The 230,686-nt window shown below is 66.3% G+C and carries 194 protein-coding genes, 9 tRNA genes, 1 other RNA gene and 2 pseudogenes (1 of these 206 only partly in view); 126 read left to right on the top strand and 80 right to left on the bottom strand.

Annotated features, from left to right (window positions below; genetic code table 11):
* Nucleotides 1-671: the start of a sugar ABC transporter ATP-binding protein gene (locus AC5RVV_RS03665; protein WP_494000045.1), read on the bottom strand. The gene continues 1,069 nt to the left of window position 1, outside the view; the window shows 671 of its 1,740 coding nt (coding positions 1-671); it begins with the start codon at nt 669-671; its stop codon lies off the left edge, out of view.
* A 138-nt stretch (nt 672-809) separates the two neighbouring features.
* Between AC5RVV_RS03665 and xylA the strand changes: the two genes are divergently transcribed.
* The 3 genes from xylA to AC5RVV_RS03650 all read left to right on the top strand — a co-directional run bounded on the left by xylA (nt 810) and on the right by AC5RVV_RS03650 (nt 4,566).
* Nucleotides 810-1,997 carry a xylose isomerase gene (gene xylA / locus AC5RVV_RS03660; protein WP_494000044.1) on the top strand — a complete coding sequence of 396 codons (1,188 nt, stop codon included), beginning with the start codon at nt 810-812 and terminating at the stop codon, nt 1,995-1,997.
* An 89-nt stretch (nt 1,998-2,086) separates the two neighbouring features.
* On the top strand, nt 2,087-3,526 hold the full coding sequence (locus AC5RVV_RS03655) for an FGGY family carbohydrate kinase (RefSeq protein ID WP_494000043.1): 1,440 nt from the start codon (nt 2,087-2,089) through the stop codon (nt 3,524-3,526).
* A complete protein-coding gene (locus AC5RVV_RS03650; RefSeq protein ID WP_494000042.1) occupies nt 3,523-4,566 on the top strand; it encodes an aldose epimerase family protein in 1,044 nt (347 codons plus the stop codon). The genes AC5RVV_RS03655 and AC5RVV_RS03650 overlap by 4 nt, the downstream gene beginning before the upstream one ends.
* A 46-nt stretch (nt 4,567-4,612) precedes the next feature.
* Here AC5RVV_RS03650 and AC5RVV_RS03645 read toward each other — a convergent pair whose 3' ends face one another.
* The gene (locus AC5RVV_RS03645; protein ID WP_494000041.1) at nt 4,613-5,833 is read right to left on the bottom strand and encodes an ROK family protein; all 1,221 of its coding nucleotides are present in this window, start codon (nt 5,831-5,833) and stop codon (nt 4,613-4,615) included.
* 129 nt (nt 5,834-5,962) lie between these two features.
* On the opposite strand from AC5RVV_RS03645, the gene AC5RVV_RS03640 reads away from it, so the two are divergent.
* Nucleotides 5,963-7,030, top strand: coding sequence for a Gfo/Idh/MocA family protein (locus AC5RVV_RS03640; protein WP_494000040.1), 1,068 nt, complete (start codon nt 5,963-5,965; stop codon nt 7,028-7,030).
* A gap of 106 nt (nt 7,031-7,136) precedes the next feature.
* On the opposite strand, the gene AC5RVV_RS03635 is transcribed toward AC5RVV_RS03640, so the two are convergent.
* From AC5RVV_RS03635 to AC5RVV_RS03615, 5 genes are all read right to left on the bottom strand, one after another.
* Nucleotides 7,137-7,209, bottom strand: a tRNA-Lys gene (locus tag AC5RVV_RS03635).
* Between the two features lie 111 nt (nt 7,210-7,320).
* Entirely contained in the window at nt 7,321-8,400 is a 1,080-nt protein-coding gene (locus AC5RVV_RS03630) for a PQQ-dependent sugar dehydrogenase (RefSeq protein WP_494000039.1), read from the bottom strand.
* A gap of 3 nt (nt 8,401-8,403) precedes the next feature.
* Nucleotides 8,404-8,931, bottom strand: coding sequence for a hypothetical protein (locus tag AC5RVV_RS03625; protein WP_494000038.1), 528 nt, complete (start codon nt 8,929-8,931; stop codon nt 8,404-8,406).
* Nucleotides 8,932-9,088: 157 nt separating this feature from the next.
* A complete protein-coding gene (locus tag AC5RVV_RS03620; RefSeq protein ID WP_494000037.1) occupies nt 9,089-9,514 on the bottom strand; it encodes a hypothetical protein in 426 nt (141 codons plus the stop codon).
* A gap of 147 nt (nt 9,515-9,661) precedes the next feature.
* On the bottom strand, nt 9,662-9,817 hold the full coding sequence (locus AC5RVV_RS03615; RefSeq protein WP_494000036.1) for a hypothetical protein: 156 nt from the start codon (nt 9,815-9,817) through the stop codon (nt 9,662-9,664).
* Between the two features lie 72 nt (nt 9,818-9,889).
* Between AC5RVV_RS03615 and AC5RVV_RS03610 the strand changes: the two genes are divergently transcribed.
* The 8 genes from AC5RVV_RS03610 (at nt 9,890) to AC5RVV_RS03575 (ending at nt 22,095) form a co-directional block, all read left to right on the top strand.
* Nucleotides 9,890-10,807, top strand: a complete 918-nt coding sequence (locus tag AC5RVV_RS03610) for a LysR family transcriptional regulator (RefSeq protein ID WP_494000035.1) — start codon at nt 9,890-9,892, stop codon at nt 10,805-10,807.
* A gap of 176 nt (nt 10,808-10,983) precedes the next feature.
* Entirely contained in the window at nt 10,984-12,687 is a 1,704-nt protein-coding gene (ilvD, locus tag AC5RVV_RS03605) for a dihydroxy-acid dehydratase (RefSeq protein WP_494000034.1), read from the top strand.
* 355 nt (nt 12,688-13,042) lie between these two features.
* Nucleotides 13,043-14,944 (top strand): acetolactate synthase large subunit, encoded by a 1,902-nt coding sequence (locus tag AC5RVV_RS03600; RefSeq protein ID WP_494000033.1) that lies wholly within the window; start codon nt 13,043-13,045, stop codon nt 14,942-14,944.
* A 2-nt stretch (nt 14,945-14,946) separates the two neighbouring features.
* A complete protein-coding gene (gene ilvN, locus AC5RVV_RS03595; protein ID WP_493979937.1) occupies nt 14,947-15,459 on the top strand; it encodes an acetolactate synthase small subunit in 513 nt (170 codons plus the stop codon).
* A 35-nt stretch (nt 15,460-15,494) separates the two neighbouring features.
* Nucleotides 15,495-16,520, top strand: a complete 1,026-nt coding sequence (gene ilvC / locus AC5RVV_RS03590; RefSeq protein WP_493941723.1) for a ketol-acid reductoisomerase — start codon at nt 15,495-15,497, stop codon at nt 16,518-16,520.
* A gap of 310 nt (nt 16,521-16,830) precedes the next feature.
* A complete protein-coding gene (gene serA / locus AC5RVV_RS03585; protein ID WP_494000032.1) occupies nt 16,831-18,420 on the top strand; it encodes a phosphoglycerate dehydrogenase in 1,590 nt (529 codons plus the stop codon).
* 163 nt (nt 18,421-18,583) lie between these two features.
* On the top strand, nt 18,584-21,397 hold the full coding sequence (locus AC5RVV_RS03580) for an ABC transporter permease (RefSeq protein WP_494000031.1): 2,814 nt from the start codon (nt 18,584-18,586) through the stop codon (nt 21,395-21,397).
* The gene (locus AC5RVV_RS03575) at nt 21,394-22,095 is read left to right on the top strand and encodes an ABC transporter ATP-binding protein (protein ID WP_494000030.1); all 702 of its coding nucleotides are present in this window, start codon (nt 21,394-21,396) and stop codon (nt 22,093-22,095) included. The genes AC5RVV_RS03580 and AC5RVV_RS03575 overlap by 4 nt, the downstream gene beginning before the upstream one ends.
* Nucleotides 22,096-22,254: 159 nt before the next feature.
* On the opposite strand, the gene AC5RVV_RS03570 is transcribed toward AC5RVV_RS03575, so the two are convergent.
* A complete protein-coding gene (locus tag AC5RVV_RS03570; protein WP_494000029.1) occupies nt 22,255-23,211 on the bottom strand; it encodes a type IV toxin-antitoxin system AbiEi family antitoxin domain-containing protein in 957 nt (318 codons plus the stop codon).
* 224 nt (nt 23,212-23,435) lie between these two features.
* On the opposite strand from AC5RVV_RS03570, the gene metG reads away from it, so the two are divergent.
* Complete coding sequence (gene metG, locus AC5RVV_RS03565) at nt 23,436-24,995, top strand: methionine--tRNA ligase (protein ID WP_494000028.1); 1,560 nt, start codon at nt 23,436-23,438, stop codon at nt 24,993-24,995.
* Between the two features lie 85 nt (nt 24,996-25,080).
* On the opposite strand, the gene AC5RVV_RS03560 is transcribed toward metG, so the two are convergent.
* On the bottom strand, nt 25,081-25,599 hold the full coding sequence (locus tag AC5RVV_RS03560; RefSeq protein WP_494000027.1) for a hypothetical protein: 519 nt from the start codon (nt 25,597-25,599) through the stop codon (nt 25,081-25,083).
* A 210-nt stretch (nt 25,600-25,809) separates the two neighbouring features.
* Nucleotides 25,810-27,216 carry an APC family permease gene (locus AC5RVV_RS03555; RefSeq protein WP_494000026.1) on the bottom strand — a complete coding sequence of 469 codons (1,407 nt, stop codon included), beginning with the start codon at nt 27,214-27,216 and terminating at the stop codon, nt 25,810-25,812.
* A gap of 182 nt (nt 27,217-27,398) precedes the next feature.
* On the opposite strand from AC5RVV_RS03555, the gene AC5RVV_RS03550 reads away from it, so the two are divergent.
* Together AC5RVV_RS03550 and AC5RVV_RS03545 are read left to right on the top strand one after the other, a co-directional pair.
* Nucleotides 27,399-27,725: a cupin domain-containing protein gene (locus AC5RVV_RS03550; protein WP_494000025.1), complete on the top strand. Its 327-nt coding sequence runs from the start codon at nt 27,399-27,401 to the stop codon at nt 27,723-27,725.
* A gap of 237 nt (nt 27,726-27,962) precedes the next feature.
* Complete coding sequence (locus AC5RVV_RS03545) at nt 27,963-29,084, top strand: LCP family protein (RefSeq protein WP_494000024.1); 1,122 nt, start codon at nt 27,963-27,965, stop codon at nt 29,082-29,084.
* An 89-nt stretch (nt 29,085-29,173) separates the two neighbouring features.
* On the opposite strand, the gene AC5RVV_RS03540 is transcribed toward AC5RVV_RS03545, so the two are convergent.
* Entirely contained in the window at nt 29,174-30,034 is an 861-nt protein-coding gene (locus tag AC5RVV_RS03540; RefSeq protein WP_494000023.1) for a DUF2382 domain-containing protein, read from the bottom strand.
* A 332-nt stretch (nt 30,035-30,366) separates the two neighbouring features.
* On the opposite strand from AC5RVV_RS03540, the gene AC5RVV_RS03535 reads away from it, so the two are divergent.
* The 3 genes from AC5RVV_RS03535 to AC5RVV_RS03525 all read left to right on the top strand — a co-directional run bounded on the left by AC5RVV_RS03535 (nt 30,367) and on the right by AC5RVV_RS03525 (nt 33,073).
* Nucleotides 30,367-31,431 carry a 3-isopropylmalate dehydrogenase gene (locus tag AC5RVV_RS03535; RefSeq protein WP_494000022.1) on the top strand — a complete coding sequence of 355 codons (1,065 nt, stop codon included), beginning with the start codon at nt 30,367-30,369 and terminating at the stop codon, nt 31,429-31,431.
* A 64-nt stretch (nt 31,432-31,495) separates the two neighbouring features.
* Entirely contained in the window at nt 31,496-32,599 is a 1,104-nt protein-coding gene (locus AC5RVV_RS03530) for a branched-chain amino acid aminotransferase (RefSeq protein WP_494000021.1), read from the top strand.
* 99 nt (nt 32,600-32,698) lie between these two features.
* Complete coding sequence (locus tag AC5RVV_RS03525) at nt 32,699-33,073, top strand: DUF1304 family protein (protein ID WP_494000020.1); 375 nt, start codon at nt 32,699-32,701, stop codon at nt 33,071-33,073.
* A gap of 105 nt (nt 33,074-33,178) precedes the next feature.
* Here the strand turns inward: AC5RVV_RS03525 and AC5RVV_RS03520 are convergent, their stop codons facing one another.
* Together AC5RVV_RS03520 and AC5RVV_RS03515 are read right to left on the bottom strand one after the other, a co-directional pair.
* Nucleotides 33,179-33,799, bottom strand: coding sequence for a hypothetical protein (locus tag AC5RVV_RS03520; RefSeq protein ID WP_494000019.1), 621 nt, complete (start codon nt 33,797-33,799; stop codon nt 33,179-33,181).
* A gap of 63 nt (nt 33,800-33,862) precedes the next feature.
* Nucleotides 33,863-34,261 carry a DUF7793 family protein gene (locus AC5RVV_RS03515; protein ID WP_494000018.1) on the bottom strand — a complete coding sequence of 133 codons (399 nt, stop codon included), beginning with the start codon at nt 34,259-34,261 and terminating at the stop codon, nt 33,863-33,865.
* Between the two features lie 241 nt (nt 34,262-34,502).
* Here AC5RVV_RS03515 and AC5RVV_RS03510 point away from each other — a divergent pair, with 241 nt between their 5' ends.
* The 10 genes from AC5RVV_RS03510 to AC5RVV_RS03465 all read left to right on the top strand — a co-directional run bounded on the left by AC5RVV_RS03510 (nt 34,503) and on the right by AC5RVV_RS03465 (nt 42,922).
* Entirely contained in the window at nt 34,503-35,294 is a 792-nt protein-coding gene (locus AC5RVV_RS03510) for an MBL fold metallo-hydrolase (RefSeq protein WP_494000017.1), read from the top strand.
* Between the two features lie 63 nt (nt 35,295-35,357).
* The gene (locus tag AC5RVV_RS03505) at nt 35,358-36,131 is read left to right on the top strand and encodes a fumarylacetoacetate hydrolase family protein (RefSeq protein ID WP_494000016.1); all 774 of its coding nucleotides are present in this window, start codon (nt 35,358-35,360) and stop codon (nt 36,129-36,131) included.
* A 4-nt stretch (nt 36,132-36,135) separates the two neighbouring features.
* Complete coding sequence (locus tag AC5RVV_RS03500) at nt 36,136-36,336, top strand: hypothetical protein (RefSeq protein ID WP_494000015.1); 201 nt, start codon at nt 36,136-36,138, stop codon at nt 36,334-36,336.
* Between the two features lie 56 nt (nt 36,337-36,392).
* On the top strand, nt 36,393-37,892 hold the full coding sequence (gene gltX, locus AC5RVV_RS03495) for a glutamate--tRNA ligase (RefSeq protein ID WP_494000014.1): 1,500 nt from the start codon (nt 36,393-36,395) through the stop codon (nt 37,890-37,892).
* A 142-nt stretch (nt 37,893-38,034) separates the two neighbouring features.
* Nucleotides 38,035-38,106 (top strand) — tRNA-Gln (locus AC5RVV_RS03490).
* A 63-nt stretch (nt 38,107-38,169) separates the two neighbouring features.
* Nucleotides 38,170-38,242, top strand: a tRNA-Glu gene (locus AC5RVV_RS03485).
* Between the two features lie 49 nt (nt 38,243-38,291).
* Nucleotides 38,292-38,367 (top strand) — tRNA-Glu (locus AC5RVV_RS03480).
* A 99-nt stretch (nt 38,368-38,466) separates the two neighbouring features.
* Complete coding sequence (locus tag AC5RVV_RS03475) at nt 38,467-40,257, top strand: dynamin family protein (protein ID WP_494000013.1); 1,791 nt, start codon at nt 38,467-38,469, stop codon at nt 40,255-40,257.
* Nucleotides 40,254-41,864 (top strand): GTPase, encoded by a 1,611-nt coding sequence (locus tag AC5RVV_RS03470; protein ID WP_494000012.1) that lies wholly within the window; start codon nt 40,254-40,256, stop codon nt 41,862-41,864. The genes AC5RVV_RS03475 and AC5RVV_RS03470 overlap by 4 nt, the downstream gene beginning before the upstream one ends.
* A 23-nt stretch (nt 41,865-41,887) precedes the next feature.
* Nucleotides 41,888-42,922, top strand: coding sequence for a thiamine-phosphate kinase (locus tag AC5RVV_RS03465; RefSeq protein ID WP_494000011.1), 1,035 nt, complete (start codon nt 41,888-41,890; stop codon nt 42,920-42,922).
* Between the two features lie 6 nt (nt 42,923-42,928).
* Here the strand turns inward: AC5RVV_RS03465 and AC5RVV_RS03460 are convergent, their stop codons facing one another.
* Entirely contained in the window at nt 42,929-43,648 is a 720-nt protein-coding gene (locus AC5RVV_RS03460; RefSeq protein ID WP_494000010.1) for an IclR family transcriptional regulator, read from the bottom strand.
* Between the two features lie 148 nt (nt 43,649-43,796).
* On the opposite strand from AC5RVV_RS03460, the gene leuC reads away from it, so the two are divergent.
* The 6 genes from leuC to AC5RVV_RS03430 all read left to right on the top strand — a co-directional run bounded on the left by leuC (nt 43,797) and on the right by AC5RVV_RS03430 (nt 50,390).
* Nucleotides 43,797-45,263 (top strand): 3-isopropylmalate dehydratase large subunit, encoded by a 1,467-nt coding sequence (leuC, locus tag AC5RVV_RS03455; RefSeq protein ID WP_493986902.1) that lies wholly within the window; start codon nt 43,797-43,799, stop codon nt 45,261-45,263.
* A 15-nt stretch (nt 45,264-45,278) separates the two neighbouring features.
* On the top strand, nt 45,279-45,878 hold the full coding sequence (leuD, locus tag AC5RVV_RS03450) for a 3-isopropylmalate dehydratase small subunit (RefSeq protein WP_494000009.1): 600 nt from the start codon (nt 45,279-45,281) through the stop codon (nt 45,876-45,878).
* A gap of 224 nt (nt 45,879-46,102) precedes the next feature.
* The gene (gene murA / locus AC5RVV_RS03445) at nt 46,103-47,419 is read left to right on the top strand and encodes a UDP-N-acetylglucosamine 1-carboxyvinyltransferase (protein WP_494000008.1); all 1,317 of its coding nucleotides are present in this window, start codon (nt 46,103-46,105) and stop codon (nt 47,417-47,419) included.
* A gap of 6 nt (nt 47,420-47,425) precedes the next feature.
* Nucleotides 47,426-48,211, top strand: coding sequence for a lysophospholipid acyltransferase family protein (locus tag AC5RVV_RS03440; protein ID WP_494000007.1), 786 nt, complete (start codon nt 47,426-47,428; stop codon nt 48,209-48,211).
* Nucleotides 48,208-49,242, top strand: coding sequence for an NAD(P)H-dependent glycerol-3-phosphate dehydrogenase (locus tag AC5RVV_RS03435; protein WP_494000006.1), 1,035 nt, complete (start codon nt 48,208-48,210; stop codon nt 49,240-49,242). Before AC5RVV_RS03440 ends, AC5RVV_RS03435 begins: the two co-directional genes overlap by 4 nt.
* A gap of 11 nt (nt 49,243-49,253) precedes the next feature.
* Complete coding sequence (locus AC5RVV_RS03430) at nt 49,254-50,390, top strand: D-alanine--D-alanine ligase family protein (protein WP_494001270.1); 1,137 nt, start codon at nt 49,254-49,256, stop codon at nt 50,388-50,390.
* A gap of 36 nt (nt 50,391-50,426) precedes the next feature.
* On the opposite strand, the gene AC5RVV_RS03425 is transcribed toward AC5RVV_RS03430, so the two are convergent.
* Complete coding sequence (locus AC5RVV_RS03425; protein WP_494000005.1) at nt 50,427-50,906, bottom strand: DUF3515 domain-containing protein; 480 nt, start codon at nt 50,904-50,906, stop codon at nt 50,427-50,429.
* Between the two features lie 125 nt (nt 50,907-51,031).
* Between AC5RVV_RS03425 and AC5RVV_RS03420 the strand changes: the two genes are divergently transcribed.
* The 4 genes from AC5RVV_RS03420 to rsmD all read left to right on the top strand — a co-directional run bounded on the left by AC5RVV_RS03420 (nt 51,032) and on the right by rsmD (nt 55,941).
* On the top strand, nt 51,032-52,075 hold the full coding sequence (locus AC5RVV_RS03420; RefSeq protein ID WP_494000004.1) for an LCP family protein: 1,044 nt from the start codon (nt 51,032-51,034) through the stop codon (nt 52,073-52,075).
* Nucleotides 52,076-52,223: 148 nt separating this feature from the next.
* Complete coding sequence (locus AC5RVV_RS03415; protein ID WP_494001269.1) at nt 52,224-53,162, top strand: DAK2 domain-containing protein; 939 nt, start codon at nt 52,224-52,226, stop codon at nt 53,160-53,162.
* The gene (locus AC5RVV_RS03410; protein ID WP_494000003.1) at nt 53,152-55,347 is read left to right on the top strand and encodes an ATP-dependent DNA helicase RecG; all 2,196 of its coding nucleotides are present in this window, start codon (nt 53,152-53,154) and stop codon (nt 55,345-55,347) included. Before AC5RVV_RS03415 ends, AC5RVV_RS03410 begins: the two co-directional genes overlap by 11 nt.
* Before the next feature lie 3 nt (nt 55,348-55,350).
* Nucleotides 55,351-55,941 carry a 16S rRNA (guanine(966)-N(2))-methyltransferase RsmD gene (gene rsmD, locus AC5RVV_RS03405; RefSeq protein WP_494000002.1) on the top strand — a complete coding sequence of 197 codons (591 nt, stop codon included), beginning with the start codon at nt 55,351-55,353 and terminating at the stop codon, nt 55,939-55,941.
* Here the strand turns inward: rsmD and AC5RVV_RS03400 are convergent.
* Nucleotides 55,924-56,694, bottom strand: a complete 771-nt coding sequence (locus AC5RVV_RS03400) for a spermidine synthase (protein WP_494000001.1) — start codon at nt 56,692-56,694, stop codon at nt 55,924-55,926. The two genes, rsmD and AC5RVV_RS03400, sit on opposite strands and share 18 nt — an antisense overlap.
* Before the next feature lie 3 nt (nt 56,695-56,697).
* Entirely contained in the window at nt 56,698-57,939 is a 1,242-nt protein-coding gene (locus tag AC5RVV_RS03395; RefSeq protein ID WP_494000000.1) for an aminotransferase class I/II-fold pyridoxal phosphate-dependent enzyme, read from the bottom strand.
* A 63-nt stretch (nt 57,940-58,002) separates the two neighbouring features.
* Between AC5RVV_RS03395 and coaD the strand changes: the two genes are divergently transcribed.
* From coaD to mutM, 6 genes are all read left to right on the top strand, one after another.
* Nucleotides 58,003-58,485, top strand: coding sequence for a pantetheine-phosphate adenylyltransferase (gene coaD, locus AC5RVV_RS03390; RefSeq protein WP_493999999.1), 483 nt, complete (start codon nt 58,003-58,005; stop codon nt 58,483-58,485).
* A gap of 58 nt (nt 58,486-58,543) precedes the next feature.
* Nucleotides 58,544-59,476 (top strand): UTP--glucose-1-phosphate uridylyltransferase GalU, encoded by a 933-nt coding sequence (gene galU / locus AC5RVV_RS03385; RefSeq protein ID WP_493999998.1) that lies wholly within the window; start codon nt 58,544-58,546, stop codon nt 59,474-59,476.
* Between the two features lie 119 nt (nt 59,477-59,595).
* Nucleotides 59,596-60,159: a YceD family protein gene (locus AC5RVV_RS03380; RefSeq protein ID WP_493999997.1), complete on the top strand. Its 564-nt coding sequence runs from the start codon at nt 59,596-59,598 to the stop codon at nt 60,157-60,159.
* Nucleotides 60,160-60,161: 2 nt separating this feature from the next.
* The gene (rpmF, locus tag AC5RVV_RS03375; protein WP_127511582.1) at nt 60,162-60,365 is read left to right on the top strand and encodes a 50S ribosomal protein L32; all 204 of its coding nucleotides are present in this window, start codon (nt 60,162-60,164) and stop codon (nt 60,363-60,365) included.
* Nucleotides 60,366-60,376: 11 nt separating this feature from the next.
* Nucleotides 60,377-61,096: a ribonuclease III gene (rnc, locus tag AC5RVV_RS03370; RefSeq protein WP_493999996.1), complete on the top strand. Its 720-nt coding sequence runs from the start codon at nt 60,377-60,379 to the stop codon at nt 61,094-61,096.
* A complete protein-coding gene (gene mutM, locus AC5RVV_RS03365) occupies nt 61,089-62,084 on the top strand; it encodes a bifunctional DNA-formamidopyrimidine glycosylase/DNA-(apurinic or apyrimidinic site) lyase (protein ID WP_493999995.1) in 996 nt (331 codons plus the stop codon). Before rnc ends, mutM begins: the two co-directional genes overlap by 8 nt.
* Before the next feature lie 4 nt (nt 62,085-62,088).
* Here the strand turns inward: mutM and AC5RVV_RS03360 are convergent, their stop codons facing one another.
* The 6 genes from AC5RVV_RS03360 to AC5RVV_RS03335 form a co-directional block, all read right to left on the bottom strand.
* Nucleotides 62,089-62,904 (bottom strand): serine hydrolase domain-containing protein, encoded by an 816-nt coding sequence (locus AC5RVV_RS03360; RefSeq protein WP_493999994.1) that lies wholly within the window; start codon nt 62,902-62,904, stop codon nt 62,089-62,091.
* 9 nt (nt 62,905-62,913) lie between these two features.
* Nucleotides 62,914-63,927: an NAD-dependent epimerase/dehydratase family protein gene (locus AC5RVV_RS03355; protein ID WP_493999993.1), complete on the bottom strand. Its 1,014-nt coding sequence runs from the start codon at nt 63,925-63,927 to the stop codon at nt 62,914-62,916.
* A complete protein-coding gene (locus AC5RVV_RS03350; RefSeq protein ID WP_493999992.1) occupies nt 63,924-66,563 on the bottom strand; it encodes an alpha/beta fold hydrolase in 2,640 nt (879 codons plus the stop codon). The genes AC5RVV_RS03355 and AC5RVV_RS03350 overlap by 4 nt, the downstream gene beginning before the upstream one ends.
* Entirely contained in the window at nt 66,557-67,582 is a 1,026-nt protein-coding gene (locus AC5RVV_RS03345; protein WP_493999991.1) for a 3-oxoacyl-ACP synthase III, read from the bottom strand. The genes AC5RVV_RS03350 and AC5RVV_RS03345 overlap by 7 nt, the downstream gene beginning before the upstream one ends.
* Before the next feature lie 179 nt (nt 67,583-67,761).
* The gene (locus AC5RVV_RS03340) at nt 67,762-69,108 is read right to left on the bottom strand and encodes a hypothetical protein (RefSeq protein WP_493999990.1); all 1,347 of its coding nucleotides are present in this window, start codon (nt 69,106-69,108) and stop codon (nt 67,762-67,764) included.
* 155 nt (nt 69,109-69,263) lie between these two features.
* A complete protein-coding gene (locus tag AC5RVV_RS03335; protein ID WP_493999989.1) occupies nt 69,264-70,274 on the bottom strand; it encodes a glycosyltransferase in 1,011 nt (336 codons plus the stop codon).
* Between the two features lie 216 nt (nt 70,275-70,490).
* On the opposite strand from AC5RVV_RS03335, the gene smc reads away from it, so the two are divergent.
* From smc to AC5RVV_RS03320, 3 genes are read left to right on the top strand one after another with little or no spacing between them, the layout of a single operon-like run.
* Complete coding sequence (gene smc / locus AC5RVV_RS03330) at nt 70,491-74,102, top strand: chromosome segregation protein SMC (protein ID WP_493999988.1); 3,612 nt, start codon at nt 70,491-70,493, stop codon at nt 74,100-74,102.
* Nucleotides 74,103-74,119: 17 nt separating this feature from the next.
* Nucleotides 74,120-74,896 (top strand): alpha/beta fold hydrolase, encoded by a 777-nt coding sequence (locus AC5RVV_RS03325; protein ID WP_493999987.1) that lies wholly within the window; start codon nt 74,120-74,122, stop codon nt 74,894-74,896.
* Nucleotides 74,893-75,594: an esterase/lipase family protein gene (locus AC5RVV_RS03320; protein WP_493999986.1), complete on the top strand. Its 702-nt coding sequence runs from the start codon at nt 74,893-74,895 to the stop codon at nt 75,592-75,594. Before AC5RVV_RS03325 ends, AC5RVV_RS03320 begins: the two co-directional genes overlap by 4 nt.
* A 24-nt stretch (nt 75,595-75,618) precedes the next feature.
* Here AC5RVV_RS03320 and AC5RVV_RS03315 read toward each other — a convergent pair whose 3' ends face one another.
* Nucleotides 75,619-76,068: a hypothetical protein gene (locus AC5RVV_RS03315; RefSeq protein ID WP_493999985.1), complete on the bottom strand. Its 450-nt coding sequence runs from the start codon at nt 76,066-76,068 to the stop codon at nt 75,619-75,621.
* A 383-nt stretch (nt 76,069-76,451) separates the two neighbouring features.
* On the opposite strand from AC5RVV_RS03315, the gene AC5RVV_RS03310 reads away from it, so the two are divergent.
* Nucleotides 76,452-77,435 (top strand): PfkB family carbohydrate kinase, encoded by a 984-nt coding sequence (locus tag AC5RVV_RS03310; RefSeq protein ID WP_493999984.1) that lies wholly within the window; start codon nt 76,452-76,454, stop codon nt 77,433-77,435.
* The gene (gene surE, locus AC5RVV_RS03305; protein WP_493999983.1) at nt 77,432-78,214 is read left to right on the top strand and encodes a 5'/3'-nucleotidase SurE; all 783 of its coding nucleotides are present in this window, start codon (nt 77,432-77,434) and stop codon (nt 78,212-78,214) included. The genes AC5RVV_RS03310 and surE overlap by 4 nt, the downstream gene beginning before the upstream one ends.
* A 91-nt stretch (nt 78,215-78,305) precedes the next feature.
* On the opposite strand, the gene AC5RVV_RS03300 is transcribed toward surE, so the two are convergent.
* Nucleotides 78,306-80,342 (bottom strand): CocE/NonD family hydrolase, encoded by a 2,037-nt coding sequence (locus AC5RVV_RS03300; RefSeq protein WP_493999982.1) that lies wholly within the window; start codon nt 80,340-80,342, stop codon nt 78,306-78,308.
* A 196-nt stretch (nt 80,343-80,538) separates the two neighbouring features.
* Nucleotides 80,539-81,834, bottom strand: coding sequence for an ATP-grasp domain-containing protein (locus tag AC5RVV_RS03295; RefSeq protein WP_493999981.1), 1,296 nt, complete (start codon nt 81,832-81,834; stop codon nt 80,539-80,541).
* A gap of 193 nt (nt 81,835-82,027) precedes the next feature.
* Between AC5RVV_RS03295 and AC5RVV_RS03290 the strand changes: the two genes are divergently transcribed.
* Nucleotides 82,028-82,534: a flavin reductase family protein gene (locus AC5RVV_RS03290; RefSeq protein WP_493999980.1), complete on the top strand. Its 507-nt coding sequence runs from the start codon at nt 82,028-82,030 to the stop codon at nt 82,532-82,534.
* Nucleotides 82,535-82,599: 65 nt separating this feature from the next.
* On the top strand, nt 82,600-83,100 hold the full coding sequence (locus tag AC5RVV_RS03285; RefSeq protein WP_493999979.1) for an ASCH domain-containing protein: 501 nt from the start codon (nt 82,600-82,602) through the stop codon (nt 83,098-83,100).
* 16 nt (nt 83,101-83,116) lie between these two features.
* On the opposite strand, the gene AC5RVV_RS03280 is transcribed toward AC5RVV_RS03285, so the two are convergent.
* The gene (locus AC5RVV_RS03280) at nt 83,117-83,584 is read right to left on the bottom strand and encodes a GatB/YqeY domain-containing protein (protein WP_493999978.1); all 468 of its coding nucleotides are present in this window, start codon (nt 83,582-83,584) and stop codon (nt 83,117-83,119) included.
* Nucleotides 83,581-84,357 (bottom strand): glutamine amidotransferase, encoded by a 777-nt coding sequence (locus tag AC5RVV_RS03275; protein WP_493999977.1) that lies wholly within the window; start codon nt 84,355-84,357, stop codon nt 83,581-83,583. Before AC5RVV_RS03275 ends, AC5RVV_RS03280 begins: the two co-directional genes overlap by 4 nt.
* A gap of 112 nt (nt 84,358-84,469) precedes the next feature.
* Between AC5RVV_RS03275 and ftsY the strand changes: the two genes are divergently transcribed.
* Complete coding sequence (gene ftsY / locus AC5RVV_RS03270) at nt 84,470-85,678, top strand: signal recognition particle-docking protein FtsY (protein ID WP_494001268.1); 1,209 nt, start codon at nt 84,470-84,472, stop codon at nt 85,676-85,678.
* An 82-nt stretch (nt 85,679-85,760) separates the two neighbouring features.
* On the opposite strand, the gene AC5RVV_RS03265 is transcribed toward ftsY, so the two are convergent.
* Both AC5RVV_RS03265 and AC5RVV_RS03260 read right to left on the bottom strand, forming a co-directional pair.
* On the bottom strand, nt 85,761-86,570 hold the full coding sequence (locus tag AC5RVV_RS03265) for a hypothetical protein (protein ID WP_493999976.1): 810 nt from the start codon (nt 86,568-86,570) through the stop codon (nt 85,761-85,763).
* A gap of 91 nt (nt 86,571-86,661) precedes the next feature.
* A complete protein-coding gene (locus AC5RVV_RS03260; protein WP_493999975.1) occupies nt 86,662-87,927 on the bottom strand; it encodes an MFS transporter in 1,266 nt (421 codons plus the stop codon).
* 282 nt (nt 87,928-88,209) lie between these two features.
* Here AC5RVV_RS03260 and AC5RVV_RS03255 point away from each other — a divergent pair, with 282 nt between their 5' ends.
* The 3 genes from AC5RVV_RS03255 (at nt 88,210) to AC5RVV_RS03245 (ending at nt 92,098) form a co-directional block, all read left to right on the top strand.
* Complete coding sequence (locus AC5RVV_RS03255) at nt 88,210-89,514, top strand: ammonium transporter (protein WP_493999974.1); 1,305 nt, start codon at nt 88,210-88,212, stop codon at nt 89,512-89,514.
* Nucleotides 89,511-89,849, top strand: coding sequence for a P-II family nitrogen regulator (locus AC5RVV_RS03250; protein ID WP_493999973.1), 339 nt, complete (start codon nt 89,511-89,513; stop codon nt 89,847-89,849). Before AC5RVV_RS03255 ends, AC5RVV_RS03250 begins: the two co-directional genes overlap by 4 nt.
* A gap of 401 nt (nt 89,850-90,250) precedes the next feature.
* A complete protein-coding gene (locus AC5RVV_RS03245; protein WP_493999972.1) occupies nt 90,251-92,098 on the top strand; it encodes an HNH endonuclease signature motif containing protein in 1,848 nt (615 codons plus the stop codon).
* Between the two features lie 44 nt (nt 92,099-92,142).
* On the opposite strand, the gene AC5RVV_RS03240 is transcribed toward AC5RVV_RS03245, so the two are convergent.
* Nucleotides 92,143-93,537 carry a glucose-6-phosphate dehydrogenase gene (locus tag AC5RVV_RS03240; RefSeq protein ID WP_494001267.1) on the bottom strand — a complete coding sequence of 465 codons (1,395 nt, stop codon included), beginning with the start codon at nt 93,535-93,537 and terminating at the stop codon, nt 92,143-92,145.
* 311 nt (nt 93,538-93,848) lie between these two features.
* Here AC5RVV_RS03240 and ffh point away from each other — a divergent pair, with 311 nt between their 5' ends.
* From ffh to AC5RVV_RS03165, 15 genes are all read left to right on the top strand, one after another.
* On the top strand, nt 93,849-95,435 hold the full coding sequence (gene ffh / locus AC5RVV_RS03235) for a signal recognition particle protein (protein WP_493999971.1): 1,587 nt from the start codon (nt 93,849-93,851) through the stop codon (nt 95,433-95,435).
* 252 nt (nt 95,436-95,687) lie between these two features.
* Complete coding sequence (locus AC5RVV_RS03230; RefSeq protein ID WP_493999970.1) at nt 95,688-96,245, top strand: NUDIX domain-containing protein; 558 nt, start codon at nt 95,688-95,690, stop codon at nt 96,243-96,245.
* 10 nt (nt 96,246-96,255) lie between these two features.
* Nucleotides 96,256-96,969 carry an alpha/beta hydrolase gene (locus AC5RVV_RS03225; RefSeq protein ID WP_493999969.1) on the top strand — a complete coding sequence of 238 codons (714 nt, stop codon included), beginning with the start codon at nt 96,256-96,258 and terminating at the stop codon, nt 96,967-96,969.
* A 23-nt stretch (nt 96,970-96,992) separates the two neighbouring features.
* Nucleotides 96,993-98,243 (top strand): eL24 family ribosomal protein, encoded by a 1,251-nt coding sequence (locus AC5RVV_RS03220; protein WP_493999968.1) that lies wholly within the window; start codon nt 96,993-96,995, stop codon nt 98,241-98,243.
* A gap of 64 nt (nt 98,244-98,307) precedes the next feature.
* Nucleotides 98,308-99,195, top strand: a complete 888-nt coding sequence (locus AC5RVV_RS03215; RefSeq protein ID WP_493999967.1) for a VOC family protein — start codon at nt 98,308-98,310, stop codon at nt 99,193-99,195.
* 69 nt (nt 99,196-99,264) lie between these two features.
* Nucleotides 99,265-99,750, top strand: coding sequence for a hypothetical protein (locus AC5RVV_RS03210; RefSeq protein ID WP_493999966.1), 486 nt, complete (start codon nt 99,265-99,267; stop codon nt 99,748-99,750).
* A gap of 229 nt (nt 99,751-99,979) precedes the next feature.
* Entirely contained in the window at nt 99,980-100,408 is a 429-nt protein-coding gene (gene rpsP / locus AC5RVV_RS03205; protein WP_493977360.1) for a 30S ribosomal protein S16, read from the top strand.
* Nucleotides 100,408-100,647, top strand: a complete 240-nt coding sequence (locus AC5RVV_RS03200; protein ID WP_493977361.1) for an RNA-binding protein — start codon at nt 100,408-100,410, stop codon at nt 100,645-100,647. Before rpsP ends, AC5RVV_RS03200 begins: the two co-directional genes overlap by 1 nt.
* Nucleotides 100,648-100,757: 110 nt before the next feature.
* A complete protein-coding gene (gene rimM / locus AC5RVV_RS03195) occupies nt 100,758-101,306 on the top strand; it encodes a ribosome maturation factor RimM (protein WP_493999965.1) in 549 nt (182 codons plus the stop codon).
* On the top strand, nt 101,307-102,176 hold the full coding sequence (gene trmD, locus AC5RVV_RS03190; RefSeq protein WP_493999964.1) for a tRNA (guanosine(37)-N1)-methyltransferase TrmD: 870 nt from the start codon (nt 101,307-101,309) through the stop codon (nt 102,174-102,176). It begins immediately after the preceding gene.
* 251 nt (nt 102,177-102,427) lie between these two features.
* Nucleotides 102,428-102,787, top strand: a complete 360-nt coding sequence (gene rplS, locus AC5RVV_RS03185; protein ID WP_493941266.1) for a 50S ribosomal protein L19 — start codon at nt 102,428-102,430, stop codon at nt 102,785-102,787.
* A gap of 32 nt (nt 102,788-102,819) precedes the next feature.
* The gene (lepB, locus tag AC5RVV_RS03180; protein ID WP_493999963.1) at nt 102,820-103,530 is read left to right on the top strand and encodes a signal peptidase I; all 711 of its coding nucleotides are present in this window, start codon (nt 102,820-102,822) and stop codon (nt 103,528-103,530) included.
* Between the two features lie 5 nt (nt 103,531-103,535).
* Nucleotides 103,536-104,357, top strand: a complete 822-nt coding sequence (gene lepB / locus AC5RVV_RS03175) for a signal peptidase I (RefSeq protein WP_493999962.1) — start codon at nt 103,536-103,538, stop codon at nt 104,355-104,357.
* A complete protein-coding gene (gene rnhB, locus AC5RVV_RS03170; RefSeq protein ID WP_493999961.1) occupies nt 104,354-105,052 on the top strand; it encodes a ribonuclease HII in 699 nt (232 codons plus the stop codon). The genes lepB (AC5RVV_RS03175) and rnhB overlap by 4 nt, the downstream gene beginning before the upstream one ends.
* Before the next feature lie 33 nt (nt 105,053-105,085).
* On the top strand, nt 105,086-105,409 hold the full coding sequence (locus AC5RVV_RS03165) for a DUF2469 domain-containing protein (protein ID WP_493999960.1): 324 nt from the start codon (nt 105,086-105,088) through the stop codon (nt 105,407-105,409).
* Nucleotides 105,410-105,413: 4 nt separating this feature from the next.
* Here AC5RVV_RS03165 and AC5RVV_RS03160 read toward each other — a convergent pair whose 3' ends face one another.
* From AC5RVV_RS03160 to AC5RVV_RS03125, 8 genes are all read right to left on the bottom strand, one after another.
* The gene (locus tag AC5RVV_RS03160) at nt 105,414-105,776 is read right to left on the bottom strand and encodes a cupin domain-containing protein (RefSeq protein ID WP_493999959.1); all 363 of its coding nucleotides are present in this window, start codon (nt 105,774-105,776) and stop codon (nt 105,414-105,416) included.
* Nucleotides 105,777-105,853: 77 nt separating this feature from the next.
* Nucleotides 105,854-107,257: an NAD(P)/FAD-dependent oxidoreductase gene (locus AC5RVV_RS03155; RefSeq protein ID WP_493999958.1), complete on the bottom strand. Its 1,404-nt coding sequence runs from the start codon at nt 107,255-107,257 to the stop codon at nt 105,854-105,856.
* Between the two features lie 11 nt (nt 107,258-107,268).
* Nucleotides 107,269-108,381 (bottom strand): ABC transporter ATP-binding protein, encoded by a 1,113-nt coding sequence (locus AC5RVV_RS03150; RefSeq protein ID WP_493999957.1) that lies wholly within the window; start codon nt 108,379-108,381, stop codon nt 107,269-107,271.
* The gene (locus AC5RVV_RS03145) at nt 108,371-109,168 is read right to left on the bottom strand and encodes an ABC transporter permease (RefSeq protein ID WP_493999956.1); all 798 of its coding nucleotides are present in this window, start codon (nt 109,166-109,168) and stop codon (nt 108,371-108,373) included. The genes AC5RVV_RS03150 and AC5RVV_RS03145 overlap by 11 nt, the downstream gene beginning before the upstream one ends.
* The gene (locus AC5RVV_RS03140; RefSeq protein WP_493999955.1) at nt 109,165-110,094 is read right to left on the bottom strand and encodes an ABC transporter permease; all 930 of its coding nucleotides are present in this window, start codon (nt 110,092-110,094) and stop codon (nt 109,165-109,167) included. The genes AC5RVV_RS03145 and AC5RVV_RS03140 overlap by 4 nt, the downstream gene beginning before the upstream one ends.
* Nucleotides 110,094-111,215 (bottom strand): ABC transporter substrate-binding protein, encoded by a 1,122-nt coding sequence (locus tag AC5RVV_RS03135; protein WP_493999954.1) that lies wholly within the window; start codon nt 111,213-111,215, stop codon nt 110,094-110,096. Before AC5RVV_RS03135 ends, AC5RVV_RS03140 begins: the two co-directional genes overlap by 1 nt.
* 69 nt (nt 111,216-111,284) lie before the next feature.
* On the bottom strand, nt 111,285-111,848 hold the full coding sequence (locus AC5RVV_RS03130) for a helix-turn-helix domain-containing protein (RefSeq protein WP_493999953.1): 564 nt from the start codon (nt 111,846-111,848) through the stop codon (nt 111,285-111,287).
* A gap of 163 nt (nt 111,849-112,011) precedes the next feature.
* Nucleotides 112,012-112,632, bottom strand: a complete 621-nt coding sequence (locus AC5RVV_RS03125; protein ID WP_493999952.1) for a TetR/AcrR family transcriptional regulator — start codon at nt 112,630-112,632, stop codon at nt 112,012-112,014.
* Between the two features lie 143 nt (nt 112,633-112,775).
* Here AC5RVV_RS03125 and AC5RVV_RS03120 point away from each other — a divergent pair, with 143 nt between their 5' ends.
* Nucleotides 112,776-115,250 carry a GcvT family protein gene (locus tag AC5RVV_RS03120; protein WP_493999951.1) on the top strand — a complete coding sequence of 825 codons (2,475 nt, stop codon included), beginning with the start codon at nt 112,776-112,778 and terminating at the stop codon, nt 115,248-115,250.
* Between the two features lie 62 nt (nt 115,251-115,312).
* Here AC5RVV_RS03120 and AC5RVV_RS03115 read toward each other — a convergent pair whose 3' ends face one another.
* Nucleotides 115,313-116,455, bottom strand: coding sequence for an NAD(P)/FAD-dependent oxidoreductase (locus AC5RVV_RS03115; RefSeq protein ID WP_493999950.1), 1,143 nt, complete (start codon nt 116,453-116,455; stop codon nt 115,313-115,315).
* Nucleotides 116,456-116,700: 245 nt separating this feature from the next.
* Between AC5RVV_RS03115 and AC5RVV_RS03110 the strand changes: the two genes are divergently transcribed.
* From AC5RVV_RS03110 to AC5RVV_RS03090, 5 genes are all read left to right on the top strand, one after another.
* Nucleotides 116,701-117,057 carry a YraN family protein gene (locus AC5RVV_RS03110; RefSeq protein ID WP_493999949.1) on the top strand — a complete coding sequence of 119 codons (357 nt, stop codon included), beginning with the start codon at nt 116,701-116,703 and terminating at the stop codon, nt 117,055-117,057.
* Complete coding sequence (locus tag AC5RVV_RS03105; RefSeq protein WP_493999948.1) at nt 117,057-118,595, top strand: YifB family Mg chelatase-like AAA ATPase; 1,539 nt, start codon at nt 117,057-117,059, stop codon at nt 118,593-118,595. The genes AC5RVV_RS03110 and AC5RVV_RS03105 overlap by 1 nt, the downstream gene beginning before the upstream one ends.
* 38 nt (nt 118,596-118,633) lie before the next feature.
* Nucleotides 118,634-119,839: a DNA-processing protein DprA gene (gene dprA, locus AC5RVV_RS03100; RefSeq protein WP_493999947.1), complete on the top strand. Its 1,206-nt coding sequence runs from the start codon at nt 118,634-118,636 to the stop codon at nt 119,837-119,839.
* Between the two features lie 90 nt (nt 119,840-119,929).
* Nucleotides 119,930-120,883: a tyrosine recombinase XerC gene (locus tag AC5RVV_RS03095; RefSeq protein ID WP_493999946.1), complete on the top strand. Its 954-nt coding sequence runs from the start codon at nt 119,930-119,932 to the stop codon at nt 120,881-120,883.
* Between the two features lie 249 nt (nt 120,884-121,132).
* Complete coding sequence (locus tag AC5RVV_RS03090; protein ID WP_493977382.1) at nt 121,133-121,636, top strand: DUF3145 domain-containing protein; 504 nt, start codon at nt 121,133-121,135, stop codon at nt 121,634-121,636.
* A 108-nt stretch (nt 121,637-121,744) separates the two neighbouring features.
* Here the strand turns inward: AC5RVV_RS03090 and fabF are convergent, their stop codons facing one another.
* The 6 genes from fabF to aceE all read right to left on the bottom strand — a co-directional run bounded on the left by fabF (nt 121,745) and on the right by aceE (nt 129,770).
* Nucleotides 121,745-122,980 carry a beta-ketoacyl-ACP synthase II gene (gene fabF / locus AC5RVV_RS03085; protein ID WP_493999945.1) on the bottom strand — a complete coding sequence of 412 codons (1,236 nt, stop codon included), beginning with the start codon at nt 122,978-122,980 and terminating at the stop codon, nt 121,745-121,747.
* Nucleotides 122,981-123,086: 106 nt separating this feature from the next.
* Nucleotides 123,087-123,332: an acyl carrier protein gene (locus tag AC5RVV_RS03080; RefSeq protein WP_136786952.1), complete on the bottom strand. Its 246-nt coding sequence runs from the start codon at nt 123,330-123,332 to the stop codon at nt 123,087-123,089.
* 111 nt (nt 123,333-123,443) lie between these two features.
* Nucleotides 123,444-124,511, bottom strand: coding sequence for a beta-ketoacyl-ACP synthase III (locus tag AC5RVV_RS03075; RefSeq protein WP_493999944.1), 1,068 nt, complete (start codon nt 124,509-124,511; stop codon nt 123,444-123,446).
* A complete protein-coding gene (locus AC5RVV_RS03070) occupies nt 124,508-125,473 on the bottom strand; it encodes an ACP S-malonyltransferase (protein WP_493999943.1) in 966 nt (321 codons plus the stop codon). Before AC5RVV_RS03070 ends, AC5RVV_RS03075 begins: the two co-directional genes overlap by 4 nt.
* 95 nt (nt 125,474-125,568) lie before the next feature.
* Nucleotides 125,569-126,900: a PucR family transcriptional regulator gene (locus AC5RVV_RS03065; RefSeq protein WP_493999942.1), complete on the bottom strand. Its 1,332-nt coding sequence runs from the start codon at nt 126,898-126,900 to the stop codon at nt 125,569-125,571.
* A gap of 128 nt (nt 126,901-127,028) precedes the next feature.
* Nucleotides 127,029-129,770 carry a pyruvate dehydrogenase (acetyl-transferring), homodimeric type gene (gene aceE, locus AC5RVV_RS03060; protein WP_493999941.1) on the bottom strand — a complete coding sequence of 914 codons (2,742 nt, stop codon included), beginning with the start codon at nt 129,768-129,770 and terminating at the stop codon, nt 127,029-127,031.
* A 385-nt stretch (nt 129,771-130,155) separates the two neighbouring features.
* On the opposite strand from aceE, the gene AC5RVV_RS03055 reads away from it, so the two are divergent.
* The 6 genes from AC5RVV_RS03055 to gnd all read left to right on the top strand — a co-directional run bounded on the left by AC5RVV_RS03055 (nt 130,156) and on the right by gnd (nt 134,964).
* The gene (locus AC5RVV_RS03055; protein WP_493986977.1) at nt 130,156-130,578 is read left to right on the top strand and encodes a DUF3052 domain-containing protein; all 423 of its coding nucleotides are present in this window, start codon (nt 130,156-130,158) and stop codon (nt 130,576-130,578) included.
* On the top strand, nt 130,575-131,039 hold the full coding sequence (locus AC5RVV_RS03050; protein WP_493999940.1) for a peroxiredoxin: 465 nt from the start codon (nt 130,575-130,577) through the stop codon (nt 131,037-131,039). Before AC5RVV_RS03055 ends, AC5RVV_RS03050 begins: the two co-directional genes overlap by 4 nt.
* 5 nt (nt 131,040-131,044) lie before the next feature.
* Nucleotides 131,045-131,878, top strand: coding sequence for an NAD-dependent protein deacetylase (locus AC5RVV_RS03045; RefSeq protein WP_493999939.1), 834 nt, complete (start codon nt 131,045-131,047; stop codon nt 131,876-131,878).
* A gap of 193 nt (nt 131,879-132,071) precedes the next feature.
* Nucleotides 132,072-132,144, top strand: a tRNA-Val gene (locus AC5RVV_RS03040).
* 924 nt (nt 132,145-133,068) lie between these two features.
* Nucleotides 133,069-133,401 (top strand): hypothetical protein, encoded by a 333-nt coding sequence (locus tag AC5RVV_RS03035; RefSeq protein ID WP_493999938.1) that lies wholly within the window; start codon nt 133,069-133,071, stop codon nt 133,399-133,401.
* Nucleotides 133,402-133,527: 126 nt separating this feature from the next.
* The gene (gene gnd / locus AC5RVV_RS03030; RefSeq protein WP_493999937.1) at nt 133,528-134,964 is read left to right on the top strand and encodes an NADP-dependent phosphogluconate dehydrogenase; all 1,437 of its coding nucleotides are present in this window, start codon (nt 133,528-133,530) and stop codon (nt 134,962-134,964) included.
* 95 nt (nt 134,965-135,059) lie between these two features.
* Here gnd and AC5RVV_RS03025 read toward each other — a convergent pair whose 3' ends face one another.
* From AC5RVV_RS03025 to msrA, 7 genes are all read right to left on the bottom strand, one after another.
* A complete protein-coding gene (locus tag AC5RVV_RS03025; protein WP_493999936.1) occupies nt 135,060-135,584 on the bottom strand; it encodes a DUF1360 domain-containing protein in 525 nt (174 codons plus the stop codon).
* 181 nt (nt 135,585-135,765) lie between these two features.
* Nucleotides 135,766-136,515, bottom strand: a complete 750-nt coding sequence (locus AC5RVV_RS03020; RefSeq protein WP_493999935.1) for a sunset domain-containing protein — start codon at nt 136,513-136,515, stop codon at nt 135,766-135,768.
* A gap of 243 nt (nt 136,516-136,758) precedes the next feature.
* A complete protein-coding gene (locus AC5RVV_RS03015; protein ID WP_493999934.1) occupies nt 136,759-138,081 on the bottom strand; it encodes a hypothetical protein in 1,323 nt (440 codons plus the stop codon).
* Nucleotides 138,082-138,335: 254 nt separating this feature from the next.
* Complete coding sequence (locus AC5RVV_RS03010; protein ID WP_493999933.1) at nt 138,336-139,322, bottom strand: diaminopimelate dehydrogenase; 987 nt, start codon at nt 139,320-139,322, stop codon at nt 138,336-138,338.
* Between the two features lie 47 nt (nt 139,323-139,369).
* Nucleotides 139,370-139,957, bottom strand: coding sequence for a serine O-acetyltransferase EpsC (gene epsC, locus AC5RVV_RS03005; protein ID WP_493977395.1), 588 nt, complete (start codon nt 139,955-139,957; stop codon nt 139,370-139,372).
* Between the two features lie 47 nt (nt 139,958-140,004).
* The gene (gene cysK, locus AC5RVV_RS03000; protein ID WP_493977396.1) at nt 140,005-140,940 is read right to left on the bottom strand and encodes a cysteine synthase A; all 936 of its coding nucleotides are present in this window, start codon (nt 140,938-140,940) and stop codon (nt 140,005-140,007) included.
* 85 nt (nt 140,941-141,025) lie between these two features.
* The gene (gene msrA / locus AC5RVV_RS02995; RefSeq protein ID WP_493999932.1) at nt 141,026-141,550 is read right to left on the bottom strand and encodes a peptide-methionine (S)-S-oxide reductase MsrA; all 525 of its coding nucleotides are present in this window, start codon (nt 141,548-141,550) and stop codon (nt 141,026-141,028) included.
* Between the two features lie 97 nt (nt 141,551-141,647).
* On the opposite strand from msrA, the gene AC5RVV_RS02990 reads away from it, so the two are divergent.
* From AC5RVV_RS02990 to AC5RVV_RS02980, 3 genes are all read left to right on the top strand, one after another.
* Nucleotides 141,648-142,703: a Nif3-like dinuclear metal center hexameric protein gene (locus AC5RVV_RS02990; protein WP_493999931.1), complete on the top strand. Its 1,056-nt coding sequence runs from the start codon at nt 141,648-141,650 to the stop codon at nt 142,701-142,703.
* Nucleotides 142,704-142,777: 74 nt separating this feature from the next.
* Nucleotides 142,778-143,518 (top strand): zinc ribbon domain-containing protein, encoded by a 741-nt coding sequence (locus AC5RVV_RS02985; protein WP_493999930.1) that lies wholly within the window; start codon nt 142,778-142,780, stop codon nt 143,516-143,518.
* Nucleotides 143,519-143,617: 99 nt separating this feature from the next.
* A complete protein-coding gene (locus tag AC5RVV_RS02980; protein WP_493999929.1) occupies nt 143,618-145,216 on the top strand; it encodes a LicD family protein in 1,599 nt (532 codons plus the stop codon).
* Nucleotides 145,217-145,291: 75 nt separating this feature from the next.
* Here AC5RVV_RS02980 and AC5RVV_RS02975 read toward each other — a convergent pair whose 3' ends face one another.
* On the bottom strand, nt 145,292-146,056 hold the full coding sequence (locus AC5RVV_RS02975; protein ID WP_493999928.1) for a YaaA family protein: 765 nt from the start codon (nt 146,054-146,056) through the stop codon (nt 145,292-145,294).
* A gap of 127 nt (nt 146,057-146,183) precedes the next feature.
* Between AC5RVV_RS02975 and rnpB the strand changes: the two genes are divergently transcribed.
* The 5 genes from rnpB (at nt 146,184) to AC5RVV_RS02950 (ending at nt 151,914) form a co-directional block, all read left to right on the top strand.
* An RNA gene (gene rnpB, locus AC5RVV_RS02970) (RNase P RNA component class A) lies at nt 146,184-146,573 on the top strand.
* A gap of 599 nt (nt 146,574-147,172) precedes the next feature.
* Nucleotides 147,173-148,708 (top strand): L,D-transpeptidase family protein, encoded by a 1,536-nt coding sequence (locus tag AC5RVV_RS02965; RefSeq protein WP_493999927.1) that lies wholly within the window; start codon nt 147,173-147,175, stop codon nt 148,706-148,708.
* 64 nt (nt 148,709-148,772) lie between these two features.
* A complete protein-coding gene (locus AC5RVV_RS02960; protein WP_493999926.1) occupies nt 148,773-149,801 on the top strand; it encodes an acyltransferase family protein in 1,029 nt (342 codons plus the stop codon).
* 263 nt (nt 149,802-150,064) lie between these two features.
* On the top strand, nt 150,065-151,525 hold the full coding sequence (locus AC5RVV_RS02955; RefSeq protein ID WP_494001266.1) for a glyceraldehyde-3-phosphate dehydrogenase: 1,461 nt from the start codon (nt 150,065-150,067) through the stop codon (nt 151,523-151,525).
* 188 nt (nt 151,526-151,713) lie between these two features.
* Entirely contained in the window at nt 151,714-151,914 is a 201-nt protein-coding gene (locus AC5RVV_RS02950; protein WP_493999925.1) for a hypothetical protein, read from the top strand.
* 55 nt (nt 151,915-151,969) lie between these two features.
* Here AC5RVV_RS02950 and def read toward each other — a convergent pair whose 3' ends face one another.
* The 3 genes from def to orn form a co-directional block, all read right to left on the bottom strand.
* Entirely contained in the window at nt 151,970-152,542 is a 573-nt protein-coding gene (gene def / locus AC5RVV_RS02945; protein ID WP_493999924.1) for a peptide deformylase, read from the bottom strand.
* 114 nt (nt 152,543-152,656) lie between these two features.
* Nucleotides 152,657-152,729 (bottom strand) — tRNA-His (locus AC5RVV_RS02940).
* A 151-nt stretch (nt 152,730-152,880) separates the two neighbouring features.
* Nucleotides 152,881-153,495, bottom strand: a complete 615-nt coding sequence (gene orn / locus AC5RVV_RS02935; RefSeq protein WP_493999923.1) for an oligoribonuclease — start codon at nt 153,493-153,495, stop codon at nt 152,881-152,883.
* A 210-nt stretch (nt 153,496-153,705) separates the two neighbouring features.
* Between orn and mptB the strand changes: the two genes are divergently transcribed.
* From mptB to AC5RVV_RS02875, 12 genes and pseudogenes are all read left to right on the top strand, one after another.
* Entirely contained in the window at nt 153,706-155,238 is a 1,533-nt protein-coding gene (gene mptB, locus AC5RVV_RS02930; protein ID WP_493999922.1) for a polyprenol phosphomannose-dependent alpha 1,6 mannosyltransferase MptB, read from the top strand.
* A 36-nt stretch (nt 155,239-155,274) separates the two neighbouring features.
* The gene (locus AC5RVV_RS02925; protein ID WP_493999921.1) at nt 155,275-155,703 is read left to right on the top strand and encodes a DUF3224 domain-containing protein; all 429 of its coding nucleotides are present in this window, start codon (nt 155,275-155,277) and stop codon (nt 155,701-155,703) included.
* 85 nt (nt 155,704-155,788) lie between these two features.
* The gene (locus tag AC5RVV_RS02920) at nt 155,789-156,637 is read left to right on the top strand and encodes an ABC transporter permease (protein ID WP_493999920.1); all 849 of its coding nucleotides are present in this window, start codon (nt 155,789-155,791) and stop codon (nt 156,635-156,637) included.
* Nucleotides 156,621-157,412, top strand: coding sequence for an ABC transporter ATP-binding protein (locus AC5RVV_RS02915; protein WP_493999919.1), 792 nt, complete (start codon nt 156,621-156,623; stop codon nt 157,410-157,412). The genes AC5RVV_RS02920 and AC5RVV_RS02915 overlap by 17 nt, the downstream gene beginning before the upstream one ends.
* Before the next feature lie 56 nt (nt 157,413-157,468).
* Nucleotides 157,469-158,485, top strand: coding sequence for a glycosyltransferase family 2 protein (locus AC5RVV_RS02910; RefSeq protein WP_494001265.1), 1,017 nt, complete (start codon nt 157,469-157,471; stop codon nt 158,483-158,485).
* Nucleotides 158,482-159,306 (top strand): CDP-alcohol phosphatidyltransferase family protein, encoded by an 825-nt coding sequence (locus AC5RVV_RS02905; RefSeq protein WP_493999918.1) that lies wholly within the window; start codon nt 158,482-158,484, stop codon nt 159,304-159,306. Before AC5RVV_RS02910 ends, AC5RVV_RS02905 begins: the two co-directional genes overlap by 4 nt.
* Nucleotides 159,307-159,311: 5 nt before the next feature.
* Complete coding sequence (locus tag AC5RVV_RS02900; protein ID WP_494001264.1) at nt 159,312-160,211, top strand: glycosyltransferase family 2 protein; 900 nt, start codon at nt 159,312-159,314, stop codon at nt 160,209-160,211.
* A 140-nt stretch (nt 160,212-160,351) separates the two neighbouring features.
* A complete protein-coding gene (locus AC5RVV_RS02895; protein WP_493999917.1) occupies nt 160,352-163,069 on the top strand; it encodes a glycosyltransferase in 2,718 nt (905 codons plus the stop codon).
* 33 nt (nt 163,070-163,102) lie between these two features.
* Entirely contained in the window at nt 163,103-164,053 is a 951-nt protein-coding gene (locus AC5RVV_RS02890) for a glycosyltransferase family 10 domain-containing protein (protein ID WP_493999916.1), read from the top strand.
* Between the two features lie 70 nt (nt 164,054-164,123).
* Nucleotides 164,124-165,152: a GDP-mannose 4,6-dehydratase gene (gene gmd, locus AC5RVV_RS02885; RefSeq protein WP_493999915.1), complete on the top strand. Its 1,029-nt coding sequence runs from the start codon at nt 164,124-164,126 to the stop codon at nt 165,150-165,152.
* Between the two features lie 2 nt (nt 165,153-165,154).
* Nucleotides 165,155-166,159, top strand: a complete 1,005-nt coding sequence (locus tag AC5RVV_RS02880) for a GDP-L-fucose synthase family protein (RefSeq protein WP_493999914.1) — start codon at nt 165,155-165,157, stop codon at nt 166,157-166,159.
* Between the two features lie 144 nt (nt 166,160-166,303).
* A pseudogene (locus AC5RVV_RS02875) lies at nt 166,304-167,274 on the top strand (IS481 family transposase).
* A gap of 538 nt (nt 167,275-167,812) precedes the next feature.
* Here the strand turns inward: AC5RVV_RS02875 and AC5RVV_RS02870 are convergent.
* Both AC5RVV_RS02870 and AC5RVV_RS02865 read right to left on the bottom strand, forming a co-directional pair.
* Nucleotides 167,813-168,879: pseudogene (locus AC5RVV_RS02870) on the bottom strand (IS110 family RNA-guided transposase); the annotation flags it as partial.
* A gap of 604 nt (nt 168,880-169,483) precedes the next feature.
* Nucleotides 169,484-170,941, bottom strand: coding sequence for a Stealth CR1 domain-containing protein (locus tag AC5RVV_RS02865; RefSeq protein WP_493999913.1), 1,458 nt, complete (start codon nt 170,939-170,941; stop codon nt 169,484-169,486).
* A gap of 548 nt (nt 170,942-171,489) precedes the next feature.
* On the opposite strand from AC5RVV_RS02865, the gene AC5RVV_RS02860 reads away from it, so the two are divergent.
* Nucleotides 171,490-171,951, top strand: coding sequence for an FAD synthase family protein (locus AC5RVV_RS02860; protein ID WP_493999912.1), 462 nt, complete (start codon nt 171,490-171,492; stop codon nt 171,949-171,951).
* A gap of 313 nt (nt 171,952-172,264) precedes the next feature.
* Here the strand turns inward: AC5RVV_RS02860 and AC5RVV_RS02855 are convergent, their stop codons facing one another.
* A complete protein-coding gene (locus tag AC5RVV_RS02855) occupies nt 172,265-174,364 on the bottom strand; it encodes an acyltransferase family protein (RefSeq protein WP_493999911.1) in 2,100 nt (699 codons plus the stop codon).
* Nucleotides 174,365-174,558: 194 nt separating this feature from the next.
* Between AC5RVV_RS02855 and AC5RVV_RS02850 the strand changes: the two genes are divergently transcribed.
* Nucleotides 174,559-176,157: a stealth conserved region 3 domain-containing protein gene (locus AC5RVV_RS02850; RefSeq protein ID WP_493999910.1), complete on the top strand. Its 1,599-nt coding sequence runs from the start codon at nt 174,559-174,561 to the stop codon at nt 176,155-176,157.
* A gap of 173 nt (nt 176,158-176,330) precedes the next feature.
* Complete coding sequence (locus AC5RVV_RS02845) at nt 176,331-179,492, top strand: CDP-glycerol glycerophosphotransferase family protein (protein WP_493999909.1); 3,162 nt, start codon at nt 176,331-176,333, stop codon at nt 179,490-179,492.
* Here AC5RVV_RS02845 and AC5RVV_RS02840 read toward each other — a convergent pair.
* The 8 genes from AC5RVV_RS02840 to AC5RVV_RS02805 form a co-directional block, all read right to left on the bottom strand.
* Entirely contained in the window at nt 179,489-180,694 is a 1,206-nt protein-coding gene (locus AC5RVV_RS02840; RefSeq protein WP_493999908.1) for a CDP-glycerol glycerophosphotransferase family protein, read from the bottom strand. The two genes, AC5RVV_RS02845 and AC5RVV_RS02840, sit on opposite strands and share 4 nt — an antisense overlap.
* A 42-nt stretch (nt 180,695-180,736) precedes the next feature.
* Nucleotides 180,737-183,604: a GH25 family lysozyme gene (locus tag AC5RVV_RS02835; protein WP_493999907.1), complete on the bottom strand. Its 2,868-nt coding sequence runs from the start codon at nt 183,602-183,604 to the stop codon at nt 180,737-180,739.
* A gap of 255 nt (nt 183,605-183,859) precedes the next feature.
* Nucleotides 183,860-185,761 (bottom strand): glycosyltransferase, encoded by a 1,902-nt coding sequence (locus AC5RVV_RS02830; RefSeq protein WP_493999906.1) that lies wholly within the window; start codon nt 185,759-185,761, stop codon nt 183,860-183,862.
* 196 nt (nt 185,762-185,957) lie between these two features.
* On the bottom strand, nt 185,958-187,493 hold the full coding sequence (locus AC5RVV_RS02825) for an endonuclease/exonuclease/phosphatase family protein (protein ID WP_493999905.1): 1,536 nt from the start codon (nt 187,491-187,493) through the stop codon (nt 185,958-185,960).
* 318 nt (nt 187,494-187,811) lie between these two features.
* Nucleotides 187,812-188,432, bottom strand: coding sequence for a hypothetical protein (locus tag AC5RVV_RS02820; protein WP_493999904.1), 621 nt, complete (start codon nt 188,430-188,432; stop codon nt 187,812-187,814).
* Between the two features lie 103 nt (nt 188,433-188,535).
* Nucleotides 188,536-188,832: a tyrosine-type recombinase/integrase gene (locus AC5RVV_RS02815; RefSeq protein WP_493999903.1), complete on the bottom strand. Its 297-nt coding sequence runs from the start codon at nt 188,830-188,832 to the stop codon at nt 188,536-188,538.
* Nucleotides 188,833-189,107: 275 nt separating this feature from the next.
* Entirely contained in the window at nt 189,108-189,431 is a 324-nt protein-coding gene (locus tag AC5RVV_RS02810; protein WP_494001263.1) for a recombinase family protein, read from the bottom strand.
* A 54-nt stretch (nt 189,432-189,485) separates the two neighbouring features.
* Complete coding sequence (locus AC5RVV_RS02805; RefSeq protein WP_493999902.1) at nt 189,486-189,626, bottom strand: hypothetical protein; 141 nt, start codon at nt 189,624-189,626, stop codon at nt 189,486-189,488.
* A gap of 52 nt (nt 189,627-189,678) precedes the next feature.
* On the opposite strand from AC5RVV_RS02805, the gene AC5RVV_RS02800 reads away from it, so the two are divergent.
* The 6 genes from AC5RVV_RS02800 to AC5RVV_RS02775 all read left to right on the top strand — a co-directional run bounded on the left by AC5RVV_RS02800 (nt 189,679) and on the right by AC5RVV_RS02775 (nt 200,315).
* Entirely contained in the window at nt 189,679-190,119 is a 441-nt protein-coding gene (locus tag AC5RVV_RS02800) for a hypothetical protein (RefSeq protein WP_493999901.1), read from the top strand.
* Nucleotides 190,120-190,179: 60 nt separating this feature from the next.
* A complete protein-coding gene (locus AC5RVV_RS02795) occupies nt 190,180-190,560 on the top strand; it encodes a hypothetical protein (protein ID WP_493999900.1) in 381 nt (126 codons plus the stop codon).
* 688 nt (nt 190,561-191,248) lie between these two features.
* Nucleotides 191,249-192,079: a fibronectin type III domain-containing protein gene (locus AC5RVV_RS02790; protein ID WP_493999899.1), complete on the top strand. Its 831-nt coding sequence runs from the start codon at nt 191,249-191,251 to the stop codon at nt 192,077-192,079.
* 242 nt (nt 192,080-192,321) lie between these two features.
* The gene (locus AC5RVV_RS02785) at nt 192,322-196,263 is read left to right on the top strand and encodes a S8 family serine peptidase (protein WP_493999898.1); all 3,942 of its coding nucleotides are present in this window, start codon (nt 192,322-192,324) and stop codon (nt 196,261-196,263) included.
* Between the two features lie 576 nt (nt 196,264-196,839).
* Nucleotides 196,840-197,397 (top strand): HNH endonuclease, encoded by a 558-nt coding sequence (locus AC5RVV_RS02780; RefSeq protein WP_493999897.1) that lies wholly within the window; start codon nt 196,840-196,842, stop codon nt 197,395-197,397.
* A 347-nt stretch (nt 197,398-197,744) separates the two neighbouring features.
* Nucleotides 197,745-200,315 carry a CAP domain-containing protein gene (locus tag AC5RVV_RS02775; protein ID WP_493999896.1) on the top strand — a complete coding sequence of 857 codons (2,571 nt, stop codon included), beginning with the start codon at nt 197,745-197,747 and terminating at the stop codon, nt 200,313-200,315.
* Nucleotides 200,316-200,681: 366 nt separating this feature from the next.
* Here the strand turns inward: AC5RVV_RS02775 and AC5RVV_RS02770 are convergent, their stop codons facing one another.
* From AC5RVV_RS02770 to AC5RVV_RS02755, 4 genes are all read right to left on the bottom strand, one after another.
* Complete coding sequence (locus tag AC5RVV_RS02770; protein WP_493999895.1) at nt 200,682-201,023, bottom strand: hypothetical protein; 342 nt, start codon at nt 201,021-201,023, stop codon at nt 200,682-200,684.
* A gap of 47 nt (nt 201,024-201,070) precedes the next feature.
* A complete protein-coding gene (locus AC5RVV_RS02765) occupies nt 201,071-201,415 on the bottom strand; it encodes a hypothetical protein (protein ID WP_493999894.1) in 345 nt (114 codons plus the stop codon).
* 868 nt (nt 201,416-202,283) lie between these two features.
* Nucleotides 202,284-202,356, bottom strand: a tRNA-Arg gene (locus tag AC5RVV_RS02760).
* Nucleotides 202,357-202,673: 317 nt separating this feature from the next.
* Complete coding sequence (locus AC5RVV_RS02755; RefSeq protein ID WP_493999893.1) at nt 202,674-203,528, bottom strand: hypothetical protein; 855 nt, start codon at nt 203,526-203,528, stop codon at nt 202,674-202,676.
* Nucleotides 203,529-203,760: 232 nt separating this feature from the next.
* Here AC5RVV_RS02755 and AC5RVV_RS02750 point away from each other — a divergent pair, with 232 nt between their 5' ends.
* The gene (locus tag AC5RVV_RS02750) at nt 203,761-204,315 is read left to right on the top strand and encodes a single-stranded DNA-binding protein (RefSeq protein WP_493999892.1); all 555 of its coding nucleotides are present in this window, start codon (nt 203,761-203,763) and stop codon (nt 204,313-204,315) included.
* Between the two features lie 90 nt (nt 204,316-204,405).
* On the top strand, nt 204,406-206,088 hold the full coding sequence (ettA, locus tag AC5RVV_RS02745) for an energy-dependent translational throttle protein EttA (protein WP_493999891.1): 1,683 nt from the start codon (nt 204,406-204,408) through the stop codon (nt 206,086-206,088).
* Nucleotides 206,089-206,179: 91 nt separating this feature from the next.
* On the opposite strand, the gene AC5RVV_RS02740 is transcribed toward ettA, so the two are convergent.
* Nucleotides 206,180-207,064: an acyl-CoA thioesterase gene (locus AC5RVV_RS02740; RefSeq protein WP_493999890.1), complete on the bottom strand. Its 885-nt coding sequence runs from the start codon at nt 207,062-207,064 to the stop codon at nt 206,180-206,182.
* Between the two features lie 155 nt (nt 207,065-207,219).
* On the opposite strand from AC5RVV_RS02740, the gene AC5RVV_RS02735 reads away from it, so the two are divergent.
* Together AC5RVV_RS02735 and AC5RVV_RS02730 are read left to right on the top strand one after the other, a co-directional pair.
* On the top strand, nt 207,220-207,750 hold the full coding sequence (locus AC5RVV_RS02735) for an acyl-CoA thioesterase (RefSeq protein WP_493999889.1): 531 nt from the start codon (nt 207,220-207,222) through the stop codon (nt 207,748-207,750).
* The gene (locus AC5RVV_RS02730) at nt 207,747-208,424 is read left to right on the top strand and encodes a DUF8185 domain-containing protein (protein WP_493999888.1); all 678 of its coding nucleotides are present in this window, start codon (nt 207,747-207,749) and stop codon (nt 208,422-208,424) included. The genes AC5RVV_RS02735 and AC5RVV_RS02730 overlap by 4 nt, the downstream gene beginning before the upstream one ends.
* A 28-nt stretch (nt 208,425-208,452) precedes the next feature.
* Here the strand turns inward: AC5RVV_RS02730 and AC5RVV_RS02725 are convergent, their stop codons facing one another.
* From AC5RVV_RS02725 to glsA, 6 genes are all read right to left on the bottom strand, one after another.
* Nucleotides 208,453-208,980: a globin gene (locus AC5RVV_RS02725; RefSeq protein ID WP_493999887.1), complete on the bottom strand. Its 528-nt coding sequence runs from the start codon at nt 208,978-208,980 to the stop codon at nt 208,453-208,455.
* 39 nt (nt 208,981-209,019) lie between these two features.
* Complete coding sequence (locus AC5RVV_RS02720; protein ID WP_493999886.1) at nt 209,020-209,493, bottom strand: OsmC family protein; 474 nt, start codon at nt 209,491-209,493, stop codon at nt 209,020-209,022.
* Between the two features lie 88 nt (nt 209,494-209,581).
* Nucleotides 209,582-211,696: a DUF6541 family protein gene (locus tag AC5RVV_RS02715; protein ID WP_493999885.1), complete on the bottom strand. Its 2,115-nt coding sequence runs from the start codon at nt 211,694-211,696 to the stop codon at nt 209,582-209,584.
* A 213-nt stretch (nt 211,697-211,909) separates the two neighbouring features.
* Nucleotides 211,910-214,462 carry an aminopeptidase N gene (gene pepN, locus AC5RVV_RS02710; protein WP_494001262.1) on the bottom strand — a complete coding sequence of 851 codons (2,553 nt, stop codon included), beginning with the start codon at nt 214,460-214,462 and terminating at the stop codon, nt 211,910-211,912.
* Nucleotides 214,463-214,590: 128 nt separating this feature from the next.
* Nucleotides 214,591-216,144: a glycosyltransferase gene (locus AC5RVV_RS02705; RefSeq protein WP_493999884.1), complete on the bottom strand. Its 1,554-nt coding sequence runs from the start codon at nt 216,142-216,144 to the stop codon at nt 214,591-214,593.
* 72 nt (nt 216,145-216,216) lie between these two features.
* Nucleotides 216,217-218,019, bottom strand: coding sequence for a glutaminase A (glsA, locus tag AC5RVV_RS02700; protein ID WP_493999883.1), 1,803 nt, complete (start codon nt 218,017-218,019; stop codon nt 216,217-216,219).
* Between the two features lie 126 nt (nt 218,020-218,145).
* On the opposite strand from glsA, the gene AC5RVV_RS02695 reads away from it, so the two are divergent.
* The 10 genes from AC5RVV_RS02695 (at nt 218,146) to AC5RVV_RS02650 (ending at nt 226,911) form a co-directional block, all read left to right on the top strand.
* Complete coding sequence (locus tag AC5RVV_RS02695; protein ID WP_493999882.1) at nt 218,146-218,619, top strand: ribose-5-phosphate isomerase; 474 nt, start codon at nt 218,146-218,148, stop codon at nt 218,617-218,619.
* Nucleotides 218,620-218,631: 12 nt separating this feature from the next.
* Nucleotides 218,632-219,534 (top strand): Fpg/Nei family DNA glycosylase, encoded by a 903-nt coding sequence (locus AC5RVV_RS02690; RefSeq protein ID WP_493999881.1) that lies wholly within the window; start codon nt 218,632-218,634, stop codon nt 219,532-219,534.
* Nucleotides 219,535-219,765: 231 nt separating this feature from the next.
* Nucleotides 219,766-219,836, top strand: a tRNA-Gly gene (locus tag AC5RVV_RS02685).
* Nucleotides 219,837-219,974: 138 nt separating this feature from the next.
* Nucleotides 219,975-220,047 (top strand) — tRNA-Pro (locus tag AC5RVV_RS02680).
* Nucleotides 220,048-220,101: 54 nt separating this feature from the next.
* A complete protein-coding gene (tig, locus tag AC5RVV_RS02675; protein WP_493999880.1) occupies nt 220,102-221,547 on the top strand; it encodes a trigger factor in 1,446 nt (481 codons plus the stop codon).
* Nucleotides 221,548-221,993: 446 nt separating this feature from the next.
* Nucleotides 221,994-222,608 carry an ATP-dependent Clp protease proteolytic subunit gene (locus tag AC5RVV_RS02670; RefSeq protein ID WP_493999879.1) on the top strand — a complete coding sequence of 205 codons (615 nt, stop codon included), beginning with the start codon at nt 221,994-221,996 and terminating at the stop codon, nt 222,606-222,608.
* Nucleotides 222,609-222,648: 40 nt separating this feature from the next.
* Complete coding sequence (locus tag AC5RVV_RS02665) at nt 222,649-223,320, top strand: ATP-dependent Clp protease proteolytic subunit (RefSeq protein ID WP_493977440.1); 672 nt, start codon at nt 222,649-222,651, stop codon at nt 223,318-223,320.
* A gap of 202 nt (nt 223,321-223,522) precedes the next feature.
* On the top strand, nt 223,523-224,815 hold the full coding sequence (gene clpX, locus AC5RVV_RS02660) for an ATP-dependent Clp protease ATP-binding subunit ClpX (protein ID WP_493977441.1): 1,293 nt from the start codon (nt 223,523-223,525) through the stop codon (nt 224,813-224,815).
* Nucleotides 224,816-224,873: 58 nt separating this feature from the next.
* Nucleotides 224,874-226,166, top strand: coding sequence for an ATP-dependent Clp protease ATP-binding subunit ClpX (gene clpX / locus AC5RVV_RS02655; protein ID WP_493999878.1), 1,293 nt, complete (start codon nt 224,874-224,876; stop codon nt 226,164-226,166).
* 124 nt (nt 226,167-226,290) lie between these two features.
* Complete coding sequence (locus AC5RVV_RS02650; RefSeq protein WP_493999877.1) at nt 226,291-226,911, top strand: mycothiol-dependent nitroreductase Rv2466c family protein; 621 nt, start codon at nt 226,291-226,293, stop codon at nt 226,909-226,911.
* Between the two features lie 443 nt (nt 226,912-227,354).
* Here AC5RVV_RS02650 and valS read toward each other — a convergent pair whose 3' ends face one another.
* Nucleotides 227,355-229,979, bottom strand: coding sequence for a valine--tRNA ligase (gene valS / locus AC5RVV_RS02645; RefSeq protein WP_493999876.1), 2,625 nt, complete (start codon nt 229,977-229,979; stop codon nt 227,355-227,357).
* Between the two features lie 139 nt (nt 229,980-230,118).
* On the opposite strand from valS, the gene AC5RVV_RS02640 reads away from it, so the two are divergent.
* Nucleotides 230,119-230,487 carry a DUF488 domain-containing protein gene (locus AC5RVV_RS02640; protein ID WP_493999875.1) on the top strand — a complete coding sequence of 123 codons (369 nt, stop codon included), beginning with the start codon at nt 230,119-230,121 and terminating at the stop codon, nt 230,485-230,487.
* The last annotated feature ends 199 nt before the right edge of the window (nt 230,488-230,686 follow it).

Genomic DNA, 230,686 nt, shown 5'->3' with positions numbered 1-230,686 from the left:
GCCAGTGCCTTGACGATCTCCACCACACGCTTTTTCAAAGCACCGAACTCCCCAACGGGAAGCTTCAAGTCCTCAGGGGTGAGCCCGAAGTCGGCGGCGAGTTGCAAAACGCGCTCTTCCATCCCCTTGCGGTCAAGCCGGACCTTCAGGCCGAGGAATCGGGCATTGACCTCGCGGCCCAGGAAGATGTTGTCGAGTGCCGTGAGCGCCGGAACGAGCGACAGCTCCTGATGGATGGTCGTGATGCCTGCGTTGAGGGCGTCGCTGGGATGGCGGAACTGCACTTCTTCCCCGGCCAGGGTAACTGTGCCCGCGTCCGGCGAGACCACGCCGGACAGCACATTGATCAGCGTGGATTTGCCGGCCCCGTTGCCTCCCAGCAGGGCATGGATCTCGTCGGGGCGGATGTCCAGGCTCACCCCGCGCAGGGCGGTCACGCCTTGGTACTGCTTCACCACGCCCTCAACTTTGAGCAGCGCCGAATGGCCGGCAGGTTCGGTGGGATGCGCCATGGGATCGCTCCTGTTCTTGGAGGTTAGGCGGCAGGTGACGCTCGGTGTGTGAGCAACATCATGTGAAAACTCAATATAGTAATCAGTCACAACAAATGCAATAGCCTTTTTCGCTTGAGGGGCGGGGCACGGCTTCAGCCCGCAGGCAAGCGCAGGCACCGCCGTGGGTGTCTGGCCGCAAGGTGTCGGCGGCTCGGCAGGGTGTGAGTGGCCTTGGGTGGGCGCTGGCCGTTGACTTGGGCGGCCGCGGCTAATATGTTGTTGCTCACGACTATTGCTTCCTGATGGGAGAGGGCAATGAGGCAACCGAGCCGCGAAGACAAGTTTTCCTTCGGTTTGTGGACGGTGGGGTACACGGGGGCCGACCCCTTTGGCGGCCCTACCCGCTCGCACGTGGATGTCGTCGAAGTGGTGGAACGGCTGACGGGTCTCGGCGCCTACGGACTGACGTTCCACGATGATGACCTCTTCGCCTTCGGCAGCAGCGAGGGGGAGCGGCAGAAGCAGATCGACCGCCTGAAAGGTGCACTCGAGGACACGGGCCTTCAGGTTCCGATGGTCACGACGAACCTTTTCAGCCCCCCGGTTTTCAAGGACGGTGGGTTTACCTCCAACGACAGGGCCGTCCGGCGGTTCGCCCTTCGAAAGGTCCTGCGGAACATTGAGTTGGCCGCAGAGCTCGGGGCCCGGACTTTCGTCATGTGGGGAGGCCGCGAGGGCGCTGAGTACGACGCTGCCAAGGACGTCCGGACAGCCCTTGAACGGTACCGCGAGGCACTGGACGTTTTGGCGGCCTACGTGACCGATCAGGGGTACGACCTGCAGTTCGCCATTGAGCCCAAGCCGAACGAGCCCCGCGGCGACATCTTGCTGCCGACGGTGGGCCACGCGCTGGCGTTCATCGAAACCCTGGAGCGGCCCGAACTTTTCGGTGTCAACCCCGAGGTCGGACATGAACAGATGGCGGGCCTGAATTTCACCGCCGGCGTTGCCCAGGCGCTGTACCACGGCAAGCTGTTCCATGTTGATCTCAACGGCCAGCGGGGGGTTAAGTACGACCAGGATCTGGTCTTCGGCCATGGCGACCTGCAAAACGCTTTCTCTCTGGTGGACCTGTTGGAAAACGGCGGCCCGAACGGTGGCCGGGCTTACGACGGTCCGCGCCACTTCGACTACAAGCCGTCGCGGACCGAGGACGCCGGGGGAGTGTGGGATTCGGCTGCGGCGAATATGCGGATGTACCTGTTGCTGAAAGAACGGGCCGCCGCCTTCCGCTCGGACCCGGAGGTACAGGAAGCGATGCGCGCCTCCCGCGTCACCGAACTGGAGCAGCCGACCCTTGCCGATGGAGAGTCCTACGCCGAACTGCTCCAAGACCGTTCCTCGTACGAGGATTTTGCCCCGGAGGGGTACTTTGACGGCTCCGGGTTCGGGTTCGTCAGGCTTCAGCAGTTGGCTATGGAACATCTGCTTAACGCGCGCTGATCTGCGGAACCGGTGAGGCTCGGAACCGTTGCGGTTCTGATCTGCGGAACCGTTGAGGTCCAGGCTCGGCCGACGTATCTGGAGGCATCATGACACTTGTCGCGGGTGTTGATTCTTCGACCCAAAGCTGCAAAGTGGTCTTCCGGGATGCCCGCTCGGGTCGGGTGGTGTCTGCTGGACGGGCCGCCCATCCGGCGGGCACCGAAGTTGATCCGGAGGCCTGGTGGAGTGCGCTGCAGGCGGCGCTCGCAGAGGCGGGAGGCCTTGGCTCGGTCGGCTGCCTTTCCGTAGCGGCACAGCAGCACGGCATGGTGGCCCTCGATCAGGAGGGCCGGGTGATCCGGCCGGCTTTGCTCTGGAACGACACCCGCAGCGCGGGTGCTGCGGCTGCACTGGTGGGCGAAGTGGGCGCCGATGAATACGTGCAAAGGACGGGATTGATTCCGGTGGCGTCTTTCACCGCGAGCAAACTGCGGTGGTTGCGTGACGCCGAGCCCGCCAATGCAGCAAAGGTAGCCGCGGTCGCTCTTCCCCACGACTGGCTGACCTGGCGGCTGCGCGGGTACGGACCGGCCGCTTCCAGCCCGCTGGGGCCGGTCCTTGAAGAACTCACGACAGACCGGTCGGATGCCAGCGGTACCGGCTATTGGGATCCGGAGGCGAACAGGTACGACATGGATCTGTTCACCGTGGCCCTCGGACATGCTGCCATCGTGCCCCGTGTCCTTCACCCCCATGAGCCGGCGGGAAAGACGCCCGGGGGAGTCCTTCTGGGCGCGGGAGCCGGAGACAATGCCGCTGCGGCGCTGGGCCTCAATGCGTCCGGCCAGGAGGCCATCGTTTCGATCGGCACCAGTGGAACCGTGTTCGCCTCGTCCGCCGAACTGCACCGGGACAGGACGGGTTCCGTGGCCGGCTTTGCGGACGCTGCCGGCGCCTTCCTCCCGATAGCGACCACGCTCAATGCAGCCCGCATCCTGACGTCGGTCGCCGAGGTGCTGGGCGTCGACAACGACGAGCTCTCGCGTCTCGCCCTGGAGGCTCCCGCCGGGGCCGGGGGAGTCGTCTTGATCCCGTGGTTCGAAGGGGAACGCACCCCAAACCTGCCCGCTGCGACGGGCAGTCTTCACGGGCTGTCGCTGGCCGCAATGACAAGGGCCAACCTTGCGCGCGCTGCCGTTGAAGGGATGCTGTGCAGTCTCGCCGGCGGGCTTGATGCGCTGCGGAAGGCCGGTGCCCTTCCCGAGCGGGTCCTTCTGATCGGCGGGGGCGCGCAGAACCGGGCCGTGCGGTCGATTGCCGCGCAGGTCTTCGATATGCCGGTCTCGGTTCCGGTACCCGGCGAGTACGTGGCCGAGGGGGCCGCGGTGCAGGCCGCCTGGGTCATGAGCGGAGTACGCCCTGACTGGCCGCCGCACTTCGATGCGGAGCTGCGACCCGATCCGCGGCCTCTTATCCGGGATCAGTATCGCAGCCATGCCGAAGCGCAGGAGGCGTGGTTCCGCCGTCACAACGAAGGCGCGGCGTGAAGAAGCAGGCAGGCGCCGGCAGCCAGGAGACGGGACCGGTCCTCGCCAATGCGCGCAGCACGCGCCTTACACTTGACTGCTACGGTGCCAGGATCGTTGAACTGCTCCTGCCGGACAGGGGCGGCAAGCTCGAAAACGTGGTGCTTGGGTTCGACTCTGTGGATGACTATCGCCGCCACGTGGACTGCTACATAGGGGCCACGATCGGCCGGACAGCGGGCCGCATCCCGGGCGGCCGGTTTTCCTCGGCAGGGGTCACCTTTCCCGTTGCCGCGAACGAGGGACGGAACCACCTTCATGGAGGACCCAGCCGAAGTTTCGACCGCGTCCTGTGGTCCCGTTCGGATGCGTCCCCGGAACGGGCGCAGGACGACTTTGTCAGTCTGGACTACCGCAGCCCCGAAGGCGAAGAAGGCTATCCCGGAAACCTCTCCGCGCGGGTCCGCTACTCACTCTCCGAAGCCAACGAGCTGTCGATTCTCTTCACGGCCAGGGCCGACGCGGACACCCCGGTCAATATGACCAATCACGCTTACTGGAATATGGACGGGGACGGGGCGCGGCCTGTCACCGATCAGCAGCTGATGGTTGACGCGGATTACATCCTGGCGACGGACTGGGAACGCATTCCGACAGGCAGCCACCTGCCTGTCGCCGGGTCGCCCTTCGACTTCCGCAAGCTAAGGCGGATCGGAGCCTTCCTGCCGAAGTCGGGCACCGAGCCGTGGCCGGGCATCGACAACACGTTCCTGTTCAATCCGGGCAGGGACAACACCAAGCCCGCGGCAGTACTTTATTCTCCGGAATCCGGACGTCTCATGGAGCTCTACACCACGGAGTTCTGTCTTCAGGTCTATACAGCGAACCGGCTGCCTCCGCTGGTCGGCCGCGGGGGAACCTTGTACGGGCCCGGCAGCGGCATATGCCTCGAACCCCAAAAGATCACCGATACCAGCCGTTTCCCCGACTTTCCGTCCGTGGTCCTTCCGGCCGGAACGGAGTACCGGCATCTCAGCCGATACCGTTTCTCGACAGCGTGAGCCGATCAAGCAGAAGCGGCCCCTCGTCGGGATACGCGACCCCCTGTCAGGCAACGAAGGAGTAGGCAGCGGGGTCGGCCAGGAGGTCTGCAAATACCAGTTCAGCCGCGCCGACCATGAGAAGATTGGCGCCCAGCTGCGGTCGGGAAATGTGAACACTCTGGCGTGAAACCGGCAGCGATTCCCGGGAGACGAGGTGCTCCAGCCGCTCCGGATCGGCTGCATGCAAGGAGCCCAGGAAGCCGCCCAGAATGATCAACTCCGGATTCAGGATGTTGATTGCATTGCCCAGGGCAATGGCGAGGTATTCCTGCTGCCGGTCAACAACAGCCCGAACCTCGGCAGAAGTGGATGAAAGCAGCGCCTCCTCCAGTTCGTCCACGTCCGCGGATGCCAATCCGAGGGCGGCAAGCAGGGCATCGCGGGTAACTTCGGATTCCAAGGTGCCTCGGGCGTGCGCGGTGTCAAGCCCTCCGCCGCTTCTGATCCGGGTGTGGCCCAGCTCCCCGGCATGACCCGCGACGCCTGTCACGGCGTGGCCTCCGCTGATGATGCCGCCGCCGATGCCGCTGGCCCCGCCGTTGAGGTAAATCATGTCGCTGACCCGTCGGGCGGACCCAAAGGTCCTTTCGGCGAGAGCACCAAGGCTCGCATCGTTGGCGGCTTTCACGGGATACCCGGTGGCAGCGGCCAGCATTTCGGCAATCGGTTCATCGGTCCACTCCAGGTGCGGGGCCAGCCGCACGAGCCCGTCCCGTGTCCTCACCAAACCCGGGACCGCGACGCCGATCCCTGCGATCCGGGTCCCGTCAGTCTTCATTCCTTCGACGATCGCCGCACTGATGTTGACCGCTTCCCGGACGCTGGGGGCCCTGTCCGTTTCATAGCGGACCCGTTTCTGGACAACGCCGCCCAGGCAGACGGCACCGACGGTCACCGCGTCGATCTCGGGATTGACCGCGATCGCCACTGTCGCCGGGTTGGGGCGCACCACGGCACTCGGCCGCCCGACACCGTTACTTGAGTCGGGGCTCGTTTCCAAGACCAGTCCGAGCTCGGCAAGCTCGCCGACCAGGGCACCGATTGTCGACCTGTTCAGCCCTGTTTTCCGGGTCAGCTCGGAGCGGGGAACGGGGCCGGCATGATGCACGAACTGAAGAATGGTGGAGAGGTTGTGCCGGCGAATGCTGTCGAGGTTGTTCCCCGCCCGCGGGGCCGGCAGCGGCCGCCCGTGGCTGGTGCCAACCGGCGCGTCTGATGAATTCAACCAAGCCTCCCTGGATTATGGACAAGAAACAACTGCGTAACTTATCGTTCAACCGCAGGCTACTCCATCCCCGTTGCTCCCAATTGTTAATTCCTTGAACAAATTATGGCACAAGAGTAATCTTCCGGTATGTTGAACGCCCAAGGCCCTCCGCGGCCTGTCCGCACCGGCTTAGTGGGCTACGGGCTGGCCGGCAAAGTCTTTCATGGGCCCTTCCTCGGCGCCCTTCCGGAGTTCTCCCTGGACGTCATCGCGACGGCCCACCCGGAACGGAGGCTGCAGGCCGCCAAGGACCATCCCGCTGCAGAGATTGTTGCAGACGCCAACGAAATGCTGGCGGGTGGCCTGGATCTGGAATTGGTGGTGCTAGCCGGCCCTCCCCACACCCATGTGGACCAAGCGCTGGCAGCACTGGACGCGGGCTTGGCGGTGATCGTGGACAAGCCCTTCGTGCCAACGGTCGGCGACGGCGAGCAACTAATAGAACGGGCAGAACGCGTCGGGAAACCCCTGATCGTGTTCCAGAACCGGAGGTGGGACGGGGACTTCCGAACGGTGCGGAAGATGCTGGCCGAGGGGCACCTGGGACGGGTATATCAGTTTGAATCGAACTTTGAGCACTGGGCGCCCAAAGTCGTTGACCGCTGGCAGGATACGACGCCTCCGCACCTGGCCGGCGGGATCACGTTTGATCTGGGCAGCCACCTCATAGACCAGGCCCTGGTGCTGTTCGGTCCGGTTGAAGAGGTCCGTGCCGACGTGCGCACCGTTCGTGATGGCGGCGGCAACGACGACGTCAGCCTCATTGAGCTCTTCCACTCCAACGGCGTGCATTCGCGGCTCTGGATGAGCCGGGTGGCGGCGCAAGCCGGACCCCGCTTCCGCGTTCTGGGGACCGAAAGCGCCTATGTCAGCTATGGCCTGGACGGCCAGGAACCGGCCTTGGCGGCGGGGGCAGTCCCAACTGATCCAGGGTTCGGCGCCGAGCCCGAAAGCACGTGGGGCACGCTCGGCATCCGGGCGCCGGGCCATCCCGCCCCCATTGCGGTGCCGACCGAACGAGGCGACTACCTTGGGTTTTACCGGGCTGCGGCTCTGGCGGTCCGGGAAAGCGGGCCCATCCCGGTTGATCCACGGGAGGCTTTGGAGGTCGTCCGGGTGATCGAACGAATCCATCAGTTGGCGAAGCCCGGCTAGGGATTCTGCAGGCGCCTTTGTCTTCTCCGGAGACCTTGTCCCGTCGCCGGAACAACAAAAAACCCCGCCTGTCCGGGCTTGCGCCGGTCAGACGGGGTTTTGCTTGTGCACCCCCCGGGACTCGAACCCGGAACCCATTGATTAAGAGTCAATTGCTCTGCCAGTTGAGCTAGAGGTGCAGCTGTCGGTGAGGGGCCGGCGCCGGTTTCCCGGGCGCTTTCTCCCTCGCAACGACATGTAACTCTAGCAGGACTTTTCCGCGAATGTGAAATTGAGGCGGCCTTTGTCGCCTACTTCACAGAAACCGCCAGCATCCGGTCCTCGTCGGTGCCGTTGGTGAGTACCCAGAGCCGGCCGTCCGGGGCAGCGGCCACGTCGCGCAGCCGGCCGTATTCTCCTTCATAAAAGGCCTCGGGCTCTCCGGCCTCGGTGCCGTCGAGCTCCACCCGCCAGAGCCGCTGGCCGCGCAACGCAGCGATCCACGCCGTCCCGTCCACCAGGGCCATGCCGCTGGGGGAGGCCTCGGCGGTGGACGGCCAGACCACCTTGGCGTCGATGAACCGCTCGTCGCCGGGGGCTCCGGTAACGTCCGGCCAGCCGTAGTTGCCGCCGGGCTCGATCAGGTTCAGCTCGTCGTCCCGGTCGGGGCCGAACTCCGTAATCCAGAGCCTGCCGTCGGCGTCCCACGCCAGCCCCTGCACATTGCGGTGGCCGAAGCTGTAAACCGGGCTGTCGCCGAAGGGGTTGCCGGGGGCAGGGTCGCCGTCGGGCGTGACCCGTAGGATCTTGCCGCCCAGGGAGGAGAGATCCTGGGAGCGGGAGGAATCGGCGGCGTCGCCGGTGGCGATGTACAAGTAGCCGTCCGGTCCGAACTTGAGCCGTCCGCCGTTGTGGATCCCGGCTTTGGGAATGCCGGTGACGATTTCCTGCCCGTCGCTGAGCCGGCCGTCGTCCCAGCGGTAGCTGAGGACCCGGTTGTCCTCCGGGGAGGTGAGGTAGACGTAGAGCCGGGCGTCGGCGTCGAAATCGGGGCTGGGCTCCAGCCCCAGCAGGCCGGCCTCGCCGGTGGTTTCCAGCGCGGAGTCCACGGGCACGGCGGCAACCGTTTCGCCGTCGACCACGTGTTTGATCAGGCCGGTGTCGTTCTCGGAAATGAGTGCACTGCCGTCGGGCAGTACGGCTATGGACCACGGTTCGGCCAGGCCCGAGGCTGCCGCTTCCACGTCCGGGCTGGTAGCGGCGCCGCCGCTACTGTCCGGCCGGCCGCTGCCGCCGACGCTGCAACCGGCCAGGACGGCCGCCAGCGCCACGGCCAGGGCCAAGGGGGCAAACCGAAGCGGCAGGATGCGCCGATCCGCTTGGTCGTCCATCCGTCAGCCTCGTTTCCGGTCCGCTCCGTTCCCATCCTCGGCCTCCACGGACGGTTCGATGACCGCCTCGCCCGCGTAACCGAGCCATTCGGTCTCATCGTAGAGCGGTTTGTCCGTGACCGCCGCCTGCTCCGCTGCCGCGTCCTCGACATCGGCCGGCACCGGCTCGTCCGCGCCGAAGCCGCCGGCGGCCGCCGTGCCGGTGTCGCCCGGGGACTCCGGCATGGTCTCCTCCACCATCAGGTCCTCGTCGAATGCCCGCGGCGTGCGGCCGATCGTTGGGTTCCCGCTGGCAGTGCCGGAGGGGGCGTGCATCAGGTTCGACGGCTTGGGGCCCGGCTCGGAGGGCGCGTGCGCCAGGTTCGACGGCTTGGGGCCCGGCTCGGAGGGCGCGTGCGCCGGATTCGCCGGCGCGGGGGCGGCCGGGGAGCCAGCCTCCGTGGAGCGGGACTTGCGGCTAAACAACCGGCACAGCAGGGCGGTCGCGATGGTGGCTGCGACGGCGGTCCTGATTCCCCATCTCCGGTCCATGGCCTTCACCTTCGGTTGATGGTTGTGCTGCATCCGGTCCCGACGTTACGTGCGGGACAGGACAGTGTCCATAGCCTCCCGTGGCCGGTTCCGTCTCCGAAAACGTGAGGTGGACCGGCAGGTTGAGGCGATGCTTTGCGGGCCCGGGGGCGGGCCGCTAGGCCCGGAAGATCAGCTCCGCCATGAAGCTGTGGAAGTCGGGCTGGTCTTCGGACTGGTCGATCGTGTAGCCCTCGTCGGGCAGCCTGCCTTCGGCCTGGACGCCGAACCGGAACGTCCTGCCGGTGCTGGTGCCCACTTCGTATTCCCCGCCGCCGAGCTGGACTGCATGGGACATATTGGTCATGTTGATCGAGACGGGGGTGCCGCCGGCCGTCAGCGCCGAGCCGTCGAAGGGCGCGATGACCAGCTCCTGCGGCCGCCAGCGGTAACCGATCACGTAAAAGTCTTCGGTCCCGCCCTGCGCCCGGTGCGCATCGTCCTGGCGACCGCTGGCGAAGACGAGGTTGTAATCGCCGTAGTTGGGAATCTGGGAGTCGAAGATGGCGCTGAGCGCGTCCTTGAGTTCGTCGCTGGTGGGCATGTGGCCTTCGGAAGTGCGTAATCGGGCGGGAGTGCTGGGCGCCTGCGGCGCCGGAAGCGCGGGGCGCTGCCGTCAGCCTAAGGAACCGGACCCACAAAAAAGCGCCTGGCCCATGTGGTGCCCGGCGCTTGATTGTAAGGGTGGAAGTCAGACGGCGTCGACCGCTTTCACCGGCATGGCCGAATGGTCCGTCTCCCACGTGTGGCTGCGGGGAACCGGGCCATGGTCGCGGCGGACAACGACGGCGAGGCGCGCCAAGACGGCCGCCATCCCTACTGCGGTCAGGGCAACTGAGACTGTCATGCCGCTATTGTCGACCGGGGCAACCGTCAAGTTCAAGCTAACGTTACTTACCTCGCTATGTAGTATCTCTTTATGGACATGAGGCGGCTGCAGATTCTGCGGGAACTGGGCGACCGCGGGTCAGTCGTCGCCACCGCCGCTGCGATGAAGATCACAGCCTCGGCCGTCTCCCAGCAGTTGAAGGCGCTGCAGCGGGAGGTGGGCGTCACGCTGGTGGAGAAAGCCGGCAGGGGAGTACGGCTGACCGAGGCCGGGCTGGCCATGGCAGCAGCCGCCGCGGACGTCTCCGCGGCGATGGAACGGGCGCAGGCCACCGTCGACGGCTACCGCAGCGGCTGGCAAAACCAAATCCGTGCCGCGTTCTTTCCCAGTGCGGCGGAAATGTTCCTGCCGGGCCTGATGTACCGGCTGCAGGACATCAAGGGGCTGCACTTCGACCCCTGCCTGGAAGACCCGTCCGTCGAGGGGTTCCTGCCGCTGGCGGCCGACTACGACCTCGTGCTGGCCCACAGCCAGCAGGGCGTCGAGGCCTTCGCCCGCAGCGGCATCACCGTGCTGCCGTTGCTGGACGAACCACTGGATGTGGCCATGCCCGCCGGCCATCCGCTGGCGGCACTGGACGTCCTCCGGCCCGAGGACGTGGTGGACCACCCGTGGATCGGCGTCCCGCAGGGCTTTCCCTTCGAGCAGGTGCTGCGCCAGATCGAAGCGCGCACCGGCAGGCTGGCCAAGCGCACCACCCGCTACGCCGACCTGCGCGTGATGGAGGCCATGGTGGCCGCCGGGCACGGGCTCGCCGTGGTGCCGCGGTTTACCTCCCGGAAGGCGCAGTCCACCCGCGGCTTCGTGATGCGTCCGCTGGAGGGAATCCGCGCCCGCCGGACCATCGTGGTGCTGGCCCGCAGCGACGTAGCCGAGCGCAGCAGCGTGCACCGCGTAATCGGAATGCTGCAGCAGGAGGCGGCGGCGATCGCCAGCCAGCAGGGCTGAGGGCGGCCGGATCCGGGCAGCCCGGAGCAGGGCTGAGGGCGGCCGGATCCGGGCGGCCCCGGCGCGCGGCAGTGCGGCCGGGTCCGGGCGGCCCGGGCCGGGGGCGCCGGGCCAGCCGAGGCACCGCCGTCGTAATATGGCCCTGCCATGGCGGCGCGGGTCATAGAATCGATGCCATGAGTGCGGACGCAACCCCAGACATCAAGCCCCGTAGCCGGGTAGTAACCGATGGCATCCACGCCGCTCCGGCGCGCGGCATGCTCCGAGCCGTAGGGATGGGCGACGAGGACTTCGCCAAGCCGCAGATCGGCATCGCGAGCTCCTGGAACGAAATCACCCCCTGCAACCTTTCGCTGAACCGGCTGGCCCAGGGCGCCAAGGAAGGCGTCCACGCCGGCGGCGGTTTCCCGATGCAGTTCGGCACCATCTCCGTCTCCGACGGCATTTCCATGGGGCACGAGGGCATGCACTTCTCGCTGGTCTCCCGCGAGGTCATCGCCGACTCGGTGGAAACGGTCATGATGGCCGAGCGCCTCGACGGTTCCGTGCTGCTGGCCGGCTGCGACAAGTCGCTGCCGGGCATGCTGATGGCCGCCGCCCGCCTGAACCTCTCCTCGGTGTTCCTCTACGCCGGCACGATCATGCCCGGCTTCGCGAAGATGGAGGACGGCTCGGAGAAGGAAGTCACCCTGATCGACGCCTTCGAAGCCGTGGGGGCCTGCGCCGCCGGCAAGATGAGCCGCAAGGACCTGGACTCGATCGAACGCGCCATCTGCCCGGGCGAAGGCGCCTGCGGCGGCATGTACACGGCCAACACCATGGCCTCCATCGGCGAGGCCATGGGCATGTCGCTGCCGGGCTCGGCCGCGCCGCCCTCGGCGGACCGCCGCCGCGACAACTTCGCGCACAAGTCCGGCGAGGCCGTGGTGAACCTGCTGCGCAAGGGCATCCGCGCCCGCGACATCATGACCAAGAAGGCCTTCGAGAACGCCATCGCGGTGACCATGGCCTTCGGCGGCTCCACCAACGCCGTGCTGCACCTGCTGGCGATCGCCCGCGAGGCGGAGGTGGACCTGACGCTGGACGACTTCAACCGGATCGGCGACAAGGTCCCGCACTTGGCCGACATGAAGCCCTTCGGCCGCCACGTGATGTTCGACCTGGACAAAATCGGCGGCGTCCCGGTGGTCATGAAGGCGCTGCTGGATGCGGGCCTGCTGCACGGCGACTGCCTGACCGTGACCGGCAAGACCGTGGCCGAGAACCTGGCGGCCATCAACCCGCCGGACCCGGACGGCAAGATCCTGCGCGCCCTGGACAACCCCATCCACAAGACCGGCGGCGTGACCATCCTGCACGGTTCGCTGGCTCCCGAAGGCGCCGTGGTCAAGTCCGCGGGCTTCGACGCCGACGTCTTCGAGGGCACCGCCCGCGTGTTCGAACGCGAGCAGGGCGCCCTGGACGCGCTGGACAACGGGCAGATCAAGGCCGGCGACGTGGTGGTCATCCGCTACGAGGGCCCCAAGGGCGGCCCGGGCATGCGCGAAATGCTGGCCATCACGGGCGCCATCAAGGGCGCCGGGCTCGGCAAGGACGTGCTGCTGCTCACCGACGGCCGGTTCTCCGGCGGCACCACCGGCCTGTGCATCGGACACGTGGCGCCGGAAGCGGTCGACGGCGGCCCGATCGCGTTCGTGCGCGACGGCGACCTGATCCGCGTGGACATCGCGGCCCGCAGCTTCGACCTGCTGGTCGACGAGGCCGAACTGGAAGCGCGCCGGGTGGGCTGGGAACCGCTGGCGCCGAAGTTCACCACCGGTGTGCTGGCCAAGTACGTCAAGCTTGTGAACTCCGCCTCCACCGGCGCGTACTGCAGCTGAACCACGACGGCGGGCGCCTCCCCTCCGCGAGGCGGGCGCCCGCCGTCGTGCCCCTCCCCGGGTGAAGGGTCCATCTTGTGGACTCGGATGCCCAAATAGTGAGACGGCGATGTCTCAGGTTGACACTGATATCCGCGTGGCACGAGACTGAAGCCATGCAAAGCGTATCCGTGGTCGTCCTTACCAAGCGCGTGGCGTAACCGCCCGTCTGGCACGACCACGTCACGCGCGAAACCCCATCGGAGCCAACCGGCTCGACGGGGTTTTTTTATTTGCAGAAGAGAACAGGGCCGTTCCCCGCTCGCGGAGGACGGCAAGCACATCAGAGAACATCAAGATCCGCAAAGGAAATCCGATGACTAAGGGATCGCCAATCAGCCCCTCGCTGATGGCCAACAAGGCGCCGGCCTCGCCCGACGCCCTCAAAACCAAAGATGTAGCTGCCTCTGTCTCTTCCGTCGTGGACGGCCTCAGCCCGGTAGTCGGGCCGAACAACATCGTGCCGCCCACGGAAATGACCGGCTCACAAGCCGTTGTCCGTTCGCTGGAAGAACTGGGCGTCGATGACGTCTTCGGGTTGCCGGGCGGGGCCATCCTCCCCACCTACGACCCGCTCATGGATTCGGCCAAGATCAACCACGTCTTGGTCCGTCATGAACAGGGTGCAGGCCACGCCGCACAGGGTTATGCCATGGTCACCGGCCGCGCCGGTGTCTGCATTGTCACCTCCGGCCCGGGGGCCACCAACCTGGTCACCGCCATTGCCGACGCGCACATGGACTCGGTGCCGATGGTGGCGATCACCGGGCAGGTCTCCTCGGCCGTGATCGGCTCGGACGCGTTCCAGGAAGCGGACATCGTCGGCATCACCATGCCGGTCACCAAGCACTCCTACCTGGTCACCAAGGCGCAGGACATTCCCCGCGCGCTGGCCGAGGCGTTCCACATTGCCACCACCGGCCGCCCCGGCCCGGTGCTGGTGGACATCACCAAGGACGCCCAGCAGTCCACCATGAGCTTCTCCTGGCCGCCGAAGATCGACATCCCCGGCTACCGCACCGTGGTCCGCGGGCACTCCAAGCAGGTCCGCGAGGCCGCCAAGCTGATCGCCGCGGCGGAGCGCCCGGCCTTCTACGTGGGCGGCGGCGTGATCAAGGCCCACGCGTCGCAGGAGCTGCGCGAGCTGGCCGAGCTGGTGGGCGCCCCGGTGGCCACCACGCTGATGGCCCGCGGCGTGTTCCCGGACTCGCACCCGCAGCACGTGGGGATGCCGGGCATGCACGGCTCCGTCTCGGCAGTGACCGCGCTGCAGCAGGCCGACCTGCTGATCACGCTCGGCGCCCGCTTCGACGACCGCGTCACCGGCGTGCTGAGCAGCTTCGCCCCGGGCGCCAAGGTGATCCACGCGGACATCGACCCGGCGGAGATCTCCAAGAACCGCACCGCCGACGTGCCGATCGTGGGCTCGGTCAAGGAGATCATTCCGGAACTGGCCGAGGCCTGCCGCGAGCGGTTCGCCGCCGAGGGAACCCCGGACCTCTCCGCCTGGTGGGCCACGCTGGACCGGCTGCGCGAGACCTACCCGCTGGGCTTCGCCGAGCCCGACGACGGCCTGATGGCCCCGCAGCAGGTGATCCAGCGGATCGGCGAGCTGACCGGTCCGGAAGGCGTCTACGTCGCCGGCGTGGGCCAGCACCAGATGTGGAGCGCGCAGTTTATCAAGTACGAGCGCCCGCACGCCTGGCTGAACTCCGGCGGCCTGGGCACCATGGGCTACTCGGTGCCGGCCGCGATGGGCGCCAAGGTGGGCAACCCGGACCGCGTGGTCTGGGCCATCGACGGCGACGGCTGCTTCCAGATGACCAACCAGGAACTGGCCACCTGCCGGCTGAACAACATCCCCATCAAGGTGGCGGTGATCAACAACTCCTCGCTGGGCATGGTCCGCCAGTGGCAGACCCTGTTCTACGACGGCCGGTACTCCAACACCGACCTGAACACCGGGCACGACACCGTGCGGGTGCCGGACTTCGTGAAGATGGCCGACGCCTACGACTGCGTTGGCCTGCGCTGCGAACGTCCGGAGGACATCGACGCCACGATCCAGCAGGCGCTGGCGATCAACGACCGCCCCGTGGTCATCGACTTCGTGGTCAGCCCCAACGCCATGGTGTGGCCGATGGTGCCCTCCGGCGTGAGCAACGACCTGATCCAGATTGCCCGCGACATGACCCCCGAGTGGGAAGAGGAGGACTAGGAATGTCCCGCCATACCCTTTCAGTGCTGGTGGAGGACGTCCCGGGCGTGCTGACCCGCGTCGCCAGCCTCTTCGCCCGCCGGGCGTTCAACATCCATTCTCTGGCCGTCGGCCCCACGGAAGCAGACGGGTTCTCCCGCATTACCGTGGTGGTCGAGGCCGAGGGCGACCTGCTGGAGCAGGTCACCAAACAACTGAACAAGCTCATCAACGTCATCAAGATTGTCGAGCTGGTTCCCGAAACTTCCGTGCAACGCGACCACATCCTGGTCAAGGTCCGCGCGGATGCCGCAACACGGCTGCAGGTAACCCAGGCAGCAGACTTGTTCCGCGCCTCCGTGGTCGACGTGTCTACCGACTCGTTGGTCCTGGAGGCCACCGGCACCGCCGATAAGCTCGAGGCCCTGCTTGCAGTGCTGGAGCCGTTTGGCATCCGCGAAATAGTCCAATCCGGAACGCTGGCCATTGGCCGCGGCTCCCGCTCCATGAGCGACCGCGCGCTGCGTTCCGCCTGATTCCTTTCCACGCAATCCCAACAGGAGAAACCTAAGTGACTGAGCTGTATTACGACGACGACGCCGACCTTTCGATCATCCAGGGCCGCAAGGTCGCTGTCATTGGCTACGGCAGCCAGGGCCACGCCCATGCCCTGAGCCTGCGCGACTCCGGCGTCGACGTCCGCGTCGGCCTGGCCGAGGGCTCCAAGTCCCGCGCCAAGGCGGAGGCCGAGGGCCTGAAGGTCCTCTCCGTCGCCGACGCTGCCGCCGAGGCCGACGTCATCATGATCCTGACCCCGGACCAGGTCCAGGCCAAGGTCTACGCCGAGTCCATCGCCGACAAGCTCGAAGAGGGCAACGCCCTGTTCTTCGGCCACGGCTTCAACATCCGCTACGGCTTCATCCAGCCGCCGGCCAACGTCGACGTCGCCCTGGTCGCCCCGAAGGGCCCGGGCCACATCGTGCGCCGCGAGTTCGAAGCCGGCCGCGGTGTCCCGGACCTGATCGCCATCGAGCAGGACTTCACCGGCAACGCCAAGGCCCTGGCGCTCTCCTACGCCAAGGGCATCGGCGGCACCCGCGCCGGCGTCATCGAGACCACGTTCACCGAAGAGACCGAGACCGACCTGTTCGGCGAGCAGGCCGTGCTCTGCGGCGGCGCCTCGCAGCTGGTGCAGTACGGCTTCGAGACCCTGACCGAGGCCGGCTACAAGCCGGAGATCGCCTACTTCGAGGTGCTGCACGAGCTCAAGCTGATCGTCGACCTGATGGTCGAAGGCGGCATCGCCAAGCAGCGCTGGTCGGTCTCCGACACCGCCGAGTTCGGCGACTACGTCTCCGGCCCGCGCGTGATCACCCCGGAGGTGAAGGAGAACATGAAGGCCGTCCTGGCCGACATCCAGAACGGCTCCTTCGCCAAGCGCTTCATGGACGACCAGGCCAACGGCGCCAAGGAGTTCCTGGAGCTGCGCCAGAAGGGCGAAGACCACCCGATCGAGGCCACCGGGCGCGAACTGCGCAAGCTGTTCTCCTGGATCAAGTCCGACGACGACTACACCGAGGGCGTAGCAGCCCGCTAGGTCAGTCCGACGGCCGGCGCCCACTGCGGGCGCCGGCCGTCGCGTTTCCGGAAGGCCCCGCCGTCGTCGTCACGGCTCCCGAGGCGCCCCGCCGTCGTCGTCGCGTTTCCGGAAGGCGCGCCGCCGTCGTCATGTTTCCGCGGCGCCCGCCGTCGTCGTCACGATTCCCATGGCCCGCCGTTTCACCGGGCCGGTGCCGGCCGGCCGGTACCGGTAACAACTGGGGGACAGGGCCGCAGCCGTTCTAGACTGGAGTCACCCCCATCTATACGCACGGCCATCACCATGCTTGCAGCGAAGGAACACCCCTGTGGAAAAACCAGTAGTCCTGCTGGCGGAGGAACTCTCCCCGGCGACCATCGAAGCCCTTGGGCCCGACTTCGAGATCCGGCAGACCGATGGAGCCGACAGGTCCCAGCTGCTGGCCGCGATTGCCGACGTCGACGCCATCCTGGTCCGCTCCGCCACCAAGGTGGACGCCGAGGCCATTGCCGCGGCCAAGAACCTGAAGGTCATCGCCCGTGCCGGCGTGGGCCTGGACAACGTGGACATCAAGGCCGCCACCCAGGCCGGCGTCATGGTCGTGAACGCTCCGACCTCCAACATCGTCTCCGCCGCTGAACTGACCGTCGGCCACATTCTGGCCCTGGCCCGCCACATCCCCGCCGCGAACGCCTCGCTCAAGGGCGGCGAGTGGAAGCGCTCCAAGTACACCGGCACCGAGATCTACGAGAAGAAGATCGGCATCATCGGCCTGGGCCGCATCGGCGCCCTGATCGCCGCGCGCATGCAGGCGTTCGAGACCCAGATCCTCGCCTACGACCCGTACGTGACCAGCGCCCGCGCCGCCCAGCTGGGCGTGCAGCTGGTCAGCCTGGACGAGCTGCTGGAGCAGTCCGACTTCATCACCATCCACATGCCGAAGACCCCGGAGACGGTGGGCATGATCGGTGCCGCCGCCTTCGAGAAGATGAAGCCCACCGCCTGCGTGGTCAACGTGGCCCGCGGCGGCCTGATCGACGAAGCCGCGCTCTACGACGCGCTGAAGGAAGGCAAGATCGCCGGCGCCGCCATCGACGTCTTCGTCACCGAGCCGAGCACCGACCTGCCGTTCTTCGAACTGGAGAACGTGGTGGTCACCCCGCACCTGGGCGCCTCCACCGAGGAAGCGCAGGAGAAGGCCGGCATCTCCGTGGCCAAGTCCGTGCGCCTGGCGCTGGCCGGGGAACTAGTGCCCGACGCCGTGAACGTGGCCGGCGGCGTGATCGCCCCGGACGTCCGCCCGGGCATCCCGCTGATCGAAAAGCTCGGCCGGATCTTCACCGCGCTGACCCACGACTCGGTGACCCAGATCGACGTCGAAGTGGCCGGCGAAATCGCCGAGCTGGACGTGAAGGCGCTGGAACTGGCCGCGCTCAAGGGCGTCTTCCGTGACGTCGTCTCCGAGCAGGTCTCCTACGTCAACGCCCCCGTGCTGGCCGAGCAGCGCGGCATCAACACCCGCCTGATCACCACCACGGAGTCCGAAGAGTACCGCAACGTGCTCACCATCCGCGGCGCCCTGTCGGACGGTTCGCAGATCTCCGTCTCCGGCACGCTGACCGGCCCCAAGCAGATCCAGAAGATCGTGGCCATCAACGGCTACGAGGTGGAAATGCCGATCAGCGAACACGTGATCGTCTTCCTCTACGAGGACCGTCCGGGCGTCATCGGCACCCTGGGCCGGCTGCTGGGCGAGCAGGACATCAACATCGCCGGCATGCAGGTGGCCCGGAACGACGCCAGCAAGCAGGCGCTGGCCGTGCTGACCGTGGACAGCGCCCTGCCGCAGGACCTGCTGGAAAGGCTCAGCGCGGAGATCGGCGCCGTCGTGGCCCGCGAAGTCGACCTGCAGGACTGACCCTCGCCGCGGTAAAGCGCGCCCGGTCCCTGCTGTTCCCCCGGGGCCGGGCGGGCTTTACGCAGACCCGCGGGTCGATTCCTCGCCTGCGCTCACCTCGTGAGAACCTTAATGCCGGGTCAATTCGACCTCTGGCCTTTTTGCTGCCGTATGGAGTGATTCTGTGGAAATCCGGTTCAACGCTGCGTCACGCTTCATGCGCAGCCGTTCGCTCGTGGTGACGGTCGCCGTCCTGATCGCGGCAATGGTCCTTTCCATTTTCGTCCAGGGCCGGGCACAGGCATCGCTGACCCGGATCGTCGACGCCAACACCCGCGGCGTGTACGACATCCTGGTCCTGCCCGAGGGCACCGCGGGCGACGAACTGCGCCAGCCGGACTTCCTCAGCGGCAACGGCGGCATCGCCGCGTCGGAGCTGGAGCAGGTCCGGGGAATCGACGGCGTCTCCGTCGCCGCCCCGATTTCGCTCGTGTCCAAGGTGGTCCAGGACATCGAGTTCCCGCAGCTGAAGGCCACCGACTACGTCGGCTACAACCCGAACATCGAGCAGTACCTCAAGGGCCAGGGCATCAAGGACGCCGTGCCCAAGGAAGAGTGGCCGGCGCCGGATTCCGTCTTCAACGAAGAACCGACGAACTACCGCATCACCGCCAAGGCCGTCAGCTCCGACGGCCTGACGGACACCGTCCTCTTTGAAACAGCCGCCGAGGGTTCCCTGGGCCAGGCCAAGCTGGAGGAGCTGAAAGTACCCGGCGGCACCAGCCTGCGCACCGTGGCACCCAAGGGCGAAACCGGCATCAAGTTCCCGGACCCGGCCGGCGGCAGCATGCACGGCGATTTCGACACCACCATCGCGCTGCCCATGCTGCCGCAGATCACCGAGACGGTGGTTGCCGTGGACCCGGCGGCCGAATCCGCGCTGCTCGGCGAGGCCGGCGACTTCCTGGCCCCGCTGAAGCAGGCACCGGAACCGACCGACCGCAACGCCCATGAACTGGGCCAGCACTTCTCCTCGCAGTTCGGCATGGGCATGTTCTCCGAGGGCGGCGAAGGCGCCGCCATCGACGGGCACCCGTTCGAGTTCTGGAGCCCGTTCTTTGTCCAGTACCAGAACGCGGTGGAAGCCGGCACGCTGGACGAGGAATCCCAGGTCATCCCCATGGTGGTCCGTTCCGGCACCGACCTGGACCTGACCTACTCGGTCACCATCGAAGCACTGGACGACGCCGGCAACACCGTTTCGGAGGTCGGCACCGTCAGCAAGGAGCTGGGGGAGGGCTACCTGCCCTTCGCCTCCAGCAAGCCCTTCCAGCTGCGCTGGCCCGGCGGCGAGGACTACAACTACCTGCTGGGCTCCGGCGGCGTCCAGATGGTCGCCGGCCTGCACCAGCCGCCGGTGTGGACCACGGACTTCATGTCCAACCCGGAGTTCACCGCCGGGGACGCCGCCAGCGACGGGAGCGCGGAGCAGACCGCCACGCCGCAGGGTTGGATCCAGGTCAACAAGCTGCCGGAGAAGACCCTCCAGTGGCAGCTGGAACCGGACCAGAGCCAGCGGGAACCGGTGGAGGAGCAGTCCTACCGCAGCACCGTGGATTCCGGCGGCGAATCCGCCACTCCTCTGCCCTTCGTCTACGGCACGTTCGACGCTTCCGCCGTGCGCGAGGCCGCCGGCGACGTGAACTACCTGCCGTTGGGCGGGTACGACCCGACGCCGGTGACCATCACCAAAGACGCCGAGGGCAACAACGTCGACGACACCGTGATGAAGCCGGGCCTCAGCGGCGCCGGCCTGTCCGTGCAGTCCGCGGGCGCCATCACCGACTTCGCCGGACTGGCCGCCGTCCGCGGCACCGGCGCCGAGGAGCCGGTCATCGACGCGGTCCGCGTCCGCGTCGACGCCGCCGGCTCGTGGGCCGACGCCGAAGACCAGATCAACGCCGTGGCCGCCGCGATCGAGGACCTCGGCCTGCAGACCCAGGTGGTGGCCGGCTCGGCCCGCGAAGACGTGTCCATCTACGTGCCGGACTACCACAAGGACGCCTCCGGCACGGTCAGCGACCTCGGCACCGTGCAGCAGTCCTGGGTCCGCCAGGGCGCGGCCGGCGAGGTGCAGGGCGCCCTGAGCGCCTCCAGCGCGGCGCTGCTGGCCCTGACCGTTGGCGGCGCGGCGCTGTTGACCGCCGCCAGCGCCGTCGCCTTCACCCGCTCCCGCCGGACCGAAGCCGTGACGCTGCGGGCCATGGGCTGGAACCGGCGGCGCATCCGCTCCTGGTTCCTGAACGAGCTGCTGATCGGCGGCGTCGCCGTGCTGGTGGTGGCCGTCGTGGCCAGCGCCATCAGCCGCAGCGCCGTGACGCTGTGGGTGTCGCTGATCGCGCTGGTCGTCTACGGTGCCTCCGCCTTCATCTCCGCCGCCATGCTCAAGCCGCATCCGGCGAAGGACATCGAACCCTCCGGGGCGGCCGGCGTGCCGTCGGTGAAGACCCCGCTGCAGTTCGCCGCCCGCCAGCTGAGCACCAACCGGTTCAACACCGTGGCCATCGCGTTGGGCGTCGCGGTGCTCGGCGCCGCGGCCGGAGCCCTGATGGCGGTGCTGGCCGACATTCCGCGGGCAGCCGGCAGCACGGCGCTCGGTTCGCTGGCCGCCGCACAGCTGAGCGGCCTGAACATCGCGCTGGCGCTGCTCGGCGTGGTCACGGCGCTGCTGCTGGCGCTGATGACCACCCGGTTCGAGGCGCGCCGCAAGCGCGAACAGTTTGCCATCCTCGGCGCCATGGGCTGGACGCCCACGCTGCTGCTGCAGGCCCGCCGCGGCGAGGCCGGCATCACCGCCGCCGTCGCACTGCCGCTTGCGGTCATCGGCGCCGTCGTGACCGCCCTGTTTATTGCACCGCATACCGCGGTGTGGGCCGCTGCCGCTGGCATCGCGGCCGTGCTCCTCTGGTTTGTTTTGATGACAAGGACCCGGAAATGATCGAAGAACCCCTGACCCGCGCCGCCACCAAGGAGCGCACCGCCGACCATGCCATGCCGGTGGAGCTGCGGGGCATCACCATCCGGTACGACGGCGGTGCCGAGCCGCTCGTGATTGCCGACGACTTCGACCTCGGTCTGGAAGCCGGCACCATGCACTGCCTGGCCGGCCGCAGCGGCTCCGGCAAGACCAGCATCCTCACCGTGGCCGCCGGGCTGCAGCAGCCCACGGCCGGCGAGGTGTTCTGGCAGGGCGATGCCCTCAGCGCCATGGACGACGACGAGATCTCCGACCGCCGCCGGGCCCTGATTGGCTACGTGGACCAGGGCGGCGCGCTGATCGACGGCATGAGCGCGCTGGAGAACGTCCTGCTGCCGGCCGTGCCCGACGGCAAGGTGGAAGAGCGCACCGAGATGGCCAAGGACCTGCTGGACCTGGTCGGGCTGGGCCGCCGCATGCGCCACCGTCCGGGCCAGCTCTCCGGCGGCGAACGCCAGCGGGTGGCCATCGCCCGCGCGTTGATCCTGGGCACCAAGGTCCTGGTCGTGGACGAGCCCACCGCCAACCTGGACCGCGAACAGGCCAACAAGATCATTCACATCCTGAAGGACACGACCAAGGACGGCATTGCCGTGCTCGTGGCGTCCCACGACCAGGAACTCATCAAGGCCGCGGACAGCAGCACCCGGATGAACTAGGCGCTCACGGCCCGTGATCTGGAGACGAGGTCAGGGGTCAGCGTCCAGGTCACCGCTCATGGCCCCTGATCTGGAGACGAGGTCAGGGGTCAGCGTCCAGATCACCGGTTACAGCCCCTGATCTGGCAGCCAAAGGGGGATCTGGTGGATGGCGTCCGCTCACGCCGTCTGGCCTGAGGCCTTGCGAAACGCCTCGTTGTACTTCCGGACCAAACGCTGCCTGAGCGCATCATCGTCGTCGAGATGGCTCCATCGGACACGGACGATCGTCCAGCCGTCTTCCATCAAACGAGTCTCCCGCTTCCGCTCGTCCAGAATCACTTGGTCCGTGGGGTGATAGGCGCGGTACTTGCTGTCGCCGTCGAACTCGAAGATGAGCTTCAGTCCCGGCCAAGCGAAGTCAGCGCGGTAAGTGCCCTCCGCCGTCCTGATCTCGTGTTGAAGTACCGGCGGCGGGAAGTTCCAACTGCGCAGTTTCAGCCGCAATCTGGTCTCACCCGCCGATTCGGACCGCCCATCGACGGTGTCGAGCACTTGCCGGACGCGTGTCAGGAAGCGTGATCTGGGGGCGGCGTCTGCCAATTCATGCATCCGTTCGAGGCTCGCACCGAGCTGGAGGGCCGAATCGGCGATGACCACGGCCGGTTCGAACGGCAGTGCCCGCGCGCAGTCCAGTACCGTCCGCTCACGGGATGTTACGCGGATGCCCCCGTCCAGAATCCGCACGTCTCGGTCCGGCACCTGATGGGTGTGCCGCACCACCCCGGTGCCAGCGGACTTCTCGCCACGGCGGCCGCGCTGGATCACATGGATTTCAGGCGGCGCGTTCCAGATGTGCAGGCCCCACAGCCGTGCGGCCGAAGCATGGCTGTAAACAAGGTTGCCGTCGGAAGCCGCGTGGTGGGCTTTAATCATCAGCACCTGCTGGTCCCACGGTTTCTGCGCCCGCCAGTATTCCTCCGAGACGTAGATGCCGCGCCGCAGGCGGCGCAGGATCCTGCGGCGCACGGCGGCAGTGATCTGGCGTTCCTCGATCCCGAGTTCGCGCAGTTCCTGGTAGCTGACGATTCGGTCAATGCGGCATGTCTGCCCGAGACTGCCGATGAGTTCGTCCATCGACCCAACGTGCCCCACGTCCCGCCCGCCGTCGATCCCGGCGGCCTTATCTGTGGACAAAGCACGACGGCGGCGCTCCTTCCCGGGGCGGCTCTTCCGGTGTCGGCGGCAACGCCGGCGGTGATCACGACGTACCGGTGTCCTAACCACCCTGCCCGCGCTGCATACCGCCATCCTTTCCGGCACATTTCGACACCGCCGAACGCAGAGGGTAATTTCATAGGGTGACCGCATCCGAGCCCAAGCCCCCGTTCTACATCACCACGGCCATCACGTATCCCAACGGCGTGCCGCATATCGGCCATGCCTACGAGTACATTGCGACCGACGCGATGGCCCGCTTCAAGCGCCTGGACGGCTACGACGTCATGTTCCTGACCGGCACGGACGAGCACGGCATGAAGATCGCCCAGACCGCCGCCAAGGAGGGCATGACCCCGAAGGAATTGGTGGACCGGAACACCGCGGCTTACAAGTCGGCCCATCAGGTGCTGGAGATCTCCTACGACAGGTTCATCCGCACCACCGATCCCGACCACTACGCCGCTTCCCAGGCCATCTGGAAGAAGATGGAAGAGGCCGGGGACATCTACCTGGGCAAGTACGAGGGCTGGTACTCGGTCCGCGACGAGGCCTACTACGCCGAGGACGAGACCGAGCTCCGCGACGACGGCAAGCGCTACTCCGTCCAGACCGACACCGAACTGACCTGGACCGAGGAGGAGAGCTACTTCTTCCGGCTCTCCAACTACCAGGACAAGCTGCTCAAGCTCTACGAAGACCACCCCGATTTCGGCGCCCCGCGCAGCCGCTTCAACGAGGTCATCAGCTTCGTCAAGGGCGGCCTGGAGGACCTGTCGATCTCCCGGACCACCTTCGACTGGGGCGTGCCGGTCCCGGGCAACGACAAGCACGTCATGTACGTCTGGGTCGACGCGCTGACCAACTACCTCACCGGCGTCGGTTACCCGGACACGGAGTCGGAGTCGTTCAAGAAGTTCTGGCCGGCCGACGTCCACGTGATCGGCAAGGACATCTCCCGCTTCCACGCCGTCTACTGGCCCGCCTTCCTGATGTCGGCCGGCCTGGAACTGCCCAAGCGCGTCATGATCCACGGCTTCCTGAACAACAACGGCGTGAAGATGTCCAAGTCGCTGGGCAACGTGGTCGCTCCCGCCGAATGGGTGGCGCAGTACGGCCTGGACCAGGTGCGCTTCTTCCTGCTGCGCGAAGTTCCCTTCGGCGCCGACGGCTCCTACAACCACGATGCCGTGGTCGGCCGGATGAACGCGGACCTGGCCAACAACCTGGGCAACCTCGCCCAGCGGTCGCTGTCCATGGTGGCGAAGAACTGCGAGGGCAAGGTCCCGCAGCCCGCGACGCTCGCCGCCGAGGACCACGAACTGCTGGCCCGTGCCGAGCGACTCCTCGAGAAGTCCCGGGCGGCCTACGAGGTTCAGGATTTCCACGGGTCGCTCGAAGCCATCTGGACCGTGCTCGGCGACACCAACGCGTACTTCGCGGAGCAGGCCCCGTGGGTGCTGCGCAAGACGGACGTGGAGCGGATGAACACCGTGCTTTACGTGACGCTCGAGGTGCTGCGCATCGTTTCCATCCTGGTCCAGCCGGTCATGCCCACCGCGGCCGGCAAGCTGCTGGACGTGCTGGGACAGGACGACGGCGGCGCCCGCGACTTCGCTGCCATCGGCACGGCTTTGGTGCCGGGCACCCCGCTGCCGGCGCCCACGCCGATCTTCCCGAAGTACGAAGAACCGGCCGGCTAGCTGATCGTCGTGGGGCAGGAAGCGGCTGCCGGGTAGCCCTAGCCGCCAGGCAGGAAGCGCCTGCCGGGTGGCCTGCCGGGTAGCCCTACCCGCCCGGCAGGAAGCGGCGGGCCGCGGTCGCGGCCATGATCCGCTCCACCCGTCTCTGCTGGTCCGCAGCCTGGGCCTCGAGTTCCTGGAAGCGGGTGGCGTCCAGCCGGCGGTCCCTGGGCGCCAGAACGGTCAGGACCTGCCACATGCACTGCTTGCCGCGCAGGGCGGACATCAGTGATTCGAGTTCCAGTTGGGCGCCCACCCCGCCCGAAGCGCGCGTGGGGTTGAGCGGGTTCACTTTGCTGGCAATGGCACCGGCCATCGAGCCGAGCTGCTTGAGCTTGTTGCGCCGGTAACCGAAGCTGCGGTGCAGGGCCTTCAATTCCTTGCGCTCTGCGGACACCTCGTCGCGCAGCTTCCGGAACTCGGCCTCCTCCGGTGTTCCCGCCCACGACTGGCGGACGGCGTCGAACAGCTGCACGCCCGCAGCCGAACCCAGCAGGTGGTAGTCAAGATAGGCGGCGAGGTTCTCCTGGTCCAGTGTCCCGGTCCGGTGTTTCTTGGGGGCCATGGCCTTCCTTCCTGCTGGCTCTGATTCACGCCCGCGGCCGGTCTCAGAAGGCCGCCGGCGTCGTCGTCACGCGGACGGCCTCCGCCGTCGTTGTTTCACTGTCCTTACCCACCCATGCCCCGGGTCAATCGCCCGGGCTCCGTCAATCGGCGGCTTCGGACGATCGCCGGTGCGATGAGTCACCCGGTTCGCTCCGTACGCCCGGTCCCGTCAACCGCCCAGTTCCTCCGGGCTGCGGAACCTCGTCTTCCTGCCGTACGCGCCGCGGTTCCAGAGCCAGGTGAGCAGCCACAGCACCAGGCCGAGGCCGATCAGCAGGCCGGCAATCTGGTATTCGATCGGATCCTGCGCCCACGGGCCCACCAGGAAGAGGCATGTGGCCATCCCGAGGTAGGGCAGCACGGTGGGGGTCCGGAAATGTTTGCGGTCGACCGGTTTGCGGCGCAGGACCAGCACCGCCAGGTTCACGATCGTGAAGACGCCCAGCAGCAGCAGGGCAGTGGTGCCGCCCAGCGCGGCGACGGTGTCGGTGCCCATCAGGTTGGTGACCACGAAGATCAAGACGAACGCAATGAGCGTGGTGAAGATGATGGAGGCCCAGGGCGAGCGGCGGTTGGGGTGGACCTTGCCCAGGAACCGCGGCAGCACGTCCTGCCGGGCCATGCCGTAGAGCAGGCGGCTGGCCATCAGCATGTTGATCAGCGCGGTGTTCGCCACGGCGAACATGGACAGGAACGGATAGATGACGTCCACCGGGAACCCCGGCGCGCCGACCGACACGACTTCCAGCAGCGGCGTCGGGCTTTCCGACAGCTGCCCGATCGGCACGATGGCCACCGCGGTGATGGACACCAACAAGTACACGATCACGGTGATGCCCAGGCCAGTGAGCATGACCTTGGGGAAGGTGGTGACCGGGTCCTTGGTCTCTTCGGCCATGTTCACCGAGTCCTCGAAGCCCACGAAGGAGAAGAACGCCAAGGAGGTGGCGGCGGTGATGGCCAGGAAGACGCCCTTGTCCTCCGAGGTTTCGAACACCATGACCCGGCTGAAGTCGACATTGCCCTGGCTCATGGCCCAGAAGCCGATGAAGATCACGATCAGCAGGCCGGTGAACTCCACTACCGTCAGGACCACGTTGAACTTCACCGACTCGCTGACGCCGCGGAAGTTGATTCCCGCCAGGACCGCCATGAAGACGATCGCCACCCAGGTCACGCCGGTCTGGTTCCAGTCCAGGTTGAACCCGGCGATGAAGTTCTCACCCAGGAACTTGGCGGCGGTGGAGGCGGAGGTGATGCCGGAACTGAGCACGGCGAACGTCACCAGGAAGGTGAGGAAATGGACGCCGAAGGCCTTGTGCGTGTACAGCGCGGCCCCGGCGGCCTGCGGGTACTTGGTGACGAGCTCCAGGTAGGAGAACGCGGTGATGGTGGCCACGACGAACGCGAGCAGCAGCGGGGCCCACGCCGCGCCGCCCACCTCGCCGGCCACCTGTCCGGTCAGCGCGTAGACGCCCGTGCCCAGGATGTCACCCACGATGAACAGGAGCAGGAGTTTGGGTCCTATGGCCCGTTTCAGCTCCGGTTGTTTTTCGGTTGTGGTGGAACCGCTCATGCCTTTCCTCCGTCCACACGGCGCTCTGCACTGCTCTGTCCCGCCAACGTAGCATCAGGCCCTGCCGATGTCTCCGCCGTGGCGGCCGCCGGGGAAGCGAACGGCTGGATCGCCGTTCCCCTGGGACCGCCGGCGCGCAGTCGGTAGAGTGTCGGCTACCCGCTGACCGGAAGGCCGCTCCGATGACCTACAAAGCCCTGTCCCTTGCCAGCCTGCGTCCCGCCTCGGGAGCCGCCGTCTTCCGTGGCAGCGAACACGGGGCCCACGCATCCTTCTTCGTGAACTCGCGCGGTGCCGAACGCCACCGCCATCCCTATGAGGAAATCTTCGTACTGCTCGACGGCGAGATCGACTTCACGATCGACGGCCAGTCCGGCCATGCGGGCGCGGAAACGGTGATCGTCATCCCGGCGTACGCCTGGCACGAGTTCACGGCCACCACCGGGGACGGCGTCAGGATGGTGAACATCCACCCCGTCGCGGAAATGCAGACCGAATGGGCCAGGTAGTGCCCGCCGGCGCATGCCGGAGAAGGGGGCGCCCGGGCTGGTCCCGCCACGGGCCGGGGCCCGATGGCAGTGGGCAGGTACCCTCCCACGGGCGAGCCGCGGCGGTGGGAAGGGCACCCGCTGACGCCCCCCCTTGAGGAGAACATCGGTCCGACGGGAAGGGCTGTCTCGGCCGGCGCACAGACGTCCCGCGGTGAAACCTTTGCACAGCGGCCGGGTAAGCGGGAACATAAAGCCATGAAACTTGCCCGCCTCGCAGCGCTCCCGCTCGTATCCCTTCTCCTGCTGACCGGCTGCGCGCCGAAGGCCGAGCAGCCCCGTCCGCTGCATTCGGCAACTCCCAGCCCCAGCATGCTGGAGACCGGCGAGATGCCCGAACCCCTGGCGGAGCTGGCGACGGCTATCTACGAGGGCGGCGACGTGGCTGCCAACAAGCTGGCTGCCCGTGCGCTCGCCGGCCGGACTCCGGTCGAAGCCAAAACCACCGTCAAGGCCGCGACCGGTGAATGGAACGGGCAGGACATGGCCGTCCTGACCTCCGGCGACGACGTGACCCTTGCCGTAGACAAGGACGGAACGTGGACTGCAGTGGGCGGCTGGTGGCCTTCGCTCGACGTGAACAAGACGGTTCTGGGCGGCAAGCGCCACGTCCTGCTCATAGGCTCCGACGCCCAGAAGAGCAAGGGCGAGAAGGTTCGCGAAGCCCGCGCCGACGCCCTCCAGGTAATCGGCGTGGACGGCAAGGGCGGAGGCGGCATCCTGGGCATCCCGCGGGATCTCTGGGTGGACATGCCAGGCGGCGGCCAGGCGAAGATCAACGCGGCCATGATGCGGGGCGGACCCAAGGCGCAGCAGAAGGTCGTGGCGGACGTGACCGGCCTGAAGGTGGAGGGCTACATCCTCACCGGTTTCAGGCAGTTCGAGGACCTGGTGGATGAAATCGGCGGCGTCACCATTGACGCCCCGATCCCGGTGCTGGACGTCAAGGCGGGAAAGAGCAAGCTCGACGGTGAGACGGCGCTGGACTACGCCCGGGAGCGGAAAACCCTGCGCAACGGCGACTTCGGCCGCTCCGGGCACCAGGGGGTGCTGTTGCTCGGATTCGCCGCCATGGCCAAGATGAGCGGACCGGCCGGGCTGGTCGACCTGCTCACCGCCGCCGATCCGCTGGTCGAGACCAACCTGAGCGCGGAGCAGGCGCTGACGCTCGGCGCCTGGGTCTACAAGACCAAGCCGGCCAAGGTCGGGCACCAAGTCCCCGAGCCCGGCTTCGGCTACAGCGCGGACGGTCAGTACATGCTGCCCATGGATGCCAAGACGCGCAAAATCTTCGATTCCTTCGCCGACGGCGATCTTTAGGCGGCCCTGGCCACCCGCCATGCCGGGGCGAGCGAAAGGCCGGGGCGGGAATGCTCCCTGCCCCGGCCTTTCGCGTCGGCCAGCCCCCGCTAGCGGCGGGTGTCGGTGTCTGTGCCGTCGGTCTCGATGCGTTCCTTACGCACCTCTTCGTCGACCCTGACCTCGTCGGTGACGGTGTCCTTCTCAAGCCGGACCCGTTCGACCGGGACGGTCTCCTTCTCCACGACGGGCCGTTCCTCGTGGAGCGTGACCTCGTGTTCCTCGTCGCTCAGGTCCGGGCCGGACATGGCGTCGCCGCGGTTGGCATCGGTGATCGGTTCGCGTTCGATGCGGACTTCCTCGCGCTGGACCGGCACGGTCTGGGTGACATTCTCGGTGGTGACGTACTTGCGCAGCCTGGCCCGGCCCGTCGCCTGCTTCTCGGTACCGACATGCAGGCGCTCCTCGGAGCGGGTCATGGCGTCGTCGGTAGTGGGACCGGAGGTGTCCCGGCCCACCGTGCCCGGGGCGTCCTCGGTGTACGTGCCGCGGGTATCGTCGGTGCCGTACTGCCCGGTAGTGCCGGTGCCCGTGCCGGTAGTGGTGTAGTCGGTATCCCGGCCGGTTGTGGCGTCGGTGTAAGTCCGTCCGCCGCCGCCCAGCTGATAGTGCGCGTAGAGCCGGTCCTCCTCTGCGGGCTCCAGGTAGCCGTCCACGTCAACCCGCGGGGCGTCCTTGATCTGGTCCTTGGTGTAGGGGACCACAATGTCGTCACCCTCCACGCGCGCCGCTTCGAGCGGGACGAAAGTTTCGGAGGAGCCGAACAGGCCGGTCTTGGCCGTCACCCACGTGGGGCGGCCGCTGTCATCATCGGCGTAGACCTGGCCGATGGAGCCGATTTTGTCTCCGTCAGTCGAAACGACGTTTCCGCCGCGGCTGAGCAGGTTGTTGAGTTGTTCTTGGGCGAGCATGGTATCTCCTTCTCGATCGATGTCTTTTGGAGGGTACGGACGCCCGTGTTGAGCGTGATCCGTGCGGCCCTTAACGATTTAACCTAAGCATGCTTATTAATCTTTGGCAAGGCCCGGAGAGGGCGCAGCAGCATGTGCCGGTGGTGCTTGTCCTGGCATGGCAGTTGATGGGAAAGGCGCCCTCCGGTCGGCCGCGGCCGAGGGCGGAGCCGAAAGGTTGCCATCGCGCAGTTCCGCCTTTGAGTCGCCACCCTTGCTGCACAAAACCCTCAGGTGTTCACATTTTGGGACGGTTTGCCCAGAATGTGGAATGGTTTCCTAAACTTGAAGCCATGAGCGCAGCAGCAAAGGCATTCTCCCTGGCAGTCATTCCCGGCGATGGCATCGGACCGGAGGTCGTGGCGGAGGCGGTAAAGGTCCTCACGGCGGCCACTGCCGACGGCGGCGCCACCTTCGACCTGACCGAGTACCCGCTGGGCGCCGAGCACTGGCTGGCCACCGGCGAGACCCTGCCCGAGGAGACGCTGGAGCGGCTCCGCAAGCATGACGCGATCCTCTTCGGCGCCGTCGGCGCCGCCCCCGGCGACACCCGGATTCCGTCCGGCGTCATCGAGCGGGAGATGCTGCTCAAGCTGCGCTTCTCCCTCGACCACTACGTGAACCTGCGCCCGGCGAAGCTGCTGCCCGGCGTCCCCAGCCCGCTGGCAAACCCGGGCGAGGTGGACTTCGTCGTCGTCCGCGAAGGAACCGAAGGGCCCTACGTGGGCAACGGCGGCGCGCTGCGCGTGGGCACCCCGCATGAAATCGCCACCGAGGTCTCGGTCAACACCGCCCACGGCGTGGAGCGCGTGGTCCGCGATGCCTTCCGCCGCGCGTCCGGCCGCCGCAAGAAGCTCACCCTGGTGCACAAGCACAACGTGCTGGTCCACGCCGGGCACCTGTGGCGGCGCACCGTGGAGACGGTCGGCGCCGAGTTCCCGGACGTTGCCGTCGACTACCTGCACATCGACGCGGCCACCATCTTCATGGTCACGGACCCGGCCCGCTTCGACGTGATCGTCACCGACAACCTGTTCGGCGACATCATCACCGACCTGGCCGCCGCCATCACCGGCGGCATCGGCCTGGCGGCGTCCGGGAATATCAACATGGACCGCACCGCTCCGTCCATGTTCGAGCCGGTTCACGGCTCCGCGCCGGACATCGCCGGCCAGCAGAAGGCCGACCCCACGGCGGCCATCCTGTCCGTGGCCCTGCTGCTGGAGCACCTGGGCCTCGCCGACGCGGCCGCCCGCGTGCAGCAGGCGGTGGAGCACGACGTCGCAACCCGGGGGAGTGCCTCCCGCACCACTGCGGAAATCGGCGATGCGATCACCGCCGCTTTGGCAGTAGGGTAGTTAACGGTTACTAACCAGAATCATTATTTGACGCACAAGGGCGTGCCCTCACCGCGGAGGAACCATGACTGAACCCCTCGAATTCACCCAGCAGCTCTCGGAGCGTCCGAAGAGCGCCGAGGAGCGCGCCGCCATCTTGGCGAACCCGGGCTTCGGCAAGCACTTCACGGACCACACGGCCGTCGTCGACTACAAGGTCGACGCCGACGGCACGGGCAGCTGGTCGAATGCGCGGATCGAGCCGTACGGACCCATCATGATGGATCCTGCCGCCGCGGTGCTGCACTACGGCCAGGAGATCTTCGAGGGTCTGAAGGCCTACCAGCACGACGACGGGTCCGTCTGGACCTTCCGGGCCGAGGCCAACGCCGCCCGCCTGAACACCTCGGCGCGCCGGCTGGCCCTTCCGGAGCTGCCGGAGGAAACCTTCATCGAGTCCCTGCGCCAGCTGGTCACCACCGACAAGGCGTGGGTGCCCTCCGGCGACGGCGAAGCGCTGTACCTGCGTCCGTTCATGATCGCCACCGAGGCGTTCCTGGGCGTGCGCCCCGCCCACGAGGTGTCCTACCGCGTGATCGCCTCGCCGGCCGGGAACTACTTCGGCGGCGAGCTCAAGCCGGTGTCCATCTGGCTCTCCGAGCGCTACTCCCGCGCCGGCGAGGGCGGCACCGGGGAGGCCAAGTGCGGCGGCAACTACGCCGCGTCCCTGGCCGCGCAGCTGGAAGCCGAAGCCAACGGCTGCCAGCAGGTGCTCTTCCTGGACAAGTTCAACGACAACGCCATCGAAGAACTCGGCGGGATGAACGTGTTCTTCGTGTTCAAGGACGGCAGCCTGGTCACTCCGGAGCTGAACGGCCACATCCTGCACGGCGTCACCCGTTCCTCGGTGATCGAGCTGGCCAAGGACCGCGGCCTGGACGTGCGGGAGCGCAAGATCACCATCGACGAATGGCGCGACGGCGTGGCGGCGGGAGACATCACCGAAGCCTTCGCCTGCGGCACCGCCGCGGTGATCACCCCGATCGGCGAATTGAAGGCCGACGGCTGGAGCATCGCCTCGCCGAGCGCCGGGTCCGGCGACGTGTCCATGTCCATCCGCCAGGAGTTGCTGGGCATCCAGACAGGCGCCGTGGAGGACTCGCGGGGCTGGCTCACCCGCCTGGCCTGACCTGACCGCCTGGCCTGACCTGACCGCCGGCCTGGCCTGACCGCCGGCCTGGCCTGACCGCCGCTTCCGTTCGGGTCCCGGCCGGGCCACACTGGGTCCATGACGGTGGCGGCGTACGTCCTGGCGGCGCTCTTCGGAGTGATGCTGATTGCCGTTGGCGCGGCGGAGGCCTTCTTCTACCGCGACCAGCGCTTCCACCGGTTGTTCCTCATCCGACCGGAGGACGTGGGCGCCGTGCGGCTGTGGACCATTAACGTGGGCTTCTACAACATGGTCTGGGGGCTGGGCGCCCTCGCGGGCGTGATCATCGCCGCCGGCGGCCGCCCGGCCACCGGCGAGACCATCATCGTCTTCACCTGCATCGCCCACGTGATCCTCGGGGCCGTGCTCTGGTTTTCGGAACGCCGCCTGTGGCAGAGTGCGCTGGCCCAGTCGGTCCTGCCGCTGGTGGTCCTGATCCTGTTGTTCCTCTGACGCAGGACCACGACGGCGGGGCACACCTTCGACGCCCGCCCACCTTCCGACGCCCGCCCACCTTCCTTCCGGCGTACCCCCGGGGAGCGCCGGAAGGTGCTGCGGCTAACCCTTCCGGGCGGCTGCCTTGCGCTCTGCGGCCTTTCGAGCCTTCTTGGAGACGGGCTTGAGCGCTTTGCGCTCGGCCTCTTCGGCGGCGATCCGGTTCTTGCGGGCATCCACCAGGTCGTTCCACAGGGCGGTGGCGAAGCTGCCGCCCTCCCGCGCGTAGACCTCGTACGGGAACGAAGCGAAAATGCCGGCCGGCGCCGCCGTCCCCGGGAGTTTCTTCCCGCTCTTCAGCGCGTAGGCGTCGCCGAGGGCCCAGGTCTCCGACAGGAAGCGGGCCAGGTTCTCGCGGATAAACACATTGGCGTCCGGGGCCTCGGCAGCCTGTTCCAGCAGGGCCTGCAGCCGGGAGGACGCCAGGGCCGCTGCGGCTTCGGCGGCATCCGCGCCGCCCGCGGCGGCGGCCTCGAGCTCGGCGGAGAACTCTTGCACGGCGGTTTCCCAGTCGGTCGTCTCGCGGTTTTTCTGCCAGGTGGGGAACCACACGATGTCCCCGTTGGCGTGGTTATGAATGTGCTGCATCCCGCTGTTGCGCTCGGCCACCGCATGGTCGTGCTCGGCCACGTCATACTCGGCCAGCAAATCGGCCAGGGACGTGGTGTTCTGGGTATCCGCCATGGGGTTTTCCTATCCTGCAGTTGCAAATGGTTCCATCAAGGGCAACCCAGCCTCAGCCCGGACTTATTCCGTCTCCACCCCGGCAAGGCGTCCGGCATGCGTCGCCAGCCACTGACGCGCCGCGGCCTCGTCGTCGAAATATCCCGTCGGGAAGTCGTCCTTGGCGAAGATCCGCACGAAGAAGCTGGCGAGCACCCGGTCGACGGCCCCGTTGCCGAGCACCGCGAGGGCGACGCACGGCGTGAAGGTATCTGCGATCAGCCGTGCCTCCGGAGTCACCCAGCGCACGCCGGCCATTTTCAGCAGCACCGCCACCCGCCGGTCCCCGGCGACGTCGAAGAGGTGGTCGACGACGTGCTGCGCGAGCTCGGCACCGACGCTGAGGCCGCGCCGGACAGTCAACACCAGGAGGCCATCCCGGCCCAGCTGCACGTCGTACGGTGAGTGGACTTCCGTCAGCACTGATCCTCCATCCGGCCGGGAAGATGCGCGCATCGCCCAGCCCTCGTCCGGCCGCCGTTGGCGGGACTGCAGGTGCCCAGCGTAGCGAACATGGTCAAGCCACCGGTACGGGCCCGGCAAGTATGACGGATGCCGTCCGGCCCGGGGGATGATGAGGGCCGCGGCAACCTCCCGGGGCGCCGGCCACCAACGGCCGCCTCCCCGGGGCGCCGGCCTGCGGCGCCGGGCGGGGAGTGCGAGGATGAATCCTGTGACCGCTGAACTGAATCCCTCCCTTGTCCGCAGCAGTGAACTGACCCGGTACCGGTTGGCCCCCAACCCGGGGCCGATGAGCCTGGACGGCACCCAGTCCTACCTGATCGCCGCCCCGGGGAACGGGGGAGTGGCAGTTGTCGATCCCGGGCCGCTGGACGAGGAGCACTTGGCTGAGCTGGCGGCAGTGGGGAAGGTGGAACTGGTCCTGATTACCCACCACCACATCGATCACATCGAAGCGAGCGAACGCTTCCACGAACTGACCGGCGCTCCCGTGCGTGCCTTGGACGAAGCACTCTGTTACGCCGCCGAACCGCTGCGGGACGGCGAGGTGGTTCGGGCGGCCGGCGTCGACATCCGCGTGCTGGCCACACCGGGCCACACGGCGGACTCGGTGAGCTTCCATCTTCCCGACGACGGACCCCACGGCTCAGTGCTCACCGGCGACACCATCCTGGGCCGCGGCACCACCATCATCGCCTACCCGGACGGCAGGCTCGGCCCGTACCTGGCTTCGCTGGCCCGGCTGGAACTCCTCGGTCCGGCGAAGGTCTTGCCCGCGCACGGCGGCACGCTTCCGGACCTGTCGGCCATCTGCCGCGAGTACGCCGACCACCGCCGGCTCCGCCTGGACCAGATTCGCGCCGCCCTGGAGCACCTCGGCGCCGACGCGACCGTCGACGCGGTGACCGACCATGTCTACGCCGACGTCGATCCCGCGGTCCGCTTCGCCGCCGAATCCTCCGTCGCCGCTCAGCTCGAATACCTGCGCGGTTGAGAGGTGCAGGTTCGGGCCCGTCCCATTTGAAATCCGCGGGCGGGAAACCAGTAGGCTAAACCCATGCGCATAGCCCGGTTTGTCTTTGAATCCGACCCCCAGTACGGCATCGTCGAAGGCGAGGAGGGGAGTGAGCAGATCACCGTCATCGCCGGCGACCCGTTCTTCAACGGCATCCAGCCCACCGGTGCCCAACACAAGCTCGAGGACGTGCGGTTGCTCGCCCCGATCATTCCGCGCAGCAAGGTGATCGGCATCGGCCGCAACTACGCCGACCACATCCGGGAAATGGGCAACGAGACGCCGGCCGCCCCGCTGATGTTCCTCAAGCCCAACACCTCGGTGATCGGCCCGAACGAGCCGCTGGTCCTGCCTGAGTTCTCTGACGAAGTCTCCTACGAGGCCGAGCTCTGCGTGATCATCGGCCGGATCTGCAAGGACGTCCCGGTGGAGCGCGTGGACGAGGTCATCTTCGGCTACACCTGCGGCAACGACCTGACCGCCCGGGACGCGCAGCGCACCGACAACCAGTGGGCCCGCGCCAAGGGATTCGACGGCTCGGCCCCGCTCGGCCCGTGGATCGAGACCGAACTGGACACCGAAGACCTGGCCATCCGCGGCCGGCTCGACGGCGAGCTGAAGCAGGAGGGCAATACCTCGCAGATGATCTGGGGCGTCAAGGAACTGGTCTCCTACGCCTCCCAGGCCTTCACCCTGCTCCCCGGCGACGTCATCATGACCGGCACCCCCTCCGGCGTCGGCACCATCGAATCCGGCCAGCGCTACGAGGTCGAGATCGAGGGCATCGGCACCCTGTCCAACACCGCCCGCCGCTGATCCCATGCCGGCACGCCGCCGCTCCTTCGGAGTCTTTGCGCTCGGATCGCTGGCCACGTTTTCCGTGGCGGCCCGGGCCACCCACTACTGGGGCGGCCCGGACTGGCTGGCGGGGACGTTCCTGGCGGTCGGCATCCTGCTGGCGCTCTATTACCTCTACCGATACACCGCCGGCTCGCGCCGGAAGAAGCCGCGCAAGAAGTAGCCGGGCCTCCGGCCCGGCCAGCGGCAGTGGCTTGGCAGACTAAACTGGAGCACATCATGACTACTGCTGCTGCCATCCCCACTGTTGACGACGAAACTCCCGTCCGTGTGCGCTTCTGCCCGTCTCCCACGGGCACGCCGCACGTCGGACTGATCCGCACCGCCCTGTTCAACTGGGCCTACGCCCGGCACACGGGCGGCACCATGGTGTTCCGGATCGAGGACACGGACGCCGCCCGCGACAGCGAGGAAAGCTACCAGCAGTTGCTGGAAGCGCTGAAGTGGCTGGGCATCACGTGGGACGAGGGCGTGGAGGTCGGCGGGCCGCATGAGCCGTACCGCCAGTCCCAGCGCGGCGACATCTACCGGGACGTCATCGCGAAGCTGAAGGAGGCCGGCCACCTCTACGAGTCCTATTCCACCCCGGAAGAAGTCGAGGCCCGGCACAAGGCCGCCGGACGCGACGTCAAGCTGGGCTACGACAACTTTGACCGGGACCTGACACAGGACCAGATTGCCGCGTTCAAGGCCGAGGGCCGCGAACCGGTGCTGCGCGTGCGGATGCCGGACGAGGACATCACCTTCACGGACCTGGTGCGCGGGGAGATCACCTTCAAGGCCGGCAGCGTGCCGGACTTCGCCGTCGTCCGCGCCAACGGCAAGCCGCTCTACACCTTGGTCAACCCCGTGGACGACGCACTGATGGGCATCACCCACGTTCTGCGCGGCGAGGACCTGCTGTCCTCGACTCCTCGCCAGATCGCGCTCTACCGGGCCTTGGTGGACATCGGCGTGGCCCGCTACATGCCGTTGTTCGGCCATCTCCCGTACGTGATGGGCCAGGGCAACAAGAAGCTTTCCAAGCGCGATCCCGAGTCCAACCTGTTCCTGCACCGGGAGCGCGGTTTCATCCGGGAGGGCCTGCTCAACTACCTCTCGCTGCTGGGCTGGTCGCTGTCCGCCGACGAGGACATCTTCACCATCGACCAGATGGTGGAGGCCTTCGACATCCACGACGTGCTGGCGAACCCGGCGCGCTTCGACCTGAAGAAGGCCGAGGCCATCAACGGGACCCATGTGCGCCTGCTTGAACCCGGCGACTTCAAGCTCCGGCTGATCCCCTACCTGCAGCATGCCGGCCTGGTCGGGGAGTCGTTGACGGAACGCGAGCAGATGATCCTGGCCGACGCCGCGCCGCTGATCCAGGAGCGCATCACCCTGCTGGGGGAGGCGCCGGAGATGGTGGCATTCCTCTTCAAGAACGACGACGAGATCGAGATCGCCGACGCCGCGCGCAAGGGCCTGCCCGAGAACCTGGCGGAAGCCCTGGACGCCGCGCTGGCCGCGCTGGAGCCGCTCGAGGAGTGGACGGCAGAGAACATCCAGGCGGCCCTGCGGTCGGCCCTGGTCGAGGGCCTGGGGCTGAAGCCGCGGCTGGCCTTCGGGCCGGTGCGCACCGCGGTCTCCGGGCGTCGGATTTCGCCGCCGCTTTTCGAGTCCATGGTGATCCTGGGCAAGGACTCCTCCCTGGCGCGGATCAAGGCCTTCCGCGGCTGAGCGCGCCCCGGGCGACGCGCGGCCCGGCTGCCGCGCGTTGCTCGTTTTGCACTTTCGAGCAGGCATCCGGTAAAGTAATTACTCGTGCTGAGGCGCCAGGGAATGGGTAAAAGCCCGTTTCCACCGGCTCCGAAAGTGCCAGTGGGATATGGTGTAATTGGCAACACAACGGTTTCTGGTACCGTCATTCTAGGTTCGAGTCCTGGTATCCCAGCGCTACAGTCTCCGCTCCGGCGGGGACTGGATTGTGTGGAGCGAAAACTCCGCGCAAACCTACGGCCCCATCGTATAGCGGCCTAGTACGCCGCCCTCTCACGGCGGTAACGCGGGTTCGAATCCCGCTGGGGTCACGGTCCGCAAGGACAAGGCAGTGCAGGCCTTCAACTGTGCAAGCTATGCGGCCCCATCGTATAGCGGCCTAGTACGCCGCCCTCTCACGGCGGTAACGCGGGTTCGAATCCCGCTGGGGTCACCAACAGCCGGTCCCGGACATCCCGTCCCGGACCGGCTTTTTGTATGCCCCGAAGAACCAGGCCTACGGCCCGCCGTGGCAGGGTTGGCGGCTCCTGCTGGCATGATAGGAACCGTGACAAGCAGGTTGCCCGAGGGCCAGGACAGGGGAGCGGCGGACGCCGTCGTGCTCCTGGAACAAAGCCGGGGCGCGCTTGAAGCGGTCCAGTTGCCGCTAAACGTTCCCGGTGCCGCCGCAGCCCGCGGAGCCGTCGCTGCCGCCATTGCCCAGTTGAACGACTACATCCTGCCCCGCTACCGCACGCTGGAAGCCCCGCTGCTGGCCGTCGTGGGGGGATCCACCGGCGCCGGGAAATCGACGCTCGTGAACGCGGTGGCGGGCTTTCCGGCCACCCGTGCCGGGGCGATCCGGCCCACCACACGCCAACCCGTCCTGCTGCATCATCCGGGCGACGCGGCATGGTTTTCGGATCGGCGGATCCTGCCCGGCCTCGGCCGAATCACCGGAACGCCGGCGCCGGCCACCGCCGACAGGCAGGCCCACAATCCGGAACCGGCCGGCGAACCTGCCGGAACCTCGCTGGTGTTGCTCGCCCACACCAGCATTCCCGCGGGCATAGCGCTGCTCGATGCACCGGATATCGATTCGATTGCCGACGAGAACCGGCGGCTGGCGGGACAACTGCTGGCCGCCGCCGACCTGTGGATTTTCGTGACCACCGCCAACCGGTACGCCGACGCCGTGCCGTGGGCGCTGCTCCTGGACGCCGCACAGCGGGACATCGAAGTGGCGGTCGTGCTGGACCGGGTGCCGGAAGAAGTTGAGCGTGAAGTCCGCGCCGACCTGGCCGGTCTGCTGCAGCGGCAGGGTCTCGCCGCGGCCCGCCTGTTTGTCATCCTCGAGTCCCGGCTGGACGAACGGGGCATGCTCCCGGCCGGCGCCGTCGATCCCCTCCGGGAGTGGCTCCAGGAACTCGCCGCCGACGCCTCCGGCCGGGCAGACATCGCCCGGCGCACCCTCGGCGGGGCAGTGCGCTCACTGGCCGCGACGGTCGGCTCAGTCGCCGATGCCGCCGATGACCAACATGCCGCCGGCCAGCGACTGCGCACCGTCGTGGAAGACGCCTACGAGGCGGCGACCACGCGGGCTCTCGCGGCCACGGAGGACGGAACGCTCCTCCGGGGCGAGGTGTTGGCGCGCTGGCAGGACTTTGTCGGCACCGGAGAATTCTTCCGGGGTATCGAGAGCGGCATAGGCCTGCTGCGGGACCGGATCGGCGCGTTCTTTTCCGGCAAACCCGCTCCCTCCGTCGAAGTCGAGGAAGCCATCGAGTCCGGGCTGCAGGCCGTCGTCGTCGAGGCGGCGGCCGCCGGCGCGGAGGAGGCCGACGCGCGCTGGCGGACAGACCCGGCCGGGCAGGGCCTGCTCGGACACGAAGACCTGTCGACTCCCAGCGCGGGCTTTGCGGACGAGGTAGCCCGCGAAATCCGGGCGTGGCAGGCAGACCTGCTGGACCTGATCCGCAGCGAGGGTGAGAGCAAGCGCTTCACCGCGCGCATGCTCTCCTTCGGAGTCAACGGCCTAGGGGTAGCGCTGATGGTGGTGATATTCGCGGCCACCGGAGGGCTGACCGGCTTGGAAATCGGCGTGGCGGGCGGAACGGCCGTGGTGGGACAGAAGCTGCTGGAAGCGGTCTTCGGCGAGGACGCCGTACGCAGGCTGGCGCGCAAGGCCCGCGCCGAGCTGCAGGAGCGAACGCGCAGGCTCATGCGCGCCGAAGCGGAGCGCTTCCTGGCGCGGATCCCTGAGGTGGAGGACGCAGCGACCATGCGCGCACTGGAAGGGCGGCTGCACGCGCTGGGGGCAAAGACGGACACGGGAGCCCCGGATTGAGCCGCCACCGGGGCCAGCCCGAGACCTCGCTGCTGCAGACACGGCTGGATGCCTTGAACACGGCCGCCGAGCTCGCCGCCGGGGTGCTGCCGGAAGCGGAACTCGCACCCGTCACCGAAGTCCTGGAACGGGCCAGCACCCGCCGCTCCCTGTCCGCCGAGCACACCGTGGTTGGCTTTTTCGGTGCGACCGGCAGCGGAAAGTCCTCCCTCTTCAACGCCGTATCCGGCACCCGCCACGCCACCGTGGCGGCACGCCGCCCCACCACGTCCGAAGCAATGGCGGGAATTTGGGGAACGGCCGGCAGCGAACCGCTGCTGGACTGGCTGCAGGTAGCCAATCGGCACGTGGTGGACGACGGATCCTTCGCCGGGCACGGCGGCCTGATCCTGCTGGACCTGCCGGACTTTGATTCCACCGCGGTCGAGCATCGCGCCATCGTGCAACGGTTCGCCGGCCAGGTCGACGTACTGGTTTGGGTGCTGGATCCGCAGAAGTACGCCGATGCCGCCGTGCACCAGGGATTTTTGCGCCCGTTGGCCTCGCACGATGCGGTGACGCTGGTGGTGCTGAACCAGGTGGACCGGCTGGCCGAGGGACAGCTGCAACCGGTCCTGGGGTCGCTGAGGGAGATTTTGCTGCGGGACGGGCTCGCCCGGGTGGATGTCTACCCCGTCTCCGCGACGACGGGGACCGGCCTTGCCGAGCTGACGGCAGCCATCACGGCCTTTGCCGACAAGCGGCAGGCCGCGGCCGAGCGGCTGCTCGCCGACGTCAGGAAGGCAGCCCAGGCGCTGGCCGTTGAACCCGGGGCAGAGCCGGCAGGCGTCAGCAAGGCGGCCAGGAACACGTTGGCCGAGCAGTTGGCGCAGGCGGCAGGCGTGGAAGCGATCAGCGACGCCGTGGGGGCCTCCTACCGGCGGCGGGCGCATGCCCGGACCGGATGGCCGGCGGTCCGCTGGCTCGGAAAGCTGCGCCGAGACCCGCTCAAGCGGCTCAACCTGGACCGCAAGGACGTGAATCCGCTGCTGAACCGCTCGTCCATGCCGGCTCCGGGCCCCGCCCAGCGGGCGCAGGCCGACAAGGCCATCCGTCAGTTCGCCGACCGCGCCGGTGAAGGCGCGGCCGCACCCTGGCGCGCGGCCATCCGCCGGGCGGCACGATCCGCGGAGGAAACGCTTCCGGACGACTTGGACCAGGCCCTGGTGGGCACGGACCTGCGCTCCGACCGTGCGTCGTGGTGGTGGCCGGTTTTCGGCCTGCTCCAGTGGCTCGCCCTCGCAGCCGCCTTGGCCGGAGCGCTCTGGCTCCTTGGCATCGCCGCGCTGGGCTACCTGCAGTTTGCGGTCCCTGAGACACCAACGGTCGAAGGCTTCCCGGTGCCGACCTTGTTGCTGGCCGCCGGGATCCTCGCCGGGGTGGTGCTGGCGCTTGCATCGGGCGTGATCGCGCGGTTCGTGGCCCGTGCCCGGGCCGCAAATGCGCGGCGGCGGCTCCGGGACGCTGTTGCGCGGGTCGCGGAAGAGCGGGTGGTGCGGCCGGTCGAAGAGGCGGTGGCCCGGCACCGGGCATTCAGGCAGGCAGTGCTGAGGGCGTCCGGCGAATGACGTCCCGGGGGAGCCGCGGGGCCATGGACCCGGCAGACGAGATACAAGGAGAACGCAAAAGATTGGCCGCTGAACTGACTGTCAACGATCTGGACGAAGGCTCGCTTCTGGAAAGGATTTTCCCGCGCCTCGGCCCCGCCCGCGTCCCGGTCGGGCCGGGCGATGACGCTGCCGTGATCGAGGCACCCGATGCCCGCACCGTCATCTCGATCGATACGTTGGTCCAGGATCAGGACTTCCGGCTTGAGTGGCCCTCCGGGTACCGGACGACGGGTTACGACGTCGGATGGAAGTCCGTGGCGCAGAACCTCTCGGACATCAATGCCATGGGAGCCGTGCCGACGTCACTGGTCATCAGCCTGACCCTGCCCGGTGCGACGCCGGTGGCATGGGTCGAGAGCCTGGCCGACGGCGTGGCCGATGCCCTGCGGAAACTGGGGGCGGGCCGGTGCTCCGTCGTGGGCGGTGATCTTGGCCGCGGCGAGTCGATCGTGGTCACGGCTGCCGTTACCGGGGACCTCGAAGGCCGCAGTCCGGTCCTGCGCAGCGGCGCGCGTCCCGGCGACACCGTCGCGGTGGCCGGCACGCTGGGGCGCGCGGCGGCCGGACTGGCGCTGCTCGAAAGCCCGGTTTTCGACGACGAGGCCCCGGCTCCGCTGCAGGAGCTCGCCGGAATCCAGTCCCGGCCGGTGCCTCCGCTGAGCGCCGGCCCCGCTGCGGCCGAAGGTGGCGCGACCGCCATGATGGACATCTCGGATGGCCTGCTCCGTGATGCGGCGCGGTTGGCCCGCGCCAGCAGTGTCGCGGTAAACCTTGCGTCGGCGCAGTTGCGGCACTTTGCCGCACCCTTGGACGAGGCAGCGGCCCTGGTGGGGGCGGAGCCCAGCGACTGGGTCCTCGGCGGCGGCGAAGACCATGGCCTGCTGTGTACTTTCCCCGCAGCACAAACCCTGCCGGCGGGGTTCGCCGCCATCGGAGTGGTCGGCGGCGGGAAGGATACGGTGACCCTCGACGGCGTCCCCGTCCGGGTTCGGGGATGGGACCATTTCAGGGGCTGAAGCGCTCTAGTCCTTGGTCTTTCGCAGGGCTTCGGTCAGTTGGGCGGCCGCGTTGCAGACCACCTCGGCATGCAGCCGGCCGGGTTGCCGCGTGAGCCGCTCGATCGGCCCGGAAATGGAAACCGCGGCGATGACCCGCCCGGACGGACCGCGGACCGGGGCGGAAACCGACGCCACGCCGGGTTCGCGTTCGCCCAGGCTCTGGCCCCAGCCGCGGCGGCGGACGCCGGCGAGGACTGTCGGGGTGAAACGCGCCCCATGGAGTCCTTCGAGCAGCCTCTCGTGGTCTTCCCAGGCCAACAGCACCTGGGCGGCGGAGCCGGCCTTCATCGAGAGCTGTGTCCCCACCGGAATGGTGTCCCGCAATCCGATCGGCCGCTCGGCCGAGGCGACGCATACCCGCGAATCGCCCTGCCGGCGGAAGACTTGGGCGCTCTCACCCGTGGCATCGCGGAGGTTCATGAGCACCGGACCGGCGGCGGCTATGAGCCGGTCTTCGCCGGCGGCCGCGGCTAATTCGACCAGCCTGCTGCCCAGGACAAACCTGCCCTGCATGTCCCGGCTGACCAGCCGGTGGTGGACCAGCGCCAAAGCGAGCCGGTGGACGGTGGGCCGGGCCAGACCGGTGGCGGCTACCAGTTGGGCCAGGGACGTGGGTCCGGCCTCCAGGGTGTCCAGCACCATGGCCGCCTTGTCGATGACGCCGACACCGCTAGGATTGTCCATAAGCTGATATTCTCATCTCAATATATGAGATGCAAGTCGATTGACTGGCGGGCGGGCAGCGGCGCTGGAAGAGTTAAAGCACACACTTGGTGCGGGCCTCCCGGCGGGAGAAAAAGCCTGCGTTGGTATTGATGGAGGAGATCTGGCCATGGCCGGTAACACTGCGGGCAAGACGCTCGCCGAAAAAGTCTGGGATGCACACGTGGTGCGCCACGGCGACGGTGAAGGCGCGGCGCGCCAGCCCGACCTCCTCTACATCGACCTTCACCTGGTACACGAGGTCACGTCGCCGCAGGCCTTCGAGGGCCTGCGCCTGGCGGGGCGCGGGCTGCGCCGCCCGGACCTGACCATCGCGACCGAGGACCACAACACTCCCACGCTGGATATCGACAAGCCGATCGCCGACCCGACCAGCCGCACCCAGATCGAGACGCTGCGCACCAACTGCCGTGAATTCGGGGTCCGGCTGCACTCGCTCGGGGACGCCGAGCAGGGGATCGTGCACGTGGTGGGTCCCCAGTTGGGACTCACCCAGCCCGGCATGACGGTGGTGTGCGGCGACTCGCATACCTCCACCCACGGTGCCTTCGGTGCCCTGGCCTTCGGCATCGGGACCTCGGAAGTTGAGCACGTCATGGCGACCCAGACGCTGTCGCTGAAGCCGTTCAAGACCATGGCCATCAACGTCGAGGGCACGCTGCGACCGGGGGTCACCGCCAAGGACATCATCCTGGCGGTCATCGCCAAGATCGGCACCGGCGGCGGCCAGGGCTACGTGCTGGAGTACCGTGGCTCCGCCATCCGGGCCCTGAGCATGGAAGCCCGGATGACCATCTGCAACATGTCCATCGAGGCGGGCGCCCGCGCCGGCATGGTCGCGCCGGACCAGACCACCTTCGACTACCTCAAGGGCCGGCCGCACGCCCCGGAGGGCGCCGACTGGGACGCCGCCGTCGAAAATTGGCAGACCCTGCGTACCGACGACGACGCGGTGTTCGACGCCGAGGTCTTCCTGGACGCCGATACGCTGGAGCCGTTCGTCACGTGGGGGACCAACCCCGGACAGGGCGTTTCCCTGTCGGAAGCCGTGCCGTCGCCCGACGACTTCGCCGACGAGAACGCCAAGGCAGCCGCGGAACGTGCGCTGGCCTACATGGGTCTCGAAGCCGGCACCCGCATGAAGGACATCCCGGTCGACACCGTCTTCCTGGGCTCCTGCACCAACAGCCGCATCGAGGACCTGCGCATCGCGGCGGACATCATCCGCGGCCGGGCCAAGGCGCCGAACGTGCGCATGATGGTGGTGCCCGGGTCTGCCCGTGTCCGCCTGGAAGCAGAGGCCGAAGGCCTGGACAAGGTGTTCAAGGAGTTCGGCGCCGAGTGGCGGTTCGCCGGCTGCTCCATGTGCCTGGGCATGAACCCGGACCAGCTGGCCCCGGGCGAGCGCTGCGCGTCCACGTCCAACCGGAACTTCGAGGGCCGGCAGGGCAAGGGCGGGCGGACGCACCTGGTATCGCCGGTAGTGGCGGCCGCCACCGCAGTCAGGGGCACGCTGAGTTCGCCCTCGGACCTGGACCCGGTCAACAACGACGCCGTCTCGCGGCCTGCCGCCTAAGGAGCCTGAAGAATCATGGAGAAGTTCACCACCCATACCGGCATCGGGGTCCCGCTGCGGCAGTCCAACGTGGACACCGACCAGATCATCCCGGCGGTGTACCTCAAGCGGATCACCCGGACAGGCTTCGAAGATGCCCTGTTCGCAGCCTGGCGCAAGCACGAGGACTTTATCCTCAACCAGGAGCCGTTCAGCCGCGGGTCCGTTCTCGTGGCCGGCCCGGATTTCGGGACCGGTTCCTCGCGCGAACACGCGGTCTGGGCGTTGAAGGACTACGGGTTCCGTGTTGTCCTCTCCTCCCGGTTCGCCGACATCTTCCGCGGGAACTCCGGCAAGCAGGGGCTGTTGGCCGCCGAGGTCGCCCAGGATGACATCGAGCTGATCTGGAAGGAACTGGAGAACCACCCGGGCACCGAAATCACGGTGGACCTGGAGTCGAAGACCGTCACCTGCGGAACCATCACCGCGCCGTTCGAGATCGACGACTACACCCGCTGGCGGCTGCTCGAAGGCCTGGACGATATCGGGCTGACCCTGAAGCATGAGGCGGAAATCACCACCTACGAGGCCACCCGCCCGTCCTGGAAGCCGACGACCCTCCCGGCAAAAGTCTGAGGACACGCGCCCTGGCGCGAATCGGCGCCGTCGAGGGAGCCGTTCCGACTCCGTCGGCGGCGCCGATTTGCACCTGCGACTGCCTCATGCAAGGCACCGGCCGGCGGGACGGAAAGCGCCGGACTCGCTGCCCGTTTATTTCAGAGTGGTCACGGATTGCCAATATGCTTAGCTGAGGCCCTGGCGCAGTTCGGCGCTAAACTAGCTTGAGGAAACAGGTATTCATGGCAAGTGTTTTGACCATTCGTGGTGGCGTTCCGTTGGCGGGGAAGGTATCCGTCCGCGGCGCCAAGAACCTGGTTCCCAAAGCGATGGTCGCGTCCTTGCTCGGCAGCAATGCCTCGGTCCTGCGGAATGTGCCCGAAATCAGGGACGTGGAAATCGTCACGAGCCTGCTCCGCCTGCACGGCGTCGAGGTGTCCAAGGACGCGGTGACGGGTGACCTGACGCTTGACCCCACCAAGGTCAAGACGGCCCACATGAAGGACATCGACGCCCACGCCGGCGATTCCCGCATTCCAATCCTTTTCTGCGGGCCCCTGATCCACGCGATCGGCGAGGCCTTCATCCCCGACCTGGGCGGCTGCCGGATCGGCGACCGGCCCATCGACTACCACCTCGATGTGCTGCGGCAGTTCGGCGCGATCGTGGACAAGCGGCCCGGTGGCATAGCCATCTCCGCACCCAGGGGACTGAAGGGCGCGAAACTCACGCTGCCGTATCCCAGCGTGGGCGCCACCGAGCAGGTTCTCCTGACGGCAACCCGTGCCGAGGGCATCACGGAATTGAGCGGCGCCGCCATCGAGCCGGAAATCATGGACCTCATCGCGGTGCTGCAGAAGATGGGTGCCATCATCACGGTCCAGACCGACCGTGTGATCCGTATCGAGGGCGTCACCGAACTGTCCGGCTTCAACCATCGCGCGCTGCCCGACCGCAACGAGGCCGCGTCCTGGGCATCCGCGGCGCTCGTGACGCAGGGAGACATTTACGTCGAAGGTGCCCATCAGGGCGACCTCACCGCCTTCCTGAACACCTACCGCAAGATCGGCGGGGCGTTCGACATCGACGACGACGGCATCCGCTTCTACCACCCGGGCGGCAGCCTGTCGCCGCTGGTGCTCGAGACCGACGTGCACCCGGGCTTCATGACGGATTGGCAGCAGCCCCTCGTCGTCGCCCTGACGCAAGCCGAAGGCGTCTCGATCGTGCACGAGACCGTGTACGAGAACCGGTTCGGATTCACCGAGGCGCTGATTCGGATGGGTGCGAACATCCAGGTGCACCGCGAATGCCTCGGCAGCATTCCGTGCCGCTTCGGGCAGCGGAATTTCCTGCATTCCGCCGTGATTTCCGGACCCACACAGCTCTCCGGGGCGGAGATAGACATCCCCGACCTCCGCGGCGGCTTCAGCCACCTGATCGCCGCGTTGGCGGCGGCCGGAACCTCCCGCGTGACCGGCATCGAACTCATCAACCGTGGCTACGAACGCTTCCAGTCAAAGCTGGAGGGCCTCGGCGCGGACTTCGACGTCGAGTAGGCGGACATGGGAGCAGACTCCAAAGAGCGGGTGGTCATTGGTGTCCTCGCCGGCGTTGTCCGGCCAGTCCTGAACCTGGTCCTCCGTCGCAACTGGACGGGAACGGAGAATTTCCCCAAGGACCGGGGATTCATCGTCTGTCCGAACCACAACACGGAAATCGATCCGCTCGTGGTCGGCCATTACGTCTACAACCAGGGCGCCCTTCCGCACTTCCTGGCGAAGGCCTCGCTGTTCAAGATCCCGGTGGTCGGGCAACTGTTGACGGCGGCCCGGCAGATACCGGTGGAGCGGAGCAGTTCGGGCGCAAACCGTTCCCTTGACGTCTCACGCGAGGTGCTCGATGAAGGCGGTGCCGTGATCATCTACCCGGAGGGAACGCTGACCCGGGACCCGGCCCTGTGGCCGATGCGCGGGCGCACCGGGGCGGCAAGGCTCGCGCTGCAGACCGGCGCACCGGTCATTCCGGTGGCGCACTGGGGTGCCAACCAGCTGTTGCCACGTTATGCGAAAAGGCCCAGCCTTTTTCCGCGCAAGACGGCACACGTCACGGCCGGACCGCCGGTGGACCTGAGCGAATTCAGCGGCTTGCCGATCACCAGGACCGTTCTGGAGGCCGCAACGAATAGGATTATGGACAGCATCACGGCGCTGCTGGCCGAAGTACGCGGCGAGGCAGCGCCCGCCGTCCGCTGGGATCCTTCTGCTCACGGTCAAAGCGCCATGGGCCGGGACTTTGGTTCCGGCGAACCGGTGCATACAGAAGAGCTACCGCCTGAGGAGAAGTTGTGACAGCACGCCCCGACCTGCCTGCCAACATCGCCGTTCTCGGAGCAGGAAGCTGGGGCACTACCTTTGCCAAGGTCGTCGCGGACGCCCACCCCGAGGTCGAGGTCAGGCTCTGGGCCCGGCGCGCCGAAGTGGCGGAGGAAATCAATTCCCGGCACCGGAATGTGAAGTACCTCCGGGACATCGCGCTGCCGGAGAACATCGTCGCTTCGGAGGACGTCGCCGAAGTCCTCCGCGGCGCGCCGCTGGTGGTGCTCGCTGTTCCCGCCCAGACCCTCCGGCCGCAGCTGGCGTCCTGGAAGCCGCTGCTCGATCCGGAGGCAGTGGTCGTCTCGCTCATGAAGGGGCTGGAGCGCGGGACCGATGCGCGCATGAGCGAAGTCATCAAGGAAGAGCTCGGCCTGTCCGACTCCCACGTGGCCGTCATTTCCGGTCCCAATCTGGCGCTCGAGATTGCGCGCAAGGAACCGACCGCCTCGGTGGTGGCCTGCACGGACGACGACACCGCGCAGTGGATTGCGCGGTTGTGCACGGCCAGCTATTTCCGTCCGTACACGAACTCGGACGTCACGGGGGTGGAGATCGGCGGCATCGTGAAGAACATCATTGCCCTGTGCGTGGGAATCTGTGACGGCAAGGGCATGGGAGACAACACCAAGGCGACGGTCATCACCCGCGGACTGGCCGAGACCACCAGGCTCACCCTTGCCCTCGGGGGAGAGGTCCAGACGATGGCCGGGCTGGCCGGGCTCGGCGACCTGGTCGCCACCTGCGCGTCGCCGCTGTCGCGCAACCACACAGCCGGACGGCTCTTGGGCGAAGGCCTGACCCTGGACCAGGTGACGGAACGAATGACCCAAACGGCCGAAGGCATCAAATCCGGCCGCGCCGTGCTGGATCTGGCCACCAAGGTGGGCGTCGACATGCCGATTACCGAGGCAGTGGTTGCCGTCCTGGAGGGACAGGTATCCGTAGAGGCGCTGGCGCCACGCCTGTTGACCCGTGAACTCAAATCCGAAGGTGAACTCCAGTGAACGACGAGACCATTCCCGCCGCGAACGCCCCGTCGCCGGGCCGCAAACCCCGCGTTGCCGTCCTTTTCGGCGGGCGGTCCAGCGAACATTCCGTCAGCTGCGTCACCGCGGCCGGGGTTCTCGGGGCCATCGACAAGGACAAGTACGACGTCGTTCCCATCGGAATTGCGCGCAACGGCCAGTGGGTCCAGGTCGCCGATGATCCGGCCCAGTGGTCGCTCGCCTCGGGGAAAATGCCGGAGATCAGTACGTCCGCCGAACCCGTCGTGCTGGCCAGCAGGCGGGACACGCCGGAACTCATGGTCGCGCCGGCCGCGCAGGTTCCGCAGAGCCTGGGCAACGTCGACGTGGTGCTGCCGCTGCTGCACGGGCCGTTCGGCGAGGACGGAACGCTTCAGGGGTTGCTGGAGATGGCCGACGTCCGCTACGTCGGCGCCGGCGTACTGGCCTCTGCCGTCGGCATGGACAAGCACTATATGAAGGTGGTCTTCGAATCGGCCGGCCTCCACGTAGGTCCCTACCAGGTCATCACCGACCGTCAGTGGCAGCAGGACCCGGACGCGGTGCTCGAACGTCTGGGCACGCTCCAGTTCCCGGTCTTCGTCAAGCCGGCCCGTGCGGGCTCCTCCATGGGAATCACCCGGGTGGCCGAGCCGGGCGGCCTGCGCGACGCCGTGGAGGCCGCCCGCGAACACGATCCCAAGGTGGTTGTCGAAGCCGGCATCATCGGCCGCGAGATTGAAGTAGCGGTGCTGCAGGGCAGGGGAACAGAACCGACGCGCACCAGCCTGCCCGGGGAAATCGCCGTCCAGCCCGGCGAGCATCAGTTTTACGATTTCGAAGCGAAATACCTGGACGGTACGGCCGCCGCCCTCAGCTGCCCGGCGGATTTGCCCGCCGACGCCACGGAAAGAGTGCGCGAACTCGCCGCACAGGCGTTCGACGCGCTCGGGGGAGAGGGACTCTCCCGGGTCGACTTCTTCTACACGCCGGACGGCGAGCTCATTATCAATGAGATCAACACCATGCCCGGGTTTACGCCGATCAGCATGTATCCGCAGATGTGGGCGAAATCCGGACTGCCTTACACCGAGTTGATCGACGAGCTGCTGTACCTGGCCCTCAACCGCAAGACCGGCCTCCGCTGACCATGCCGGCCAGCGCGGTGTCGCCGGCCGTGCCGCCTACAGGACGTCGGAAATGCTCAGGCATTCGCGTTCCTGCGGGATCTCCGACGCCGCCGCCGAGATGTCCATCAACACGGAGCTCTCTGCCACGTCATCGGGCTTGAACAGCAGTTCCGTGGCCGGGGTGCGCCCGTAGGTCGTGGCCGTCCAGTAGCCGTTCTCGCCTTCGCGCAGTACCCAGTCGACGCCGTCGACCGAGACGCATTGGTCCGTCGTCGGGCCGGGAACCGGCACACCGCACCGCAGGATGACCTGGGAAGGGTCCCCCCAGGCGGCGGTCGCCTGGCTGCTCGTTTCACGGCGCGGGAAATCGGCGACGTACTGGGGGAGGATGACCATCATCGGGGCGCATCCGGGGTTTGCCGCGTCCGGAGCGGCGTCAACGTCGACAACAGGCGAACACGCCGTGAGGCTGCCCAGGGCTCCTAGCGACAAAAGGACGGCAAAACGGCGGCGTCGGGGGAAGGCGCGGGTCATACAGCCAGCGTATCCCGACCATCGCGGCCCGCCGGAGCGACAGTGACCGCAGCCACGCCAGACCGGCCCTGCGGTGAGGAGACGGCCGCGGGGTTTATCCTTTTAGGTAGCCTCACCCCTAGGAAGTGACCCCATTGACTGCTGACCACGACAACGAATACCGCCCGCGGCGGCAGCGCCGCCAGCGGAAGAAAGATCCCATCCGCACCATCTTCTTCACCCTCGTGGGCATCGTTGTCGTCGCTGCAATCGTCGGAGGTGGCTACTTGTTCAACTTGGCCAACTCCTTCAACAGCAAGTCCCAAACGATCGAATCGGCCTTCCCGGACAATCGGGCCGAGAAGGACCCGAACGACAAGACGGTCAACATTCTTCTGATGGGCTCCGACAGCCGCGCCACGGGTACGCAGAATCTGACCGACGTCTCGGACGGCAGCCGCTCCGACACCATGATGCTGATGCACATCCCGGAGAATCGGGAGAACGTCTACGTCATGTCGATCATGCGCGACACCTGGGTGGACATACCGGGCCAGGGCGAGCACAAGATCAACGCCGCCATGGCGTTCGGCGGGGTACCGCTTGTCGTCGAAACCATCGAAGGGCTGTTTGAGACCCGCGTCGACCACGTCGCCATCATCGACTTCTCGGGGTTCAAGGAACTGACCGACGCCTTGGGCGGGGTGGAGATCAACAATCCGGCGGCCTTCTCGGCAACCGGGTCGACCGGCGAGTTCTTCCCTGCGGGCACCCAGACTCTGGACGGCGAGTCTGCCCTGTCCTTCGTGCGCGAGCGCAAGGCCTTCAGCGACGGCGACTATCAGCGCGTGCGCAACCAACAGCTCTTCGTCAAGGCTCTGATGTCCGAGTTCCTGACGGCCGAGACACTGACAAACCCCGTGCGCATTAACGAGGTAGTCGACGAATTTTCCCCGTTCGTGAGCGTTGACAGCGAATTCGACGCCATGACCGCAGGCTCCCTGGGCGTCTCGCTTCGGGATGTACGGTCAAGCGACGTTCAGATGTTCACCCTTCCGACCCTGGGCACCGGCACTTCCGCGGACGGCCAGTCGATCGTCGTGCCGGACGAGGCGGCCATCGCCGAGATAGCCGACGCGCTGCAGAACGACAGCCTCGGCGAATATCTGAGTACTGCGGATCTCGAGTGAGCCGCGACGCGGCCGTATGCCGGTGAGCGGAGCCGGCTGCGGTAGGCTCAGGTAACGCCGGAGGACTGAGATCGATCGTTGGCGGGCATCGCCGGCGCATGCAGATGGGACCCCTTTGCAGACGAAAATTGCTGCCAATGCCGAAGCGCTGCGCCGCTGGCTGTCCAGGGCCGAGGTCGTCCTCGGCAACCACAGCGACCGCCTGAACGCCATCAACATCTTCCCGGTGGCCGACGGCGACACGGGGACCAACCTCTATCTGACCGTCCGGGCGGCGGCGAAGTCGGCCGCCGAAAACCGGACGGCGGACATCGGCGAACTCCTGGCCGGAGCAGGCCAGGCGGCGATGGAAGAAGCGCGCGGGAACTCGGGCACCCTGCTGTCCGTTTTCCTAGCCGCCCTGGCCGAACCCTTGCGGGGCACGACCCGGTTGACGGGGCCGCTGCTGGCCGCGGCCCTCCAGCGTGCCGAAATCAGGTGCTGGTCCGCGTTGAGCGAGCCCGTGGAGGGCACCATGCTCTCCGTCATCGCGTCGGTCTCGCGGGCGGCATCGGCGGTACATGCGGCGAAGAACGGCGACGACAGCAACCACGGCCTGGCGGCAACGCTGGAATCGGTCGTGGAAGAGGCGGTGGCCGCGGTCGTCAGGACCGAGACACAGCTCGGGGCACTTGAATCGGCGCACATCGTCGACGCCGGCGCCGTCGGGTTCCTGCTCATCATGGACACCCTGCGGGCCAGCGCCCTGGGCGTGGAACTGCAGCCGGAACTGCTGGACGGCCTGCACGGCTACAACGTGCAGGATCCGCACCTGCACCTGGACCACGTGCACGAAGGTGTCGAGGTCATGTGCACCGTCAACCTCAGCCCCCTCGACGCCGCGACGCTGCGCCTGAAACTGGACGAGCTGGGCGACTCGGTCATCATGAGCGCCGTGACTGAAATCGAGGGCGGGTACCGTTGGCGCGTCCACGCGCACGTGCCGGACGGCGACGCGGCCCTGGAGGTTATCCGGGAGCTGGGTGAACCGATGAACGTCAGCATGACGGAGCTGGCCGGCCCGCCGGAGCAGAACCATGGCGGTTGACCCTGCCGACGAGCTGAGCGTCCCGCTGGAGCGGCGGCTGGGCAAGCGCTCGGCCTCGGCACTCGAAAAGCACCTGGGCATGACGGTGACCGGGGAACTGCTCAACTACTTCCCGCGGCGATACATGAAGCGCGGAGAGCTGACCATGATCGCCGAGCTGCCGATCGACCAGGACGCAACCCTGGTGGCACGGGTGCTGAGCTCCAGTTCACGCAAGATGCGGGCCCGCCGCGGTTCGCTGACCGAGGTCGTCGTGACCGACAATTCCTCGGACATCAGCCTCACCTTCTTCAACGGCTATCAGGCGGAACGGGAACTGCGGCCGGGGACCATCGCCATGTTCTCCGGCAAGGTGACGTCCTACCGCGGAAACCTCACCTTGACCAACCCCGACTACCAGTTGCTCGAAGACGCCTTCGACTTCGACGCCGAGGAGGCCCTGCGCCCGGTGCCCATGTATTCGGCGACGGCAAAACTGGGCAGCTGGCGCATCAAGGCGGCCGTTGACCTGTTGCTCGATGCCGTGGACTTCGGGCGCCTGGGGGACCCCATCCCGACCGACATCGCCGTACGGGACGGAATGCTCTCACTGGCTGAGGCCTACGAACAGATCCACCGGCCCTCGACGATGGAAGCCGCCAGCGCGGCCCGCGACCGCTTCCGCTATCAGGAAGCGCTGGTCCTGCAGGCGGCCCTCGGGCGGAAGCGGGCCATCGCCGCGGCCGAACAGGCGACCGCACGCCCGGGCCGGAAGGGCGGTATTGCCGACAAGTTCGACGCCCGCCTGCCCTTCGACCTGACTTCGGGACAGCGCGAGGTCGGCGCGACGATCGCGGCGGAGCTGGCCGGAGATTCACCCATGAACCGGTTGCTGCAGGGGGAAGTCGGGTCGGGGAAGACCCTGGTTGCCCTTCGGGCCATGCTGCAAGTGGTCGACTCGGGCGGCCAGGCCGTCCTGCTCGCGCCGACCGAGGTCCTGGCGGGCCAGCATTTCGCATCGATCACCCGGACGCTTGGCCCGTTGGCGCAGGGCGGCATGTTGGGCGGCGATCCCGACGGCACTAAAGTCGTGCTGCTGACCGGCTCGATGACCGGAACGGCCAAGCGCAGGGCCTTGCTCGATGTGGCGGCAGGCGAGGCGGGCATCGTCGTCGGCACGCATGCCCTGCTGTCCGACACGGTGCAGTTTTTTGACCTCGGCCTCGTGGTGGTGGATGAACAGCACCGCTTCGGTGTGGAACAGCGCGATCGCCTCCGGAGCCGCTCGGCCACGCCACCGCACCTGCTGGTTATGACCGCCACGCCCATTCCCCGGACGGTGGCGATGACCGTCTTCGGGGACCTGGAAACGTCCGTGCTGACGGAGCTGCCCGCGGGCCGCGCTCCGATCACCACCCATCTGGTGGCCCTCCAGGAACATCCTGCCTGGGAGGACCGGATCTGGGAACGGGCCCGGGAGGAGGTCGCCGCCGGCCGGCAGGTCTACGTCGTGTGCCCCAAGATCGGGGATGACGAGCTCGAAGAGGCCGATCCGCCGGACGAGCTGTCAGGGCAGCCGGAGCAACAGCGGCCCATGGCATCGGTGGCCGCCCTGGTCGAGTACCTGGGCGGGCTGCCGGTCCTGGACGGAATCCGGATCGGCATGCTGCACGGCCGGATGGAGCCGGAGCAGAAGGCCGCTGCCATGGCGGCGTTCAACGACGGAACGTTGGACATCCTGGTGTCCACCACGGTCATCGAGGTCGGCGTCGACGTGCACAACGCCACCATGATGGTGATCCTGGACGCCGACCGCTTCGGCATTTCGCAGCTCCACCAGCTCCGCGGACGGGTGGGCCGCGGCGGGCTCCCCGGCACCTGTCTGCTGGTCACGCAGCTGGAGCCCGGGCACCCCAGCCGCGAGCGGCTGCAGGCCGTAGCCGCGACCACCGACGGGTTTGAACTCTCGCAGGCAGACCTCCAGCTGCGTCGCGAAGGCGACATCCTCGGGGCGTCCCAGTCCGGCGGCAAATCCACCCTGAGGCTGCTGCGCGTGATCAAGGACGAGGCCGTTATCGCCCGTGCCCGGGAAGACGCCACGGCCATCCTGCAGCGGGACTCTACCCTGGCCCGGTATCCCGAGCTGGCGGCCGCCATCGAGCTGTACCTGAACCCCGAGCGGGAGGCCTTCCTTGAGCGCGGGTAGCCGGTGAGCCGCATCGTGGCCGGCGTGGCCGGGGGACTGGCCCTGGCCAGCGTGCCCGGGGAGAACACCCGGCCGACGACGGACCGGGTCAAAGAGGCGTTGTTTTCCCGGCTGGAGTCCTACGATGTCGTCGCCGGCGCCCGGGTACTCGACCTTTTCGCCGGCTCCGGGGCTCTGGGAGTCGAGACCGCCAGCCGCGGCGCCGCCACGGTGGACCTGGTCGAAGCGGCCGACAAAGCCGCGGGGGTTTGCCGCCGCAACGCCGAGCTGGTCAACGGCAAGCTGGGCCGGAAGACGGCCACGGTGCACCGGATGAAGGCGGAACGGTTCCTCAAGGACCTTCCGCCGGGACACCATTGGGACCTGGTGCTGATGGACCCGCCGTACCCGCTGGCCGAGGACGCGCTCGCCGGCATCCTCGCCTCCGTGTCCGGATTCCTCGCCGACGGCGCCGTCGTCGTCGTCGAACGCTCTTCGCGGTCACCCGAACCGGAATGGCCCGAAGGCCTCGTCCGGTTCGCCGTCCGGAAGTACGGCGAGACGCGTCTCTGGTTCGCCGAACCCGCCGTGGACCCGTCAGCTGCGGGCGAATGAATCGAGCTCCGGGCCGCTGAGGACGGCCGCCGGGTGCGGGCCCGCCGCCAGCAGGGCGGCCGACCATTCCGGCGGCCACGAACCGCCGCGGGCGGCCAGGACGATGTTGCCCGCCCTCCGGCTGCCGAACATGCCGGCCTCGCCCAACGCCGCCACCGAACCGGCGACGGACGCGAGCTCGGCGATCTGCCGCTTGGCGAACGCCAGCGGCGGGTCGTCTCCGACGTTGACCAGCAGCACCCCGTCCGGTTCCAGGGCCTCCAGCATCTCCGCGTAGAAGTCCGCCGTGGTCAGGTGCTCCGGGGCGTCGCCGCCGGCGAAAACATCCAGCACGATCACATCGAAGGTGCCCTCGATGTCCCCGAAGGCCAGTTCATGCCGGGCATCACCGAAGTGGACCGTCAGGTCCGTGCCGTGGGGCATGGGAAGGTGCTCGAGGACGAAGTCCAGCAGCTCCCGCTCCAGCTCGACGGCGACCTGCCGGGAACCGGGCCGGGTGGCCTGCACGTACCGGGCCAGCGTCAGGGCGCCGGCGCCCAGGTGGAGGCAACGCAGCGGGATTCCTGCCGGGCCCGCCAGGTCGACGACGTTGGCGATCCGGCGCAGGTATTCGTAGAACACGTCGCCGGGATGCCGCAGGTTGACGTGCGATTGCTCCGCGCCGCCAATGCTCAGGACGTAGGATCCCGGTACCCGGTCGTCCTTGTCGATGCCGGCGTGGAGGCCGCTGCCGCGCAGGTAGCGTTCGGCCACGGCTCAGATCCTGTCCGGCAGGGAGGCGAGGCGTTGCGCGGCGTCCTGCAGGACCTCGGTCCGCTTGCAGAACGCGAAGCGCAGCAGCGAGCGGGTCCGCTCGGCGCCGTCGGGGTGGCAGAAGACCGGCACCGGGATGGCGGCCACGCCGATCAGCCCGGGCATCCGGCGGGCCAGGTCGAGTGCGTCGGTGATACCCAGCGGTGCCGTGTCCACGTTGACGAAGTAGGTGCCCTGCGGCGTGAAGACATCGAAGCCGGCCTGCCGCAATCCGTCGCTGAGCAGGTCCCGCTTGGCCTTCAGGCCGGCGGCGATCCCGCCGTAGAACGAGTCCGGCAGCCCCAGCCCCGCCGCCACCGCATCCTGGAACGGTGCGCCCGAGCTGTACGTGAGGAATTGCTTGACCGTGCGGACGGCTGCGACGAGGTCCGCCGGGCCGGAGAGCCAGCCGACCTTCCAACCGGTGAACGAAAACGTCTTGCCGGCCGACGAAATGGTGAGCGTCCGCTCGGCGGCTCCCGGCAGGGTGGCGATGGGGATGTGCGGTGCATCGAAGGTCAGGTGCTCGTAGACCTCGTCGGTGACGATCAGCGCGTCGTAGCGCTCAGCCAGCTCGACGATGCGCAACAGGGCCTCGCGGGAGAAAACGCTGCCCATCGGATTGTGCGGGTTGTTGACCAGGACGATGCGGGTGCGCTCCGAAAAGGCCGCTTCGAGTGAGTCGAGGTCCGGCTGGAAATCGGGGGCGAGGAGCGGGGCCGTGGTGTGCCGGGCTCCGGCCAGGCCGATGATCGCCCCGTACGCGTCATAGAAGGGCTCGAACGTCAGCACTTCGTCGCCCGGTCCGCTCAGGGCCAACAACGTCGCTGCCAGCGCCTCGGTGGCGCCGGTCGTCACGATGATCTCGGTTTCCGGGTCCGGTGACAGGCCATAGAACCGCTGCTGGTGGGCTGCCACGGCGCTGCGCAGCGTGAGTGTTCCCTTGCCCGGCGCATACTGGTTGGCTCCGCCGCGGATGGCGTCGATGGCGGCGGCGGCGATTTCCGCCGGGCCGTCCTCGTCGGGAAACCCCTGCCCCAGATTGATGGCGCCGGTCCGCGCGGCGAGGGTCGTCATTTCCTCGAAGATGGTGAGGCCGAGGCCGCCGTCGTCGCCGAGGAGGTTCGATCCGGCCGCGGTCCGCTGCCACGGCGCCGGAACGCCGGCCCGCCGGCCGTGAACGAGTTGCCGCATAGCTGTGCTCATGACTCCCAGTATTACCACCGAAGCGTGGTGCACCGCCCGCCCGGATCGACTAGATTCGACTCTATGCGCCGTGCCGTCTGCCCAGGATCCTATGACCCGCTCCACAAAGGCCACGTGGAAATCATTGCCCGTGCCGCCAGCATGTACGACGAGGTCATCGTCGCCGTCTCGACAAACTATGCCAAGAAATACCGCTTCAGCCTGGACGAGCGGCTGACCATGGCCCGCGAGACGCTCTCCTACCTCCGCGGCGTGAGCGTTGAAGCGATGGGTGAAGGCCTGCTGGCCGAATACTGCCGCAGCCACGGCGCCGGCGTCATCGTCAAGGGCCTGCGCTCGTCGCAGGACTACCACTACGAGCTGCCGATGGCCCACATGAACCGGCATCTGGCCGGCATCGAGACGGTTTTCCTCGCCGCGGAGAGCAGCTACACGCACCTGTCGTCGACCTTGATCAAGGAGATTGCCTCGCTGGGCGGGGATATCTCGGAGTTCGTGCCGAAGGCCGTGCTCGCCGGTTTCCGCGCCGCGGAGCAGCCCCGGTAGCCCGGCCCGGATCGCTTCCGGCGGTTGCGGCGGAGCCCGCGTTTGCTAACGTTTGACCATGCCTCAAGCTCAATCCGTACGAAAAGCCGTTCTGCCCGCCGCCGGGCTGGGGACCAGGTTCCTGCCGGCCACCAAGGCCATGCCGAAGGAAATGCTGCCCGTCGTCGACAAGCCGGCCATCCAATATGTCGTCGAAGAAGCGACGCGCGCCGGCCTGGACGACGTGCTGATGATCACCGGGCGCAACAAGCGTTCCCTGGAGGACCACTTCGACCGGGTCCCGTTTATCGAGCAAACCCTGGAGGACAAGGGCGACGCCGACAAGCTGGCCGCGGTCCGGGAATCTTCCCAGCTGGCCGACATTCACTACCTGCGCCAGGGCGACCCCAAGGGGCTCGGCCACGCCGTTCTCTGCGCCAGGCAGCATGTGGGCAACGAGCCCTTCGCCGTCTTGCTGGGCGATGACCTGATCGACGAGCGCGACGAACTGCTCACGGAGATGATCGCGGTCCAGCAGGCGACCGGCGGCTCCGTCATTGCCCTGATGGAGGTCGATCCGGAAGCGATCAGCGCCTACGGGTGCGCGGACATCAGCCGCATCGACGGCGCGGCGCACGTGAAGGTGAACGGCCTGGTGGAGAAGCCCGACGCCGCCGAGGCGCCGTCGAACCTGGCCGTGATCGGACGTTATGTCCTGCACCCCGCGGTCTTCGACGTCCTGGAGGAGACCCCGCCGGGCCGCGGCGGAGAAATACAGCTGACGGACGCGCTGCAGATGCTGGCCGGCTCCGAGGAGGCCGGCGGCGGTGTTTATGCCGTGGTCTTCAAGGGGCGCCGCTACGACACCGGCGACAAGCTCAGCTATCTCAAGGCCGTCGTCTCCCTGGCCACGGAGCGCGAGGACCTGGGACCCGAGCTGCGTTCCTGGATCGTCGACCTGGCATCACAGATCCAGGCAGAGAGGCCGTTGGAGCCCGCCGGACGGGACTGACACCCCCGCAGCGCCGCCGGTTTGGGCCCGCGGGAGATCCGGGCTAAGATGATACGTCGGTCGTATGTTCTTTAGGAGTTCTCAGTACTGTGGTCTTGAACCATGATCAAAGTTCGGCCTTGACCCTTGCGGTCAAGGACCTCGGGCGCAGCCCGGGCACCATGCGGACTCTTGAAGAACGTATCGCTGCGCCGAAGGATTTCGGGGCAGCACTCATTGGCGTTCAGGAAGGCTCCGACATGGAGCTGGACCTGAAGCTTGAGGCCGTGCACGAGGGAATCCTGGTTTCCGGCACCGTTTCCGTGGCAGTCACGGGCGAGTGCGGGCGTTGCCTGGATCCCATCGCGTACGACCTTGACGTCAATGTGCAGGAACTCTTCTACTACGAGGAAGCTGAACTCCTCGAGGAAGAAGAACAGGACGAACAGCGGCGGGTTGAGCGCGATCTGATCGATCTCGAACCGGCGCTGCGGGACGCAGTGGTGACCGCCCTGCCGTTCCAGCCGGTGTGCCGGGAAGACTGCCAAGGCTTGTGCCCGGAATGCGGGATGCGCCTTGAAGAGGATCCGGGTCACCACCATGAGGTCGTGGATCCTCGCTGGGCAGCCCTTGCCGGGTTGGCCGGTACGGCCGCCGACGAGGCGTCCGAAAGTAAAGAGTCAGACGAGAGAGAAGAGAGTTAGCCGTGGCTGTTCCCAAGCGGAAGATGTCCCGCTCGAATACGCGCGCACGCCGGTCCCAGTGGAAGGCCACTGCGCCCAACCTGGTCAAGACCGTTGAGAACGGCCGTGTCACCTACAGCCTGCCGCACCAGGCCAAGGTTGTCACCGACTCGGCAGGCACCGCGCTGTTCCTTGAGTACAAGGGCCGCAAGGTAGCCGACGCGTAACAACGTCCGGCATGCCTTCAACTGAAGAGCTTTTGGAGCGTCTCGGCGTTGATATCGACGCCGAGACGCTCCGTCTTGCTTTAACCCACCGTTCCTACGCCTACGAGCACGGCGGACTGCCGACCAACGAGCGCCTGGAATTCCTCGGCGACTCGATCCTGGGCTTTTCCGTGACCGACGCGCTGTACCGGGACAACCCGGACCTGCCCGAGGGCGAACTGGCCAAGCGGCGCTCCGCCGTCGTCTCCACCCGGGCGCTGGCCGGCATCGCGCGCAGCCTGGACGTCGGCCGGCATGTGCTGCTCGGGCAGGGCGAAAAGCTCACCAACGGGGCCGACAAGTCCTCCATCCTGGCCGACACGATGGAGGCCCTCTTCGGCGCCGCCTACCTGTGCCAGGGCATCGAAACGGCGCGCCAGCTGGTGATGCGCCTCGTCGGGCCGCTCCTGGCGGACGCCGACGCCCTGGGCGCGGGCACGGACTGGAAGACCAGCATCCAGGAGCTGGCCGCCGCCCGGAAGATGGGCACCGTGACCTACCGGGTGGACGGATCGGGCCCGGACCACGCCCGGACCTTCGTGGCCACGCTGCTGATCGGCACCACCGAATACGGCCGCGGCACCGGACATTCCAAGAAGGAAGCCGAGCAGGAAGCGGCCGCCACCACGTGGCGGGCGCTGCGTGCCTCGCTGCCCGTATCGGTGACGGAGACCGCCGACTCCGATGCCTGAACTGCCTGAGGTGGAGGTTGTCCGCCGCGGGCTCGCCCAGTGGGTCCGCGGGCGGACGATCACCGGAGTGGACGTCCTGGACGAGCGTTCCATCCGGCGCCACGCCCTCGGAGCCGACGACCTGCGCGGCAACCTCATCGGCGCCCACGTGGCCGACGTCGCCCGGCGCGGGAAATTCCTCTGGATGCCGCTGCTGGAGACCACGCCGGACCCTTCGCCGCACCCGGGCGCCGTTAAAGCCGTGCCCGACGAGCCCAAACTCGCCCTGATGGCGCACCTCGGCATGAGCGGCCAGCTGCTGGTCGAAGACAGCGGGCAGCCCGACGAGAAGCACCTGAAGGTCCGGTTGACGCTCAGTCCGGCCGGCGGACCCGACGGCCCGCCGATGCCGGCCGAGCTGCGGTTCGTGGACCAGCGGATATTCGGCGGCATGTTCCTGGCCGACCTGATGCCCACTCCCGACGGCCATGCCGGCGGGATGTCCGAGACCGGCCTGCCGCTGATCCCGGTCGAGGCCTCCCACATCGCCCGCGACCCGCTCGACCCCGTTTTCTCCTTCGAGGCGTTCTACCAGCGCCTGCGTGCCCGCAAGACCGGCATTAAGCGCGCCATTCTGGACCAGGCACTGGTCTCCGGCATCGGCAACATCTATGCCGACGAAGCCCTGTGGGCCGCGAAGCTGCACTACGCCCGCCCGACCGACACCCTGCGCCGCAAGGAAGCGGAGCGGCTGCTCAGCGCGTGCCGGGACGTCATGAGCAGGGCGCTCGAGGCCGGCGGCACCAGCTTCGATTCCCTCTACGTGAACGTCAACGGCGCCTCTGGATACTTCGAACGGTCGCTGAACGCCTACGGCCGGGAGGGCGGGCCCTGCCACCGCTGCAGCGCCCTGGGTCTGTCCACGAAGATCCGCCGGGACACCTTCATGAACCGGTCGTCCTACACCTGCCCGGCCTGCCAGCCGAGGCCCCGGAACGGCCGCTGGTAACGGGCTACCTTCCCAGCTCCGCCAGCACCGCGTCCGTGTAATCGGGCCACGCGTCTGCGGCCCAGGGCCCGAAGTCGCGGCCGGTGAGCGCGATGCAGGCGGCGCCGGCCTCCGGATCCACCCAGAGGAAGGTGCCGGACTGGCCGAAGTGGCCGAACGTTTTCGGCGAGCTCTTGCTGCCGGTCCAGTGCGGCTTCTTGTGGCCGCGGATCTCGAAACCCAGGCCCCAGTCGTTGTTCTGCTGGCGGCCGAACCCCGGCAGCACACCCGCCAGCCCCGGGTAGGCCACCTGCGTCGCCTCCTGGACCGTGGCGGCGGCCAGCAGCGACGGCCGCTGCAGTTCCGCTGCGAAACGGGACAGGTCGGCGGACGTGGAGGTCGCCCCGGCCGCGGGGGAGCCGTCCAGGCTGGTGTCCTTCATGCCGAGGGGAACGAGCACGCCCTCGCGCAGGTAGTCCGCGAAGGCCATGCCCGCCGCGGCCTCAAGCGTCTCGCCGAGCACCTCGAAGCCGGCGTTGGAGTAGAGCCGCCGGTCGCCGGGGGAGAACCGCACGGTGCGGTCGCCGAAGTCGTAGCCGGCGCTGTGCGCCAGCAGGTGGCGGACGGTGGCGCCCTCGGGGCCCGCCGCCTGGTCCAGTTCCAGCGCGCCTTCCTCGACGGCCAGCAGCACCGCATAGGCGCTGAGCAGCTTGGTCACGGACGCCAGCGGGAAGCGCCGCTGCTGGTCGCCATGGGAGGCAACGACGGCGCCGTCGGCCGCGACGACGGCGGTGGCCGCGTTGTCCACCGGCCAGGAATCGATCAGCTTCACGCTTTCCAATGCTTGCTCCTACCTCGTCGTTCCGCCGTAATGGGCTGCCAACCGTCGCAGCCCTTCTTCGATGCTGACCTCGGGCACCCAGTCCAGCACCTCGCGGGTGCGGCGCTGGTCGAACCAGTGCGCGGTCGACAGTTGCTCGGCGAGGAAGCGCGTCATGGGCGGTTCGTCGCGGACCAGCCCGCCGGCTCCGGCGGCCGTCCAGGCCCGTTCGATAACCGAGCCGGCGCCGCGGGCCAGCCAGCCGGGAACCGACCAAGCGGGCGCCATCACGCCGGCGGACCGGCAGATGCCCGCGATCAGTTCGCCGACCGGCCGGGGCTGGCCGTTGGTGACCACCAGGGCCTGGCCGTGCGCCTGGTCCATCCGTTCGAACGCACGGACAATGGCTGCCGCGGCGTTGTCGATGTAGGTGGTGTCGATCAGCGCGGCGCCGTTGTCCAGCAGCGGCAGCCGGCCGGCCCTGGCCCGCGCAATGACGCGTTCCACCAGCTGGGTGTCGCCGGGGCCCCAGACGATGTGGGGGCGCACGGCCGCGACCCGGAAGCCGGGGGAGTCGGCGGCCAGCGCGAGCAGTTCGGCGGCGGCCTTGGACCGGGCGTAGTTGCCGCGTGCACGGTCCGGGTCCGCCGTCCCCGCGCCGGCGCCGGCGATGGCCTCGCCGACATGGGCGACCGAGGGGGAGGACACGAACACCACGTCGCGCACGCCCGCCGACCTCGCCGCCTCGAGCAGGGTGCGCGTGCCGTCGATGTTGGTGGCCACGAACTCGCTCCACGGGCCGGTGAACGAAACTTTCGCCGCCAGGTGGATCACGGCGTCGACTCCCTCGACCGCCCGGGCGACGGCGCCGGCGTCCGTCAGCGAACCAAGGACGGTCCCGACGGCGGAGCCCACGCCGGCGGCGGGGCGGCGCTGGAAAGTGCGCACGCCGTGGCCCTCCGCCAGCAGCAGCCGGGCCACGGCCGCGCCGAGCATCCCGCTGGCACCCGTGACGAGGACGGTCCGGGTTTCGGCGGCGCTCACGGTGTGGTGATCCGTCCGCCGGCCAGCGCCTTGCCGGCCCACACGGCCAGCCCGGCGCGGTCGATCTTGGAGTTATGCCGGATGTCGGTGGGCAGCTCGGGCAGCACCAGGACGGCGGCCAGCTCCAGACCCGTGGCGCGGGCGACGGCGGTGCGCACCTCGGCGCCGAGGGCGTACGGCGCGGTGTCCGGCTTCGTGGACGGCGGCACGGTCTCCAGCACCGCGACCGGGACCTGGGCTCCCGCGGGACCGACGCCGACGACGGCGGCCAGCCGGACGCCGTCGTGCGTTTCCGCGGCCTGCTCGGCGGCCACCGGGGTGGCGACGCCGTTCGCCGTCGTGATGATGTGCGCCAGCCGGCCCTCGACCCACAGGCGCCCGTGGGCGTCGAGATGGCCCACATCGCCGGTGCGGTGCCAGCCGGGCACGGACGCGCTGTGCCGTTGCGTGATCCAGAGCCGGTCGTACCGGTCCTTGACGTGCGGGGCGCTCACGAGGATCTCCCCGGTGACGTTGGGGTCGGTCGTCGGCAGTTCCGCCACGCTGCCGTCCGGGGCCACCGCAGCGATGGCCACCGTGGCCCCCGCCACGGGGGTGCCGACGCAGACGCCGTTCCCGAAACCGGCCGCGCGGATTTCCGCCAGGCTGATGTCCGTCACCGGCAGCGCTTCGGTCATGCCGTAGGGGGTGTGCAGCTGGGCGGACGGCATCAGCGACTGCACCTTGGCCAGCAGCGGCTCGGGGATCGGCGCGCCGGCCGAGAGCAGCAGCTTCACGTCGGCCAGGGCCACCCGGTGTTCGTCCGTGAGGCCGTCGGCGGTGGCGAGCACGTTCGCGAGGGCGGCCGGCGAGGCGAAGACGGCGGTGGCGCTGACCGCCGCGGCAGCATCGGCCAGGGCCGCGGCGGTGAGCGTCTTGGGCGCGGTGACGTCCATGTCCGGGGTCACCGAGGTGGCCCCCAGCGCCGGGCCCAGCAGGGCGAACGGCGCGAAGCCGGCCACCAGCGAGGTGCCGGCTTCCAGCCCGTAGGTCTCCTTGAGGGTGTCCCGCATGGCGGCCAGCCGGCGGTGCGTATAGACGACGCCCTTGGCCGGCCCGGTGGAGCCGGAGGTGAAGAGGATGGCGGCGTCGTCGTCGGGCTTGGGGGCGGTGCGCCCGGCGCGGCCGCCGGCCGGGCCAGCCGCAGCAGCGGCGGCGGATTCGAGCAGTTCGGGCACGGTGTAAGCGACCCCGTAGAGCCGGCGCTTGGCCCCGCCCATTTCGGTCACGCTGATCCGCTCGCCCGGCCAGTCGAACAGCCGCGCGGCCGCGAACGCACGTTCGATGCCGATGATGAACCGGGGGCCGGCCCCCTTGATGGCACGGCTTAGGCCGGCGGGTCCCAGCCCGGCGTCCGCCACCACGATGACGGCGCCGAGCTTCAAGCAGGCGTAGATCAGGCTGGTCAGTTCGATGCCGGGCGGCACCAGCAGGTTGACGCGGTCGCCTGCTTTCACGCCGATCCGGGCCAGGCCGTCGGCGAGCAGGTCCACCTGGCCGGCGAGCTCGGCCCAGGACAGCGTCCGCTTTCCTGCCGCCGCGGCGCCCAGCGGGGCCATGTCGACGACGGCGGGGGCGTCGTCGGTCCGGCGTTCGTCCAGTTCGGCGAGCATGGAGCGGAAGGGGGCCGCAACCCGGGGCCCTTGGGCGGCGGCCGCGTGCCCGCCGCCGGCCACGGCGGCGTCGAGCCAGGTGAACACGGGGCCGGCGATGTCGCGGTCTTCGGGGAGCAGGTGTCCGGCGCCTTCGAAGCGGTGGACGTCGGCCTGCGGCAGCCGGTCCAGCAGGTCGCGCAGGTAGCGGTCGGAGAACACCGGATCCCTGGGGCCCCACAGGATCAGCGCCGGAACGTCCAGGCTGCGGATGCCCTCGGCCACCCCGTTCAGCGCGTCCCAGCTGGGCGCGGCCTCGTCGGCCGGGATGTCGGCCACGAAGTTGCCCACCCCGGTGCGGCGGGCCGCGTGCCGGTACGGGGCCATGAACGCGGCCCTGACGTCCTTCGCCAACGGAGGATGCGCCAAGGCGTGCGTGACGCGCAGGAAGGCGGCCGACGTCGTCGTTCCCCAGCGATGCACGGCGGGGTGCAGCGCCAGTTTGAGCGGGGCGGGCAGCCCGAAGCCCGCGGGGTGGACGGCGGTGTTGGTCAGGACGACGCCGGCGAGCTGGTCGCGGTGCCGGGTGGCCCAGCCCAGCGAGATCACGCCGCCCCAGTCGTGTCCGACGGTGACGACGGGGCCGGTGATGCCCAGTTCTGCGGTCAGGTCGCCCAGGTCGGTGATCCGGTCCTCGAGCCTGCGGAAGCTGCCGGTGCGTTCGGAGAAGCCCATGTCCAGCTGGTCGACGGCGACCACGCGCCACGGGGCCGCGGCGTCACCGGCGGCGGCCAGCAGGCTGCGCCACAGGTAGGACCAGGTGGGGTTGCCGTGCACGCACAGCAGGGTGCCGGCTGGTTCCATGCCGCGTTCGGCCAGCTGCGGGCCGTTGTCCAGGAGGTGCCAGGTGTGGGCGCTGCCGGCCTGGTCTGCGGCGGTGGAGCGAACGCGGACGCGGCGGGACCAGGCCGGGTCGACGCCGGGCCAGAGGGGGGTGTCTACCACGCAATCTCCATCATGGTGGTGTTCAGGCCGGAGCCCACGCCCATGCAGAGCACGCGGTCGCCGGTGCCCAGGGTCTGGGCCTCCTGGGCGAGGGTCATCGGCAGCGAGGCCGGCCCCACGTTGCCCCACTTCGGGAAGGTGATCGGCACACGTTCGCGGACCAGGTTGACGGCCTTGATGATCGCGTTGGTATACGAGGTGGAGACCTGGTGCGTGACGTACCGGTCCATGGCGGTCCAGTTCCAGCCGTCACGGTGGGCCTCGTGCCAGGCGTTGACCACCAGTTCCAGCCCGTTCTCCAGCAGGCCCTTGGTGTCCGTGAACATGCCGGCCGGCCCGCCGACGCACAGCTCGTGGTGTTCGGTGCCCGCGCGGGAGACGCCGCCGAGGATCCGGTGCGAGCCGGGGTGGGCGTCGGCGGGGCCGATCACGGCCGCGGCGGCCCCGGACCCCAGGGTCAGCGTGGCGAATTCGCGCAGGTAGTCGGCGCGGGTGGAATCCGGATGGTTCAGCCGCTCGAAGGTGGTTTCCTGGGTCGGCTGCGCGTCCTCGCCGGCGACGATCAGCGCGTACTTGATCTGCCCGGCATCGATCATGTTGGCGGCCAGCGTTATTCCGTTGACGAAGCCCAGGCAGGCGTTGGCCAGGTCGAAGTTCATGGCCGACGACGGCAGCCCCAGCCCGTGGTGGATCTTCACCGCGACGGACGGCTCAAGGTTCTTGCGGGTGACGGAGGTGTTGATCAGCAGGCCGATCTGGCCCGGCTCCACGCCGGCCTCGGCGAGGGCCTTGGCGCCGGCTTCGATGGCGGCGTCGTCGAATGATGAACCGGGCGACCACCAGCGGCGTTCGGTCACGCCGGCAACACGTTCCAGCAGCTTCCGGGAGAGCTTCAGGCGCTTCAGGCTGGGTGCCAGCCGGTCGTCGAAGTCGGCGGAAGTGACGGCTACCGGGGCCTCCACGCTCGAGACGGCCAGCAGCGCCGTGTTGTCATGTCGAAACGTCGCGTTACCGATCAATATCCAGCCTTTATTCGTCTTCGGGGACGTTCACCTGTACACGGAGAATCCCCCATTGGTACCCGAACTCTTAACTATGCACCCCGAACCAGCGTTCCGCACATGCAGAGAATGGCATGCGTGTGTGGTCATTGTCTCTCCGGCTGCCTTTGCCCGTGCCTAGGATCGCCTTGCAGACGTTACTCGGGGGCCCCGGAGCGAGATTCGAGGGGGCGTACGGATCCACCTGGATGCGGGCTGGAATCTTTTGGAATTCCCTTGTTGTTTAAGCGGCGGTCCGCCAGAAAGAGCACCCCTGCAAGTGTGCAGGCGACGGCGGGCCAATAGCTGTAGCGGTAGTCGGCTGCCGGCACAATGGGGAAGTATCCCACCAGGTAGAGGAGCGCCGACCAGCCCAGGGCCGCGACCTGCGGCCGCAGGTGCCGTGCCTTGGGGAGGGCCACGATCAGCGCTATCGAGGCGGCGAGCCAAAACCAGGCCTTAAAAAACCAGGGAAAAGTCTTCAGGCCGAACTCAACCACGTAGTCGTAGAGGATGTTGTCCGCCTTCGACGGCTCCACGCGGTACTCAGCGGGGACAACCTCCGCGCCGGTACCGACGAATTCCAGCTTGCTGGTGAAGAGGAACCGGGCGTACGTCTCGGCGCGGTAGTACAGGTAGCGGGCCGGATGCGTCACCACTTCATCAATCCATAGGTCCCGGACCTCCGACTGATAAGCGATCGGTTCAAAGGATTTGCCGGTTGCCCCGCGGCCGTAGCACTTCCAATAGGCATCCCAAATAGCTTCTTCGGCCCGGCATTTTTCGCGGGCGGCAAGCAGTTTGTCTTCCAGTTCCTGGGGAATATCCGCGTCCCTTATCTCTTCGGCGGGCACGGTGAAGATGATGTCGTCGAGGAAGACTTGGGATAGCTGGCCGGTGGGTTTGGGCTGGAATGCGGCGCTGAACGCCCCGCCCGTGCCCAGTATCAACACCAGGAACGTCGCGGCGGCCACGACATATCCGCCCCGCACGCGTCGCCGGTTGGCTGTCAGCCGCCTGCGCCGCTTGGGGGATGCGTTCCGCCAGGCCCGGTAGAGGAGGAAGACGAGGGGAAGGATCGCAAAGAACGCGTTTTTCCGGACCATCGCTCCGTACAGCAGGAACAACAGCGACAGGGCGAGCAACGGATACCGGAGCCTCGGGAAGCGCTCGGCGAGCAGGATGAGGACGGTGCCGCTGAAGAACGCGATCATCATGTGCGCGTCCTTCCACAACACGCCCAGGAACGTGATGGTGAACGGCAGCAACGGAATCGCGAGGGCGAGCGAGGACATGAGCCGGCTGCGGGTGAGATCGTGAAGATAGATGGCCAAGAGCAGCGCGGCACTGAACGTCACCGCGACCTGCACCAGCACCAGCGAGCCGACGTCGCCGGTCAGCCTGTACAAACCTGTCCAGCCGACGGTCATGACGGCGGGGTGCCAGTCGTCCAGCGGAATCAGGCCGAGAACCTGCTTGAGCTGATGGGCGGAATCATTCGTCATCCGCCCGGGGTGGTTCGCCACCCACAGAAAAGCCGTGGCCAGGAAAGCGGAGGCGCCCAAGACTGTAAGCCACCCGTAGTCCGCCGCAGTCCAAGCGGTGCGCACACCCCTCGGGCCGCCGGCCCGGGCACGGGGGGAACGTGCCGATGAATCGCTCACGTGTTCGTCCCGTCCAGACGCGCGTGGGCCGGGTCCGCCCACGCCCCGCCTGCATCCTGCCGGTGCTGCGGCGGCTCCAGGCGCAGGTATGCCAGGCGCGCTGCTTCATGCCGTCCCCGCTTTAGGCCGTCGAGGATGATGCCGATACAACCCACCAGTACCGCCAGGCCCATCACGGCAGCAGCCAGGATCGCCGTCGGGAAGCGGGGCACCAGGCCGGTCTCGAAAAACTCGACGATCACGGGCACCCCCAACCCCAGCGAAGCCAGTGCCAGCACCGCGGCGATGATGCCGTGGAAGAGGGCCGGCCGTTCATGCCGGACGAGCTCGAAGATGAGGGACAGGATTTTGAAGCCGTCCGAATAGGTATTGAGCTTGCTTTCGCTCCCCTCGGGCCGTTGGCGGAATCCGACCTCGACCTCGGCCTGCGGCAGCCGCAGTGACGTGACGTGCACCGTGAATTCGGTCTCGATTTCGAATTCCTTGGACACGGCGGGGAATGACTTAACGAAGCGGCGCGAAAAGACGCGATATCCCGACAACATGTCCGAAACCTGGGATCGGAAGAGGACGCTGACGACCCGGTTGAACATCCGGTTCCCCATGGCGTGCCCCGGGCGGTACGACCCGGTTTCCGACGTGTCGGCACGAACGCCGAGCACATGATCGTAGGGTCCGTCCAACAGGGCGTCGATCAGGCGTGGCAGGTCCGCTGCCTCGTACGTGTCGTCGCCGTCGATCGTGACGTAGATATCGGCGTCAATATCGGCAAACGCCCGCCGGATGACGTTGCCCTTGCCCTTGCGCGTTTCCGTCCGGACGATGGCGCCGGCGGCCCGCGCCAGCTCGGCGGTCCGGTCGGAACTGTTGTTGTCGTAGACATAGACCGTTATCCCCGGGACGGCGAGCTCCAGATCCCGGATGACGGTGGCGACTGTCTGTTCTTCGTTGTGGCAGGGGACAATGGCGGCAATGCGCTGCCCTGGATGACGGGCTGGATCTGACACTGGCGAAAGCACTCCTCACCGGGACGTGGACTGGCCTTCAGGGTAGTTCTCCGTGGCCCTTACACAAGGTTGCCACCCCGCCCGCCGGGATGCGCGCACCTGCACACGCCGGCCGCTCCACACGTTTGTCCACCGCGACAAGCCCGTCGTGCCCGTGTATCCGCGGCGGGCACGGTAGATTGAGGCAAGGAAAACGTCCGCCGCGGGAGACACAACGTGCATCTTAAATCTCTGACTGTGCGGGGCTTTAAGTCTTTTGCGTCGGCGACGACCTTCGACTTCGAGCCCGGCGTCACCGCCGTGGTCGGTCCGAACGGGTCGGGAAAGTCCAACGTGGTGGACGCCCTCGCCTGGGTGATGGGGGAGCAGGGCGCCAAGACGCTGCGCGGCGGCAAGATGGAGGACGTCATCTTCGCCGGCACGGCGGGCCGCCCGCCGCTGGGCCGGGCGCACGTGTCGCTGACCATCGACAATGCCGACGGCGCCCTGCCGATCGAATACTCCGAAGTCACCATCTCCCGCACCCTGTTCCGCACGGGCGGCTCCGAATACGCCATCAACGGCAGCAGCTGCCGGCTGTTGGACATCCAGGAACTGCTCTCGGACTCCGGGCTGGGCCGGGAGATGCACGTGATCGTCGGCCAGGGCCAGCTGGACAAGGTGCTGCACGCGACGCCGGAGGACCGCCGGGGCTTCGTGGAGGAAGCCGCCGGCATTCTCAAGCACCGGCGCCGCAAGGAAAAAACGGTGCGGAAGCTGGAGTCCATGCAGGCCAACCTGCAGCGGCTGACCGACCTCACCGGCGAGATCCGCCGGCAGCTGACGCCGCTGGGCAAGCAGGCCGAGGTGGCCCGCCGGGCCCAGCAGGTCCAGTTCGAGGTCCGCGATGCCCGGGCCCGCCTGCTCGCCGACGAGCTGGTGGAGCTGAGCACGTCCCTGGCCCAGGAAGTGGCGGACGAGGCCGCGCTGAAGACCCGGCAGGCCGAGGTGGAGAAGACCTTGGAGTCCGGGCGCCGGCGCCTGGCCGAGCTGGAGCGGCTGGCGGCCGAAGCCACCCCGGAGCTCAACGCCGCGCGCGAGCGCTGGTACCAGCTCTCGTCCACCCGCGAACGCTTCCGCGCCCTCGCCGGCCTGGCCAATGAACGACGGCGGCTGCTCGGCTCCGCGGACCGGGAACCGGAGGGCGGGCGGGACCCGGAGGTCCTGGAACAGCAGGCGGCCGAGGTCCGCGAGGAGCAGGCCGAGCTGGAGTTCGAGCTCGAGGACCGCCGGGCCGCCCTCGACGACGCGATCGAAGGCCGCGCCGCCGCCGAACGGGCTGCCGAGGACGAGGAAAAGCGGCTGACCGGCATCCTGCGCGCCGCCGCGGACCGGCGCGAGGGACTGGCCAGGCTGGCCGGCCAGGTGGGGGCAGCCAGGTCCCGGGTGGAGTCCGCCGAGGCCGAGCTGGGCCGGCTCCGCGCCTCGATCGGCGAGGGCGAGGAACGCCGGCGCCAGGCGCAGGCCGAATTCGCCGCGCTGGAGTCGCAGGTGGCCGGGGTGGAACAGGGCGAAGAGGGCCTGGACGCCGCGTACGAGGACGCCAGCGACGAGCTCGCCGTCATTGAGGCGGAGCTGGAGCAGCTGCGGGCCGACGAACGCGAGGCCGAACGCGAACGCGACGCCCTCGCCGCGCGCAAGGAGGCGCTGGAAGTCGGGCTGAACCGGCGGGACGGCAGCGAGCTGCTGCTGGCCTCCGGAACCGAGGGCGTGCTGGCCCCGCTGGCGGACCTGATCACGGTGGAGCCCGGCTATGAGGCGGCGATTGCGGCAGCCTTGGGGCCGCTGGCCGAAGCCGTCGCCGTCGCGGACCCCGACGCCGCCGTCCGGGCGCTGGAACTGATGAAGGCCGACGACGCCGGCCAGGTGGACCTCCTCATCGCCGGCGCCCCGGTGCCGGAGGGCGGAAGCGCCGGAGGCAGGGCGGAACTCCCGGACGGGGCCATCCCCGCGGCCGGCCTGGTCCAGGCCAAGCGGGGCGTCGAAGGAACGGTCCGCACGCTGCTGGGCTCCGCCGTCGTCGTGGCGGACCTCCCGATGGCGGCAGGGGTCATCGCGGCCGACCCGGCGCTGACCGCCGTCACCCGGGACGGGGATATTTTTACCGCCTGCTCGGCGCGCGGCGGGTCCGCCGGCGGCCCCAGCCTGCTGGAGGTCCAGGCAGCGGTGGACGAGACCATGCACAGGCTCGAAGCCGCCACGGCCCGGGCCGAGCGGGCCAAGTTCGCGATCGCCGGCGCCACCTCGCGCCGCGACGAGGCCAGGCTGCGGGCAGAGGCCGCCCTTGAGCAGCTGCACGAGTCCGACGCCCGGCTGGCCGCGGTCGCCGAACGCCTGGGACAGCTGGGCTCGGCGCTGCGCTCCGCCACCGGGGAGAGCGAACGGCTGGCCAAACTGGTGCAGGCCGCCGAGGCCAACATCGTCACCGAACAGCAGAAGCTGGCCGACGTCACCGCGCGGCTGGCCGCGGCACAGGCCGCCGAGGATGCCCCGGCCGACGCCGAACCGTCCACCGAACAGCGGGACGCGCTCGCCGCGGCGGCCGCCCGGGCACGCCAGGTCGAAATGGAGGCGCGGCTGGCGCTGCGCTCGGGCGAGGAACAGCTGACGGCCATCGGCAACCGGGCGGCCTCGCTGGAACGGGCCGCCGCCACCGAACGGCACGCCCGGGCGCAGGCCGCCGAGCGCGCCCGCAAGCGCCGGCTCCAGGCCGCCAAGGCCGCCGCCGTCGCACAGGGCGCCCGGGAGGCACTGGCCTGGCTGGACGTCTCGGTGGACCTCGCCGAGCGGGAACGGGACGAGGCCGAAGAGGTGCGCGCGGCGTGGGAGGCGGAGCTGTCCACGGTCCGCTCGTCGACCGACGCGCTCGCCGCCGAACTGCGCGAACTGACGGACACGGTGCACCGCGACGAGCTGGCACGGGCCCAGCAGCGGCTGAAGATCGAGGCCCTGCAGACCCGGTCCATCGAGGAGCTGGGCCTGACCCCCGACCACCTGATCGCCGAATACGGGCCGGACCAGCCGGTGCCGGTCGCCACCGCGGCGTCGAACGACAAGTGGGCCGCCCTGCGGGCGCCGGTGGACGAGGACGGCAACGCCGTCGCCGAGGGTGTCCCGTTCGTGCGCGAGGAGCAGCAGAAGCGGCTCCAGAAAGCGGAGCGCGACCTGGCCGCGCTGGGCAAGGTCAACCCGCTGGCGCTCGAGGAGTTCGCGGCGCTGGAGGAACGCCACCAGTTCCTGAGCACCCAGCTGGAGGACCTCAAGGCCACGCGCAAGGACCTGCTGGAGATCATCAAGGAAGTCGACGAGCGGGTGGAACAGGTCTTCACCGAGGCCTACCGCGACACCGCCGTGCAGTTCGAGCGCGTGTTCGGCCGGCTTTTCCCGGGCGGCGAGGGCCGGCTGGTGTTGACCGACCCGGAGGACATGCTCACCACGGGCATCGACGTGGAAGCCCGGCCCGCCGGCAAGAAAATCAAGCGCCTGTCCCTGCTCTCCGGCGGCGAGCGCTCGCTGACCGCGGTGGCCCTGCTGGTGGCGATCTTCAAGGCCCGTCCGTCCCCGTTCTATGTGATGGACGAGGTGGAAGCGGCGCTGGACGACACCAACCTGGGCCGGCTGATCACCATTTTCGAGGAGCTGCGCGAATCCAGCCAGCTGATCGTCATCACCCACCAGAAGCGCACCATGGAAGTGGCCGACGCGCTGTACGGTGTAACGATGCGCGGCGACGGCGTCACCACCGTCATCTCGCAGCGGCTGGAACATGCAAAGGCCCTGGTCGACTGAGCAGAAAGGCAGGCGAATTGGCGGGAATACCGGGCGAGACAGCCCAGATGCTGACCATCGACGGATGCGAGGTCCGCATCCGGACCGTCGGCTCCGGGCCCACGGTCTTCGTGCTGGTACACGGCATCGGCGTCTCCGGACGCTACTTCGAACCCCTCGCGGCCGAACTGGCCCGGCACGGAACGGTACACCTGGTCGATCTGCCCGGACACGGCGGAACCGCCAAACCCGACCGGGCACTTTCGCTGGTGGACTTCGCCGGGCTGGTCGACGCGGCCATGGGCCGGCTGGACATCGGCCCCGCCGTGCTGGTGGGCCACTCGATGGGCTGCCAGATCGTCGTCGAGATGGCGCTGCACCACCCGCACACCGCCGCCGCGCTGGTGCTGCTGGCGCCGACGGCGAACCGCCGCGAGCGCACGGCCTGGCAGCACGGCCTCCGGCTGCTCCAGGACGGGTTCCGGGAACCGCTGACCGTGGACATGATCGAGGCCACCGACTACCTGCGCTGCGGGCCGCGCTGGTTCCTGAAGACACTGCCGGCCATGCTCGACCAAAAGCTGGAGCAGCGGATCGCCGGGGTGCAGGTGCCGGTGCGCATCGTCCGCGGCGACCGGGACCCGATCGTGCCGCTGGACTGGTGCCGCGAACTGGCCGCTGCCTGCCCGGGCACGATCGTGGACAGCATCCCGGGCGAGGCGCACGTGATGATGTTCCGTTCACCCGGCCCGGTGGCCCGCCTGTGCCTGGCCACGGCCGGCTTCGACGATGCTGCCGTCATAGACCGGCAATGAACCGTCTGCTCCCGGCACTGCGGCTGGGCCGGGCCTGGCTGCTGGACTACGCCTACATCGGCCGCCGGCAGGTCCGCGGACTCTTCGACCGGACCGGCCCGGCGCGGTACCGGGAGGCCGGAACCCGCGCGGCGGACCCCGTCGTCGTACTTCCGGGCATCTACGAGTCCTGGAAGTTCATGCGCCCGCTGATCGAGCACGTCCACGGGCGCGGGCATCCGGTGCACGTGATCGAGCCGCTGGGCTTCAACGTGGGCAGCGTCGAACGGATGGCCGGGCTGGTCGCCGACTACCTGCGCGGGCAGGACCTGGACAACGTGACCATCATCGCGCACAGCAAGGGCGGACTGATCGGCAAATACGTGATGACGGGCGCGGAGTCCGGGGCGCGGGTGAAGCGCATGGTGGCGATCGGAACGCCGTTTTCCGGCTCCCGCTACGCGTCCTTCGCGGTGACGCCGATGGTCCGGGCGTTCGCGCCGAACAACCGCGTCCTGCGGCGGCTGCTGGCCAACCTGGCTGTCAACCACCGGATCGTGTCCGTCTACAGCGCCTTCGACCCGCACATTCCCGGCGGCTGCCGGCTCGAGGGCGCCACCAACATCCGGCTCGAGACCAGCGGGCACTTCACGATCATTGCCGAGGACCGCGTCCGGGACATCATCGACCGGGTGTTGGACGGCGCGACGCCGGAATAACCGGCCCGATGCAAGCTGCGGCGCCTAGTCGCCAGCGGAGGGCGGAGCGGTGACGACGGAAGCCTTGATATACGGCTTCCGATCCCATGGGGCAAGAACCGCGTCGTCCGGGCCGGTGCCGGTTTCGTCGTCCAGATACGGAAGATTGAGGACCGTATGGAGGATCCCGGTGATTCGAATTGGCTCTCCCGGCGACAGGTCGTCGAGGTCGGTGTCGTAAATGATCAGCAGCGGTTCAACGGCGGGGTCCGCCGGGTCTGCGATGGTGAAGGCTTCGGGCGCGACCACTTCTTCCACCGCCCCCGTCACAGTGACCGACTTTCCCTCGAGCGAGTCCAGCGTGTTGACGAAGCCGCGGTCGTAAGGCCCCTCATAGTCCGGCGCGCTGCAGCCGGCCAGTCCCAGGCCCAGCAGTGTGAGCAACGCGACGGCGGCAACGCGGGCTTTGCATGCTGCGGGAGTGGAGGCAGGCACTTCTTCTCTTCCTTTCAGCCCGTCGGCTCCCCGGGCCATCTGTCCGTGCACACCGGTGCTCCGGTGTGCCGGGACTTATCCGGTGCCGGAAGATTGCCGCGGGGACCGGCTCCGAGCCACCCTAACGGGAACCACGGGCGGACCGCTACCGCCCGAGCGCCCATTGTCCGTGCCCCGGTTGGGCGTTAGTGTCGAAACCAGAATCGACCCCTCCCGGGCTGCAGGCAAACGGCCGGGCGAAGCGCAGGTGCGCACGCCCGGGGCCAGGAGGCTGGGAGTGTGGTCGGCTACCGATGCGAGCGGGCAGCCGCCCAGCCGTGACGGCTGCCCCGGGGCAACAAAAAAGGAGGCAACATGGCTGGATCGTTCGAGGGAGGCACGCGATGGGCTCCGTAGTTATTTTCGCTCCCTCGCCCGTGCTCACCGTGACGGTGGAGGACGTCGAGGGCACCGCCGATATCCACCTGCACGCCGGTGGCCAGGGCGTCTGGCAGGCGCGGATGCTGACCGCACTCGGCGCGTCCGTCACGATGTGCGCCGCGTTCTCGGGCGAAGCCGGCGGCGTGATCCGGCATCTGATCGCCGACGAGGGGGTCAAGGTCCTCCCGGTAAAGGGCGAGGGCAGCAGCGCGGCGTACGTCCATGACCGGCGCGGCGGCGACCGGGAGGTCATCGCCGAGAGCCCCGGGGAAAAACTGACGCGGCATGAGCTCGACGAACTTTACGGCCTGACCCTGCAGGCCGGGATCGAGGCGGGCACGGCGATCCTCAGCGGCGCGGTCCGCGAAGACGCCGTACCGCACGACGTCTACCGGAGGCTTGCCGCCGACCTGCGCACCGCCGGCTGCCGGGTGATCACCGACCTCACCGGCGACCGGCTCACCGCCGCGCTCGCCGGAGGCGTAAGCGTGGCCAAAATCGCCGACGACGAACTGACCGAGAGCGGGCGGGCCGCCTCGGACGAACCCGAGGCGATCATCGAGGCGATGCGCGGCATGCACGACGAGGGGGCCGGCACGGTGATTGTCACCCGCGCACACCTTCCATCCCTGATGCTGCACGACGGCGCCCTGAGCGAGATCCGGGTCCCCGAGATGCAGAGCGTGGACACCCATGGGGCGGGAGACTCGCTGACCGCCGGGGTCGCCGCGACCCTGGCCGACGGCGGCACCATCCACGAGGCGGTGGTGCTGGGCACGGCCGCCGGCGCGCTGAACGTGACCCGCCACGGCCTGGGCACCGGCGAAGAGGGCGCCATTCGGAACCTGACCAAGCTGGTGACGGTCTCGCCCTACGACGGCGGCGGGAAGGCAGCAGGACGGCAAATCAGCCCCGACGAGTTGGCGCGGAAGGTTCAAGAACAATGAGCAAGCCGAAGATGGTCCTGATCACCAACGACGACGGTATCGACTCGCCGGGCCTGCACGCCCTGGCAGCGGGAGTCCTGGAGGCCGGCCTGAACGTGACGATCGCGGCGCCGGTTGCGGAAGCCAGCGGCAGCAGCGCGTCCATTACGGCCCGGGAGGACGAGGGCCGCATCCGAATCGAGCGGCGCACGTTGAAGGGCCTGGAGTCCGTGCCGGCGTTTGCCGTGCACGGCACGCCGGGCTTCATTGCCATGATCGCGCCGCACGGTGCCTTCGGGGACGGCCCGGACGTGGTGCTCTCCGGCGTGAACCGCGGCGCGAACGTGGGCCGGGTGATCCTGCACTCCGGCACGGTCGGCGCCGCGCTGACCGCGGGCGTGAACGGCGGCCGCGGGATGGCCGTGTCGCTGGACACCGGGCTGGAGCCGGAACAGCTGAACTGGGACACCGCGGCGCGGCTGGCGACCGGGCTGCTGCCGTACCTGATGGACCAGCAGACCGGAACCGTGCTGAACCTCAACGTGCCCAACGTGGACGGCACCCGGCTGCCCGAATACCGGTCCGCGACGCTGGCCGAATTCGGCATCGTGCAGACCACGCTGGCCGAACGCGGCGACGAGGACCTGCGCCTGGCCATCGCGGACAGCCAGGAGGAAGCCCCGCCGGAGAGCGATTTCGCGCTGCTGGCCGCCGGCTTCGCCACGGTCACCGGAATCCAGCCGGTCACCGAGAGCAAGATCCCGGAGCTGTCGGCCACCATGGCCAGGGTTCAGTGGTAATCGCGAAAACCCCATGAGGGAGGCCAGGGTCCGGATGGATCCTGGCCTCCCTTTTCTTAGTGCGCCGCCGGCTGCATGTCCGGCCCCCTGGTCAGACGAGCTGCCGGGGGATGCTGCGCTGCCAGTTCTGCGAGTAAACGCGGGGGTTGCCGCTTACCTCGTCCAGCTCGTACGCATCCAGCTGCGCGTTCACCACGAAGTCGGTCGGCGTCGACGTCAGCACCGTCCTGGTCTGCACCTCGACCCGCCAATCGCCGCGTTCGTAGCGGCGCACCGTCTGGGTTTCGCCGCGGACGGAGTTCACGTCGTTCCCGCGGGAGGTGTACCACTCATTGGTGACGCGCCGGATGTCGGTGCCCGTTTCGTCGATCCGGAACCGGCCCTGGTCGTTGATGATCTCCACCGTTGATGTGCCGGCCTCCAGGTCGCGGATCGTGCGCCAGTGGTGGTTGCCGGGGTTCAGCAGCGTGGTCTCCAGCTCCGGGGCGGTCTCCGGCTCCGCGAAGGGACGCAGTTCGCCGTCGTCCGCCCGCGGCTTGCGCACCGGAAGGTCGAGGGTGCCGCCGGCGAAGACGGTGACCGTCGCCGGTTCCGGCGACGGCCAGACCAGCGGCCAGTACGACGTCGACACCGAGAGCCGCAGACGGTGCCCGGCCGGGAACGACTGGGCCAGGCCGTTGAGCGGTATCTCGACCCGGTAGCGCTCGCCGGGTTCCAGCGGCTCCGGATGCTCGCTGCCGTCGCGGTGCGTCAGGTTGAGCAGGCCGTAGGTGACCCGCGTTGCCTCGCCGTTCGGTGCAACGTCGGAGAGCCGGACCACCAGCTGGGCGACCGGCTTGTCCGCGGCAACCTCGAAGGCGGCGACGGGGCGGCCGAAGACCTCCACGTCGCCCTCCAGCGGGTCGGTCTCGAAGACGAGCGCGCCGCCGTCCTCCTCGCGCTGGTCGGACGGCAGGTCCGGCAGCGCCGCGTAGGACGCCCACTTGCCGGCGAACATGCCGACGCTCAGCGGCGAAAGCAGGTCTACGCTGCCGCCGGGCTCCACCGGCGAGCCCTCCGGGAACAGCCCGTAGCGGCCCAGCTGCCACCGCTGGTTCTCGATGTTCGGCGACGGCCAGGACGGTTCGGCGACCCAGTGGCCGGGCCTGTCCTCATAGGACGGTTCGGGGGAGACCGCGTCCTGCATCCAGGCCCGGACCATCGGTTCCTCCATCAGGCCGGTGTCCTTGCCCTTCAGCCAGTGGTCCCACCAGCGCACCGTTTCCTGCAGGAACCCGATGGCCGGGCCGGGCACGCCCAGATGCGGGTACTTGTGCCCCCACGGTCCGATCAGTCCCTTGCGCGGTACCTCCAGGTTCTCCATCAGCCGGAAGATGGCGTTGGTGTAGCCGTCGGCCCAGCCGCCGACCGCCATGACCGGGATCTTGATCTGCGAATAGTCTTCGCAGACCGACGCCGGCTTCCAATAGTCGCCGCGGGTCTGGTGCTCCAGCCAGGTCTCCAGCCAGAGTCCGCTGCCGGAGAGCCGCTCGTGCCACATCTCGCGCCACTTCTCGCCGACGATTTCCGGGTCCGGCGGCAGGCTGTTAAACGCGAACATGACGGTGGCCTCGGAGAGGTTGTCCGCCAGCAGGCAGCCGCCCATGTAGTGCATGTTGTCCACGTACAGGTCGTCGGTGGCCGAGGCGCTGATGATCGCCTTCAGCGCCGGCGGCTGCCGGGCGGCCATCTGCAGGCTGTTGAATCCGCCCCAGGAGATGCCCATCATGCCCACGTTGCCGTCGCACCAGGGCTGGTCCGCCAGCCAGGCGATGACGTCTTCGGCGTCTTCGTGTTCCTGCGGCCGGTATTCGTCCACCAGCACGCCGTCGGAGTCGCCGCTGCCCCGCATGTCCACCCGGACGCTGACGTAGCCGTGGCCGGCCAAGTAGGGGTGGTTCAGCTGGTCGCGGCCCCGCGAGTTGTCCCGCTTGCGGTAGGGGATGTACTCGAGGATGGCCGGCACCGGCCGATCCTCGGCATCGGTCGGCATCCAGATCCGCGCGGCCAGCCGGGCGCCGTCGCGCATGGGAATGAAGACATTTTCGATCGAACGGACGTCGTGCGGAAAGCTTTCAACAATGTTCATGCAGTGCTCATTGCTCCTTTCTGCCGCCGCCGCGGCGGCGGTTGGTGATCGCCTGCAGGGCGGCCGCGGGGGCAAGCCGCACGGGCTCCCACGACCCGGGGACCCGGGGAGACTCGCAGACCGCGGCGGCTCCAGGCGGCGTGACGGCGGCCGGAGGCGGGCGGGATGACGGGAGTCTGCCCGGGTCGGCACAGGCTTATCGGGAGGCGGCGGCGACGGGTTCGAACTCGAAGGGCAGCGCTTCCAAGGCGGCGTCGTAGCGCTGCACCAGCTGCTCCCGGTCGTCGGCGCCGAGGTACAGGATGCCGATGACGTAGCGGTAGCTGTCCTGGTTGGGCAGTTCGGAGAGCCGGTCGCCCACATTCACCTGCGGCGTGAAGTTGGCGTGCGGGATCTGCTTTGCCAGCCGCGCCGTGTCCTGCTCGTCCGGCACGCGGGTCACGATGGCGTCCTCGTCGTGGAAGACCATGCACTGGGAAGCGACGGCAAATTCGCCCTTGCGGTGCGGCATCGACGGCTCGACACCCAACGCGATGTCGATGGCGACCTCGTGGTTGGAGACGCCGTCCACCTTCGCAAACAAGTCGCTGTGGGACTGGGAGATGCGGGTGTTGACCTCGATCAGCCAGAGCTGGTCCTCCGCCTCGTCCCACATGAACTCGGCGTTGAAGCAGCCATTGTCGAAGCCCACATGGCGCAGGTACCGCTCGGACAGGTCGATCATGCGCTGCTGGACGGACTCCGGGACGCTGTTGGCGGGGTAGTCCAGCCGCTCGAAGCTGGTGCCGGCGGCGTCCTTGTGCATGTCGAACACACCGTGGGCGTTGTATTTTCCGCGGAACATGGTTCCCTCGGGGGCGGCCTGGGTGCCGGTGACGAACTGTTCGGCCAGGCAGGTGTTGCCGCCGGCGCCCTGCAGTTCGGGCGGCAGGTCCACCATCTGCAGGACCTCGTTGAAGGCGTCGCCGACCTGCGCAATTTCCGCGCGGATCGCGCGGATGGCCTCGTCGAAGTCCTCCTCGTTCCGGATCTGGAACCCGAGGTTGGACGAGTGCGCCTTCACCGGCTTGACCCAGAAGGGGAACGGAATGTCGATCTGCTGCAGCGCATCGTCGTCGAACGGGTCGAAGGAGGCGAACTGCGGGACACACTCGGGGATGGATTCCCGCTGTTGCAGCCGGCTCCAGTACTTGTGCTCGCACTTGAGCACGCTCTCCAGGGAGGGAGCGGCGATTCCGTATTCCTTGGCCAGGATCGGCCCGATCACGCTGGTGGGGAAGTCCCAGTGGGAGACGATGGCGTCCACACTGCCGTCAAACTCGCGCAGTTGCTGCCGCGCCGCGTCCAGCAAGGCGGTGAAGTCGATGTCCTTCTCGCGGACCAGCCGGTCGTAGTCGAGCAGGCTGTGGAAGGTGTAGTTCTCGGCGCCGCGGACGGTCTGCAACTCGCCGGCTTGGAAATCGGTCAGTCCGAGGATAAATACGTTCTTCAAATTAGTGCCTCCCGTTCTTGGTGATGAACCTCATCGGCCGGTGCGAGGGGCGAAAGGTCATGGGGACGCGCTGGTTGATTGGTTGGGGGGACAACTTCGACACAACCATGCACCGGATAGGCCGTCAAGGCGGCAGCACCGCCAACGGGGCGTCCGGCGGCGGCATCGGCATCCAGTACGGCATGATGTGGGCATGGCGCAGAAACAGGCAACAACCGGGCAGCTGATGGGCGACTTCGTGCGGGGCTTCGACTATCCGATGTACATCGTCACGGCAGCGGGGGCCGGAGGCGAGCGGTCCGGCTGCCTGGTCGGTTTCGCCACGCAATGCAGCCTGAAGCCGGCCCTGTTCCTGGTGTGCATCTCGCAGCAGAACCGCACCCATCCCGTGGCGCTGGAGGCAGGCGTGCTGGCGGTCCACGTGCTCGGGCGCGGCCAGCGGGCGCTCGCAGAACTGTTCGGCACCGCGACGGGCGACGACGTGGACAAGTTCGCGCATTGTGACTGGCTGCCCGGACCGGAGGATGTTCCGCTGCTGGCGGACGCCGCCCGCGTCATGGTCGGGCGCGTCGTGAAGAAAGTCGATCTCGGCGACCACACCGGTTTCCTGCTGTCCCCGCTTGAGACCCGCGGCGGCGACATCACCGGCCTTTTGTCGTTCAGCGACGTCCAGGATCTCGACGCCGGCCACCCCGCCTAGGGATTTCCGGCGCCAACCACCCGCCCAGGATCCTTCGGGGGCGGCCATCCCGCTAGGATTCGACGGTGACTACACCGTGCGCCAGCCCCGACCGTGATGCCGCCCTGCAGATGTGGAGCGAGTACGCAGCCGCGCGGCCGGAAGCCATCAGCCCCGGTGAGGAAGCCGTCGTCGACCATTTCGGCGACAGTGCCGCGCTCGCGGACGCGCTGCTGGGGCTGGTCATCGCCGGCCCGAAGCGCGCCACGGCCGCGCTGGTGGCCGAATTCCACCGGCAGGGGGAACGGCTTCCGCGGATCGGGGACCACTGGGTGGCCTGCGACGGCTCGGGCAAGCCCCGGGTCATTTTGCGCTCCACCGAGCTTCGGCTGGGGCCGCCGGACAGCGTGGACGACGCGTTCGCCTGGGATGAGGCCGAAGACGACCGGCAGCGCTCGACCTGGCTGGAGCAGCACTTGATCTACTGGAAGCGGGTCTGTGCCGCGCAGGGGACCGAGTGGCGCGGAGACAACGAAGTCGTGTTCGAGCGCTTCCGGATCGTCTGGCCGCCGGAGTTGGCGGACTGACCTTTCACCGCTTTGGTTACTGCCCCGCCAGCCGCCCCCGGACCATCTCGCTGACGGCCTTGCCGTCGAAGCGGCCCGCCACCTTCTCGGTGACCGGCTTCATCACCGCTCCCATCTGCCGCATGGACAGCTCCGCACCGTCCGCCTTGAGCCCGGCGATGGTGTTGTCCACGATCTCCGCGACCTCGGCCTCGGTGAGCGGCTGGGGCAGGTACGCCTCGATGACCTCGGCTTCCGCGGTTTCCGCGGCGGCCCGCTCCGGCTCGCCGGCTTCCGTGTAGATGCGGGCCGTGTCGCGGCGCTTGGCGGCTTCCTTCTGCAGCAGCGCGGTGGTCTGGGCATCATCCAGCTCCACCGGCGTCTTGCCGGATTTTTCCTTGGTTGCTATCTCGCCCAAAACGTTGCGCACCGTGGTCAGGGCCGTCTTGTTCCCTGCCTTCATGTGGGCGACGACGTCGGCCTGCAGTTGCTCTTTCAAACTCATTCGGTTCCTCGTTCCGGTGGGGTTCGGTGGGTGCTGTGTCGGTCGGTGGCGTAGCGGGTGACGAAGTTGCGAAGTATCCGCTGCGGGATCGTCACGGTGCGTCCGCGCACCCGTTCCATGACGGCATCGGCCTGGTCCGGCGGGAAATAGCCGGCGTCGCGGTAGATCCAGATCCGGGTCAGCAGGCCGTCGACGTCCAACTCGGCGTGGAACTGGGTGGCGTAGAGGTTTTCCTGCAGCCGGAACATCTGGTTGGGGCAGTGCTCGGACCCGGCCAGGCGCACCGCGCCCGCGGGCAACACCGAGCATGCCTCCTTGTGGCCGACGAAAGCGCCGAACTCGCGGGGCAGGCCGGCCAACAGGGGATCGGCGGCGCCGTCGTCGGTCAGCACGATCTGCGCCTCGCCGATCGGCTCGCCGTACTGCCGGTCCACCACGCCGCCGCCGTACCGGCCCAGGGTGCCGACGCCGTAGCAGGCGCCCAGAAACGGGAAATCGTGGGCGACGACGGTGTCCAGCAGCTGCTCCAGCTCGGCCTCGACGCGCAGCTGGGCGGCGGACTTGAACGCGTCGTCGTCGCTGGAGGTGTACGGGCTGCCGCCGAGGATGATCCCGCTGTAATCGTCCAGATCGATGGCCGGCATTGGTTCGGCCTCCAGCCGCACGCGCTGCAACTGGCCCGGTTCCAGGCCGCCAAAACGGGCGAAGGCCGCGTACTCCTCATCGGCTGCGGTGTCTTCGGCGCGCGTGGCCAGGAGCAGGAACGGCTTCATGCGTTGATCGTACAGTCGCTGCGCCGGGCCTTGGAACGTGGATGTCCGGCCGCGCCGCCCGACCCGTGACGCGGAACGGTCAGCGGCTAGGCTAGGAACCGTGGACGCAACCATGATCATCATTTACGTAGTTATCGCCATTGTCGTCATCGGTTTGGTGGCAACGCTGCTGCTGCGGGGCCGCAGGACCCCGCCCGGCACGTACACCACAACCCGGGACGCGAACGACCCGGCCATGCCGCCGACCGGGGGCGGTACCGGCACCCTGGAAGCGCCCCGCGGACAGACGGCCCCCGCACCGCCCCTTGGCGCGCCGACCGAGGAGGAACTGCCGCCGGCCGACGTCGAAATTCCGGAGGACGCCGCCGCGCTGGAGACCATCCCGGTGGAGACGCCGGCGCCGGTGCAGGGCCGCCTGTCCCGGCTGCGCGCCCGGTTGGTCAAGTCCAACAACGCCCTGGGCAAGGGGCTCCTGGCGCTGCTCGCCAGCGACAAGATCGACGACGACGTCTGGGACGAAATCGAAGAGACGCTCCTGCTGGCCGACCTGGGCACCGAGCCGACGATGGAACTCGTGGACGCGCTCAAGGCCCGCGTGAAGGTGGAGGGCAGCCGCAGCCCGGAGCAGGTCAAGGCCATGCTGCGCGAGGAACTGATCAAGCTTGTGGACCCGTCCATGGACCGATCGCTGGCCGTGATGCGCCATGCCGACCGCCCCGCGGTGATGATGGTGGTGGGGGTCAACGGCGTCGGCAAGACCACCACGGTGGGCAAGCTGGCCCGCGTGCTGGTGGCCGAGGACAAGGACGTGATCCTCGGCGCCGCGGACACCTTCCGTGCGGCCGCGGCCGAGCAGCTGGCCACCTGGGGATCGCGCGTGGGCGTGCCCACCGTGAAGTCCGACGTCGATGGCGCGGATCCCGCGTCCGTCGCCTTCGAGGCGGTAAAGGCCGGTATCGAGCAGGAAGTCGATGTGGTCATGGTGGATACCGCCGGGCGCCTGCAGAACAAGGTGGGCCTGATGGACGAACTGGGCAAGGTCAAGCGCGTGATCGAGAAGCAGGCCACGGTGGACGAGGTGCTGCTGGTGCTGGACGCGACCACCGGCCAGAACGGCCTGAACCAGGCCAAGGTGTTCGCCGACGTCGTCAACATCACCGGCATCGTGCTGACCAAGCTGGACGGCACCGCCAAGGGCGGCATCGTCGTCGCCATCCAGCGCAGCCTCGGCGTGCCGGTGAAACTGGTGGGCCTGGGCGAAGGCGCCGACGACCTGGCGCCGTTCGAGACCGAGGACTTCGTGGACGCTCTGCTGAACTAGCGCCAGCTGGTCTGGTCCGCCAAACGGGCGTTGCTGCCGGACGGGCGCCGGTCGCTGTCCGGCCGGTGCCCGTCGCTGCCAGTCATGCGTCACTCTCGGTCGTGTGCCCGTCGCTGACCACCCCGGCCGCCGTGACGGGTTTTTCACCGGCGGCCGACTCCGGGCCCGCGACACGCAGCGCGATGAGCAGGCCCCAGACAAGGGCCGCGACGGCCAGCACTGTGACGTCGACGCTGCCTCCTGTTTCCGGCCCCAATAGCCAGCTGGTGCCAAGCGAGACGGCACTGAAGGCCAGCACGGTGCGCAGCAATGCGCGTGCGGGCGGCCAGAGCGCGTGCAGCAGGCCGGCGGCGGCCAGCGTAATGCCCAGGGCGCCTTGGACCGGCCAGTGGTCTATGCCCATGGTCCAGTACTCGGGTTTCGAGCCCGCGGCACGCGAGACCCCGAGGGCGTACCAGGCGTAGGCGGCCCAGAACGGCAGGGCCAGCACGGCCAGCACCATCAGCGGCCAGTCCACCGCCATCCGCGGCGCCGGAAAGCGCGTCCCGGCGCGCCGGGACGACCACCACAGGCCCCAGGACATGATGCCGAGTGCCGCGGCCATCACCACGGGTCCGGGGCTCGCGCCGAGCAGGGCACCCAAGAGGAGCGCCGTCGTCAGCCACAGCAGGGCGAGCACCGGCGCGATGTCCCTTGGCCGGAACGCCGCCCAGCCGAAAGCCAGTGCGACGGCGAAGGTGGTGAGCACGCCCCAGCTGGTTTCCAGCGCCGCAACCTCGGCGAAATAGGAATCTTCGACGAACATGGTCGACAAGTCGGTCAGTCCGAACCCGGGCAGTACGGCCCAAAACACGACGGCCACCGCCGCCACAACGCGTCCCCCAACGGTCATGGATCAGAGACTAGCGGCGAACGCGGCGCCTGGCTACCGCTGGAATCCAGGTGGGGCTAACAGCTGTTTCCAGGGTTGTTCGCTGCAGGGATCAGCCCGCCGCAGGTTCCTCCTGGGGCTTCACCAGCGTCTCGCGGCCGAAGAGCAGCCACAGGAGCGCCGCCGCCAGCATGATCGCGCCTGTGACCCCGAAGGCCCAGGCGTAGTTGAGCCGGTCGGCGAGCGCTCCGGCCAAGACCGGGCCGATGATCGCGCCCGCGTCGGTGCCCATCTGGAAGACGGCCAGCACCTTGCCGCCGCTGCGGTCGTTGCCGATGATGTCCGCGACGGCGGCCTGCTGCGCCGGTCCGAGCAGTCCGGACCCGAAACCGGCGATGACCGAAGCTGCGACGAACACCGGAACTGACTCGGTAAACCCGATGGCTGCGATCGCGAGCCCGGCCACGGTCAGCCCGGCGACCACCAGGGGGCGGCGTCCGGCGGTGTCCGAGAGGCGGCCGGAGAAGGTCAGCGCCAGCGCGTTGCCGACCGCGAAGACGGCCAACGCCAGCCCGGCGGTCTCCGGGCCAGCGCCCAGCACGGCCGCGGCGAAGAGCGGAATCAGCGCCATGCGGACCCCGAACGTGGCCCAGCCGTTGGCGAAGGCGGACACGACGGCGGCCCGGTACCCCGGGTCCGAGAGCGCCTCGCGCAGATCCATCGCCTCGGGAGCCGGAGCGTCGTTGGCCGTGCGGGCGGCGGGTTTCTTGAGCATGACGGCGACGACGGCGGCCGCCACGAGCAGCGCGAGGGCATAGACCACGAACGGCATCCGCAGCCCGAATCCTGCCAGCAGGCCGCCGGCCACCGGGCCGAGGATGCCGCCCATCAGGAACGTGCCGGCATACAGGCTGGAAACCCGGCCGCGGCCGTCCGGCGGGGCCAGCCGCAGGATCAGCGCCATGGCCGACACCGTAAACATGGTGGAGCCGAGGCCGCCCAGGCCCCGGAAGATGAGCAGCTGCCAGTAGTCCTGCGCCAGCGCGCAGGCGCCGGTCGAAGCGGCGACTATCAGCAGCCCGGTCAGGTAGACCCGGCGCTCACCCCAGCGGCCCACCAGCGCGCCGCCCGCCGGCGCGAAGACCAGCCGGGCGAGGGCAAACACGCTGACGATGATGCTGGCAGCCGCGACACCGACGTCGAAACTCGCCGCAAACTGCGGCAGGACCGGCGCCACCAGCCCGTACCCCAGCGCGATGACGAACGCCGCGGCAACGAGGACCTTGATGTCGCGCGGAATCGGAGTGGGTGCGGGCTTGCCCGGTCGCTGGAGGCCGGGCAGGCGGAACGGGCGCGCCGTGCGGCGGAAAACTGGCATGCCAACCAGCGTAGCCCGACCCGCGCGCCGGCTCGGTGCCACGCCGGGCCGCGCACCGCCGTCGTCCTCTATGCCACTCTGTGCCGCCGCTCTGTGCCGCTCTCGGTGCCGCTCTTGGTGCCGCGCGAAACACTGCCGAAACACGCCGGTTGCACCGGTTTTACCTGCGCGAACTTCTTGTAACGCGGCCGCAATGAAGCGTCCGGCTGGCCGAAACACGCCGTCGTCAGTCTTGGTTCATCGGTGGGAAATTACCCGCCAACGAACGAGGGGACGTGAAACATGGATCTGTCGGCAGGTCACGTCTGGGTAATGATTTCGGCGGCCTTGGTGCTGCTCATGACGCCGGGACTGGCATTCTTCTACGGCGGAATGACGCGGGCCAAATCGGCCCTGAACATGATGATGATGAGCTTTTCCGCCGTCGCGCTGGTGGCGGTGGTCTGGGTGCTGTGGGGTTACTCGATGAGCGGGGGCGAGGGCGTGACCCAGCTCTTCGGCAATCCGTTCGCCGCGTTCGGCCTGGAAGGGCTGCTTAGCACCCCTGACTTGATCAGCGCCGGGTACGGTGCCACGTTCGCGATCATCACGGTGGCACTCATCTCCGGCGCCATCGCCGACCGGGCAAAATTCAGCGCCTGGGCGGTCTTCGTGCCGGTCTGGGTCACGCTGGTTTACTGCCCGCTGGCCTTCATGGTCTGGGGCGGCGGCTTGCTGGGGGCCGAGGGAGCCATCGGCGCCTGGGCCGGGGAGGCGATCGATTTCGCTGGCGGCACGGTGGTGCACATCAATGCTGGTGTAGCGGGCCTGGTCCTGGCCCTGATTCTGGGCAAGCGCAGAGGCTTCGGCAAGGACCCTGCACAGCGCCCGCACAACATCCCGCTGGTGATGATCGGCGCAGCGATGCTGTGGTTCGGCTGGTTCGGATTCAACGGGGGAGCGGCGGGCACGGCGGAGGAAGCCGGGCTGATCTGGGTCAACACTATGGCCGCCCCGGCAGCCGCCATCGTGGGCTGGCTGGTGACCGAGCGCCTCCGCGACGGCCGTCCCACGTCCCTCGGGGCGGCCTCGGGTGTAGTCGCGGGTCTGGTGGCCATCACCCCGGCCTGCGCCAACGTATCCCCCCTGGGGGCGGTGGGTCTGGGCCTGGTGGCGGGCGTGTTGGCCGCGCTGGCGGTGGGGCTGAAGTACAGGCTGGGCTACGACGACTCGCTCGATGTGGTGGGCGTCCACCTGGTTGCCGGCCTGGTCGGAACGCTGGCCCTGGGCTTCATCGCCCTGCCGGTCGAGGGTGCAGGCGGTGGTCTCTTCTACGGCGGCGGCGTCGCCCAACTGGGGGCGCAGGCCGTGGCGGCGCTGGTCTCCATGGTGTTCTCTGGCGTGCTGACCCTGATCATCGGCTTGGCGATCCACAAGACCCTTGGCTTCCGGGTGACTGCAGAGGATGAGGTCACCGGCGTGGACCTCGCCCAGCACGCCGAATCCGCTTACGAATTCGGCGGCCTGGGCACCGGCGGAACATTCATCCCGCACCCGGCAACCGACCCCAGCGCCCGCAGCACGATCAAGGAAGAGGTCAACGCATGAAACTGGTCACCGCAATCATCCGGCCGGAAAAGCTGGAGGCAGTCCGCAACAGCTTGGAAAGCTACGGGGTCCAAGGGCTGACCGTCAGTGAGGCCAGCGGGTACGGGCGGCAGCGCGGCCACACGGAGGTCTACCGCGGCGCCGAGTACACGGTGGACCTGCTGCCCAAGGTCCGCGTCGAGGTCTTGGTGGGGGACGATTTGGCCGACGACATCGTCGACGTCCTCGTGGCCACCGCCAACACCGGCCGCGCGGGTGACGGAAAGGTCTGGCTGGTGGATGTGCAGGAAGCGGTCCGCGTCCGAACGGGCGAACGCGGCGAGGCTGCCATCTAGGACTGGAACCTTTGGCAGATTTCCCTGGCCCGGTTGTTCCGGCCGCCCCTGCGGCGTCCGGAGCAACCGGTTCCTGTGCGCGGGTGCACTCGCGGTGTCTGCGGCGGCCCGGAAACCGCGGCGGTGCCGCGGTTTCGTCGCATGACGGTGGGCTGGTTTCCCCTCGAGACGCACCCGTCTGCTTCGCGTTTAGCCGTTAGCCTGCTGAGTTGTCCTCCACAGAGAGGGACGGTTCCCCGTTCGGCCATTGGCTGGCTGAGTTGTCCTACACAGGGAAGGAGGGTTCCCCGTTCAGCCATTGGCCGGCTGAGTTGTCCTACACAGGCAGGTGTGGGGGGCGGGTTATGCACTTTCCTCGAAGACTCGTTCTACCCGGGGCGTGGGCTGCGTAGCGTTGAAGTATGGCAGCGGAACCGTTGGACGAGGCACAGGAGCCGGAGGAATCCTCCGGCACCCCTGCCGTGTCCGACGACGGTGCCGCGCCCGACAATGGTTCTGCCGAGCCGGTACCGGTCCCGCGGGGGTGGGGGGACGACTGGCGGGAGCTGGGACCGGCGGAACTGGCCGGCCTGCTCGCCGGCACCGACCCCGCGGCCTTGGACGATTGGTCGACCCTCGACTACCTTCAGGCGGTGCGCAAACACGAGGCCTGGACCCAGTCCCGCCGGCTGCGGGCCGTGCACCGCCTGGCGGTGCTCCGCCCGGCAACCGGGCCCGACGCCGGGGCACCGGACGGGATCTGCCGGCACGCCGCCGCCGAGCTCGCACCCATCCTGGCCGTGCCCCGCCAACGCGCGGCCGCCGAACTGGCCGACGCACACCAGATCGCCACCTGCCTGCCCGCCACCCTCGCCGCCCTGGACAACGGCGACCTCGACCTGCCCCGCGCCACCGCCATCGCCCGCAAAGGCGCCGGCCTGCCGCCCGAGGTTCTGGCCGGCTATGAAGCCCGCGTTGTTCCCGGCGCCGGGACCATCACGCTGGAATCCGTGCAGGCCCGGGCCCGCACAGTCCGCGACCGGCTGCACCCCGAATCCCTCGAGATCCGGCACCGGGCCGCGATGGAGCGCCGCACCGTCCACTACCAGCCCCAGGACGACGGGATGGCCGAGCTCTACATCCGCACCAGCGCCGACAAAGCGCTGCTCGCCTACAACCTGATGCAGGCCCACGCCCGCAAACTCCAGACCGCGGACGAAACCCGCACCCTGGGCCAGCTCCGCGCCGACGTGTTCACCGACATGCTCCTGCGCTACCCCGGCCACGCCTACCAGCCCGCCACAGACACCTTCACAACCGGAACCGCCGCCGACGAAACAGCCGCCGGAACCGCCGCCGGCGACACAGCCGCTACCCAGACGGCCACCGACAACTGCGGAACAGCGGCCACCCAAGCAGCAGCCGGACCGAGAGCAGCAAGCCGTTCCGGAACTGCTGCCGGATCCGGGACCGTGCTCGGCTCTGTAACGAACGCAACGGCAATGACAACGGCAGCCGCTCCACCTGGCGCCCCCGAGAAAACCGGCCCAAAAATCCCGGCCACAGGAGTTGCGGCGTGCACCGTCCGAAACACGGCAGCCGGAGGGACGGCAGGGCCGGGTCCCTGTACCTGCGGTGCCGGGAATGTGACCGCCTCGGTCGCCGTCACCGCGCCCCTGCCCACCCTGCTCCGGCTCGCCGAGGACCCCGGCGACCTCACCGGCTACGGGCCGATCCCGCCGGGCATGACCCGCGACCTTGCCGCGCTCGCCAAGTCCTGGTTGATCGTGCTCACCGATGACTATGGCAAGGCAGCCGCCGTCGCCAAAGACCTGCGCCACCCGCCCGAATGGCTCAAACGCCTCGTCCGGCTACGCGACCGCCACTGCCGCGACTTCGGCTGCACCGTCCCCGCCGACCAATGCGACATCGACCACACCGTCGCCTGGGAAGACGGCGGCAAAACAGTCATCGAAAATCTCAGCGCCAGGTGCAAACCCGGGCACAAAACCAAACACCACGGCGGCGGAACCGTCACCCAGGACCCCGACGGGACCCTCCACTTCACCACCCGCTCCGGCCACACCCACACCACCACCCCCGACGAAGGCTGGACGCTCACGCTCCCCTCGGCACCCGGCGCAGAAGAAGCCACGGAAAGCCCGGGCAACGGGGCAGAGGATCCCCGGGGTTGTACCGGCGGCGAGGGCGACACCGGCGGCGGCGAAGCCACGGACGGCCCATGGGACAAGACCCCGCCACCGTTCTAGACGCCCCACCGCCCGTTCTAGGTATTTGGGGGCCTCGATTTGCGTTAGGGAAGCGGCCTGTCGCTCCGGGAAGTTGACCAACCGGCCGGACCGTTGCTGCCCCCTTCGTACTCTTCCAGCGGCACTTCGTCTTTTTCCCAAGCCTTCAGCACGGGCTCGACTATCCGCCAGCACTCCTCGGCGGTATCCCCGCGGACGGACAGGAGCGGGTCGCCGCGCAGCACGCCTTCCAACACTTCGCCGTAGGGCAACAGATCGGCCGAGTGCAGGTCGGCGCTCATGACCGCCCGGTCCAGAGTGAAGATGTCCCCGGGACCGTTCACATCGATCTCAAGTTGAAGGGTTTCGGGTCCGAGCCCGATCCGCAGCCGCGTCGGGGCGTCGATGCCCTTGAAGCCCGTCGGCAGGTGGTTGACCGGCCTAAAGGTGATGATTACTTCCTTCTGCGGCTTGCCCAAAGCCTTGCCCGAGCGGAGGATGAACGGCACGCCGGACCACCGGGAGTTGTTGATCGAGACTTCAACCTCGGCCAGGGTTTCGGTCTTCTTGGCCGGGTCCACGCCCTGTTCGTCGGTGTAGTCCGGGATGTCGCGGTCGCCGATCCTGCCGGCGGTGTAGCGGGCACGTCGAGTGCTCTTGCCGAAATCCGGGTTGACGCTGCTTGCGCGCAGGACGCTGCCGATATGGTCGCGCAGGTCCCGCTCATGGATAGTGGCCGGGGCGTTGAGGGCGGTCAGCGCCATCACCTGCAACAAGTGGCTTTGGATCATGTCACGCAGCGCGCCGGCCCCGTCGTAGTAACGGGCACGACCCTCCAAGGCCAGCCCCTCATCGTAGAAGATCTCGACTTTCGCCACATGTTCATTGCTGAGCAGCGGCTCCAGCAGGCGGTTGGCGAAGCGCAGGCCGAGGATGTTGAAGACCGTTGCCTTGCCCAGGAAGTGGTCCACCCGATGGATATGGTCCTCCGGCACCAGCTTCAACAGCGTCTTGTTCAGCGATGCGGCCGATTCACGGCTGGAGCCGAACGGCTTTTCCAACACCAGCCGTGTTCCCTCCGGCACGTCCTCGGGCCGGAGCAGCTCGCAGGCTTTCTGGCTGACCGCGGGCGGCAGGGCAAAGAACACGGCCACCGGGCCATCCAGCGCGGCCAGCAATTCCGCCAGTGCGCCCTCCGCCGTCACGTCCACCGAGTGGTACCGCGTGTTTTCCTGGACCTCGCGCAGTTGCCGCCGTCCGTCGTCGTTCGCACCCACCGCGCAGGAATCAAAGGCGCCGCGGACGCGTTCCTGCCACCTGCCCTCGTCCCAGTCATCCGAGCCGGCGCCCACTACTTTCAGTCCGCTGGTCCTGCCTTGCGCGATCAATTTGCCCAGCCCGGGCAGCAGCAGTCGGCCGGTCAGATCGCCGGAAGCCCCCAAAATCAGCAACGTCCGGATCTGCAGCGGCCCGTCGGCAGCGGGGGCGGACACGTCCTCGGGCTGGGTCTTTTCCTGTGTCTGGGTCTGTTCAACGCTCACGTTCCCACCTTGCCACGGCTGTACGGCAGGGGGAACGGTCCATGGGCCGGGCGAGCTCGGACCCCACCGGCGTTCCTCCTTGCCGCGGTTCCTCGGCTGGATATGAGCCGACGGCCGAGTGGTCGCGATTTCCGGCGCGACTGCTGCCACCGCCAGTTGATACCCTTAAGTGCTGAACTCCGGCGCGGCCCGGGGACTGTGAACCAGATCGACGAAAGTAGACACGGCGCGTGTTCAATTCACTCTCTGACCGGTTGGCCTCGACCTTCAAGAATCTGCGCGGCAAGGGACGGCTGTCTGAGGCCGACGTCGACGCCACCGTTCGCGAAATCCGGCGAGCCCTGCTCGACGCCGACGTCGCGGTGCCCGTGGTGCGCGAGTTCGCGGCCCACGTGAAGGAACGCGCGCTCAGCGAAGAGGTCTCCGCGGCCCTGAACCCGGCCCAACAGGTCGTCAAGATCGTCAACGACGAGCTGGTCAAGATCCTCGGCGGGGAGACCCGGCGCATCAAGCTGGCCAAGACCCCGCCGACGGTGATCATGCTCGCCGGCCTGCAGGGTGCCGGCAAGACCACCCTGGCGGGCAAGCTGTCCAAGTGGCTCAAGGGCCAGGGCCACAGCCCGCTGCTGGTGGCCGCCGACCTGCAGCGACCCAATGCCGTGACCCAGCTCCAGGTCAACGGTCAGCGCGCCGGCGTGCCGGTCTACGCCCCGCACCCGGGCGTGCAGTCCGAGTTCGACGCCGTTACCGGCGATCCGGTGGCCGTGGCCCGCGACGGCGTGGCCGAGGCGCGGCAAAAGCTGTACGACGTCGTCATCGTCGACACCGCCGGACGGCTGGGCGTCGATGCCGAGATGATGCAGCAGGCAGCTGACATCCGCGCCGCCGTCAACCCGGACGAAGTGCTCTTCGTGATCGACGCGATGATCGGCCAGGACGCGGTCAAAACCGCGCAGGCCTTCAACGAAGGCGTCAATTTCACCGGCGTTGTCCTCTCCAAGCTCGACGGCGATGCGCGCGGCGGCGCGGCGCTCTCCGTCGCGTCGGTGACTGGCAAACCGGTGATGTTCGCTTCCACCGGCGAAAACCTGGACGACTTCGAGATCTTCCACCCGGACCGGATGGCCAACCGCATCCTCGACATGGGCGACATGCTCACCCTGATCGAGCAGGCGGAGAAGTCCTGGGACAAGGGCGAAGCCGAGCGGATGGCGCAGAAGTTCGCCGACCAGGAAGACTTCACCCTGGACGACTTCCTCGCCCAGATGCAGCAGATCCGAAAAATGGGCTCGATGAAGAAGATGCTCATGATGATGCCCGGCGCCGCCAACATGCGCCAGCAGCTGGAGAACTTCGATGAACGGGAAATCGACCGCGTGGAGGCCATCGTCCGGTCGATGACCCCGCACGAGCGCGTTGCCCCGAAGATCATCAACGGCTCCCGCCGAGCCCGCATCGCCAAGGGCTCCGGCGTGCACGTGTCCGAGGTCAACGGCCTGCTGGAGCGTTTCGGCCAGGCCCAGAAGATGATGAAGAAGATGGCCCAGGGCGGCGGCATCCCGGGTATGCCGGGCGTGGCTGGGCCGGGTGGCTTCGGTGGCGCCCGGAAGAAGCAGCAAACCGCGAAGGGCAAGAAGAAGGCCCGCTCCGGCAACCCGGCCAAGGCGGCACAGGAGCTGCGCGAGGCCGAGGAACGCCGGAAGAACAAGGCCTCCGTTCCCGCCGGAAGCGCCTTCGGCGTCCCGCAGGACGGGCAGGACTTCGACCCGTCGGCGCTGAACCTGCCCAAGGGATTCGAGAAGTTCCTCGGCAAGTAGCCCCGAAGCTGTACCGCGAAGGCTGTAACGCGGCAGGTAAATGCCCCGTCGTTTTCCGGCGGGGCATTTTCCGTGGGCCGGCGGGGGCGCTTATCCACGCCGCGCCGCGCTTTCCATGCTCTGGAAGGTAAGCTGGTTGTCGAATCGTTTCAACTGGGGACACGCACCGGCGGGTTACGCGGCTCCTTTGCACGGGCGGCCCATTCGCCCGGCGACAACCGGCCACCGGCGGCAGCGCAGCGAAGGAGTTTTGTGGCAGAGCAGGCACGCGGCGACGACGACGGCCAGCCCGGAAAGCGGCGGGACACCGTCACGGTGATCGTGCGCAGTGTCGGCGGCTCCGTGGTGCTGGTGGACAATCCCGGCGGGCCCCGACTGCCGGCGACGCCGGTCCGGCCGGGCGAAGACCCGCGCGCGGCAGCGGCCCGGGTGCTCGCCGAGTCCTCCCTGCTCGTACCGCCCGGGCGCATCCTCGCACTGGATTACCAGCCGCTGGACGGCGAAGCCGCGGAAGCCATTACCTTCGTGTACGACGGCGGAACGTACGACGGCGGTGAGCTCGCCGCCGGTGCCGGGGGACAGGCGGTCTTCCTGCCCGTCGAGCAGGCCGAAGCTGTCCTGGACCCGGCGCAATCGGCCCAGCTGGCCGCGGGGCTCCGGGCCCACGAACTGCTCACCGTGGTTGAACTGCGCCACGGGCAGCCGCTGCGGACCGGGCAGTTGCGCGTCCCGGAACGAGAACTGGTGCCCCACGTCTGGGCGGCGGAGGCCGCCGGCGACTCCAAGGGAACCGTGGGTTCCGGCGTTTAGTATTTCTCCCATGGCAGTCAGTGGCAGCGGAGAGCGGGTGGTCTTTGTCCACGGCACCGACAGCTTCGGGGCCGCAGCCTGGCCGCGCCAGCACCGCCTGGCCGGACGCTACGACTGCCTGTTCCTGCGCCGCCACGGGTTTGATCCGCAGGCTGAGCCCCGGCCGACCGACTTTGACGAGGACGCCCGGATCGTCGGCCGGCACCTCGGCCCGGGTGCCCACGTCGTCGCTCACGCCCAAGGTGCCGTCGCGGCGATGATGGCCGCGGTCGAACACCCCGGCAGCGTGCACTCGCTCACGCTGTTCGAACCCGCCTGCCTGTCCTTGACCGCGGACCTGCCGGCCACCCGTGCCTACCGCGAGCGGCTGGAGCCGTTGTTCGACGCGCGGCGGGAGCTGACCGACGAGGAATACCAGCGCGCCTTCGTCCGGCTGGTAGTCGGCGCAGAAGCGCTGCCGCTGGCCACCGTGGCGGACCGGGCACAGGCGATGCGGGTCCGCCTGCAGGCGCCGCCCTGGCAGGCGCCGCTGCACATCGTCCCGGGCCTGCCCACCCTGGTGGTCACCGGCGGCTGGGAACCGCTGTACGAGGAAGTGGCCGAATACCTGGCCGCCACCGGCGCCGTCCACCGCCACGCCGGCGGCCACCACCGCCCGCAGGACACGGACCGGGGCCATTCCCTGCTGGCGGCCTTCCTGGCCGGGGCAACACTGCCGGACTGATCAGAGGTTGCTAGCGTGGAGCTATGAATGAATCAGCCTGGGAACCGGCGTCAGGACAGCTGTGGTGGCCGTGGCCGCTGGACGAAGCGGGCGTGGCCGCCCTGCAGCAGCAGCTCACCGACCGTTCGCTGCTCGGTGCCTTCGCGGGCGGCGCCCCGCAGGCCGGCGACAGCGTTGTCTCCGTGCTCCTGGCCGTGAACGGGGAACAGCGCGCCGCCGTCCTGGATCCGGCCGGCCGGGCAGTGCCCGGGCCCGACGTCGCGGCCCTGGTCCGCGGGCTCTCCGCCGACCTGGGGGCGGCCGTGGAGATTGACGGCATCGAATACGAGGCACCGGCACCGGACGCGGCTTTGGAAGTGGAGGAGATGCCGGAACCGGACGAGGCCGAGGAGCTCGAAGCGCCGGACGCGGCCGAGCTGCGCACCGTGCTGGTGGGCAGGTTCCGACGCGAGGACCTGATGATGTTCGGCGCCCTCAACGGCGTGGAACTCCACGTCCTGGAGCCCGATGCGGGCACGCCGGGCGCGCCGGGCCGGGCCGCACCCGGCCAGCGGATCGTCTTGGTCTACGGGGAGGCCGCGCCCGGGCTCTACAACTGGCCGGCCTCGGCCAAACCGATCGTGGCGCTGATGGACCTGGACGGCTTCCGCGCCGTCGAGGCATGGCTGCCGGGCACGCGGAGCGACCCGGACACCAGCTTCTGGCACGCCTGGGAGGCACCGGCCAAGCCGTTCCCTTCGGCGTCCCGGGCCGACGCCGAGGCGCTGCGGCTGCTCGGCCGGATCGTGCACCCGGAAGGCCCCGACACGCAACGGCTCAGCGATGTGCTGGGCCTGGAGCCGGGCGCCGTCGAGGGGCTGCAGGACCTGCTGTCCTCCCCGGACGAGCCCGGAATCCTGGCCCGCGCCGGCCAGTTGCTGCAACTGCCGCCGATCGCCGCCCGGCTCGCCGAAGGGTCGCTGCAGCCCGACCGGGTCCCCGGGATGGAATCGATTCCCGTCCAGTCCATCGGCAAGGCGCTGCTGGAACTGGCCAGCACTCCGGCCGAGGGCAGGGGCCCGTTGGCGGCGTGGCAGCGCGCCGTCGTCGCGCGCCCGGCCCTGCTGGCCGGCAGCGCCGCAGCGGCCGCCACCGGCGCCGCCCTGCTGTTGCGCGCCGCCGGACGCCGGCCCGCGAGCTCCCGGTTCCTGCGCGCGGGCGCGCTGGGGCTGGTGCTGCAGGCGGCCGGAGACGTGGCCCTGGGCAGCTACCTGGCGTACCGGCGCCGCCGCTGACCACTGATACACCGGCAGGCGTTTGGACTGGAATAAACGTGAAGCTTCAAGTATTGTTAATTGCATGAACATTCAAGTAAACCCCCAGGACCTGCTCTCGGCCGACCTCAGCATGGGCACCGTGATGCTCAAGGTCGGCGACATGAAGAACATGACCAACTACTACCAGCAGGCGCTGGGACTGGACCCGGTCTCCGAGGGACTCGGCGGGGTTTACCTGGGCCGCGGCACCACGCCGCTGCTCCACCTGGCCCCGGCCAACGGGCTGCAGCTGCCGTCGCGCGGCGAAGCCGGCCTCTTCCACACCGCCTTCCTGTTCGAGAACCAGTCGGACCTGGCCGCCACCGTGGCCACCGCGGCGCAGACCGACCCCTCCCGGTTCGCCGGCAGCGCCGACCACCTGGTCAGCGAGGCGTTCTACTTCACCGACCCGGAGGGCAACGGCATCGAGCTCTACTGGGACCGCCCCCGCGACCAGTGGTCCTGGAACGAGACCGCCGACGGCAAGGAGGTCCACATGGACAGCCTGGCCCTGAACCCCCAGACCTACCTGCAGAGCCACCTGACCGAGGAGTCGCTGTCCACCCAGCGCGAGGCCGGCGCCGGGATCGGCCACGTGCACCTGCAGGTCGGCGACACCAACGTCGCCGAGGAATTCTACGTGAAGACCCTCGGCTTCGAACGCACCGCCGGCTGGCACGGCCAGGCACTGTTCGTCGCCGCCGGCGGCTACCACCACCACATGGCCATGAACGTCTGGAACAGCCGCGGCGCCGGGCCGCGCAAGGACACCCTGGGTCTGGGCGAGGTGCTGATCCACGTGCCGACCGAGGACGAGGTCGGCGCCCTGACCGAACGCCTCACCAGCGCCGGCATCGCCCACCACCACACCGGGGCCGAGCTGCGCTTCGAGGACCCGTGGCGCAACCAGTTGCGCGTCGCCGTCGGCTGAGGCGGAATCCCACCCGGTGCGGCTAGGCTGAAGAGGTACCACTCGGTCTAGCCGCGGAAGGACCTGCAGATGTCCGGAACCACCGAAATCTTCGTCGCCACCCACGATGTCGCCGTCCGGCGCGCCGCCGAGCTTGAGGCCAGTGTCGACTCCCGCGGGGAAACCGACGGGCCGATGGCCGAGGTCGAGGATGCGCCCAGCCTTCGCCTCAACGGGGTCACCGACCTTGAGGTCGAGATCCTCGGCGGCCTGGCCGCGAAGGCCGTCGGCGCCGCCGGCGGCGAGGCCCTGGACATGGCCGACGTCTCCAGCGACTACCTGATGGTCGCCCCGGATGCCATGGTCCAGTCGCTGGCCGAACTGCTGACCTACACCGACGACGACGGTGCCTCCCTGATCCCGGAGGTTGCCTCGCGGTGGGCCGCCGAAGAGGACATGCCGTTCAGCGGGGCCATCGCCGAAGACAACGTGCGCCGGATTGCACAGCTGGCGTCGCTGGCGGAGCAGGCCGAACGCCAGCAGCTCTACGTCTGGTCCACGACCGCCGAAGCCTGACGTTTCTTGGGTCGAGCGGCCTGAAGTGCCTGCCGCCGAACCGGTGGCAACGCGCCGCCGTCGCCAAGTCGCGCGGATTGCTTCCCATCTGGCACAATAGACAGGTACTCGATCTGCGCGGCCCCTCTCTCCGCGTGTGTATCTTGTCCTTTGAACCCCAACCATGGCCCGCCCCACGGGAGCAGACATACGGGTTCGCCCATTTTCAGAACCAGGAGTGACCACAACAGTGGCCGTAAAGATTCGCCTTAAGCGCTTCGGTAAGAAGTTCTCTGCCCACTACCGCGTCGTTGTCATGGATGCCCGCGCCAAGCGCGACGGCCGTGCCATCGAGGAGATCGGGCAGTACCACCCGACCGAAGAGCCCTCGTTCATCGAGATCAACTCCGAGCGTGCCCAGTACTGGCTCGGCGTCGGCGCCCAGCCGACCGAGCAGGCCGAAGTTCTGCTCAAGATCACGGGCGACTGGCAGAAGTTCAAGGGCATTGAGGGCCAGGAAGGCACCCTCAAGACCAAGGCTGCCAAGGAAGCCTTCGTGGCTCCCGAAAAGGACTCCGTGATCGTCCCCGAGGCCATCACCCCGAAGGCCAAGAAGGAAGAAGCTGCCGAGGCTCCGGCCGAGGAAGCAGCCGCAGACGAAGCCGAAAAGGCTGAGTAATGCTGGCCGAAGCGCTCGATCATCTGGTCCGCGGGATCGTTGACAGTCCTGACGACGTCAAGGTAACGCAGAAGAGCAACCGCCGCGGTGACATCATCGAGGTGCGTGTTCATCCGGAGGATCTGGGCCGCGTCATCGGCCGCCAGGGCCGCACCGCCCGCGCACTGCGCACCGTGGTGAACGCCTTGGCCGATGACCAGGTCCGCGTGGATGTGGTCGATACCGACCGCCGCCGCTGATCCGGATCGGCGCCTGCCCGGCATCGAGCCGGGCACCCATTCCATAACCTCCGGCCCCTGTACCAGATAATGGTCCAGGGGCCGGACGTTTTTCTTCCAAAGGAGTCTGCATGCAGGTACAAGTTGCCCGGATCGGCAAGCCGCACGGCATCCGGGGCGAGGTCACGGTCCAGGTGCTGACCGACGCCCCGGCCGATCGCTTCGTCCCCGACGTCGAGCTGACCGTGGAGCCGGCCGGCCTGGGGCCGCTGACGGTGCGCAGTGCCCGCTGGAACAAGGACATCCTGCTGCTGGGTTTCCATGAAGTCGCCGACCGCAACGGCGCCGAAGAACTCCGCGGCGCCAGGCTCTTCGTCGACACCGAGGACGTCGAGGACGACGACGACGCGTGGTACGAGCACGAGCTCGTCGGCCTCGAGGTGCGCATCGGGGAAGATGTGGTCGGCAAGGTCTCCGGCCTGAACACCATGCCCGCCCAGGACCTGCTGGTCGTGGAGGACCTGGACGGCGGGGAAGTCCTCGTGCCGTTCGTCGAGGAGATCGTGCCGGAGGTGGACGTGGAGGCCGGCTTTGTCCGGCTCACCCCGCCGGCCGGGCTGTTCGAGCTGAACTCGCCGGATGCGCAGGAGGCCCCCGACGACGGCGAGGGGGAGCGCTAGGTGCGCATCGACGTCGTCAGCATCTTTCCGGAGTACCTGGCCGCGCTGGACTTGTCGCTGATCGGCAAGGCGCGCCAGGACGGGCTGCTGCAGCTGCAGGTCCACGACCTGCGCGACTTCACCACCGACCGCCACCGCACCGTCGACGACACTCCCTACGGCGGTGGCGCGGGCATGGTCATGAAGCCCGAACCCTGGGCGCAGGCGCTCGAATCGGTCGTTGCCGCGAGCCCCGGCGGAGACCTGCCGGCGCGCCCGGATCCCGGCGCGGACACGGTCCCCGAACCGGCCGCCGCCCGGCCGGTCCTGATCGTCCCGTCCCCGGCCGGCGAGGTCTTCAACCAGGCCCTCGCCTACGAGCTCGCCGCCGAGGACCATTTGGTGTTCGCCTGCGGCCGCTACGAAGGCATCGACGAGCGAGTCCTCGACTGGGCGGGCGGACATTTCCGGGTCCGCCCGGTCAGCCTCGGCGACTACGTGCTGAACGGGGGAGAGGTGGCCGTGCTGGCGATGGTCGAGGCCGTGGGCCGGCTGGTTCCCGGCGTCGTCGGCAACCCCGACTCGCTGGTGGAGGAGTCCCACTCGGACGGGCTGCTGGAGTATCCGGTCTACACCAAACCCTCCGAGTGGCGCGGCCGCGGTATCCCGGACGTGCTGCTCAGCGGAAACCACGCCAAGATTGCCCGGCACCGCCGCGACGAACAGCTGCGCCGCACCGCCGCGCGCCGCCCGGACCTGGTCCTGGCCCTGGATCCGGAGACCCTGGACAAGCAGGACCGCGCCACCCTGGCCGGACTCGGCTATACCGTCACGCCCGAGCGGGTCGTGCCGGATTCGGCGCACCCGGAGCTTCAGCCGCGCCGCATGTAGGGCTGGGGCGGCATGTAGGGCTTGGGCGGCGGCGGAATTAGAGCTTGGGCCCTGCCGTGTGGCAAAATAGAGGATTGTGTCCGCTGGGCACGTTCCTGCCACAGGGGGAGCGTCGCCAACAGCCGGACTCTCCGGCCGCCGATTCCCGGATGGCCGGTTTCCTGAATTTCGGCAGCGACCGTTGCAGGCACCGCCTGACCGTCCTGCCGTGACCAAAGTGAATGACCTGTGGCGTTCACCAGGAGTGAGAAATGCATATCCTCGACTCTGTTGACGCAGCATCGCTGCGCAGCGACGTTCCCGAGTTCCGCGCCGGCGACACCGTCAAGGTGCACGTGAACATCATCGAAGGCAAGACCGCCCGTATCCAGGTTTTCCAGGGTTTCGTCATGGGCCGCCAGGGCCATGGTGTCCGCGAGACCTTCACCGTCCGCAAGGTTTCCTTCGGCGTGGGCGTGGAGCGTACCTTCCCGGTACACTCCCCGATCATCGACCACATCGAGGTCGTCACCAAGGGCGACGTGCGCCGCGCCAAGCTGTACTACATGCGCAAGCGCCACGGCAAGGCAGCCCGCATCAAGGAGAAGCGCGACTTCGGCACCGCCAAGTAAAGTTGCCCACCGGCAACTTCTTGACCTAACCAGTGCAGCACCTCCCTGGTTCCCCCGAAGCCTCGGGGGAACAACCAAGACGCCGGCCCGGACTTCCGGGCTGGCGTTTTGTGTTGGCCGTCGTCGCCTGCGCCGTGGTGCTCAGCGCCGTCGTGCGCGCCACGCTGCTGGACGTGTACTACATCCCGTCCGGCTCGATGGAGCCGCTGCTGGAGACCGGCGACCGTGTCCTGGTTTCCCGCACCGACTACCACTTCGGCGGGATCCGGCGGGGCGACCTGGTGGTCTTCGACGGGCGGGGCTCGTTCGCGCCCTTTAATAGCGGCAAGTCCCCGTTCGTGGACGCCGCGCAGCAGGCCGGCCAGTGGCTGGGCATTGCCGGCAGCGACACCATCTACGTGAAGCGCGTGATCGGCCTGCCGGGGGACTCGGTCGAGTGCTGCGGCCCGGACGGGCGGCTGCTGGTCAACGGCGAGCCCGTCGAGGAGGATTACCTCTTTCCCGGCGACGCGCCCAGCGAGGTGGAGTTCTCGGTCCAGGTGCCCAAGGATAGATTGTGGTTAATGGGGGACCACCGGTCGGCCTCGGCCGATTCGCGGGCTCTCCTCGGCGCGCCCGGCGGCGGCATGGTCCCCGTCGAGCGGGTCATTGGCCGCCCGCTGAGCATCATCTGGCCGCTCGACCGGGTGTCCGGGCTGGAGCGGATACAGTTGGATGCCCAGCCAGCGGAGAATCGAGGATAGTGAGTATGGACCAGGACCCGAAGGACACTGGCGGGTACCAGCCGGATGCCTCCGGGCCGCGGAAGCGCGAACGCCAGCGCGAACGGCAGAGCGAACGGAAGAACGCCGGACGGAACTCCCTGTTGTCGTGGCTGAAGGAGATCGCCACGATCGTCGCGGTCGCCGTCGTCCTTTCTTTCCTGATCAAGACCTTCCTCTTCCGCGCCTTCTTCATCCCGTCCACCTCGATGGAGGACACGCTCGAGGTCGACGACCGGATCTTCGTGAACCTGCTGGTCCCGCAGCCGTTTGAGCTCAGCCGCGGCGACGTGGTGGTTTTCCAGGACAAGCTCAACTGGCTGCCGCCGAACGGGGCGGATGAAGGCAACTGGTTCCAGCAGATCCTCACCTTCGTCGGGCTGATGCCGGACGCATCCCAGCAGCACCTGGTCAAGCGCGTCATTGGCCTGGGCGGCGACCAGGTGGTCTGTTGCGACGCCGATGGCCGCATCTCGGTCAATGGGGAGCCGCTGGACGAGGATCCCTACCTGGCGCCGGGCTCGGACAACGCCCGGATTCCCTTCGACGTGACGGTGCCCGAGGGTAAAATCTGGGTCATGGGCGATAACCGGAACCATTCCGCGGACTCGCGCGAACACCAGGACGAGGCGTCGAGGGGCTTCGTGGACCTCGAGTCCGTCGAGGGCAAGGCCAGCGTCATCGCCTGGCCGCTGGACCGGCTGGGCTTCCTGGGCAATTACCCCGAGGTGTTCGACGGCGTCCCGGAACCGTCCGAAGCGTCCGGCGGCGGGAAGCCGGCCCTGGCCCGGCAGGACGAGGCGCCGTGACCGGCAGGAACCCCACGCTGCGCTTCGAGCGGTCCTTTGCGGAGGCGGGCCACCGGCTGGTCGCCGGTGCGGACGAAGTGGGCCGCGGGGCCCTGGCCGGACCGGTCAGCGTAGGGATGGTCGCCATCGACGCGACCTCGGCCAAGCAAATCCGCGGCGTCCGCGACAGCAAACTGCTCAGCCCGGCGGACCGGGTGGCCCTGGTGCCCAAGATCCACAAGTGGGCGACGGCCTACGGCGTGGGGCATGCCAGCGCGGCCGAAATCGATGCGCTGGGCCTGATGGCGGCCCTGCGGCTGGCCGGCGCGCGGGCCTGGGGCCAGGTGCTGGCCACCGCGCGCCCGGACATCGTGATCCTCGACGGCAACCACGACTGGCTGTCGGCGGGGGAGCCGTCGCTCTTCGACGACGTCGCGCAGCCCGGCTGCGACGCGCCGGTCCGGACCAGGATCAAGGCGGACCTGCAGTGCCTCAGCGTGGCCGCGGCCAGCGTGCTGGCGAAGGTGGAGCGCGACGCGCTGATGACCGGCTACGCCGCGGACTATCCGGACTACGCCTGGGACATCAACAAGGGCTACGCCACCGCCGCGCACCGCGCCGCCTTGCTGGGCATCGGTCCCTCGGAGCTGCACCGCCGAAGTTGGCGGCTGACCCCCGAGGAACCGCTGATGCCCGCCGTCGAACTCGCGGAGTAAACGCCGCGGGGCAATCTGGGGCAGGATGGATACATGAGCGCCGAAGACCTTGAGAACTACGAGACCGACATGGAGCTGCAGCTCTACCGGGAGTACCGCGATGTCGCCGGCCTGTTCAGCTACGTCGTGGAGACCGAGCGCCGCTTCTATCTGGCCAACCACGTGGACCTGCAGGCGCGCTCTGCCGACGGCGAGATCTACTTCGACCTGACCCTGCAGGACGCGTGGGTCTGGGACGTCTACCGTTCCGCCCGGTTCGTAAAATCCGTGCGTGTGATCACGTTCAAGGACGTCAACGTCGAGGAGCTGGCCAAGAACGACGACCTGACCCTGCCCAAGGGCGGGCTCGGCGGCTGAGCGGCTACCGGCCGCCGACCCCGTCCAGGGTGATGTACGTCTTGCGGACGGTGTCGTGGACTTCCCACGTGCCCTTCCAGCCGGCGGGCATGACGACGGTGTCGCCTGCGCCGGCTTCCACCGGCTTCTGCCCCTCGGCGGTGATGGTGACCCGCCCGGCCAGGATCTGGCAGACCTCGTGGTAGCCGTCCCGCACCGCGGTGAACAAACCGGGGGAGCACTCCCAGATGCCCACGTTGAGGCTGTCCGCGCTCCAGATTTCGCGCGATGCCTCCTGCTGCCCCTCTGTGACCGCCGTGGGCTTGGGCCCGGGCGCTCCGAGCGCGGCGTGGGGCGCCGCCGGGAGGTGAATGGTGTCAATGGACATGGTTGGATCCTTTCCAAGGGGTGGGCCGCGCTGGGCGGGCAGGGCATGCTCGCGCCGCCCGACCAGCGCGAAGTACTTCAGGCGCGGCCGGAGATGAGGTCTGCGGCCTTGGCAATCGGGGAGGTTGAGGTACGGCCGGAGTTCTCCGACTTGTCCGCGGCGTAGTACGCCGCGTACATGGCCTGGACGGCAATCCAGCGCAGGGGTTCCACTTCCCAGGTGCGCACCCGGCGGTTCACCCACGGCATGGTGGTCAGTTCGCTCTCCGTATCCAGCACCAGGTCCCGCAGCGTGCGGCCGGCCAGGTTCGTCGCGGTCACGCCGGTGCCGACATACCCGCCGGCCCAGCCGAAGCCGGTCTCCCGATCCAGGCCGACGGTGGCCTTCCAGTCGCGCGGGACGCCCAGCACACCGGCCCAGGCATGGTCGATCCGTGCGCCGCGGGTGGCCGGGAACATGTCGTGCAGGATCGCGGCCAGGTTCTGGATGGTCTCGGGCTGGGTGGCCCCGTCCGTGTCCGTTTTGGAGCCAAACCGGTAGGGCACGCCGCGCCCGCCGAGCGCAATCCGGTTATCGGCCGTGCGCTGGGCGTACATGTAGGCGTGCGCCATGTCGCCCACGGTGTCGAACTCATTCCACCCGATCGCCGCCCAGGCGTCGTCTCCGAGGGGCTCGGTGGCGATCATCGACGAATTCATCGGGAGCCATTCGCGGTGCGAGCCCTTCAGGTTCGCGGTGAAGCCCTCCGTCGCCCGCAGAATGTACTCGGCCCGGACATCACCCCTCTCCGTCCGCGCCAGCCGGGGGCTGATTTCGGTGACGGTGGTGTCTTCGTAGATGCGCACGCCCAAAGCTTCCACCCTTTCCGCCAGGCCGCGCACCAGCTTGGCCGGATGGATCCGGGCACAGTGCGGCTGGTGGACGGCGCCGAGCGTGCCGGCAATCCGGACCCGCTCGCTGCTTTCGGCCGCGCTCAGCAGGCGGACGCCGGCCTCGGGCCACTCGGCCTCGGCTGCGGCCAGGGCCTTGAGCCGTTCCAGCTGGGCCGGATTGCGGGCCACATTCAGCTCGCCGCCCTTGCGGACACCGGCGTCGATGCCCTCCGCACCGGCGACCGCGATAACCTCGTCCACCGTCTCGTTCAGCAGCGTCTGGAAGCGGCCCACCAGCGCACGGCCGTGCGCCTTGACGTACTGGCCGCGGCCGCCGGTGATGCTGTTGGTCAGCCAGCCGCCGTTGCGGCCCGAGGCGCCGAAGCCGGCGAAGCGGCTCTCCAGCACGACGATATCCAGCTCCGGCCGGGCCTTCTTGAGGTAGTACGCCGTCCACAGCCCGGTGTAGCCGGCGCCGACGATGGCGACATCGGCCGTCGTGTCGCCGGCCAGGGCCGGCCGGGGCGCGGGCAGCCCGTCCTCGGCAAACCAGAAGGAGACGTTGCCGTTAACCGTCGAGGCCGTCTCGGTGATCAGTTTTTTGCTCATGGTGGGGTTTCCTAGGTCGTGGAGACGAGGTCGGAGTCTTCGAGCAGTACGCCGTCCCGGGCGGACCAGTAGACGACCGCATCGTCTCCGGGCCGCAGGCCGTTGCTTTCGGACAGCGGGGTGCGGACGATGCCGGTGGAGCCGTCGGGCAGCTGCAGTTCATACTTGTGGCCGGAGCCCAGATAGATGTTCTGGACCACCTTGACCGGGACGGTGACGGCGCCGCCGGGGACTTCCTCCGCCTTCGGGGCGACGCGCAGCTGCTCGGGCCGCAGGACCAGGGCACCCTTGCCCGAGACGCTCCGGCCGGCGGGGCCGCGGAGTTTGGCCCCGTGGAAGTCCATGGACCACTCCGGGCCGGCCGCATCGACGTCGGCACGGAAAATGGTGGACTCGCCCATGAACTTGGCCACGAACAGGCTGGAGGGGCGCTCGTAAAGCTCGGCACTCGTACCGACCTGCTCGATCCTGCCGTTGTTGAAGATGGCGATGCGGTCGCTGAGGATCAGGGCTTCTTCCTGGTCATGGGTGACGAAGACGAAGGTGCGGCCGACTTCCTGGTGGATCCGCTTGATCTCCAGCTGCAGCTTCTCGCGCAGGTTCTTGTCCAGCGCGCCCAGCGGCTCGTCCATGAGCAGCGCCCGGGGGTTGAAGACCATGGCGCGGGCGAAGGCGACGCGCTGCTGCTGGCCTCCGGAGAGTTCGCGCGGGTAGCGGTCCTCATAGCCGGACAGGCCGACGGTCTTGAGTGCCTCGGCAATCAGCGTTTGCTGTTCGGACTTAGGGGTCTTGCGCTGCTGCAGCGGAAACGCAATGTTCTCGGCGACGCTCATGTGCGGGAACAGGGCGTAGTGCTGGAAAACGACGCCGAGCCCGCGCTTGTGCGCCGGCACGTTGTCCACGCGCTGGCCGTCGATCTCGATCGAGCCGCTGGTCAGGTCCGTGAAGCCGGCAACGAGGTTCAGCGTGGTCGTCTTGCCGCTGCCGGACGGGCCCAGCAAGGTGATGAATTCCCCCGGCTCGATGGTCAGCGAGACGTCGTCCACGGCGGTGGATTTGGCATAGCGCTTGGTGACATTCTGGATGTCGATCCGGGTGCCGGCCCCGGTGAGCTTACTGGACACGTTTCCTCCTACGCATACTGAGCAGCCCGACGGCAATGATGATTGTCGTCAAGAGCATGATCAAGGTTGCTGCGGCCGCGATGGTTGGGTCCGTGTCCCTGGTGACGGACGAATACATCTTGACGGGCAGCGTTTCCAAGTACGGACTTTTAATGAAGATCGACAGCACGACCTCGTCGAACGAGGTCACGAAGGCGAAGAGCGCGCCCGAAACGACTCCGGGCAGGATGGACGGCAGGATGACCTTGAGGAACGTGGACCATCGGTTCGCGCCCAGGCTCGCGGCCGCCGTCGCCAGCCGCTGATCGAAACCGCTCAGGGCCGCCGTGACGGAGACCACCACGAACGGCACGGCCAGGACCGTGTGGGCGAGCACGAAGCCGGTCAGGGTGCCCAGCATCTGCAGCCGCAGGAAGATCGCGTAGATGCCGATGGCGAGGATGATCGCCGGCACCACGATCGGGGCCAGCAGCAGCGCCTGCAGCGTCTTGGCAGCCCGGCGCCGGACGAACTTTTGCAGGCCCATCGACGCCGCGGTGCCTATGACGGTCGCCGCGACGGCAACGATGACGGCGATCAGTATCGAATTGCCGAGGGCGGACATCCACGCCCGGTCGGTGAAGAAATTCTCATACCAGCGCAGCGACCAGCCCGACGGCGGGAAACTCAGCGAGGCCTTGTCCGTAAAACTGAGCGGAATGACGATCGAGGTCGGCGCGATCAAGATGGCGGCCACCAGGCCCGCATAGACCAGCAGCAGGGACCGGGTCAGCACGGAATGTTTCACAGCAGTCCTCCTTCATCGCCGGCGGCACGTTTGCTCTTGCGCAGCAGCAGCGCCAACAGGCCCAGCAGCAGCAGCGTGGCAAGGAGCAGGATGACGCCCAGTACGCTGCCGCGACCCCACTGGAGTTGGCCGTTGACCTGCACGTAGATGTATTGCGAGATCAGCATCTCGGATGGCGAGCCGAGCAGCGCCGGGGTGATGTAGAAGCCCAGCGCCTGGATGAAGACCAGCAGGGAGCCGGACACCACGCCGGGCATGGCCAGCGGCATGAAGATCCGGGTGAAGGAGACGAAGGGAGCGGCGCCCAGGCTGCTGGAAGCCTGCAGCAGCCGCAGGTCCACGTTCCGCATCGACGCGTACAGCGGCAGCACCATGAACGGCAGCAGCACCTGGACCATGCCGATCAGGACGCCCGTGGTGTTGCGGATCAGCTCGAACGGCCCCAGCCCCAGGAACCCGAGCATGCCGTTGATCAGGCCGTTGTCCTGTAGCAGGATGATCCACGCGAAGCTGCGGATCATCAGCGACGTCCAGAACGGTATGAGGACTATGACCACCAGCGCCGCACGCATCTTGGGGCCCGAAATCACCATGTAGTACGCGTACGGATAAGCCAGCACCAGGCAGATGGCTGCGGACAGCAGCGCGACCCACAGGGTCCGCCCGAGCACGGCCCAGTTGCCGGCGTTGGCGGCAAACCACTCGTAGTTCTGCGTGCCGGGCACCGGGTCCGCCACGCTGCGCCACATCGCCTCGGCCAGCGGGTAGGCGAACACGCCGGCCATCAGCGCCAGCGCCGGGAGCAACAACAGCAGCGGACTCAGCCGCGGGCGCCTTCCGGCCGACGGCGCTGCGCCGCCCTCGCCATTCCCCGTCCGGCCGGCCGGGGCTGCCGGCCGGACGGGGTCTTTGACTGCGTTGCTCATTAGGAGACCCAGGCCGTCCAGCGTTCCAGGGTCGAGGCGTAGTTCTCGCCCCACCATTCGAAGTCGGAGACCAGGACCTTGTCGGCGATCTCGGGTTCGGTGATCAGGAACTTCTTGCCGTTTTCATTCACCGCCGGCTTGGCGTCCACGTGGACCGGGGAATACGACGTTTCCTCGGTGAGTTTCTCCTGCTGTTCCTTGCCGAGTGCGTAGTTGATCAGGGCCATCGAGGCCTTCGGGTTCTTGGCGTTCGTGGGAACGGCCAGGACGTCCATGACCACGACGCCGGTCTCCCAGACCGGCTCGAACGGGGCTCCGTTTTCCACGGCTCCGTAGGCGCGGCCGGACCAGACGATGGCCATGTCCACTTCCTCCGCCTCAAGCATCTGCTGCGACTGGGCTCCCGTGGTCCAATACACGAGGCTGTCCTTGATGGTGTCCACCTTCTTCAGCGCCCGCTCGACATCGAGCGGGTAAAGGTCTTCCTCGGCCACCCCGTCGGCGATCAGGGCGCCCTCGAGGAGGCCGCCTCCGACGTCGGCGCCCTGGACGGCCCGCTTGCCGGGGAACTTCTTGGTATCGAAGAAATCGGCCCAGCCCTGGGGCGCCTCGCTGTACTTCTCGGTGTTGTACACGACGACCGCCGCGTACTGCATGGCCGGCACGTAGCAGTCGCTGGCCAGGCCCTCGGGGATTTTGGACTTATCGATGATCGAGTAGTCCAGCTTCTGCAGGAGCTTTCCGCATTGGCCGGCCGCCCAGTTCGAATCGGTGTCCACGACGTCCCACGTCACGTTGTTCGACTCCACCTGCGCCTGGATCTTCGCATACTCCATCGGCCCATCGGACAAGACGTTCGCCCCGGACTCCTCGGCGAACGGCGTCACTGCCGCCGCCATCTGTCCGTCCTGGTAGATGCCGCCGTAGGAGGCAAAGGTCATGTTTAGGCCCTCCAAGGCGCCGGCTTTGACCGTTCCGGCCTCCGCGGGACCGGTGCCCAGGTCGATGTCGGCCGAGGCGGCACTGCCCCCACCGCCACAGGCCGACACGAGCAGCGCGACTGCTGCCGCCATTCCAACCGGCAGGGCCCGCCGGCGGCGGGATGTGCTAAGTGCTGACATTATTTCTCCTCTTTCGTGTGGAACGCTGAGTGCGGAAGCGCCGGCTGTCGAACCGTCCGGCCCGCTGCTTTAGATGGTTGGAGGGCTGATGATCCACATGACCTCGGACGTGCCGTGGGCCAGGTTCCGAAGGCCGTGCGGCGCGGACGAGAGGTATTCGACGCTGTCCCCGCCTTCCAGGACATGGGACTCGCCGGAGAAGCGGACCTCCACCCGCCCCTTCAGGCAGACGAGGACCTCCTGCGCATTCCCGTGGGCGTACAGTTCCTCGCCGGTCCCGCCGTGCATGTCGAGTTCGCCGGCGTAGACCTCCAGGTTCCGCTGCGGGGAGCCGGTGAGCAGGTACTTGTTGAGGCCGTCGCCGGCATGGAAAACCGGCCGGTCGGCCTTGCGCAGTACCCGGCCCTCGGGCCTGGTGCCGTCGATCAGCTCCGCCGTCGTCGTTCCGAGGGCTTCCGCGATCTTCTTGAGCGTGGCGACGCTGGCGTTCGAGTGCGCGTTTTCCAGCTGGCTCAGGAAACCCGAGCTGACGCCGGTCAGCTGGGCCAGGCTGCGCAGCGAGATGCTCCGCAGTTCCCGTGCCGCACGAATGCGCTGGCCGATCGGCTGCTCGTTGTCCGCCGTACCGCTCATCGAACACCTCCTTTAGTCTTCCTAATGCGGTGATTTATGTCACTTATCACCGTGTTTAGTAGACCCTAGCCCGGGTGTTCAGCCGAAAACAAGCGTTTCACCGATTTTTTGTGAGCCGCGTCTCGGGGCTCGGGCCAAAAACCCCGTCCGCTTCCTGGGGGCCTCACTCGCCGAGGTCGGCGCCGAGCTGAAGGCGCGCCGCCGCCAGCAGCAGCGACTTGGTGTAGTCCGGCGTGATTTTCGGGTCCTTCGTGGCCACGGCCATGATCAGGCCGTCGATGAGTGCGACCAGGGTGTCCACGATCTGTTCCACCGGGAGCGCGGGGGTGAAGCGGCCGGCATCCGTGCCTTCGGCAATTGTTGCGGCCAGCGCCTTCCGCCACAGGGTGTTGGTGTGCAGCACAACGGGTTGCACCGCCCCGTGCCTGCTGGCCGCCGCGCAGGATTCCAGCCAGACGGTGCAGTGCTCCGGATCCGTGACCGCGCCGGCGAGGAGCGCCCGGATTTTCGCGGCCGGGTCCTCCTGCCGCTGCGCGGGCAGCTGCCATTCCGTCGCCCTGCGCTCACACGCGGTGACGAGCATTTCGCGGACCACGGCGTCCCGGCTGGGGAAGTAGTGCTGGATCATTCCAATGGAGATTCCCGCTTCCGTGGAGATGTCCCGCAGGCGGATTCCGTCGAATCCGCGGGCCGCCAGCAGGCGTTCCGCCGCCTCGAGGATGAGGCGGCGCCGCGGCTGATCCTCGACGGTCAGCGCGCGGCCCGGGGCGGCAACGGGGCTCATGTTTTCCCTTCGATGTGCTGTGATACCGTTCACAATAATTCATTATTAACGGGAACGACAGCGGCCCGAGTGCCCCATCCGCGGCGGGCCCGTGGACCGCACGGCGGGCCCCTGACCTGCTGCCGACAGAAGCGAGGAAAACCATGGACCGGCTCGTAGACCGCACCATCAGCGCGGCAGCCTTCACCGATGAGGCCCGCGGGCCGCTGCCCCCCCGCGCGCGCACCGTCGTCGTCGGCGGGGGAATCATCGGGGCCAGCATTGCCTATCACCTGGCGGCCTCGGGGGAGACGGACGTCGTCCTGCTCGAAGCCAACGTCCTGGGCAGCGGCACCACGTGGCACGCGGCAGGCCTGGTGACCGGCGGGAGGACGACGACGGCGATGACCAAGCTGGCAAGGTACGGCCTCGAGACCTACGGCACGCTCGAAGAACGCTCCGGGCTCGACGTCTCGTTCCAGCAATCCGGCTCGGTGATGGTGGCGCGGACCGCCGGCCGGGTGGATGAAATGCACTACGCCTGCGACGTGGCCCGCCAGAACGGCACGGAGGCGGAGATCCTGGATGCGGCCGGCCTGGGCCGGCTGTGGCCGCTGGCCCGGACCGACGGAGTACTCGGCGCGCTCTACCTGCCCGACGACGGGCACATCAACCCCGGGTATGCGGCGCTGTCCTTCGCCAAACTTGCCCACGGGCTCGGCGTCGCCCTGCGCGAAAACGTGTCCGTCACCGGCATCCGCCACGGCCGGGGCGGGGTGACGGGCGTCGTCACGGATCAGGGGACCATAGAGGCCGAACGGGTGATCCTCGCCTGCGGGCTGTGGACACGCGACCTGGCCGCGACCGCCGGGGCGCATGTGCCGCTGTATGCCGCCGAGCACGTGCACGTGCGGAGCGGGGAGATCGACGGCGCCGTGCCCGAGCTGCCGGTCTTCCGGGATCTGGACAACAGCTACTACATCCGACACGATTCGGGGCGGCTGCTGGTCGGCGCCTTCGAGCCCGACGGGTTGCCGCGGCCGGTGAGCGGGATCGGCAGAAGCGGTTTCGCGGAGTTCGAGGCCGACTGGGAACACTTCGCGACGATCCGCGGCAAGGCGGAGGCGGCGGTGCCGGCACTGGCGCAGAGCCGTTACGACCGCTTCCTCAATGCCCCGGAAAGCTTCACCCCGGATTCCAACTTCGTCCTCGGGGAAACGTCCGAGGTGCGCAACCTCTTTGTCGCGGCCGGCTTCAACTCCCAGGGCATCATTTTCGCCCCCGGCGCCGGTCGGGAACTGGCCGAGTGGGTGATCTCCGGATCACCCGGCTTCGACGCGGCCGCGGTGGACGTCCAGCGGTTCTCGCGGCACCAGAGCAACCGGCGCTACCTCCACGCCCGGACCCGGGAGGGGCTCGGACGCCTCTACGCCATGCACTGGCCGCAGCTGCAGCCTGCCACGGCCCGAAACGTGCGGCGCTCGCCGCTGCACGCCCGGCTCGCCGAACTCGGCGCCTGCTTCGGGGAGCTCAACGGCTGGGAACGGGCCAACTGGTACGGTGACCCCGGGACCGCGCCGCAGTATGAGTACAGCTACGGCCGGCAGAACTGGTTCGACCGTGTAGCCGAGGAGCACCGTGGCGCACGGGAAGGGGTGGTGCTGTTTGACCTGAGCTCCTTCGCGAAGATCGAAGTGGCAGGTCCGGACGCGCTGTCGGTTTGTCAGCAGGCTTGCACGGCAGACGTCGACGTCCGCGTCGGCAAGGCCGTCTACACCCTGATGCTCAACGAGGCCGGGGGGATCGAGCTGGACGGCACCGTCACCAGGCTCGGGGAGGACCGGTTCCTCGTGGTGACGCCCGCCTTCAGCCAGGACAAGACGCTCGGGTACCTGCGGCGGCTGGCGCAAGGCAAGGCGGCCGCGGTCTTCGATGCCACGGCCGGCCTGGCGACGATAGGGGTCATGGGACCGAAGAGCCGGGAACTGCTCGGCCGGGTCTCGCCCGAGGACTGGTCGGACGCCGCCCAGGCCTACACCGAGGGACGGACCGTGGAGGTTGCCGACGGCTTCGCCTACGCCCTGCGGGTGAGCTTCGTCGGCGAACTCGGCTACGAGCTGTACCCGGGCACGGACACGGCCCTCAACGTGTTCGACGCGTTGTGGGAGGCCGGCCAGGACCTCGGCGTGCGGCTGGCCGGCTACCACGCCCTCGACTCGCTGCGCAGCGAGAAGGGTTTCCGCCATCTCGGGTACGACATCGGGCCCGCCGACGACCCGTACTCCGCAGGACTCGGCTTCACCGTGGCGCTGGACAAGCCGGGCGGCTTCGTGGGCCGGGACTCGGTGGCCAAGCTGGACCCGGCGGCGCCCGCACACCGGACCGTCTACGTGGCGCTGGAGGACCCGGAGGCATTGTTCGTGCACGACGAGACCGTGTTCTGCGACGGCGTGCCGGTGGGCCGCATGACCAGCGGCAGCTACGGCTACACGCTGGGACGCGCCGTCGGGCTCGCCTCGGTCGCCGCGGATACGGACCTCTCCGGAACGTTCACGGTCGAATGCCGGGGCCGGCTCGTCGCGGCCACAGTCTCACGGCGCCCGTTCTACGATCCGAAAGGGGAACGGCTGCGCGGTTAGCAGCCGGCCTGCCGGTCGAGGCCTGACCTGCACCTCGGTGCGGCGGGGTGTTCCGCGGCCGATCAGCGGCCCAGCGCGGTCGGAACACCCCAGTCGGCGCTAGCCGCGGCCTCGAAGCGACCCAGCCGGTAGGGGCTGATGTCAGCCTCGGGCTGCTTGTCCTCGGCCAGGTCGGCGACAACGATGCCCATCAGCGCCGAATACTTGAAGCCCTCGCCGTCATCCCCGCAGGCAACAACGACGCCGGGGACCGGCGAATCGACGACGAACCTGCCGTCGGGGGTGTCGGTCCACACGCAGACCTGCGCGTCGAGTACATCAGGTTGCAGCGACAGCAAGTCGCGGCGCACCCGTTCGCGGATGATGCCGGTGCGCACCTCATCCGGGGACCTGTCGGCGTCCCCCTCGATGTAGTGCCGCAGCGGACTGTCCAGGCCGACCTTGTAGCCTATGCCGGGGCTGCTCATGGCGTAGATGCCCGGTGCTTCGTCAGTTGGGCCGTCGAAAAAGCAAGGATAGTCGTCGGTGGCGCCCCGCGCGCCGCCGAAGTGGACCACCTGCTCCAGGTACGGCCGAAGCGGCGCAGGCAAGCCAAACTGTGCGAGCAAGGCGCCGCTCCCCGGACCGGCCGCAATCACCAACACATCCGCATCGACGCGCCGACTATCGGAGAGGGAAGCACTGACGGTTCCCGATGCCGCCGAAACCTGGGACACCGTGGCCCCGCGCAGGAAGGTGCCGCCGGCCGCGGAAAATAGCCGAAACTGAGCCTGCAGGCTCGCGTCGGCCAACACCACGCCGGCGTCCCGCTGCCAAATGGCATCCCGGCCGTCCGGCCTCAGGCCGGGCAGGAACGCTGCAACGTTGTTCGCGTCGACCTCCTCGAAGGGCACATCTTCGGCCAGAAGGGTCGACCGCAGGCGCGGCAGCGACAACGTGTCGCGCCACAGCAGGCCCTTTTGGTGGTAAACGGGTTGCCCGGCCCTGCTCGAGAGCCGCTTCATGGCCTCCAGCCCCAACCTGGACAGCCGGACCCGGCCGGGGTCCGGGTCGGCAATGCGCCACATGCGCGTCGGTCCATAAGAGGACGACAGGGGGTTCGATACGCCGAAGCGGTCAATCAGGGTGACGTGATGACCCCGGCCGGCCAGCTCGGCCGCTGCCGGCAAACCCCATGCACCGGCTCCGACGACAGTTATCCTCACTGCAATGTCCTTCCTGCGCCCCGGGCCGTTCCTGTCCGTGCAGCAGGCCGGCGCCCGCTTGCGCGCGACGAGAGGCTGAACCGGTGGCTGACATGGAGCGCAGGCCGGGGTGTGCTGCGCATCACTTCTTCAGCGTAACGGAGGCTGCCGCCCTGCCCTGCACAGGCCGCCGCACGCGGCCGGATTTCCACATCCCGGGGGTCACGTGAAGCTGCCCTCCGCCGTCCGCCGCCACGCTGGAGGGCATGAGAGCGAAAGACGACCTGGGCCGACGCGGTGAGGAGATGGCCGCGTCCTATCTTTCCGGCGCCGGCCAGCGTGTCATCGACCGAAACTGGCGCAGCCCCGACGGCGAACTGGACATCGTCTCCGTGGACGGGGCGACCATCGTGGTCTCCGAGGTCAAGACCCGGCGCAGCACCGACTACGGCCACCCCTTCGAAGCCATCACCGACGCCAAGGTCCGCCGACTCCACATCCTGGGGCACCAGTGGCTGCGCGACCACGGCATGACCGGCACGGCGATGAGGGTGGACGCCGTCGCGGTGCTCTACGGGCAGGGGCGCTGGCCCGTGATCGAGTATCTGAAGGGCGTCGGCTGATGGGGCTCGGACGGACATTCTCGGTGGCGCTGGTGGGCCTGAACGGGCACATCGTCGAGGTCGAAGCGGACATCGGCCAGACCCTCCCGGCCTTCGTTCTCCTGGGGCTGCCGGACGCGGCCCTGACCGAGGCCAAGGAACGGATCAAGGCCGCGGCGAAGAACGCCGGGGTCCCGCTCAGCAGGCGGAAGATCACCGTCAACCTTGTCCCCGCTTCGCTGCCGAAGAAGGGCTCCGGCTTCGACCTGGCCATCCTGATGGCCTCGCTCCAGGCGGCGGGGGACGTCCGGCCCAGCGGCCGCAACATCTTCCTCGCTGAGCTGGGCCTCGACGGGAGGCTCCGGCCGGTCAGGGGTGTACTGCCGGCGGTGATGGCGGCCGTCGAAGCCGGGTATCCGCATGTTGTCGTCGCCGACGCCAACGCCGCCGAGGCCGCGCTGGTGCCCGGGGCCCGGGTGCGCAGCTTCAGCAACCTGGTTGAGGTCTTGATGGCCTTCGGCGGCGACGCGAACCGGCTGAATCCCGGCCCGCCGGAGCGGCTAAGCCCGTCCGTCCCGGCCGCAGCACCTCCCGCGCCCGCCCCCGACCTGGCGGACGTGGCCGGGCAGCATGAAGCCCGGGCGGCGCTGGAAGTCGCCGCTGCGGGCGGCCATCATTTGCTGCTCGTCGGTCCGCCAGGTGCCGGCAAGACGATGCTCGCCGAACGGTTGCCGGGCATCCTGCCCGATCTTCCCGACCACCATGCCATGGAGGTCACCGCCATCCACTCCCTGAGCGCCACGGCCGCCCCGCTGACCGAGCTGGTACGGCGGCCGCCGTACGAGAGCCCGCACCACACGGCAACGGCGGTCTCCATCATCGGGGGCGGCTCCGGCATGCCCCGCCCGGGAGCGGCCTCGCGGGCACACCGCGGAGTGCTGTTCATGGACGAGGCACCCGAATACGACCGGCAGGTGCTCGACGCGTTGCGCCAGCCGCTGGAGAGCGGGCGGCTGGTGGTACACCGCGCGGCGGGCAGCGCCACCTACCCGGCCCGTTTCCAGCTCGTCATGGCGGCGAACCCCTGCCCGTGCGGGCTCTCCGGCGGCAAGGGTTTGGAATGCACCTGCACGCCCGACCAGAGGCGCCGCTACTTTGGCAAACTCTCCAACCCCTTGACCGATCGCATCGATCTGCAGCTCACTCTGCCACGGCTGACAGTGGGGATGATGGCCACGGGTACGCGGCGGGAAGACAGCGCGGCCGTCGCCGCCCGGGTAGCGGTGGCACGGACGGCACAGCGGGCGAGGCTGCAGCCGTGGGGCATCGGGTTGAACGCGGAGATCAGCGGCGAACTGTTGACCGGAAAGCTGCGGCCTCCGGCCGCTATCACCAGGGACCTGGACCGGGCCATGGAATGCGGAGTGCTGACCGGCCGTGGCTACTCGCGGGTCCTGCGCGTTGCGTGGACGCTCGCCGACCTGTCCGGCCTGGACCGACCGGACCGGGACTGCGTCGGCACGGCGCTGGCTCTCCGCCAACAGGTCAAGGCGGCGTGACCATGCCGTCCCCATCTGCGGCCGCAGGCCAGGAGGAGATGACCAGAATGACGCAACTGCCGTCCACCGACGAACGCCTTGACAGGGCGGCGCTGTCACGGCTGATGGAGCCGTCTGACTGGATCGGCCAGGCTCTGGTCGCTGCTGCCGGCGCCCACGACGCCCTCAGGGTCGCCACCGGCCAGATCAAGGCCGGGCACGGTCTGCAGGCGGAATTGCTGCGCGCCCTCGACCGCGTACCCTCTGCCGGCAACGCCCAGCCGCTCAGCGACGCCCTCGAGCGGTGGGCACCGCGCATCAAGGACCTTGCGCCCGAACGCGACCTGGCCGTGATCGGCAGGCTAGGCGGCACCGTGCTCATACCCGGAGACGCCGTGTGGCCGGCCGCGTTGAAAGACCTCGGGCTGGGCGAACCGCTCTGCCTCTGGGCGCGGGGAAGGTTCACGGACGGCATCCCGGACGTCCGGACAACGGTGGCCGTTGTCGGTTCCCGGGACAGCACGAATTACGGCAACCAGGTGACCGGCGACATCAGCAGCGGACTCGCGCAGCGCGGCTATTGCGTGATCTCCGGCGGGGCCTACGGGATCGACGCGCAGGCCCATCGGTCGGCCCTGGCGGCGGAGACCGAACATGTCGCCACCATGGCGGTCATGGCCGGCGGCCTGGACCGGTACTACCCGGCCGGAAACGAAGAACTGCTCCGCGCCATCGCCAACCGGGGGATCCTGCTGGCCGAAGTGCCGCCCGGCACCGCACCAACACGTTGGAGATTCCTGCAACGAAACCGGCTCATCGCGGCGTTGGCCGCCGCAACCATCGTGGTGGAGGCCCGCTGGCGCTCCGGGGCACTGAATACTGCCCATCACGCCGCGGGGCTGGGCCGCGGCGTAGGCGCCGTCCCCGGATCCGTCTACAGCGCGAACTCGGCCGGTACCCATCGGCTGCTGCGCGACGGGAGCGCAACTGCCGTCACGGATGCCGCAGAGGCAGCCGAGCTCGCGGGACCGCTGGGAACAGTGCCCGCCGGGGGCCAAGAGGTGCTCGCCGACCACGACGGACTCGGCGTGGACGACCTGCTGCTGCTCGACGCCCTGCCGGTTCGCCGGGGAAGCACCGTGGACAAGCTCGCCACGGTCGCGGGCATCCCGGTCCGCACCGTCCTCGCGGGGCTCGGCCGGTTGGAAGCGGCAGGACTGGCCGTCCAGGACGCCACCGGCTGGCGCCGGGGGCGGCGGGACTGAGTAGGACACAGGGAAGGAGCGCGGCGGCAATTCAGCCGTGCCCCCGTGCGCCTCCTTGAGTTCGGCGGGCCGGACCAGCAAAGTGAGGGGATGAGCTCTGCAGACCAACCCGAACCGCAGGGCACCGAGCCGCTCCCGCAGGCCTTTGACGCGGCCCTCGATGGCTTCGCCCGCTATCTGAAGGCGGAACGGGCGCGCTCGGAACATACCATCCGCGCCTATGCGACCGACGTCCGGCACCTGCTCGGCTACGCAGCGGAAACCGGTGCCCGGGAGCTGCCGGACATCACCCTCGGGACCCTGCGGTCCTGGCTGGGCGCGATGAACGGAGCCGGCATGGCCCGATCCACGCTGGCGCGGCGCACGGCCACCGCCCGCACGTTTATGGGCTGGGCGTTGCGGGAAGAGCTCATCCACACCGATCCGTCGCTCCGGCTGAAGGCGCCCAAACGCGCCGGCTCGCTGCCCACCGTGCTGCGCCCGGCCCAGGTCGACGAGCTGTTCCGAACGCTCGCCGAGGAAGCCGCCAAGGGGGAGCCGATGCCCCTGCGGGACCGGGCGATGATCGAACTGCTCTATGCCACCGGAATCCGCGTCAGCGAACTCGCGGGCCTGGACATCGACGAAGTGGACAACGAACGCCGGACCATCCGAGTGCTCGGCAAGGGCAACAAGGAACGCACCGTTCCGTTTGGACTGCCGGCCGCCGTCGCCATGGACGACTGGCTGCGCCGCGGCAGGCCCAGGCTCGCCACCGCGGAAAGCGGTCCGGCCCTGTTCCTCGGCCAACGCGGCAGGCGCGTGGACCCGCGCCAGGTGCGCTCCGTCGCGGCGAGGCTCTTCGGCCTGCTCGGCGACACCTCGGCCACCGGGCCGCACGCCCTCCGGCACAGCGCCGCCACGCACCTGTTGGATGGGGGAGCGGACCTGCGGGCCGTCCAGGAGATCCTCGGCCACAGCACTTTGGCGACCACCCAGCTCTACACCCACGTCTCCGTGGACCGGCTGCGCCGCAGCTACCAGCAGGCGCACCCGCGGGCCTGATCGCGGACAGCAGCGGCGGGCGGGACCGGCCGCCCGCCCGGAACGCGGCCGCCCCGGGGAGCCCCCGGACCGGCTGCACTGGCGGAACCGGCGACACGCCATAACACATTGGTAGTTACACTGGCGCAATTCGATGCCGTACGGCACAATGAGGAACGAAGCGTCGGAAACAGCAGTACTGACAAGTTCCATCCGTTGACAGGCTGAAGGTCGTTGGGGAAGACGTACCTACAGCAAATGGAGGATGGGATGTCTGTTGTGATGACGCGTGGAGTGCTGTTTGTGCATTCAGCACCTTCGGCACTGTGCCCGCATATCGAGTGGGCCGTCGGATCCGTCGTGGACAAGCGAACGGATCTCGAGTGGACCCCGCAGCCTGCCGCGCCCGGAATGTACCGGGCCGAGCTGTCGTGGGTCGGCGCGCAGGGGACCGGCGCCATGCTGGCCTCTGCCCTGCGCGGCTGGGCCCATTTGCGCTATGAAGTCGCCGAAGAGCCGAGCGCCGGGGTGGACGGCGGCCGCTGGTCGCACACGCCCGAACTCGGCATTTTCCACGCCATGACCGACGTCCACGGAAACATCATGGTGAGCGAGGACCGCATCCGCTACGCCTACGAAGCCGGTGCCGGCGATCCCGCAGCCGTCTACCACGAACTGTCCCTCGCCCTGGGCGAGGCATGGGACGAAGAACTCGAGCCTTTCCGCCACGCCGCTGAAGGCGCCCCCGTCCGCTGGCTGCACCAGGTCGGCTGACGCCGGCTCTTCCCTCCCTCCTCCATCCACGCAAAAAGGGAGGGCGGCCGGTGAAAACCGGCCGCCCTCCCTTTCGTGCTGCCCGCAGGCAAGCACCGGAATGAACCGTCAGACGTTGCGGAACACGACGACGGCGTTGTGGCCGCCGAACCCGAAGGAGTTGTTCAACGCGACGATGTCGCCCTGCGGCAGGTCGCGGGACGAGGTGACCACGTCCAGCGGAATCTCCGGGTCCTGGTTCTCCAGGTTGATCGTGGCCGGAGCGCGGCGTTCGTAGACGGCCAATACGGTCATCACGGACTCCACGGCACCAGACGCGCCGAGCAGGTGGCCGGTCTGCGACTTGGTCGCGGAGACCGCAACGTTGTCGACATGGTCTCCGAGCGCGGCCTTCAAAGCAGTGTATTCCGGCTTGTCGCCGACAGGGGTGGACGTGGCGTGGGCGTTGACGTGCACCACGTCGGTCGCCTGTGCCCGGGCGTCGAACATCGCGGCCTTCAGCGCGCGGGTGGCGCCCAGTCCCTCGGGATCGGGGGCGGTGATGTGGTAGGCATCGGCGGTGACGCCGGAGCCGGCAAGCTCGGCATAGATGCGGGCACCGCGGGCCAGGGCATGTTCCTCGGCCTCGAGCACCAGCGCGCCGGCGCCTTCGCCCATCACGAAGCCGTCCCGGTCCAGGTCGTACGGGCGCGAGGCACGTTCGGGGTCGTCATTGCGCCTGGACAGGGCCTGCATCGCGCTGAACGCCGCGATCGGCATGGGGTGGATCGCGGCCTCGGCGCCGCCGGTCATGACCACGTCGGCCTTGCCGGCGCGGATCAGGTCGATGCCCAAGGCCATGGCTTCGGTGCCGGAAGCGCAGGCGGAGACCGGGGTGTGGGCGCCGGCGCGGGCTCCCAGGTCCATGCTCACGGCCGCGGCCGGGCCGTTCGGCATCAGCATCGGCACCGTCATCGGCAGCACCCGCCGCGGCCCGCGGTCGCGCAGCGTGTCCCACGCGTCCAGCAGCGTCCACACGCCGCCGATACCGGTGGCGAAAGCCACGGCCAGGCGGTCGTGGTCAACCTCTTCAATGCCGGAGTCTTTCCAAGCCTCACGGGCCGCCACCACGGCGAACTGGGTGGAGGGGTCCATCCGCTTGGCTTCGACCCGGGTCAGTACTTCGTCCGGGCGGTTGCTGGCCTGGGCGGCGAACGTCACCGGCAGTTCGTACTGGGCTACCCAATCATCTTCGAGGGTACGGGCCCCGGAAACGCCCTTGAGCGCATTCCGCCACATCGTGGGGACGTCGCCGCCGATCGGGGTGGTGGCGCCGAGGCCGGTGATGACTACTTTGCGTGCCATTGATTCATTCTCTCAATAGTGATTGGGCAATAAATCCGGTGCGGCGGCCGGACCGGGGGTCACCCGCCGGCCGCCGAGTCCCGGGAAGCCCCCGGGCGGCGCGGAACTAAGCCTGGGCGTTGACGATGAAGTTGACGGCGTCACCGACGGTCTTGAGGTTCTTGACCTCTTCGTCCGGGATGCGCACGCCGAACTTTTCCTCGGCGTTGACCACGATGGTCATCATCGAGATGGAATCGATGTCCAGGTCATCGGTGAAGGACTTGTCCAGCTCGACAGCCTCCGGGGCCAGGCCGGTCTCTTCGTTGACGATCTCGGCCAGTCCGGCCAGGATTTCTTCGTTGCTAGCCATGGTGGCTCCTTTTCTTGTGCTGCCGGACGGTGTCCGGACGGGGTGTCAAACCGCGGTCTGCGGCCTGGTTCTGGTGGGATTGTAGGGGAGGCCCGACTACCGCAAGGCAGTCTACGGCAGGACGATGACCTGCGCGCCGAAGACCAGCCCGGCGCCGAAGCCGATCTGCAGGGCGAACCCGCCGGAGAGCGCGGGGTTCTCCTGCAACAGGCGGTGCGTGGCCAAGGGGATGGACGCCGCCGAGGTGTTGCCGGCATCGGCGATGTCGCGCGCCACGACCACGCTCTCGGGCAGCTTCAGCTGCTTGACCATCTCGTCGATGATGCGCATGTTCGCCTGGTGCGGCACGAAGGCGGCGAGGTCCTGGGGCTGCAGGCCGGCCGCCTCGAGCGCCTGCTTGGCTACCTTCGCCATTTCCCAGACCGCCCAGCGGAACACGGACGGCCCGTCCTGGCGCAGCGTGGGCCAGAGCTTGCTGTCCGTCTCGTCGAAGGTGTCCGAGACGGCCGAGAGCGAGCCGGCGGCCTCTGCGGCCAGCGAGAGCTCGCGGACGTGGTTGAGCGAGTGGGTCATGCTGATGGTGTCCCACTTGCTGCCGTCGGAGCCCCAGACCGGCTTGCTGATGCCCGGGGTGTCGGACGGGCCCACGATGACGGCGCCGGCGCCGTCGCCGAGCAGGAAGGAGATCGTCCGCTCGGTGTTGTCGATGACGTCGGAGAGCTTTTCCGCGCCGACCACCAGCACGTAGTCGGCGGTGCCGGAGCGCACCAGGGCGTCGGCCTGCGCGATGCCGTAGCAGTATCCGGCGCAAGCGGCGGAGATGTCGAAGGCGGGAGCCGGGGTGGCGCCGATCCGGTCGGCCAGGGCCGCGGCGGCCGACGGCGTGGCGTAGGGATGGGAGACGGTGGAGACGAGGACGGCCCCGAGCTGGTCGCCGGTGATGCCGGCCTGTGCCATCGCTTCCTTGGCGGCGCCTTCGGCCATGTCCAGCACGGACGTGTTGGCGTCCGCCCGGTGACGGGTGACGATCCCGGTCCGCTGGCGAATCCATTCGTCGGAGGAGTCGATCCACTGGCAGACGTCGTCGTTGGTGACGATGACGTCCGGACGGTACGCTCCGATGCCCAGGATGCGCGTGAAGTCGCGTAGCGGGGTCTGCTGGATGACGGGTGTGCTCACTGCTCGGATTCTCCAGACGTGCTGTTCAGGACGGGGGTCTGTTCGGTGTGCTCGGCGATGAAGGCGCGGGCCGCTTCCAGGTCTTCCGGCGACTTCAGGGCCATGGCTGCCACGCCCTTCATGCCGCGCTTCGCCAGCCCGGCCAGCGTACCGGCCGGCGGCAGTTCCAGCAGTCCGGTGACGCCGACGGACACGAGCTTCTCCATGCACTTGTCCCAGCGGACCGGGCGCGACACCTGAGCGATCAGGCTGTCCAGGTTCTCGTCGCCGCCGAAGACCGGTTCGCCGTCGTAATTGGAGAGCAGGGTCAGCGACGGCAGGGCCGGCTTCAGCTGGGGACGCAGGGTTTCCAGGGCGCTGACCGCCGGGGCCATGTGTTCGGTGTGGAAGGCGCCGGCGACCTTCAGCGGGATCACCCGCGCCTTGGCCGGCGGATTCGCGGCGAACGCCTGCAGTTGTTCGAGCGTGCCGGCGGCGACCGTCTGGCCGCCGCCATTGGCGTTGGCCGGGGTGAGTCCGGCTGCTTCGATCGCGGCGAGCACTTCGTCCGCATCGCCGCCGAGCACGGCGCTCATGCCGGTCGGGGTCTGGGCGGCGGCGCGCGCCATGGCGTTGGCCCGCTCACGCACGAAGTTCATGGCATCGTTCTCGGTCAGCGCGCCGGCGATGGCGGACGCCGTAATCTCACCCACCGAGTGGCCGGCGACGACGGTGGACAGGTCGAGGGGCTCCTCGGCGGTCAGGGCGCGGGCGGCCAGCAGGCCCGCGGCCACGATCAGCGGCTGGGCGACGGCGGTGTCCTTGATGGTCTCCTCATCCGACACGGTGCCGTGCGTGAGAAGGTCCAGCTGGGCGATGTCGCTGAGCAGTCCGAGGTGTTCGGGCACACCGGGGACCTCGAGCCAGGGATTGAGGAATCCGGGCGTTTGGGAACCCTGGCCCGGGCAGACTATTGCAAGCACGTATTCAAGCTTTCCAAAGAGGAGGCGGTTTCCACGGTGTTTCGGCACACGAAGCTCGCCGAACCGCTTTGTAGGAAGTCTACAAGGTGGCGCAACTACTGCCGAGCCGCCGCGCGGTCCTTCGGGCTCCGCGCGGGAGCCACCAGGCGTCCCACGCCGAGGGCGGTCTGCAGCACGAAGGCCTCCCGCGGGAGCAGCGGATCCCAGCCGGTCACATCGCACACCCGGCGCAGTCGGTAGCGCACCGTGTTGGCGTGGACGAACAGTTCCCGCGCCGTGGCCTCCAGCGAATGCCCTAGGGACAGGTAGCTGGAGAGCGTTTCGACCAACCCGTTGCCGGCGTTGAGCAGCGGCACGTAGATGTACTTGTAGAGGTCGCGGCGCGCGGCGTCGTCGCCGGACATCACCCGTTCGGGCCACAGGTCGTTGGCGGCGACAGGACGCGGCGCGGCCGGCCAGGCCTTGGCCGCGTTGAGCCCGGCGAAGGCGGCCTGGGCCGAGGTGCTGGCGTCCACCAGCGAGCGGGCCTCCGGGCCGTAGACCACCGGCCCGGGCCCGAAGAGTTCGGCCAGGCGCACGAAGGCGGTGTCCTGGTCCGACAGGCCGCCCAGCACCAGGATCAGCCGCTCGCCCTGGATGCCCACCAGGGTGTCGGCGGCGTAGCGGGAGCTGGCGCGGCGCAGTTCGGTCACGAAGCTGGGGCCCGGTTCACCGGGGGAGCCGCCCACCATCACCGTGATGGGGCCGGTGGTCTTCCAGCCGACCGCGGCGATCCGGGAGCGCAGCGCGTCGGAGCTTTCGCCGCGCAGGATCGCGTCGACGACCAGCGCCTCGAGCCGGGTGTCCCAGGAGCCGCGAGTTTCGGCGGCGCGTGCGTACACGTCGGCGGCGGCGAAGGCGACCTCGCGGGAATAGCGCAGCACTGCTTCGCGCAGTTGGGCCTCGTCGCTTTCGCCGGCAAGGTCCGGCACTTCGTCTTCCACGGCTTCGACCACCACGCGGATCAGCTGCAGGGCGCGTTGCAGGCTGATGGAGCGGGTCAGCTCGGTGGGGGCGGTGCCGAAGACGTCGTTCATCACCCAGGCCGGGGACGTGGGGCGTTCGTACCATGTCACGAAGGACGCGATGCCCTTCTGTGCGACCAGGCCGAGGGCGGAGCGTTCGTCCGGCCGCAACCCGCGGTACCAGGGCAGGTCCGAATCCAGCCGCTTCAGGGTCACGGTCGCCAGCGCGCCGACCTTGGTCCGCAGCCGCTCCAACGTCGCCGGGTTGCCGGTCGCGGCCCGGTCGCCCTTCCGCCCGGCGCCGGCGCGCCGCCCGGCCGCACCGGATGTCGACGGCGGCGCCTGCTGTGCCGCGGTTTTCTTGGCGGCCGTCGTGCCCAGTGGGGCAGCCGTCTTGGCAGGTTCGGTCCGGGCGTGGGGCATGCAACGAGCATACGCACTTGGCCGGGCAAGCTCCATTCCGGCTTTTGTGTGGTTCCTACTAAAACAGGCGGCGGACCCGGCCGCGAAGGGCCGGGTCCGCCGCCCGTCGGGTGGCGCGTTGCCGCGGTTTAGGAGTCGCCCCCGGCGTTGCCCGAGGTGCCGGCATTGACGTCCATCAGGCGGTACTTGTCGAACGCGTCCCGCGGCACATTCTGGTCGACTTCGCCGCGGCGGGCCAGCATCTGCAGGGCCCGGACCACGATCGAGTGGCTGTCGATCTTGAAGAAGCGCCGGGCCGCGGCCCGCGTGTCGGAGAACCCGAAGCCGTCGGCGCCCAGGGTCGCGAACTCGTTGGGCAGGTACTGCCGGATCTGGTCCGGCACGGCCGCCATGTAGTCGCTGACCGCCACGATCGGGCCGGTCGCCCCTTCGAGCTGCTGGGCCACAAAGGGCTTGCGCGGCTCGGCGCCGGGGTTCAGGAACGCCTCCTCCTCGGCGGCCAGGCCGTCGCGGCGGAGTTCGTTCCAGCTGGTCACCGACCAGACATCGGCGGAGACGCCCCAGTCATCGGCCAGCAGCTGCTGGGCTTCCAGCGCCCACGGCACGGCCACGCCGGAGGCCAACAGCTGGGTGCGGGGCCCGTCGACCTTGGCCGGAGCCAGCAGGTAGATGCCCTTCACCAGGCCCTCGACGTCCAGTTCCTCCGGTTCGGCGGGCTGGAGGATCGGCTCGTTGTACACGGTCAGGTAGTACATCACGTTGGGATCCGGATGGTTCCCGCCGTACATGCGCTCCAGGCCGGCGCGCATGATGTGTCCGATCTCGTACCCGTAGGCCGGGTCATAGGTGACGACCGCCGGGTTGGTGGAGGCGAGGACCGGGGAATGCCCGTCCGCGTGCTGCAGGCCCTCGCCGGTCAGGGTGGTCCGTCCCGCGGTGGCGCCGATCACGAAGCCGCGGGCCATCTGGTCGGCGGCGGCCCAGAAGAAGTCACCGGTGCGCTGGAAGCCGAACATCGAGTAGAAGATGTAGATCGGCACCAACGGCTCGCCGTGGGTGGCGTAGGAGGTACCGACGGCTGTGAAGGCGGCGGTGGAGCCTGATTCGTTGATGCCGGTATGCAGGATCTGGCCCTGCGGGGATTCCTTGTACGCCAGGACCAGGTCGCGGTCCACGGACAGGTAGTTCTGGCCCTTGGGGTTATAGATCTTGGCGGTCGGGAAGAACGAGTCCATGCCGAAGGTCCGCGCCTCGTCCGGAATGATCGGGACCACGCGGGCACCGAATTCCTTGTCCCGCATCAGGTCCTTCAGCAGGCGCACGAACGCCATGGTGGTGGCCGCCTGCTGTTTCCCGGAGCCGCGCTTGGCAACCTCGTAGGCCTTGTCCTCGGGCAGGTGCAGCTGCTGGTGTGCGGTCCGGCGTTCCGGCACGGCGCCGCCGAGCGCGGCACGGCGCTCCATCATGTACTTGATCTCCGGGGTGTCCGGTCCCGGCCGGTAGTACGGCGGCCGGTACGGATCGGCCTCGAGCTGCTCGTCGGAGATCGGGATGCGCAGGTGGTCGCGGAAGTCCTTCAGGTCCTGCAGGGTCAGCTTCTTCATCTGGTGGGTCGCGTTGCGGCCCTCGAAGTGCGTGCCCAGGCCGTAACCCTTGACCGTCTGGGCGAGGACCACCGTGGGCTTGCCCTTGAATTCGGTGGCGGCGCGGTAGGCGGCGTAGACCTTGTGGTAGTCGTGGCCGCCGCGCTTGAGGTTCCAGATCTGCTCGTCGGTCATGTCCGCGACCATTTCCTTGGTCTGCGGGGTCTTGCCAAAGAAGTGCTCGCGGACGAACCCGCCGGATTCGGCCTTGTAGGTCTGGTAGTCGCCGTCGAGGGTGGAGTTCATGATGTCCACCAGCGCGCCGTCATGGTCCTTGGCGAGCAGTTCGTCCCACTCCCGGCCCCAGGTCACCTTGATGACATGCCAGCCGGCGCCGCGGAAGAAGGCCTCGAGCTCCTGCATGATCTTGCCGTTGCCGCGCACCGGCCCGTCGAGACGCTGCAGGTTGCAGTTGATCACGAAGGTTAGGTTGTCCAGCTTTTCGTTGGCTGCCAGCTGCAGGAAGCCGCGCGACTCCGGTTCGTCCATCTCGCCGTCGCCCAGGAAGGCCCAGACGTGCTGGTCGGAGGTGTCCTTGATCCCGCGGTTCTGCAGGTAGCGGTTCAGCTGCGCCTGGTAGATGGCGTTGGCCGGGCCGATGCCCATGGAAACGGTGGGGAATTCCCAGAACTCGGGCATGGAGCGCGGGTGCGGGTAGGAGGGCAGGGCGTGGCCTTCGCGGGACTTTTCCTGCCGGAAACCGTCCAGGTCCTCCTCGGACAGCCGGCCTTCGAGGAAGGCACGCGCGTACATGCCGGGGGAGGCGTGGCCCTGGAAGAAGACCTGGTCGCCGCCGCCGGGGTGGTCCTTGCCGCGGAAGAAATGGTTGAAGCCCACTTCATAGAGGGTGGCTGCGCCGGCGTACGTGGAGATGTGTCCGCCCACGCCGATGTCAGGTCGCTGGGCCCGGTGCACCAGCATGGCGGCGTTCCAGCGCATCCAGGCGCGGTAGCGGCGCTCAATCTCCTCGTCGCCCGGGAACTCCGGCTCCTGGTCGACCGGAATGGTATTGACATAGTCCGTGGTGGTCACCATCGGCACGCCGACGCTCTGCGCACCCGCACGCTGCAGGATGGAGCGGACAATAAACTGGGCCCGTTCGGTGCCCTGGCTCTCCACCAGACCGTCGAAGGACTCAATCCATTCGGCGGTTTCTTCGGGATCGCGATCCGGCAGCTGGCTTGTCAGCCCGCTCAGGATGTGCGAGGTATCTTCTCCTGCGCTCACGTCCAACCTCTCATATGTGCAGATTGTGTCTGCGCCTTACGTGGCATAGCGACCCGGCGCATGGTTCGGCCGGGAGATATTCTTCAGTGCCACTCTAACTGTTCACGGCATTACAACGCAGCCGGAGCCGGCCATGCCAGTTGTTACGACGACGTCGGAGGCCGCCCCGCCGTCGCCGTCGTCGGACCCACCGGCGCCGGTCCCCGCGGGCGCCCGCCGTCGTCCCTTAAGAAAGAGGCGTAAAGCGGCGCCGCGGCGCGGCAAAAAACGGCAGCGTCCTGCGGGTGGCTTGAAGCGACGGCGATTAGGGTGTTGGCTTGTAACTAGCAACACGCCCATCGCCGTCGGCGGGGTGAATCAATACGTTCCATACAGGAGGAGCACAGTGGGCGAGGCCGAAGCCGCCGCGGTAGAGAATGTGGCAGGCAATTTGGGTTTCAAAGACGGGGACCTGATCCAGGAATTCGGCTATGACGAGGACGTGGACTTCGATCTGCGTGACGACATCGAGGACCTCACCGGCTCCGAACTGCTCACCGAGGACGACCACGACGTGGTGGACGCGGTGATCCTGTGGTGGCGCGACGGCGACGGCGACCTGGTGGACGCGCTGGTCGACACGCAGACAACCCTCGGGCCGGGCGGAGTGGTCTGGGTGCTGACGCCGAAGTCCGGCCGGGATGGTTACGTGCCGCCGGCCGACGTCCAGGAAGCGGCGCCTACCGCCGGCCTGCACGTGACCACTTCCGCCGGCGTCTCCGGCGATTGGGCCGCCACCCGGCTGGTCAGCAAGCGGACCAACAAGTGACCGCGGACGCACCCCGGACCGGGCTGCCCGCACCCGATTTCGAGCTGGCGAACCAGTTCGGCGAACCCGTCAGGCTCTCCGCCCTGCGCGGTGAGAACGTCGTGCTGGTCTTCTACCCGTTCGCCTTTTCCGGCATCTGCACCGGCGAACTGTGCGAGCTGCGCGACGACCTGGGCCTCTTCCGCAGCGAGAATGCCCGCGTGCTGGCCGTGTCCGTTGACCATAAGTTCGCCCTGCGCGCGTTCGCGGAGCAGGAAGGCTACGAGTTCGACCTGCTGGCCGACTTCTGGCCGCACGGCGACGTGGCCAAGGCCTACGGCGTGTTCGACGACGACTCCGGCATGGCGCTGCGCGGCACCTTCATCATCGACGCCGAAGGCATCCTGCGGCACGTGATCCGCAATCCCCGCAGCCAGGCCCGCGACATCCAGGAATACCACCGCGTGCTGAAAGAGCTCTAGCCGCCATGGAGTTGCTGCGGCCGGCGCTCGAGATCCTGGCTGGACACCGTCTGGCCGTGTTGACCGGCGCGGGCCTCAGCACCGATTCCGGCATCCCGGACTACCGCGGCCCCACCTCCGTCCCGCGCGCACCGATGACCTACCAGCAGTTCGTCGGCGACGAGGACCTGCGCCGCCGCTACTGGGCGCGCAACCACATCGGCTGGCGGCACATGCACCACGCCGCGCCCAACCTTGGCCACTACGCGCTGGCAGCGATGGAGCAGAACGGCCTGCTCAGCGGCCTGATCACGCAGAACGTGGACCGGCTGCATGAGGACGCCGGCAGCGTGAACGTGATCGACCTGCACGGGCGTTTCGACCGGGTGATCTGCCTGGACTGCGGGGACGTGACCAGCCGCTCCTCGCTGGCGGTGCGGCTGGAGGAACTCAACCCCGCCTACGCCGCCGCCGGCGATGCCGGCGACGTCGCTCCGGATGCCGACGCCGACGTCGCCGACACCTCCCGCTTCGTCGTGGCCGACTGCCTGGTCTGCGGCGGCATGCTCAAGCCGGACTTCGTTTACTTCGGCGAGAATGTCCCCAAGGACCGGGTGGCGGCGGCCTACGCCATGGTGGACGACGGCGAGGCGCTGCTGGTTGCCGGGTCCTCGCTCACCGTGATGAGCGGCCTGCGGTTCGTCCGGCACGCCGCCAAACAGGGCAAACCCGTGGTGATCATCAACCGCGGCCCTACCCGCGGCGACGACTTGGCCGACCTGAAGCTGGAAACCGGCGTCTCCGAGGCTCTTGGCCACCTGGCGGCGGAGTTGCCGGGCCGGCTCCAGAAGCCGGCCTGAGACGCGGCCAGGAGGACGTGCCGCCCCTTCGATGCGCCGGCTGTTGACCCTGAGGGAGGTCTCAGGTTACAGGTTGCATCGTGTTGATCCGCACGTAAATTTGGTTGGCGTTCACGCCGGTTTATCCGGTAGAGTAAATCCTCGTGATGTTGCGGCGGATAACGCTCCGCGGTCCCGCTTTCGACATTACAACGGGTCTTTAGCTCAGCTGGTAGAGCGCCACGTTTACACCGTGGATGTCATCGGTTCGATCCCGGTAGGACCCACGGACAAACCCCGCACTGTCAGGCAAGACGCCTGGGAATGCGGGGTTTTTTCGTGCCCAGCTCCACTGGCCGGGCTGAGCCGCAGTCTCCGGTTTCTGGGTTCAGGCTTCGATTCCTAAGTGAATCTTGAGGTCCAGCGGGCGCCTGCCGGTGTAACGTGGGGCTCCCGGTGGCCGCTGCAGGGGGCAGTGGAACCGGATGGATGAGGTAACGGCCCCGCCCGCTGTTGGGGGATGGGCGGGGCTGTCCCTCAGCGTTGCAGATGCCGGATAAGGTGATCGTCCGCGCGCAGCATTCGACCGCGTCGAAGCCCCTTTCCCGCGAATCCGACACCCGGCCCGGCGGCCCTATCTTCCGCACCGCCCGGCAAGGACACGCCGTCCTGCCGTGCCGCTGCATGGTCTCGTGCGGGACATCTACCGGGCACGTGAAAAACTTGTCAGCCATACTCGTCGCTCGCGAGAAATTTCGTCTCGGGGATCACAGCCGGCACACAGGTCCAAAGGGAAAGGCACTGTCCCGTGAGGGACAGTGCCTTTCGGGGCAGCCGTTAGATGGGGGATCAACGGAACTGCCAGGGGATAAGCGGTGCAGCAACCGGGGAGATGGGGGCTCCCGGGCGTTCAATGCCACCGCCAAGCCACAGTCTGCCATGACCCGTGGGCATTTCTCAACCACCATGATTGATCAGTTAAGCGTGTCGCTCGTTATCGGCAAATACGGGTTAAAACACGGCACACGCCCTTACCATCCGCGAGCCGCCGAACGGTGCTGCCGAGTACTTATTGTGCCGATCTTATGCCAAGACAGAGCGGCCGCTGCGTCATGCAATAACGGTTAAGCAACGGCGCCGTGAAGCTCTCTACAACCGGCCTCCGGTCTGCAACGCTGGACCGATCATGCTGGTTTTCACGAGGGGCAACAATGGAGAAGTTCTGCAGGACTGCCGGCCGCACGTTCGTCCCTGCACGCACCGTCTCGGCACGGCGACGTGCCTGCTCCGGAACGCACCGCCGGCCGTGCTCCGAACAGGACCTCGGCCTGATACCGGCGCAGGACCCGCTGGATGAAATCGGGCTGCCCGCGGCCTCGCCTCGAGCGTTGACTCCCCGCCCGGACCCCGGCACGGACGCCATCGCCGGCAGGGGCTTTCCCGGCGCCATCGCCGGCAGGGGCTTTCCCGGCGAGGACGACGCGGACGATGACGCAATCGACGCCTGGCTGCGCTTCCGACCCTCGGCTGCCCCTGGCGAATGAGTCATAGCTAACGTCAGCCCGCTTAGCCGGTGCCGCCGGTCGGGATTAGGCTTGAGGAGGAACCACGGCCCGCTCGGGCTGTACGCTGACGTCCCTGACCGCGGGGACCGCACACATGGAGACTCAATGAGCGCACACATCGGTGTGACAGGTCTGGCCGTCATGGGCGCCAACCTGGCACGGAACTTCGCCCGCAACGGCTACACGGTCGCCCTGCACAACCGCTCGGTGGAAAAGACGGACGCCTTGCTGTCCGCCCACGGCGACGAGGGCGACTTCATCCGCACCGAGTCGCTGCAGGAGCTGGTGGAGAACCTGCAGAAGCCCCGCCGCGTGCTCATCATGGTCAAGGCCGGCAAGCCGGTCGACTCCGTCATCGAGCAGTTGGTGCCGTTGCTGGAAGAGGGCGACATCGTCATTGACGCCGGCAACTCGCACTACGAGGACACCCGGCGCCGCGAGGCCGCCTTGGCCGAGAAGGGGCTGCACTTCGTCGGCATCGGGGTCTCGGGCGGCGAGGAAGGGGCGCTCCTCGGCCCATCCATCATGCCCGGCGGCTCCCGGCAGTCCTACGACTCGCTCGGCCCCATGCTGGAAAAGATCTCCGCCAAGTACGACGGCGAACCCTGCTGCAGCTGGGTGGGCACGGATGGCGCGGGCCATTTCGTAAAGATGGTGCACAACGGCATCGAGTACGCGGACATGCAGGTCATCGGCGAGGCCTACGACCTGCTCCGCACCGGTGCAGGCCTGGAACCGCAGCAGCAGGCCGAGATCTTCACCGCGTGGAACAAGACCGAGCTCTCGTCCTTCCTGATTGAGATCACCGCCGAGGTGCTTGCCCACACGGACGCCAAGACCGGCAAGCCGTTCGTCGACGTGGTGGTGGACTCGGCCGGGCAGAAGGGCACCGGGCGCTGGACCGTCGTCTCCGCGCTCGAACTCGGGTCGCCGGTCTCCGGCATTGCCGAGTCGGTTTTCGCGCGCGGCCTTTCCTCGCAGCGCGGCCAGCGCGCCATAGCCCAGGACGTGCTGGCAGGACACGAAGAAGACGTCAAGGTCCCGCAGAGCTTCGTCGAGGACGTCCGCCAGGCGCTGTTCGCCTCCAAGCTGGTCAGCTACGCCCAGGGCATCGACATGCTCGGTTCCGCAGCGGGCGAGTACGGCTGGGATCTGAAGCTGGATGAGATCGCCTCTCTCTGGCGCGCCGGCTGCATCATCCGCGCCGAGCTGCTGGACGACATCATGAAGGCCTACGCCGGCGACTCAAAGCCTGAAAACCTGCTCTTCGCCCCGGCCTTCGCCGATGCGATCGGCGCGGCAGTCCCGGCGTGGCGCCGAGTCGTGGCCACCGCCGTCCAGCTCGGCATCCCGGTACCGGTATTTGCCTCCTCGCTGGCCTACTACGACGGGCTGCGCCGCAAGCGCCTGCCGGCCGCCCTGACCCAGGGCCTGCGCGACCTCTTCGGCGCACACACCTACGGCCGGACGGACGCGGAAGGCACCTTCCACACCCTGTGGAGCGGCGACAAGTCGGAGGTCTCCGCCGTCGACACGCACTGACTCGGACGGCGGACAGCCGCCTGAGGAGCTTCCGGAGCCCCCAACCGACTCTTGCGGTTGGGGGCTTCGTCGGCTGCCACCGCTTTCGTCGGAAACTACGCCGCCGACTTCTGTACCTTCGAGTAGAAGAACTGGAGGAGGTCGGATCCGAATTCCGCGGTGAGCAGGGCGGCCGCCCAGCGGGTTGGCTTCGGAGCCAGCAACAGCCCGAAGATGAAGCCGCTGGCCACCCATTGGCCCAGGCAGAACGGGCACGTCAGCAGTTCGCCGATGGCTTTCTGCGGTCCGGTGCCGCGCACGTCTTCGGCCAGTTCGGCTGCTCCGCTTTGTCCTTCAAAGGAAGTGAACGGAGCCCGCAGCGGGCTGGTGACCGGGGCCTTGGTCAGCAGTCGGGAGAGCTTGTGTGTCGCGACGGCGATCAGCGCCAGGTCGCTCCACCGGGGCGCGTCCGGCACGGTGCGGCCGGAGCGGCGAACGGCGGCTGTCCCCAGTGCCAGTCCTGTGCCGTGGACGCCCATCAACATCAGGAAAGAGCCCAGCGGCAGGTGCTCTCCGTGGCTGTATTCGTCCTTCTTGTGCCGTAACCGGGCCCGTAATCTTTGAGCTGTTTCCTGATACATGTGGTGCTTGCCCTCCCGGTCTGGTGCCCTGGGGGCGAGTTTATCGGCGCCATGGGCGACGCAACAGGGCAGGACACCCGTGGAACCGCACGACCGGCGGGCTAAAACCGCACCGTTAAGCGGAAATCGGCCCCTCCTCGGAGAGTTGAGGAGGGGCCGATTGTCTCAGGTTTGAGTCCGGCTATCGCTTCGAAGCGCGGTAGCCGGCAGCCCGAGCTGCACTTTCGGTGGCAAAGCACTCTTCGGGGCTGGTGCGCGAGTAGAAGCCACCGCCTGGGACGTGATAAATCCACTCGCCCGAGGAGCTTTGATTGCCTTTGATGGGGTATCCGGCCGGGCAATAGTGTCCGTTGGGGGCACTTCGGGTGGGCTTCTTTCCGGCCGTGATCGTGAGAGCCTGCGTCTTCGTCGCGGTGCGCGTGTAGGTCGAGGACGGCAACCGGTACTTCACCGTCGTGGTGACCTTGTACCTGCCGGCCCGCAGGGAAACCGACTTCTTGTTCTTGGTTACGGTCTTACTGCCGGCTTTCACCGTCAGCGTCTTGGACACGACTTTCACGCCCTTGGCAGACGAAACATTCGGCTTGATGGTTGCCGTGCCGTTGTAAGGAGCCTTCTTTCCCGCAATGGTCTTCAGCGCAACTGCAGTGCGGACCACGAGCTTCTGCGTCTTCGACGTCGTCTTGAGGTTCGAGTAGACGCGCTGGCCGTCCACTTCTGCGTACGTCTTGTACTTCACGGTTGTGGCAACCGAGTAGGTCCCGGCCTTGAGCTTCGCGCTCTTCTTGTTCCTGAGCACGGTCTTGCTGCCTTGCTTAACCGTGATGGTCTTGGCTGTCACGGTGACCCAGCCGGTGGCGGCAACCGTAGGCTTCACCGTTGCAGTGCCGTTGACGGGGGCAACCGGGCTGCCGATATTTTTGATCGCCACGCTCGTTTCGGGCGCAGGCGTCGGGACCGTCGCCCCGACGGCGGGACCAGTCACCGCTGTGACGGCCTCGACGGGAGCCGCGGTTGCGGCAGTGACGGAGCCTAGAAGGAGCGAGGCAGCGGCTGCGAACGCAGCGGCGCCACGCACGTAAGGTGCGAGTTTCAATTTCCCCAACTTTCCCGGGCGCAGCCCGGAACCAAAATGATTAACTGGTTAATCGTACGAGCAATAATGCTCAGGCACCTAGAATCCTTGGACGTACTCAACGGAGTCGTCGTACCAATCGGTGATGCGCCAGACTCCGCCCTTGACTGCAGCGGCCGGGACATCGGCAAAAACGACTCCGTAACCAATGGAGGAATCAACGTCCACCGTCGGCGGAAGCAGCGGCCCCATGTCGAGATAGGAATCTATTACCGTATACCCGGAGTCGTCGTAGGTGTTCCCGTCTGCACCGATGTATTCCACGACGATCCAGTCGGCCGGATCCATGGTGGAATCGCTGCTGTTACCCAAGAGCAATTCCACGTAAAGATCCGCTTTTCCTGACTCTGTGTTGCTTGGGTATTGACGTGGTTCGAAGAACAGCACGTTCCAGTCAGGCAAAGTGAATATTTTGTCGATAGCGAAGGGGTCTTGCCTCGACGATCGTACAAACAGCACCATTTCTGCTGAGGTCGCTTTTCCGGCCTTGTTCGTTACTACGACCCGGTAGGTATCCAGTTCGTTCTTCGACCGTGCGGTAAACGTGTAGTTCGCGCTTGTTGCTCCCGAAATCCTCTTCCACGAGACCTTTCCGTCGGTTCCTTCGACCCCACGTTCCCACGCGTAGGAAAGGGATCCGCCCGTGGCTTGGCTCTTGATAGTGATGGATTGGCCAGTGGTGGTCTCAATCGAACGCGGGATCTTAACCGTCGGTTTGACGACGGTCGTGACCTTCACGCTGTTGGAAGTTGCCTTTCCTGCCTTGTTGCCCGCGACGGCCCGGTACTCGGTTACTGACTGTCCGGAGGGAGTTGTGAAGGTGTGGGTTGACCTGGTGGCCGAGGAAATGTTCGCCCATTTGGATCCTGCCTTACGCTGCCACTGGTATGACATGGCTCCGCCACTCGCTTTGACTGAAAGCGTTACCTTCGATCGTGCCGGAGTGGTCACGTTCTTGGGCTCGGTTGTGATCCTGGGTGAGGTGACAACGGTGAGCGTGGCGCTCCTCGACGTGATCTTTGAGCGGGAGTTGGAGACGATCACGCGGTACTGCGCTCCATTAAGGCTGGCCGTGGCCTTGACCTTGAGAGTGTGGGTTTTGGCAGAAGCTCCGGTGGCTTTGACCCAGTTGTTGGACTTAGGTTTTTTGACCTGCCATTGATACCTGAGTTTGCTGCCGACTGCCTTGACGTTGAAGCTATGGGTCTTGCCGCTGGCCACAGTTGAGGACTTCGGGGCACCCGTGATCGTTGCCTTCACGACTGCCGTGGAGACCGCTGTCGTTGAAGCGACGGTAACGCCGACTGGGTTCGCCTGAGCCTGAGCGAGTGTTATTGGTGCAGTGAATAAAAGAGTGGCCATTGAAACTGTAACGGCGCGCTGAAGCAGTCTTTTCAAGAATTTCCCCCAACAGGAATGACAACAGAGCAGACGGAAGAAAAAGCTCCTCGTCAGGTTGAGGAGTTATCCGAATAATACTCAATCATTCGGCATAAGCAGTCAACGGCGTCATGGAGCCCGAGAAACCCTGACAGACAGCGAGAGGCCCCTCTGCTCCGCGCAGAGGGGCCTCTTAGGATCGATGGTCGAGCCTACCGGTAGACCGCGACGAGTTGCTACAGCAACTCAGCGCGCAGTTCCGCCGCAGATTTGGGGGAGAGCAGGCCGGGCGGTACGTCGAAGACGGTGACGGCGCCGAACCGGCCCTGCTGGTGCAGGCGGTGCACGGCCCGGGCGTAGGCCACCAAGACGCTGGCGGTGAACTCCGGGTTGCTCTCCAGCGAGAGTCCGTACTCGATGACTTGGGCGTGTTCGTCACTGGTGTTGCCGCTGCGGATGGTCATCCCACCGTGCGGCATGGCGCTGTGGTCGCGGGCCAGTTCCTCGGCCGAGATGAAGTGGACCTCGGTGTCGTACTGGTCAAAGTAGTGCGGCATGGTCACGATGGCTTCCTTGACCGCTGCGGGGTCGGCGCCGTCTGCCAGCACCACGAAGCATTCACGGGTGTGCTTCTGCCGCGTTTCCAGCTGCGGGCGGCTGCCGTCGCGCACCTGTTCAATCGCGGCTTCCGACGGCAGTGTGTACTGCACGCCGGCAGCGACACCGGGAACGCGCCGGACGGCGTCGGAATGTCCCTGGCTCAGCCCGCGGCCCCAGAAGGTGTAGGTATCGCCGTCGGGCAGGAGGGCCTCCCCGTACACGCGGTTGATGGAAAACATCCCGGGGTCCCAGCCGGCGGAAATCAGCGCTGTCTTTCCGGCGGCCCGCGCCGGCGCGTCGACGGCGTCGAAGTATTCGGGGATGCGGGCGTGCGTGTCGAAGCTGTCCACCGTGTTAAAGCGGGCCGCCATGACCGGACCCTGCTGCGGGAGGTCCTCCTTGGAACCGCCGCACAGGATCAGCACGTCGATGCTGTCTTCGTGGGCGGCCAGGTCGTCCATGGCGTATACGGCAGTCTCCTCGCGCAGCGTGGCAAGGTCCCCGGGGGATCGGCGGGTGAAGACCCCGGCCAGTTCCATGTCCGGGTTCTTGGCTACCGCGGCCTCCACGCCGCGGCCCAGGTTTCCGTAGCCGGCTATGCCGATGCGGATCGATTCGCCCACGGCTTGTCCTCTCGTCAGGTTCAACGTTTATCGGGCAGCAGTGGACGTTAGATCCACATCGCCGGGTCGATGTATTCGGCCGGGTCGACGGCCGGCTTGGTTTCGCGCTGCGGATCGCGGTGCCGGAAGGTGGCCGGAATGCCGGTGATGATCGATTCCGGCGGAGCGTCCTTGACCACCACGGCGTTCGCCCCGACGGCGCTGTCGGCCCCGATGACCACGGGGCCCAGCACTTTGGCCCCGGCACCGATGACCACCCGGTCGCCGATGGTGGGGTGACGCTTAACCTTGTCCAGCGAACGGCCGCCGAGCGTGACGCCGTGGTAGAGCATCACGTCGTCGCCGATTTCGGCCGTCTCGCCGATCACCACGCCCATGCCGTGGTCAATGAAGAACCGGCGGCCGATGGTCGCGCCGGGATGGATTTCGATGCCGGTCAGGAAGCGTCCCGCCTGCGAAATCAGCCGGGCCGGCAGCCGCAGCGACGGTTTGGCCCACAGCCTGTGGGTCAGCCGGTGGATCCAAATCGCGTGCAGCCCGGAGTAGGCCAGGAAATTCTCCACGTGGCCCCGGGCCGCCGGGTCGTGCGACCGGGCGGCCTCGAGGTCTTCACGCAGTCGCGCTAGGAAACCCATGTGCTCTTTCTGCTTGAACAGCGCCGCTCGGCGGCAGGGGAAGCTGGTTAGCCGCGGATGTCGTCGTACAGGATCGTGGAAATGTAGCGCTCACCGAAGTCGGGCACCACGGCCACGATCAGCTTACCGGCGTTCTCCGGGCGCTTCGCGACTTCCAGCGCCGCCCACACGGCCGCACCCGAGGAGATGCCGCCGAGGATGCCTTCCTTGATGCCCAGATCGCGGGCGACGGCGACCGACGCCGACGTCGGTGCGTCCAGCACCTCGTCGTAGACGCTGGTGTTCAGCACCTCCGGCACGAAGTTGGCGCCGAGGCCCTGGATCTTGTGCGGGCCGGGGCTGCCGCCGGTGAGGATGGGGGAGTCTTCCGGCTCGACGGCGATGATCTGGACGCCGGGCTTGCGCTCCTTCAGCAGGCCGCCGGCGCCGGTGATGGTGCCGCCGGTGCCGATGCCGGCCACCAGGATGTCCACCTGGCCATCGGTGTCGGCCCAGATTTCCTCGCCGGTGGTAGTGCGGTGGATCAGCGGGTTGGCCTCATTGGCGAACTGCTGCGCCCAGATGGAGTTTTCCGTGTTGGCCACGATCTCCTTGGCCTTCTCCACAGCGCCGCGCATGCCCTCGGAACCGGGGGTCAGCACGATTTCGGCACCGAAGGCGCGCAGCATGACGCGGCGCTCGGTGGACATGGTCTCCGGCATGGTCAGGATCACCTTGTAGCCGCGGGCTGCCCCTACCATGGCCAGCGCGATGCCGGTGTTGCCGGAGGTGCCCTCCACGATGGTGCCGCCGGGCTTCAGCGCACCTGCCTTCTCGGCGGCGTCGACGATGGCCACGCCAATCCGGTCCTTGACCGAGTTGGCGGGGTTGTAGAACTCCAGCTTCACGGCGATCTGGGCCGGCAGGCCCTCGGTGAGCCGGTTCAGGCGCACCAGCGGGGTGCGCCCCACAACCTGGGTGACGTCGTCGTAAATCGGGGCCATGTTTTCCTGCCTTCTGGCCGTTCGGGCCGTTACAGATGGGGGTAACAAAACTTCTTCCACACTAGTCAGGGCGGCGAGCCGTGAGCTAAGCGGTGAGCCATTCGGCGTAATATTTTCGGGCCTTGGCCAGCTTCGGATTGATGATCACCTGGCAGTAGCCGGCATCGGGATGCTTGGCGTAGAAGTTCTGGTGATATTCCTCCGCCGGATAGAAATCGGGCAGCCGCACGACCTCGGTCACGATGGGGTCCTGCCAGTCGGACTGTGCGCGCTCGATGGCAGCCTCGAAGGTTCGCTTCTGTTCGTCGTCGACGTAGAACATCGACGAGCGATACTGCGTCCCGACGTCGTAGCCCTGGCGGTTCAGGGTGGTGGGGTTGTGCGATGCGAAGAACATCCCCAGGATGACGTCCTCGGGCACCACCGTTTCGTCGAACGTCACGGCCACCACCTCTGCGTGCCCCGTCGTTCCGGAGCAGACCGCCTCGTAGGAGGGACTCTTCACGTGGCCGCCGGTGTAGCCGGAAACCACCTCCGTGACACCGCGCGTCCTGTTGTAGACCGCGTCGAGGCACCAAAAGCAGCCACCGCCAAGCACAAAAGTCTTCATGGCTTAACAATGTCACGGACCCCTCGAATGTTCCCGGGCCGCGAACGCGGGCGGCGGCTGGTGGGCTGACCACCGCGGATGGGGTAGAAAAGGATTCATGGTCGACGACGAACAGCTCCGCACAGGGGACGCCGAAGCCCCCGCAGGCCCCGCAGGCCCCGAAGGCCCCGTGGGAACCCAGGCTGCCGAGGCAAACGCAACGCCCGACGGCGCCAACGCCCCCGAGGGAAGCGCAACCCCCGAAGGAAACGAAGTCCCCGCAGGGACCGAAGCCGCCGAGGGAACCGAAGCCTCGGTGCGGGACGAAGCGCGGCCGACTACGCCGGTGCTGGGCGATGTGCTCCTGGCCATCGAAGAGCTCTGGCCCGAATCGCTCGCCGAGCAATGGGATGCAGTGGGCCCCGTCGTCGGCCGGCCCTCCTCCGCCGTGCAGAAGATCATGTTCGCCGTGGATCCGACAACCGAAGTGATCACCGAGGCCATCGAGTGGGGCGCCGACCTGCTGCTCACGCACCACCCGCTGCTGCTGAAGCCGGTCAACTCGGTCGCAACCACCAGCTTCAAGGGAGACGCCGTGCACCGGCTGATCGAAAGCGGCTGCGCCTTGGTCACGGTTCACACCAACGCTGACAGTGCCGTCGGAGGCGTATCCGACGTGCTCGCCGACGCGCTCGGGCTGCGGGACGTACGGCCGCTCTCGCCGGCCGACAACGGGTTGCCAGAAGAAGGCATCGGGCGGGTGGGGGAGCTGGCCGAGGCCAAGACGCTGGGCGAGTTCGCCGAGCAGGTATTCAGCATCCTGCCGGCCGTCGCCGGGGGAGTGAGGGTGGCCGGCGACCGCAACGGGGTTATCCGCAGTGTGGCCGTGTGCGGCGGTGCCGGCGACTCGCTGCTCGATCAGGTCCGCGCATCGCGGGCGGACGTTTATGTCACGGCCGACCTGCGCCACCACCCGGCGTCCGAAGCGCGAGAGGGGGCCGTGGACGGCCGGCCGTACCTCATCGACGTCTCTCATTTCGGCAGCGAATGGTTGTGGCTGACGCCGGCGTCCGTGGCGCTGGACAATGTCCTGGCCGACCAGGGCTACTCGGTGGAAGTCAAGGTCAGCGTCACCAACACCGATCCGTGGGATTTCGTCCTGACTCCGGGGTAGCAGCGCTTCGTCCGGACTGTAGGCTTGGACGAGGCTGAACCGCAGCGGTTCCGCAGCGTTTTGAAAGGACGTACATGGCGAAGGCACCGGCTTCCGAGCAACTGAGGTTGCTCGACCTGCAGGCATTGGACGGCAAGCTCACCCAACTGAGCCGCCGCGCTGCAGCCACCGCCAAGAATGCCGACATCGACGCGCTGGTGGAGAAGCTTGCGGCCGCCGACTCGTCGCTGGTCGCCCTGAACACGGAGATTGCGGACACCGAACGCGAGCTGAAGCGCGCCGAAGGCGACGTCGAAACCGTCCAGTCGCGGATCGAACGCGACCAGAAGCGCTTGGACAGTGGAGCGGGTTCGCCCAAGGACCTGACCGCGCTGCAGCACGAACTGGTGTCGCTGAACAAGCGCCGCAGCGACCTGGAAGACGTGGAGCTGGAAGTGATGGAGCGCCTCGAGGGGCTCCGCACCCGCCAGGCCCAGCACCAGCAGGCCAACGACCAGCTGCGCGAAGAACTGTCCGGCTTGGAGCGCGCCCGCGACGAAGAGCTCGCCGGCATCGAAAGCGAACGTGCCGCCGCAGCCGCTGAACGCCAGGAAGTGGCTGGCAGCTTCGAGGCGTCCCTGCTGGCCGTCTACGAAAAGACCCTTGCCCACCGAGGCATCGGCGCCGCCCGGCTGTTCCATGGCAAGTCGGAGGGCTCGGGCATGCAGCTCAGCCCCGGCGACCTGGCCGACATCCGCAAGGCCGCACCGGACGACATCGTATTCTGCCCTGACTCAGGCTGCATCCTGATCCGCTCGGAGGAGTGGGGCAGCTAGAAGGGCGTCGAACAAGTGCCGCCCTTACACCGTCCTTCGAGCGGTTGGTTTGAACTTCGAAAACGAGCAGGACACGAACTCATAACGTATACTCGTCCGATGATTCAGAGCGTCAAGAAGTTGTATCGCCAATTTCTCCGATCGGACGTCGGAGAAGTGACTCTGCTTGCCATCGACGGCATCGGTGGCGAGGTTCATGCCACCGGGCCGGAACTGGTGGATGGGAACGTCACGCTTTACATTAACGATTTGGCTGTGATGACTGCCCCCGTCCAAGTGGATTCTGACGGTCGTAAGACGTTTGAGTTCGGTGTGTACGACCTCTGGCGGTTCGCAAAAAAGTCGGACGAACTCTCGGTTCGGTACGGCGGCAAGGCATTGCGAATGCCCTCGGGTGGAACATCTCATCCGTCCCTGCGAAACGGCAAGGAAGACGTTGAGGCACTGAAGCGCAGGTTCGCGCAGGGACAAGCCTTCGACAGGGCGGGCAAGATCAGGCCTCTCCCCAAGAACGAGGACTTTGCCTGGCAGGACGGGGTGCTCAGTCTGTACGGGGAGGTTGCCAAAGTGATCAAGGATGTCACCGGCAGCCAAGCGTTCCTCTACAGCGGCACGTTGTTGGGATATGTGCGTGAGAACGGGTTCATTCCTCATGACAAGGACATGGACTGCGCCTACCTGAGCCAGACAGCGACGGCTGATGAAGCCCGCGAGGAATTCGTACAGGTGGGCAGGGCACTCATCGCCGCCGGATACCAGGTGACGCCAAAGGCTTCTTGCATCGCCGTTCGGGACAGGCACGGTTCTCGCGACATGGTGGACATCGCCCACCTATTCCTCAAACCCAACGGGTTTGTCGGTTTTCCCTTCGGCACGGTCGGAGTCGAGGAAGTCCCCACAACGGATTTTCTGCCAGTGCAGCAATCAACCCTGAGCGGTCACCCGGTGAATGTGCCGAGCCACCCGGACCGCGTGGTCGCCCACGTGTACGGTGATGATTGGCGGATCCCCAACCCCGACTTCAAATGGACCGAGGAGCGAAGGCGACGTGATTCCGAAGCCCTGTTGAGCTACACGGACCGGACGCGCCTCGCCATGGACGATTTCTACGCGCACGACGCTGTCACCTCGCCATCCGGCTTTGCGCAGTGGGTAAATTCGGGCGCCACCGGCATCGGGTCCGTCATCGACGTGGGCAGCGGAAACGGCCGCGACTCGGTCTTCTTTGCTGACAATGGATTGCCAGTGACTGCGATCGACGCCAGCACTTACGCCGTGGCTGCAGCGCATGCCCATGTTGGCGGCCGGCAGGGAGTAGAGGTCATCGAGGGGGACGTGCTGGAGGACGGCCGGTTGGCAGCGCTCAGGAACGGAGTACGCCACAGCGGCGCCGTGCTGTTTTACGCGCGATTCTTGCTGAACGGCCTAACGGAGATCGAGGGGCAGCGGTTCTTCGAACAACTGGCATCGGCGGCGGCCCCCGGGGACGTCGTCGCTCTGGAACATCGGACCGAACTGGACGCCAGTCGTAAGAAGGCCCGGTTCCGGTCCTTCCGCAGGTTCATCCCGGCGGCTGAAACCCTGCGGAAGCTTCAGGAGTCCGGCTTCGAGGTCTTCGAGCAACAGTCCGGGACAGGGTTGGCCAAGTTTGAACGCGAAGACCCGGAGATCGCAAGGGTCTTGGCCCGCAAGCGCTAAGACTTTCCTGCGTCAGCGGGGTATTCGGGTACGGTAGCCGCCCCTAGGTCACGGCACGGGCCCGGTGAGTTAACCCTACGGCTCCAGGATGACGTTCAGCGCGTGCGCCTTCCGGGCCGTGCCTGCGACAAGTTCCGCCTGCCAGACCTCCTGCGCCGCCTTCAACAGCGCGGCCGGCGTCTCGGGCGCCTTGCCGCGCCTCGTGACCAAGTGCCGGGCGAGTTCGCCACGGGTGTGCTTGGCGAAGTGCGAGACCACGCTGCGCTTGCCGTTCCGCTCCTGGAAAACGTTGACCACGACCGTCCGGGCGGGGTCGGGAGTCCACGCGGCGGCGTAGGTGCTCGAGCGGCAGTCCACCAGCAGGTGGCCCTCCGCGTGAGCGTCCAGCGCCTGGGGGAGCCGCTTCTTCCAATAGGAGGCAAGCTTCCCGATTTCCGGCAGGCCCACGGACATGGACAGCCGGTAGGCCGGAATGCTGTCGGCAAAACCTATCGCGCCCCACAGCGCCGAGATGACGACGACGGCGGCGTCCGCCTTGCGTTTTTGTGCCGCGGTCATGGATCGGTAGCCGAGGGCGTCGTAGAGCACACCGGAGTAGACGGTGTGCGCCGGGGCGGAGGGTTCGTCGTGCAGCCGGGTGTTGCGTTCCACCTCCGCAGCCAGCGAGGCGCCGACGCCCAGTCGGGTGAGCGCCTCAGGGCTCCGGCTGACGTGGGCCAGGCCCGCCAGCACTTCCTCGCGGGCCGGGTTCAGCTGCGGAAACTGCAGGTCCTGCAGCTCGAACGGGTGTCCCTTCGCGGCGGCGGTTTTCCCTTCGGAAGGCGGAAGAAGAATCAGCACCGTAAGAGCCTACCGTCGGACGGCGCTGCCGAACGAAAGGCGGTCCGCCGTCGTCGTTTCCGATGGGAAACGGCAGAAGGGGAGGATTACGGGTGACGGGCCGGCAGGCCGTATCCTGAAGGCGGGACGGGTTGGCTGGGCGATCGCGTCGGGCTGTCCGCGAGGACGAGTCCGCCGAGGAAAGTCCGGGCTCCACAGGGCAGGGTGGTGGGTAACGCCCACTCGGGGAAACCCGCAGGCAAGTGCCACAGAAAACAGACCGCCAGGACTGCTTGGCAGGGCCTGGTAAGGGTGAAACGGCGGTGTAAGAGACCACCAGCGACCCGGGCGACCGGGACGGCTAGGTAAACCCCACCCGGAGCAAGGCCAGACAGGGCACGTTCGAGGGCTGCTCGCCCGAGTGTCCGGGTAGGCCGCTTGAGGGTACCGGCAACGGTGCTCCTAGATGGATGATCGCCACCCGGCGGCGGGCAACTGCCGCAGGTGACAGAACCCGGCTTACAGACCAACCCGTCCCATTCCCGGTAGGCGCTGGGGCAAGTGCTTTGGGCACGGTTCCCAGCTGCTCCAGCTGTTGGCCGCCTTCCAGAGGCGAGTGGCTGTCGCGGCTCGGAACCACTTCACCGGCGTTCTCCTTACATCTCACGGGTCGAAGACGACAGTGGTCGATACAGTCTCAGCTGGTTCCATCGCCAGCCTGCATCTCTCGCCGGGGGAACTATGAACCGCCCTTCGCTGTCGCCTACTTCGCTGCGCTCCATGTTGCGCGTTGGCCTGACAACAGCAGTCCTCACGACGCTGCTCGCCTCGACGCTGCCGGCCTTCGCTTCCAGCGAGGCGGCACCGGCCAGCCAGTCTTCCCCGGCACCGGCTCCCGGTGATCCAACGCCGGACGGCATGCCGAACGTTGTCGAAAGCCCCGTCCCGACCGAGGGCCCAATCGGCGAAATGAGTCCGGCACCCGAGCCGACATCAACCAACGTTGTTCCTGCACCGTCGACTTCGGCGGACCCATCCAGCGGCGCGTTGGAGGAGACAGCCGTTCCCGCGACCCCGATACCTTCGGTGCCGCCCACAAAACCGGGGAAAGCACCAGGGGAGCGTTCCAAGGCGCTCGTGCAGCAGAGCGATTCGCAGGAAACTCCGCCGACAGATGAGCCGGTGGCAGAGCCGCCGCATGTAGCAGCTGGGCAGAAGGCTATCGCCGCGAAGGCCACGGCCTTGAAGCTCAGCCCGGTCAACGACTTCCGTTGCACGCTCAGGCACAACGGCTGCGTCCGTACCTACACGGATAGCGGCGGGACGGCGCGGATCGGTATCTACTGGTCTACGGCGACGGGCGCTTACGCCGTGGACCTTAAGCACCCCATCTACAAGGCATTCCAAGCGGCCAAGTACGAAAACGGCAAGTACGGCTATCCCATCGCAGACATGAAGACTGCCCCCGACAAGAGCGCCTCGCAGCAATTCCAGGGCGGCACCATCAGCTACACGCCCCCGCACATCGTCGCCGGCAAGAAGGCCATCGAGGCGAAGGCTAAGCTGCACAACCTGGTGGCCGTCAACGACTTCAACTGCCGCCTGGTGGACAACGGGTGCGTCCGTACCTACAAGCCGTCCTCCAAGAGCACCAAGCGCATCGGTATCTACTGGACGGCGAAAACCGGTGCACGTAGCACCGACCTCCAGCACCCGATCTACAAGAAGTTCGCGGCCGCAGGATATGAACACGGGACCATGGGCTACCCGACGGCGGACCTGAAGTGCGGCCTCAAGTCCCGGGGATGTGTCCAGTTCTTCCAGAAGGGGACGGTCGCGTACTCGCCCTCTACTGGCGCTAGGATCCTGACTGCACAGATGAATTACAGCTGGACGGCCCGCGGCAGCCAGAACGGCACGTTGGGCTACCCCTTGCAGGACGCCGTGAAGCGCAGCGGCAAGACCACGCAGGTTTTCCAGGGTGGCTCCCTGGTGGCGGCCCGGGTGGGCGCCGTGATGTACCCAAAGAATGAGTGCTGGGCCATCGGCGCGCACAAGACCCGCTACGCCCACAACTGGGCCAACCGCATCTCCTTCACCATCGCGGAGACGTACGGAACCTCCAAGGCCAGCTTTGTCAACTGCGTGCGGGTTGGCTCCGTCTACAAGCAGGAATGGAAAACGGGCAAGGCGACCGTGGGACTCCAGGGGTTCAAGCGCCCTGGAGTGGCATCCGGGCACACCCAGTACCGGTGGTCCCCGCAGGGCAGTTTCACAGTCCATGAGGCATTCGGTGAGGGTAACCCCGGCACGGACCTCAAGTACAAGAAGCTGAACAAGCGGTCCAGATGGTCCGGTACGCTCGGCTCCTCCTACAACAAGTACTACGAAGCCGGTTCCGTGGGCTACGAACGGTGGCCGGACGAGAACATGTGGTTTTACATGCGCCTGCCCACCGGTGACTACCGCCAGGGCGCGGTGATCGACTACAACCGCGGGCCGGGGCAAACCATCAAGCAGGGCGCGGGGTTCGCCATCTTCCTGCACGCCAATCCCGTACCGACGGCGGGTTGCATCGCACTGGACCTCCAGAACGTGGTCCGTTACCTCAAGACCGCGGATCCTGGCGACAGAATCATCATGGGCGTCCGGCAGGACATCTTCAAAGCCTGATCCGTTGAACCGCCGACGGCGGTGCGTCCCTGAGCGGAGGGACCACCGCCTGTAGGATGTCCGGATGCCCGCCACGCCGACTTTGCGAGACCACCGACTGGACACGGCCAAGGGACTGCTGATCTTCGCCGTTGTGCTTGGCCACTTCCTGGAAGCCACTGCTACTTGGCGTGCGGACGGTACGCGCTTGGCGTTGACCGGGATTTACATGTTCCATATGCCGGCCTTCGTGTTCCTGGCTGGAGTGACGGCCAAGACCACGCGGCTGGGTCAGCGGATTGGAACGTTCGCGGTGATTCTGGTGGCCTTCCAAGCCGCGTATTTCGTTTTCGTCCGGCTGCTGGGTCTCGACCGGAACTTCTCCCTTGATACACCGTTCTGGATCCTGTGGTTTTTGCTGGGGATGGCGTGGTGGCTTCTGCTCCTCCCCGTGGTCTTGCGGTTCCCCCGGGCTGCGGTCATTTCGTCGATCGCCATCGCGGTGTGTGTTGGAAGCTTGGACGGGCTCGGCTATTCCCTGTCAGCATCCCGGACGCTGGTCTTCCTCCCATTTTTTGTCTTGGGAGCTGCATACGGCAAGCGTCTGGTGGGAGCGCTGGCAGCGGCTCCGGTGGTCTGGAAAGGGTTTGCGCTTATGTCAGCCTTGGCCGGCTGGTGGCTTGTGTACAGCCTGAAGATTCCGCACCAGTGGTTCTATGGCTCGTTCAGCTTCGAAAGGCTTGACGTTGCGGATCCCGCGGGGATCGCGACGAGAGCAGGCCTCCTTCTCTTGGCGGCGGTGGCAATATGTGTCCTCGTCAGCGTGTCGCCAGATCGGGACGGCACGCTCGCACGGTGGGGCCGGCACAGCCTGGCTATCTATTTGCTGCACGGATTCCTCGTCCTGACCGCTGGAGCGTTTCTTCCCCCGCTTCAGGGGTTGTTGGGGAGTGCTGGCGTCCTGGCCCTCAGCCTTGCCCTGACCGCAGCTACCGTTGTGGTGCTGGCGTTGCCCGTCTTCGAGAGTGCCATTCGACGCCTATCCACTCATGTCGTCAGCGGCTATTCGGGGACGGTTGAACGGACCAGCCGTCAAAAGGTCAACGCGTCCTAACGTGAGGCAGTTCACCTGTAACGGTGCGTCCCTGCTCCGCGTAGTCTCTAGAATGGACAATGGATAGACCTTAGCCGCCGCCGATCGAGGGTCGGCGACGGGAACGGGCCGATCCGCAAGCTTCCCGCCGGCACTTGGCGGTGGCGTGCCGTGTGGCCGGACAGACTGTCGGGTCACCCGGCGTCGTCGTGAAAATCCACGGCGGTGACAACCGGGCTCGAGGGAGAACCCGGCTGATGTAGGAAGGTAATTCTGTGAACCAGATGTCAGAGTCGGCCCTGGATACGTGGACCAACCGCGAGGCACTTGCCGAAGCGATGATCCCCATGATCGGGCGCTTGTACCGCGAAAACAACGTAGTCACCTCCATCCACGGGCGCAGCCTGATCAACCAGTCCGTGGTGGGCATCCTGAAGGCGCACCGCTTCGCCCGCCAGATTGACGACGCCGAACTGCCCTTGGAAGAGACCTTCCCGGTGCTGCAGGCGATGAGCGAGCTGGACCTCGGCGCGGGTTCCGTGGATTTGGCCCGCCTGCTGGTGAAGTTCAAGAACGAGGGTGACGGCGCCGAGCTGAAGGACTTCGTGCGCACCGAGCTCGCGGACATCGTCGGCAAGCGCGGCGCCGATGAGCGCACCAGCACGGACGTGGTGCTCTACGGCTTCGGCCGCATCGGCCGGCTGCTGGCCCGGATCCTGGTGGGGCACGCCGGCGGGGGCCACGGCCTGCGCCTGCGCGCCGTCGTCGTCCGCAAGGGCAGCGACGACGACCTGGTCAAGCGCGCCAGCCTGCTCCGCCGCGACTCGGTGCACGGCCCCTTCGAGGGCACGATCTCCGTGGATGAAGAAAACAACACCATCCAGGCCAACGGCACCCTGATCCAGTTCATCTACTCCAACGACCCGGCGTCCGTCGACTACACCCAGTACGGCATCAAGGACGCCATCGTGGTGGACAACACGGGCAAGTGGCGCGACGAGGCCGGGCTGTCCCAGCACCTGCAGTGCCCCGGCGTCTCCCGCGTGCTCCTCACCGCTCCCGGCAAGGGCGGCCTGAAGAACATCGTGCACGGCGTGAACCATGCAGACATCACCGACGAGGACAAGATCGTCTCCGCCGCCTCCTGCACCACCAACGCCATCACCCCGGTCCTCAAGGCGCTGAACGACAAGTTCGGCATTGCCCACGGCCACGTGGAGACGGTGCACTCCTACACCAACGACCAGAACCTGATCGACAACTTCCACAAGGGTTCCCGCCGCGGCCGCTCCGCCGCGCTGAACATGGTGTTGACCGAGACCGGCGCGGCCAAGGCCGTGGCCAAGGCCCTGCCGGAGCTGGAAGGCAAGCTCACCGGCAACGCCATCCGCGTCCCCACCCCAGATGTTTCCATGGCCATCCTGAACCTGAACCTGGAACAGGAGGCCACCAAGGAAAGCCTGAACGAGTACCTGCGCGGTATGTCGCTGAACTCGGACCTGCGGAAGCAGATCGACTACATCGACTCTCCCGAGGTCGTCTCCACCGACTTCGTCGGCTCCCGCCGTGCGGGGATCGTGGACGGCCTGGCCACGATTGCCAGCGGCAAGAACGCCGTGCTCTACGTCTGGTACGACAACGAGTTCGGCTACAGCTGCCAGGTGGTCCGCGTGCTTGAGGAGATTGCCGGCGTCAACCCGAAGATCTTCCCGGCCGTTCTGGAACCGGTGGCCGAGACGGTCTGATCGCCCTTAAACGGCAATAACGACGGCGGGGCCGGCGGCATGCGAATGCCGCCGGCCTCCGTCGATAAGCGGCCGGTGGGTTCGGGAACGCCCCTGGGTTAGCGATCGGGATGGCCATGCCTGCTGCGGGCGCCCGCACTGCCGCCGCCGCTATGGCTTTGCGGCGACGCCGTTCCTACAATGGCCGCATGGTAGAGATGACGCGTTGGGAACGGGCGCAGGTCAATTACAAGGAGGCCCAGCGGCTGCTGGACGCGGCGCACGACGCGTACGCCCGCGGCAATGTGACGTCGAAGCGCGTCGACGAACTCAAACGGCTTCGGGACATCGCGCTGGAAGATCTGCACCGCTGCGAAAAGGACCACCGGTCCAGTCTCACGGACAGCTGACCAGGAGCTGGTGTCTGGGGCTGGCGATCGGATTGCGCTCGAGGGCCGCGGACGGCTAGTGGCCGAACGGGTCCGGATCGACTCCCGGCAGCCACGTGTTGCCGGGGACACCCCAGCCTTCCTTCCTGATGTTCTTGCGGGCGCGCTTGCCCCACCGGTCGTTGAGCCGGTCGATGTACAGCTTGCCGTCCAAATGGTCGTACTCGTGCTGCATCACCCGGGCGAACCAGCCGGTCGCCTCGAAATCCACCGGGCTGCCGTCTGCGTCGAACCCCCGGACGCGTGCCCACTCGGCCCGCTTCAGGGGATAGCTGTGCCCGGGCACGGACAGGCACCCCTCGTTTTCCTCGTCGGGATCGGGTTCCGCACCCGAGACTTTGCCGAGAACCAGTGTGGGATTGACCAGGACGCCCCGCGGCGGGACGTCGTCGTCGTTCGCGAATTCATAGGTGAAGATCCGCAGTCCCACCCCGATCTGCGGAGCCGCCAGTCCTACGCCGTGGGCCTCGTCCATCGTCTCGAACATGTCAGCGATGATCGCGCGGAGCTCGTCGTCGAAATTGTCGACCTCGGCTGCACGGCGGTGCAGCACCGGCTCGCCGGTGATAGTGACGGGGCGGACGGTCATTTCTCTCCTTCGCTCAGGATGTCAGCGCGAGGCGCCGCCGTCGCGGCCGGACATGCGAAGAGCCGCCCCGGGCGTCGGGACGGCTCTGCCTGCCGGCGGCTGCCGGACCTTCGGGGTGAGTAACGGGGATTGAACCCGCGACCTCCTGGACCACAACCAGGCGCTCTGCCAGCTGAGCTATACCCACCACGTGCCCTCTTGTTCCTCCCGACGGGCCCCGCTCCAGCGGTTCCTGCCGGTCTCCAACCAGTAAGGCAACGCAGACTAGTTTACATGCTTTTCATCTGGCTTTTGCCACTTTAGGCGATTCCCGCAGCGAAAGTGGCGCAGCTAACATCCTAGTCCCCGGACGTGGCGCCGATGCTTGCGGCGATCTTCTTCGCGGTGGCCGAATCCGGGCCGGGGGAGGGGACGAAGACGGCCTGCCGGTAGTACCGGAGCTCATTGATGGAGTCCTTGATGTCGCCCAGTGCCCGGTGTCCGCCGCTCTTGGCCGGCGCTTGAAAGTAGGCCCGGGTGAACCAGCGGCGCGAGAGTTCCTTGATCGTGGAAACATCGATGATCCGGTAGTGCAGGTGATCAATGACGCGGGGCATGTCGCGGGCCAGGAAGGTCCGGTCCGTGCCAACGGAGTTGCCCGCCAACTGCGCCTTGCGGGGTTCGGGAACCCACTCGGTGATGTATTCCATCACTTTGTCTTCGGCCTCGGCCATCGTCATGCCGTGCGGGAGTTCGTCCAGCAGTTTGGAGGTGGTGTGCATTGTGCGGACGAAGTCGTTCATCTGGGCGAGGGCCTCAGCGGTGGGCTTGATGACGACGTCGACTCCCTCCCCAAGGATGTTGAGTTCCGAGTCGGTGACCAGGACGGCGACCTCGATGAGCGCGTCGGCTTCGAGATCCAGTCCGGTCATTTCGCAGTCGATCCAGACAATATGTTCATTAGAGATTGGCACCCGATAAATGTATCGCGTCGGCGTGCTGGCGCGCGGGACAGGCGGCAGGGAATGCCGCCGGCCCGGTGCTAACATGCAGAGAGCACCTCAAGCAGGCGTGCCTCCCACGCTGCCTTCGACTGACCGTTCCGAGGCGTGCAGACCACCCCCGCGGCACGCGCCGCACCGGACCAGGTGTACTGACCCCGGAGTGATTGGACCGCCGAGAAGATGACTGCCCAAAGACCCGCGACTGAACCTTCCAGCTCACGCAGCGGAAGTGTAGTCAAGGAACGGTCTACCCGGAGCATCCTTGAGGGCGCCATCGGCTCGATCATGATGTTCCTCGGGTCGCTGGGCGTGGGGTGGCTGGCCTCGGTGTCCGAACTGCGGCGCTGGCCGCTGCTGATCTTCCTGCGGGTGGAACTGGTCGGTGTGATCCTCTCGGTGATCCTGCTCGCCCTAGGAGGGATGATCCTGGTCCGGGCCTGGCTGCGGCTCGGCCAGCAGTTCACCGTCTGGGGCGCGTCCGCGCGGCGGGCAACGCTCACCGCCATCGTTGCTTGGGGCACCCCGCTGGCACTGTGTATCCCGCTGTTCAGCCGTGACGTGTACGCCTATATTGCCCAAGGCAAAGTCATGGTCAACAACCTCAATCCGTACGTGGACGGGTACGACCAGCTGCAGAACTATCTGCAGACCGGAGCCGACGACCTCTGGGCACGCAGCCCCACGCCCTATGGGCCGATCTTTCTCTGGATGGAAGAATTTATCGTCTGGCTCACCGGCGGCCACCCTGAATACTCCATCATCATGTTCCGGATCCTCGCCATCGCCGGTGCCGCGATGTGCGTCTACTACGGACCGAAGCTCGCCGAACTGCACGGCATCAACCCCAACCGGGCGTTGTGGCTGGCCTGCGCGAATCCGTTGTTCCTGACCACCTTCATCGCCAGCATCCACAACGACGCCTTGATGCTGGGGCTGGCTCTTGCAGGTCTCTACTACGCGGCGAACCGACGGGTCCTGCTGGGCATCCTGCTGGTGACACTCTCCATTGGCATCAAACCGATCACCCTGATCTTCCTGCCGTTTGTCGGCCTGTTGTGGGCGGGCAAGGGAGCCAGTTGGCCGCGCAAATTCGGCTACTGGGCCCTGACCGCCGGGATTTCCTTCGGGCTGCTGGCGATACTCGGGATGATCAACGGACTGGGATTCGGCTGGGTCGGGGCCCTCAGCCAGCAGGGAGCCGGCCTGATGATCTGGTACGCCCCGGTCGGGCTGCTCGGGATCTTCCTGGGACTGATCTCCGGCGGCTTGGGATTCGACGGCGCGATGGTGCAGTCCGCCGTCTACACGGGCGGCCGGATCGTGGCCGTGCTGATTGTGCTCTACACCATGTTCCGCGGCAGTTACGACCGGATTGTTCGTCGGCTCGCGCTGGCGCTGGGCGCCGTGGTGTTGCTTGGTCCGATGATCCAGCCTTGGTACATCGTGTGGCTGCTGCCGCTGTTTGCGGCCACCGGGATCCGGAACGACTGGCAGGTCCAGACCGTCTACGCCGTGACGTCCTTCCTCATGATCTACGCGATCACCGATCAGCTGGACATCTTCCCCTACATCGAATTCGACCTCGACATGGCGCGGCTCCTCGCCTGCATCGTTGCCGTCGCCTTCGCGCTGTATCTGGTGTTTCTGGATCCGAAAACCCGCAAGCTCTTCCGCAAGAAATACGCCGACTCTCATGACCAGCGACTCTTCTGACGCGCTCGGCAACTGATCTAGGAGAAACAGGGCATCATGACCGACGCCGAACACATCATCGCCGCCGACTTCGACGTCACCGATTGGGTGCCGGAACCCTATGAAGTCGAGGGGACAAGCTCGGACCTGAGCCGGGTCCGCGTGACCAAAGTATTTGACGGGTTGATCACAGGCACCAGCCGCGCAGAACTGCTGATGGCCGGCAACAGCACCGGAGCCGGATACGTTGCCTCCGAGGTGTTCACCGGCTCCGTCGATGGCCGCGAAGGCACGATGGTGATCCAGCACTGGGGCCTCGCGGAGGGCGAGGCTGCCGCGAGCGACGGGCACATCATTCCGGGCTCGGGGACGGGAGCGCTGGAGGGGATTGGGGGGAAAGCCATCTACGTCCAGGACGCCGCGGGCCAGCACAGCCTTGAACTGCGCGTGTTCTTCCGGGAGGGCGAATCCGCGGTTCGGGGCTGAATCATCTAAACTCGGTAGGTGCACCGCCGGTCCCTCAGGGGTGGCGACGCCACCGTCCACCTGTAAGTAAGGGAAACTACCTGGCATGAGCCTTGCCGAATATGCGAGCGAGAACCGCCTCCACCGAGTCGGTGCCCGCCCTTCGCTTTTCCGCTATCTCGCGGAAGCATGGACCCGTCGTGACTTCGCCATCGCCATGGCGAGGTACAAGATCGAGGCGTCGAACCAGCGCAACCGACTGGGCATGCTCTGGGTGTTCATCAAGCCCACGTTGAACGCGCTGATGTATGGGGCAATCTTCGGCGTTCTGCAGGGTGCCAGCCGACCCGAGAACTTTCCGATGTACGTCGTGATTGGTGTTTTCCTGTTCGAATACTTCTCGAACTCGATGACCAACGGGGCAAAGTCCATCACGGGCAACGGGGCCCTGGTTCAATCGTTGGCGTTCCCGCGCATCACATTGCCCGTCTCCACGGTTATCCAGCAACTCATGACGCTGGTGCCCATGCTAGGCGTGATGTTCGTTTACATTCTGATACTCGGAGCCCCCATTAGCGTGGAATGGCTCCTGATCATCCCTCTGGTCGCCATCTTTACTGTCTTCAACCTGGGCGTAGCCCTGATCGGAGCCAGACTTACGGTCCACATCAGAGACCTGACCCAACTACTGCCGCTCGTCACCCGGATCCTTTTCTACACCTCCGGCGTGCTGTTCGCCATCGACCGCATTCTGCAGCCGTACCCGTGGGCGGTCATGCTGTTTGACTTCCATCCCCTCCACGAAATTCTCTCCATCGCCCGGGGCATGCTCATGCCGGGACTGGACTACAACCCGATGTACTGGCTCTACTTTTCCGTCTGGTCCGTAGCGGTCTTCGTTGCCGGAGTCTTGTTCTTTTGGGTGGCTGAGGAGCGGTATGGCCGAGTCGACTAAGACTGGAGAAGCGTTGATGGGCACAGATGCTGCCGGCGCCGCCCGTAAACCCGTGGTCGTCGTCGATGATCTGCATGTGAAGTACTACGTCCATGCCGGCGGAAAGCCGGTCAAGGGCACCGGGCGATCCCTGCTGCAGCGGGGAGCCGGCAGGCTCCGTACAGTCCACGCCCTGAAGGGAATCTCCTTCACCGCCTACGAAAATGAATCCATCGGGGTCATTGGCTCGAACGGATCCGGCAAATCCACGCTGATGCGCACGCTCGTCGGGCTGACGCCTCCAGCGCAGGGTGCCGTCTATGCCTCCTCTCGTCCGAACATGCTGGGCGTGGGGGCGGCCTTGATCCCGGACCTCTCGGGGGAAAAGAACATTCAATTGGGCGGACTCGCGCTGGGGTTCTCCAAGCAGGAGATCAACGGGCTCCGGGACGACATCGTCGAGTTTGCCGAGTTGGAAGAGTTCATCGACCTTCCCATGCGGACCTATTCATCCGGCATGCAGGCGCGGCTGAAATTCGCCATCGCCGCCTCCAAGCAGCACGAGATCCTCATCGTGGATGAAGCACTTGCGGTCGGTGACCAACGATTCCGGCAGAGGAGCGAGGCCCGCATCCGTGAGATACGCGAGAACGCCGGTACCGTTTTCCTTGTCTCGCACTCGATGAAATCGATACTGGATACCTGCAGCAGGGTCATCTGGATCAATAAAGGCGTGCTGGAAATGGACGGCGACCCGAGAGAAGTCGTGGACGCCTACAAGGAGTCCAGGAAATAGTGACTTCGGCATCCGTCTTGCCTCCGCTGGAGGAGTACCCTGGCGTGTCCTACATCATGCCCGTCCTCAATGAGGCTGCGCATATCGAGGACGCGGTCCGCAGCATCCTGAACCAGGAATACCCCGGGCCAAAGGAAGTGGTTCTGGCGCTGGGGCCTTCAACGGATGAGACTAACCGGATCGTGGCGAACCTGCAGGCGCGGGAACCGCGGTTACGCAGCGTCAACAGCCCCACCGGCCGTACCCCGGCCGGACTGAATCTTGCCCTTCAAGCCTCGAGTCATCCGGTCGTTGTCAGGGTGGACGCACATACCGAACTAGAGCCTCACTACACGAAGCGCGGGGTGGCAACGCTGCGGCGGACCGGCGCGGCTGATGTCGGGGGGCTCATGGATGCCCGAGGCAAGACTCCCTTTCAGCGGGCAGTCGCAGCCGCCTATGTTTCGCCCCTGGGACTCGGTGGCGCTGCCTATCACAGCGGGGCACCGGAGGGCCCGGCAGAATCCGCTTATCTCGGCATCTTCCGCCGCGAGGTCTTCGATGAGGTCGGACTATTCGAGGAAACACTGTGGCGGGGCCAGGACTGGGACATGTGCCTGCGCCTGCGCCAAGCCGGCTACACGGTCTGGTTCGACCCGGAGCTGAAGGTCGTCTATTGGCCACGCGCGCAGTGGGGAAAACTGGTCCGGCAGTTCTACGCCGCGGGTATCTGGCGGGCAGAGCTGGCTAACCGGCACAGCGAAGGCAAATCCGTGAGGCACTTCCTGCCGCCGGTGCTGGTGGCCGCGTTGGGCGTCGGTGTTGTCTCCGCCACCATGCTCGCCACCGGCACGGCCAAGAAGTTGCCGGCAGGCTTGAGGGTACTGGCTGGGGCAGCAGCCGCAGTTCCCGCACTTTACGCCACGGGCATCGCGTGCGCCTCGGCAAGCGTGTCGGGCGACCTTGGTAGGCCCGAACGCGTGCGGCTGCTGGCGGTGCTGCCAGGCATCCACATCAGCTGGGGGCTCGGGTACCTCCGCGGACGGCTGTTCGGTGCGGCAGGCACCGTAGACACCAGCCGGAGGAAGTCGTGACAGCCGTTCAGCGGCCGGCGCGTCCCACGTTGGAGCAGCTCCGCTCCGTGGCCCAGCCGCCAGAGGTCCGGAGCAGAAAAAACGCTGAGCACTGGACCGCCGAGCTCTACTTAAGGCATATCTCCATCTACCTCACCAGCGTCCTGGTCCGCACCCCGATCTCCGCGAACGGCGTCACAGGCCTCATGATTCTGTCGGGGTGGGCAATTTCCGCATCGCTGCTGGTTCCGGGAATCTGGGGACCGTTGCTCGCGGTCTTCTTCTCGCAACTGCAGTTGTACTTCGACTGCAGCGATGGGGAAGTCGCGCGGTGGCGCGGCACTCAAAGCCCCAAAGGCATCTTCCTTGACAAGATCGGCCACTACACCACCGAGGGGCTGATTCCCATCGCCCTCGGGCTGCGGTGCCTGGGGGACATGGGCCTGCTGAGCCGCGACCCGGGGCAGGCCTACCTCTATTTGTTCCTCGGTGCGCTGCTGGCGTTCCTGATAGTCCTCAATAAGGCCCAAAACGAGATGGTGCACGCCTCCCGGGCGTTGGCAGGGATGGACAAGCTCCCAGACACGGCAGAGGCGAAAGCCGTTCCCGCCACTTCCTTCGTCGGCAGGCTCCGTCGGCTTGCCCGGTTCCTGCCCTTCCACCGGGTGTTGCATTCGGTGGAAATGAGTCTGCTGGTTCTGGCTGCCTCCATCGTGTCGTTGGTAGTCGACGAACAGGTGCTGGGGGAGCGCTGGCTGCTGTACGTCCTGGTGCCCGCGGTCCTATTCGTCAATATCGGCCATTTCGTCGCCATCGTGGCCTCGCCTAGGCTGCGGAAGTGAGCGGCATGCAGCAAGACATGAGCCCCCTAGAACTGACCTTTGGGGTGGTCATTCTTACCCAGGGCACACGCCCCGCCGAACTGCAACGAGGATATGAATCGTTGCAACGTCAGCAGGGGGTAAAGCTGGATGTGGTCGTCGTCGGCAACGGCTGGGATCCAGAAAACGTGCCGGCCGGCTTCAAGACGCTGCACATCGAAGAAAACATAGGCATCCCGGCCGGGCGGAACGCCGGCGTTCCCCACGTCCAAGGGGAGTACCTCTTCTTCCTCGACGACGACGCCTGGCTCCTTGATGATGATTTTCTTGCCCAATGCGCCAAGCTGTTCAAGGAGCATCCGGACATCGGCATGGTCCAGCCGCGGATCGAGGATCCCGAGAATCCTGATGCGCCGCAGCGCTGGATTCCCAGGCTGCGCAAGGGCAGCCCCTACCACTCCAGCAACGTCTTCTCCGTGGTAGAGATGGCCATCGCCATGCGGCGGGACGTGTTTGATAAGACTCCCGGATGGCCGTCGACCTTCTGGTACGCCCACGAAGGCATCGAGTTCGCATGGCGCGTCTGGGACACCGGGTTCCGCACCTGGTACGCCGGAGACCTTCGAGCTGGGCACCCAGTCATCGATCCCCGTCGGCACGAAGAGTTTTACCGTCTCAACGCCCGAAATCGAGTCTGGCTGGCCAGGAGAAATCTTCCTTGGCCAATCTCTTGGTTTTATGTGGCGACGTGGTCCATAGTCCAGTTGATTCGTTCCTATAAGTCTCCGCCCCAGTTAAAGCCGTGGATCGGCGGTTGGCTGTCCGGGTGGCGAAACACGCCTTGGAGCCGTATAGAAACGCCGAATAAACTGCGCTGGGTAACGTTATTTCGGATGGCCGTGCACGGACGACTACCGATCCTTTAGGCGGAGTAAGTCTATTTGATGGTGTAAAATTGCCGGGGCCGCTCCATTGCATCGTCTCTGACGGTGAGCGTCCTAGAGGGACAGTACATGAGTTAAACGCGGGCGAGCCGGAGAAGCCGTCTGAGGGGAATGAAACCAGCATGCAAACACAAGAAACGCAGAGTCCAAAAGTAGCGGTAGTTGTTCCCATCTACAACGTGCGTAAGTATCTTCCTGAAACTCTCGATTCAATTGAGCGCCAGACCATTTTCCCCGACATACAACTGATACTTGTCGACGACGGGAGTACAGACGGAAGCGATCTTATAGCGGGAGCGTTCGCGGACCGACACGGCAACGTATCGCTGATCCGTCAAGAGAACCAGGGCCCCGGAGCAGCCCGAAACAGAGGTATGGAAAGGGTGGAAGCGCCGTTCGTCGGCTTCGTGGATTCTGACGATGTTATTCGACCGCATATGTATGAAAAGCTTCTTGCGTTCTTTACCGACCCGGAAGTTGACGTTGCAATGGGCGGGATAGAGACTTTCCCAATCAAAACTCGAACCGTTTCTGGAAAATACTTTCATCAGGGGACGCGCACCGTTGCTGGGTTAATTGAGATACCTGACATGATCCATGCAGGTGGGCCCTGCAATAAAGTATTTCGGATGGATGCCGTTAGGTCTCACAACGCGAAGTTCCGCGAAGGAGTCCATTTCGAGGACGCCTTTTTTGTCGTTCCAATGATGATTGCCAGTAGGAGAATCGGTCTTCTGGGAGAGACCATCTATGATTACCGAAAGCGGGACGACGGTGGCTCCATTATGGACTCACTCTTCCATAACATTAAGAACTATTGGGACTACCTTGAACTGATCGAGGCGCTCTCAGATCACAAGGTCAATCTTCCGGTTAGCTCGCAGTATTTGTTGGACGAGTTCATCGTAAGGGGATTCCAGGGATTCCTCATGCGGGCGACTGAAGTACTCTCTCATGAAGAACTCAAGATCTTTTTCAAGAGGGCTCATGATGTGATTGAAAACGTGGATCCAGCAGCGATTAGGAGGGCATCCTACGATCCGAACCACCGAATCGCCTTTGCCAATCTGTTGACTTCTGGCAGCGGGAACGCGTTCAATGCAAGACCGAGTCGTGCCCCGATTGATTTGGTGGGAGAAACTATTTATAGTGGTTATCTGCTTGGGGCGCCGACGAATCCTCTGCGAGCAGCTTCCGGCATTTTCTTTATGATTGAGTCCATCACCTTTGACAAGGTCCAACGATGCGTAGTAGTTGAGGGACGTATCGCAGCTAAGGGCCTTCAGATTGATTCTGAGCCCAACATGGCAGTTGCCGTGCATCTCGGCCGCAGAGAATTTTCAGGCCAGTGGATTAGACGTCCCGATAAATCGCGTCATGAAGGAGTGTGGAGCGGCTTCAAGGCGCGGATTCCTGCAGGAAAATGGCCGATAGGCGAATATCTCCCAAAGGTTTCAATTCGTAGCGAAAAGGGATACTACATAGCTCGTGCCCAAAAAAACATGAGCTTGTTCAAAAACTCCATGAGTTTCAACACGCGAGGTATAAGCTACTCCTTCTCCGCGAACCACAAAAATCAAGTGGTTGTCACTACGGCCCGGACACGCAAGGCTTCTAGATGGCGCGGAGCGCTAAAGCGAGGTCTCAACGACCTTAGATCATTCAAGGACAAGCGCCCTTTCTCCGGACTCATTCTGCTGCGGCTCCTGACGCGTCCATTGTTCCGCAACGGCGTCTGGCTGATTGGTGAAAGGTGGGACACTGCCCAGGACAATGGGGCAGCGCTTTTCGCCTATCTCCGTGAAGAACGACGCGACATACCCGCCTACTACGCAATCGAGAAGAGTGCTCCCGGATATTCACGACTGCGACGGCTTGGGCATGTTGTTCCTCACGGCTCGCGACGTCACAAGCTTCTGCTGGCGCACGCGAAGGTCATTGCGAATGCCTACGACATCGAGACATATTCTCTTCCCAGAGAATGGAAACAACAGGAATTCTTGGAACATCTCCTGCCCCGGACCCAGGCGAAGCGCGTATTTCTCCAGCACGGCGTAGTGTATCGGGATGTCTCCCGTGGATTGCACCGATTAGTGCAGGGATATGATCTCGTTCTAACTAGCGCACCACGCGAAAGGGAATATTTCGCTTCTGAGCTGGACTACGGCAATAGGGCAGTAATGACCGGGCTTCCCAGATTCGATAGGCTAGCTACTTCCGGCCATCGAAAGCATATTTTGTTCGCCCCGACTTGGCGCTCATACTTGGTAAGGCCGTCCTACACTGTCAAGGGACGATCGAGTTCCATTGCGGCCTTCACTTCCTCTCACTATTTTCGGACTATTGATGCTGTGCTCCGTCATCCGGATCTGCATCGGATATTGGCCGAGGCAAATATAGAGCTTCACTTCTTGCCACACTACGAAGTTGCTCCCATTTTCGAAGACCTGTTACGCGATTTGAATAACGTGCGCATATTGCATCAGGAGAAGATCGATTTCCACAACACTTTGAGCAATTCCGCGTTGTTCATCACAGATTACTCATCGACGATGTTTGACGTCGCGTACGTCGGAATTCCGACCATCCTATTTCCCTTTGACGCCGCGGACTTCTCCAAGCAGCACAGCGCGGATGGATACTTTGATTTGTTGACAGATGGTTTCGGTCCCCTTGCGGCCGATGTAGATCACTTGATCCGACTGATAAAGAGCCATGTTGATTCAGGATTTGCGCGCTCCGATTATTACAGCGATCGTGCACGCAATTTCTTCGTTTCACGGGACAAGAACAATTCGTCTCGCGCGGTGACGGCTATCGAAAAAGCTCTGAGAAATTAGTTGCAAGGTCGCATTCGTTTAGATTGGATTCAGATGAGCCCCACAATATGCTTGCATCGTACGACGGTCCCGTTCGATACGCCTGAGTTTGCAGAAGCCCTCGAAGGCAGCGGATTCACCCTTGTTGATGACTACGCCGGAGCCGACTGGGTGGTGACCTCGAACCAAGACTTCCTGGGTCCGCTCGTAGGTCGGTGTCGGAACGTGCTTCTCACCACAATCGAACCGCGCCATTCTTACGGACAGCCCCGGCACGATGAGATCAGCGGAACACGTATACATACGATTGACATGAATCTAGGCTTCTACAATGATGTATGGTTGTTTTTTCTTGAGTTCGGCATGCAACCATTCGCATCTGTGGACTGGAAGGACAGGTCGCGCGCTTGCCTGATGGCAACAAATCAAAGCCGTGCTCGATCAAAGGTTTCGGGTGATCTACTTGATGTTCGATGGAACATAGCAAAAGAAGGCACACGTAGAGGATTGGTTGACGTCTTTGGACGCAATTGGGGGGAAGTTCCTACGCAAGGTGAGTCCCGCCTCGGTGACGGAGCAAGAAGTTGGTCTGTTGTCAAGCACGAAATACTTTCTTCCTACCGATTTAACATTGCTCTCGAGAACACACATATCCCGCATTACATCTCGGAGAAATTGTGGCAGGCCATATCAGCCGGGTGTATTCCGGTTTACTATGGATCGCCTTGGCTAGACAGGTTGGTTCCAGGGGGCGGATATTTGGATCTGCGCTCTCTTGGCTCTCCTTTGATGCTGTTCGAGGCCATGAATAGATTGGACCCTGCTGCAGCTCGAGATATGGTTTTGGGCCTACAGGATCGGTTAACCGAGTTGCGTCGAATATACCGAAGCGACGTAATGGATATTCAACGGGTCTGGGTTCGGCGAACTGTTGACACGTTGATAGACTTACAAGCCGTTCGCGTCGCCGACCGCGGTAACTGGATTGGGCTGCAGAACTACTAAAGGGTCGGCCATAGCGGCGCCCGATGCGTTGGCTCACGGTGGATAATTGCGATTACGAAAGGTGGACAGGGTGCGCAAAAGGGCCTTAATCACGGGAATTACAGGGCAAGACGGTTCTTATCTAGCTGAGATGCTATTGAATAAAGGGTACGAGGTTCACGGACTGATCCGTCGCGCCTCTACCTTCAATACCGCCCGGGTGGACCACTTGTACACTGATCCACATGACCCAGCTGCAAGGCTGTTCCTTCACTACGGGGACCTTTCGGATGGTGCACGATTGGTGACTTTGTTAGCCCAAATCCGTCCTGACGAGGTCTACAATCTGGCTGCCCAGTCGCATGTGCGTGTGTCCTTCGAAGAACCCGAACATACCGGCGACACCACCGGCATGGGGACGATACGCCTGCTGGAAGCCGTTCGGTTGGCGGGAATCGAGACGAGATTCTATCAAGCGTCTTCGTCCGAGATGTTCGGAGCGACACCCCCGCCTCAGGATGAGGAGACGCCGTTTTATCCGCGTTCGCCATATGGTGCGGCGAAGGTGTACAGCTACTGGGTAACAAAAAATTACCGCGAGGCGTACGGAATGTACGCGGTGAACGGAATCCTTTTCAACCATGAGTCGCCGCGCCGTGGCGAGACGTTCGTGACGCGCAAGATCACCCGCGCCGTCGCCGCCATCAAGGCAGGACAACAGGAACACCTGTACATGGGCAATCTGGACGCCGTGCGCGACTGGGGCTACGCCGCCGAGTACGTCGAAGGCATGTGGCGGATGCTGCAGGCCGACGAACCCGACGATTTCGTGCTGGCCACCGGTGTCGGTTACACCGTCCGCGACTTCCTCCAGGTGGCCTTTGAACACGCCGGCCTGAACTGGGAGGACCACGTGAAGTTCGATGAGCGGTACCTGCGCCCCACCGAAGTTGACGCCCTGATCGGCGACGCATCGAAGGCCCACGCGAAACTGGCCTGGAAGGCAACAGTGGAAACACCGGAGCTGGCCCGGATCATGGTGGACGCCGACATAGAAGCGCTCAGCTGTGCCGGCAGCCCGTGGATCGACAAGGTAGCCCTCGACAGTTGGGGCAAGTAGCCGTGTCCGTGATCAACACCAGTGCGGTCAGTGCTGGTGACAACGTCGACTATTCGCCTGGCCAGCTGGACCGGGGGGCGCCGTTCTACGTGGCCGGACACCGGGGCCTGGTTGGTTCCGCGATCTGGCGGAACCTGGAAAAAAACGGCTTCACAAACCTGGTTGGCCAAACCTCGACAGAACTGGACTTGAAGGACCGGGACGCTGTCTTCGCGTTCTTCGCTGACACCAGGCCCAAGTACGTGGTGCTGGCCGCGGCGAAAGTCGGCGGAATCATGGCCAACAGCACCTACCCGGTCGATTTCCTCAGCGACAACCTCCGCATCCAGGTCAACGTCCTGGACGCGGCCCGGGAATACGGGGCCGAGCGTGTGCTGTTCCTAGGGTCATCCTGCATCTACCCTAAGTTCGCCGATCAGCCCATCCGCGAGGACTCGCTGTTGACCGGACATCTGGAGCCCACGAACGATGCCTATGCCATCGCGAAGATCGCCGGCATCATGCAAATTCAGGCGGTTCGCCGCCAATACGGTCTGCCATGGATCTCGGCGATGCCGACCAACCTATACGGTCCGGGAGACAATTTCTCCCCGATCGGCTCGCACGTGCTGCCAGCCCTGATCCGCCGCTATGACGAAGCCGTCAAGACCGGCGCCGAGACGGTGACGAACTGGGGCACGGGCGCGCCCCGGCGTGAGTTCCTGCACGTAGATGACATGGCCGCCGCGTGCCTGCACCTGCTCGAGCACTACGACGGCCCCGACCAAGTCAACGTCGGCACCGGCACCGACGTGACGATCAAGGAACTCGCGCAGCTTGTCGCCGACGCGGTCGGGTTCACCGGAACCATGGAGTGGGACACTTCAAAACCCGATGGCACGCCACAGAAACTGCTCGACGTGACCAAACTCACCAAAGCCGGTTGGGCAGCACAAATCGGGTTGGCCGACGGCATCAGAACCACCGTTGACTGGTACAGAGGAAATATCGACAATATTCGCGGATAAGGCGCCCAATAGTCACGCTGCGGTAAACCTAGCTGTATTGACCACGGACGTTAGGGACACGCGGCGTGGCTGGGTGACATGAAGAACACCTCCGGGTGAGGTGGGGCTTGTCGAGAGTCCCCATCTTCACACCGGAGGTCTTCAATGTCCCATGCTAATGCCGTCCTGACTCCGAAGGGCCGCCTGCGCCTGGCCAAATGCGTGGTCGAGGACGGCTGGCCGCTGCGCCCTGCTGCGGAACGGTTCCAAGTTTGCGTCACGACCGCCTCACGCTGGGCCAATCGCTACCGGAAACACGGCGAGGCCGGAATGGGCGACCGGTCCAGCCGTCCGGCCCGCAGCCCGCGCAGGACACCGGTCCGGCGGGAACGGCGGATCATCGCGCTGCGGATCAACCGGCGCTGGGGTCCGGCCAGGATCGGCTACCTGCTCGGCCTCCATCCCTCGACCGTGCACCGGGTGCTCTCCCGCTACGGGCTGGCGAAGCTGGCCTGGCTGGACCGTGCCACCGGGCGGGTGATCCGCCGCTATGAACATGCCGCGCCCGGGAACTTGGTGCACGTGGACATCAAGAAGCTCGGGCGGATCCCCGACGGCGGTGGTCACCGGATGGTCGGGAAGGCACGCGGGAAGCGGAACAAGACCGGCACCGAAGCCAACCGGCGCCCCGGCTACGCCTACCTGCACAACGCGGTTGATGACCACTCGCGCCGGGCCTACACGGAAATCCTCGAGGACGAGCAGAAGGAGACCGCGGCCGCCTTCTGGGAACGTGCCAGGGCCTGGTTCGACGGCGTCGGAATCGAGGTTCAACGCGTGCTCTGACCGACAATGGCTCCTGCTATCGCTCCCGCGCCTTCGCCGCAGCTCTCGGACCCGGCATCAAACACAAACGCACCCGCCCCTACCGGCCGCAGACTAACGGAAAGGTCGAACGCTACAACCGCACCCTGCTGGGTGAATGGGCCTACGCGAACCCGTACCGGTCAGAGGCTGAACGCGTCGCCGCCTTCGCGGGCTGGCTCCACGGCTACAATTTCCACCGCGGGCACACCTCCCTCAAAGGTCAGCCACCGGCCAGCCGCGTACCCAACCTCTCAGGTCAATACACCTAGCCTCCGTCGCGAATCCTTTGCTACGTCTATGCACAGCTGGACGTTGCCGTTAGATATGCGCACTAAGGTGAGCTACTCCTCCATCTAGGCGAACACGATAGGAAGATTGTTTAGTTGCGAGTACCCCGGGCGGCTACCATCTCCGTTGCCTCACACTTCCGACACTGAGACACGGGGGCGCAGCACCCTACTGTTCGACCGCCCATCGGCGAGTGCGACCGACCCCTTCTACTCCCTGCATCGGAGAACTTAAACCCCGAAGATGCTGCGAAGGCCCTGCAACCGCCGGCGACGTGGCGATTATTCCCGTTCCTGCTCCCATATTTTCGTCGGCGACTTCGCCGCGATCGCCAGCGGCACGTTCCCACATAGTCGGCGAAGCGAGTGTTAGTCGCGTCCACCGCAGGTATCGTGCCTCTGACACCCAAGAAGCGTTGCGACCCAACCAGGTTCGCCGATGTGTGGTGGACACCGACGCATTGCTGATCACAAAAAAGTCCACACCCAAAGGTGAAGTCTGCAGCTGAAAATTTTGGGGGTAGTGCGCACGGGAAGTAGGGTCTTTCAGCGCTGCGAAGGCGGAGAGGAACAAGGCGCGTTTGAGAACTTTGTTGCCCTTCTTCGACGGGTGGTCGCCGCGGATCGAGGTGTCCGATCTCCAGGTCACCGGGGCGGAACCGCAGTAGGAGGCCAGATGTCCTGCGGAGGCGAAGTCTTTGCCGACGATTTCGGTGATGATCCGTGCTTCCGTCCTGACGCCGACCGCCGGCAGGGAGGTCAGGACGAGGTGAAGAGGGTGGGCCTCCACGAGTTCTTCGACCCGGGTCAGCACACGAGCACGGGAATTGCGCAGCTGCACCAGTTGCGCGGCCAACTGCGGCAATCCGATGCCGGCCGCGCCGGTACCGGATACCACCACGGTCTGCTCACCCAACGCCGTGAACACCTCGGCCGCACAGCGCTTGCCTGCCCGCGGCGCAAACCTGACCAGCAGCGCGGTCACCAGGGCCTAACCAGCCTTTCGCAGGTCGTCCGGGGTCGGGTATTTGACCAGCAACTCCGCCATCGCCGGATGACCCAGATGCGGTCCGATCACCCGCTCCAACGCAGGGTGGATCTGGGTCAGCAGGCCCCGGATCCGGTTCGAAGCAGCCGTCGCCTGCTGCGCCAGGTCATCGTCGAAGCCGCAAAGCATCGACAATTCCGCAGCCTGTTCATCAGCTAAGGCGATCGCGCGCAGGGTGTGGGGCATAGTGCGGGCAGCCTCGGCGATGATGGCCGCGTCCCGGGCATCGGTCTTGGCCTCGCCGGGATGCAGGTCCGCGATGCGGCGCATCGCCAGACCGGGCAGATAACCGACCATGATGCCTTCGGCCCGGGCCACGGCGACCGGCAGCGCACCGATAGTGGCCGGCTGATCGACCACCAAAAGCAGGGTCCCGTGCCATGCGAGGGAGGCGATGATCTCTCGCAGTTTCGCCTCGTCCTGGGGCAGCGCCTTGTCCAGCAGTTTCTTGCCGTCGCAGTCGAGCGCGACCGCGTGTGGTTGCTCTTGCCCACGTCAACGCTGATAAAGACATCAACAAGATGGTGCTCTTTGATCACGCCGCCTTAAGACATCAATCCAGTAGGTGCTGGCATGTCCTGCGGCGGCAGAGCTCGGCATCCACGTTACGGCCGCCTGCCGCCGTCTAAGCTCCGGCTGGTCTTGTCCCCATCAGCGGTCCTCTAGTGCCTATCGAACCCCGGTGACAACACCCTCGGATCATGAACTACTGGGGCAGACATCATGGGCCGACAGGCCAGCAACCCTGATCCTTGCCTATTCAGCGCTTACGAAGAAGGTAAAGGGGGAGCCTCTATGGTTTTCGCCAAGCGGCGCCGAGTGAGGGCGATGATGCCCTGGATGGCGTTTGCGGTCGGCCCCGTTTGCGGACATGGTACGCATGCTCGGAACGAGGTTCCGGAGCGGAAGGTTACGGGCGCTATGCCGATAGGAGGACAAGCTCCCCGCGCTTTTGTAGGTTTTAGCCGACGACTTCGGTCAGGATGCGGTCGTTGGTCCTGACTTCAAGGCCGGCCATCGAGGTCAGCACCTTCTGAATGAGGTGGGCCTACACGAGCTCTTCGAGCGATGAATAAATAACGCGCGGCGGCGAATCGTGTGCTAGCCGTCACCTCGCAGGACCGCCGTCCCAACAAATGCTCTCTATCTGCGTATTTCGAACGATGACTGGCATGGGAAATATCGCCCAAAGAAATTTTGAATCACAAATTCTTCAATCGGCTTGGCCCCTGGCACTGGAGCGTCATTCACGCAGAAGACGTCGCGATCCCTGTACTCAAGGGTGGATTTAATGACGCCAACATAGGACTCATCGAGTACGTTGATGTAGTTGTACCTTAACGAGCTAGGGACGGCCTTTCCGACGACTTGTGCATAGTAGTGAAAGAGTTGATCAGCCACTATGTCATCGTGGTGACGAAAATGGCTTGCCCACGTTTGCTCGAACCGCTTCTTAAAGCGCTCTTCCATCTCTAGGTGGACCGACCGCAACTGGGGATGCGGTGTGTGTTTTATTGCCCTAGATACGGTCACGCCAAACTCCTCTTGAAGGAGGGAGCGCATGTTACGTGTCAGATTGATGTGAGGCTCGTCCATCACGCTCGGCTCGCCGAAGGGGCGGCGATTATTTGCTGGTGAGACCTTCGCAAGCCCGCTGGGCAAGAAGAACTGATCGGGTGAAACTGGTCGGCCAAAGAACACATCGTCGTTGATGTACACGTAGTGCTCGCTAAGGCCAGGTATGTGGTGCAAGCGTGAGATGATCGAATTGCTATTGAATGTTGGGAGGCATGACTTGTCGTCGTAAATATCGTCATGGGTAACCAGTTCGATCTTAGGATGGTCTAGGTTTAGCCAAGACGGCTTCTGGCCGTTCGTGACGAGGAAGACCTTTCTAAACCAAGGTGCATACATCTCCAGCGAACGAAGCGAATACTTTAACTCGTCTCGAGACCGGAAGCGGGCGGCGTGATTCGCTTCAGCGTGGTACTCTACGCCTTGTAGCTTCGCCTCTAACCTGCGTTTGGACTCAATCCAATCGGGGTCGTCACCGTCCACCCACGTGTAGACCGCATCGATCGGGAAAGCGATATCGTCTAGCATGCGCTGGTTGAAGATCGAGTATGTCGGATAATCGTCCCCATCGATCGACACGGTTTCCGGACGAAGTTCATTGACGGTGATAAGTTGTGCTGCAGAGTTCCTTCGAGGCGTCAGCACATTAGACGGATTTAAGGAGTCTCGCTGCCAAAATTCTACGTCACAGCCGTAGCCCATGGCGGTGCGAAACTTTGTCCTTCGGTCCTCGAAGAAGGCCGCGAATCGTAGGACCTTCGCGCTCCGGGACATAGCGACCTGGTCGAGGTTGCCGGCGAGGTGCAGGCGTCGGTCCGACACGAGTGCGCTAGAGTCCTGCACGTAAACTGCTTCGTCACGCAACGCGCGGCTAATGACATCAATTACTCGTTCGCGGTCCGTCTCTTGCACCGCGATAGTGAAGCGTGTGCGGGAATCGTTTCTCACTACGAACCACTCGATGCCGGCGGATGACAAGATCCCCGAGATCGTGTCGAGATGCAACTTCCGGATCTGCAGCGGCATGCGCGTACCGAGCGGTCGTCTCAGAACCCCCTCAGAGCGGAACAATGAGCGATCCAGTTGCAGCAAACGCCGTTCTGCTATCATTCGCTGCCGGGGAGTGCGCCGGTCAGCAACGGAGGACGCAATGCCCGAGACTGACCTGCGGACATGCCGGTAGGCCTGCGGTCCAAGTGCCCCGCGCAGGGTACGCGTGACTCCGGACTTACGGATGATCCTGCGTAAGGCCTCGCTGTTGGGGGAGCTCATCGATTCTCAAGCGGAGTTGTAGATGATGCGGATGCTGTCACGTGCGATGCGGCAGGATCGTGGCCTTGGTGCTTGTTGGCGGTTTCCTGCGGCCGCATTGGGTGTTTCCCCGTAAGAGACATGGCTTCCTTCGGTTGTTCCTTCGTTCGCTTGTCGCTCGCTTCGAGACTTGCGGACCTGAGTCCAGCGTTCAATTTTAGCAGCCAGATTTCTGCCGAATCGCTGCCAGCATTACGTCGGTCAGCTCCTACTACAATGGGAGCGAAGCTTCACCCTCTCCCGGCAGCGACACGAGGATCACATTGGGCAAGACAGTACTGACGTACGGCACCTTCGATCTCTTCCACATCGGACACCTCAATATCCTCAAGCGGCTCAGCGCCCTGGGGGATCGACTCATTGTGGGTGTGTCTACCGACGAGTTCAACGCCATCAAGGGCAAGAAACCTGTGGTGCCCTTCGAACAACGGATTGAGATAGTCCGTTCCATCCGATACGTTTCCGAAGCCATTCCTGAGGACAATTGGGAGCAAAAGCGATCTGACATCGAGAAGTACGGGGCGGACGTTTTTGGCATCGGCGAGGATTGGAAGGGCAAGTTCGACGATCTGGAAGACAAGGTGGAGGTCGTTTACCTTCCGAGGACCTCAGGCATATCGACAACTGAGATGAAGCGTGTGCTCAGCGCCTTCGATGAGCGGCATGTTGAGGAACTGAAACGTACTCTCGACAGCATCAGCCAGATCGTCAAGGAGCTGTCTTAGCAACGCCTCGTCAACGCGTCCCCAACTCCGGTCCTAAGACTCCTCGGTTCCCTTCAGGGTGGGGCATGTCGCGGCCTGTGGATTGAGTCCTAGCGCATCTCTTCCTTCACGGGACAGAGGTACGCCGCCGACAAAAGTGCCGGCGTAGATCAATAGGGTGCGGGGGAGAAACGGCAGCTTGCTGCAGCTTTGCGCTTTGCCTTTAGTGCTGACTGACGACTCACGACCAGATGCGTTCATAACAACTGGTCTTGGAAGATCCCGGGTGGTGTAGGCCCCACCACCGACGGTGCCCCGCAGCTTGAGCGCCCCTCTACTGATCAGTTCCCAAGGCCTCGAATATTGGGCTTTCCATATAGGGTGCCAGTGTTCGGGCGTAAGTCGCCGTGATATGTGATGCATCAAAATAGGTGACAACTGATCCCACCACGGCAGGGCAGGTTCCATCCACACAGAAGTAACGATCCAGGTTCACGGTGTGAATCTTCGGACTGTTCAATTCGAGGGCCGCCGTTGTGATTGGGTCCATCCAGTACCACTCGGCAGGTGTTCCAGAGCAGTCCTGATGATTGTCCGGATTTTCGGCCAGGCAGTCCGGAATCGAGTCGATGGTGTTGCCGGGGAAGGGTGGATCTTTGATGACCAGAACGCTGGCGCCGCTATCTGCCCAACGAGAGAGGTAGTCCCGATAGCCCTCAACGGCAGGTTCTTCAGTGCTGGCCCAAGATTCGCCTTTCACAGGGACGGATTGACGTTCCGAGGTGACGACCAAATCGAAAGCATCGCCGGACGTTTTGTCCAACACCCACTCTCCGTAGGCTTTGCAATTGGCGGTCTTCTCCTCCGTATCGAACTCGAGCGGTGCCGTCGTGGGGTTGCATCTCGAGACCAGGAACGTCGAGAGCGTCCAGTCGTTGCGGTCAGCCAGCACTTGCAGTGCGGGAAGCCATTGCCCGGCGTGCGAGTTGCCAACGAGGGCGACTTTGGTGGGCCCGTCGCCATACCTGCAGACGGGACGGCTGGTAAAGGGTTGGTTCGACCAGCACCCGTCCGCATACGCATCGGACTTGTCCTCTTTGGCCAGCGACGGTTCGGGCACGACCGGTGCGCGGTGGGCCGGGACGCACTTGTCAAAGCCGTTGGCTATGGCGGAAGCACCGAGACAAGGATCGCCATTGCTCATCACCGCAGCGAGTTGTTGTTCCGCCTGGGAGGTGCGTTGGGTGACTTCCACTAATTGCGCAGCGCCCACGGCCGTAAGCAGTACCATTCCCGCAGCGGCGAATCGGTAAGTTGGCGCAAGGCTCATTTGAGCGGAGGGGAACCGGAAACGGTCCTCAATGAACGTCTTGCTTAGCCCCGCCAGCACCAGTGTCGCAGCCACGATCAGCAACTTGTCCAGCCAGCTCAGCTGGCGACCGGTGACGTACGGCACGAGAACGATCAAGGGCCAGTGCCACAGATATATCGAGTACGAAACTTCCCCAAGCCACTGAACCGGACGGTTCCGGAGAAATCCGGTGGGGGAAAGGCGTCCTTCGGCAGTTGCGAGGATAACCAGTGCTGTCCCTGCGACGGGGAGGAGCGCGGTATACCCAGGGAAAGGGGTCGACTCCGAGTAAAGCACACCGGAACAGACAATCGCTGCAACCCCGACCCACGCTACCGCCGCCCGTGCAACGCTGGGCAAGTGCCGTGCCAAAGCCGGCGCCGCCAATGCCACCAGGCCGCCGAAACCCAGCTCCCACATCCGCGTGGGCGTGACGAAATATGCACTTCCCGGTTCAGTAGCCGTAGCCGCGATGGAGAAGGAAAGCGACAGACCCACGACGGCGGTCAAGGCTCCCAAGAGCAGACGCCGCGCGGCCAACGAGCGCTTTTCCGCGATCCAGAAGACCGCGAACACGAGGACTGGCCAGAAAAGGTAGAACTGCTCCTCGACTGACAAAGACCAGAAATGCTGGGTAGGAGTGGGGGCGTTCCCGGCCGCCAGATAGTCGACGGAACTGCCGGCCAGCACCCAGTTCTGCACATAAAGTGACGAGGAGATGATCTCCTTAGCGATCGCCCCCCACTGAGTAGGCGGTGCGACCAGCCTTGACGCAACAGCTGTTGCCGCCAGGACCACGAAAGCGGCAGGCAATAGGCGGCAAATCCTGCGGCCCCAGAAAGCCGTCAGGCCTTGCCACCCCGTCGGAGGCCGTTTGACCAAATGAGAGGTAATGAGGAAGCCGGAAATGACGAAGAAGACATCGACTCCGACGAACCCCCCGGTTAAACCTTCCGACCATAAGTGGTAGACAACCACAAGGGCTACGGCTATGGCCCGCAACCCCTGGATGTCCAGACGCACAGCCGCCGGCTTGATAGGCGGAGTGCTGACATCGGGCTCTGCTGCCAGCGCGATGGTCAACTCCCTGAAGTTCCAAGAGCACCAAGATGTGCATTACATCGGGCTGTCATTTTCGCTGAGCGGACGCCCGAGCGCAATGGATAGCCAGGTCCACCTTGGTGCGCATTGCTAAGCTAAAGCAGTCGTGGGCGCCAGAGAGCGGCGCTACCAGCGGCCGTGGAATAGCAGCGGACACTGCTGCAGGAAAGGAGCCCATGCGCCTCGGACTCAAGGGCCGCGCCGCGGCGGCCATTCCACAGAGCGTGGTTGAAGCCGCATTCCGCGCCTTCGGCAGCGGCGCTGGCACCCAAGGCATCCTCCCGTTTTTGGCAACTCATCGTCGCTTGCCAGGATCACATCCCGCTTCGGCCTCTTCATTACCACAGGGCATCCGAAACGTGGACCGCTTTTCGGCGAGGAGCCTGCGGCACGACACGGCCGCCGTCGTGCTTGATGCCTTGGCGCGGGCCAAAGTCGATTACCGTGTACTGCGCTCCGAGGCGGGGGTTCCAGCGGTCGTGGACATCCCGGATGCCCAATGGTCATCGGCCCTGGGTGCCATCGCTTCTGCTGCCGGTACCCGTCCGTTTTACATCCGAGCCAATGGCGAATACATGCCGGTTACAGGAAGGTGCCTACCAGCCTCTTCAATAGTGTTTGAAGCAGTGGGGCACAAAAATCGACGACTGGGCGACCATCAGTTGGGCATCAAGATCGTGCCGCGCGAAGCGGGCCTGCCGGAGAAGGGGTTTTTAACTTCTGTCGACTTCCCGATCGACGCGGTGTACACATGGGTGGACGGCGATGACCCCCAGTGGCAGCGCAGCAAAGCACAGATGCTAGCCCAGACGGATCCTACGAGCAGGAATGAAACAGCGGCAAACGAAGCGCGCTACGCGTCGCGCGACGAACTGCGCTACTCGCTCAGGTCGCTGGATTACTTCGCCCCTTGGGTCAATCACGTGTACTTGGTGACCGCGGGACAGACGCCCCCGTGGCTGGACACGTCCAACAGCCGGATCACGGTCGTGGATCACCGCGAAATCTTCTCTGACACAAGCGCATTACCAACCTTCAACTCGCACGCTATCGAGTCCCAGCTGCACCACATTGACGGACTGAGCGAACACTTTCTGTACCTGAACGACGACGTATTTTTTGGGCGGCCGGTGACCCCGGAACTGTTCTTCCACGGCAATGGGCTGGCCAAATTCTTCCTGTCCGAACAGACCGTGGATTACGCGCCACGTTCGGTGGACGACTTGCCCGTGGACAGCGCGGCGAAGAACAACCGCGCGCTGCTGGAGGCGGCCTTCGGCAGGACTGTGGAGCGCAAGTTTCAACATGCAGCCCATCCGCAACGAGTCAGTACCCTTTCCAGACTGGAACAGGAGCATCCGGAAGAACTTTTCAGGACGCAGCGGAGTAGATTCAGGGATCCGTCTGATCTTTCCGTGACGTCGTCCCTAGCTCACTACTACGGTTTCGCCATCGGTGCAGCTGTTCCCGGGGAACTGTCTTACCGCTATTGTGACATCAACGATCCGTCTGCGCAGGCGAAGCTCCTGCGGTTGTTGCGGCGCAGAGACGCGGACGTGTTCTGCCTCAACGAGGTTGCAAGCACCGGCAAGGATACGCGAAAGGTGGACTCGCTGACCCGCAGTTTCCTGAATGCGTATTTTCCCGTCGCTAGTACTTTCGAGAGCGAACCCCCATGGAATCACGAGCCGGCATCATTCGAGACGCCGTCTCTGCCATCGGTCGGCTTACAGGCAGAGGCGGTGCATCGGCGCGGGAAGATTTCCGAGCGCTAAAACTCCAGCAGCGAGGCAGTATTCTGCAGCTGTGGTTCACGGTCTCCGCCCGGATCCAGCCCACGTCCTTGTGGTGCAGGGATTCAGGCAACGTGTGGACGAAAGTGGCCGACTTGTCGGAGGCAGTAGACAAGCCAGGAAGCGAACTTCGGAGGTACAGCGCGCGATTCGACTTGGCGACTGCGGTGCCCTCTCCAACTGATCCCCGCGAGGAGGGGGAAACCCTGGGACTGTTTGTTCAGTTCGAGGCTTCCGTCAAAGATCTGCCCGGGTTCAGCACCAACATTCATGGGGGCGGACCAGCCTCTATTGGAGAAGCGTCTGCAGGAATGCGCCTCACAGAGATCCGTAAGGCGGTGGCCGATGGCGCGCTGGCCGGTGACGCAACGATGACAGCGTGGGCTTCGTTCGGGCGCTTTGCTGACACCGAAGTTGGTTCCCTGCGCAGAATCACCACTCAGGCATTCACGGTACAACCGTACGTCAATCGGCGTGGCCTAGTCTCGTTGGCGGTAGACCGGCAGCTTAAACCCTACAACGCCGTCTACGTGCACCGGCTCAGCGTCAATGGGGGCACGTTGGATTTGCGGGCAACTCTTGTCACCAGACACGGTGAGGCTGAAGCAGTGGAATTGGTGCTGCTTGGGCGTGAGAGTGGAGCCCGCTACACTTCAACCGCCGTATCCGTGTTGGACACCGAGGCGACCCGGCGCAAATACGGGCTTCGTCGGTACAAGGTGCATGCCCGCTTGGATCTGGGCACCATCTCCAGCCAGGACCTGGCCCGCGACCAAATCCTGGATGCGTGGTTTGCGATCTATACCCCAGGCGGACCAGAGCCGCAGCGGGCGCGCATAGGGCGCACCAGATATGTGATCCGGAAGCTCAGCCGTCCCGGTTGGCAAACGCGTGGAGACAGGACGCTGGCAATTACGCCTTACTACACCTTCAAGGCTAAGAACACTTCCTTCCATATTGAATTATTGGACACCGACGCCTTCGAATTCCTGCTACGACAGTCCCACAAGAGGCGGTGGCCGGGCCGCGGATTAGAGCAAAAGCCAGTCTGGCTAGTGGGTGAACGGCCGTACAAGGCTCAGGACACCGGGCTGCACTTCTTCCGCTACATGCGTCGGGAGCACCCCGAAATAGACACTTATTACGTCATCGACCTGTCCTCACCGGATCGCCGCAATCTGGGGGGGTTGGACCACGTAGTAGAGTACCGATCCAAGGAACACTTCGACGTTGCACTGCGGGCGGAACGGTTCATCGGCTCCCACCATCCGGACTTCCTCTATCCAACGTGGCTACCGCACTTTCGCCGAGCAGTGGGCGGAGTCAAGGTATTTCTCCAGCACGGGGTGATGGGAACCAAATGGATGGTGCCCAACTACGGGAAAAACACACCCGGATTCGACACCGACCTGTTTCTCGTCAGCTCCGAGAGGGAGAAAGAGTACATCGTCAGCGATTTCGGATACCCGGCCAAGGACGTCGTGGTCACCGGTTTGTCCCGCTTCGACGCCTTGTTCGCCGGTGATGTAGCAGTGCGGCGAAACCAAATCCTAATCTTTCCCACCTGGCGGGACTGGCTTCAGCACCCGGATGACTTCGAAGAGTCCGAGTATTTTCGAGAGTGGGATGCGCTGCTGAACGATTCCCGGCTGGGCGCTCTTGTTGATAAGACGCAGGCAGAGGTGGTCTTCTGCCTGCATCCGAACATGCAGCAGTTCCGACACCACTTTGCCGGGGCACCTGCGCGCGTCGTATCCCAAGGTGAGGTTGACGTCCAGTATCTGCTGAAGGAAAGCGCGGTCTTGCTTACCGATTACTCTAGCGTGGGATTTGACTTCAGTTTCCTTGAGAAGCCAGTGCACTATTTTCAATTTGACCGTGAGCGCTTCTTGGGACCGCAGGGATCCCATCTGGACCTGGATGAGGAACTGCCGGGCCAGATTGCATTTGCTCGATCCACATTACTGGACCAATTAGATTCTACGCTGGGCCGCGGTTGCACGCCGACGACTGAGGACATGGCCAAGTCGCGCAGATTCCTAACGTTCAGGGACACCGACAACTGCCGGCGCATTTTTGAGGCAGTGGTAGAAGCCCGTCGCGCCGATCCCGGGTGGAAGAAGGCCATTGACCCGGAATTGGCCGAGCGGTTGTTCAACAGGTTCCGCCGCAGCCGCTTTTATTTTCCGACGATGCGCCGGATGTTCGCGGTGATTGCAAAAACCCCGTTGCACAACGATCTGCTGGTGTTCGAGTCAGGGCTTGGCAAGCAGTACGCCGACAGTCCGCGCTATATCTACGAAGAGCTGGTGCGGCGCGGAGACACTCGCCGCAAGGTTTGGGTCTATCAAGGCAGGCTGCCAAAGCCCGACCCTTATACGAAAGTGGTGAAACGGCTTTCTCCCGGCTACTACTGGTACCTGGCCAAGGCGAAGTACTGGATCAACAACCAGAATTTTCCCCACTACATCCGGCGCCGCAAAGATGCGGTCTTCATCCAAACCTGGCACGGAACACCCCTGAAGAAAATGGCCCACGATGTGGGCACCGTCCATGGAAGGGACCCGGACTACCTTGCCCATGTGGACGCTGCTGTTCGACAATGGACGACTCTACTTTCACCGAGTCCCTATGCAACCAAAGTCTTCAGGAGCGCTTTCCGCTTCACTGGGACGATTGTGGAATTGGGGTACCCGCGGAATGACGTTCTCCTGGGCCCCGACGTCGAGCGACGGTCGAGCGCTTTCCGCCGCAAACTTGGTGTTCCCGACGGTAAGCGAGTGGTCCTCTACGCTCCAACGTTCCGGGATGATCAGCCGACAGGCATGGGACACTTTCGCTTTGATGTGCCGTTCCAATTAGAAACTTTTAAGAAACGCTTTGGCCAGGACACGGTGCTGCTTTTGCGCACGCACGTGCTGGTGAGCGACGCCATAGAAATACCGGAGGATGTCCGCGACTGCGTGTACGACGTCTCCAAGTTCCCGGATATACAAGAACTTTACCTAGCCAGCGACGCGCTGATCACCGACTATTCGTCCGTTTTCTTCGACTACGCCATCCTGCAGCGGCCCATCATCTTCTATGCCTACGACCTGGAAAACTACCGCGACACGCTGCGCGGTTTCTACCTGGACTACAACACCGAACTGCCCGGGCCTGTGACGCAAACCGAGGATGAACTGTTCGACGCGATAGACGAGAGCCGTTCGAGCGACCCTGCGCGCGAGCTAAGGCTCAAGAATTTTGTGGCCAAGTACGCACCGCGCGACGACGGCAACGCCGCCGGACGCGTGGTGGACCGCTTACTGTCTTAGGGCTCCGGCTGTTGCGAGAGGATCCTACCCACGGCGTTGACGAACCGAGCCGTGCTCGCGCCCGGCGTGGTATCGCCGAAGTGGTGGGCGATCAGCTGCAGCTGGTCGGGGCTGATTCCGGCCGCTGCGGCCTCGGCCAGCAGCGACGGCGTTCGTGCCGCCTCGGACTGGTCAATGAGCCTGGTCTTGGCGGCCACGCCCTGTGCGTCGATGTGGGCGCCGGGGTCCGACGGCCTCGTCATGAGCAGGGGCTTCCGGCTGGGAAGCCAATCCAAGGCCATGGCAGAGATATCGCAGATGCACAGGTCCGCTTCCGCCATGGCGGCTGAAAAGTCGGCAGCCGTGTCCACCCGGTGGCCCGCTGGCTCCTCCTTTTCCGCGGAGACGATCATCTTTTTGATCTCGTGCAGAGCCGCACGGTGGGCGGCGAGCCTGCTGCCGGTCCGCGGGTGCGGCCGGAAGACCAGCCGGTAGCGGGCATCAGCCAGGATGGAGCCGACAATTTCCCGTCCATGGCTGGCCAGCGAGCCGTACGCCATGGCCGGCCGGTCCCCTTCCCAGGTGGGGGCGTACAGCACGGTGAGACGTCCGCCGTCGTTCTTGGTTTGCGGGGCAGGAGCGGCGAAGTCCAGTTGCGGCCGTCCCACCTCCACCAGATGGGACTCATCAAACCGCCGCAGGGCGGTGAGGATGCGTTCCCGGGAGGCAGGGCCTGCGATGAAGGCAAAGTCGTAGGCCTTCAGCTGGTTGGAGACCATCGACACTTTGTCGCTCTCCCCGTGGCTCAGGTGCACGTGCACCTGACCCGGCAGGCGGAGGACCGTGAAGTTATCCCGGTTGTTATTGACGTAGAACACCATCCGGGCGCCGGCGCGTTCAATGAATGCCTCCACCTCCGCGATGCCCTTGGTAAGGAACACCGGCAGCGGGGAATCAGGAAGCAGCTCCGCGGCCGTGGCCGGCCGGTGGACCAGAACCGCTACCCGGTGGCGCTCCGCCAGCTTCGCCATGGGAGCGAGCCACTGCCTTACCTGATAGGCACTGTCCGGGCCGTCAGCGAAGTACAGGACGCAGTCGAACCGGTTGCCGGCGTCCCTGTTGGCGTCGGCCAGCCGGGTTCGAACGCGGCGTTCCGTCAGCACGCTGTTGGCCTCGGTGAGGATCCGGGCGGCGAGAGGCTGAAGGCGGGACGCGATGGGCAACAGTGAATCCTGACGTCGGAGGGGTGGACCTACCTGAACAGCTTAGAGCTTCCCCACGTTGCGCCGTTTGGCATAGCCGTCGTTGGTCATCGCGTTCCCCCGGTAGAGCCACATGGCGCCGGCACCGGTTGTGGCCAGCAGGTCCACCTTGTTGTCCGAGGTGGTGTCACCGGGTCCGAGGATCTGCTTGTATTGTTGCCATCCGCCGCTGCCGATCTGCCGCTCGGCGTTGAACCACGCTCCCGAAGCAGTCTTGGCGGTGCGTCCCTGCCGCAGCCAGAGAGTGCCGTCGGACTTGCTGGCCACCAGGTCGACGGTGCCGTTGCGGTCATAGTCGCCGACGCCGACAATCTGCGAGTAATGCCAGCCGGTGTCGATACGTGTGCGCGAGCCATGCTGGCCGTTGCCCGGGCCGGCGTAAAGCCAGGCGGTTCCGTCGGCGCCGACGCCGAGCAGGTCGTTCTTGCCGTCACGGTTGACGTCGCCCGTGCCCACCAGCGTCGCGAACTGGTTCCACCCACCGGTGCCGATCTTCACACGGTGCTTGTAGCCCTCGTTGGATCCGCCGACTGAACCGGTGCCGGCATAGAGCCAGAGGGTTCCGTTGGTCTGTCGGGCCAACAGGTCGTTCTTGCCGTCCCCGTTGTAGTCGCCGACCCCGACGATGGAGCTGTAGATGTACCAGCCATGCCCGATCCGCTCGGGCGTCCCAAAGCTTCCCTTGCCGGTTCCGCGCATCAGCCACAGAGTCCCGTCCGGCTTGCGGCCGATCAGGTCGCTTCGGCCGTCGCCGGTGAAGTCACCCGGAGTGATCACGGTGTCGAACTGTTTCCAGGTGCTGCTGACCAGCGTCCTGGAGTTGTAGCCCTCGGAATCGACCATCTGGGTGCCCTTGTAGAAGCCCAGCGAGCCATCGGCGCTGATGGTGAGGAGATCGTTTTTCTTGTCCCGGTCGTTGTCCCACACTCCGAGGATGTCTGCGAAGGACCCCCAACCGTACCCAACCTTGCGGGGAGGCGCGAAGGTGCTGGTCCCGGTCTTGCCGGTTGCTGCGTGCAACCACAGGGTTCCGTCTGCCTTGGTTGCCAAGACGTCAACGCGTCCGTCGCCCGTGAAGTCACGGGGCGCGGCCAGTTTGGTATAACTGCCCCAACCGCTGGCGACCTGGGTACGGCTACCGTGCTGCCCATTGCCGGGTGCCGCGTATAGCCACACAGTGCCGTCCGGCCGTAGTGCCAACAGGTCGTTGGTACCGTCGCGGTTGAGGTCGCCGGGGCCAATGATGTGTGTCAGACCGTTCCAGCCACTGCTGCCGATGCGCACGCGTGCCTGGAAGTCACCGTTCCCCTTGCCCTTGTACAGCCACAGCGATCCGTCGGTCTGCCGGGCGAGCAAGTCGTTCAGTCCGTCTCCGTTATAGTCTCCTGTGCCGATAAGGAGATTGTAGATTTGCCAGCCCTCGCCGATGCGGGACGGCGCCCTGTAGCCGCCTGATCCGTTGCCGGGATAAAACCAAAGCGAACCGTCGGCCCGGCGAGAGAGAAGGTCGCCATTGCCGTCCCTATCCAGATCGCCCGGCGCGGCGTAGCGCTGAGTGCGGTCGATAGTCACGGTCCGGTTGTAGGCGAAGTTTCGCAAGTCAGTGTACGAACCCCGCCACACGTTCGAGTCGCCCGAGTAGGGGCCCGTGGAGCTGTACTGCCAAATAGCGTAGGAATTCCAGCCAGCCGGCAGCCAGGGGGTGCCGGTGGTGTAGTGCGCGACGTGCAGCGGGTGGTTCTTGAAGGCGGTGCTGTTGCCGGTGCACGTGTTCCACCAGTCCGCGGTGGTGTAGATGGCGGGGAGGCGGCCGGTGCGGGCCTTGATGGTGTTCGAGAAGTCCTTGATCCAGTTGACCATCGCCGTCGGCGACATGCTGTAGCAGGTGTTGCCCAGTTCCGGATAGGGGTTGTATTCGATGTCCAGCAGGGGCGGCAGGGTCTTTCCATCGGCGGACCAGCCGCCGCCGTTGTTCACCATGTAGTCTGCCTGCGCCTTGCCCGACGAGACGTTGGGGATGGCGAAGTGATAGGCGCCGCGGATCATGCCGACGTTATAGGAACCGGCGTACTGCGAGGGGAACAACGGGTTCTTGTACGACAGGGCCTCGGTGGACTTTACATAGGCAAACCGGGCCCCGTAGTTCCACTCGGTTTTCCAGTTGAGGTTCGGCTGGTGGCTGCTGACGTCCATGCCCTGGACCCCGCTGGGCTTCCACTTGGTGCGGCTGAAGGAGGGGAGCGCCGCAGGTGCCGCAACACTGGTGCGTTCAATGTCGAGGACTTCCAGTTGCGCGTCGAGTTCTGCCAGCACTTCCGGCTGTTCCAGCTCCCGCTCCCGTTCCCGGCGCTGCTGGAGACCTTGGCCCATGTCGGCGCCGTGTTCGCCCTGCAGGGTCTTCAGGAGCTCAAGGAGTTGTTCCTGGCTGAGCTCCTCGACCGGCACCTCGACGGATTCCGGTTCGTCTTCCGTCGGGGTCGTGTCGCTGGCTTCGGGGGAGGGCTGGGCCGTCGGTTCGTCCGGGGCGACGGCGGGGGAGGAAGGCGATTGGCCCTCGGCCGGTTGTTCGAGGTCCGGCGTAGGTCGGGTTTCTTCCTCGGTCCGGGGTTCATTGCCGGACGAGTCGCCGGACGCCGGATCGGAGGGCGAAGGCTGTGCCGTTCCCAGCCCGGTGGCCGCGGGGGCCTGCAGCGGGGCGCCATCGGGTGTCGGCGCCTGCGATTCCGGTGCTGGCTGCTGCAGGGCCTGTGCGGATGCACCGGGGGCCATCAGGAGGCCCAGCGCCATCACGACGGCGGTTGCGCTGGCGACGCGGGCAGTGGCTCGCTGGTTTCGTTTGGGAGAGGCTGCGGGGCTGCGGAAGCTGGGCATGGAATGCTCCGGACAATAGGGCACGAAGGGGCCGGGTCAAGAGAGCCGCAACCTCCGGTCAGCAAAGGCGAAGCGTCGGCTCAAGGTAGGTTAAACGTTATCAGCCGCACGGGCGGAAACACTGAGCGAGGGCGCGCGTTTCCACGAAAGTCACCAATTGTTAGCCGGCCGTTAATGTGCGCTGCTGCCTCCCGCACGGCGTGGCCGCCAGCCGGGCGGGAGCCGGTGCGCCGGGATGTGGCGGCGGGCGGCGGGTCAGTCTTGGGGGTTGTGCTTCATCGACAGCGAACCATGCTTCGTGGCGTAGAGCCGGTACGACGGCCTGGCCTCCACCTCGAGGGTGCTGAAGGCGAGCCGCAGTTCTTGGTCGTTCCCGGCCAGGCGGGCGTGGAAGTCAAAGATGTCGCCCGGTGCAGACTCCGGCACCTGCAGCTGCCAGGTTCCGTCGTGAAGGTGGGCGGCTGTCGTCGCCTTGTCGCGCCTACGGCGTACGAAAACCTCCGCCGCCTCGACTCTCCCCGGCCGGGGAGCAAGGCGGAGGATGTCACCTTCCCACCACGCACGCTCGAACAGGCGTTCCACTGTCTTCCCGGTGACGCGGGCCGCGCGCGGAGGCGCCGACAGAACCTGCTGCCATGACTCGACGAAGGTTTCGGCGTTGAACCGGCCCAGGGTCCGGATTGCGTTTTCCCCCATCTTCCGGCGAAGCTCCTCGTCCTCCATGAGGGCGAGGACGCGGTCGGCCAGCAGTCCGGTGTCACCGAAGGGGACCAAACACCCGTTTTCTCCGTCCACGATGACGTCCCGGGGGCCGTAGTTGGCATCGTAGGCCGCCACCGGGACGCCGTAGGACATGCTCTCCAGCAGGATCAGCGGGAATCCCTCCGATTGTGAGGTCAGGAGGGTCAGGCATGCCCCTGCGTAGATGTCATCCGGGCTGTTGGCGAACGGCATGAAACGGACGTGCGGGCGGATGCCCAGTTCGTCGATCAGCGTCTGAATCCGGGTTTCCTCGTCGTCGCTGTAGCCGAAGCCGAACACCTCCAGGCGGGCGCTGGGACGGGAAGCGAGAATCTTCGCAAAAACACACATGGCTTCGTCCACGCGCTTCTTCGGGTGGGTGCGGGCCACCAGGACGATCCGGTTGGCGTCGACCGCCTTGTCTTCTTCCCTTGCCGCCGGCGCCACCTGGGGGATCACAGCCAGTTGGTCGCCGTGGCCGAACTCGGAGCGGATGTCTTCCCGCTGGGCTTCGGTGAGAAGAACCACCGAGTCCCATCCGCCAAGGGTACCCAGGAGCCGGCGCCAGCTCGGGCTGACACCGGAACCAAGCGTGTAAGGGTGCTCCAAATGGTTGCTGTGGACCGCGGCGACCTTTCCCAGATTGGGGTGGCGGAGCGAATGGACGACGTCGTCGAGGTTTTCGGCCGGCAGGTTGGGAAGGTTTTCCCGGAATTCCGAGGTGATGACCGGCGCCTGTTCGCCGGCGAGCAGGCGTTCGAAGGCGAATTTGTACAGCTGGCCCATCGACGCGAAGGGCTGTGGCTCGGGACCGAAGAGGTACGCCTTGCGCCACTGCTTCTCGCCGGGGTTTTGCAGGATGGTGAGAAAGCACTGGCCGTCGCGGCCGATGTAGCGCTGGGCGGTCGGGGTGGCGGAGCCGGGCTGGTAGTCCAGGATTCTTGCGACGCGGCCGTGCTCGTCCAGTTCCCAGCGGCGGGTGCGCAGCCGGTCCGGGCCCAGGTCCTCGACGGCGGCCGGGATCCCGCTGGCGTGGAACCGGACGTAGTGCTCTTGGACTCCGTTGCGGAAGTAGGCGAAGGCCCGGCCGGAAGTTCCGACTGGGAACCGGACGAAGTCGGCGTCGCCGGGCGGCTGGACGCTGGGTCTTGTCTCGAGATCCGGGCTCGGGTCCAATGAGGCCAGCACGCTGCGGACCTTGACGTCGGGGTGCAGGTGGCCGTCGGCCTTCAACTCGGCTACGTCGGCTTCCAGTCGAGGCTGGAAGCCGAGGACCTCGATCCAAACATCAGCGAAACGGCCCTGCTCGGCCAAGGCGCTGGCGCGGGACCGCACGGCCTTGACCAGACCGCCGCGCTTCAGCGCGAGGGTGTTGACCGGGAAGTGCGCGGTCGGCTTCGGCTCAGGTGTCTGCATTGCGGTCGCTGTTGTCCCCATCGTTATCAAGCGGCTCGCCGAGGAGGGCTGAGCCGGCAAGTGTGAGCCCCGGACAGGAATTGAACCTGCGACCAAGCGGTCAGGGGCTGCTGGTTTTGGTCCTTTCTCAACATAGCTCATATGCCGCTGGCTTCCGGGTGCAAGGCCCCTGTCGCTCCGTGCCCTGCGGCCGGGCCTACTTCAGCCTCATCTTGGCGACAACCATGTTGTGGTCCGAGCCCGGGGTGGAGCGCAACCGGCCGGCGGCGTCGATGTCGAGCACGTTCTCATAGGAGACGGTGCCGGCAATGTTCTTCGTGAACACGTAGTCGATGCGTCCGAAGGTGGAGTTCTGCTGCTTCTTGTAGCCGTTGGTCGTGGGGTAGCGGAAATCTGTCTTCCTGGCCGAGGAGGCGCTGTCGGTCCAGCCGCCCTTGATGAAGGCCTCGTGCGGCGCGTTCGAGGGCAGTTGGTAAAAGCTGCTGTTCATGTCGCCGCCGGCGACGACCGGGAGGCTGCGGGTGTTGATCGCGTTCATTTTCCGGTTGACGGTCTCCATGGTTGAGGTCTTCGACACGCTGCCGCGCAGCGGCAGCTTGGGGGAGATGTGGAAGGACACGGCGTAGAACTGCTTGCCGGTCTTCTTGGACTTCAGCAGCACCCAGGCCGCGCCGCGCGGGTCCTCGCCCTTGGCGACGGGCAGGGCGAAGGTGCCGCGCTTGAGCAGTGTGTACTTGGAGGTCTTGTACGCGATGCGGTTCACGTATTGCTTGGTGCCGGCTCTTTCCGGGGCTCGGTCGAGGGCGTAGCCGAGCGACTTCAGGCGGGGCTGGAAGTCGGTCATGGCTTTCGTGTTCGCGGTGCCCGGGATATTGACGTTCAGGGCCTCCTGGAGCAGGAGCACGTCCGGGTTTTTCGCCTTGATGGTCCGCAGGTGGGTCATCTTGCGGGTGTTCCAGTGCGGGGCACCGGTGAGTTTGCAGCTGGCGCAGAGCAGGTTTTGGCTGGCCACGGTCAGTGGCTCGGCGCCGGACACGGCCGGCGCCGCCGGGTAGGCGGTCAGCCGGGTGGAGGTGCGGGTCTTGTAGGCCTTGTTGTGGGCGTAGACGCGGATAAAGCTGGGCATCGAGGAGCGGGAGCCGTGCGTGAGCCTGGTGATCTTCAGGCTCGTGCCCGTCACATTGGAGAAGGTGCGCGGCCGCAGGGTCATGGCCATGTTGTCCGCGATCTTTACGGTGTAGTGGGTGGTATTCGCGGTCCGGTTCCAGGAAACGGTGATGCTGTCGGTGCCGCCGGCCGTCTCCAGGGTGGTGAACGCGCCGGGGTAGTTGGCCTGGGTGGTCGCCTTCAACGTCTGCGACCAGGCCGAGCGCAGGTACTCTCCGTAATCACTGCCCGGTTCCCGGTAGAGCACCCGGTACTGGATGTAGTAGGTCGTGGCGTCATCCAAATCGCCCAGGTAGCGGCTGTTGACCTTTTCGATGACCGGGGCGCCAGCCATGTCCGAGCGCGTGGAGTAGCGGACCTCGTAGCGGTTTGCTCCGGACACCGGATCCCAGGCCAGTGCGAAGCCGGTGTGGCCGGCGGAGACCAGTTCGGGTCTGTCTAAGCTGGCAGCCACCTGGATCTCTGCGCTGACTGGTGCCGCCGTCGCGGGGCCGGAGACGAATCCGCCGAGCAGGGACGCGGTGAGCAGCGCGGCCGCGGTGCGGCGCAGGGGAGTGGTCTTCATGACGCTCCTGGGGGAGTGAACGGTCTCTTACAGGAGACACGCGCCGAAACCCCGAAGCCTTCCCCCGCTCAAAAGTATGAGCTATTTACCCGGTTTTACGAAACGATTCATCCGTGCGTTGTCATCCGGCGCGCCGGCCCACCGCTATCACCTACCAATAGCGGGTTTAAGGTACTCGGAAATGGCCGGCCACCGCTGGAGAATTTCCTGGAAGGAAGCCTGCTTTTGCCCGCCAGAGTGGCATTCGTCGCGGCACACGTAATCGTCGGGAACGAAGTGACGTGGCACTCCGGCTGAACAATTGTCGTTCCGCGCTGCCTAGGCGTCGGTTAGGATCTCACGCCGCAACTGCCGCAGGCTTCGCTCGTTGTGGCGGACGACAAAACCTGCAAGCCGTCCTCCTAAGTCCGAGAACGCAGTGATAGGCGTGACACGGAACTGCCCATCCGCCTTTTCCCACACGAGTTGGGCCTGCAAGGTTATGTTCCGGACGGCACTCCGGGGTACGGTGCGGTCCCTAAAGAATCCGAGCACTCTGACTTCGGAGGCTGATATCCGAACGCCCAAGCGCCAGTTTCGCCAGCCAGCCAGCAGCATCAACATTCCTACGGCAATATCAAAAGCCAGCTCGGCCTCGTGCCCCTCTGATAACCCAAAACGGACAGAACCGGTGCGCATCTCGTATAAGGCCACAATCAGGAACAACAAGACGAACGCGAGGAGGGAGGCCCGCGAAATGAAAAGGGGACGCAGTATCAAGACCGGCTCCGGCACGATGTTTGGCCTCCTGTTGGTAAGCGGTGCATCCGCCCTGAGTAGAGCCAAAAGAGCGGCCCGGTTCAGGCATAGCGCCTGGGCCGAGCCGCTTTCTGTTGCGCCCCGGACAGGAATCGAACCTGCGACCAAGAGATTAGAAGATTCTCTCTGGTAGTTGTCCACACCCCTCCGTTCCCTGCTTTCCCTGTGTTCTCGGGCTTTCGAAGCATAAGCTCCGTAAGCTCTGCGTCTATATTCAGTGAGCCAGCGGAGAGATAAGCTCCACTTATGCTCCGTAGGCTCCGGCGTCAGCGGCGTGCAGCGCGCTTCGTCCGGGGGCGTGACGTATCGCCCTCAATCGGTTCCCTAATCTTCTCCGCGACAGAAAGGCCGAGCCGCTCGCGGTCCTCCCTCTCGTCTGCTGCACTCCGATCATCACCGAGAGCCGCCGAGTCCCGCCGTCCAGTGCATGGGCGTAAACCCGCATTGTGAAACCAGCGCTGGAATGACCCAGAATTGCGGCTGCCGTCACCGGGTCGACCCCGCTGCCGATCATGCGACTGGCGGCTGTGTGGCGCTGCACGTAGCGGCGTACCGGAGCGTGTCCGTGCCACCCTCGACGACGGCACGACGGTCGATGCCAAGGCGACCGGCTGGACCAGCGAGCACGTGCACCTCAAGTGGCAGGACGCGGAGCATCAAATGCACACGCTCTGGGTACCGTCCAGCACGGTAAAGAGGATTAGCAGGGCCGAGTCATCTTGGCGCCATCCCTACGACGTTCTCGACGACCAGCAGCATTAGCCATAGATAACGACAGCACGCCTTCGGCACAAGGAAGCAGGCTGTTTCACCGTGCTACTGCCTGCGGCTGGCTACACCTTGGCAGCGACAGGTTTCCCGGTGAGGCCCTCGCGTTTCAGAAAGCTGTAGATGCTGGAGCGCTTCACGCCGACCGCAGTGACCAGTTCGTCGACCGTGTACTTCGCCGGTGGCGTAGAGCGCTTTGATCTTCTTGGCTTTCGCGTCGTCGATGACAGGAGGGCGCCCACCGACTCGACCCCGGGCTCGGGCTGCTGCCAGTCCGGCGTTGGTCCTTTCCCTCACGAGGTCGGCCTCGAAGGCGGCAAGGCTTGAGAACAGGCCTAGAAGGAGATTCCCGGCGGCCGTGGATGTATCGATGCCTTCAGCGAGCGACTTGAAGCCGATACGGTTCCCGGTCGTACGGAACTCTGGTCACCGGAAACCGGAGAAGTCGGGACGCCGAGCACCCTTGCTGCGGGTGAGCTCTACGGCAGCGGACGCGTCGACCTTCATGTACTCATTATCCAGCCAGCCAAACACCGGGCTATTAATGTGCTCCGAGTTCGGGTACATTCCAAGTTCGGGTACATCGGCCGAATTAATTGACAACTATATTGGGGGCAACATGAGAGCGCGCGCCCTGGCCATAGCAACTGCACTGGTCCTCGGCGGCGGTCTGGCCGCAGCCGGGCCTGCGGCGGCAAAAACCATCACCACCTGCGTCACACTCGACAACGGCGTGAGGGACTGTGCTGCGTTCGAAGTCGATGTCCCCGGTGGCTCGTACGTCGGCGGGCACGATCCCGCAGGCCCCATTCCGGGCCCGGCACCGGCTCCCAAGCCCGCACCGAAGACTGTGCCCAAGTCGGTCCAGACCGTAGCCAAGAAGGTCGTCAAGAAGAAGACAGCGAAGAAGTCGACGAAGAAGGCAGCGGCAGCCAAGAAGAAGACGGCGAAGAAGGCTCCCGCCAAGGTGACCAAGAAGGCCTCACCTAAGAAGAAGGCCACGGCCAAGAAGTCCAGCAAGAAGGCCGCACCGAAGAAGTCGGTGAAGAAGAAGCGGTAGCAGCAGCCCTTAGGGATAACCTTTCGCCATGATGATGACCAAGTCCTGCTGCGTGTCTCCGTGATAGCAGCAGCCCTGTTGGTGACAGCCACGGCCTGTGCGGGAGAGAAGGAGAATCCTTACCAGTACACGCCCACCCCGGAGCCAGTAGTCACCGCAGACGCCGCCCTCGCCGCCCGCGTGAAGGAGAAGTGCGTGGATCATCTACACGCCGTGGCTGCCAATACCGCCCGGGGGACCGCCCACGTCGCCCCGAGGCACTACAAGGTGACTGCCTACGAGTTTTTAGGGGGCGTCGAGCAGGCGATGCTGCTTCGCGGCCGGGTCACCTACGAGGTGCCGATGGAATGGACGACCGAGCACGCTGACGGCCAAGTGATCGAGACAGCTCGGACCTGCCGCTGGTATGAGCTTCAAGACACGATCGAGACGAGGCCGTAGTCGTCCAGAGACACAAAAAGAGCCCCGCTCCGACCCCATCACGGGTCCAGAGCGGGGCTCTTTGGTTAGTCGGCCGGCGTCAACCATGTTGACTATGTTCCAGCTTAAGTACATAAGGTTGACGATAGTCAGTCCGGGCTTCAGGTTAGGCCTCGATCACTCGGCAGGGTGCTCGCCTTTGCCTTGTTCGGGATCGCTGCGACACCGCCGCCGATGCCGAGTGGCGTCGAAAGCGAGTTAGCGTGCCCGTTGCCGTCCCTGGAGCGCTATCAGGGGGCTGGCTCGCTCACGTGTACCTGATCACAAGACCCGCCATGAACCACAACGTCTTCAACGTCATCCTGTCCCAGCCGGACCTGCATGCACAGGTGCGGCCTAAGGTCATTGAACGCCGGGACACGAGCCTAGAAGTCATTGAGTACACCGGTGTACGCACTCTGAGCGCAGTAATAGCCAACCGCCTGATAAAACACGGTTAGCATTCGTTGAACTCGTAGAAACGATCCGAGACAGGGCACCCAACTGGAGGGCGAAGTCGGGGAACTCGTCGCGGAGCATGCAGATCGTGCGCATAACGCCGCGAAGCCGTCACTCTGTGATTCCGGTTCCTCAGGATTGGGCGAACAATAAGCCAAGCTGCCCATTCTTGTGCAAGACTGCGTCCTAACAACTAAACATCGGGGGCATCTTGCGCAGCATCTATCGGACAGCAACGACTCTACTTGCAGCATCACTTCTATTCGGCGGCACCGCAGTGATGGCTCCACCAGCTCAGGCGGCAAGACAATGTTACATCGCCAGCAACGGAGCCGAGGTCTGCTTCGACTTCCAAGACGACGGTCCGGGCGACGACGGAGGAGTTGAAGTTATCAACCCGGGAGCGGGTTCCGGGGAAGCAACGGCGCCCGCCCCTGCGCCGGGTCCCAAGCTGTCCGTCAGCAAGCCCGCCTCGTTGAAGGCATCCACCACCTCCAACGCATTGAGTGCCTCTTGGAAGAGTCCCACCGTAACAGGGAAGCTGGTCAACTACACCGTCACGTTGAAGCAGGGCAGCAAGACGGTCAAGTCTCTCAGCACTACTTCAACGAAGGCGAGTTTTGCGAAGCTGAAGGAGCGGACTACCTACCGCCTTTCCGTCAGGGCTAATGCCGTTTCCACCAGCGGCAAGACTAAGGCGAGCTCAACCGTCTCCATCTACGCAAAGACGAAGCTGAGTGACGCTTCGACGGTCAGGGTCAGCAAGCCATCTTCCCTGGAGGCGACCAGTGCCGGGACCAGTGTAAACGCAACGTGGAAGAAGCCTCTCTACACAGGGAAGCTAACCGGATACACGGTCGTCGTGAAGCAGGGCAGCAAGACAGTTAAGAGCCTGACTACGACCGAAACGAAGAGAACCATCAGGGGACTGAAGAAGAACACCTCATACAAGGTGCACGTACGAGCCAACGCCAAGTCCGCCAATGGTAAATACAAGGCATCTTCCGCCTATTCAACGAAGACCATAAAGACGAAGCGCTAGGGCCACCGTTTAGAAACGCCAAGCAGCCCCGGCTGCATCCACTGCCATCTGGGAGCCAGTTGGCGGAGCACGACGTACAAGTGCGCGATCGTAACGTCATTCCGAGCTAACAGTTACCTGCAGACGAGCCGATATGTCTTATTAGGCGGATATTTTCTCCGATCGAATCGTCAATGGGGGGATGAAAATTGAAAAGAGACCGTCAGACTGCCCCTGTGACGAGCCGGGTAAGGAAGTCTCATATGGCTGTTGAAGCGGTAGCGTCGAGTCTGACCAGCGAGGCGGCCGGAGGAGCGCCGTTCCAAACCCGAAACCGTAAGATCGTCGGAATCACGGCGGTGGGCGCTCTGGTTATCAGCTCTCTGTTTGCCGTTCCGGCAAGTGCCGCAGCCCAGAGTCAGGACCTGCCCAAAGTGGAGCAGCACTGGGGCAGTGGCACCCCTATTGCAACCGATCGCTTCATCGTGAAGTTCATCGAGGATGCCAATACGGATGCCGGTGAGCGCGATGAAACCTACGGGGAGGCACTTCAAGGCACGGACGTAAGCGTTAAAGAGGTCGGCAAGTCCAATGACGGCGCTCAGATCATCGCCTTAGATGAGGCACTCTCTGCTCCAGACTCGGAAGAGCTGCTGGCAAACCTGAACTCTCAGGACAACGTCGAGTACGCCGAGCCGGACATCATTATGGGCCCCTCCGCGCTGCCGCCGAACGACCCCAACTACGCTTTGCAGTGGGGCCTGCACAGCTACGTGGGCGGATCGTCCCCAATCGCCGGTATGGACCTCCCCGTAGTCTGGGACACGACCACCGGCGAAGGGCAGGTGGTCGCCGTGATCGACACCGGCATCACCCAGCACAGCGACCTCGACGCTAACGTGCTGCCCGGCTACGACATGATGTCCAGTTCCACCAACGCCCGCGACGGCGACGGCCGTGACGCCGACCCCCGCGACGAGGGTGACTGGCGCACCGGAAACGAATGCGGTCTTCTCCCGACTGCCGACTCCACATGGCACGGCACCCACGTTGCCGGAATCATCGCTGCGGTGACCAACAACGGCGCTGGCGTTGCCGGTGCTGCCCCGGGCACCAAGATCGTCCCGGTGCGCGCATTGGGCCTGTGCGGCGGCTACATGTCCGATATTTCTGATGCGGTCATCTGGGCATTCGGCGGTTCGGTGGCGGGAGTCCCTCCCAACGCAAACCCGGCCCGTACCATTAACCTCAGTCTCGGCGGGCCCGGCGCCTGCACAGTCACCATGCAAAACGCCATTGACGCCGCCGTCGCCGACGGTTCCAGTGTCTTCGTCTCGGCAGGCAACTCTGCTCAGGCCGCTTCGACGAGCACCCCGGCCAACTGCAAGAACGTGATCGTGGTCGGCGCAGCCAGCTACAAGGGAAGCCTCGCCTCCTACTCTAATTACGGCACCACCGTTGACGTCATGGCACCGGGCGGCGACGGCGCCGAAGGAACCCACATCATCGCGTCGACCTTCAACGGCGGACGCACCGTTCCGGCTGGCGAAGCCTACGCCTACATGCAGGGCACTTCGATGGCTGCCCCGTTCGCCTCGGCAGTGGGAGCGATGATGGTTGCTGCGAATCCGTCCATGACACCGGCCGCGATCGAAACCCGGCTGAAGGAAACCGCCCGCACTATGCCGGGCAACTGCGCCCTTGGTTGCGGCTCCGGTTTAATCGACGCTTCCGCTGCGATGTCTGTCGCCGCACCGAAGGAGCTGACTGCGTCCGTTCCCAGCGTCTCGGGAACCGCAAAGGTCGGTTCCACGCTGAGCGCCGCTCCCGGTACTTGGGAACCGGCACCAGTGACCCTGTCCTACCAGTGGCTGCGTGACGGAAGCGAAGTTCCCGGGGCCACCTCCGGCACCTACACCCTGACGACAGCCGATCAGGGCAAGCGGATCTCGTTCCGGGTCACCGGCACCAAGGACGGCTTCAGCGCTGCCTCGACCGAGTCCGATCCCACAGCCGTAGTTGCTCCGGACGTTGCCGACCTGACCCCGGGCACGCCAGCCATCAGCGGCATCGCCAAGGTCGGAAACAAGCTGACCGCCAACCCCGGCACATGGGGCCCGGCGCCGGTGACCTTGTCATATCAGTGGAACCGCGATGGCGCGGTCATCCAAGGAGCAACCGACTCTACCTACACGCTGACCGCTGCGGATCAGGGCAAGACGCTGACCGTGACAGTGACCGGCGTCAAGTCCGGCTACGCCAAGTCCTCGCGGACCTCGACCGGAACCGTGAAGGTTTTTGGCGCTGACCTGACGCAGAGCAGGCCCACGATCACCGGAGTGGCAAAGGTCGGGTACACGCTCACCGCCTCCCCCGGGAGCTGGGGGCCAGCCCCAGTCGACTTCGAATACCAGTGGTACCGCAGCGGCACAGCTATCCCCGGCGCGACCGACACGCAGTATGAGCTGCAAGTCGCTGACCTCTACAAATCGATCACGGTACAAGTCACTGGGTCCAAATACGGGTACGTGACGTCCCAGCAGACCTCGTACTCGAAAAACATAGACCTCGGTAACATGACAGCACCCGTCCCCTCGATCTCTGGTGATCTTGCTGTCGGCTCCGTGCTGACGGCGACCCCCGGCGACTGGGCGCCCGGTACGACGCTGCTGTACCAGTGGTACCGTTCGACCCAGTCCGGTTATTGGGGGACCGTGCAGGGAACGACGTTCTCCCCGACCGAGACCACCTACAAGCTGACCCCGGCCGACATGGGCAAGCAGCTCAAGGTGGTCGTGACCGGAAGCAAAACCGGCTACTCCACCGCGAGCGCGGAATCGCGCACGTCGGCAGTGAGTGCTGGCGTTTTTGACGCAGGCACGGTCTCCATCAGCGGAACGGTCAAGGTCGGCCATGTTTTGACCGCATCGACACCCGGGTGGCCAGCAGACGTTTCCTTCTCGTACCTGTGGCTGCGGGATGGGACTGTCGTTCCTGAGGAAACTAAGGAAACGTTCAGGCTAACTGCGGCTGACCACGGCAAAGCCATTAGCCTGCGGGTTACCGGCTATAAGAGCGGCTACCTCAAGGAGTATGTCTTCTCCGACTATACGGAAGCTGTTGCCGCCGGCACTCTCTCTGGCAGCGTTCCGTCCGTCTCCTCGCCTAACGGCACCCCCAAGGTCGGGGACACGTTGTCCTTGTCCTCGGCATCGGGGTGGGGTCCGGCGCCGGTGGCCCTGTCCTACCAGTGGTACCGCTCCGGCAGCGCGATCAAGGGTGCGACCGCGTCCAAGTACACGCTGACCGCAGACGACCTAGGAAAGAGAATGGTCCTGCGCGTGACCGGCGCCAAGGACGGGTACTACTCGGTTCACTACGACTCGGTTGCCACCGCCGCCGTCGCTACTGCTGTGCTGAGTACAGCAACGCCCACGGTGAGCGGCACGACTAAGTTGGGGCACACACTGAAGGCTAACGCCGGTGCGTGGGCCGCGGGCACGTCGTTCGCTTACCAATGGTTCCGCGACGGCAAGCCGGTCGGCGGCGCGACCAAGAGCTCATACGTCCTGTCGTCCGCCGACGGCGGCAAGAAGATCAGTGTCAAGGTGACTGGCTCCAAGGACGGTTATATCAACGCAGCCAAGGCGTCGGCTGCCAAGGCGATCCCGTACGCCACGCTCACGACCGCGACGCCCACGGTGGGTGGCACTGCCAAGGTCGGACACAAACTGGGAGCGTCCGCCGGTTCGTGGACGCCCGGAACGTCGTTCAAGTTCCAGTGGCTGCGCGACGGCAAGTCCATCAAGGGTGCGACTCGGAGTTCCTACACTCTGACCTCCAGCGACCGGGGGAAAAAGGTCACCGTCAGGGTAACTGGTTACCAAACTGGATACACGAGCGTGAACAGGTACTGGCACTCCAAGACCGTTGCCACGGGCACGCTGAAGACCGCGACGCCGAAGATCAGCGGCACCGCCAAGGTCAGCAACACGCTGAAGGTGAGCAAGGGAACGTGGACGGCGGGCACGAGCTTCAAGTACCAGTGGTACCGCTCCGGCAAGGCCATCAAGGGCGCCACCAAGAACTCGTACAAGCTGGTCTCCACCGACCGCTACGACACCATCAAGGTCAAGGTGATTGGCTCCAAGTCCGGATATGCCACGGCGAATAGGACCTCGAAGGCGACGCGCAAAGTGAACTAGCGACTGGAGCCTGAGTTCGTATCGGCGAATGCATGCCCGCCACCGATGCGAAGAAGGGCAAGGCCTTCAGTGCCGCCATAAAGCCCCGTGCCGAGCACCCGGAGCTTTTATGCATTTGAACGTGGTGCTTGACATTGTCAAAACTATCTAAGGAATTAGATGCAGCCAATGAAGCAAATTCGATTTGTACAAGCCGCTGCCTGCAACCGTAGGGGCTTTTCGGAAGCAGTTTTCGGGCTCAGGCCTTACGGTGCAAGGCGCGGCGGCAGCGACCGTCAGTTGCAGGAAATTTTCGGTACCCTGAGGCAGAATTGATGGTGCATCATTCGTGGTGTACTGCCATGTAGCCGTGCGCTCAGGAAAGGAAAGTTATGGGGGAGACGAAGCCGCCTGTGTGGACGCGGGATGAAATCATCCTTGCCTGCGAGCTAGTGAGGGACAACGGATGGAAAGGGCTTGGGCCCGCTGATCGCAGGGTCGCGGAGCTGTCCCTGCTGTTGCGGAGCAGTCCGCTCCATCCGGTGGAACTCCGGGGCGAGAAATTCCGCAACGTCAAACGGCGTCGCCCGGAAAACTGTGGATATTGCGACACAACATCCGGAATACCGCGGGATACCGACCCGAGGAAACAGGATTGACGCCGAAGTGCTGCGCGAGTTTCTTTCCGCCCCGGTCGGATGCGGGCGACGGCCGCAGCAATCAGGGAGGAGCTCGAACGGGGCGAAACCCGGCCAGCGGACCTCGAAGGGTTTTCAGGACGAAGCAGGGGAGGGCAGGGTCCTGTTCGCCCGCCACTTGCGGCGGGAGCGCAGCAGCAAGCTCCGTGCGTGCAAGATTGAGGGAGTGAAGCGCGCTGGGCGGGACATCGCCTGTGAGGTGTGCTCCTTCGACTTCCAAGCAATTTACGGGCGGCGCGGGCAGGACTTTATCGAAATCCACCACGTCCTTCCCTTGCATATATCCGGGGAGGTGCGGACGAGGCTGGCCGATCTGGCGCTCTTGTGTTCGAACTGTCACCGGATGATCCACCGTGGCAGGCCGTGGCTGACTCCGGCACAGCTCCGTGAGCTGGTGGAGGCCAAACGGAATCAGACACCGACCAGTGGTCTTCGCCTGTCTGTAGCAGGGAACTAAGGCTTCAACCGCGCACCGCCCGGCACACGGACCTTTCGAGAATGTTGAGACCCCGAATCCGGTGATGAGTGACGTCCGAAGATTATCGGAGCACCACCTAGCGCAGGCGCCGCGCATTGCCGATTTGCCGAAACGACGAGGAGGGCGGGTTCAGTTTAGCGCCTAGCAATCGACTCACGTTCTACATGTGGGACGGAACGCAGCCATTGTTGAGTCAATCGACGTAAAAAGGTGGAACGGCCGCGTTCATATTCTCTTCCGTGCTAACAGCGCCTGTTCAATAGCCGATATGTGTTCTTAGGCGGATGAATTTCTTCGCTCTGACAGATTAGGCTGAAGGAACAGAGATGAAGACCATACGAACATTATGGGCCCTTGCCATCGCGTCGGCGATCGCGCTCGGCGCAGTGACCGCCACCGCCAATGGGGCCACCGCCGTCACCGTCATGGTGCCCACTTTCTACAGCGGTGCCAATGGGGCCATCGTTGAAGACGAGGCGAGCCAGCGTGCGAACATCACAAATATTTTTCGTTCGCTGAATGAGTTTCGTGCCGCTAAGGGGCTGGAACCCGTTACCTACAACGTCTACGTTGCCCAGATGGCTCAGGGCTGGACCGATCACTTGGCTGGCAATGACATCTTCCAGCACAACAAGACCAACGAATACGTGGATCAGATCGATCGGAGATTCCATAGCTGGACCGGTGTCGGCGAAATCATCGCTGCCCGCTGGGACCGCAACCCCACTGCCATTTTCCAGCAGTGGGTCGACTCGCCCAGCCACAACGCCGTCATGAGCAACCCCGACCTGAACACGGTCGGCATCGGCCTGTCCTTCACACACAATGAGGACCCGCGAGCCAATGAAAACCGCTTCACGATGTACTCGACCATCAATTTCTTCCACCAGCCGTTCTGGATGCCGGAAACCTACGCCACCGCCGAAGAGGCGCTCAACGGCGGCACCGCCATCCCTGAACCGGTCATGGTCGAAGTAGCCCCGCAGGCACCCGTATTCGACCGGGAAACCGGCACGTACACAATTCCTGTGGCGGAGGGCGTCAACTACACCGTCAACCACGGTCTCGTCGCACCGGGCACCTACCCGGGTAACAGCTCCAACGTGATCATCCGCGCCACTGCCAAGAGCGGGTACAAGATCACCGGCGCAGCCGAGTGGGAGTTTAACTTCACTCCGCAGGAAGTCCGTCCCGCCGCCCCGTCCTTCGACCCGGAAACCAACGCCTACACCATCCCGATCGTTGAAGGTGTAAGGTACTCGGTCAACGGCACCGTGACGGCCCCGGGCACCTACCCGAGCACCAAGGCGCAGATCAGCATCACCGCTGCCGCCAAGGCAGGATATGTCCTCAACGGCACCGCCTCATGGACCCGCGACCTGTCCCTAACCAAGGTGACCCCTTACGCGCCGTACATCAGCAACGTGGGGCGCTCGTACACCGTCCCGAGCACCTACGGCGTCACCTATCTGGTTAACGGCGTGCCGACCCCCGTGGGCACCTACACCGAAGCCAAAATCATCAGCATCAAGGCTATCCCCTCAAACCCCCACCTGTATGAGATTCAGGGCGCTTCTGAATGGAAGTTTGACTTCTCTCCAGTGAAAGTGGCTGCCCCGGCGCCGGTCTTCAACAGCGCCAACGGCACCTTCGAGCTACCGGTAGCCACCGGAGTCGAGTACTTCGTAAACAACAGCGAACTGCCATACGAGCCGGGAACCCATTCGGCCGGGAAATCTCTGGTTAAGATAGTCGCCGAACCTGCATATGGCTATGCCCTAACCGGCACAACAGAGTGGGCTTTCGACTTCTCTGAAACTGAGGCAGTCCCTGAACTAATCAAGGTAACCCCGGCAGCCCCAGTCTTCACCAAGAGCACCGGCAGGTACACGGTCCCCGGTACAGCTGGCGTGGTCTACTCCGTCAACGGGGCAGCCAAGGCAGCCGGTACCTACTCCAGCACGGGCAAGATCACCATCACGGCAGCAGCAGCCAAAGGTCATGTCCTGAACGGGACCGCTGCGTGGAGCTTCGACTTCACTCCTTCCGCCGTCATAGCGAAGGCACCCATCTTCGACCATGCCAATAACCAGTTCAGCATTCCATCCGTCACCGGCGTGACCTACTACGCCAACGGCAAGCCTGTGAAAGCTGGCACTCACAGCGGCGGCCGGGTTGCCGTCGCTGTCACGGCAGAGGCCGACACCGGCTATAGCCTGTCGGGCTCCGCTGCCTCGTGGAAGTTCGACTTCTCCCGGATCAAGGTCACACCGGCCGCCCCGGTCTTCACCAAGAGCACCGGCAAGTACACCGTTCCCAGCCGGACCGGCGTCGTCTATCTAATCAACGGCAAGGCCGTGAAAGCTGGCGCATACAGCGGCGGCACCGGCCGCGTCACCGTCACCGCCAAAGCCGTTTCCGACCGGTATGCACTGACCGGCATTGCATCGTGGCAGTACAACTTCACACCGACCGCCGTGACAGCGACCAAGCCAGTTTTCCATCCCAACGGTAAGTACTCGATTCCTTCGAAGACCGGCATCGCATACTACGCGAACGGCGCCCTGAAAAAGGCCGGAACCTACGGCGCTGGCAGCAAGCACACGACCATCACCGTGAAGGCGAACGCAGGCTACAAGGTGTCGGGGGTCACCGAGTGGGTCTATGACTTTCGCAAGAAAGTTGTGACCTCCTCTCCGAAGTTCTACAAGACCACCGCAGGGAAGTACACGATCCCCAAGAAAACAGGGATTACCTACAAGGTCAACGGAAAAATCGCCAAGGCTGGCATGCACAACGCCAAGAACAGGATTATCAGGGTCACGGCGCACGCCGCGTCATCCAACTACAAGCTATCGGGCAAGACTTCGTGGTCCTACGACTTCCGAAAGCGCTGACCCATGCAATCAACCCTCGACCCGCATCGCGATGAGGGACATAAGCGGAGGCTGAGAATTAGTTGGTCGGGATTGTGTATCCTTTGCCCCGTCCAAACCAACCCCAAGGTGCATAATCTTTCCGACGAGATTGTCCGGCAGGGCTACTGGCGACTGCCTGCCGACGTCTTGGCCAGCATTACGGTGACACGGATGTACGGTCACCGTCCTGACAGGACTCGCTCAAGTAAAGGTTGCGGCTTGGCACGGCGACAGAGCTACGGGCGAATCAACTCCGCCTCCGTATTCTGAAGTTCCCTCAAAGCACGCCTCCTGCGAGCACCGCGTGTCCGCCAGCTTCAACATGCTCGACTTCGAGCCGGTCCCTCAGGAAAACCTGCCGTGCCTCGTCGTACCGCTCACGCTTGGGACCGCCGGGGTCTCCCGGTGCGCCACAACAGCCCGGTACACAGCGGCTGCCCGCTGAAGTGCGGAGCGTGCCCGCTTAGTGGACAGCATCGTTGCATCGAAGGGAACGCCGGTGGCCTTGCCCGTGCGCGGCATAACCAATGCCACCGGCGCATCGCCGTCCTCGACACCGAACACGATCTCCGGCAACTGGCTGTGCGGCATCACGATGGCATGATCTTCGAGCAAGGCGAGCACCTGCTTAACATGCCCCATGGACAGTTCGCGCGATCCACGGATCACCGGCAGTCGGTGGTTCACAGCCTCAGCCAGTGACGGCGGACGGCCGCCCGCAACATAACTACTCATCACAGCACGCCTTCGATAAGAGGGGACGGTGTCCCCGCTTGCCGTGCCTCTTCTAGCGTCTCCAACCGGTTCAAGAGGGCATAGTGAGCCGCAAGAGCTTCAGCCTCCGTAGCGGTGTCGACGGCCAACGAATCGGCGTCGGCACAGTCGAGCCCGAGGACACGCGTCGTGAACAGCGCGTCCTCTGGACGCTTCCAGCCGAGCCAGCGGGTGCGCACCAAGACCATCCGCCCATCGACGGGCAGCAGATCCTTGGCCACAGTGTCACCCCTTGACCGCATCAGTCGCTCGTACTCCTCAACTGATATCTGCGCACCGTCTTTGCCCCGGAACTCCTTACTCACTGCGCCGCCCCTTCCGCATCGGCAGATCAACCCGGCAGGCGGAACACCCCAACGGGGCATGAGCTGCGCACTCCCAATGCAGCATCCACTCCGTCGGACTGATCGAGTCCGGGAGAACCAGCCGGGAAGCCCGTGCATACCACTGCTCCAGTCGACACGGCGTGCAGGTCACTGGATCGGTGCACAACAGAGCACCGGACTGGTGCGCCTCGTGCTCGGCGCGGCCGATCGCGGCAGGCGGACGTGTGTACGCCCAGTAGCCCGCGCTCCAAGGACAGTGGCCAATGGCAAGTCATCGGTCTCGACTCGCAGAATGAGTTCGACACAGGAGACTTCACAGGAGCCGAATAAGAAGTCAAGCTGGACCGTGTCGAAGGCTGGTGAAGATGCGACTTTCCTCTTCGCCAGCCGTTTTGCATACCCATGCCTCTTACTCGGCTGCACTTCGCCGAACACCCAGCGTTACGGCCCACCTGCCCATATGGAGTCCGAGGGACGGTGCATGAAGCTCAGAGCCCGGCCAGAGGGGGCATTCCGGACCAGATCGGTGCACGGCGGGCGGGGCGGGGGCGCAGGAGGGCGCGCAGTCAGGGCGGCACGGGACAGTGCCTACAGGGGGGGGGGGGGGCAGAGCATGGCGGCCGAGGGGACACTAGGGGCCGATCGCGCGTTCCACGCGCGGCGGGGCTCAGCCCTTCAACGAACGAAAAAGGCCTTCACCCGAAGCTCGGGTGAAGGCGAGGATGCCGTGGTGTGATAGCTCCGTGGAGCTTATTGGGACGGTGCGCGGTGGCGGAGGCCGGAGGAGATAAGCTTCACGGGCCCGGTTATCCACAACCGGGCCCGGCTATATCCCTGCTACTACGAGCGCCCCGGACAGGAATCGAACCTGCGACCAAGAGATTAGAAGGCTCCTGCTCTATCCGCTGAGCTACCGAGGCTGATGACCGGCTACTGTTCACTCACTTGTCCACTCCAATTCCGGAGTCTCCAAATGTGTCCAGTGTGTGCCCACTCTCGTGGACGCCACTGCGGCCGGTGCTTAGTCTAGCAATTCGTTCAAGGCCGGGCGCGATGGCGGCCGTGGTCGTGCTGTCCGTCGTCGCCCAGGGCTGCGACGCACTGCCACAGGGAAGAAGGGTGTACCGATCTGACCCCGTTTCCGTCCTGCCGCCCGTCGCCCAGGCTGCGCCGTCGGGGCGGGCACAGACTTCCGCGGCTGGGCGTCCGGCGGGCGCCCAGCCGCGGAAGGTACTTGCTACTGGCCGGTTCCGGTGTCGGCGCCACCATCGACCGTGCCGCCCTGCCCATCCAAGCCCTGTTCCGGGATGTCTTCCGGTGCCGGTGTCTGGCTCGGCTCCGGTGCCTGACTCGGTTGCGGGGCAGGCTCGGCAGTCTGGCTTGTTTCCGGGGCAGGAGTTGGGCCCTGTTCGGTGCCGTTAGATCCGCCGCTTCCCGGCTCTTCAGTCTCGGTTGAGCTGTTGCCGCCGACCGAGGGATCGTCCGTGGTCACGGCGTCGTCGGCGTCGCCATCTCCAGTCTTCGCGGGCTCCTCGTCCTGCTTGGCCGGCTTGTCCGTTTGATCCGTGGCCTCCTGGTCTCCGCCCAGGGTGCCAAGGGTCGTCTTGTGGGCGCTTGAGGCATGGTCGATACCCGTAGTCGAGGAGACCAGGCTGGAAATCGGCTGGCTGGTGCCGAGCTCCACCGCGGTGATGCTGACCATCGCGATGGCGAAAGCCGCGGCGCTGGCCAGTCCAACCTTGACCCACGTCATCGGGGCGATGGGCTTTCGGGCGGGTTTAGGCTGCGGTTCGATCGGTTCGGACGGGGCGCTGGCGGCCACCTTTTCGACGTTCCGCAGGGCGCTCATTCGAGCCTTAGGGATTTTCTTCATGGCCACAGTGGCGGCCGAGCTCAGCGTCCGGGCATAGAGCGCGGCGCCAACGGTCGCGACGACGGAGCCAACTGCGGCGCCGATCAGTGTTCCGGCGACGCCGAGAAAGGACCCCACCAATGCGGAGGTTACCGCGGCCAGCGCCGAGGCGATAGTTTGGGCGCCACTCAGTCCGAGAGAGGGCTTGGGCTTGTCGTCGGCAGCGGAGTCGTCAGCCATTTGATACCTAATCCGGTCGGAGATTATTACGGATAGGTAACGATACCTGCCCGCGGACGGTTCCCGGCACGGCCGTTGTTTGAGTGAGACGCTGCCCACACCCGCCCTCCACCAGGACACCGCCCGGCGCCGCGGTCCACATGCCGCGTGGCCCGCTTCACCGCAGGCGCTGGAGCCGCGAGGCTCGATGGTGTCGGCAGGGCGCCGGCGCTACAGCGGACGGGAGAAGAGCATGAGCGACTACATTACGGTGCGCGGGACGGTTGGTACCGAGGTGCAGCAGCGGCGCACGCACGGCGGAGATGCCGTGGCGGAGTTCCGGCTGGCTTGCTCGGGGGACTGGCTGAACCGGGAGACCGGCGAGTGGGTCAAAGGGCAGACCAACTGGTACACCGTTCAAGCGTTCCGGGGCCTGGCGGAGAACCTGTGGCGCAGCCTGGCCAAGGGCGATCCGGTGGTGGTCAGCGGCAAGCTCAAGCTGCGGCAGTGGTCGACCGAGGACGGGAGACGCGGAACCGCTCCCGAGATCGACGCCGACACAGTCGGCCACGACCTGCGCCGCGGCTCTGCCTCGTTCACCAAGATCGCTGTGCCGGCTGCATCGCGCGAGGCCGCTGACGCCGGGCAGGGCGGCGCCGACTACCGCGCGATGGCCCTGGCCGGTGCCCGCGCCGGGGACGGAAATCCAACCGACGGAGAGTTCGGCCTTGAGTCAGGCTTGGGCGGCAGCGGCGGCAACGCCGACGAGGACCGGCAGGAGGAGGCACAGCTACCCCGGGCGAGTTGATCGGCTGGTGGAGTCAATGGGCCGCCGGGACAGGGGGATGCGGTGCGGCAGAATATGTGATCGTGGCGCGCAGCGACTAGCCTTGAGGGCATGGCGGAATTCATTTATACGATGTCCAAGGCCCGCAAGGCCGTTGGCGACAAAGTCATTCTGGACGACGTAAGCATGTCGTTCTTCCCCGGCGCCAAGATCGGCGTCGTCGGCCCCAACGGTGCGGGCAAGTCTACAATCCTGAAAATCATGGCCGGCCTGGACACCCCCTCCAACGGCGAAGCCAGGCTCAGCCCCGGTTACACCGTCGGCATCCTGCTGCAGGAGCCGCCGCTGAACGAGGAGAAGACCGTCCTGGGCAACGTCCAGGAAGGCGTCGGCGAAATCTACGGCAAGATTCAGCGCTTCAACGAAATCTCGGAAGAGATGGCCAGCCCGGATGCCGACTACGACGCGCTGCTCGAGGAAATGGGCAAGCTGCAGGAGGCCATCGACGCGGCCGACGCGTGGGATATCGACTCCCAGCTGGAGCAGGCCATGGACGCGCTGCGCTGCCCGCCGGGCGATGCCGACGTGACCGTGCTCTCCGGTGGCGAACGGCGGCGCGTGGCACTGTGCAAGCTGCTGCTGCAGAAGCCCGACCTGCTGCTGCTCGACGAGCCCACCAACCACCTCGACGCGGAAAGCGTGCTGTGGCTGGAGCAGCACCTGAAGTCCTACCCGGGCGCCGTCCTCGCCGTGACCCACGACCGGTACTTCCTCGACCATGTGGCCGAATGGATCGCCGAAGTGGACCGCGGCCACCTCTACCCGTACGAGGGCAACTACTCCACGTACCTGGAGAAGAAACGCGCCCGGCTCGAAATCCAGGGCAAGAAGGACGCCAAGCAGGCCAAGCGCCTGACCGAGGAACTGGACTGGGTCCGCTCCAACGCCAAGGGCCGCCAGACCAAGTCCAAGGCGCGTCTGGCCCGCTACGAGGAAATGGCTGCCGAGGCCGAGCGCACCCGGAAGCTGGACTTCGAAGAAATCCAGATCCCGCCGGGACCCCGGCTCGGCCAGCTGGTCATCGAGGCCAAGGACCTGTTCAAGGGCTTCGGCGACCGCGAGCTGATCAAGGACCTGTCCTTCTCGCTGCCGCGGAACGGCATCGTTGGCGTGATCGGTCCCAACGGCGTCGGTAAGACAACCCTGTTCAAGACCATCGTCGGACTCGAACCGCTGGACGGCGGGGAGCTGAAGATCGGCGATTCCGTGAAGATCTCGTACGTGGACCAGTCCCGCGGCGGCATCGACCCGAACAAGACCCTGTGGGAGGTCGTCTCCGACGGACTCGACCACATCCAGGTCGGCCAGGTCGAAATGCCGTCCCGCGCCTACGTCTCTGCGTTCGGCTTCAAGGGCCCGGACCAGCAGAAGAAGGCCGGCGTGCTTTCCGGCGGTGAGCGCAACCGGCTGAACCTGGCGCTGACCCTGAAGCAGGGCGGCAACCTGCTGCTGCTCGATGAGCCGACCAACGACCTGGACGTGGAAACGCTCTCCAGCCTGGAAAACGCGCTGCTGGAATTCCCCGGCTGCGCCGTGGTGGTCTCGCACGACCGCTGGTTCCTGGACCGAGTGGCCACGCACATCCTGGCCTACGAGGGCACCGAGGAAGAGCCCGCGAACTGGTACTGGTTCGAGGGCAACTTCGACTCCTACGAGCAGAACAAGGTTGAGCGGCTCGGCCCGGACGCGGCCAAGCCGCACCGGGTCACGCACCGCCGCCTGACCCGCGACTAACACGGACAAAGAGAACGGCCGGGCCCCGCTACGGAGCCCGGCCGTTCTCTTTGGCGGGTTCGCTGTCGCCCGTCAGACGGACGACTCCGGCTTACGGAATACGGATCATGCCTTCCTGGGCGACCGTGGCGACGAGTTCGCCGGCCCGGTTGAAAATCTTGCCGACCGCGAGGCCGCGCGCCCCGGAGGCACTGGGGGAGGACTGCACGTAGAGCAGCCAGTCGTCCACCCGGACCGGGCGGTGCCACCACATGGCGTGGTCCAGGCTGGCGACGCTCATGCCCGGCGTGACCCAGCTGACGCCGTGCTGGCGCAGGATGGGTTCCAGCAGGGTGTAGTCGCTGCCGAAGGCCAGCGCGGCCCGGTGCAGGCCCTGGTCGTCGGGCAGCGGCCCTTTGGTCTTCATCCAGACGGCGTTGACCGCCTGGCGTTCGCCTTTGGCCTGAACGTAGAGGGCGTCCTGGACATGGCGGACGTCGAACGGGCGGTGGTAGGCCATGTGCCGGGCCACCGGATGGTCCACCTTGCCGAGCAGATCTGCCGTGCTCGGCAGGGTTTCCGGGTCCGGGATTCCGTCCGGGAAGTCTTCCTGGTGTTCGAGCCCCTCGGCCGGGGTCTGGAATGAGGCGATCATGGACAGGATCGGCACGCCGTTCTGGTAGGCATGGGTGCGCCGGGCGGAGAACGAACGGCCGTCGCGCAGCCGTTCGACGCCGAAGGTAATCGGCAAGTCGGCGTCGCCGGCACGCAGGAAGTACCCGTGCATGGAGTGGATGGGCCGGTCCGGTTCCACGGTCCGTACGGCCGCGATGACGGACTGTGCCAGCACCTGGCCGCCGAAGACCCGGCCGCGCGGCTGCTTTTCGGAAACGCCGACGAAAATTTCCTCGTCCGTGTTCGCGCCGTCGGCATCGGAGAGGTCCAACAGCTCCAGCAGCACCGCCGTCGGATCGACGTGTTCCTCGATGGCGGTCATGTAGTCTCCTTGCCGATTACCCGCGGGTACGAACACCTCCGACAGTAGTTGGCACCGCTCAACCGCTCAACTCCGGGGCGCCCCCGGATGCCGGAGGACGCCGGTGAGCCAGCAGCGGGTTAGTTGCGGCTCCCGCGCTTTGAGAGGATGGCATCATGCCTACCGTTCCGCACCATGCCCCGAGGTTTCCGATCCAGCTGAGGTTCAGCGACATTGATTCCTACGGCCACGTGAACAATGTGACCTACCTGGGCTATCTGGAAACGGCCCGGGTGCTGCTGCACCAGCTGCGGCCGGAGCTGCCGGCTACCGCCGGCCACGAGCCGGGTGCGACCCTACGTGAACTGGGCGGCGCCGGGAACCAGACGCTGGTGGGACGGCAGGAAATCGAGTACCGCGTACCGCTGGACTACCGGACCGAACCGGTGCACGTGGGCGTCTGGGTGACGAGGATCGGTTCTTCGAGCTTCGACCTGGGCTACGCCGTCGTGGATGCCGAGACAGGGGAATGCGGCACCGTGCATGCCTTGGGAGCCTCGACCATGGTGCTGGTTGCTGCGGCGACGGGAAGGCCGGTGCCGCTGCCGGACGCGTACCGCGCCGCCTTGCAGCTGTGGGCCGGGCCGCCGGTTCCGTTCCGCAACAGTGCGGGCGCGGCCGGTACGACCGAAGAGGCCGCAAAATGATGTCCTCCGGAACACCCGTCCTGCAGCTGTCCGATGTTCAGGTCGCGGCCGACTTGAAGACCTTCGTCAGCCGGTCCCGTGCCGCCGGTGACGGCGCCATCCACCTGCAGGCCTTCGGCAGTGTGCTGGCGGCCTATGTGTGCCTGATGCGGCCGCGGATTCTGGGCGAGGCGACGCCGACGATCCTGGGGCTGCGGGTCATGCCGCTGGCGGCGCCGGCCGCCGTCGAGGAGACCGTCACGCTGGCCTCGGTCGGAGACCGGCTGGCCAGGATGGGGAACGAGGAGACCGGCCTGGCCCTTCCGCCCACGACCGTGACGGAATCCTGGACGGGTGTGCTGCCGCCGCGGTCCGGGTGGGAACACGTCGGCCGCCTCCAAGCCGAGGTGTTGGAGGAGGCTGCCCGGGCGGGCATCCGGGAGATTTCCGAGGCCCTGCCGGACAACCCGGGACAGCTCATCGTCAACAACGCGCGCAGCACGGTCTGGAGCAGGCCGCTGCCCGCCGGCGGCGGACTGCCCGAGTCGGCGGAACTCCCGGCCGGGGCGGCGTTTGCCGCCCTCACGCTGGGCTTCCTCGACGGGAACCCGGCGGCGGTGTACCGGAACGGCCGCTGGCTGCGGCTCAGCACCGGCCGCGGCCACGTGCTGGTGCGCAGCGGCGCTTCGCTGTAGCGGGAGCCGGCCGTGTCGCAGGAGCAGGTCAGGCGCTGTTGACCATGGAGTGGGCGGCGCGCTCGAAGTAGTCCCAGAGCGTCTGTTCGTGCAGCGGCGGCAGTTCCAGGGCATCCACGGCGCGGCGCATGTGCTTGAGCCAACGGTCGCGGGCGTCGAAGTCCACCTTGAACGGCTGGTGCCGCATCCGCAGCCGCGGGTGGCCGCGCTGTTCGCTGTAGGTGCCGGGGCCGCCCCAGTACTGCTCCAGGAACATCCGCATCCGGACCTTGGCCGGCCCGAGGTCTTCCTCGGGGTACATCTGGCGCAGCACGTCGTCCTCTGCGATCCCGTCGTAGAAGACGTCCACGAGCTTCACGAACGTCTCGTGCCCGCCGACGGCGTCGTAGAAGTTGTCCGTGTACGAGGGCTGGCTGAACGCGTTCGCGGCGGCCGGCGCCGGGGTCAGCGTGGCCAGCGGCTGGCCGAAACGGGACGGAAGGGCCGCGCTGTCGGCCGGCTGTGCCGAACCGGGACGCGCGGCGGGCAGTTCGGGGGTCTGGGGTGTTTCGCTCATCGATGGTCTCTGTTCGCTGATGCTGTCATGACCATTGTCTCAGCCCGAGACGACCCGGGGTTCGTGGTGGACGGGGAAGTTCACGCTGCGCGCAATGAAGCAGACCTTGTTGGCATCCGTGTGGAGCCGCTGGGCGAGTTCGGCCTGGCCCGGATCGCCGATGGCCACGCGGGGCCGCAGCGTCACAGACGTGAATTCGCCGCTGCCGTCGCGGTTCAGGCGCAAGGTGCCCTCGGCGTCGTCGTCGTAGGCCGTCACCACCAGCCCGTTCTTCACCGCGACGTGCAGGTAGGAGAGCATGTGGCACTGGGACAGGGCCGTGAGCAGCAGCTGTTCCGGGTTCCAGCGGTCCTTTTTGCCGTGGAAGGTGGGGTCGGCGGTGCCGGCCAGCTCCGGCAGCCCTGCCGCGCGCACCACGTGGTCCCGCCCGTAGCCGCGGTAGCTGGCGGTGCCTTCGCCGCGGTTGCCGGTCCAGTGGAGGGAAACTGCGTAGCGGTGCTCGGAAAGGTTCATGCCGCCATTAAACCCCGTGCTCCCGCAGACCGGCTGTACCGGCCGTGCCGCAGCTGCTTGGAGACCGCCTCTGCCGGGCACAGACGTCTCAGCGGCAGGCGGTGATTTCGTAGAGCGCAGCCGTGCCGCGGGAGGCGATCAGGCGGAAGCCCCGGGAGAAGTCAATGTCCTGAAACCCAGGCCAACGGTGTTTTTCGCTGTGCTGGTAGCCGCGGATCGGCTGGTCGTCGTACAGGTGGGTGGCACCGGTGCTGTGCAGCGCGCGGCAGACCCGCGGATCGGACCCGATGTCGCGGAAATGGTGCCGCAGGTAGTCCTTGTCCGCGCTGCCGGCGCTGCTGACGTTCTGGAAGTAGACGGTTTGGTGGCCGGTGAGGGAGTAGATGTAGGGCAGGCCGTTGAAGGGATCGCCGATGACGATCGCGTCGTCGGGCAGCAGCGGTTCCAAGGAGCGGATGAACTCCTGCTCGCCGCCCATCAGCGCGCGCCCGTCGCCGTGCTCGGTGATGCCGTAGCGGATCGAGCCCGCCTCCACCCGGACCTCATGCCGGAAGCCGCCGGAGGTCACGAAGACGGCGGCCAGGACGGCAAACGCCAGCACCGCGGCCACCGATTGGCGCGTAGCGGCCGGATTGCCTTTCCGGAAAAGCCCGGCCAGCAGCGTGCACAGCCGCTCCAGGGCCAGGGCAGCGAAGACGACGCCGAAAGTGTGGACCAGCGGGGCGATCCGGGGCGGGTCGGTGTACCAGAAGCCGCTGAGCCAGCGGAAGGGGCGCTCTTCCGGGCCGGCCGCGAGGATGAAGAGCACGATGGCCGCCGCCATGCCCGCTACGGCCGGCCGGGCGCGGGGGATGAAGCAGGCCCAAACGGTTCCGGCCGCCATGAGGATCCCGACGACGACGGCGTAGCTCTCCGGGGTGGCGTCGTCGCTGTCCGGCTGGCGCGGCAGGTCGAAGAACAGCCACGCCAGGGCGTCGGCCCAGCCCGCGGTGGACCCGCGTGGATAGGACAGGACGGCGGCCAGGAGGGTGGAGGTGGCCAGGACGAATCCGGCGGCACCAGCGGCGGCCGCCAGCAGCCCCGCCGCAGCGTAGAAATGCGCGCGGCGGCTCCGCCAGAGCCGGGCCAGGCGGAGCACGACGAAGCGCGCCAGGTAAAACCCGCCGAGCACCAGCAGGCTGCCGGCGGCGGAGGGGTGTATCCACGTCACGCCCAACGCGACCACCGCCAGCGCGGTGAGGTCCGCCGTCGTCCTTCGGTGCCCGCTGCGGGACGGGGGACTTTCGCCGGCTCCTGCCGCGGCCGGAGCGGCAGGACGGACAGCGGTTTCGGCGCCAGGGTCGGCCGCGCCCGGAGAAACGGGACGGACAGCAATGGCGCTCCGGGTGCCCGCGGCATCCGCATGCGCCTTTGCCTCCACGGGCACCCGGTACTGCAGTTCGACGCCGAGCGCGAGGATGGCCGGCAGCAGCGCGGCCGCGAAGCCGTTGGGCCACTGCCCGGCACGGAACATCTGGACAACAGGGAAGGCCAGCATGGAGGAAGCTATCACCGGCGCGAGGACCCACACGAGCGGCCGGGCGGGGAACAGCGCGCGGGCCAGCAGGGCCAGGGCGGCCGGCCACATCAGGCCGCCGATGATCAGGCAGGCCAGGTTCCCCGCCGTCACCACGTCGCCCGGGACCAGCGACACCATCGCATGCCAGCCGGCGGGATAGAACGACGGCGGCGCCCCGCCGAAGATCGGCCAGATGCTCCACGGGCTGGCCTGGCCGTTGTCCTTAATCCATTGCAGGACGTTCACGTGGTAGGTCGGGTCCCAGCCCTGCGAGACGCGGTGGATCGAGCCCATCGCCTCAAGCATCACCCGGCCGAGGACGAGCGCCGCGAGGGCGAGCGACGCCGCCAGCAACCACCTCACCGAGCGCGGGACGGCGAGGCACGCCGCGGGTGGAGGAGCGATGGCCCGCCCGAGGAGCCAGCACCCGCCGATGCCGAGCGCCGCCAGCACGATGGCCGAGAGCAGGTTCCAGCGCACGCCGGCCGCCAGGCAGACCATGGTGCCGACAGCCGCCAGCGCCGTCCCGGCGGCCGGGGCCAACACGAGGGAGCGGATGGCGGGCTGGCGCAGCGCCCGGAGGGCCAGGAAGCCGGGCAGGAAGAAGACGGCGAGCATGACAGCCAGCTGTCCGGCAACTGCCATGAGGACTCCCTTGCGCCACCAACCGTTGTGGAATTGTAGATCCGGGGGCGGGCCGTGCAGTACTCCCGCCGCGTGCTCATGGAACCGTAGGGGCGGCAGATGTCGCGCCGGTGAACGGCGGGAGAACGCACTCCTGGTTCCGGGCCTTGCCGAGACGGCGCTGCCCGCCGAAACGCGGGTTCCGGCGGGCAGCTATGCGTGGAGCGCGGCGGGCTACCGGTCGGCGGCCTGCGCCTTCAGGGCCCGGACGACGCCGTCCTTGTTTTCCAGCACCAGCCGGCGCAGGGCGGGGGAGCGCTCCGCCAGGGACTCCAACCAGGCGTCCGTGGCGTCAACGGTGGCCTGCGTGGACAGCTGCGACGGATACAGTCCGACGACGATCTGCTGCGAGAGTTCGTGCGTGCGGGTGTTCCAGATGTCTTCGATGGCGTCGAAGTACTTCGCGGCATAGGGCTCCAGCAGCGTGGTGTCATGGACGCGGGTGAAGCCGGCGATGACCGACTGCTGGGTGGCGTTGGGCAGTTCGCCCTTGACGACGACGGACTCCCAGGCCGCCGCCTTCGCCTCGGCGGTGGGGATGGCGGCCTGCGCAAGGGCGGCGGCGCGCTGGCCGGTGGCGGTCTGGTCCCGCTCGAGTTCGGCGTCGATTTCGGCCTGGCCGAAGCGGCCGCCGGCCACGAGCGAGGTGAGCAGTTCCCAGCGCAGGTCGGCGTCCACGGTCAGGCCCTCCAGCGTGCGCTCGCCGGAGAGCAGCGCGGCCACGGTGTCCAACTGCCCGCCGGTCTGGGCGTGCACGGCGAAGGCCTTGGCGAACTGCAGCTGCGAATCGGACCCCTCGGCCGCCTCTCCGGCCAGTTCCCAGAGCCGGTCGGCGGCGGCGATGGTCAACCGCTTGCGGTCGTCCGGGTTCACGTAGAAGGTCAGCGTGGTGGCCAGCTGCCGCAGCAGCACCAGCACCACCGAGGAGTCCGTCTCGTAGGCGGTGTTGTTCAGCACCAGCTCCACGTATTCGCGGGCCGGCGTCTCGCCGTCGCGGGTGGCGTCCCAGGCCGAGCCGAGCACCAGGGTGCGCGGCAGCGACGCGGTGAAGTCCTTCAGGTGGTCCTTCGAGGTGGCCAGGGACACCTCGTCCAGCCGAATCTTGGCGTAGGCCAAGTCGTCGTCGTTGAGCAGCACCAGCGCGGGACGGGCCAGGCCGGCCAGCTGCGGCACCTCGGTGCGCTCGCCGTCAACATCGAGTTCCTCGCGGTGGGTGCGCACGAGCTTGCCGGCGTCGTCCAGGTTGTAGAAGCCGACGGCGAGCCGGTGCGGGCGGATGGTCGGGTAGCCGTCCGGCGCCGTCTGGAGGATCGCGAACGAGGTGATGGCGCCGTCGTCGTCGGTGGAGATCTCCGCGCGCAGGGTGTTCACGCCGGCGGTCTCGAGCCACTTGGCGGACCAGTCCTTCAGGTCCCGGCCGCTGGAGGTTTCCAGTTCGCCCAGCAGGTCGGTCAGCTCGGTGTTGGCCCAGGCGTGCTTGCCGAAGTACTCGCGGACGCCGGCCATGAACTCCTCCTGGCCCACCCAAGCCACCAGCTGGCGGAGCACGGAGGCGCCCTTGGCGTAGGTGATGCCGTCGAAGTTGACCTGCACGTCCTCCAGGTCCTTGATCTCGGCGGTGATCGGGTGGGTGGACGGCAGCTGGTCCTGCCGGTAGGCCCAGGACTTCTCCATCGACGCGAAGGTGGTCCACGCATTCTCGTACTCGGTGGCCTCGGCGGCGGCGAGCGTGGACATGAATTCGGCGAAGGACTCGTTCAGCCACAGGTCGTTCCACCAGCGCATGGTCACCAGGTCGCCGAACCACATGTGCGCCAGTTCGTGCAGCACGGTGATGGCCCGGCGCTCCACCATGGCATTGGTGGGGCGGGAACGGAACACGTAGTTTTCCAGGAAGGTGACCGCGCCGGCGTTTTCCATGGCGCCGGCGTTGAACTCCGGCACAAACAGCTGGTCGTACTTCTCGAAGGGGTACGGGGTGCCGAACTGCTTCTCGTAGAACTCGAAGCCCTGCCGGGTGAGGGTGAAGATGTTCTCCGCGTCCATGTACTGCATCAGCGATTTGCGCGCGAACACGCCCAGCGGGATGGTGCGGCCGTCGGAGCTGGTCAGCTCGCTGCGCACGGACTGGTACGGGCCGGCGATCAGCGCGGTGATGTAGGAGGAGATCCGCGGGGTGGGCTCGAACGCCCAGGTGGCGGCCGCACCGCCGTCGTCCGTGGATCCGACGTGCCGGGGCGCCGGGGTGGGGGAGTTGGAGATGACATCCCAATGCGACGGCGCGGTGACGGTGAAGCGGAAGGCCGCCTTCAGGTCCGGCTGCTCGAAGACGGCGAACATGCGCCGCGAATCCGGCACCTCGAACTGGCTGTACAGGTAGACCTCGTTGTCCACCGGGTCCACGAACCGGTGCAGGCCCTCGCCGGTGTTCATGTACAGCGCGTCGGCGTCGATCTCCAGCACGTTGTGCTCCGCCAAATCCGGCAGCTGAATGCGCACGCCGTCGGAGACCTCGGCCGGATCCAGCGCCTTGCCGTTGAGCGTGACCGAGCGGACGGTGTCCGTGACGGCGTCGATGAAGGTGGAACCGCCGGGGGTGGCGGTGAAGGTGACCACGGTGCGCGAGCCGAACACCTTGTCGCCGCGGGTGAGGTCCAGCGTGACGTCGTACGACTCCACGCGGAGCAGTTCGGCGCGGGCGCGCGCTTCGTCACGGGTGAGATTCAAACCTGGCAAGTTCGCCTCCAGAAGTACTTAGTGCCCCGGCTGCGCGGGACCGGACGGGTGTGCATGGCGGGACGAGATATGAAACAACCCTTGCACAATGTGGCCATTGTCTCACCGCGGCGGGGTGCCTAGCCACCCGCGAGGACCTTGGTCCACGCCGAGACATAACCGGATTCGTCGAAGCGTTGCAGGGTTTCGCGGCTGGATCGGGCGAACCGCGAGCGCAGTTCCGGGTCGCGCATCAGCGTCAGGATGCCGTCGGCCAGCGCCTGCCGCCCGCCGAAGGGCACCAGGAAGCCGTTCTCGCCGTGCCGGATGACGTCGCGGGGGCCGTAGTTGGCGTCGTAGGCCGCGACCGGCACGCCGTAGGACATGCTCTCCAGCAGGATCAGCGGGAAGCCCTCCGACGCCGACGTCAGCACCGTGGCGCACGCGGTGGCGTAGATGTCGGACGGGCTGTTGGTGAACGAGGGGAAACTGACCGCGGCGCCGACGCCCAGTTCGTTGATGAGCGCTTTGACCGCTCCTTCCTCTTCGTCGCCGTAGCCGAAGCCGAAGACCTCCAGCCGCGCCCGCGGGTTGCCCACGCGCACCAGGGCGAAGACGCGGATCGCCTCGTCCACCCGTTTCTTCGGGTGCAGCCGGGCCACCATCACCAGCCGGTCCGGATCGGTGGTGGGGCCCGGGTCCGGCTGCTCCGGCGGCGCCAGCTGGCCGATGGTGTGGAGCCGGTCGGCGTGGCCGAACTCGGCGGCGATGTCTTCGCGCTGCGCATCGGTGTGCAGGACCACGCCGTCCCAGGTGTCCAGGTTGTCCAGGAAGCGGCGCCAGTTGCGGCTGACGCCGGAGCCTGCAACGTACGGGGGCTCCAGGTGGTTGCTGTGCACCGCCGCGATGCGCCGCAGGTTCGGATGCCTGACGCTGCCGACCACATCGTCCAGGTTCCTGCCGGGCAGGTTATTCAGGTTCTCGCGGAATTCCGAGGTCAGCACCGGTGCGTCTTCGCCGGCCAGCAGGTGTTCGAAGGCGTGCCGGTAGAGCTCGCCCGGGTCCCCAAAGGTGAGGGCATCGCCGTCGTCGCGGGCCACGCCGTCGAACAGGTAGCTGCGCCCCCACTTGGGCGAGCCGGGATGGTGCGTGATGGTCAGGAAGCAGCGGCCGTCGCGGCCGATCAGGCGCTGGGCGGTGGGCGTCTTGGACGATTCCTGGAAGTGCTGGACCAGCACCAGCCGGCCCTGTTCGTCCATCTCCTCCCGGCGCAGCCGCGCACGGTTGGGGGCCAGCCGTTCGACCGCGGCCACCGTGCCTTCGGGGTGGAATCGCACGTAGGACTCCTCGATCCCCTCGCGGAAGTACCCGAAGGCCAGCCCGGAGTTGCCGACCGGCACGATGTCGTAGTCGTCCTCGGGCGGAGGCCGGACCGGTTGGCGGGTATCAGTCCCGGGGCTCGGATCAAGCCCGTACAGGACGCTGCGGACCCTGACCTCCGGATGCAGGTGGCCGTCAGCCTTGAGGCCGGCCACATCGCGGGCGAGCCGGTGCTGCAGGCCGAGCACCTCGATCCAGATCCGTTCTGCCGCGCCGTTCCCGGCCAGCGTGTTGGCCCGGGTGCGCACCGCCTTGACCAGGCCGCCGCGCTTGAGCGCCAGGGTGTTGACGGGAAAGTGGACGGTGAGCGGCACGATGGCATCCTGTCGTCAGGGATGCCGCCATTGTTCCGGCCCGCCGGACGCTAGTAAAGGGGCGGACGACGGTCAGCCCCGCGCGGCCGCCACGGCGAGGTCGTGTTGCTCGGCCGCGATGTCCAGCAGCCGTTCGGCCAAGCTCAGCGCCGTGTCCGGGGCGTTCCGGCGCAGGCGCGCATAGCCCTCCGGCGTGAGGACCTCCACGACGACCTTCCCCTCGGCCCGCACGTGGGTCCGGGACGGAGTGCCGCCGAGGCCCCCGAAGCTGGTTCCGGCGGAGAAATACCGGGCGGCGTGATTGTCCTCGGAGGCGCTGGCGTCCCCCGAGGCGTTGGCAGCCGTGCGTGCCTGGCCCTCCATGACCAGAACCAGGCCCGCGCCTTGCTCGCCCGCGGAAACGATGGCGGCGCCGTCGTCGTACGTTCGCCGCTCCAGGTAGCCCGCGAGCGTCTCGCGCTCGCCGGCGGGCAGGGTCGCCGCCACCGGGTGGTCCTGCAACTGCAGCCGTTCGCCGGTTGCCGGCTGTCCTCCGTGCCGGCCGAGGAGGCGGTCTTCGCACCACCGGGCGGCAGCGTCCAGGGACGGGAACGCCGTCGGCCGGCCGCCCGTGCCTGTCTCTTGCGCGGACAGCAACCCGGCCGGGTCCACGAAGATCAGCAGGCAGGGATCCGAGGTTGCCTGCAGCCGCAGGAACATGGTCTTGGTGCGGCTGCCGAGCTCGTCCAGCCGGCTGATGTCGATCACCAAAACCTCGTGCGTGGCGGCCAGGTCGGCGGCCATCCGGATGACCGTTTCCGCCTCGGGAAAGAGCATGTCGCCGTGGACCTCGAGGAAGCGCACCGTGTGGCCGTATTCGGCCAGCACGGCCAGCTCCCGCGCCGGGCGAACCCGCGGTGAGGGTTTCCCGGCCAGGGTGTAGTCGGCGCGGATCGTGGACCGGGCGCTGCGGGCCGCGTGGATGAAGTGCAGTCCCAGCTCCGCCGACAGCTTGCGGCAGACCTCGGTGCCGCGGACGCTGTTGCCGTGCCGGTCGAGCCGCGGCGAAAAGACGGCGAGCCCCAGCTGGCCGGGCAGCACCGCCAGGATGCCGCCGCTGACCCCGCTCTTGGCCGGCAAGCCAATGCCCGCCACCCAGTCGCCGGCGTCGTTGTACATGCCGCAGGTCGTCATCACGCTGAGCACGTGCTCGGCGATCCGGGGTGTCAGGACCTCCTCGCGGGTGATCGGGTTGACTCCGCGGTTGGCCAGGGTGGCTGCCATGATCCCCAGGTCGCGGCAGGTGACGCTGAGGGAGTTCTGCCGGAAATACAGGTCGAGGGCGGCCTCGGTGTCGTGCTCGATCACGCCCTGGCTCTTCAGCAGGTAGGCGAGGGCCCGGTTGCGGTCGCCCGTACGGAGCGCGGACTCGTACACCGTCTGGTTCATAACCAGGTCGCGTCCGGCACAGGCCGAATAATTCAGTCGGAGCTGCTCGAAGGCGTCGTCACCGTAGCGGTCGACCACCAGGGACGAGGCGGCGATGGCCCCGGCGTTGATCAACGCGTTGCGCGGCCGGCCGGTATCCGCTTCCAGGCTGATCTCGTTGTACGCGTCCCCGGAGGGCTCCACATCGATCTTCTCGCGCACGTCCTCGAAGCCGTGCCCGGCCAGCGCCATGGCATAGGTGAAGGGCTTGGAGATCGACTGGATGGAGAACTCGGACCGCGTATCGCCGGCCTCATAGGTGCATCCGTCGGCCATCGTCATGCTCAGCGCGAACAGATCCGGATCCTCGACCCCGAGTTCTTCCGGATCACCGGCCAGCGACCCCTCGGTGTTGCCGGCGAGGCCGGCAAGGACGGACTCGAGGTAGTCGCTGATTACTGGCTCCATAGGGGCACACTATCGACGGCGGCCGAAGCCCGACAGGGGTGCGGCACCGGAATCCGTTCCGCCGGCACCGCTCCAGTAGGCTGGAAGCCGTTATTCGCCCTCCCGCACGTCACAGAAGGACCGTCCATGCGCGTTCACATTGCCACCGACCACGCCGGCCTGGAACTGAGCCACCACCTGATCAAGCATCTGACCGGCCAGGGCCACGACGTCACCGACCACGGCCCCACCGCGTACGACCCAGAGGACGACTACCCCTCGTTCTGCATCCGCGCCGCGCTCGCCGTCGTCGAAGACCAGTCCGCCGGCGTGGAGTCGCTGGGCATCGTGCTCGGCGGCTCGGGCAACGGCGAGCAGATCGCAGCCAACAAGGTCAAGGGCATCCGGGCCGCGCTGGCCTGGAACCTGGACACCGCGAAGCTGGCCCGCGAACACAACGACGCCAACGTCGTCGCCGTCGGCGGCCGCCAGCACAGCGTCGAGGAAGCCACCGCCATCATCGAGGCATTCCTGGCCGAGCCGTTCTCCAACGCCGAGCGCCACGTCCGCCGGATCGGCAAGATCGCCTCCTACGAGACCACCGGCGACATCCCGGCCTAGCGGCCGCCGGTCATGCCAGAAGGCCATTCCGTCCACCGCCTGGCCCGCCAGTTCCAGGACGTTTTCGCCGGCCGGCGCCTCGCCGTGTCCAGCCCGCAGGGCCGCTTCGCCGCCGGCGCCGCCCGACTCGACGGGGCGCGGCTGCTGGCCGCCCGTGCACACGGCAAGCAGCTGTTCCTGGAGTTCGACAACGGCCTCGTCCTGCGCGTGCACCTGGGCCTCTACGGGGCGTGGAGCTTCGGCGGGGACGAGAGCTTCCGCGGCGCCTCCAGCATCGGGGCGCCGCGCCGGGTGGGGGAGCAGGAAACGTACGACGACGATGCGCCGGCCGCGTACTCCGGCCCGCCGGAGCCGGTGGGCCAGGTGCGCGTCCGGCTGGTGTCGGCCCACGGCTGGGCCGACCTGCGCGGCCCCACCGCCTGCGAGGTGCTCACGCCCGCGGAGGCGTCCGCCGTCGTCGGCAAACTGGGGCCGGACCCGCTGCAGGACGCGGCGGACCGCGGCGCCGAGTTCGTCCGCCGGCTGACCGCGAAGCGCACCGCGGTGGGGCAGTTGCTGATGGACCAGAACGTGGTGGCCGGGGTCGGGAACGTCTACCGCGCGGAGACCCTGTTCCGCCGCGGGCTGAACCCGTGGCTGCCCGGCCAACGGGTCCCGCCTGCGGAAGCGGCGCTGTTGTGGGCGGACATCGAGGCCGTCATGCGCGACGGAGTCCGCGACGGCAAGATCATCACCACCCGCCCCGAACACCGCGACGCCGAGGCCGTCGGCCGCTCGCTGCCGGTCTGGCCGGACAACGCCCACTACGTGTACAAGCGGCAGGGGATGCCGTGCCGGCTGTGTGGCACGCCGGTCGCCGTCACGGACATGGCCGCCCGCAAGCTGTACTGGTGCCCAACCTGCCAGCGGGCCTGAAGCGTTCGGGCCGCAGCCTGCCTCCCTGCGCCGCCGGCGCGCCCGCCCTTGCCCACCCGAATTTTCGGCCATTGCAGGGTTTATCGGCCAACGCAGGGTCCATAGCCCCTGCTCTCGACGATTTACCCTGCAACGGATGAGTCGGGGTAGGGGCGCATGGTTTCCGCCGCGTCGGGGCGCCCTCCGATTTGTCGAACGGGCCCGCCCTCGTGCTAAAGTTTCAACGTCCTCGGGGATGTAGCTCAATGGTAGAGCCTCAGTCTTCCAAACTGATTACGCGGGTTCGATTCCCGTCATCCCCTCGCGTCAGGGAGGCGGTCCGGCACGGGCCGCCTTTTCTGTTCGCAGCCGATTCAGTCATGCGACGTGTGCTGGCGGCGTCCGGTTGCACGGTGATTGTGCCGCAGGCCGGGAATACCCGTAGACTTGCGTGTGCACTACGGGGCGTAGCGTAGTGGCTAGCGCGCCTGCTTTGGGAGCAGGAGATCGCAGGTTCGAGTCCTGTCGCCCCGACTCTGTATTCTTGGTGCAGATTTAACCCCAATAGCAATCAGGAGTTCTAACGCTGTGAAGAGCGCTGTCGAAAACCTCACCCCTACCCGGGTCAAGCTCAATGTTGAGGTCCCCTTTGAGGAACTGAAGCCCAGCATCGACGCGGCGTACAAGACCATTGCGAGCCAGATCCAGGTTCCGGGCTTCCGCAAGGGCAAGGTTCCGGCGAAGCTGATCGACCAGCGCGTGGGCCGCGGCTACGTGATCGAGACGGCTATTAACGAGGGCCTGAACGGCTTTTACCAGGGCGCCGTCGAAGAGACCGGCATCCGCCCGCTGAGCCGCCCCGAGGTTGAAATCACCGAGGTTCCCGACCCGGCCGCCACCGAGGGCCAGCTCGCCTTCCACGTTGAGGTCGATGTCCGCCCCGAGATCGAGTTGCCCGAGTACGCCGGCCTCGAGGTCACCGTCGAAGCTACCGAGGCTTCCGAGGAAGACATCCAGAAGGCGCTGGACGACCTGCGCGGCCGCTTCGGCACCCTGAAGAGCGTTGACCGTCCGGCCGTTGCCGACGACTTCATCACCATGGACCTGTCCGCCAAGGTGGACGGCGAAGAGGTGGACTCCGCCGCGGACCTGTCCTATCAGGTGGGCGCCGGCACCATGCTGGAGGGCCTGGACGAGGCCGTTACCGCGCTGAGCGCCGGCGAGGACGCCACCTTCGAGACCAAGCTTGCCGGCGGCGAGCACGCCGGCAAGGACGCCACGGTCACCGTGAAGGTCAAGGCCGTCAAGGAGCGCGAGCTTCCCGAGGCCGACGACGACTTCGCCCAGCTGGCCAGCGAGTTCGACACCATTGCCGAGCTGAAGGAAGACCTGGCCAAGCAGGCCGCCGACGCCAAGATCATGGAGCAGGGCGTCGAGGCCCGCGACAAGGTGCTGGACAAGCTGATGGAACTGGTCGAGGTTCCGGTTCCGGACTCCGTCGTCGAAGAGCAGATGGAACAGCACTTCCGCCCGGAGAACAGCCACGGTGAAGACCACGACACCGAGGAGCACCGCGCCGAGGTCCGCGAGAACACCGAGAAGGCCTTCCGCAACGAAATCGTGCTCGACGCCGTGGCCGACAAGGAAGAGCTGGGCGTCAGCCAGGCCGAGCTGATCGACTACATCGTGTCCTCCGCCGGCCAGTACGGCATGGACCCGAACCAGTTCGCGCAGCTGCTGGACCAGTCCGGCCAGGTCGGCATGATGGTGGGCGAGGTCCGCCGCCGCAAGGCCCTGGCCAAGGTCCTGGAGCTGGCCAAGGTCACCGACACCAACGGCAACGAGGTGGACCTGAGCGACTTCGTCCGCCCCGCCGGCGAAGAAGAGCCCAACGTCGAAGACATGATCCAGGCCGCCGAGGCCGAGGCCGCCAACGCCGAGGCCGGAGAAGCCGAAGCGGACGCTGCCGACACCGAGTCGATCGAAGACACCGACGCCGCCGAAGAGGCCGCCGAGGACGCACCGAAGAAGTAGTAGCGGCGCTGCCGCTGGACGGACCGCCGGATCCCCTTCACGGGGAACCGGCGGTCCGCCGCTTTAACTCCCGCGCACGACGCCGGTGCCCGGCTCCGGTGCACCGGTTTCCTCCCAGATCGACGGCGGCAATGCCGGCGGAACCGGGCCGCTTTCCCTCCCTGACCGGCGGCGGCCGTGCCGGTGGAACCGGGCCCCCGCCCGGGCCGAGTGTGCCCCCAAAGGTCGCTCCGCCGTCGTCATTTTCTGCTGCGGGCAGAGCGTTTTCCCGCGCCGTCACGGGCCTGATGCGCCGTCAGCGAACAGCGCGCCGTGCGGGAGGAATCGGGCAGCGGAACACGTTACTGTCCAAGTAGGTAAACGACCTTAGGGCCACCGGTGACGGTACCGCCCGGGGAAGAAGCGAGAGGTATTTCAGCATGTCGAATGAATCCGCCACTCCGAGAATGGCTTCGGTCGATGCGGCCAGCCGCGAAGACTACATCTACAACCGCCTGCTCAAAGAACGCATCATCTGGCTGGGCTCCGAGGTGCGCGACGAGAACGCCAACGCCATCTGCTCGCAGCTGCTGCTGCTCTCGGCCGAGGACCCGGAGAAGGACATCTACCTCTACATCAACTCGCCCGGCGGGTCGGTGACCGCCGGCATGGCCATCTACGACACCATGAAGTTCATCCCGAACGACGTGGTGACCGTGGCCACCGGCCTGGCGGCCTCCATGGGCCAGTTCCTGCTCTCCTCGGGCACCAAGGGCAAGCGCTACGCCACCCCGCACGCGCGCATCCTGATGCACCAGCCCTCCGGCGGCATCGGCGGCACGGCCTCCGACATCAAGATCCAGGCCGAGCTGATCCTGCATATGAAGCAGGTCATGGCCGAACTGACCGCCGAGCAGACCGGCCAGTCGGTGGAGCAGATCCTGATCGACAACGACCGCGACAAGTGGTTTACGGCCGAGGAAGGCCTGGCCTACGGCTTCTTCGACAAGATTTCGGCCCACGCCGGCGGCGTTTCCGGCGGCGGCGGGACCCAGGGCGGCTCCGCCTCCCAGGATTCCTGAGCCCACGCGCCACCGACCCGAATACAAGCAGGAGAATCTCATGGACTACAACTTCGGTGCCGCTGCCGGCGGTTTCGCCGCCAACATGCCGCAGAACCGCTATGTGCTGCCCCAGTTCGAGGAGCGCACGCCCTACGGCTTCAAGCGCCAGGACCCCTACACCAAGCTGTTCGAGGACCGGATCATCTTCCTGGGCGTCCAGGTCGACGATGCCTCCGCCGACGACGTCATGGCCCAGCTGCTGGTCCTCGAGTCGACGGACCCGGACCGCGACATCACCATCTACATCAACTCGCCGGGCGGGTCGTTCACCGCGATGACCGCGATCTACGACACCATGCAGTACATCCGCCCGGAAATCCAGACCGTCTGCCTGGGCCAGGCGGCCAGTGCCGCGGCCGTGCTGCTGGCAGCGGGCACCCCTGGCAAGCGGCTGGCCCTGCCGAACGCCCGCGTGCTGATCCACCAGCCGGCGCTGGGCGGCGGCGAACACGGCCAGGCCTCCGATCTGCAGATCCAGGCCGACGAGGTCATGCGGATGCGCAAGTGGCTGGAAGACGCGCTGGCCATGCATTCGGGCAAGGACGCCGCGCAGGTCAACAAGGACATCGAACGGGACAAGATCCTCACGGCCGCGGGTGCCCTGGAATACGGGCTGATCGACCAGGTGCTTGACTCCCGCAAGATCCACAAACCGGCGATCACCAAGTAAGTACCGTAAAATAGTCTCAATGCCTGCACTGCCCGTGGCGCGTCATATCGCACCGCGGGCAGTGTTGTTACTGAAACTGTCGGCGCAGTGAATTAGAGTTGTTGTCAGCTGGCCTCGGCGGCGCAGCGTCTGTCCGGCAATAGTTCGGGCGGCGCAGCTGCCGCGACACAGCTGCCGACGTAGACCAAGTAAGGGGACGGATATGGCTCGCATAGGTGAGAGCGCTGACCTGCTCAAGTGCTCTTTCTGCGGCAAGAGCCAGAAACAGGTCCGCAAGCTGATCGCCGGCCCCGGCGTGTACATCTGCGACGAATGCATTGAGCTCTGCAACGAGATCATCGAAGAGGAGCTGGCCGAGGTGTCGGACCTGGGCAGCTTCGAACTGCCCAAGCCGCGGGAGATCTTCGACTTCCTGCAGGAGTACGTGATCGGCCAGGAGCCGGCCAAGCGGGCGCTGGCCGTGGCGGTCTACAACCACTACAAGCGAATCCAATCCGGGCATGCGCCCAAGGGGACCGCCAACCTCTCCGATGCCAGCCCGCTGGAGGACGTGGAAGTTTCCAAGTCCAACATCCTGCTGATCGGGCCCACCGGCTGCGGCAAGACCTACCTGGCCCAGACTCTGGCCCGCCGACTGAACGTCCCGTTCGCCGTCGCGGACGCCACGGCGCTGACCGAAGCCGGCTACGTGGGCGAAGACGTGGAGAACATCCTGCTCAAGCTCATCCAGGCCGCCGATTACGACGTGAAAAAGGCCGAGCAGGGCATCATCTACATTGACGAGATCGACAAGATTTCGCGCAAGAGCGAGAACCCGTCCATCACCCGGGACGTCTCCGGGGAGGGCGTCCAGCAGGCGCTGCTGAAGATCCTCGAGGGTACGGTCGCGTCCGTGCCGCCGCAGGGCGGCCGGAAGCATCCGCACCAGGAATTCATCCAGATCGACACCACCAACGTGCTGTTCATCGTCGCCGGCGCCTTCGCCGGGCTGGAGGAGATTATCGGTTCGCGCGCCGGCCGCAAGGGGATCGGCTTCGGCGCCCCGCTCAAGGACGCGGCGGGGGAGAAGGACAGCTACGGCGAGGTCATGCCCGAAGACCTGTTGAAGTTCGGCCTGATCCCGGAGTTCATCGGCCGCCTGCCGGTGATCACCACGGTCTCCAACCTGGACCGCCCGGCCTTGATCAAGATCCTGACCGAACCGAAGAATGCCCTGCTGCGCCAGTACCAGAAGATGTTCCAGCTGGACGGCGTGGAACTGAGCTTCGAGCAGGAAGCGCTGGAGGCCGTGGCGGACCTCGCGCTGGAGCGTGGCACCGGCGCCCGCGGGCTGCGCGCGATCATCGAAGAGACCCTGCAGCCGGTCATGTTCGACCTGCCCAGCCGCGAGGACATCGCCTCCGTCGTGATCACCGCGGACGTGGTGCTGAACAAGGCGGAACCGGCGCTGATCTCCCACGACGTGGTCGCCAAGCGCCGGAACAAGTCGGCCTGACACTGCACTGCTCCGGACCACCGGACGATCGATCGAGGACCAGACAAGGGGACACACTATGGCCCGGACCGGCGGAAGCGCAGAGCTGCTCACGTGCTCGTTTTGCGGCAAGAGCCAGAAGCAGGTGAAGAAGCTGATCGCCGGCGGCGGCGTGTACATTTGCGACGAATGCGTCGGGCTGTGCAACGAACTGCTGGAGGAAGAATTCGGCGCCGGTGCCGCCTCCGAACTGCTGGAGCTGCCCAAGCCCCGGGAAATCTATGGCTTCCTGCAGGAGTATGTGATCGGCCAGGAACCGGCCAAGCGTGCCTTGGCCGTGGCCGTGTACAACCACTACAAGCGCATCCGCTCCGGCCACGCCGCCCCGGGCAGCGCCGGCCTGGCCGCCGCCGGCGGACTCCAGGACGTGGAAATCGCCAAGTCGAATGTCCTGCTGATCGGCCCCACCGGCTGCGGCAAGACCTACCTGGCCCAGACGCTGGCCCGCCAGTTGAACGTGCCGTTCGCGGTGGCGGACGCGACGTCGCTGACCGAAGCCGGCTATGTGGGTGAGGATGTGGAGAACATCCTGCTCAAGCTGATCCAGGCCGCCGGCAACGACATCAAAAAGGCCGAGCAGGGCATCATCTACATCGACGAGATCGACAAGGTGACCCGCAAGAGCGAGGGCCCCTCGATCACCCGCGACGTCTCCGGTGAAGGCGTGCAGCAGGCCCTGCTGAAAATCCTGGAAGGAACCGTCGCTTCGGTGCCACCGCAGGGCGGGCGGAAGAACCCGCAGCAGGAGTTCCTCCAGATCGACACCACCAACATCCTCTTCATCGTCGCCGGGGCCTTCGCCGGCCTGGAAGAAATCATCGGCTCGCGGGCCGGACGCAAGGGCATCGGCTTCGGCGCGCCGCTCAAGGACGCCGTCGCCCAGCAGGACAACTACGGCGAAGTCATGCCCGAAGACCTGCTCAAGTTCGGGCTGATCCCGGAGTTCATCGGCCGCCTGCCGGTGATCACCACCGTGGCCGAGCTCGACAGGCCTGCGCTGATCCGGATCCTCACCGAGCCGAAGAACGCGCTGATCCGCCAGTACCAGAAGATGTTCCAACTGGACGGCGTCGAGCTGTCCTTCGAGCAGGACGCCCTGGAAGCGGTTGCCGACCTGGCGCTGGAACGAGGAACCGGCGCGCGGGGCCTCCGGGCGATCATGGAAGAAACTCTGCAGCCGATCATGTTCGACCTGCCCGGCCGCGACGACATCGCCACCGCCGTGATTACCGCCGAGACGGTCCTGACCGGGTCGGACCCCACCCTCATCCCGCACGACGTCGAAGCCATCCGCCGCCGCGATTCCGCCTGACCGCCCGTATCGGGGGCGCCGGCCGGTGCACGGGCACCTGCCGGGTCGGCGGAACAAAACCGCCGGCGCGGCAGTTACCCACAACAGTACGTATAACCAGTCCTCAAGAAGGAGCTCTTGCCGTATGTCTGAAAGCGCTGCGCCGTCCACCGTTGACTTCTGGTTCGATCCGGCCTGTCCGTTCGCCTGGATCACGTCCCGCTGGATGCTGGAGGTGGAGAAGGTCCGCGACGTCAAGGTCGACTGGCACGTGATGAGCCTGGCCGTGCTCAACGACGGCCGCGACGAGCTGCCGGAGGAGTACAAGGAATTCCTGAAGAAGGCGTGGGGCCCGGTCCGCGTGATCATCGCCGCCCGTGAACTGCACGGCGAGGCCTACGTGGGGAAGCTCTACGACGCCATGGGCACCCGCATCCACAACGAGGGCAACAAGGACTATGAGGCCGTGACTGCCGCCGCGCTGGAGGAGGTCGGCCTGCCCGCCGACCTGGCCCGCTTCGCCACCTCCGACGAATATGACGAGCAGCTGCGCGCCAGCCACGAAGAAGGCATCTCCAAGGTGGGCGACGAAGTGGGCACCCCCGTCGTGGCCTTCAACGGCACCGCCTTCTTCGGGCCGGTGCTGACCCGCATCCCGCGCGGCGAAACCGCCGGAAAGATCTTTGACGGCGCCGTGGCCCTGGCCGAGTTCCCGTACTTCTACGAAATCAAGCGCTCCCGGACCACCAGCCCCGAGTTCGACTAACCGTTCGGGCCTGGAGCGAACGCCTCAAGCGGGCGTCGTCCGCGGGACCCTGACGCCGCCGGCCGGCGCGCCCTGGTTTCGGAAAACAATTCACGAAACTATGGCGTGTCGGCTTGCGCAGGAGTATAAATATTTATACGCATCCCCCAAAAGATGCGGGACCGAACACCAAAGATTCAGTGACAAGTAGTGGACCAGTTCCACAAACTGCCAGCCTGTGACGAGGCTCGGAAGACCTGAAGATCGGCGGAGTTCGCGAGACCCAAAGCGTCACCTTTGGATCAAAGAGTCGAAGCCCCACCAACGGCGAAACGCTGATGGGGCTTCCCCTCGTTAACGGGGCCGGAACCGGCTGCCGAACGTCGTGGAGCCAGCTACTGGGCAGGCCCTGACGCAGCTATCGGGCCGGCCAAGCCTCTGCTGCCCGACCGGCCGTGGCCCTGCTACTCGGCCGGTGCCTCGGCGGCCGCCAGCTCGACCTTCGTGACGGTCAGCTCGCCCTCCGCCTCGTTCAGCAGGACCTCGCGCGCATTGCCGGCGGCCTTCAGGTCGCCGAGCCCTGCCTCAAGTTGGGCCACCTGTGCGGCCGATCCGGTGATGGTCGCGGTGAGGACCTCGGTGCGCTGCTTGACCTTGGCTTCGGACTTCGCCTTGCGGATGCCGCCCAGCGCCTGTCCGACCGTCCCGAGCAGCCCCGTGTCGGCGGCGGAGGCAATCGAAGCGAGCCCCGCCGTCGTCGGCCATTCGGCGCGGTGCACGGAGCCGGCGCGCCACCAGCTCCAGACCTCTTCGGTGGCGAAGGGCAGGAACGGTGCGAAGAGACGCAGCAGGGCGTCGAGCGTGGTGGCCAGCGTGGCCAGGACCGAGGCCTGCTCCGCCTCGCCGGCGGCACCGTAGGCGCGGTCCTTGATCAGCTCGACGTAGTCGTCGGTGAAGGACCAGAAGAAGCTTTCGGTGACCTGCAGGGCGCGCGCATGGTCGTACTTCTCGAACGCGGCCGTCGCGGTCTCCACCACCTCGGCCAGCTGGCCCAGCAGCGACTTGTCCAACGGGTTGGTAACCACGGCGTCGTCCTCGGCAAGCACCGAAGCCTCGGTGGCACCCAGGTTCAGCACGAACTTGGAAGCGTTCAGCAGCTTGATGGCCAGGCGGCGGCCGATCTTCATCTGCGCGACCTCGTAGGCGGTGTCCGCACCCAGCTTCGCCGAGGCCGCCCAGTAGCGCACCGCGTCCGCGCCGAACTGGTCCAGCACGTCCGTGGGGACCACCACGTTGCCCTTGGACTTCGACATCTTCTTGCGGTCCGGGTCCAGGATCCAGCCGGAGAGCGCCGCGTGCTTCCACGGCGCGCAGCTGTTCAGCGAGTCGCCGCGCACCACGGTGGAGAACAGCCAGGTGCGGATGATGTCGTGGCCCTGCGGGCGCAGGTCGAACGGGAAGACGTTGTTGAAGAACGACTCGTCCCGGCTCCACTTGCCCACGATCTGCGGCGACAGCGAGGACGTGGCCCAGGTGTCGAGCACATCGGCGTCGCCGATGAAGCCGCCGGGCTGGTTGCGCTGCGACTCCTCGTAGCCCGGAGCGGGGTCAGCGGCAGGGTCCACCGGCAGCATCTCGTCGGAGGGCACGACCGGGTTGTCGTAGTCGGGGTTGCCGGAGGCGTCCAGCGGGTACCAGACCGGGATCGGCACGCCGAAGAAGCGCTGGCGGGAAATGAGCCAGTCGCCGTTGAGGCCTTCGATCCAGTTTTCGTAGCGCGAGCGCATGAACGCCGGATGGAATTCGATCTCCCGCCCCCGGCTGATCAGCCGTTCCCGCCGGTCCGCGTCGCGGCCGCCGTTGCGGATGTACCACTGCCGTGAGGTGACGACCTCCAGCGGCTTGTCGCCCTTTTCGTAGAAGTTGACCGGGTGGGTCATCTTCTGGGGCGCGCCGTCCAGTTCGCCGGCCTCGGACAGCAGCTCCACGATCTTCTCCTTGGCGGAGAAAACGGTCTTGCCGGCCAGCTCGGCGTAGTTCGCCTTACCCTCCTCTGTGGTGATCCACTCCGGGGTGTCGGCCATGATGCGTCCGTCGCGGCCCACGATGGAGCGGGTGGGCAGCTGCAGCTCCCGCCACCACGTCACGTCGGTCAGGTCGCCGAAGGTGCAGACCATGGCGATGCCGGCGCCCTTGTCGGGCTTGGCCAGCGGGTGCGCCTTGACCTCCACCTCCACGCCGAACAGCGGGGACTTCACGGTGGTGCCGAACAGCTTCTGGTAGCGCTCGTCGTCGGGGTTGGCCACCAGTGCCACGCAGGCGGGCAGCAGCTCGGGGCGGGTGGTCTCGATGTGGACCTTTTCGCCGTCGGCGGTTTCGAAGGCGTAGCGGTAGTAGGCACCGGGCATCTCCCGGTCCTCGAGTTCGGCCTGCGCCACTGCGGTGCGGAACGTGACATCCCAGAGCGTGGGTGCCTCGGCCATGTAGGCGTCGCCGGAGTTCAGGTTGGCCAGGAAGGCCCGCTGGGAAACGGAGCGGGACACGTCGTCGATGGTCCGGTAGGTCAGATCCCAGTCCACCGACAGGCCAAGGGTGCTGAAGAGGTTCTCGAAGACCTTCTCGTCCTCCACGGCCAGGGTTTCGCAGAGCTCGATGAAGTTCCGGCGCGAGACGACGTCGAAATCGCGCTGGTTCTTCGCCGGCGTGGCCGGCGGCTGGTAGTCCGGGTCGTACGCCACCGACGGGTCGCAGCGGACGCCGTAGTAGTTCTGCACCCGGCGCTCGGTGGGCAGGCCGTTGTCGTCCCAGCCCATCGGATAGAACACGTTCTTGCCGCGCATCCGCTGGTAGCGGGCCAGCACGTCGGTCTGGGTGTAGGAGAACATGTGTCCCACATGCAGCGAGCCCGAAGCCGTCGGCGGGGGAGTGTCGATCGAGTAGACCTGCTCCCGCGTGGTCTCGGGATTGAACTTGTAGGTCCCCTCCTCTCGCCAGCGCCGGGTCAGGGCGTCCTCAAGGCCTTCGAGGGCGGGCTTGTCGGGAACGTTAACGGTAACGGGCGTGTCTGTGCCCGGGGTATGTTCTGCCATGCTGGCCATTCTTTCATGCCGGGCACGGAATGAAGATTCACGACGGCGGCGCAGCACCTGATTGCCCCGGCTCGCCGCGAGGGCTGGGGACGGCGTGCAGACCTACCCGCCGCAGCGGGTGAATGCGTAGGATGCGCCCATGGCGAACGTTCACATCAAGCGCGTCTACGAACCCGCCGACGACGGCGACGGCTACCGGGTGCTGGTGGACCGGATCTGGCCGCGGGGCATCAAGAAGGAGGGCGCCGGGGTGGACCTGTGGCTGAAGGAGGCGGGAACCTCGGCCGAGCTGCGCAAGGAGTTCAGCCACCGGCCGGAGAAATTCGACGCCTTTGCCGTGGCGTACCGGCAGGAACTGGACGGTTCGGAGGCGCTGGAGCGGCTGGTGGAGCTGGCGCGCGAGCAGCCCAAGCTCTGCCTGCTGTACGGGGCCAAGGACAAGGAGCACAACCAGGCAGTGGTGCTGCGGGACCTGATCCTGGAAGAACTCGGCGGGGAAGCCGGCTGACATGGCCCGCTGGATGGGGGTCCCCGGGTCGCTTGGTGCAGGGGGCGGGCAGCGCTGCTGCACTTGGCGCCCTGCCGTCCTGGGGTTGGTGGGTGCGGCGGTTTTGGGCGCTGCCCTGTCGGGCTGCGGGGCTTTCACCGGGTTCGCGGCCCCGCCGTGTTTGCCGCCGGAGTATTCGGTAAGCCCCGCGGAGGCGAGT

This window comes from Arthrobacter sp. MDT2-34-1 (assembly GCF_059091365.1).
Note: the sequence above shows the minus strand (reverse complement) of the source record. Positions and strands in the feature narration are given on the sequence as shown.

What these genes read in the sequence shown, in the direction of transcription:
- rimM (WP_493999965.1), top strand. Translation starts at nt 100,758, where the DNA reads ATGCAGGTACAAGTTGCCCGGATCGGCAAGCCGCACGGCATCCGGGGC.
- ftsY (WP_494001268.1), top strand. Translation starts at nt 84,470, where the DNA reads ATGATCATCATTTACGTAGTTATCGCCATTGTCGTCATCGGTTTGGTG.
- AC5RVV_RS03410 (WP_494000003.1), top strand. Translation starts at nt 53,152, where the DNA reads ATGGCGGTTGACCCTGCCGACGAGCTGAGCGTCCCGCTGGAGCGGCGG.
- glsA (WP_493999883.1), bottom strand. Translation starts at nt 218,019, where the DNA reads ATGGAGCCAGTAATCAGCGACTACCTCGAGTCCGTCCTTGCCGGCCTC.
- AC5RVV_RS03165 (WP_493999960.1), top strand. Translation starts at nt 105,086, where the DNA reads ATGAGCGCCGAAGACCTTGAGAACTACGAGACCGACATGGAGCTGCAG.
- AC5RVV_RS02980 (WP_493999929.1), top strand. Translation starts at nt 143,618, where the DNA reads ATGATTCAGAGCGTCAAGAAGTTGTATCGCCAATTTCTCCGATCGGAC.
- xylA (WP_494000044.1), top strand. Translation starts at nt 810, where the DNA reads ATGAGGCAACCGAGCCGCGAAGACAAGTTTTCCTTCGGTTTGTGGACG.
- AC5RVV_RS03555 (WP_494000026.1), bottom strand. Translation starts at nt 27,216, where the DNA reads ATGAGCGGTTCCACCACAACCGAAAAACAACCGGAGCTGAAACGGGCC.
- AC5RVV_RS03395 (WP_494000000.1), bottom strand. Translation starts at nt 57,939, where the DNA reads ATGAGCACAGCTATGCGGCAACTCGTTCACGGCCGGCGGGCCGGCGTT.
- AC5RVV_RS02670 (WP_493999879.1), top strand. Translation starts at nt 221,994, where the DNA reads ATGGCTTCGGTCGATGCGGCCAGCCGCGAAGACTACATCTACAACCGC.
- AC5RVV_RS02895 (WP_493999917.1), top strand. Translation starts at nt 160,352, where the DNA reads ATGCAAACACAAGAAACGCAGAGTCCAAAAGTAGCGGTAGTTGTTCCC.
- AC5RVV_RS02720 (WP_493999886.1), bottom strand. Translation starts at nt 209,493, where the DNA reads ATGAACCTTTCCGAGCACCGCTACGCAGTTTCCCTCCACTGGACCGGC.
- AC5RVV_RS02955 (WP_494001266.1), top strand. Translation starts at nt 150,065, where the DNA reads ATGTCAGAGTCGGCCCTGGATACGTGGACCAACCGCGAGGCACTTGCC.
- rnc (WP_493999996.1), top strand. Translation starts at nt 60,377, where the DNA reads ATGCCTTCAACTGAAGAGCTTTTGGAGCGTCTCGGCGTTGATATCGAC.
- AC5RVV_RS03045 (WP_493999939.1), top strand. Translation starts at nt 131,045, where the DNA reads ATGGAGTTGCTGCGGCCGGCGCTCGAGATCCTGGCTGGACACCGTCTG.
- AC5RVV_RS02990 (WP_493999931.1), top strand. Translation starts at nt 141,648, where the DNA reads ATGGTCGACGACGAACAGCTCCGCACAGGGGACGCCGAAGCCCCCGCA.
- murA (WP_494000008.1), top strand. Translation starts at nt 46,103, where the DNA reads ATGGCAAGTGTTTTGACCATTCGTGGTGGCGTTCCGTTGGCGGGGAAG.
- clpX (WP_493977441.1), top strand. Translation starts at nt 223,523, where the DNA reads ATGGCTCGCATAGGTGAGAGCGCTGACCTGCTCAAGTGCTCTTTCTGC.
- AC5RVV_RS03655 (WP_494000043.1), top strand. Translation starts at nt 2,087, where the DNA reads ATGACACTTGTCGCGGGTGTTGATTCTTCGACCCAAAGCTGCAAAGTG.
- AC5RVV_RS03525 (WP_494000020.1), top strand. Translation starts at nt 32,699, where the DNA reads ATGACGGTGGCGGCGTACGTCCTGGCGGCGCTCTTCGGAGTGATGCTG.
- AC5RVV_RS02695 (WP_493999882.1), top strand. Translation starts at nt 218,146, where the DNA reads ATGCGCGTTCACATTGCCACCGACCACGCCGGCCTGGAACTGAGCCAC.
- AC5RVV_RS03090 (WP_493977382.1), top strand. Translation starts at nt 121,133, where the DNA reads ATGTCTGTTGTGATGACGCGTGGAGTGCTGTTTGTGCATTCAGCACCT.
- AC5RVV_RS02715 (WP_493999885.1), bottom strand. Translation starts at nt 211,696, where the DNA reads ATGGCAGTTGCCGGACAGCTGGCTGTCATGCTCGCCGTCTTCTTCCTG.
- AC5RVV_RS03120 (WP_493999951.1), top strand. Translation starts at nt 112,776, where the DNA reads ATGGACCGGCTCGTAGACCGCACCATCAGCGCGGCAGCCTTCACCGAT.
- AC5RVV_RS03425 (WP_494000005.1), bottom strand. Translation starts at nt 50,906, where the DNA reads ATGACCCGCGCCTTCCCCCGACGCCGCCGTTTTGCCGTCCTTTTGTCG.
- fabF (WP_493999945.1), bottom strand. Translation starts at nt 122,980, where the DNA reads ATGGCACGCAAAGTAGTCATCACCGGCCTCGGCGCCACCACCCCGATC.
- mptB (WP_493999922.1), top strand. Translation starts at nt 153,706, where the DNA reads ATGACTGCCCAAAGACCCGCGACTGAACCTTCCAGCTCACGCAGCGGA.
- AC5RVV_RS03625 (WP_494000038.1), bottom strand. Translation starts at nt 8,931, where the DNA reads ATGGACCGGAGATGGGGAATCAGGACCGCCGTCGCAGCCACCATCGCG.
- AC5RVV_RS03465 (WP_494000011.1), top strand. Translation starts at nt 41,888, where the DNA reads ATGGACCCGGCAGACGAGATACAAGGAGAACGCAAAAGATTGGCCGCT.
- clpX (WP_493999878.1), top strand. Translation starts at nt 224,874, where the DNA reads ATGGCCCGGACCGGCGGAAGCGCAGAGCTGCTCACGTGCTCGTTTTGC.
- def (WP_493999924.1), bottom strand. Translation starts at nt 152,542, where the DNA reads ATGACCGTCCGCCCCGTCACTATCACCGGCGAGCCGGTGCTGCACCGC.
- AC5RVV_RS03610 (WP_494000035.1), top strand. Translation starts at nt 9,890, where the DNA reads ATGGACATGAGGCGGCTGCAGATTCTGCGGGAACTGGGCGACCGCGGG.
- AC5RVV_RS02640 (WP_493999875.1), top strand. Translation starts at nt 230,119, where the DNA reads ATGGCGAACGTTCACATCAAGCGCGTCTACGAACCCGCCGACGACGGC.
- AC5RVV_RS03110 (WP_493999949.1), top strand. Translation starts at nt 116,701, where the DNA reads ATGAGAGCGAAAGACGACCTGGGCCGACGCGGTGAGGAGATGGCCGCG.
- AC5RVV_RS03300 (WP_493999982.1), bottom strand. Translation starts at nt 80,342, where the DNA reads ATGAACATTGTTGAAAGCTTTCCGCACGACGTCCGTTCGATCGAAAAT.
- AC5RVV_RS02775 (WP_493999896.1), top strand. Translation starts at nt 197,745, where the DNA reads ATGAAGACCATACGAACATTATGGGCCCTTGCCATCGCGTCGGCGATC.
- AC5RVV_RS02740 (WP_493999890.1), bottom strand. Translation starts at nt 207,064, where the DNA reads ATGACCGCCATCGAGGAACACGTCGATCCGACGGCGGTGCTGCTGGAG.
- valS (WP_493999876.1), bottom strand. Translation starts at nt 229,979, where the DNA reads ATGGCAGAACATACCCCGGGCACAGACACGCCCGTTACCGTTAACGTT.
- AC5RVV_RS03530 (WP_494000021.1), top strand. Translation starts at nt 31,496, where the DNA reads ATGACTGAACCCCTCGAATTCACCCAGCAGCTCTCGGAGCGTCCGAAG.
- AC5RVV_RS02800 (WP_493999901.1), top strand. Translation starts at nt 189,679, where the DNA reads ATGAGAGCGCGCGCCCTGGCCATAGCAACTGCACTGGTCCTCGGCGGC.
- AC5RVV_RS03600 (WP_494000033.1), top strand. Translation starts at nt 13,043, where the DNA reads ATGACTAAGGGATCGCCAATCAGCCCCTCGCTGATGGCCAACAAGGCG.
- AC5RVV_RS03160 (WP_493999959.1), bottom strand. Translation starts at nt 105,776, where the DNA reads ATGTCCATTGACACCATTCACCTCCCGGCGGCGCCCCACGCCGCGCTC.
- dprA (WP_493999947.1), top strand. Translation starts at nt 118,634, where the DNA reads ATGACCAGAATGACGCAACTGCCGTCCACCGACGAACGCCTTGACAGG.
- AC5RVV_RS03200 (WP_493977361.1), top strand. Translation starts at nt 100,408, where the DNA reads ATGCTGGCCGAAGCGCTCGATCATCTGGTCCGCGGGATCGTTGACAGT.
- AC5RVV_RS02900 (WP_494001264.1), top strand. Translation starts at nt 159,312, where the DNA reads ATGCAGCAAGACATGAGCCCCCTAGAACTGACCTTTGGGGTGGTCATT.
- ilvD (WP_494000034.1), top strand. Translation starts at nt 10,984, where the DNA reads ATGAGTGCGGACGCAACCCCAGACATCAAGCCCCGTAGCCGGGTAGTA.
- AC5RVV_RS03520 (WP_494000019.1), bottom strand. Translation starts at nt 33,799, where the DNA reads ATGGCGGATACCCAGAACACCACGTCCCTGGCCGATTTGCTGGCCGAG.
- AC5RVV_RS02960 (WP_493999926.1), top strand. Translation starts at nt 148,773, where the DNA reads ATGCCCGCCACGCCGACTTTGCGAGACCACCGACTGGACACGGCCAAG.
- AC5RVV_RS03250 (WP_493999973.1), top strand. Translation starts at nt 89,511, where the DNA reads ATGAAACTGGTCACCGCAATCATCCGGCCGGAAAAGCTGGAGGCAGTC.
- AC5RVV_RS03140 (WP_493999955.1), bottom strand. Translation starts at nt 110,094, where the DNA reads ATGAGCAACGCAGTCAAAGACCCCGTCCGGCCGGCAGCCCCGGCCGGC.
- AC5RVV_RS03135 (WP_493999954.1), bottom strand. Translation starts at nt 111,215, where the DNA reads ATGTCAGCACTTAGCACATCCCGCCGCCGGCGGGCCCTGCCGGTTGGA.
- AC5RVV_RS03540 (WP_494000023.1), bottom strand. Translation starts at nt 30,034, where the DNA reads ATGCTCGCCCAAGAACAACTCAACAACCTGCTCAGCCGCGGCGGAAAC.
- AC5RVV_RS02835 (WP_493999907.1), bottom strand. Translation starts at nt 183,604, where the DNA reads ATGCCCAGCTTCCGCAGCCCCGCAGCCTCTCCCAAACGAAACCAGCGA.
- AC5RVV_RS03615 (WP_494000036.1), bottom strand. Translation starts at nt 9,817, where the DNA reads ATGACAGTCTCAGTTGCCCTGACCGCAGTAGGGATGGCGGCCGTCTTG.
- epsC (WP_493977395.1), bottom strand. Translation starts at nt 139,957, where the DNA reads ATGGGTTTCCTAGCGCGACTGCGTGAAGACCTCGAGGCCGCCCGGTCG.
- AC5RVV_RS03125 (WP_493999952.1), bottom strand. Translation starts at nt 112,632, where the DNA reads ATGAGCCCCGTTGCCGCCCCGGGCCGCGCGCTGACCGTCGAGGATCAG.
- AC5RVV_RS03340 (WP_493999990.1), bottom strand. Translation starts at nt 69,108, where the DNA reads ATGACGAATGATTCCGCCCATCAGCTCAAGCAGGTTCTCGGCCTGATT.
- AC5RVV_RS03460 (WP_494000010.1), bottom strand. Translation starts at nt 43,648, where the DNA reads ATGGACAATCCTAGCGGTGTCGGCGTCATCGACAAGGCGGCCATGGTG.
- AC5RVV_RS02915 (WP_493999919.1), top strand. Translation starts at nt 156,621, where the DNA reads ATGGCCGAGTCGACTAAGACTGGAGAAGCGTTGATGGGCACAGATGCT.
- AC5RVV_RS03550 (WP_494000025.1), top strand. Translation starts at nt 27,399, where the DNA reads ATGACCTACAAAGCCCTGTCCCTTGCCAGCCTGCGTCCCGCCTCGGGA.
- AC5RVV_RS03260 (WP_493999975.1), bottom strand. Translation starts at nt 87,927, where the DNA reads ATGCCAGTTTTCCGCCGCACGGCGCGCCCGTTCCGCCTGCCCGGCCTC.
- AC5RVV_RS03630 (WP_494000039.1), bottom strand. Translation starts at nt 8,400, where the DNA reads ATGGACGACCAAGCGGATCGGCGCATCCTGCCGCTTCGGTTTGCCCCC.
- AC5RVV_RS03500 (WP_494000015.1), top strand. Translation starts at nt 36,136, where the DNA reads ATGCCGGCACGCCGCCGCTCCTTCGGAGTCTTTGCGCTCGGATCGCTG.
- AC5RVV_RS03560 (WP_494000027.1), bottom strand. Translation starts at nt 25,599, where the DNA reads ATGGCCCCCAAGAAACACCGGACCGGGACACTGGACCAGGAGAACCTC.
- AC5RVV_RS03225 (WP_493999969.1), top strand. Translation starts at nt 96,256, where the DNA reads ATGGCAGTCAGTGGCAGCGGAGAGCGGGTGGTCTTTGTCCACGGCACC.
- AC5RVV_RS02830 (WP_493999906.1), bottom strand. Translation starts at nt 185,761, where the DNA reads ATGCAGACACCTGAGCCGAAGCCGACCGCGCACTTCCCGGTCAACACC.
- lepB (WP_493999962.1), top strand. Translation starts at nt 103,536, where the DNA reads ATGGACCAGGACCCGAAGGACACTGGCGGGTACCAGCCGGATGCCTCC.
- AC5RVV_RS03065 (WP_493999942.1), bottom strand. Translation starts at nt 126,900, where the DNA reads ATGCCCCACGCCCGGACCGAACCTGCCAAGACGGCTGCCCCACTGGGC.
- ilvN (WP_493979937.1), top strand. Translation starts at nt 14,947, where the DNA reads ATGTCCCGCCATACCCTTTCAGTGCTGGTGGAGGACGTCCCGGGCGTG.
- AC5RVV_RS02985 (WP_493999930.1), top strand. Translation starts at nt 142,778, where the DNA reads ATGGCGAAGGCACCGGCTTCCGAGCAACTGAGGTTGCTCGACCTGCAG.
- ettA (WP_493999891.1), top strand. Translation starts at nt 204,406, where the DNA reads ATGGCGGAATTCATTTATACGATGTCCAAGGCCCGCAAGGCCGTTGGC.
- AC5RVV_RS02690 (WP_493999881.1), top strand. Translation starts at nt 218,632, where the DNA reads ATGCCAGAAGGCCATTCCGTCCACCGCCTGGCCCGCCAGTTCCAGGAC.
- AC5RVV_RS03210 (WP_493999966.1), top strand. Translation starts at nt 99,265, where the DNA reads ATGTCCGGAACCACCGAAATCTTCGTCGCCACCCACGATGTCGCCGTC.
- leuC (WP_493986902.1), top strand. Translation starts at nt 43,797, where the DNA reads ATGGCCGGTAACACTGCGGGCAAGACGCTCGCCGAAAAAGTCTGGGAT.
- AC5RVV_RS02725 (WP_493999887.1), bottom strand. Translation starts at nt 208,980, where the DNA reads ATGAGCGAAACACCCCAGACCCCCGAACTGCCCGCCGCGCGTCCCGGT.
- AC5RVV_RS02920 (WP_493999920.1), top strand. Translation starts at nt 155,789, where the DNA reads ATGAGCCTTGCCGAATATGCGAGCGAGAACCGCCTCCACCGAGTCGGT.
- AC5RVV_RS03290 (WP_493999980.1), top strand. Translation starts at nt 82,028, where the DNA reads ATGGCGCAGAAACAGGCAACAACCGGGCAGCTGATGGGCGACTTCGTG.
- surE (WP_493999983.1), top strand. Translation starts at nt 77,432, where the DNA reads ATGAGCAAGCCGAAGATGGTCCTGATCACCAACGACGACGGTATCGAC.
- AC5RVV_RS03505 (WP_494000016.1), top strand. Translation starts at nt 35,358, where the DNA reads ATGCGCATAGCCCGGTTTGTCTTTGAATCCGACCCCCAGTACGGCATC.
- AC5RVV_RS03220 (WP_493999968.1), top strand. Translation starts at nt 96,993, where the DNA reads ATGAATGAATCAGCCTGGGAACCGGCGTCAGGACAGCTGTGGTGGCCG.
- rplS (WP_493941266.1), top strand. Translation starts at nt 102,428, where the DNA reads ATGCATATCCTCGACTCTGTTGACGCAGCATCGCTGCGCAGCGACGTT.
- AC5RVV_RS03215 (WP_493999967.1), top strand. Translation starts at nt 98,308, where the DNA reads ATGAACATTCAAGTAAACCCCCAGGACCTGCTCTCGGCCGACCTCAGC.
- AC5RVV_RS02925 (WP_493999921.1), top strand. Translation starts at nt 155,275, where the DNA reads ATGACCGACGCCGAACACATCATCGCCGCCGACTTCGACGTCACCGAT.
- AC5RVV_RS03130 (WP_493999953.1), bottom strand. Translation starts at nt 111,848, where the DNA reads ATGAGCGGTACGGCGGACAACGAGCAGCCGATCGGCCAGCGCATTCGT.
- AC5RVV_RS03265 (WP_493999976.1), bottom strand. Translation starts at nt 86,570, where the DNA reads ATGACCGTTGGGGGACGCGTTGTGGCGGCGGTGGCCGTCGTGTTTTGG.
- AC5RVV_RS02910 (WP_494001265.1), top strand. Translation starts at nt 157,469, where the DNA reads ATGCCCGTCCTCAATGAGGCTGCGCATATCGAGGACGCGGTCCGCAGC.
- AC5RVV_RS02730 (WP_493999888.1), top strand. Translation starts at nt 207,747, where the DNA reads ATGATGTCCTCCGGAACACCCGTCCTGCAGCTGTCCGATGTTCAGGTC.
- mutM (WP_493999995.1), top strand. Translation starts at nt 61,089, where the DNA reads ATGCCTGAACTGCCTGAGGTGGAGGTTGTCCGCCGCGGGCTCGCCCAG.
- galU (WP_493999998.1), top strand. Translation starts at nt 58,544, where the DNA reads ATGCCTCAAGCTCAATCCGTACGAAAAGCCGTTCTGCCCGCCGCCGGG.
- cysK (WP_493977396.1), bottom strand. Translation starts at nt 140,940, where the DNA reads ATGGCCCCGATTTACGACGACGTCACCCAGGTTGTGGGGCGCACCCCG.
- AC5RVV_RS03475 (WP_494000013.1), top strand. Translation starts at nt 38,467, where the DNA reads ATGATAGGAACCGTGACAAGCAGGTTGCCCGAGGGCCAGGACAGGGGA.
- AC5RVV_RS02750 (WP_493999892.1), top strand. Translation starts at nt 203,761, where the DNA reads ATGAGCGACTACATTACGGTGCGCGGGACGGTTGGTACCGAGGTGCAG.
- AC5RVV_RS03080 (WP_136786952.1), bottom strand. Translation starts at nt 123,332, where the DNA reads ATGGCTAGCAACGAAGAAATCCTGGCCGGACTGGCCGAGATCGTCAAC.
- AC5RVV_RS03280 (WP_493999978.1), bottom strand. Translation starts at nt 83,584, where the DNA reads ATGAGTTTGAAAGAGCAACTGCAGGCCGACGTCGTCGCCCACATGAAG.
- AC5RVV_RS03440 (WP_494000007.1), top strand. Translation starts at nt 47,426, where the DNA reads ATGGGAGCAGACTCCAAAGAGCGGGTGGTCATTGGTGTCCTCGCCGGC.
- gltX (WP_494000014.1), top strand. Translation starts at nt 36,393, where the DNA reads ATGACTACTGCTGCTGCCATCCCCACTGTTGACGACGAAACTCCCGTC.
- msrA (WP_493999932.1), bottom strand. Translation starts at nt 141,550, where the DNA reads ATGAAGACTTTTGTGCTTGGCGGTGGCTGCTTTTGGTGCCTCGACGCG.
- AC5RVV_RS03245 (WP_493999972.1), top strand. Translation starts at nt 90,251, where the DNA reads ATGGCAGCGGAACCGTTGGACGAGGCACAGGAGCCGGAGGAATCCTCC.
- AC5RVV_RS02665 (WP_493977440.1), top strand. Translation starts at nt 222,649, where the DNA reads ATGGACTACAACTTCGGTGCCGCTGCCGGCGGTTTCGCCGCCAACATG.
- AC5RVV_RS03025 (WP_493999936.1), bottom strand. Translation starts at nt 135,584, where the DNA reads ATGTATCAGGAAACAGCTCAAAGATTACGGGCCCGGTTACGGCACAAG.
- gnd (WP_493999937.1), top strand. Translation starts at nt 133,528, where the DNA reads ATGAGCGCACACATCGGTGTGACAGGTCTGGCCGTCATGGGCGCCAAC.
- AC5RVV_RS03535 (WP_494000022.1), top strand. Translation starts at nt 30,367, where the DNA reads ATGAGCGCAGCAGCAAAGGCATTCTCCCTGGCAGTCATTCCCGGCGAT.
- AC5RVV_RS03095 (WP_493999946.1), top strand. Translation starts at nt 119,930, where the DNA reads ATGAGCTCTGCAGACCAACCCGAACCGCAGGGCACCGAGCCGCTCCCG.
- AC5RVV_RS02850 (WP_493999910.1), top strand. Translation starts at nt 174,559, where the DNA reads ATGCGCCTCGGACTCAAGGGCCGCGCCGCGGCGGCCATTCCACAGAGC.
- AC5RVV_RS02650 (WP_493999877.1), top strand. Translation starts at nt 226,291, where the DNA reads ATGTCTGAAAGCGCTGCGCCGTCCACCGTTGACTTCTGGTTCGATCCG.
- AC5RVV_RS03545 (WP_494000024.1), top strand. Translation starts at nt 27,963, where the DNA reads ATGAAACTTGCCCGCCTCGCAGCGCTCCCGCTCGTATCCCTTCTCCTG.
- AC5RVV_RS03320 (WP_493999986.1), top strand. Translation starts at nt 74,893, where the DNA reads ATGAACCGTCTGCTCCCGGCACTGCGGCTGGGCCGGGCCTGGCTGCTG.
- AC5RVV_RS02785 (WP_493999898.1), top strand. Translation starts at nt 192,322, where the DNA reads ATGGCTGTTGAAGCGGTAGCGTCGAGTCTGACCAGCGAGGCGGCCGGA.
- AC5RVV_RS02735 (WP_493999889.1), top strand. Translation starts at nt 207,220, where the DNA reads ATGCCTACCGTTCCGCACCATGCCCCGAGGTTTCCGATCCAGCTGAGG.
- AC5RVV_RS02865 (WP_493999913.1), bottom strand. Translation starts at nt 170,941, where the DNA reads ATGCCGCTGCAGATCCGGAAGTTGCATCTCGACACGATCTCGGGGATC.
- AC5RVV_RS03640 (WP_494000040.1), top strand. Translation starts at nt 5,963, where the DNA reads ATGTTGAACGCCCAAGGCCCTCCGCGGCCTGTCCGCACCGGCTTAGTG.
- AC5RVV_RS02890 (WP_493999916.1), top strand. Translation starts at nt 163,103, where the DNA reads ATGAGCCCCACAATATGCTTGCATCGTACGACGGTCCCGTTCGATACG.
- AC5RVV_RS02805 (WP_493999902.1), bottom strand. Translation starts at nt 189,626, where the DNA reads ATGTACCCGAACTCGGAGCACATTAATAGCCCGGTGTTTGGCTGGCTG.
- AC5RVV_RS02755 (WP_493999893.1), bottom strand. Translation starts at nt 203,528, where the DNA reads ATGGCTGACGACTCCGCTGCCGACGACAAGCCCAAGCCCTCTCTCGGA.
- AC5RVV_RS03015 (WP_493999934.1), bottom strand. Translation starts at nt 138,081, where the DNA reads ATGGCCACTCTTTTATTCACTGCACCAATAACACTCGCTCAGGCTCAG.
- AC5RVV_RS03510 (WP_494000017.1), top strand. Translation starts at nt 34,503, where the DNA reads ATGAATCCTGTGACCGCTGAACTGAATCCCTCCCTTGTCCGCAGCAGT.
- AC5RVV_RS03105 (WP_493999948.1), top strand. Translation starts at nt 117,057, where the DNA reads ATGGGGCTCGGACGGACATTCTCGGTGGCGCTGGTGGGCCTGAACGGG.
- AC5RVV_RS03155 (WP_493999958.1), bottom strand. Translation starts at nt 107,257, where the DNA reads ATGAGCAAAAAACTGATCACCGAGACGGCCTCGACGGTTAACGGCAAC.
- AC5RVV_RS03310 (WP_493999984.1), top strand. Translation starts at nt 76,452, where the DNA reads ATGGGCTCCGTAGTTATTTTCGCTCCCTCGCCCGTGCTCACCGTGACG.
- AC5RVV_RS03035 (WP_493999938.1), top strand. Translation starts at nt 133,069, where the DNA reads ATGGAGAAGTTCTGCAGGACTGCCGGCCGCACGTTCGTCCCTGCACGC.
- AC5RVV_RS03275 (WP_493999977.1), bottom strand. Translation starts at nt 84,357, where the DNA reads ATGAAGCCGTTCCTGCTCCTGGCCACGCGCGCCGAAGACACCGCAGCC.
- AC5RVV_RS03255 (WP_493999974.1), top strand. Translation starts at nt 88,210, where the DNA reads ATGGATCTGTCGGCAGGTCACGTCTGGGTAATGATTTCGGCGGCCTTG.
- leuD (WP_494000009.1), top strand. Translation starts at nt 45,279, where the DNA reads ATGGAGAAGTTCACCACCCATACCGGCATCGGGGTCCCGCTGCGGCAG.
- coaD (WP_493999999.1), top strand. Translation starts at nt 58,003, where the DNA reads ATGCGCCGTGCCGTCTGCCCAGGATCCTATGACCCGCTCCACAAAGGC.
- AC5RVV_RS03570 (WP_494000029.1), bottom strand. Translation starts at nt 23,211, where the DNA reads ATGGACGAACTCATCGGCAGTCTCGGGCAGACATGCCGCATTGACCGA.
- AC5RVV_RS03620 (WP_494000037.1), bottom strand. Translation starts at nt 9,514, where the DNA reads ATGCCCACCAGCGACGAACTCAAGGACGCGCTCAGCGCCATCTTCGAC.
- AC5RVV_RS03575 (WP_494000030.1), top strand. Translation starts at nt 21,394, where the DNA reads ATGATCGAAGAACCCCTGACCCGCGCCGCCACCAAGGAGCGCACCGCC.
- AC5RVV_RS02825 (WP_493999905.1), bottom strand. Translation starts at nt 187,493, where the DNA reads ATGAAGACCACTCCCCTGCGCCGCACCGCGGCCGCGCTGCTCACCGCG.
- AC5RVV_RS02950 (WP_493999925.1), top strand. Translation starts at nt 151,714, where the DNA reads ATGGTAGAGATGACGCGTTGGGAACGGGCGCAGGTCAATTACAAGGAG.